Annotated in this window: 206 protein-coding genes, 2 tRNA genes, 1 other RNA gene, 5 pseudogenes and 1 riboswitch (2 of these 215 only partly in view); of the genes and pseudogenes, 100 read left to right on the top strand and 114 right to left on the bottom strand. The window is 58.1% G+C overall.

Annotation, left to right across the window (positions count from 1 at the left end):
• The 6 genes and pseudogenes from RBH10_RS06490 to RBH10_RS06465 all read left to right on the top strand — a co-directional run.
• Positions 1–690 (top strand): annotated as a pseudogene (locus tag RBH10_RS06490) (polysaccharide biosynthesis tyrosine autokinase) (it extends 1,567 nt beyond the left edge of the window).
• Between the two features lie 10 nt (positions 691–700).
• Positions 701–1,360, top strand: a complete 660-nt coding sequence (locus RBH10_RS06485) for a hypothetical protein (protein ID WP_281037845.1) — start codon at positions 701–703, stop codon at positions 1,358–1,360.
• Between the two features lie 71 nt (positions 1,361–1,431).
• Positions 1,432–2,991 carry an O-antigen ligase gene (locus RBH10_RS06480; RefSeq protein WP_281037759.1) on the top strand — a complete coding sequence of 520 codons (1,560 nt, stop codon included), beginning with the start codon at positions 1,432–1,434 and terminating at the stop codon, positions 2,989–2,991.
• A 53-nt stretch (positions 2,992–3,044) separates the two neighbouring features.
• Entirely contained in the window at positions 3,045–4,241 is a 1,197-nt protein-coding gene (locus RBH10_RS06475; protein WP_281037760.1) for a glycosyltransferase family 4 protein, read from the top strand.
• Positions 4,242–4,386: 145 nt separating this feature from the next.
• Positions 4,387–4,662 carry an acyltransferase gene (locus tag RBH10_RS06470; protein ID WP_306180477.1) on the top strand — a complete coding sequence of 92 codons (276 nt, stop codon included), beginning with the start codon at positions 4,387–4,389 and terminating at the stop codon, positions 4,660–4,662.
• An 11-nt stretch (positions 4,663–4,673) separates the two neighbouring features.
• Complete coding sequence (locus RBH10_RS06465; RefSeq protein WP_306180476.1) at positions 4,674–5,471, top strand: acyltransferase; 798 nt, start codon at positions 4,674–4,676, stop codon at positions 5,469–5,471.
• Between the two features lie 129 nt (positions 5,472–5,600).
• Here the strand turns inward: RBH10_RS06465 and RBH10_RS06460 are convergent, their stop codons facing one another.
• Together RBH10_RS06460 and RBH10_RS06455 are read right to left on the bottom strand one after the other, a co-directional pair.
• Positions 5,601–6,695, bottom strand: a complete 1,095-nt coding sequence (locus RBH10_RS06460) for a glycosyltransferase family 1 protein (RefSeq protein ID WP_281037762.1) — start codon at positions 6,693–6,695, stop codon at positions 5,601–5,603.
• Between the two features lie 55 nt (positions 6,696–6,750).
• Positions 6,751–7,899, bottom strand: a complete 1,149-nt coding sequence (locus RBH10_RS06455; RefSeq protein ID WP_281037763.1) for a glycosyltransferase family 4 protein — start codon at positions 7,897–7,899, stop codon at positions 6,751–6,753.
• Positions 7,900–8,320: 421 nt separating this feature from the next.
• Here RBH10_RS06455 and RBH10_RS06450 point away from each other — a divergent pair, with 421 nt between their 5' ends.
• Both RBH10_RS06450 and RBH10_RS06445 read left to right on the top strand, forming a co-directional pair.
• Positions 8,321–9,658, top strand: coding sequence for an SGNH/GDSL hydrolase family protein (locus tag RBH10_RS06450; protein ID WP_281037764.1), 1,338 nt, complete (start codon positions 8,321–8,323; stop codon positions 9,656–9,658).
• Positions 9,659–9,795: 137 nt separating this feature from the next.
• Positions 9,796–11,178 (top strand): O-antigen ligase, encoded by a 1,383-nt coding sequence (locus tag RBH10_RS06445; RefSeq protein ID WP_281037765.1) that lies wholly within the window; start codon positions 9,796–9,798, stop codon positions 11,176–11,178.
• A 52-nt stretch (positions 11,179–11,230) separates the two neighbouring features.
• Here the strand turns inward: RBH10_RS06445 and greA are convergent, their stop codons facing one another.
• A complete protein-coding gene (gene greA, locus RBH10_RS06440) occupies positions 11,231–11,713 on the bottom strand; it encodes a transcription elongation factor GreA (protein WP_281037766.1) in 483 nt (160 codons plus the stop codon).
• A gap of 207 nt (positions 11,714–11,920) precedes the next feature.
• Here greA and RBH10_RS06435 point away from each other — a divergent pair, with 207 nt between their 5' ends.
• The gene (locus tag RBH10_RS06435; RefSeq protein ID WP_281037767.1) at positions 11,921–13,318 is read left to right on the top strand and encodes a family 16 glycosylhydrolase; all 1,398 of its coding nucleotides are present in this window, start codon (positions 11,921–11,923) and stop codon (positions 13,316–13,318) included.
• A 77-nt stretch (positions 13,319–13,395) separates the two neighbouring features.
• Here RBH10_RS06435 and RBH10_RS06430 read toward each other — a convergent pair whose 3' ends face one another.
• The 6 genes from RBH10_RS06430 to RBH10_RS06405 form a co-directional block, all read right to left on the bottom strand.
• Positions 13,396–14,310 (bottom strand): TIM barrel protein, encoded by a 915-nt coding sequence (locus RBH10_RS06430; RefSeq protein WP_281037768.1) that lies wholly within the window; start codon positions 14,308–14,310, stop codon positions 13,396–13,398.
• Between the two features lie 27 nt (positions 14,311–14,337).
• A complete protein-coding gene (gene ugpQ / locus RBH10_RS06425; RefSeq protein ID WP_281037769.1) occupies positions 14,338–15,063 on the bottom strand; it encodes a glycerophosphodiester phosphodiesterase in 726 nt (241 codons plus the stop codon).
• 11 nt (positions 15,064–15,074) lie between these two features.
• Entirely contained in the window at positions 15,075–16,187 is a 1,113-nt protein-coding gene (locus RBH10_RS06420; protein WP_306180473.1) for an ABC transporter ATP-binding protein, read from the bottom strand.
• 5 nt (positions 16,188–16,192) lie between these two features.
• Positions 16,193–17,275, bottom strand: a complete 1,083-nt coding sequence (locus tag RBH10_RS06415; protein WP_281037771.1) for a carbohydrate ABC transporter permease — start codon at positions 17,273–17,275, stop codon at positions 16,193–16,195.
• A complete protein-coding gene (locus RBH10_RS06410; RefSeq protein WP_281037772.1) occupies positions 17,275–18,186 on the bottom strand; it encodes a carbohydrate ABC transporter permease in 912 nt (303 codons plus the stop codon). Before RBH10_RS06410 ends, RBH10_RS06415 begins: the two co-directional genes overlap by 1 nt.
• Positions 18,187–18,253: 67 nt before the next feature.
• Entirely contained in the window at positions 18,254–19,627 is a 1,374-nt protein-coding gene (locus tag RBH10_RS06405; RefSeq protein WP_281037773.1) for an ABC transporter substrate-binding protein, read from the bottom strand.
• Positions 19,628–19,721: 94 nt separating this feature from the next.
• Between RBH10_RS06405 and RBH10_RS06400 the strand changes: the two genes are divergently transcribed.
• Positions 19,722–20,861 (top strand): ROK family transcriptional regulator, encoded by a 1,140-nt coding sequence (locus tag RBH10_RS06400; RefSeq protein ID WP_281037774.1) that lies wholly within the window; start codon positions 19,722–19,724, stop codon positions 20,859–20,861.
• A 22-nt stretch (positions 20,862–20,883) separates the two neighbouring features.
• Here the strand turns inward: RBH10_RS06400 and RBH10_RS06395 are convergent, their stop codons facing one another.
• On the bottom strand, positions 20,884–21,207 hold the full coding sequence (locus RBH10_RS06395; RefSeq protein WP_281037775.1) for a hypothetical protein: 324 nt from the start codon (positions 21,205–21,207) through the stop codon (positions 20,884–20,886).
• Between the two features lie 189 nt (positions 21,208–21,396).
• Positions 21,397–21,888, bottom strand: coding sequence for a hypothetical protein (locus RBH10_RS06390; protein WP_281037776.1), 492 nt, complete (start codon positions 21,886–21,888; stop codon positions 21,397–21,399).
• A 172-nt stretch (positions 21,889–22,060) separates the two neighbouring features.
• Between RBH10_RS06390 and RBH10_RS06385 the strand changes: the two genes are divergently transcribed.
• The 7 genes from RBH10_RS06385 (at position 22,061) to RBH10_RS06355 (ending at position 28,437) form a co-directional block, all read left to right on the top strand.
• On the top strand, positions 22,061–24,013 hold the full coding sequence (locus tag RBH10_RS06385) for a BTAD domain-containing putative transcriptional regulator (RefSeq protein ID WP_281037777.1): 1,953 nt from the start codon (positions 22,061–22,063) through the stop codon (positions 24,011–24,013).
• A gap of 8 nt (positions 24,014–24,021) precedes the next feature.
• Complete coding sequence (locus tag RBH10_RS06380) at positions 24,022–24,450, top strand: hypothetical protein (protein ID WP_281037778.1); 429 nt, start codon at positions 24,022–24,024, stop codon at positions 24,448–24,450.
• Between the two features lie 37 nt (positions 24,451–24,487).
• Positions 24,488–25,684: a YcaO-like family protein gene (locus RBH10_RS06375; RefSeq protein ID WP_281037846.1), complete on the top strand. Its 1,197-nt coding sequence runs from the start codon at positions 24,488–24,490 to the stop codon at positions 25,682–25,684.
• The gene (locus RBH10_RS06370; protein ID WP_281037779.1) at positions 25,684–26,397 is read left to right on the top strand and encodes a TfuA-like protein; all 714 of its coding nucleotides are present in this window, start codon (positions 25,684–25,686) and stop codon (positions 26,395–26,397) included. The genes RBH10_RS06375 and RBH10_RS06370 overlap by 1 nt, the downstream gene beginning before the upstream one ends.
• A complete protein-coding gene (locus RBH10_RS06365) occupies positions 26,394–27,539 on the top strand; it encodes a hypothetical protein (protein WP_281037780.1) in 1,146 nt (381 codons plus the stop codon). Before RBH10_RS06370 ends, RBH10_RS06365 begins: the two co-directional genes overlap by 4 nt.
• A 135-nt stretch (positions 27,540–27,674) precedes the next feature.
• Complete coding sequence (locus RBH10_RS06360; RefSeq protein WP_281037847.1) at positions 27,675–28,112, top strand: helix-turn-helix domain-containing protein; 438 nt, start codon at positions 27,675–27,677, stop codon at positions 28,110–28,112.
• Positions 28,113–28,206: 94 nt separating this feature from the next.
• Positions 28,207–28,437: a hypothetical protein gene (locus tag RBH10_RS06355; protein WP_045018911.1), complete on the top strand. Its 231-nt coding sequence runs from the start codon at positions 28,207–28,209 to the stop codon at positions 28,435–28,437.
• 163 nt (positions 28,438–28,600) lie between these two features.
• On the opposite strand, the gene metE is transcribed toward RBH10_RS06355, so the two are convergent.
• From metE to xylF, 4 genes are all read right to left on the bottom strand, one after another.
• Positions 28,601–30,949: a 5-methyltetrahydropteroyltriglutamate--homocysteine S-methyltransferase gene (gene metE, locus RBH10_RS06350; protein WP_281037781.1), complete on the bottom strand. Its 2,349-nt coding sequence runs from the start codon at positions 30,947–30,949 to the stop codon at positions 28,601–28,603.
• 98 nt (positions 30,950–31,047) lie between these two features.
• A riboswitch (cobalamin riboswitch) is annotated at positions 31,048–31,264 on the bottom strand.
• 69 nt (positions 31,265–31,333) lie between these two features.
• Positions 31,334–32,116, bottom strand: a complete 783-nt coding sequence (locus RBH10_RS06345) for an ATP-binding cassette domain-containing protein (protein ID WP_111833909.1) — start codon at positions 32,114–32,116, stop codon at positions 31,334–31,336.
• Between the two features lie 18 nt (positions 32,117–32,134).
• Complete coding sequence (locus tag RBH10_RS06340) at positions 32,135–33,448, bottom strand: sugar ABC transporter permease (protein ID WP_045018917.1); 1,314 nt, start codon at positions 33,446–33,448, stop codon at positions 32,135–32,137.
• A 79-nt stretch (positions 33,449–33,527) separates the two neighbouring features.
• Positions 33,528–34,568, bottom strand: a complete 1,041-nt coding sequence (gene xylF, locus RBH10_RS06335; protein ID WP_281037782.1) for a D-xylose ABC transporter substrate-binding protein — start codon at positions 34,566–34,568, stop codon at positions 33,528–33,530.
• A 242-nt stretch (positions 34,569–34,810) separates the two neighbouring features.
• On the opposite strand from xylF, the pseudogene RBH10_RS06330 reads away from it, so the two are divergent.
• Positions 34,811–36,044 (top strand): annotated as a pseudogene (locus tag RBH10_RS06330) (ROK family protein).
• A gap of 50 nt (positions 36,045–36,094) precedes the next feature.
• On the opposite strand, the gene RBH10_RS06325 reads toward RBH10_RS06330, so the two are convergent.
• The gene (locus RBH10_RS06325) at positions 36,095–36,991 is read right to left on the bottom strand and encodes an acyl-CoA desaturase (RefSeq protein ID WP_045018923.1); all 897 of its coding nucleotides are present in this window, start codon (positions 36,989–36,991) and stop codon (positions 36,095–36,097) included.
• A 229-nt stretch (positions 36,992–37,220) separates the two neighbouring features.
• Here RBH10_RS06325 and RBH10_RS06320 point away from each other — a divergent pair, with 229 nt between their 5' ends.
• Complete coding sequence (locus RBH10_RS06320; RefSeq protein WP_281037848.1) at positions 37,221–37,541, top strand: metalloregulator ArsR/SmtB family transcription factor; 321 nt, start codon at positions 37,221–37,223, stop codon at positions 37,539–37,541.
• A gap of 159 nt (positions 37,542–37,700) precedes the next feature.
• Here the strand turns inward: RBH10_RS06320 and RBH10_RS06315 are convergent, their stop codons facing one another.
• The 7 genes from RBH10_RS06315 to RBH10_RS06285 all read right to left on the bottom strand — a co-directional run bounded on the left by RBH10_RS06315 (position 37,701) and on the right by RBH10_RS06285 (position 47,309).
• The gene (locus tag RBH10_RS06315; protein ID WP_281037784.1) at positions 37,701–39,245 is read right to left on the bottom strand and encodes a glycerol-3-phosphate dehydrogenase; all 1,545 of its coding nucleotides are present in this window, start codon (positions 39,243–39,245) and stop codon (positions 37,701–37,703) included.
• Between the two features lie 291 nt (positions 39,246–39,536).
• The gene (mce, locus tag RBH10_RS06310) at positions 39,537–39,938 is read right to left on the bottom strand and encodes a methylmalonyl-CoA epimerase (RefSeq protein ID WP_281037785.1); all 402 of its coding nucleotides are present in this window, start codon (positions 39,936–39,938) and stop codon (positions 39,537–39,539) included.
• Positions 39,939–39,951: 13 nt separating this feature from the next.
• On the bottom strand, positions 39,952–42,093 hold the full coding sequence (gene scpA / locus RBH10_RS06305) for a methylmalonyl-CoA mutase (RefSeq protein WP_281037786.1): 2,142 nt from the start codon (positions 42,091–42,093) through the stop codon (positions 39,952–39,954).
• Positions 42,094–42,233: 140 nt separating this feature from the next.
• On the bottom strand, positions 42,234–44,237 hold the full coding sequence (locus RBH10_RS06300; RefSeq protein WP_281037787.1) for an acetyl/propionyl/methylcrotonyl-CoA carboxylase subunit alpha: 2,004 nt from the start codon (positions 44,235–44,237) through the stop codon (positions 42,234–42,236).
• 48 nt (positions 44,238–44,285) lie between these two features.
• Positions 44,286–44,663 (bottom strand): hypothetical protein, encoded by a 378-nt coding sequence (locus tag RBH10_RS06295; protein WP_013761770.1) that lies wholly within the window; start codon positions 44,661–44,663, stop codon positions 44,286–44,288.
• Between the two features lie 126 nt (positions 44,664–44,789).
• Positions 44,790–45,686 (bottom strand): glutathione-dependent disulfide-bond oxidoreductase, encoded by an 897-nt coding sequence (gene yghU / locus RBH10_RS06290; protein ID WP_281037788.1) that lies wholly within the window; start codon positions 45,684–45,686, stop codon positions 44,790–44,792.
• A gap of 90 nt (positions 45,687–45,776) precedes the next feature.
• Positions 45,777–47,309: an acyl-CoA carboxylase subunit beta gene (locus RBH10_RS06285; RefSeq protein ID WP_281037789.1), complete on the bottom strand. Its 1,533-nt coding sequence runs from the start codon at positions 47,307–47,309 to the stop codon at positions 45,777–45,779.
• A gap of 118 nt (positions 47,310–47,427) precedes the next feature.
• Here RBH10_RS06285 and RBH10_RS06280 point away from each other — a divergent pair, with 118 nt between their 5' ends.
• Positions 47,428–48,846: an XRE family transcriptional regulator gene (locus RBH10_RS06280; protein WP_281037790.1), complete on the top strand. Its 1,419-nt coding sequence runs from the start codon at positions 47,428–47,430 to the stop codon at positions 48,844–48,846.
• 15 nt (positions 48,847–48,861) lie between these two features.
• Here RBH10_RS06280 and RBH10_RS06275 read toward each other — a convergent pair whose 3' ends face one another.
• A complete protein-coding gene (locus RBH10_RS06275) occupies positions 48,862–49,509 on the bottom strand; it encodes a DNA-3-methyladenine glycosylase (protein WP_281037791.1) in 648 nt (215 codons plus the stop codon).
• A gap of 72 nt (positions 49,510–49,581) precedes the next feature.
• On the opposite strand from RBH10_RS06275, the gene gluQRS reads away from it, so the two are divergent.
• Positions 49,582–50,466, top strand: coding sequence for a tRNA glutamyl-Q(34) synthetase GluQRS (gene gluQRS / locus RBH10_RS06270; protein ID WP_281037849.1), 885 nt, complete (start codon positions 49,582–49,584; stop codon positions 50,464–50,466).
• On the opposite strand, the gene RBH10_RS06265 is transcribed toward gluQRS, so the two are convergent.
• Entirely contained in the window at positions 50,434–51,351 is a 918-nt protein-coding gene (locus RBH10_RS06265) for a YihY/virulence factor BrkB family protein (protein WP_306180470.1), read from the bottom strand. The two genes, gluQRS and RBH10_RS06265, sit on opposite strands and share 33 nt — an antisense overlap.
• Positions 51,352–51,533: 182 nt before the next feature.
• Here RBH10_RS06265 and RBH10_RS06260 point away from each other — a divergent pair, with 182 nt between their 5' ends.
• From RBH10_RS06260 to RBH10_RS06225, 8 genes are all read left to right on the top strand, one after another.
• Complete coding sequence (locus RBH10_RS06260; protein ID WP_281037792.1) at positions 51,534–52,367, top strand: SDR family oxidoreductase; 834 nt, start codon at positions 51,534–51,536, stop codon at positions 52,365–52,367.
• Between the two features lie 15 nt (positions 52,368–52,382).
• A complete protein-coding gene (locus RBH10_RS06255; protein ID WP_004445622.1) occupies positions 52,383–52,580 on the top strand; it encodes a twin transmembrane helix small protein in 198 nt (65 codons plus the stop codon).
• A gap of 1 nt (position 52,581) precedes the next feature.
• The gene (locus RBH10_RS06250; protein ID WP_281037793.1) at positions 52,582–53,160 is read left to right on the top strand and encodes a cob(I)yrinic acid a,c-diamide adenosyltransferase; all 579 of its coding nucleotides are present in this window, start codon (positions 52,582–52,584) and stop codon (positions 53,158–53,160) included.
• Between the two features lie 32 nt (positions 53,161–53,192).
• A complete protein-coding gene (locus tag RBH10_RS06245; protein WP_281037794.1) occupies positions 53,193–53,966 on the top strand; it encodes a rhomboid family intramembrane serine protease in 774 nt (257 codons plus the stop codon).
• Positions 53,967–54,148: 182 nt separating this feature from the next.
• Positions 54,149–54,895 carry an electron transfer flavoprotein subunit beta/FixA family protein gene (locus RBH10_RS06240; protein ID WP_174003415.1) on the top strand — a complete coding sequence of 249 codons (747 nt, stop codon included), beginning with the start codon at positions 54,149–54,151 and terminating at the stop codon, positions 54,893–54,895.
• Positions 54,896–54,920: 25 nt separating this feature from the next.
• Entirely contained in the window at positions 54,921–55,850 is a 930-nt protein-coding gene (locus RBH10_RS06235) for an electron transfer flavoprotein subunit alpha/FixB family protein (protein WP_045018953.1), read from the top strand.
• A 116-nt stretch (positions 55,851–55,966) separates the two neighbouring features.
• A complete protein-coding gene (locus RBH10_RS06230; protein ID WP_045018955.1) occupies positions 55,967–56,848 on the top strand; it encodes a 3-hydroxybutyryl-CoA dehydrogenase in 882 nt (293 codons plus the stop codon).
• Between the two features lie 135 nt (positions 56,849–56,983).
• On the top strand, positions 56,984–57,640 hold the full coding sequence (locus RBH10_RS06225; protein WP_281037795.1) for a hypothetical protein: 657 nt from the start codon (positions 56,984–56,986) through the stop codon (positions 57,638–57,640).
• A 22-nt stretch (positions 57,641–57,662) separates the two neighbouring features.
• Here the strand turns inward: RBH10_RS06225 and RBH10_RS06220 are convergent, their stop codons facing one another.
• Complete coding sequence (locus RBH10_RS06220; RefSeq protein ID WP_281037796.1) at positions 57,663–58,325, bottom strand: TlpA disulfide reductase family protein; 663 nt, start codon at positions 58,323–58,325, stop codon at positions 57,663–57,665.
• 24 nt (positions 58,326–58,349) lie between these two features.
• On the opposite strand from RBH10_RS06220, the gene argH reads away from it, so the two are divergent.
• The 4 genes from argH (at position 58,350) to RBH10_RS06200 (ending at position 64,182) form a co-directional block, all read left to right on the top strand.
• Positions 58,350–59,750, top strand: a complete 1,401-nt coding sequence (argH, locus tag RBH10_RS06215; protein WP_281037797.1) for an argininosuccinate lyase — start codon at positions 58,350–58,352, stop codon at positions 59,748–59,750.
• Between the two features lie 94 nt (positions 59,751–59,844).
• A complete protein-coding gene (locus tag RBH10_RS06210; RefSeq protein ID WP_020809890.1) occupies positions 59,845–60,048 on the top strand; it encodes a lipoprotein in 204 nt (67 codons plus the stop codon).
• Between the two features lie 13 nt (positions 60,049–60,061).
• Positions 60,062–61,330 (top strand): diaminopimelate decarboxylase, encoded by a 1,269-nt coding sequence (gene lysA, locus RBH10_RS06205; RefSeq protein ID WP_281037798.1) that lies wholly within the window; start codon positions 60,062–60,064, stop codon positions 61,328–61,330.
• Positions 61,331–61,497: 167 nt separating this feature from the next.
• Positions 61,498–64,182 carry a TIGR02302 family protein gene (locus RBH10_RS06200; RefSeq protein WP_281037799.1) on the top strand — a complete coding sequence of 895 codons (2,685 nt, stop codon included), beginning with the start codon at positions 61,498–61,500 and terminating at the stop codon, positions 64,180–64,182.
• A gap of 248 nt (positions 64,183–64,430) precedes the next feature.
• Here the strand turns inward: RBH10_RS06200 and RBH10_RS06195 are convergent, their stop codons facing one another.
• The 3 genes from RBH10_RS06195 to RBH10_RS06185 all read right to left on the bottom strand — a co-directional run bounded on the left by RBH10_RS06195 (position 64,431) and on the right by RBH10_RS06185 (position 66,216).
• Positions 64,431–64,790, bottom strand: a complete 360-nt coding sequence (locus RBH10_RS06195; RefSeq protein ID WP_281037800.1) for a response regulator — start codon at positions 64,788–64,790, stop codon at positions 64,431–64,433.
• Positions 64,791–64,934: 144 nt separating this feature from the next.
• Positions 64,935–65,477 (bottom strand): hypoxanthine phosphoribosyltransferase, encoded by a 543-nt coding sequence (gene hpt / locus RBH10_RS06190; protein WP_045018973.1) that lies wholly within the window; start codon positions 65,475–65,477, stop codon positions 64,935–64,937.
• Between the two features lie 70 nt (positions 65,478–65,547).
• The gene (locus tag RBH10_RS06185; protein WP_281037801.1) at positions 65,548–66,216 is read right to left on the bottom strand and encodes a hypothetical protein; all 669 of its coding nucleotides are present in this window, start codon (positions 66,214–66,216) and stop codon (positions 65,548–65,550) included.
• Positions 66,217–66,416: 200 nt separating this feature from the next.
• Between RBH10_RS06185 and ftsE the strand changes: the two genes are divergently transcribed.
• The 4 genes from ftsE (at position 66,417) to RBH10_RS06165 (ending at position 69,841) form a co-directional block, all read left to right on the top strand.
• Positions 66,417–67,076, top strand: a complete 660-nt coding sequence (gene ftsE / locus RBH10_RS06180) for a cell division ATP-binding protein FtsE (RefSeq protein WP_003511334.1) — start codon at positions 66,417–66,419, stop codon at positions 67,074–67,076.
• Positions 67,069–68,076 carry an ABC transporter permease gene (locus tag RBH10_RS06175; protein WP_045018978.1) on the top strand — a complete coding sequence of 336 codons (1,008 nt, stop codon included), beginning with the start codon at positions 67,069–67,071 and terminating at the stop codon, positions 68,074–68,076. Before ftsE ends, RBH10_RS06175 begins: the two co-directional genes overlap by 8 nt.
• A gap of 113 nt (positions 68,077–68,189) precedes the next feature.
• On the top strand, positions 68,190–68,927 hold the full coding sequence (locus RBH10_RS06170; RefSeq protein WP_045018980.1) for a YdcF family protein: 738 nt from the start codon (positions 68,190–68,192) through the stop codon (positions 68,925–68,927).
• 116 nt (positions 68,928–69,043) lie between these two features.
• Positions 69,044–69,841, top strand: coding sequence for a 1-acyl-sn-glycerol-3-phosphate acyltransferase (locus RBH10_RS06165; protein ID WP_281037802.1), 798 nt, complete (start codon positions 69,044–69,046; stop codon positions 69,839–69,841).
• Here the strand turns inward: RBH10_RS06165 and RBH10_RS06160 are convergent.
• Positions 69,814–70,365, bottom strand: a complete 552-nt coding sequence (locus RBH10_RS06160; RefSeq protein ID WP_281037803.1) for a gamma-glutamylcyclotransferase — start codon at positions 70,363–70,365, stop codon at positions 69,814–69,816. The two genes, RBH10_RS06165 and RBH10_RS06160, sit on opposite strands and share 28 nt — an antisense overlap.
• Before the next feature lie 49 nt (positions 70,366–70,414).
• Between RBH10_RS06160 and RBH10_RS06155 the strand changes: the two genes are divergently transcribed.
• Positions 70,415–71,416: a DUF2125 domain-containing protein gene (locus RBH10_RS06155; RefSeq protein WP_045018983.1), complete on the top strand. Its 1,002-nt coding sequence runs from the start codon at positions 70,415–70,417 to the stop codon at positions 71,414–71,416.
• A gap of 102 nt (positions 71,417–71,518) precedes the next feature.
• On the opposite strand, the gene RBH10_RS06150 is transcribed toward RBH10_RS06155, so the two are convergent.
• The 3 genes from RBH10_RS06150 to RBH10_RS06140 form a co-directional block, all read right to left on the bottom strand.
• Positions 71,519–72,544 (bottom strand): prephenate/arogenate dehydrogenase family protein, encoded by a 1,026-nt coding sequence (locus RBH10_RS06150; RefSeq protein ID WP_281037850.1) that lies wholly within the window; start codon positions 72,542–72,544, stop codon positions 71,519–71,521.
• The gene (gene hisC, locus RBH10_RS06145) at positions 72,448–73,554 is read right to left on the bottom strand and encodes a histidinol-phosphate transaminase (protein ID WP_045018987.1); all 1,107 of its coding nucleotides are present in this window, start codon (positions 73,552–73,554) and stop codon (positions 72,448–72,450) included. Before hisC ends, RBH10_RS06150 begins: the two co-directional genes overlap by 97 nt.
• A gap of 84 nt (positions 73,555–73,638) precedes the next feature.
• Positions 73,639–74,400, bottom strand: coding sequence for a class I SAM-dependent methyltransferase (locus RBH10_RS06140; RefSeq protein ID WP_281037804.1), 762 nt, complete (start codon positions 74,398–74,400; stop codon positions 73,639–73,641).
• A 106-nt stretch (positions 74,401–74,506) separates the two neighbouring features.
• On the opposite strand from RBH10_RS06140, the gene gloB reads away from it, so the two are divergent.
• Both gloB and RBH10_RS06130 read left to right on the top strand, forming a co-directional pair.
• Positions 74,507–75,277, top strand: a complete 771-nt coding sequence (gene gloB, locus RBH10_RS06135) for a hydroxyacylglutathione hydrolase (protein ID WP_281037805.1) — start codon at positions 74,507–74,509, stop codon at positions 75,275–75,277.
• The gene (locus RBH10_RS06130) at positions 75,277–75,717 is read left to right on the top strand and encodes a cupin domain-containing protein (protein ID WP_281037806.1); all 441 of its coding nucleotides are present in this window, start codon (positions 75,277–75,279) and stop codon (positions 75,715–75,717) included. Before gloB ends, RBH10_RS06130 begins: the two co-directional genes overlap by 1 nt.
• A 5-nt stretch (positions 75,718–75,722) precedes the next feature.
• On the opposite strand, the gene RBH10_RS06125 is transcribed toward RBH10_RS06130, so the two are convergent.
• Positions 75,723–76,496 carry a DUF3108 domain-containing protein gene (locus tag RBH10_RS06125; protein WP_306180467.1) on the bottom strand — a complete coding sequence of 258 codons (774 nt, stop codon included), beginning with the start codon at positions 76,494–76,496 and terminating at the stop codon, positions 75,723–75,725.
• 252 nt (positions 76,497–76,748) lie between these two features.
• Between RBH10_RS06125 and rpmB the strand changes: the two genes are divergently transcribed.
• From rpmB to RBH10_RS06110, 3 genes are all read left to right on the top strand, one after another.
• Positions 76,749–77,039 (top strand): 50S ribosomal protein L28, encoded by a 291-nt coding sequence (gene rpmB, locus RBH10_RS06120; protein ID WP_003509888.1) that lies wholly within the window; start codon positions 76,749–76,751, stop codon positions 77,037–77,039.
• Between the two features lie 111 nt (positions 77,040–77,150).
• Positions 77,151–77,795: a queuosine precursor transporter gene (locus RBH10_RS06115; RefSeq protein WP_045019001.1), complete on the top strand. Its 645-nt coding sequence runs from the start codon at positions 77,151–77,153 to the stop codon at positions 77,793–77,795.
• 90 nt (positions 77,796–77,885) lie between these two features.
• The gene (locus RBH10_RS06110) at positions 77,886–78,218 is read left to right on the top strand and encodes a pentapeptide repeat-containing protein (RefSeq protein WP_281037808.1); all 333 of its coding nucleotides are present in this window, start codon (positions 77,886–77,888) and stop codon (positions 78,216–78,218) included.
• A 3-nt stretch (positions 78,219–78,221) separates the two neighbouring features.
• On the opposite strand, the gene RBH10_RS06105 is transcribed toward RBH10_RS06110, so the two are convergent.
• The 4 genes from RBH10_RS06105 to RBH10_RS06090 all read right to left on the bottom strand — a co-directional run bounded on the left by RBH10_RS06105 (position 78,222) and on the right by RBH10_RS06090 (position 82,936).
• Entirely contained in the window at positions 78,222–79,199 is a 978-nt protein-coding gene (locus RBH10_RS06105) for an esterase-like activity of phytase family protein (RefSeq protein WP_281037809.1), read from the bottom strand.
• A gap of 37 nt (positions 79,200–79,236) precedes the next feature.
• On the bottom strand, positions 79,237–81,138 hold the full coding sequence (gene cobT, locus RBH10_RS06100; protein ID WP_281037810.1) for a cobaltochelatase subunit CobT: 1,902 nt from the start codon (positions 81,136–81,138) through the stop codon (positions 79,237–79,239).
• Positions 81,139–81,245: 107 nt separating this feature from the next.
• Positions 81,246–82,235 carry a cobaltochelatase subunit CobS gene (gene cobS, locus RBH10_RS06095; RefSeq protein ID WP_003511352.1) on the bottom strand — a complete coding sequence of 330 codons (990 nt, stop codon included), beginning with the start codon at positions 82,233–82,235 and terminating at the stop codon, positions 81,246–81,248.
• A 68-nt stretch (positions 82,236–82,303) separates the two neighbouring features.
• A complete protein-coding gene (locus tag RBH10_RS06090; RefSeq protein ID WP_045019212.1) occupies positions 82,304–82,936 on the bottom strand; it encodes a J domain-containing protein in 633 nt (210 codons plus the stop codon).
• Between the two features lie 115 nt (positions 82,937–83,051).
• Here RBH10_RS06090 and RBH10_RS06085 point away from each other — a divergent pair, with 115 nt between their 5' ends.
• Complete coding sequence (locus tag RBH10_RS06085; protein ID WP_281037811.1) at positions 83,052–83,333, top strand: BolA family transcriptional regulator; 282 nt, start codon at positions 83,052–83,054, stop codon at positions 83,331–83,333.
• 18 nt (positions 83,334–83,351) lie between these two features.
• Here the strand turns inward: RBH10_RS06085 and aroB are convergent, their stop codons facing one another.
• Both aroB and RBH10_RS06075 read right to left on the bottom strand, forming a co-directional pair.
• Positions 83,352–84,485, bottom strand: coding sequence for a 3-dehydroquinate synthase (gene aroB, locus RBH10_RS06080; RefSeq protein WP_281037812.1), 1,134 nt, complete (start codon positions 84,483–84,485; stop codon positions 83,352–83,354).
• Between the two features lie 4 nt (positions 84,486–84,489).
• Positions 84,490–85,071 (bottom strand): shikimate kinase, encoded by a 582-nt coding sequence (locus RBH10_RS06075; protein WP_045019010.1) that lies wholly within the window; start codon positions 85,069–85,071, stop codon positions 84,490–84,492.
• 188 nt (positions 85,072–85,259) lie between these two features.
• Here RBH10_RS06075 and RBH10_RS06070 point away from each other — a divergent pair, with 188 nt between their 5' ends.
• From RBH10_RS06070 to RBH10_RS06050, 5 genes and pseudogenes are all read left to right on the top strand, one after another.
• Positions 85,260–85,433: a histidine kinase gene (locus RBH10_RS06070; RefSeq protein ID WP_281037813.1), complete on the top strand. Its 174-nt coding sequence runs from the start codon at positions 85,260–85,262 to the stop codon at positions 85,431–85,433.
• A complete protein-coding gene (gene xerD, locus RBH10_RS06065; RefSeq protein ID WP_281037814.1) occupies positions 85,430–86,425 on the top strand; it encodes a site-specific tyrosine recombinase XerD in 996 nt (331 codons plus the stop codon). The genes RBH10_RS06070 and xerD overlap by 4 nt, the downstream gene beginning before the upstream one ends.
• A 63-nt stretch (positions 86,426–86,488) precedes the next feature.
• Positions 86,489–87,442, top strand: a complete 954-nt coding sequence (locus RBH10_RS06060) for an acetyl-CoA carboxylase carboxyltransferase subunit alpha (protein WP_306180464.1) — start codon at positions 86,489–86,491, stop codon at positions 87,440–87,442.
• 190 nt (positions 87,443–87,632) lie between these two features.
• Positions 87,633–88,928, top strand: coding sequence for a murein L,D-transpeptidase family protein (locus RBH10_RS06055; protein ID WP_281037815.1), 1,296 nt, complete (start codon positions 87,633–87,635; stop codon positions 88,926–88,928).
• A pseudogene (locus RBH10_RS06050) lies at positions 88,925–89,162 on the top strand (sulfurtransferase TusA family protein). Before RBH10_RS06055 ends, RBH10_RS06050 begins: the two are co-directional and overlap by 4 nt.
• A gap of 238 nt (positions 89,163–89,400) precedes the next feature.
• Here the strand turns inward: RBH10_RS06050 and RBH10_RS06045 are convergent.
• Both RBH10_RS06045 and RBH10_RS06040 read right to left on the bottom strand, forming a co-directional pair.
• Complete coding sequence (locus RBH10_RS06045; RefSeq protein WP_281037817.1) at positions 89,401–90,537, bottom strand: GTP-binding protein; 1,137 nt, start codon at positions 90,535–90,537, stop codon at positions 89,401–89,403.
• A gap of 209 nt (positions 90,538–90,746) precedes the next feature.
• Positions 90,747–91,805 (bottom strand): D-alanyl-D-alanine carboxypeptidase family protein, encoded by a 1,059-nt coding sequence (locus RBH10_RS06040; protein WP_281037851.1) that lies wholly within the window; start codon positions 91,803–91,805, stop codon positions 90,747–90,749.
• Between the two features lie 224 nt (positions 91,806–92,029).
• Between RBH10_RS06040 and RBH10_RS06035 the strand changes: the two genes are divergently transcribed.
• From RBH10_RS06035 to RBH10_RS06020, 4 genes are all read left to right on the top strand, one after another.
• Positions 92,030–93,193, top strand: coding sequence for a M20 aminoacylase family protein (locus tag RBH10_RS06035; RefSeq protein ID WP_281037818.1), 1,164 nt, complete (start codon positions 92,030–92,032; stop codon positions 93,191–93,193).
• Positions 93,194–93,852: 659 nt separating this feature from the next.
• Positions 93,853–94,500 carry a DUF2161 domain-containing phosphodiesterase gene (locus tag RBH10_RS06030; protein WP_281037819.1) on the top strand — a complete coding sequence of 216 codons (648 nt, stop codon included), beginning with the start codon at positions 93,853–93,855 and terminating at the stop codon, positions 94,498–94,500.
• A 246-nt stretch (positions 94,501–94,746) separates the two neighbouring features.
• Complete coding sequence (locus RBH10_RS06025; RefSeq protein WP_281037820.1) at positions 94,747–95,310, top strand: hypothetical protein; 564 nt, start codon at positions 94,747–94,749, stop codon at positions 95,308–95,310.
• A 411-nt stretch (positions 95,311–95,721) separates the two neighbouring features.
• Positions 95,722–98,937 (top strand): metallophosphoesterase, encoded by a 3,216-nt coding sequence (locus RBH10_RS06020; protein ID WP_281037821.1) that lies wholly within the window; start codon positions 95,722–95,724, stop codon positions 98,935–98,937.
• A gap of 55 nt (positions 98,938–98,992) precedes the next feature.
• Here the strand turns inward: RBH10_RS06020 and RBH10_RS06015 are convergent, their stop codons facing one another.
• Positions 98,993–99,826, bottom strand: coding sequence for an alpha/beta fold hydrolase (locus RBH10_RS06015; protein WP_281037822.1), 834 nt, complete (start codon positions 99,824–99,826; stop codon positions 98,993–98,995).
• Positions 99,827–100,067: 241 nt separating this feature from the next.
• Here RBH10_RS06015 and RBH10_RS06010 point away from each other — a divergent pair, with 241 nt between their 5' ends.
• Positions 100,068–100,796 (top strand): hypothetical protein, encoded by a 729-nt coding sequence (locus RBH10_RS06010; RefSeq protein WP_281037823.1) that lies wholly within the window; start codon positions 100,068–100,070, stop codon positions 100,794–100,796.
• Here the strand turns inward: RBH10_RS06010 and RBH10_RS06005 are convergent.
• Entirely contained in the window at positions 100,778–101,290 is a 513-nt protein-coding gene (locus RBH10_RS06005) for a hypothetical protein (protein WP_281037824.1), read from the bottom strand. The two genes, RBH10_RS06010 and RBH10_RS06005, sit on opposite strands and share 19 nt — an antisense overlap.
• A gap of 208 nt (positions 101,291–101,498) precedes the next feature.
• Positions 101,499–107,063: a DUF3320 domain-containing protein gene (locus tag RBH10_RS06000; RefSeq protein WP_281037825.1), complete on the bottom strand. Its 5,565-nt coding sequence runs from the start codon at positions 107,061–107,063 to the stop codon at positions 101,499–101,501.
• Positions 107,064–107,574: 511 nt separating this feature from the next.
• On the opposite strand from RBH10_RS06000, the gene RBH10_RS05995 reads away from it, so the two are divergent.
• On the top strand, positions 107,575–108,150 hold the full coding sequence (locus RBH10_RS05995; protein WP_281037826.1) for a type II toxin-antitoxin system VapC family toxin: 576 nt from the start codon (positions 107,575–107,577) through the stop codon (positions 108,148–108,150).
• Here the strand turns inward: RBH10_RS05995 and RBH10_RS05990 are convergent.
• The 3 genes from RBH10_RS05990 to RBH10_RS05980 all read right to left on the bottom strand — a co-directional run bounded on the left by RBH10_RS05990 (position 108,106) and on the right by RBH10_RS05980 (position 111,523).
• The gene (locus tag RBH10_RS05990; RefSeq protein WP_281037827.1) at positions 108,106–110,076 is read right to left on the bottom strand and encodes an AAA family ATPase; all 1,971 of its coding nucleotides are present in this window, start codon (positions 110,074–110,076) and stop codon (positions 108,106–108,108) included. The two genes, RBH10_RS05995 and RBH10_RS05990, sit on opposite strands and share 45 nt — an antisense overlap.
• A gap of 44 nt (positions 110,077–110,120) precedes the next feature.
• The gene (locus tag RBH10_RS05985) at positions 110,121–110,738 is read right to left on the bottom strand and encodes a hypothetical protein (protein ID WP_281037828.1); all 618 of its coding nucleotides are present in this window, start codon (positions 110,736–110,738) and stop codon (positions 110,121–110,123) included.
• Positions 110,739–110,863: 125 nt separating this feature from the next.
• Positions 110,864–111,523, bottom strand: a complete 660-nt coding sequence (locus RBH10_RS05980) for a flagellin (protein ID WP_281037829.1) — start codon at positions 111,521–111,523, stop codon at positions 110,864–110,866.
• Between the two features lie 499 nt (positions 111,524–112,022).
• Here RBH10_RS05980 and RBH10_RS05975 point away from each other — a divergent pair, with 499 nt between their 5' ends.
• The gene (locus RBH10_RS05975) at positions 112,023–113,993 is read left to right on the top strand and encodes an ATP-dependent endonuclease (protein WP_281037830.1); all 1,971 of its coding nucleotides are present in this window, start codon (positions 112,023–112,025) and stop codon (positions 113,991–113,993) included.
• 123 nt (positions 113,994–114,116) lie between these two features.
• On the opposite strand, the gene RBH10_RS05970 is transcribed toward RBH10_RS05975, so the two are convergent.
• The gene (locus RBH10_RS05970; RefSeq protein WP_281037831.1) at positions 114,117–114,578 is read right to left on the bottom strand and encodes a 2'-5' RNA ligase family protein; all 462 of its coding nucleotides are present in this window, start codon (positions 114,576–114,578) and stop codon (positions 114,117–114,119) included.
• Between the two features lie 701 nt (positions 114,579–115,279).
• Between RBH10_RS05970 and RBH10_RS05965 the strand changes: the two genes are divergently transcribed.
• The 7 genes from RBH10_RS05965 to RBH10_RS05935 all read left to right on the top strand — a co-directional run bounded on the left by RBH10_RS05965 (position 115,280) and on the right by RBH10_RS05935 (position 122,173).
• Complete coding sequence (locus RBH10_RS05965) at positions 115,280–117,016, top strand: hypothetical protein (protein WP_281037832.1); 1,737 nt, start codon at positions 115,280–115,282, stop codon at positions 117,014–117,016.
• A 198-nt stretch (positions 117,017–117,214) separates the two neighbouring features.
• Positions 117,215–117,892: an SH3 domain-containing protein gene (locus RBH10_RS05960; RefSeq protein WP_281037833.1), complete on the top strand. Its 678-nt coding sequence runs from the start codon at positions 117,215–117,217 to the stop codon at positions 117,890–117,892.
• A gap of 191 nt (positions 117,893–118,083) precedes the next feature.
• Complete coding sequence (locus RBH10_RS05955) at positions 118,084–118,341, top strand: hypothetical protein (protein ID WP_281037834.1); 258 nt, start codon at positions 118,084–118,086, stop codon at positions 118,339–118,341.
• Between the two features lie 95 nt (positions 118,342–118,436).
• Positions 118,437–118,922: a hypothetical protein gene (locus tag RBH10_RS05950; protein WP_306180463.1), complete on the top strand. Its 486-nt coding sequence runs from the start codon at positions 118,437–118,439 to the stop codon at positions 118,920–118,922.
• Between the two features lie 29 nt (positions 118,923–118,951).
• Positions 118,952–119,590 carry a hypothetical protein gene (locus tag RBH10_RS05945; protein ID WP_281037836.1) on the top strand — a complete coding sequence of 213 codons (639 nt, stop codon included), beginning with the start codon at positions 118,952–118,954 and terminating at the stop codon, positions 119,588–119,590.
• 35 nt (positions 119,591–119,625) lie between these two features.
• Positions 119,626–120,186, top strand: a complete 561-nt coding sequence (locus RBH10_RS05940; RefSeq protein ID WP_281037837.1) for a hypothetical protein — start codon at positions 119,626–119,628, stop codon at positions 120,184–120,186.
• Between the two features lie 848 nt (positions 120,187–121,034).
• A protein-coding gene (locus tag RBH10_RS05935) for an IS3 family transposase (protein WP_281039752.1) occupies positions 121,035–122,173 on the top strand; the annotation gives its coding sequence in 2 pieces (ribosomal slippage) (positions 121,035–121,302 and positions 121,302–122,173; 1,140 coding nt in all).
• Here the strand turns inward: RBH10_RS05935 and RBH10_RS05930 are convergent.
• Positions 122,139–122,780 (bottom strand): hypothetical protein, encoded by a 642-nt coding sequence (locus tag RBH10_RS05930; RefSeq protein ID WP_306180462.1) that lies wholly within the window; start codon positions 122,778–122,780, stop codon positions 122,139–122,141. The two genes, RBH10_RS05935 and RBH10_RS05930, sit on opposite strands and share 35 nt — an antisense overlap.
• A gap of 707 nt (positions 122,781–123,487) precedes the next feature.
• Between RBH10_RS05930 and RBH10_RS05925 the strand changes: the two genes are divergently transcribed.
• The 6 genes from RBH10_RS05925 (at position 123,488) to RBH10_RS05900 (ending at position 130,162) form a co-directional block, all read left to right on the top strand.
• Positions 123,488–123,631, top strand: a complete 144-nt coding sequence (locus tag RBH10_RS05925; protein WP_281038877.1) for a hypothetical protein — start codon at positions 123,488–123,490, stop codon at positions 123,629–123,631.
• Between the two features lie 16 nt (positions 123,632–123,647).
• Positions 123,648–124,328 carry a hypothetical protein gene (locus RBH10_RS05920; RefSeq protein ID WP_281038876.1) on the top strand — a complete coding sequence of 227 codons (681 nt, stop codon included), beginning with the start codon at positions 123,648–123,650 and terminating at the stop codon, positions 124,326–124,328.
• Between the two features lie 46 nt (positions 124,329–124,374).
• Entirely contained in the window at positions 124,375–126,579 is a 2,205-nt protein-coding gene (locus RBH10_RS05915) for a DDE-type integrase/transposase/recombinase (RefSeq protein WP_281038875.1), read from the top strand.
• A gap of 1 nt (position 126,580) precedes the next feature.
• A complete protein-coding gene (locus RBH10_RS05910) occupies positions 126,581–127,555 on the top strand; it encodes an ATP-binding protein (RefSeq protein WP_281038874.1) in 975 nt (324 codons plus the stop codon).
• A 21-nt stretch (positions 127,556–127,576) separates the two neighbouring features.
• Positions 127,577–129,418 carry a TniQ family protein gene (locus RBH10_RS05905; RefSeq protein ID WP_281038873.1) on the top strand — a complete coding sequence of 614 codons (1,842 nt, stop codon included), beginning with the start codon at positions 127,577–127,579 and terminating at the stop codon, positions 129,416–129,418.
• Positions 129,419–129,865: 447 nt separating this feature from the next.
• The gene (locus RBH10_RS05900; RefSeq protein WP_281038872.1) at positions 129,866–130,162 is read left to right on the top strand and encodes a hypothetical protein; all 297 of its coding nucleotides are present in this window, start codon (positions 129,866–129,868) and stop codon (positions 130,160–130,162) included.
• 117 nt (positions 130,163–130,279) lie between these two features.
• Here the strand turns inward: RBH10_RS05900 and pbpC are convergent, their stop codons facing one another.
• The 6 genes from pbpC to RBH10_RS05870 all read right to left on the bottom strand — a co-directional run bounded on the left by pbpC (position 130,280) and on the right by RBH10_RS05870 (position 140,394).
• Positions 130,280–132,358: a penicillin-binding protein 1C gene (gene pbpC / locus RBH10_RS05895; protein WP_281038871.1), complete on the bottom strand. Its 2,079-nt coding sequence runs from the start codon at positions 132,356–132,358 to the stop codon at positions 130,280–130,282.
• Positions 132,355–137,799, bottom strand: coding sequence for an alpha-2-macroglobulin family protein (locus RBH10_RS05890; protein ID WP_281038870.1), 5,445 nt, complete (start codon positions 137,797–137,799; stop codon positions 132,355–132,357). The genes pbpC and RBH10_RS05890 overlap by 4 nt, the downstream gene beginning before the upstream one ends.
• Before the next feature lie 123 nt (positions 137,800–137,922).
• Positions 137,923–138,111, bottom strand: coding sequence for a Trm112 family protein (locus RBH10_RS05885; RefSeq protein WP_281038869.1), 189 nt, complete (start codon positions 138,109–138,111; stop codon positions 137,923–137,925).
• Positions 138,112–138,121: 10 nt separating this feature from the next.
• A complete protein-coding gene (locus RBH10_RS05880) occupies positions 138,122–138,793 on the bottom strand; it encodes an LON peptidase substrate-binding domain-containing protein (protein WP_045019100.1) in 672 nt (223 codons plus the stop codon).
• 68 nt (positions 138,794–138,861) lie between these two features.
• Positions 138,862–139,830 carry a thioredoxin gene (gene trxA, locus RBH10_RS05875; protein WP_281038868.1) on the bottom strand — a complete coding sequence of 323 codons (969 nt, stop codon included), beginning with the start codon at positions 139,828–139,830 and terminating at the stop codon, positions 138,862–138,864.
• A gap of 54 nt (positions 139,831–139,884) precedes the next feature.
• Positions 139,885–140,394: a prolyl-tRNA synthetase associated domain-containing protein gene (locus RBH10_RS05870; protein ID WP_281038867.1), complete on the bottom strand. Its 510-nt coding sequence runs from the start codon at positions 140,392–140,394 to the stop codon at positions 139,885–139,887.
• A gap of 256 nt (positions 140,395–140,650) precedes the next feature.
• Between RBH10_RS05870 and RBH10_RS05865 the strand changes: the two genes are divergently transcribed.
• Together RBH10_RS05865 and RBH10_RS05860 are read left to right on the top strand one after the other, a co-directional pair.
• Positions 140,651–140,725 (top strand) — tRNA-Gly (locus tag RBH10_RS05865).
• A gap of 209 nt (positions 140,726–140,934) precedes the next feature.
• On the top strand, positions 140,935–141,117 hold the full coding sequence (locus tag RBH10_RS05860; protein ID WP_306180461.1) for a hypothetical protein: 183 nt from the start codon (positions 140,935–140,937) through the stop codon (positions 141,115–141,117).
• A 500-nt stretch (positions 141,118–141,617) separates the two neighbouring features.
• Here the strand turns inward: RBH10_RS05860 and RBH10_RS05855 are convergent, their stop codons facing one another.
• The 8 genes from RBH10_RS05855 to RBH10_RS05820 form a co-directional block, all read right to left on the bottom strand.
• Positions 141,618–142,271, bottom strand: a complete 654-nt coding sequence (locus RBH10_RS05855; protein WP_281038865.1) for a hypothetical protein — start codon at positions 142,269–142,271, stop codon at positions 141,618–141,620.
• Between the two features lie 263 nt (positions 142,272–142,534).
• Positions 142,535–142,611 (bottom strand) — tRNA-Met (locus tag RBH10_RS05850).
• Between the two features lie 135 nt (positions 142,612–142,746).
• Positions 142,747–143,943, bottom strand: coding sequence for a tRNA 2-thiouridine(34) synthase MnmA (mnmA, locus tag RBH10_RS05845; RefSeq protein ID WP_281038864.1), 1,197 nt, complete (start codon positions 143,941–143,943; stop codon positions 142,747–142,749).
• Positions 143,944–144,149: 206 nt separating this feature from the next.
• A complete protein-coding gene (locus RBH10_RS05840; RefSeq protein ID WP_281038863.1) occupies positions 144,150–145,340 on the bottom strand; it encodes an OpgC family protein in 1,191 nt (396 codons plus the stop codon).
• Positions 145,341–145,829: 489 nt separating this feature from the next.
• Complete coding sequence (locus RBH10_RS05835; RefSeq protein ID WP_281038862.1) at positions 145,830–146,927, bottom strand: Tim44 domain-containing protein; 1,098 nt, start codon at positions 146,925–146,927, stop codon at positions 145,830–145,832.
• A 224-nt stretch (positions 146,928–147,151) separates the two neighbouring features.
• The gene (serA, locus tag RBH10_RS05830; RefSeq protein ID WP_045019110.1) at positions 147,152–148,747 is read right to left on the bottom strand and encodes a phosphoglycerate dehydrogenase; all 1,596 of its coding nucleotides are present in this window, start codon (positions 148,745–148,747) and stop codon (positions 147,152–147,154) included.
• A gap of 83 nt (positions 148,748–148,830) precedes the next feature.
• Positions 148,831–150,009: a phosphoserine transaminase gene (locus RBH10_RS05825; RefSeq protein ID WP_281038861.1), complete on the bottom strand. Its 1,179-nt coding sequence runs from the start codon at positions 150,007–150,009 to the stop codon at positions 148,831–148,833.
• Between the two features lie 209 nt (positions 150,010–150,218).
• The gene (locus tag RBH10_RS05820) at positions 150,219–151,079 is read right to left on the bottom strand and encodes an outer membrane protein (protein ID WP_281038860.1); all 861 of its coding nucleotides are present in this window, start codon (positions 151,077–151,079) and stop codon (positions 150,219–150,221) included.
• 213 nt (positions 151,080–151,292) lie between these two features.
• Here RBH10_RS05820 and RBH10_RS05815 point away from each other — a divergent pair, with 213 nt between their 5' ends.
• Positions 151,293–153,113 carry a recombinase family protein gene (locus tag RBH10_RS05815; protein WP_281038859.1) on the top strand — a complete coding sequence of 607 codons (1,821 nt, stop codon included), beginning with the start codon at positions 151,293–151,295 and terminating at the stop codon, positions 153,111–153,113.
• Positions 153,114–153,241: 128 nt separating this feature from the next.
• On the opposite strand, the gene RBH10_RS24865 is transcribed toward RBH10_RS05815, so the two are convergent.
• Both RBH10_RS24865 and RBH10_RS05810 read right to left on the bottom strand, forming a co-directional pair.
• On the bottom strand, positions 153,242–153,778 hold the full coding sequence (locus RBH10_RS24865) for a DUF2290 domain-containing protein (RefSeq protein WP_372339772.1): 537 nt from the start codon (positions 153,776–153,778) through the stop codon (positions 153,242–153,244).
• 31 nt (positions 153,779–153,809) lie between these two features.
• Positions 153,810–155,399, bottom strand: a complete 1,590-nt coding sequence (locus RBH10_RS05810; protein ID WP_281038858.1) for a hypothetical protein — start codon at positions 155,397–155,399, stop codon at positions 153,810–153,812.
• A 100-nt stretch (positions 155,400–155,499) separates the two neighbouring features.
• Between RBH10_RS05810 and RBH10_RS05805 the strand changes: the two genes are divergently transcribed.
• Together RBH10_RS05805 and RBH10_RS05800 are read left to right on the top strand one after the other, a co-directional pair.
• Positions 155,500–156,705, top strand: coding sequence for a hypothetical protein (locus RBH10_RS05805; RefSeq protein ID WP_306180460.1), 1,206 nt, complete (start codon positions 155,500–155,502; stop codon positions 156,703–156,705).
• Complete coding sequence (locus RBH10_RS05800; RefSeq protein WP_306180459.1) at positions 156,647–156,868, top strand: hypothetical protein; 222 nt, start codon at positions 156,647–156,649, stop codon at positions 156,866–156,868. The genes RBH10_RS05805 and RBH10_RS05800 overlap by 59 nt, the downstream gene beginning before the upstream one ends.
• A gap of 133 nt (positions 156,869–157,001) precedes the next feature.
• Here the strand turns inward: RBH10_RS05800 and RBH10_RS05795 are convergent, their stop codons facing one another.
• Positions 157,002–157,931: a LysR family transcriptional regulator gene (locus RBH10_RS05795; protein ID WP_281038856.1), complete on the bottom strand. Its 930-nt coding sequence runs from the start codon at positions 157,929–157,931 to the stop codon at positions 157,002–157,004.
• Positions 157,932–158,047: 116 nt separating this feature from the next.
• Here RBH10_RS05795 and RBH10_RS05790 point away from each other — a divergent pair, with 116 nt between their 5' ends.
• The 3 genes from RBH10_RS05790 to RBH10_RS05780 all read left to right on the top strand — a co-directional run bounded on the left by RBH10_RS05790 (position 158,048) and on the right by RBH10_RS05780 (position 160,620).
• Complete coding sequence (locus tag RBH10_RS05790) at positions 158,048–158,791, top strand: 3-oxoacyl-ACP reductase family protein (RefSeq protein WP_372339782.1); 744 nt, start codon at positions 158,048–158,050, stop codon at positions 158,789–158,791.
• A 60-nt stretch (positions 158,792–158,851) separates the two neighbouring features.
• Positions 158,852–159,451, top strand: coding sequence for an NADPH-dependent F420 reductase (locus tag RBH10_RS05785; protein WP_372339771.1), 600 nt, complete (start codon positions 158,852–158,854; stop codon positions 159,449–159,451).
• 71 nt (positions 159,452–159,522) lie between these two features.
• A complete protein-coding gene (locus RBH10_RS05780) occupies positions 159,523–160,620 on the top strand; it encodes an MFS transporter (RefSeq protein ID WP_281038853.1) in 1,098 nt (365 codons plus the stop codon).
• Between the two features lie 225 nt (positions 160,621–160,845).
• Here the strand turns inward: RBH10_RS05780 and RBH10_RS05775 are convergent, their stop codons facing one another.
• From RBH10_RS05775 to RBH10_RS05750, 6 genes are all read right to left on the bottom strand, one after another.
• Positions 160,846–161,799 carry a ParA family protein gene (locus RBH10_RS05775; RefSeq protein WP_281038852.1) on the bottom strand — a complete coding sequence of 318 codons (954 nt, stop codon included), beginning with the start codon at positions 161,797–161,799 and terminating at the stop codon, positions 160,846–160,848.
• 51 nt (positions 161,800–161,850) lie between these two features.
• Positions 161,851–162,396, bottom strand: a complete 546-nt coding sequence (locus RBH10_RS05770; RefSeq protein WP_281038851.1) for a recombinase family protein — start codon at positions 162,394–162,396, stop codon at positions 161,851–161,853.
• A 131-nt stretch (positions 162,397–162,527) separates the two neighbouring features.
• A complete protein-coding gene (locus tag RBH10_RS05765) occupies positions 162,528–162,812 on the bottom strand; it encodes a hypothetical protein (RefSeq protein ID WP_281038850.1) in 285 nt (94 codons plus the stop codon).
• 59 nt (positions 162,813–162,871) lie between these two features.
• A complete protein-coding gene (locus RBH10_RS05760) occupies positions 162,872–165,589 on the bottom strand; it encodes an N-6 DNA methylase (protein ID WP_281038849.1) in 2,718 nt (905 codons plus the stop codon).
• Positions 165,590–165,623: 34 nt separating this feature from the next.
• Complete coding sequence (locus RBH10_RS05755) at positions 165,624–166,409, bottom strand: site-specific DNA-methyltransferase (protein WP_306180573.1); 786 nt, start codon at positions 166,407–166,409, stop codon at positions 165,624–165,626.
• A 77-nt stretch (positions 166,410–166,486) separates the two neighbouring features.
• Positions 166,487–166,690 carry a ribbon-helix-helix protein, CopG family gene (locus tag RBH10_RS05750; protein ID WP_281038848.1) on the bottom strand — a complete coding sequence of 68 codons (204 nt, stop codon included), beginning with the start codon at positions 166,688–166,690 and terminating at the stop codon, positions 166,487–166,489.
• 995 nt (positions 166,691–167,685) lie between these two features.
• Between RBH10_RS05750 and RBH10_RS05745 the strand changes: the two genes are divergently transcribed.
• Positions 167,686–169,326, top strand: coding sequence for a recombinase family protein (locus RBH10_RS05745; RefSeq protein WP_281038847.1), 1,641 nt, complete (start codon positions 167,686–167,688; stop codon positions 169,324–169,326).
• Between the two features lie 213 nt (positions 169,327–169,539).
• Here RBH10_RS05745 and glmM read toward each other — a convergent pair whose 3' ends face one another.
• From glmM to ruvC, 16 genes are all read right to left on the bottom strand, one after another.
• Positions 169,540–170,892, bottom strand: coding sequence for a phosphoglucosamine mutase (glmM, locus tag RBH10_RS05740; RefSeq protein WP_281038846.1), 1,353 nt, complete (start codon positions 170,890–170,892; stop codon positions 169,540–169,542).
• A 190-nt stretch (positions 170,893–171,082) separates the two neighbouring features.
• A complete protein-coding gene (gene ftsH / locus RBH10_RS05735; protein WP_045019118.1) occupies positions 171,083–173,047 on the bottom strand; it encodes an ATP-dependent zinc metalloprotease FtsH in 1,965 nt (654 codons plus the stop codon).
• Positions 173,048–173,201: 154 nt separating this feature from the next.
• Positions 173,202–174,539, bottom strand: coding sequence for a tRNA lysidine(34) synthetase TilS (gene tilS / locus RBH10_RS05730; protein ID WP_281038845.1), 1,338 nt, complete (start codon positions 174,537–174,539; stop codon positions 173,202–173,204).
• A 30-nt stretch (positions 174,540–174,569) separates the two neighbouring features.
• Entirely contained in the window at positions 174,570–175,562 is a 993-nt protein-coding gene (gene ybgF, locus RBH10_RS05725; protein ID WP_045019122.1) for a tol-pal system protein YbgF, read from the bottom strand.
• Between the two features lie 158 nt (positions 175,563–175,720).
• Positions 175,721–176,254 carry a peptidoglycan-associated lipoprotein Pal gene (gene pal / locus RBH10_RS05720; RefSeq protein WP_045019124.1) on the bottom strand — a complete coding sequence of 178 codons (534 nt, stop codon included), beginning with the start codon at positions 176,252–176,254 and terminating at the stop codon, positions 175,721–175,723.
• A 211-nt stretch (positions 176,255–176,465) separates the two neighbouring features.
• The gene (tolB, locus tag RBH10_RS05715; RefSeq protein WP_045019238.1) at positions 176,466–177,773 is read right to left on the bottom strand and encodes a Tol-Pal system beta propeller repeat protein TolB; all 1,308 of its coding nucleotides are present in this window, start codon (positions 177,771–177,773) and stop codon (positions 176,466–176,468) included.
• A gap of 20 nt (positions 177,774–177,793) precedes the next feature.
• Positions 177,794–178,963 carry a hypothetical protein gene (locus tag RBH10_RS05710; protein WP_281038886.1) on the bottom strand — a complete coding sequence of 390 codons (1,170 nt, stop codon included), beginning with the start codon at positions 178,961–178,963 and terminating at the stop codon, positions 177,794–177,796.
• 8 nt (positions 178,964–178,971) lie between these two features.
• Positions 178,972–179,430 (bottom strand): protein TolR, encoded by a 459-nt coding sequence (gene tolR / locus RBH10_RS05705; RefSeq protein WP_045019128.1) that lies wholly within the window; start codon positions 179,428–179,430, stop codon positions 178,972–178,974.
• 46 nt (positions 179,431–179,476) lie between these two features.
• Entirely contained in the window at positions 179,477–180,196 is a 720-nt protein-coding gene (tolQ, locus tag RBH10_RS05700) for a protein TolQ (protein WP_045019130.1), read from the bottom strand.
• Positions 180,197–180,457: 261 nt separating this feature from the next.
• Positions 180,458–180,898 carry a tol-pal system-associated acyl-CoA thioesterase gene (gene ybgC, locus RBH10_RS05695; protein ID WP_045019133.1) on the bottom strand — a complete coding sequence of 147 codons (441 nt, stop codon included), beginning with the start codon at positions 180,896–180,898 and terminating at the stop codon, positions 180,458–180,460.
• Positions 180,895–181,431 carry an NUDIX hydrolase gene (locus RBH10_RS05690; protein ID WP_281038844.1) on the bottom strand — a complete coding sequence of 179 codons (537 nt, stop codon included), beginning with the start codon at positions 181,429–181,431 and terminating at the stop codon, positions 180,895–180,897. The genes ybgC and RBH10_RS05690 overlap by 4 nt, the downstream gene beginning before the upstream one ends.
• Positions 181,428–181,955, bottom strand: coding sequence for an NUDIX hydrolase (locus RBH10_RS05685; protein WP_281038843.1), 528 nt, complete (start codon positions 181,953–181,955; stop codon positions 181,428–181,430). Before RBH10_RS05685 ends, RBH10_RS05690 begins: the two co-directional genes overlap by 4 nt.
• Positions 181,955–182,533 carry a DinB family protein gene (locus RBH10_RS05680; RefSeq protein ID WP_281038885.1) on the bottom strand — a complete coding sequence of 193 codons (579 nt, stop codon included), beginning with the start codon at positions 182,531–182,533 and terminating at the stop codon, positions 181,955–181,957. Before RBH10_RS05680 ends, RBH10_RS05685 begins: the two co-directional genes overlap by 1 nt.
• Positions 182,534–182,554: 21 nt before the next feature.
• Positions 182,555–183,595: a Holliday junction branch migration DNA helicase RuvB gene (gene ruvB, locus RBH10_RS05675; RefSeq protein ID WP_003511396.1), complete on the bottom strand. Its 1,041-nt coding sequence runs from the start codon at positions 183,593–183,595 to the stop codon at positions 182,555–182,557.
• Positions 183,596–183,750: 155 nt separating this feature from the next.
• Complete coding sequence (gene ruvA / locus RBH10_RS05670; protein ID WP_281038842.1) at positions 183,751–184,368, bottom strand: Holliday junction branch migration protein RuvA; 618 nt, start codon at positions 184,366–184,368, stop codon at positions 183,751–183,753.
• Positions 184,369–184,399: 31 nt separating this feature from the next.
• Entirely contained in the window at positions 184,400–184,894 is a 495-nt protein-coding gene (gene ruvC / locus RBH10_RS05665; protein ID WP_306180572.1) for a crossover junction endodeoxyribonuclease RuvC, read from the bottom strand.
• Between the two features lie 266 nt (positions 184,895–185,160).
• Between ruvC and RBH10_RS05660 the strand changes: the two genes are divergently transcribed.
• Together RBH10_RS05660 and RBH10_RS05655 are read left to right on the top strand one after the other, a co-directional pair.
• Positions 185,161–187,470 (top strand): methyl-accepting chemotaxis protein, encoded by a 2,310-nt coding sequence (locus tag RBH10_RS05660; RefSeq protein WP_281038840.1) that lies wholly within the window; start codon positions 185,161–185,163, stop codon positions 187,468–187,470.
• A 132-nt stretch (positions 187,471–187,602) separates the two neighbouring features.
• Positions 187,603–188,604, top strand: coding sequence for an LLM class flavin-dependent oxidoreductase (locus tag RBH10_RS05655; RefSeq protein ID WP_281038839.1), 1,002 nt, complete (start codon positions 187,603–187,605; stop codon positions 188,602–188,604).
• A 57-nt stretch (positions 188,605–188,661) separates the two neighbouring features.
• Here the strand turns inward: RBH10_RS05655 and RBH10_RS05650 are convergent, their stop codons facing one another.
• The gene (locus RBH10_RS05650) at positions 188,662–189,408 is read right to left on the bottom strand and encodes a YebC/PmpR family DNA-binding transcriptional regulator (protein WP_281038838.1); all 747 of its coding nucleotides are present in this window, start codon (positions 189,406–189,408) and stop codon (positions 188,662–188,664) included.
• A 198-nt stretch (positions 189,409–189,606) separates the two neighbouring features.
• Between RBH10_RS05650 and RBH10_RS05645 the strand changes: the two genes are divergently transcribed.
• Positions 189,607–190,110, top strand: coding sequence for a pyridoxamine 5'-phosphate oxidase family protein (locus tag RBH10_RS05645; RefSeq protein ID WP_045023771.1), 504 nt, complete (start codon positions 189,607–189,609; stop codon positions 190,108–190,110).
• A gap of 37 nt (positions 190,111–190,147) precedes the next feature.
• Here the strand turns inward: RBH10_RS05645 and RBH10_RS05640 are convergent, their stop codons facing one another.
• The 7 genes from RBH10_RS05640 to RBH10_RS05610 form a co-directional block, all read right to left on the bottom strand.
• Positions 190,148–190,990, bottom strand: coding sequence for an MBL fold metallo-hydrolase (locus tag RBH10_RS05640; RefSeq protein WP_281038837.1), 843 nt, complete (start codon positions 190,988–190,990; stop codon positions 190,148–190,150).
• A gap of 122 nt (positions 190,991–191,112) precedes the next feature.
• Positions 191,113–191,937, bottom strand: a complete 825-nt coding sequence (locus RBH10_RS05635) for a TIGR00282 family metallophosphoesterase (protein WP_045023767.1) — start codon at positions 191,935–191,937, stop codon at positions 191,113–191,115.
• 73 nt (positions 191,938–192,010) lie between these two features.
• Complete coding sequence (locus RBH10_RS05630; protein ID WP_281038836.1) at positions 192,011–192,625, bottom strand: 5-formyltetrahydrofolate cyclo-ligase; 615 nt, start codon at positions 192,623–192,625, stop codon at positions 192,011–192,013.
• A complete protein-coding gene (locus tag RBH10_RS05625; RefSeq protein ID WP_045023763.1) occupies positions 192,625–193,887 on the bottom strand; it encodes a hemolysin family protein in 1,263 nt (420 codons plus the stop codon). The genes RBH10_RS05630 and RBH10_RS05625 overlap by 1 nt, the downstream gene beginning before the upstream one ends.
• Before the next feature lie 231 nt (positions 193,888–194,118).
• Positions 194,119–194,277: non-coding RNA, 6S RNA (gene ssrS / locus RBH10_RS05620), on the bottom strand.
• A gap of 78 nt (positions 194,278–194,355) precedes the next feature.
• Positions 194,356–194,733 (bottom strand): cell division protein ZapA, encoded by a 378-nt coding sequence (locus RBH10_RS05615; RefSeq protein ID WP_045023758.1) that lies wholly within the window; start codon positions 194,731–194,733, stop codon positions 194,356–194,358.
• A gap of 11 nt (positions 194,734–194,744) precedes the next feature.
• Positions 194,745–195,017, bottom strand: a complete 273-nt coding sequence (locus tag RBH10_RS05610) for a DUF4164 domain-containing protein (RefSeq protein WP_003511407.1) — start codon at positions 195,015–195,017, stop codon at positions 194,745–194,747.
• Between the two features lie 324 nt (positions 195,018–195,341).
• Between RBH10_RS05610 and tkt the strand changes: the two genes are divergently transcribed.
• The gene (gene tkt / locus RBH10_RS05605) at positions 195,342–197,324 is read left to right on the top strand and encodes a transketolase (RefSeq protein WP_045023756.1); all 1,983 of its coding nucleotides are present in this window, start codon (positions 195,342–195,344) and stop codon (positions 197,322–197,324) included.
• A 62-nt stretch (positions 197,325–197,386) separates the two neighbouring features.
• A pseudogene (gene gap / locus RBH10_RS05600) lies at positions 197,387–198,398 on the top strand (type I glyceraldehyde-3-phosphate dehydrogenase).
• A 201-nt stretch (positions 198,399–198,599) separates the two neighbouring features.
• On the opposite strand, the gene RBH10_RS05595 reads toward gap, so the two are convergent.
• Positions 198,600–198,866: a hypothetical protein gene (locus RBH10_RS05595; RefSeq protein WP_045023753.1), complete on the bottom strand. Its 267-nt coding sequence runs from the start codon at positions 198,864–198,866 to the stop codon at positions 198,600–198,602.
• Between the two features lie 433 nt (positions 198,867–199,299).
• Between RBH10_RS05595 and RBH10_RS05590 the strand changes: the two genes are divergently transcribed.
• The 3 genes from RBH10_RS05590 (at position 199,300) to RBH10_RS05580 (ending at position 203,653) form a co-directional block, all read left to right on the top strand.
• Positions 199,300–201,165 carry a potassium/proton antiporter gene (locus RBH10_RS05590; RefSeq protein WP_281038834.1) on the top strand — a complete coding sequence of 622 codons (1,866 nt, stop codon included), beginning with the start codon at positions 199,300–199,302 and terminating at the stop codon, positions 201,163–201,165.
• A 68-nt stretch (positions 201,166–201,233) separates the two neighbouring features.
• Positions 201,234–202,436: a phosphoglycerate kinase gene (pgk, locus tag RBH10_RS05585; RefSeq protein ID WP_281038833.1), complete on the top strand. Its 1,203-nt coding sequence runs from the start codon at positions 201,234–201,236 to the stop codon at positions 202,434–202,436.
• Between the two features lie 191 nt (positions 202,437–202,627).
• A complete protein-coding gene (locus RBH10_RS05580; protein WP_045023749.1) occupies positions 202,628–203,653 on the top strand; it encodes a class I fructose-bisphosphate aldolase in 1,026 nt (341 codons plus the stop codon).
• 58 nt (positions 203,654–203,711) lie between these two features.
• On the opposite strand, the gene RBH10_RS05575 is transcribed toward RBH10_RS05580, so the two are convergent.
• Positions 203,712–203,867, bottom strand: a complete 156-nt coding sequence (locus RBH10_RS05575; RefSeq protein WP_281038832.1) for a hypothetical protein — start codon at positions 203,865–203,867, stop codon at positions 203,712–203,714.
• Positions 203,868–204,003: 136 nt separating this feature from the next.
• On the opposite strand from RBH10_RS05575, the pseudogene RBH10_RS05570 reads away from it, so the two are divergent.
• The 3 genes and pseudogenes from RBH10_RS05570 (at position 204,004) to RBH10_RS05560 (ending at position 206,399) form a co-directional block, all read left to right on the top strand.
• A pseudogene (locus tag RBH10_RS05570) lies at positions 204,004–205,292 on the top strand (MFS transporter).
• A complete protein-coding gene (locus RBH10_RS05565) occupies positions 205,289–205,480 on the top strand; it encodes a DUF1192 domain-containing protein (protein WP_045023745.1) in 192 nt (63 codons plus the stop codon). The pseudogene RBH10_RS05570 and the gene RBH10_RS05565 overlap by 4 nt, the downstream one beginning before the upstream one ends.
• A gap of 403 nt (positions 205,481–205,883) precedes the next feature.
• Complete coding sequence (locus RBH10_RS05560; protein ID WP_281038831.1) at positions 205,884–206,399, top strand: DUF1465 family protein; 516 nt, start codon at positions 205,884–205,886, stop codon at positions 206,397–206,399.
• 474 nt (positions 206,400–206,873) lie between these two features.
• On the opposite strand, the gene rpmE is transcribed toward RBH10_RS05560, so the two are convergent.
• Complete coding sequence (rpmE, locus tag RBH10_RS05555; RefSeq protein WP_003506183.1) at positions 206,874–207,095, bottom strand: 50S ribosomal protein L31; 222 nt, start codon at positions 207,093–207,095, stop codon at positions 206,874–206,876.
• 261 nt (positions 207,096–207,356) lie between these two features.
• Between rpmE and RBH10_RS05550 the strand changes: the two genes are divergently transcribed.
• Entirely contained in the window at positions 207,357–209,156 is a 1,800-nt protein-coding gene (locus RBH10_RS05550; RefSeq protein WP_281038830.1) for an ABC transporter transmembrane domain-containing protein, read from the top strand.
• Here the strand turns inward: RBH10_RS05550 and RBH10_RS05545 are convergent, their stop codons facing one another.
• From RBH10_RS05545 to RBH10_RS05520, 6 genes are all read right to left on the bottom strand, one after another.
• Positions 209,157–210,803, bottom strand: coding sequence for an FAD-binding dehydrogenase (locus tag RBH10_RS05545; RefSeq protein WP_281038829.1), 1,647 nt, complete (start codon positions 210,801–210,803; stop codon positions 209,157–209,159).
• A gap of 89 nt (positions 210,804–210,892) precedes the next feature.
• Positions 210,893–211,924 carry a peptidoglycan -binding protein gene (locus tag RBH10_RS05540; protein ID WP_281038828.1) on the bottom strand — a complete coding sequence of 344 codons (1,032 nt, stop codon included), beginning with the start codon at positions 211,922–211,924 and terminating at the stop codon, positions 210,893–210,895.
• 2 nt (positions 211,925–211,926) lie between these two features.
• Positions 211,927–212,946 carry a flagellar motor protein MotA gene (locus RBH10_RS05535; protein ID WP_281038827.1) on the bottom strand — a complete coding sequence of 340 codons (1,020 nt, stop codon included), beginning with the start codon at positions 212,944–212,946 and terminating at the stop codon, positions 211,927–211,929.
• A 200-nt stretch (positions 212,947–213,146) separates the two neighbouring features.
• Positions 213,147–213,947: an inositol monophosphatase family protein gene (locus RBH10_RS05530; RefSeq protein WP_045023790.1), complete on the bottom strand. Its 801-nt coding sequence runs from the start codon at positions 213,945–213,947 to the stop codon at positions 213,147–213,149.
• Between the two features lie 164 nt (positions 213,948–214,111).
• Positions 214,112–215,212 carry a tetratricopeptide repeat protein gene (locus RBH10_RS05525; RefSeq protein ID WP_281038826.1) on the bottom strand — a complete coding sequence of 367 codons (1,101 nt, stop codon included), beginning with the start codon at positions 215,210–215,212 and terminating at the stop codon, positions 214,112–214,114.
• Positions 215,213–215,220: 8 nt separating this feature from the next.
• On the bottom strand, positions 215,221–215,874 hold the full coding sequence (locus RBH10_RS05520) for a thiamine phosphate synthase (protein WP_281038825.1): 654 nt from the start codon (positions 215,872–215,874) through the stop codon (positions 215,221–215,223).
• 103 nt (positions 215,875–215,977) lie between these two features.
• Here RBH10_RS05520 and RBH10_RS05515 point away from each other — a divergent pair, with 103 nt between their 5' ends.
• Positions 215,978–216,742 (top strand): sulfite exporter TauE/SafE family protein, encoded by a 765-nt coding sequence (locus RBH10_RS05515; RefSeq protein WP_281038824.1) that lies wholly within the window; start codon positions 215,978–215,980, stop codon positions 216,740–216,742.
• Positions 216,743–216,841: 99 nt separating this feature from the next.
• Here the strand turns inward: RBH10_RS05515 and RBH10_RS05510 are convergent, their stop codons facing one another.
• Positions 216,842–217,018, bottom strand: a complete 177-nt coding sequence (locus RBH10_RS05510; protein ID WP_003511430.1) for a YdcH family protein — start codon at positions 217,016–217,018, stop codon at positions 216,842–216,844.
• A 236-nt stretch (positions 217,019–217,254) separates the two neighbouring features.
• On the opposite strand from RBH10_RS05510, the gene RBH10_RS05505 reads away from it, so the two are divergent.
• From RBH10_RS05505 to RBH10_RS05485, 5 genes are all read left to right on the top strand, one after another.
• A complete protein-coding gene (locus tag RBH10_RS05505) occupies positions 217,255–217,458 on the top strand; it encodes a YdcH family protein (RefSeq protein WP_006314698.1) in 204 nt (67 codons plus the stop codon).
• Between the two features lie 49 nt (positions 217,459–217,507).
• Complete coding sequence (purE, locus tag RBH10_RS05500; RefSeq protein WP_035243258.1) at positions 217,508–217,975, top strand: 5-(carboxyamino)imidazole ribonucleotide mutase; 468 nt, start codon at positions 217,508–217,510, stop codon at positions 217,973–217,975.
• Positions 217,975–219,060 (top strand): 5-(carboxyamino)imidazole ribonucleotide synthase, encoded by a 1,086-nt coding sequence (locus tag RBH10_RS05495; RefSeq protein WP_281038884.1) that lies wholly within the window; start codon positions 217,975–217,977, stop codon positions 219,058–219,060. The genes purE and RBH10_RS05495 overlap by 1 nt, the downstream gene beginning before the upstream one ends.
• A gap of 139 nt (positions 219,061–219,199) precedes the next feature.
• A complete protein-coding gene (ykgO, locus tag RBH10_RS05490) occupies positions 219,200–219,325 on the top strand; it encodes a type B 50S ribosomal protein L36 (RefSeq protein ID WP_003497670.1) in 126 nt (41 codons plus the stop codon).
• 101 nt (positions 219,326–219,426) lie between these two features.
• Positions 219,427–220,047, top strand: coding sequence for a lipopolysaccharide assembly protein LapB (locus RBH10_RS05485; protein ID WP_281038823.1), 621 nt, complete (start codon positions 219,427–219,429; stop codon positions 220,045–220,047).
• A gap of 68 nt (positions 220,048–220,115) precedes the next feature.
• On the opposite strand, the gene RBH10_RS05480 is transcribed toward RBH10_RS05485, so the two are convergent.
• From RBH10_RS05480 to RBH10_RS05470, 3 genes are all read right to left on the bottom strand, one after another.
• Entirely contained in the window at positions 220,116–220,373 is a 258-nt protein-coding gene (locus tag RBH10_RS05480) for a DUF2312 domain-containing protein (RefSeq protein WP_281038883.1), read from the bottom strand.
• 148 nt (positions 220,374–220,521) lie between these two features.
• Positions 220,522–220,827: a DUF1244 domain-containing protein gene (locus RBH10_RS05475; protein ID WP_281038822.1), complete on the bottom strand. Its 306-nt coding sequence runs from the start codon at positions 220,825–220,827 to the stop codon at positions 220,522–220,524.
• Positions 220,828–220,842: 15 nt separating this feature from the next.
• On the bottom strand, positions 220,843–221,631 hold the full coding sequence (locus tag RBH10_RS05470) for an N-formylglutamate amidohydrolase (protein ID WP_281038821.1): 789 nt from the start codon (positions 221,629–221,631) through the stop codon (positions 220,843–220,845).
• A gap of 195 nt (positions 221,632–221,826) precedes the next feature.
• On the opposite strand from RBH10_RS05470, the gene RBH10_RS05465 reads away from it, so the two are divergent.
• Both RBH10_RS05465 and pyk read left to right on the top strand, forming a co-directional pair.
• Positions 221,827–222,309, top strand: coding sequence for a DUF1036 domain-containing protein (locus RBH10_RS05465; protein ID WP_173989039.1), 483 nt, complete (start codon positions 221,827–221,829; stop codon positions 222,307–222,309).
• Positions 222,309–223,748 (top strand): pyruvate kinase, encoded by a 1,440-nt coding sequence (gene pyk / locus RBH10_RS05460; RefSeq protein ID WP_045023710.1) that lies wholly within the window; start codon positions 222,309–222,311, stop codon positions 223,746–223,748. The genes RBH10_RS05465 and pyk overlap by 1 nt, the downstream gene beginning before the upstream one ends.
• 81 nt (positions 223,749–223,829) lie before the next feature.
• On the opposite strand, the gene RBH10_RS05455 is transcribed toward pyk, so the two are convergent.
• The 3 genes from RBH10_RS05455 to RBH10_RS24860 form a co-directional block, all read right to left on the bottom strand.
• Entirely contained in the window at positions 223,830–225,737 is a 1,908-nt protein-coding gene (locus RBH10_RS05455; protein WP_281038820.1) for a DUF882 domain-containing protein, read from the bottom strand.
• A 176-nt stretch (positions 225,738–225,913) separates the two neighbouring features.
• On the bottom strand, positions 225,914–226,918 hold the full coding sequence (locus RBH10_RS05450; protein ID WP_372339781.1) for a sigma-54 interaction domain-containing protein: 1,005 nt from the start codon (positions 226,916–226,918) through the stop codon (positions 225,914–225,916).
• On the bottom strand, positions 226,864–227,457 hold the full coding sequence (locus RBH10_RS24860; protein WP_372339770.1) for a sigma-54-dependent transcriptional regulator: 594 nt from the start codon (positions 227,455–227,457) through the stop codon (positions 226,864–226,866). The genes RBH10_RS05450 and RBH10_RS24860 overlap by 55 nt, the downstream gene beginning before the upstream one ends.
• A gap of 169 nt (positions 227,458–227,626) precedes the next feature.
• Here RBH10_RS24860 and RBH10_RS05445 point away from each other — a divergent pair, with 169 nt between their 5' ends.
• Together RBH10_RS05445 and RBH10_RS05440 are read left to right on the top strand one after the other, a co-directional pair.
• Entirely contained in the window at positions 227,627–229,477 is a 1,851-nt protein-coding gene (locus RBH10_RS05445) for a M3 family oligoendopeptidase (protein WP_281038818.1), read from the top strand.
• Positions 229,478–229,530: 53 nt separating this feature from the next.
• On the top strand, positions 229,531–230,166 hold the full coding sequence (locus RBH10_RS05440) for an aminotransferase class IV family protein (protein ID WP_045023703.1): 636 nt from the start codon (positions 229,531–229,533) through the stop codon (positions 230,164–230,166).
• Here RBH10_RS05440 and RBH10_RS05435 read toward each other — a convergent pair.
• A protein-coding gene (locus RBH10_RS05435) for a GGDEF domain-containing protein (protein WP_281038817.1) crosses the window boundary here: on the bottom strand, positions 230,163–230,686 show its 3' portion. Its footprint extends 385 nt past the window's final position; 524 of the gene's 909 nt are visible here — the last part of the coding sequence; its start codon lies off the right edge, out of view — the gene reads right to left on this strand; it ends in the stop codon at positions 230,163–230,165. The two genes, RBH10_RS05440 and RBH10_RS05435, sit on opposite strands and share 4 nt — an antisense overlap.

The raw sequence follows: 230,686 nt of genomic DNA, 5'->3' as shown, positions 1-230,686 counted from the left end.
GATCACCCGCTATCGTCATTCGCCGAGACGTTGCGCAGCACACGGCTTGCCATAGATCTCGGCATTCCCCCGAAAAGCGGCGCGCGGGTGGTTGGCGTCGTCTCGGCCCTGCCGAGCGAGGGAAAATCGACGATCTCCATCAATCTGGCGCAGCTTCTGGCCGGACAGGGAGCAAGGGTGCTGCTGCTGGATGCGGATATTCGCAATCCCGGCGCCACACGCGCTTTGGGGCGTCACGCGACCGAAGGCCTGCTCGAGGTACTGCTTGAGGGCCGCAATATGCGCGATGTGCTTCTGCACGATGAAAAGACGCAGCTCTCTTTCCTGCCCACGGTGGTCAAGCAGCGCGTACCGCACTCCTCCGAGTTGCTGACATCGGCGCAAATGTACAAATTGTTGGCCGAAGCGAGCGGCCTGTTCGATTATATCATCGTCGACCTGCCGCCGCTTGGACCGGTGGTCGATGCCCGCGCGATGGCCGGTCGGATCGACGGTTTCGTCTTCGTCACCGAATGGGGCAAAACCGCCCGCAGGGCGGTACGCAACACCATCGAAAACGAAGTCCAGATTCGCAAGAAGTGTCTCGGCGTCATCCTCAACAAGGTGGACACGGAAAAGCTGAAGCTTTACCGGGCTTATGGTTCCAGCGAATATTATCACGCACGCTACACCCGATATTATCATGACTAGGCGGGACGGAATGGCGGGCCTGCGTAAAGTCTTCGCGGTCGTGCCGGTTCTCATCCTTTCAGTATTCGTCTTGTCCGTCGCCGCGCAGGCGTTTTCCGAAACCCGGCGGTTTTCCGATGTCGTCGCTTTGGCGAGAATTGCCGACGACAGGAATGGCCTGGCGCACGATCTTCTGGCGAAGACCGTCGATGGGCTGCACCCCGTCGTGGCGGAAAAAATCTGCCGCTCGGATATCATCAAGGCCGGGTTGCGGCTCGTTCTGGCCGATATCGACGCAAATGGCCAAGATGCAGCATCCGAGGCCGGAACGGCGCGTCTCGGCTTTGCCGAGACCTATATTCGCCATGCGCTCTCCTGTTTGCCCGCAAACGGCGATGTTTGGCTGCGTCTTGCCATGGTTCGTTCGTTGCGTAACGCCTCGCCCATGGAAATCGCGGTTCTGATGAATTTTTCCCAACTTTACGGACCGTCCGATGCCAACCTGATCCGCGGGCGCTTCGTGATGTGGCAGCATTTTCCCACAGAAACGCTGCCTCAGGCCGAACCGGCCCGTAATGCGGACACGGCAATCGTTTGTGGCAAGGAGGGGGAAATCCTGCGCTGGACCTTGCGGAATGTCTGTCCACAGGAACCGCAGGCCGGCATGAAACGCACCGTGCCGCTCCCGTGACATAAGCGGCCCGTCGCGTCCTTCTGCCTCAGACATTGCCGCAGCAACAATTCTTGCAAAGCCGAAAGCCCATGTCGTCCATAGAAGCCCAATCAGAGCCGCTATCCCCCTCGCTGCCGCGACCGGTCGCGTTTCAGGATTATTTCCGGACGGCCGCAATAGTCATCTTCTGGGCTATCTTCCTGCTCGCACTTCTCAACCGCGGCGCGACCGAAATCGAGAGCCGCATCGTCGTCACCGTTGCAATTTATCTGTTGCTGGTGCCTGCCATCCTGCTGTTCGGGCCACCCCGGGCCGGGGTCGGCGTGACGCTCGCGGCCGCCTGCCTTTTGCTGGGGGCACTCATCGTCCAAATGTTGTTGCAATCATCCGTGCCGGGCATCGCGCCACCCAATCCCGCCTGGTCCACCGCCGCCATGTTTATGCAGCTCATGCCCCCCGCCACGGTCTCGCTCACCCCGGCGGATGATCGGCTCGGGCTGTTGAGCGCCGCCCTGCCCTTCGGTACCTTCATGGCCGGCCTCGTGATTTTCGATACCGATGAACGCGCCGCAAAAGCGCTGCGATGGTTCGCAATCGCCGGTGGCTGGCTGGCGCTGTTGTCGATCGTGCAGTTTCTGCTTTTTCCCGAAACGCTTGGCTTCATTCAGAAACGCTTTTATCTCGGCAGCCTGACCGGCCTTTTCGTCAATCGCAATACTGCTGCCACCTTCTTCGGCCTTATCCTGCTCACACTCGCCGTGATGCTACACAAACGGCTGACCGCTCCAGACTGGGGAATGGTCAGGGCGCTTGTGGCAAATCGCCTGACGGTGCCGGACGGCCAGAAACGCCTCATCCGCAAAGCCGCCTTTATCGGCGTGCTCACCGCCTTTTGCTTCATCGCCCTGATGCTGACCGGATCGCGCGCGGGCATCGCCTCTAGCTTTGCGGCACTCAGCCTCCTCATTATTCTCACCGTCTTCAACTCCCCCATCAAAACGGGCCGCGGCGCCGCTGCCTTACGGCGCAAACGGCGGGGAACGAAACGCCGGGCGGCGATCGTGCTCGCCATTACCCTCGGCCTGTTCCTGATCTTCGCCAATCGGGTGGCGCTTCGCATGGAAACGCGGGTGGAAGACGATATGCGCTTCTGCTACATGCCGGGCATCGCGCGCGCCATCGCCGATAGCTGGCCTTGGGGAACCGGCCTTGCAAGCTTTGCGGAAACCTATGCCCCCTATCACGCGGCGCAATGCGGGGTGGACGCCATCGTCACGCATGCCCATAATGTCTATGCCGAGGGCTTGCTGACGCTCGGCCTCGCATTCCCATTTTACGCGGCTTTTTTCGTGCTCGTCCAGCTCGCCATTTTTATTCGCGGGGCGCGTAAACGCAAAAACTATCGTTACGCCGCCCATCTCGGCCTTGCCGGGTTGGTGCTTGTCGCACTGCATTCAACGCTTGATTTTTCGCTGCAAATCCCCGGCTTCGCCATGGCCTACGCCGTCTTCCTCGCGCCCGTCGTCACGCTTTGCCTGAACCCGCCGGGGGTGGGACGGGACCGATCACGGCGGCGGGAACAATCTTCAGGCGATGCCGCAACACCAGCCTCGATCGGGCCGGCAGGCGAGCGGCCTTCATTTCGCTGATGCGCAATAGTTGTAACAATCATAGAACCGAATAGAGACGCGAGAATTTGGGCATGCGGATATTGCAAATAACGTCGCTGTTTTCTCCGGACCGGGTCGGCGGCGCCGAGATATTCGTGGAAGACCTTGCACGCGGGCTGGCGGACAAGGGACACGCGGTGGCGGTGGCGGCCATCTCCCGTGAACAACAGGCCCCGGAGCTGCGCGATGGTTTCGCCATTCATCGCCTTGGCCATACCACGCCGTTTTTTATCGGTGACTGGGAGCGGCAACCGGGATGGAAGCGGAAATACTACAAGATCGCAGTACAGCTGGATCCGCGTCTCGTGCGCCGGCTTGCGCGCGTTATCGATGATTTTCGTCCTGATGTCGTCAACACCCATTCGCTGTCGGAGTTGACGCCGCTGATCTGGCCGATGATCCGCAAGCGCGGCATTCCGCTCGTCCATTCCCTGCATGATTTCACCAGCATGTGCACCAACGGTTCCCTGTTTCACGACGGGCACATCTGTGATGGCAGCAAGAAATGCCGCGCCTTTTCCTATCTGCACCGACGTTGCCAATGCGCCGTCGATGCCGTTGCCGGCGTCGGCCGCGATATTGTCGAACGCCATGTGCAGGCGGGCTTTTTCACCCATGTACCGGAAAGCCGCCGCACGGTCATCTGGAACGCCATCGCTCCACCAGCGTCACCGAAACCACGCATTCCCCGCGCACCGGGGGAGCCGTTCGTGTTCGGTTATCTCGGCCGCATCGAAGCGCCCAAGGGCGCGGATATGTTGATTGAAGCGCTGCCGCTGCTGCCGCAGCAAGGCTGGCGGCTGGTGATGGCAGGTCGCGCGCCGGGCGGCATCGAAGCCTACCAACAAAAGACGCGCAACCTTCCAGTCGAGTTTCCGGGCTATGTGGATGCAGATAGTTTCTTCGCCGGTATAGATTGCCTGATCGTACCGCCTTTGTGGCCGGAGGCGTTCGGACGTACGGTCGCCGAAGCCATCCTGCGCGGCGTGCCGGTCCTCGGCGCCAATCTTGCCGGGGTTGCCGAACAGATCGGCCAGGACAGGCCGGAACGCCTGTTTACGCCGGGCAACGCCACCGAACTCGCCGCACGTATGGCCGAGGCCATGCACAATCCCGCCATTCTCGCGGAAACGCCGGAAACCAAAGAGCGCATTTCACAGGGCGTCGCCCCCGAACGGGTGATCGCAGCCTATGAAGCGCTCTATTCGGATCTGCGTAGCGTGGTATGATACTTTATAAATTCCCAACGCTGTGAACTATCCGCAGCAATATTCGGACTATATTTTCGGATTATTCCGGTTTTCAGGACAAATTTACGCCTGAAAACAGATTTTTCCGAGCGATACTTTTTATTTACATTTTTTGGGGTCGGTCGTGATTTACAATCTTCAGGTTCTGCGGGCGGTTGCGGCAATCCTCGTTTTTTTTTACCACAGTGAAATTTACTGGAAGAGCGTTCTTCCTTCAACTTGGCTTTTCAGTTTAGGCTTGGCAGGTGTCGACGTATTTTTCGTCTTGAGTGGCTTCATCATGACCGCGACGACCGCTTCGCGAGATGTTACGGCCGCGTCATTCCTCAGCCATCGCATTTTCCGTATCGTTCCCCTCTACTGGGTCGTCACGCTGCTTTTTACACTCTTGTTTTTTTAGGGTTCAATCCCGTGGGCGTGACAGAGCTGACGCCGGAATATCTCGCAAAATCCATGTTCTTCATCCCATTTTTACGGGGCGGTGCGGCTGAACCGATCGTGACCGTCGGCTGGACGCTTAACTACGAAATCTTCTTCTATCTCGCTTTTTCGCTTTGCCTGTTGATTCCAAGTATAAGAGCGCGGCATCCGGCGGTGGTGATGCTCATTTTACTCGTACTTTTGCCTCGAGTACTCGGGTCGCAGAATTTTTATGCAATTTATTACGGTAATCCGATCATGCTCGAATTTTGCTTCGGAATTGCCAGCTATCATTGCCTAAAGTGGATGGGGACAAACTTCAAACCGAAATGGACGCCCCCTTTCGCCGCTGTTTTTCTTCTCATGTCGTTGGTGTTGTTTTTCGCACCCGCCTTCGGCCTATCTGGAACAGAGGCCGCGCAGGGTTCCCTTGCTTTCGCCTATATCCGTCCATTCACGTGGGGCTTGGCTGGCTTTTTCGCCGTTTTATCCGCAGTAATCCTGGAGCGCGTGGGACACGTGTGGCATCGCTTTGGTTTGGTCGAAATCGGCAATGCAAGCTATTCGATCTATCTCATCCACGGGTTAATGCTGCATGGCGTCTCCAAGGTGGCCAAGTCGCTCTTGCTTTCCCCGCTGACCTTTGCGTTAGTCACAACTATCGGAGCGCTTGCCCTGTCCATAGTCGTAGGCATAATCATGTTTCGATGCTTGGAATCGCCCATCAACAAAACGCTGCGCGGGTCCTTCTCACGATTTTTCGCAACGACGCGTACTTCGCCGGGCTAACGAATGCCTCCAGCCGTGGCGGCGACACCCCGCAACGTATCGCGTGATGATACGGGCGTGATCCGGCAAGTCTTGAAAGAAACGGCTGTTTTTTCCGACGCGAGAAGGAATTACGGTCCCCTCAGCGGCTCACGCCTTTCCGCAAAAGATCTGCGCATAGCTTTCCGCCGCCTTCTGCCATGAGTAGAGCTTGCGGTTTTCATAACCCGCCTGGCGAAGATTGTTTGCCAGATCCGGCTCCCGGAAAAGCCGCTCAAGCGCCGCGACTAGGCTGTCGGCGTCGGCGGGATCGAAGGTGAGCGCACCTTTGCCGGCGATCTCCGGCGTTGCGGAACGGTTGGAGCAGACAACCGGACACCCCAGTTGCTGCGCTTCCAGCACTGGCAGGCAGAACCCTTCATAGGTGGAAGGCACGCAAAGGCAGGCGGCGTGGCGATAAAGTTCGGCCAGTTGGCCATCGTCTATGCCGGAAAGCCGGATCAGCCGTGCCTTCAACTCCGGAGCATCGAGCACGCTGCCGATTTCCTCCGCATCGTCGCGGCCGACATGAACGAGATGCAAATCCGGCCTTGCCTTGCCAAGCACCGCAAAAGCCTTGCCCAGAAGGCTGAAGTTTTTATTGGATGTCGCGTTTCCGACCGCCAGAATATAGGGCGTGGCAACCGGCGGCGGGCCGTTTAAAGCCTCCGGATCGGCATTCAAGGTGCTGTCGGAATGGATGGTCAGGCTTTTGGTGGCGGCGGAGGGATAAAATCGTGCCAGATCCTCTCGTGTCGCCTCAGACACGCAGGTGATCCGATCCGAACCGGCCATCATCAGGCGAAAAATCAAATCCGTCGTCAAGGTCGCACGCCAGCCGATCTGCTCGGGGATGGTCTTGAAATAAAGATCGTGAACAAGGGTGACGCGCCGTTTGCCGCCGCGGGGACTTCCGAAGGGATCGGCATTAAACAACACATCAACACCGTGCCGGCGGCAAAGCGCGGGCAGCATTACGGCCTGACGCAGCACATCGAACACCATGATACGCGGTCGCGGCGTCTCAATCAGTTGAAGACGGCTGTCGCGCAGACTTGCGGGCAGCTGTGCCCGCGTCCAGGGAGAGCGAAGAATATAATCGTCCCGCGTCTGATCGAGAAGCCGCTCCAGCAGGCTGAAGGTCACGCGGGCAACGCCGGATGGTTTACCGCCATATTGGCTCGGCATGTTTACGAGAATACGCATCCTGACCCTTCCGCTTGCCTGCACCTTCTGACCGGATCAATCGCCAACCGGGACCTCACGTTACCTCCGCCAGCAGCGCTGAAACGGACCGGCAGGTCTCCTCCAGTGAAAAACGCTGGCTCACATCCTCCTGCCCCTTCTGTGCCAGTCTTTCCGCCAGAGCCGGATGTGACAGGATGCAGCCGAGAGCTGCGGCAAGCGCCGATGCGTCACCCGGCGGCACCAGAAGACCCGTTTCACCATCGCGAATGATTTCGGTGACCCCGCCGCCGCGTGTGGCGACAACCGGCCGCCCGCACATCATCGCCTCCACCACCACCCGGCCAAACGGTTCGGCGACAACAGAGGTATGGGCAACCACATCCATCGACGCCATCAACTCCGGTACGTCCGAGCGGAAACCAAGGAAGCGGACGCGGCCATCCAGACCGAGACGGGACGCCTGCTCACGCAGACGCGCCTCGTAGGCTTCCTGCCCGAAAAGCGCTCCGCCGACGATGACAGCCTGAACGCCATCCATCGCCGCCAACGCATCCAGAAAAACATGCTGCCCCTTCCACTCGCTCAGCCGGCCGAACAATCCGACAAGCGGTTTCGGACCTAGGCCCAGTTCCGTGCGCAGCCGCGCTGCTCTGTCGGGATCATAAGCCACAGCCTTTGCGGGATCGAAGCCATTATAAACGATACGGACCTTGTCTGCCTGCCCGCCGGCTTCAACGAAAGCCCGGCCGGTTTCCTGCGAATTCACGGCCACCCGCCTCGCGAAAAGGCGCGCAAATGCCAGTGAGGCGCGGCGATTGGCGGAGCTGAAAGCCGGATCGGTGACGATGTCGTGCAAAATCCAGACTAGCGGACGACCGCTGAGCTTCGCCGCAAGCGCACAGACGAACAGTGCTTTTTGCGAGTTGGCGCAGATCACGTCGTAATGTCTCGCCTGCCGGCTCAATTGCCAGGCAACGGCAGCGACATCAGCCGCACCGCGCAATATCGCACCGACCGATGAATCACGGCGGATCGACAGCATTTTTTCGCCGGCGGACAACATGACCGGAGGCCTTCCGGCCGCCGCCAGATCATCAGCAGCAGCGCCGCCACTAAGAAAGCAGGCACGCCAGGAATGCGGTCCGGCCTTGACGAGATCCGTCAGGAAAAGCTCGGCCCCGCCCTTCTCTCCGGTATGGCTGACAAAAAGAGCGGATGTCATGGCATCACCCGTGGCGCGAGGGACCGCCCAAGATGCCATTGCCGGGAATGACGTGCATGAGCAGACAGCCCATAAAAAGGATGAATACACTTCGCAACGGCAGGGATAGCTTTACCGATGGCTTTAATATAAAAACAACAATGCTTGATTGCGATTAGAAAAAATGACATTCAAACCTTTTTACGGATCAAAAATCCGATATACGTAAAATAAAAGAAAAATATTCTATCTATATATTTTAAAAGAAATCGAAGAAAAAATCGTGACGTTCAATTTTATCGCTGAGCACCGTCTCGCTTCTTGCGCTTTTTCCCCCTGCCTTAAAGCGGAGTTATCCTAGGGCCAGACCAGGAGAACGAACGATGACTGCGCTCGAACGCAACATATGCATATATATGGCCGGAACGGAAGAGGTGCTGGCATGATCGGCCTATCGCTCGGCATCATCCCCCGGAACATGCGCGCCATGGTCCCTTCCCTAAACGCGCTGTCGCCTTTGCGTGCACGTTTGACGGCGGGCCAGAATGCCACGATCTTCGTGAATGGTGACAGCACCGCCTATGCCGATGCCGGACCATTCCAGCAATTCGCGATGATGCTTGGTGATCTGCACGATGCGAAAGTGGTGCTGCACCGCTGGGCAGAATGGCAGACAAACGCCCCCACCGGGCCAAAGGCCTATGCCGATCCGGTTACGCTACGCGCCGGCACGGGGGCGACGCTGACCGTCTATCTCGCAACGCTGCCCGGCGGCATGGCGGGTTACATGCTCGCGGATCAACGGTCGGCGGCACTGAAAATTCCACGTCCCGACCTGTGCATCATCCATCAGGGGCATAATATGCATAGTTTCGAGGCGCCGGGCGGTATCTTAAGCTCCGGACGAGCAGCCCTGCTCGGACCGTTGGGCATGACCGAGTGGCAATGGCCCGGCGTGCCGCAACTCATCACCACCCAGAACCCCTGGCGCGATAGTACCGGTTACGACAAGGTCTATAGCGCGATCCTCGACCTCGCGCGAATACACCCGGATCTGACGCTGGTGGATACACACGCGACATTTGTGGCGAAAGGCAAGGACGCCGCGCTCTACCGCGATAACGTTCATCCGAACGATGCCGGCTCCCAACTGATCGCCCGAACCCTGTTCGGTTGTTATCTGGCCTCTGCGCCCGACAGCGGCTTTCAGACACCCTGCTGGCCGAAACTTCCCGCCGCCAATCTCATCGCCAATGGCGATTTCACCGATTGGTCAGGGTCCGTACCGACAGCCTGGAGCCTGGCGCCGCCAGGCTCCGCCATCAAAACCGCCGAGGTCACCTTTTCCCCGGCCTTCGCTTACACCCTCGGTCTGCGCGCGAATGGCAACCAGTCGGCCGCGCTGTTTCGTTACTTCCGCAATGCGGAGGCCGCCGCGATGATCGGTAAAACCATATCCTTCGCGGTGCTTTACAAAAACAGCGAAGGGCAGCGCGCACCCTATGTCACGCTGATCGCGAAAAGCGGTGGCGCAGTGCGGACGATCATTTGCTCCGCCCTGCAATTCGGTGGTGCGAACGCCCTCGACAATAGCGGCTGGATGTGGGCCACGGCCAACGAGATCGCCATCGATCCCGATATCAGCCCCAGCGGATACGGTTTCTATCTGAGGATCATGCCCGCTTTCGGCACCAACGCGCCCGTTTCCAATGAACCGCTTTACATCCAGCGGGTAATCGCCGTCGAAGGCGCTTTACCAAAGGGTAATCTGAGCGGCTGAAAACCATAGAAAATTGTCTTGCACGGCAACGTTCTCAAGACCACTATTCATCGTCATCACCATGTCGCCTCGCGGTTGATGACGCCCTCTCCAACAGGGCCGCATCAAGGTCCGCCAGTGAAGGATACAGGCCGCGAATGACCAGAAGTGCAAATATGGCGGCGTCGCAGCAATCCCCGTTGCCGGGCTTCGTTTTGGCAATGCCCCTTTATCCTTCAAAAACCATACGGATTCCCGGTCTCTTTCTGGCGATCTTCGTCTTTTCCATTGGTTTTTTCATCCAATGCAATGTCCTGACCAGCAATCTGGGCCTGCGCTTCCTCAACATCACCGACATGCTGGTGCTGATGACACTGCCCGTCATCGCCCTGCTTTACGTTCGCTGTCTGACGCCTTCGATCATCCTGCTTTATCTTGTTCCACTGACCCTGTTTTTTGTCCTCTCGGCTCTCTTTGCCGATGAGCGTGGTGAAGGTGAATTTTACACTACCGCGATGGCATATTTTTACGCGGTCTATTTTCTGTTTTTCACCTATCTGCTGTTCAAGGAGAACCTTCTCGAGCTGTTCTGCTGGGGCATATTCGCCGGCTTCATCGCGGTGACGATCCTGCTGTTTCTGGACATCGTCATTCATGACCAACTTGCCTCCCTTGGCCTGTCTTTCATGTTCGATGAAACCGCCGTACTGGAAGCTGCGGCAAAAGGTGAATTAAGCCCCTTGCTTTTGCGTGTCGAGAAAGCGGGAGGCATCTGGCCGGTGGGTAACACGGCCGGACCGGTCTTTGCTCTGGCTGGCGCGGCAGTCGCCTATCTTGCCGAACGTCAAAGACGCCCCGCGCTCTTCGCCGTGTTTTTGCTCGTCTACCTGGCAAGCTTCACACTCACGCTCAACCGGTCGGGGGTGTTTGCGGTTCTTGCCATCGGGGTCTATTTCTACGTCAGAAATTTTTCAATCAGGATGCTGCTCAGCACCTATTTCGGTTTTGCCCTGTCTGCCCTTGTCATCGCAGCGGTTTTGCCCTTGGGCGCTTTCGATTTTGCAGAACAGATCTTTTCAAAACGCTTTGTCGAGGACAGCAACAGCAGCAACAATGCCCAGGAACGTTGGGACACCATTACCGGTGGCTTTCAGGTCATGCTCCATCATCCCTTGGGCATTGGTTTTACCGCACGATATGAAGAACTGTCGCGGATATCGAGGATCGGTACGCCGCATAACGGCTTTCTCGCCACCGCCTATGCATCCGGCATAGGATTTTGCCTGATCAGCGCCTTTGCACTTGTCTATGCAATTTTCCGGAAACGAAAAGTCGGTTTCTTCACCTATTCGGCGATCGGGATCATCATCGTCTATCAATTTGAAGAGCTGAATTTCAATCCCGTTTTCATGGCTCATATGGGACTTGTACTCGCCTATACCTTCATCGATCTGGATTTCAGGTTCTTTCTGAAAAATACGATGATGCGGATGACAGGAATGGCGAATGAGGAAGCTTTGACGGCAGCGCGGTTAAGCTAAGACGCGTCCTGACGGGACATAACCGTGGCAGGGTTCTCCCGTTCCAGCTCCTCTAGCCGACTTCGATGATTTCAATCTCCCTGCCGCCCAGACTGACAATATCTCCGGCGGCTTTTCCCATCAGAACCCTCGCGACCGGAGAGACATAGGACATCGATCCCGCAGCGGGATCGGCCTCGTCCTCACCCACGATCCGGAACCGTTGCGTCCGCCCGTCATCGCGGCTGAAGGTCACCACACTGCCGAAGGCGACAATGCCATTCGCGGGCGGGCTCGGCATCAGCTGAGCGGTGCGGATACGCTCCACGAAATACCGAATATCCCGCAGAGGATTGGCAGAAAGCCTGCGCCTTTCATTGACGTCTTCGACGGCATTGGCCGCTTCGCAGGCTTCACGCGCCATTTGCAGCTGCTGTTCAAGCGCTTTCAGTCCAGCCTCGGTCACCAGATTGGGATGAGGCGAAATCACCCGGTCCGGTAGAACCGTTTCGGCTGCGGTTTCGGCACTATCTTCCTTGGTAAAGGCTACACTCAATCCTGACACTCCATTTCGCGAGATGCCGCATGAACATCTCCCTTGCCGTTCAATCCTGCCACCGCCCATTGCAATGCTGCAAGAGTGCAGATCTCAGAAACCGGCCATGTACCCCTCATTTCTGGCCCTAACGGGAGGGTTTTCGCCCTGTTAGGGTATCGTCCAAGAGGAGTGAGGCAACCAACGCTAACGGACAGGAGACGGTCAATGACCCGGACAGTATTGAATGCGCTTGGAGAAACACTCTATTACAGCGGCAATTCCCAAGGATTTTTTTCCGCCACGGGCTCCGGCCCGCTGCTGACAGGCACTGCCGGCAATGATTCCATGTGGGGCGACAGTTCCGTCAATGTGACGATGGCGGGCGGCACGGGCGATGATATCTATTATCTCTATTCCAGCATCAATCGCGCCGTCGAAAATGCCGGGGAAGGTATCGACACCATCGACACCTGGATGAGCTACACCCTGCCCGACAATTTCGAGAATCTGCGGGTAACCGGCGACGGCCGTTATGCCTTCGGCAATGAACTGGACAACATCATCACCGGCGGATCAGGCAGCCAGACGATCGATGGCGGAGCCGGAAACGACGTGCTGATCGGCGGCGGCGGGGCCGACACTTTCGTTTTTACCAGCGGCAACGGCACTGATCTCATCATGGATTTCAGCGCCAACGACACGATCCGGCTTAACGGTTACGGCATCACGTCCTTTGAGCAGCTCGTCAGCAATGCCACCCAGCAGGGCGATAATCTCTGGCTGAACTTCGCCAACGGCGAGGCCGTGGTTCTTGCCGGGACGACCATCGATGATCTTCAAGCTAACCAGTTCGAACTCAGCCTTGACCGGTCGTCCCTGACCCAGACCTTTGCCGACGAATTCGACGCGCTTTCGCTGCGTAGCGGCGATCAGGGAACCTGGGACGCCAAATATTGGTGGGCTCCGGAAAAGGGAAGCTCGCTGACGACGAATGGCGAGGCGCAATGGTACATCAACCCCGCTTATGCCGGGACATCGCAGGTCAATCCCTTCAGCATCAACAACGGCGTCCTGACGATCACCGCCGCGGAAACCCCGCAATCGATCGCCAGTGAAATCGAGGGTTATGATTACACTTCGGGCATGCTGAACACCTATTCGTCGTTCAGCCAGACCTATGGTTATTTCGAAATGCGCGCCGATATGCCGACCGACCGGGGCGCATGGCCGGCCTTCTGGCTTTTGCCGCAAGACGGATCCTGGCCACCGGAACTCGATATCGTGGAAATGCGCGGGCAAAACCCCAATACCCTCATCATGTCCACCCACTCCAACGCGACGGGTGAACAGAGTTCGGTCATCAACAATGTCAGCGTGCCGAGCACGGACGGATTTCACACCTACGGCGTATTGTGGGATGTGGAACACATCACCTGGTATTTCGACGATGTCGCCGTCGCGCAGACGGATACGCCCGATGATATGCACGACCCCATGTATATGGTCGTCAATCTTGCCGTCGGTGGAATGGCCGGAACACCATCGGCCGTTGATTTCAGCGATGGCTCGCAAATGATGATCGACTACATCAGGGCCTATTCGCTTTCCGACTGGGCCGCATAATAAAAACGCCGGCAGTTGCGTCTAGAACTGCCGGCGTTTCAGGCCTCAGCCTATCGGCTGCGCCCTATTCTGGCTCATCATTCGGCCGCGATCTGCATCCGATCGGCGTAGATCGACATGAGCTGCCGTGCCATTTCAAGGCTTGCGGGCTGTTCGGCCCGGTAGCGGCGGCCGATTTCCATCATCAGCACGGTATCAGGCAGGAAGGTCAGTTCCGAGAAGATGCTCGCCCATTCGATATCGCCCCAGCCGAGCGGCATGTGCAGATCGCCGATGCCGAGAGCGGTGCTTTCCTGATCGAAATACGGCTGATAAAAGCCCTGCGGGCGGCCAAAGGAGTCGTGGACGTGCAGATGACCGGCCACCGGCGCCATGGCGCGAAGCTGTTCGCGGAAATCTAGACCACGATAGGTTGATTCGAGATAGGCGTGGCTGAAATCGATCAGCGCCACGACGTTATCGTGGCCGATTGCCTTCACGGTTGCCGCCACTTCGGCAGGGGTCTGGCGATATTGGCCGGGTTCGGTGGAGAAGATATTTTCAAGTGCGACACGCACGCCATAGGGCTTGCAGAATTCCGCAAGCTCGAACAGTGCTTCCCGCTCACGGGCATCGGCATCAGCCCGCTCGGCAATCTGGTCGGCACGTAGCGCACCGCTATGCTGAACGAGAATGCCTGCACCGATACGGTCGCACAGGACGGCCAGCGCCTTTGCGGCATCGATCTGGTAGCGGCACGTTACCGGATCCATGAAATTGGACGACACCAGACCGTGCACGGTGTAGCGGAAATCGAACTGTTTCGTAAGCGCCACGAACCGTTCAGCGCGCTCTTCGATGATGCGGCCGCCCGCGATCAGATCAAGGCTGGTCACGGCGAGTTCGACGGTATCGCAGCCGATTTCGGCCAGTGCACGCAGATCGTTTTCAAGAGTGGCCAGTTCGCCGTCGTCCGAGCCAGCGTTAAAACCGGTACCAATAAGATTGCTCATATCATCATCTCCAGGGGGTCAGGAAGGTCATGCGAGTTCGGGCTGTCGTGCGGTGCGGCGCGCCGTATCGAACAGGTCCGGGCGGTCGATGTTGACGTAGTCTACTCCGGCCAATGCGATCTCATTATGAAGGTCGGCGTCATCGCCACCATAATAAACCATGACTTCCAGACCGGCCTTACGGCATGCCTCGACAAGTCCGGGCTTGCGCATCTGCGCCGGTGTGATCTCGATGATCGAGGCATGGTGAACGGCCGCCGCCAGCGACGGTGACTTGGCGATGTCGAGCGTCATCATCTTGCGGAACTCCGGCGCGGCGGCCTGCAAACCCCGGCGCATTTCTTCGGAGAAAGAGAAGAAGAAGGTATCGCGTACCATTCCAAGGCTGCGCACCAGCGCTGCCACCTTGACCGGATCGCAATATTTCAGCTCGACATAGACGCCGCAGCGGCCCCGCAAATGGCTGAGATAGGCATCAAGCCGCGGTACAATCGCACCCTTGAAGCTTTCGCCAAACCAGCTGCCGGCGTCCAGCGCATCGATCTCGCCCGACAGGGCGTGGCCGATTGGGCCGGTGCCATTGGTGGTGCGGTCCAGCGTTTCGTCGTGAAAGACATAAAGCACGCCATCCGCGCTCTCGCGCACATCAAGCTCAATGTAATCCGCCCCTTGCCTCAAGGCGAGGTCGGCGGCGGCAAAGGTGTTTTCGGGTGCAAAATGGTTGGCGCCGCGATGGGAGACGATTTTAGGCATGGAAAGTCCTGTCAGTTTACGGGTTCCGGTTCACGCGCCGGAATAGTCAGATCGTGAGAGAGATCGGCGTGCAGCCCGGCGATGCGGTTGCCGTTGGCATCGAACACGAGTGTCAGGCCGAATTTGCAGCTGATCCCGACACGATCGCCCGGCGAATGACGTATGGTCTCGCCATATTCCAGCGCGTGGATCATACCTGCGGGCGTCTCGATCGTATAAAAGACTTCGCGTCCCATGGGCTCGACGGTGGTGACTTGCCCTTCAAGCCGCGCCTCGGACGATTTGACGAGGGCGATATCTTCCGGGCGCAGGCCAAAGGTGACCTCGCCGTCGCGATGGGCATTGAGGTCGAGCAAGGCATCGCCAATCTGCAGCTGACCGCCTTGCGCCCATCCCTTCAACAGGTTCATCGGCGGCGTGCCGATGAACCCGGCCACGAACAGATTGTCGGGCCGCCGGTAAAGATCGTCGGGCGTGCCGATCTGGGCAATGGCGCCGTTGTTCATGCAGATGATCCTGTCCGCCATGGTGATCGCCTCGATCTGGTCATGGGTGACGATCAGCGTGGTGATTTTCAGTCGCTTCTGCAGGCTTTTCAGCTCGGCGCGCATGGTGATGCGCAACGTCGCATCGAGGTTGGAAAGCGGTTCGTCGAGAAGCAGGATGTTCGGTTCCTTGACCAGCGCCCGGGCGAGCGCGACACGCTGCTGCTGGCCGCCGGAAAGCTGCGAAGGCCGCCGGTCGAGAAGCGCGCTGATCTGCACGAGGCTCGCCGCTTCCTCTACCCGCCGCGCCCCTTCCTCACGCGAGACGTTCTTGAAACGCAGCGGAAAGGCGATGTTCTGCCGCACCGTCAGGTTGGGATAAAGTGCATAGGACTGGAAGACGATGCCGACATTGCGGTCGCGGGCATCAATGCGGTTGACGTTGTGGCCGTCGAAAGAAATCTGGCCGGCGGTCGGCGCATAAAGCCCGGCGAGCAGGAAAAGCGTGGTCGACTTTCCGCATCCCGAAGGGCCGAGAACGGCGACGAATTCGCCGTCTTCGATGGAGAGCGTCATCGGTTGCAGAACCCGGGTGTCGCCCCAGCTTTTGGTGACGTTGTCGAGGGTGATTCTGGCCATGGCGATTATCCTTTGATCCCGCCGAAACTCATCTGGGTGATGTATTTCTGCGTGAAGATGTAAATGATCAGCACAGGCAGCAGATAGATGATGCCGACGGCGGCGATCATGCCGTAATTCACGCCGACGCTGTCCTGGGCCACGAAGAAGAGATAAAGGCTCATCGTCATCTGGCTTTTCTCGATGAGCAGGGTCTGGACGAAGACATATTCTTCCCAGCCACGCAGAAAGGTGAAGGTGGCAACTGCGATGAGGCCGCTTCTCACCTGCGGCAGCACCACCATGCGGAATGCCTGGAAACGCGTCGCGCCATCGGTGACGGCACTCATTTCGATGTCCCAGGGAACGTTGTCGAAGAAGCCCTTGAGAACGAAGATCGCAAACGGCAACTCCAGTGCGCTCATGACAAGCACGACGCCGAAGAGATTATTGAGCAGGCCCATGTAGTGCAGCTGCACGAAGATCGCGACGGTGAGCGCGAGTGCCGGAAAGGCATGCAGCAGCAAAAGCCCGCGCAGCACGTTTTCACGCCCGGCAAAGGTGAAGCGCGACAGCGCATAGGCGGCCGGCGTGGCGACAAGCGCGACAATCAGCGTCTGGGAAGCGGCAAATAGCAGCGAATTGCGCATCGCCATCCAGATCGACGGCATCAGTGCCATGCGCGTGGTGCCGGTTTTCTCGATATCGCGGCTCCACAGGAAGCTGTAATTCTCGATGGTCAGATGCGGCAGCACCAGCACAAAAATGAGCGCTGCAACCACGGCGCCGAATGCCAGCCACAACAGCGCCGGATGGCGCAGCCGTGTGGAAAGAAGCGCCACCGCAATCGCCCCGCCATAAGCAAGAGCAGCGATTGCACCGCTGCGCCACAACACAAGCCGGCTGAGATTGTCGTCGGAGGTGGTCAGCGACTTCACCAGCAGCCACAGATAGGGCAGGAGAACGGGAACCGAAACCACCGTCAGGAACACGAGAATGACGGGAAGAAAGCCGGCGCGATGGGCAAGGCCGCGCCTTTCAAGACGTGCCCAGTCCGACGGGACATCGAGAGCGGGCGTAGCCTGGCCATGAACATGGGCGAGTGTCATCACAGCACCTCGATTTTGGCGGGAGCAAAGGTCGAGCGCATATTGCTGAGGCGCCATTGAATGAGGGTAACGGCGACGCCGATGGCCATCAGGCCGAGCGCAAGCGCCGCGCCATAGGCATAGGCACCGTTTTCGAAAGCGCGTCGGTAGATATAAAGCGCATAGGTCGTGCTGTCGTAGACCGGGCCGCCGCCAGTGATCAGCAGAATATATTCATAGGTCGTCATCAGCGAGAGTGCCTGATAAAGCGTGATGAAACGGATCGGCGCAGACAGCGCCGGCGCGATGACATGGCGGAGCACGCCCCATTCGCTGGCGCCATCGACGCGCGCCGCATTGGCCAGATGCGAGGGTATGGAGCGGATGGCCGATGTGAGGATGACCATGGCGAAGGATGCGCCGACGACACCGTTCGCCACCACCACCAGAAACAGCGGAAAGTCGTTGCGCAGGTTCAATGCAGGTGCGCCGAGCGCACCGAGGAACTGGTTGAGCAGGCCGGAAGAGGTCGGATCGGCAATCCAGATCCACAAGACACCGTAAAGCACAGCCGGGCTCATGCGCGGCAAAAGCCAGAGGCCGCGAAAGAAGTTGCCGAGCCGGTCCGGTATCGCCGTCGTCGTGACGGCCAGAAGCGCGCCGAGGCCTATATTGAAGAAGAACAGCGTTGCGCCGACATAGATGAACGTCGTCAAAAGCACGATTGGCAGACGGACGTCACGCTGGACCATGCGCTGGAAATTCTCGACCGTGAATTTGCCGACCTTCAGGTTTGCGCCCATATCGGTAAAGGCTATCACCAGATTGACGACGATCGGGGCCAGAAAGAACAGGCCGAGCAGGGCAAGAGCCGGGGCCAGATAAAAGATCGGCCGGGCCGGGCGGCGCGCCCGAAGCTGGAATTGGGACATCACGATATACCGGTAGGAACGCGGAAAAGCCGCCCGGCAAAGCCGGGCGGCATGGTTTCGGGCAAACTCAGTTGCTTACGGTGTCGCGGATTTCGATTTCCGCGCCGAATTGCAGGTCGAGTTCGTCGGCGATGAAATCAACCGCCTGTGCGGCCGTCATCTTGCCGGTCTCGACCGCCTGCAGACCACTGAACAGCACCTTGTTATAGCTGCCGAACTTGGTGTGGTTAGGCACGAACTGCGCGTCCTTCATCATCGGCGAAGCGGCGGAAAGAACCCAGTTGTCGCGGTATTTCGGCATGGCCGTCTGGGCGTTGCTGATGGCCGTGTGATAGGAAGTCACGGCGTGCTCGTTGTTGAAATAGGGCAATGTCGCAAGCGCCACGAGATCGACGGCGATATCGGCATTCTTGCTCTTCGGATTGAGAGTGTAGAGCAGCGGATGTGACAGGTTGGCCGGTTTGCCACCCTTTACGGCCGCCGGCGCGGAAATCCAGCCGATCTTGTTGAAATATCCCTTGCCGTCGGTCGGCCAGGTTGCGCCGTTCTTTTCACCCACCTGCCAGGCAACCGCCCAGACGCCCTGATGGAAGATGAAGGCTTTTTCCTGCTTGAAGGCAGTCTGGATCGCCTCCCAGCTCATGGCCGTGTTGTCGACCGGGGTCACGCCTTCCTTGGCGTTGCGCTCGTACCAACCGAGAGCCTTGGCCATTTCAGCCTTGGGGAACATCAGCTTGCCGGTCTTTTCGTCCATGAACTTCACGCCATAGGACTGGAACACCATCAGATAATCGATGCCGACATTCGGGCGGTGCAGCATGCCGTATTGCGCGGCCTTGCCATCAACCACTTCCTTCGACAGCGCCGTCAGATCGTCCAGCGTGAATTCGCCGGCATCGACCTTGGCCGGCAGACCTTCGATGAAGGCTTCGTCCTTGCCGATCTTGCGCAGCATGTCCTTGTTGTAGAAGAACATGCGGATTTCCGCGTCCTGCGGAATGCCGTAAATCTTGCCGTCTGTCGCCTTGGCCGAGTCCCACAGAACCGGCAGGATATCGCCGTAGACCCAGGGAGCGGCAGCAATCTTGTCTTCCATCGGCATCGCATAACCGTCCTGCGCGAACTGGCCGATCCACTCATGCGGCAGAACGTAGATGTCCGGTCCCTGCCCCACCGAAAACGCCTTCAGTGTATCGAGTGCGAAGGAGTCCCAGCCCTGTACCGTGCTGTTGTTGATGTCGATGACGATGCGTTTGTCGACGCCTGCTGCCTTGAACTGCGCGTTCATGACGCCGGCGGCGGCTTCGATGTTGGTGACGCGGCCAGGCGCATTCTTGTCGGCGAGCGTCCAGAGCTTGATATTGATGTCTTCGGCAGAGGCGATGGCCGGCAAAAGCGTGCTGAGAGCGACCGTCGCCATCAAGGTGAGAGACTTGAACATTGGATCCATTCCCGTTGAAACTGATTATTTAATTAAGTTGCTTAATTAACAGCTTCATGACATTTCCTTGGATAAAGCTGGGGAGAGCGGAATTTTGACCGAGAGACGGAACGGCGGGCTGGCAGGCATTGGCGCAACACAGGGGGCGCTTCTGGGATACATCAGGCGCAAGGGCTCGGCCTCACGCGTCGAGCTTGCCGAGTACTGCAGCATAACGCCGGCCGCCGTCAGCATGATGACACGCAATCTGCTCGAGCGCGGCATCATCGAGGAAGGCGCGCGCCGGCAGGAAGGCCGCGGCGCTCCCCATATCGACCTCACGCTCAAGAAAACCGTTGGTTACGCCCTTGGCGCGCACGCCAACCGCTATTCGGTGATGTTGACGCTGTTGAATTTCGGCGGGGAGATCGTCGGCGAATTGCAGATGCGCGGCTCCTATGATGCGTTTTCCGATGTCCAGCGGGCGCTTCAGGACGGATCCGAAGAACTGCTGACAAAAAACGCGATCGACAGAAGTGAGCTGATCGGCGCGGCGATAGCCATGCCGACCCGTTTTCGCAAGGAAGCCATGTCGCTCGATCTTGCCGAAGAGGTGATTTCCTGGGCGGGCTCGGACCTTTCCGCCATGCTGCGCGAGGCGCTGCGCTGCCCGGTCATCATCGAGAACGATGCCAATGCCGCCGCCATGGGTGAACTCACGCTTGGCAATGCCGGTGGACACGAAAATTTTGCCTATCTCTATCTGTCCGAGGGGATCGGCGGCGGCATCATCATCAGGAATGAGCTTTATCGCGGTTATCTCGGCAATGCCGGCGAGATCGGCGCCTTGCGCGGCCGTGGTATCTCGCGTCCCTCCCACGAAGACCTGGCGGTATGGTGCCTCGCACATGTGGGAGAGATACCTTCAGGGCGCGCACCCGATGTTTGGACGGATTATCTGTCGCGCAATCCCGCCGTGTTTGACGCATGGCTTGAACGGGCAGGGCCGGAAGTCGCCCGCCTCGCCTTCGCCGTCAGCGCCATTTTAGCACCCACCGCCATCTTTGTCGGCGGCACTTTACCGAGGATCGTGCGCGAGAGGCTGGCGGAATGGCTGGATTACGAACGCTCGGACCCGTTCAGCGGCGCAAAGGTGATACAGCCGAAAATCCTGCTGCCTGAAGTGATTGCCACAGACCCCGTAGCCTTTGGTGCTGCGGCGATGATCCTGCACGGCGTCGGCGAAGTGCGCTGAAGACCGTGCCTCGGGAGAGGTCTCAACCGAGATTGTTCACCATGAAATAGATCAGCCAGCAATGCCCGATCACCAGCACGGCCCAGGCCCATTTCGCAAGTCTGATATCGACGTCGATAACCGTATTGCTGATTTCCCTCGTGCGGAAAGCATCTTCCCCCGCGTCGTTTTCCGGCGGACGAGACACGAAGGTCCTTCTGGAAACCGGCTCGCCCACGACATAAAGCCTGTCGTTAGGAACGGATGGACGCGGCGCATCGTCGGCGCTCCCCTCAAGGGAAAGCACGTCACCGTCCGAGGCACAACTCACCGCCAGAAGTTGCGATGATACCCGCCCGTTACGCATATTACCTCCATTGGGCATCACAAATCTTCCACACAATAAAAATGAAAATATTCAAAGATGCTTCCCGATAAACCTATGGCTTTACCGGGCATGTTTACGGCACGCGCGCAGTACGCCGCGCCTGCCGTCCCCCGCCTTTCCGTGCGCTTTTGCGTTCCCCCTCGGAACGCATCGGCACCCTCCCGGCCATTAACGTGCCGGGCCTCCTGACAAATCGCTTCTGCCCACGTTAGGCTTGGCCTCCCGTTGGATCAGGAAGACGGATTTCTCCACCGGCAGCGGTTCGGCCGTCCGGTAGCGCTGGGACCGCTTCGAATATTCGAACCGGATCAGCCTGTCGTCGAATTTCCCTGCCAGAACGCGGTAGCCGTTGACCACCTCATCCAGTATTTCCAGCTCTTCTCCCCACAGCCAGCCACCGTAGGAAGTACCTTCGTTCGAACGCAGCACGATCTCGAAAAAATGCCCACCCGCCGCCAATGGCATGCGGAAGATGATATCGATATTGTCCTCGTCTTCGTCGTCGCATTTCTCCGCCGACAATCTGGCATGGGCAACTTTCGCATGCGCCAGCGCCGAAACCGGATAGAACGGACGGCCCTTGAACCACATGAATTCGCTGACCGCATATCCGACATCGTCGGCACGCTGGTAAGGTTCGGTACGCGGCTCGAAGGCCATGTAGCTTCCGTTAAACGCTATCAATTTCGAAAATTCCCGATGCCTGCCTGATGCATGATTGCTGTTTTCCGCCCGTCATCCACGCTTCTGTTCACGACAATAGGCAAGCGGCGTCACACCAGCGTCAAATGGAACGCTATGATGACTTTCAATTTCCCGGACACGTTGTTAGATGGTGATTCATGAGGGAACAAAAGTGGCTGGAAACACTGAACTGATACCGATCCGGCTTTTTGGCACCCCGCGCTGCGATGCGGTGCGGGAGGCATTTTTCCCGTCCAAGGGTTTTGCCCTCACCGCCGCCCTTATCCTTGCTCCCAACCAGTCCCTTTCCCGCCAGCAGGCCGCATCGCTGTTGTGGGAAAACGTCGAGCAAAAACGGGCGCTCGGTAATTTGCGGCAGCTGATCCTGCGCCTTCAGAAGCTGCCCAACGAGGACGACGCCATCCTTCTGACCGAAGGAAACGACCTGAAGGCCGGAAAGCTGGCGCAGCGGACCGACCTTGCGATCTTTCTTGCCGGCGCAAGGGCCGAAGACCCGATGCAGCGGCTGCAGGCACTGCTCGAATTCGGCGGAGATCTGCTGGAGGGGCTGGAGGCAGGGCAGGATCACCTTTACCTCTGGCTGCTGTCTGAACGCCGCCGTCTCAAGGACCTGTTCTTTTCAAGCTATACGCCGCTTCTGGAGGAGTTGACGCGCTTCGGCCGCGCCAGCTCGAACAACATCGCCTCGCTTGCCGAATGCGCGCTGAAGATCGAGCCGGAGCGCGAGGAAACCTACCGCGCCGCCATGGCCGCCTATGCGCGGGTGGGAAACACCAGCGCCTGCGAGGGAATTTTCCAGCTTCTGATGGAACAGCTGCGCCAGGAGGAGCGCCCTCCGGAAGCCGAAACCGTGGCACTTCGGCGGCGGATACAAAGTCTCGCCGCAACGATAGTGTCCCCCGCCGAACCGGATGAGGGCAACCGCCGGAAACCCATGGCAAAACCGCGCGTCGCCTTCAGCCGGCCGGTGCGGGTGGATGGGCTGCCGGTATCGCCGGTGATGAACGCCTTTGTCGAGGATGTCGCCAACAGTCTGGTTCGATACCGAACCTTCACGGTCCTCTCGCCGCACAGCACATTTGTGCTGACACACGACCGGGCCGACGACAGTTACGCCATGTTGCGCGCGGATTACCGCATCATGTCCACGGTATTCGACGATGCCCGCATGTCGGTGGCGCTGATCGAGGAAGCGACCGGGGAAATCGTCTGGTCGCTGGAGGCGGTGTTGACCGCGCGGCATATTCACGCCGCCTTTCGCCTGCTGTCCAAACAGGTGGCCGCAGGGCTTGCCCGCGAGATCGAACGGCTTCAGGTGGAGCCGGACCGCAACCACAGCGGTGAGGCCTACCGGCAATTGCTGGAGGGCCAGCAGCTTCTGCGCGGCAAATGTGACCTGCCGCTTCTGAGAAGAGCCCGCTCGATGTTCCGCAAGGCCGTCGATCTCGACAACAGCATGGCGGTTGCCCGCGCCCGCGTGGCGCAGAGCCTGCAACTGGAATGGCTGATGCTGGGCGGCAACGACCCCCATTTGCTACATCGCGCCAAGGCGGAGGCAGACGCCTCCGTCGAGATCGACCCCGCCCTTGGCGTCGGCCACTGGATGTGCGCCGTGGTCGCGCTCTACCAGCGGGATTTTGACATATCCGCCGAAAGATTCTTCGAGGCGGAGGCGCTTGCGCCCAACTCTGCCGACCTGCTGCTCCAGCATGCCGATGCGCTTGCGCATTTCGGCGATGCCGAGACCGCGTGGGAGAAGTTTCAGCAGGCCATCGACCTTAATCCGCTCGCGCCTGATATCTACTGGTGGGCGGGCGCCAGCATCGCGTTCAAGCGCGAGGATTACGGCGCGGCGGTGGAATTATGCGCGCGGATGGAAAATGACGAGCCGGCATTGCGCGTCTTGACCGCAAGCCATGCGCTCCACGGCGATTTGGCCGCTGCCCAGGAAAGTGGCAGCAGGCTTCAGGAAAACTATCCGGGTATGACGGCGAGGGAGATCAGCAGCCTGTCTCCAGACCGAGACCCGATAGCGAATGAAAAGTTCTATAACGCACTTCGATTAGCTGGGATCAAATAGGAGTTATTATGTCTTCGCATTTCTTCATTGTCGGAAAAAAGGGTTTCGGCGTTCTCTTCATTCGCACGGCGCCGCTCAGGGTTGCGTCCGTATCGCATGAAACGATTGCCGCCTATGAAGCCAGCCATCCCGGTGTGGATGGTTATGCGCGTGTTGCTGCGGCGGCAAAATCCATGCTCGTTCGCCAGGACGGCCTGCCGGAAAATGAGCTGGATCAGGTCCAGATCCAGGGCATCGAAGCCCTCGTCGCCGGTGGCGCCGTGGTTTCCGAAGCCGATTTCGCCTTTGTCGGCGAAGTGATCGACGCCGGCTGGGATTTCAACCGCATGGTACAGGCACCGATCGAATCGGCCCTGAAGGCCGTCGGCCCGGCGGGTTCCGTCACCGGCGAGCTGTTCGACGCCATCCTTGCCGACGACACCAACGCTGCACCCTGATTGCGGTCCCGCAGCCTTGACCGCTGACGGTGCTCCCATTTCAGCGACAGCGGCTTCAGGGCATGCGGACGCTTCGTTCTTCGATCCCGGACTGCTTCGGCGGTTCGGGATTACCCGTGTCGGTGACGTGACCGGTCTCGACGTCATCGGCATACCCGTGTGGTTTGCAGCGCGGCCCAATTCGCGCGGACTGTCGGTGTCGCAGGGCAAGGGACTTGCCGCGGAGCAGGCCAGGCTTTCGGCGATCATGGAAGCAATCGAAGGCGCTGTTGCCGAAGACACCCGTAAACATATTACCGCTTTCGGCTCCATCAAGGAGATGCGCGACAGGGGCGTTCCCCTCGTTCCTTTCGAAACCGTCGGCCGGGTCGACCCGGACACTCTCGATCTCCAAAACCAGCGCGCCTGGGTGAAGGGAATATCCATACGCCAGCAAAGGGAGGTTTTTGCCCCTTATGAATTGGTCGGCATGGATTTCCGCGCGGACTTCCCCTGGGACCGGCAAACCTTCCTCATGAGTTCGCAAGGTCTCGCCGCCGGTTTTGACCATGACCACGCGGTTCTCCACGCCCTGCTCGAACTCATCGAAAACGACGCCTGTTTTCTGGTCGATACCTTCGAAACCCGCAATATCACGCCTGAACCGGTCCTGCTCCCGGCCGGGATCAACACATCCTTCGACGCCCTTGTTCAGCGGCTTTCTAATATCGGACTGCCGCCGCGCTTCTTTGACCTCACCAATGCGCTCGGCGTGCCGGTGGTGATGGCAAGCCTGCCCCGGTCTGTCCACGCGCAGGACGGGCTTGCGACCCGCAGTGCTGCCGGTGCTGCCTGCCGATTTGGCACCTATGACGCGGCGATTGCCGCGCTGCTGGAGGCAATCCAGTCCCGATTGACGGATATCAGCGGCGCAAGGGACGATCTCTCTCCCCTGCGCTACCAGCGGGATATGTTTGCGACGGGGCCTGCCGCGTCCGCGGCGCGGCCGGTGGAAAAGGGTCCTGTCAATCTCGATTTTGTGGATCGCGACACGGCTTTGCCGCCATGGCGTCAGCTTGCCGAGCATCTCTTCGCCGGCGGGATCGAGGATATCTATGTCTTTCCGCTGGAAACGGGCGTATCCGGCCTGCATGTCGTGCGGGTTCTGGCAAGCGGCCTCACGCCCGCTGGCGGCGGCCTGCAGCGCATATCGCAGCGGACACTGGACCGGTTCCTGAACCTCGGAGGTCTTTGATGAAGCCGGTGGTTTTTGCAGGCCCGTCCATCCACGGCATCGCACCCGAACAGATTTCCGGCCTCGACCTGCGCGGCCCCGCAGCCTGCGGCGATATTTTCGACGCCGTGCGAAAGGGTGCCCGGACAATCGGGCTGATCGACGGCCTTTATGGCGATTGCGCCGCCGTCTGGCACAAGGAAATCCTGTTTGCACTGACAAGTGGCGTCACCGTTCTCGGCGCGGCCAGTATGGGGGCGCTAAGGGCCGCGGAATGTGCGGCCTTCGGCATGATCGGTATCGGTGAAATCTTTGAGGCCTATCGCGACGGGCAGCGGTTTTCCGACGCCGATGTGGCGGTAAGCCACGCGCCCGGCGAACTCGATTATCGCCCGCTTACAATCGCGCTGGTTGATGCCGAAGCGACGCTGGAAGCATGTCGCAACGCTATCACCCACGAGGACCACGACGCCCTGCTGCATTCCGCCCGCAAGCTGCATTTTACCCGCAGAACATGGCGTTCCATTGCAGCGGAAGCAAACCTCAGCCCCGAGACTGCAAACTTGCTGGCTGGAAACGCGGTTTCCGTCAAACGAAACGATGCGGCCAGGCTTTTAGGCATACTCAATGGCGAGGAATTCCCATCCCCGCCACCGCAATCGTGGAAATTCCAGAACACGGTGTTTTTCCAGCAATTGGCCACGCGGCAGACGGCGGGAGAAAAAGCGTCTTGATTGCCGCCTTGCCCCCGTCTCTGGTGCCCGATTGCGGCGGGCCGATCCGCACGGTCGCGTTTGCCCTGCCCGCACCGTTTTTTGCGGATGACCGCGCTGACGGTGGCGTTTCACCGCTTGTTCCAATCGGAAACCTGCTTTCGGCTCTACCTGCCGATGTCACGGTCCTTGTTCTGATAGATAGCACCTGTCTCGCCCCCGCTCAAAACTGGCTCGGCAGGCTGGCACTCCCCTGTACCGTCGAACTGGTTCCGCTCGAAGGCAACGACAGCGTTTCGCATCCGTGGATACAGGATATGTTCCACGTCCGGGTTGGTGGTGATGGGGCTGCAACCGAACTGGCGTCGGCGGCGGAAAACACTGTTGCCGGTAGGCTCGCCAATCATCTCGGGCTTGCAACCGCCGCTTCGCACGTCACTTTGCCGGGCGGCAACCAGTTGGTCGGCCCGGACTTCCGGCTGCTGGGCCATTCCAGCCTGCAGGATGACAGGGGGATCACAAGCAAAACGACGACTGAGCGCCCACAGCAATGGCAGCGGGTTCAGGCACTCGACAGCAGGACCGTGCACAGTTTCGGATATCGGCCGGAAGACCTCGGCAATGCCTCGACCACAATCGATCTTTCCTTGATCAAAACGCCCCTACCGGCGATTGCTACCGAAAAAATGCACCAGTGTGGTTTCCACGTCGACCAGTTCGTATCGGTCACCGGTCTCAGGAGTGACGACCGCCCTCTATTGCTTGTCGCCGATCCCTTGGCGCATACTGGGTGCGATGCCCGCGCCGCCACGGATTTGAAGCGAAAACTGGACGCCTCGGCCCTGTCGCTGGCGCGGCAAGGTTTCGCCATCGTGCGCAATCCTATTCCGGTTTCACCGGCCATCGATACCAACAAATGCCTGCCCCGGCTCTACAATAACGTCCTTGTTGAAAATATCGTGCGCTCCGGCCAAACGCGGCCATTCGTCTGGATCCCGCATTTCGGCGATGTGGAAGCGCTCGACGATTTCGACGGAGAGAACCGGAAAATATGGGAAAAGCTCGGCTTTTACGCCATCGGTGTGGCCGGCTGGAGCCACTTTGCAAGCCGAAACGGGGCATTGCGATGTGCAACAAAGGTGATAAACCGTGACCCGGCATAGCATATAAACGAAAAACCGCCTTATTTTATCAGTAACGCCTCATAATACCCGTGGAAATTGTGTTGAATGTCTATCTTCAACAATATTAATTGATAGATATCCGATTTAAGAACCTCACAACTGGAGGAATTCATGATGCAGGCCAAACTACCCAGCCCGATCGATGTGCATGTGGGCACACAAATCAGAATGCGCCGCAAGTCGCTCGGCATGAGTCAAAGCGCGCTGGCGGGCCGGTTGGGCATCACCTTCCAGCAGGTCCAGAAATACGAAAAAGGCGCCAATCGCGTCGGCGCGTCCCGCCTGCAAGCCATTGCATCGGTTCTCGGCGTCGACGTCAGCTCGTTGTTCGCTAATGCGACACCGGATGTCGGAAACGCCAATCCGGCCCTTGGCACCATCAATGCCATGCAGTCATTCGTGGCTTCGAATGAAGGGTTTTCGCTCAATCAGGCCTTTGCCCGGATCAAGAGCGTAACCGTGCGCAAGAGCATCGTCGCCCTCGTGACGTCGCTTGCAGCGACCGAAGCGGCGGAAAACACCAGCTCGGCAGACATCAAAACCGACGATTGACGCAGGTGTGACGCTCGCGTGACGCTCGATGTGGACAATAATGAACAACGCGGGATCAACGCGTTTTCATACTGTCGACTGTCGAGAGGGAAGCATGGAGTCTACCACAGCAATACTTGAAAACGACAATGCGGACGAGATTCTGGCCCTTGGAAGGATGGTTTCCTATCTTTGCCAGCGCTCTAAATCCATGGAACTGGGCATGTCGACCTATTTCCTTGAAATGGCATTGCTGTCGCTGGCTCAGGACATCAATCTGCAGGGTCTGCCGCTGGCAGGCGCAGAGATGAACGGCAACAGCTTCGCACACGCCGATCTGCATTGAACCATCCGCGTTTGCAATTGCGCAGATCCGCGGGATAGTTCTGTTTGTATGCGGTTGCGGCTGGCTCGAAACCCATCCGGCGCAGATATTCGGATAATCCTCCCCAAAGAATTTTAACAGAAGCGTTTGTCGAGGCCCGGTTTTCACCGGGCCTCGATTTATATCAAAGCACCGCCCGCCGAAGTTCGGCAGCGGCCGCGACCATATTGACGAGCGCCGGCCTCACCTCTTCCCATTTGCGGGTTTTCAGGCCGCAATCGGGGTTGATCCAAAGCTGCCGGTCGTCAAGCCGCTCTCGCGCCAGCGCCAGAAGATCGACCATTTCTCCGACATCAGGCACACGCGGCGAATGGATATCGTAAACGCCGGGGCCGATCTGGTTCGGATATTTGTAGGTCCGGAAGGCATCCAGCAATTCCATCTTCGAACGCGACGTCTCGATGGAGATCACATCGGCATCCATCGCCGCAATCGCATCGATGATCTGGTTGAACTCCGAATAGCACATATGGGTGTGAACCTGCGTCCGGTCCTCCACGCCGCTTGAGCAAATACGGAAGCATTCCACCGCCCAGCCGAGATATTCCTGCCAGTCGCGATGGCGAAGCGGCAGGCCTTCACGCAGCGCTGCCTCATCGATCTGGATCATCTGCGCGCCGGCTGCCTCGAGATCATTGACCTCGTCGCGGATGGCGAGTGCGATCTGCCGGCACGTCAGGCTCCGCGGAATATCGTCGCGGACGAAGGACCAATTGAGGATCGTCACCGGGCCGGTCAACATGCCCTTGACTGGCTTTTCGGTGAGCGACTGGGAATATTCCCACCAGCGAACCGTCATCGGCTTCGGACGTGACACATCGCCGAAGATGATCGGTGGGCGAACGTATCGCGAGCCGTAGCTCTGCACCCATGCATGCTGGGTGAAGGCGAAGCCGGACAGCTGCTCGCCGAAATATTGCACCATGTCGTTGCGCTCGAACTCGCCATGCACGAGGACGTCGAGACCGATATCCTCCTGCCAGCGGATCGTCGCTTCGGTTTCTTTCTGCAGGAAGCTTTCATATTGCGCATCTGTCAGGGCACCCTTCGAATGCGCGGAGCGGGCCTTTCTCACCTCCGGCGTCTGGGGGAAGGAGCCGATGGTGGTCGTCGGGAAAAGCGGTAGCGCAATTGCCTGCGACTGCACCTTCTGCCGCTCGGCAAAGCCGCTTGTCCGCTTCCTGTCGGCCTCGCTAATCTTGGCGATACGGTTCTGCACGGCCACATCAGTCACCTTTGACGAGGATGCGCGTGCAGCAACTGCCCTGGAGGCGGCTTCCAGTTCCGCCGCGACGATGGCCTTGCCTTCACCGAGCGCCCTGCCGAGCGTGGCAAGCTCGCCGAGCTTCTGGGTCGCAAAGGAAAGCCAGCTTTTCAGATCGGCATCGAGACCGGTTTCCAGTTCAAGATCGACCGGAACATGCAGCAGCGAGCATGAAGGCGCGATTTGAAACGCTTCCGCACCCCGCACGGCAATTGCGGCTTCCAGCCGGTCGATAATCGCGGCGAGATCGGCGCGCCAGATATTGCGGCCGTCGATAACGCCGAGAGACAGAACACGGCTTTCGGGCAGCGCCTTCAGCACCGCTTCGAACTGACCGGGTGCCCGCACCAGATCGACATGAAGACCCGCGACCGGAAGTGTGGCAACGGCCTCCAGATTATCCTCGAGACCGCCGAAATAGGTGGCCACGAGGATTTTCAGATCCGGGGCGGCTTTCGACAATTGCTGATAGGCCACAGTCAGCGCGTGGCGTTCCCCCTCGGAAAGGTCCAATACGGCCACGGGTTCGTCGATCTGCACCCAGTCGGCGCCGGCCGCATGCAGGCGGTGTAGCAACTCTTCGTAGACGGGCAACAGTTTTGGCAACAGATCAAGTGGCTTGAAGGCTGCCTCACGCGCCTTGGCAAGCTTCAGGAACGTGACCGGCCCAAGAATGACCGGGCGCGTATGGATACCGAGCGCCTTTGCCTCGAGAAAATGATCGACCGGCTTTTGCGAGGTGAGCGCGAAATGCTGATCCTCAGAAACCTCCGGCACCATGTAATGATAATTGGTGTCGAACCACTTCGTCATCTCCAGCGCCGGAACGCCCTGACCCTGGTGCGCATGTCCTTCATGCACATGGCCGCAACTTGCATGCCCTTCGCTTTGGCTGCCGCGCGCCATGGCGAAATAGGTCGATAGCGAGACTTCTCCGCCCGTCCATCCGTAGAGTGACGGGATGGCACCGACCATCGCGGCCGTATCGAGTACATGATCGTAGAGGGAAAAATCGTTGGACGGGATATGGCTAATCCCCTTTTGCTGCTGAAGCGCCCAGTTTTCGGCGCGGAGCTTAGCGGCTGTTTCGAGAAGTTCTGCTTCGGAAATCTTTCCCGACCAGAAGCCTTCGAGCGCGAACTTCAGTTCGCGATGGCGGCCAATCCTCGGAAATCCGAGCGATGCGACTGGAATGGTCTTGTTTGACATTGTCATACCCCAGATGGTTTTGGGGGCATGGGTAAAGCGGACGCGTGCGGGCCCAGCCGTTGCCGGGCCAACGAGCAACCACCGGGACACCCCGCCCGTGGACGTTATTTTGTCCTGGCAGGTCTCCTGGCTTACGGGTCGTCGCCTTTGCCCGTCTTCCCGGGGCTTTCACCCCAGTGACGTTGATGGACAAAGGCTCACCGCTTACAGTTGCGGGGGCAGCTCCGGTATTGCCGATCCAACGGCGCACCGGATTCCTCTTAGCTCCGGGATTGAAACAATCAGGCCCGGAGAACCATGACACCCGCATTTCTCACCACGGGCGTCATGATGTCAATAGATATAAAGAAATCTTTATATCTTTATTTCATTCGAAAGCAGGTATCAGGACACGACCGCGCCCGGACCCGCCACAGCACCTGACGGCACCTTGCCCAGAATGATCATGCCGAGAACCTCGTCCTTCGTCACATCTTCCGTGCGGGCATGCCCGACCACCTTGCCGTTTTTCATCACGAATACCCGGTCCGCCAGATCGAAGACGTCGTGGATATCGTGGCTGATGAGGAAGATGCCGATGCCCTGCCGTTTCAGCTCCTTGACGAGATCGCCTACCTGCGCGGTTTCCTGCGGCCCGAGTGCAGCCGTCGGTTCGTCCATGATGAGGATGCGGGCGTCAAAAAGGATGGCGCGGGCAATGGCGACAGACTGCCGCTGGCCGCCGGACAATGCCTTCACCGGTTCTTTGAACCGCCGGAAATTGGGGTTGAGACGCCCCATGACCTCGCGGGCCGAGGCTTCCATGGCGACATCGTCAAGCGTGCCCCATTTCGTCTTCAGCTCGCGGCCGAGATAAAGATTGGCCGCCGCATCGACATTATCCGCCACCGCCAGCGTCTGGTAGATGGTTTCAATGCCGTATTTCTTGGCGTCGCGGGGATTGCGGATATCCACATCCTCGCCGTTGATGAGGATATCGCCCCCATCCCGCCGGTATGCGCCGGACAATATCTTGATGAGCGTCGATTTGCCCGCACCATTGTGGCCGAGAAGGGCGACCACTTCGCCGGGGAAAAGATCGACTGAGGCGTTTTCCACCGCATGGATACCGCCGAAGGAAATGGAAATATTGCGCATTTCCACGAGGGGCGTGACTTGGTCCGTCATTGGGGTTCTCCTCGGTTCTTACTTGGCGCGGGCGCGGTAGATGGTGTCGAGCCAGACGGCGACGACCAGAACCACACCAACGACGATGCGCTGGAAAGGCGTATCGATGCCCACGAGCACCATGCCGGATTGCAGCGATTGCATGACGAGCGCGCCGAGCATCGCACCCGCTATGGTGCCGACGCCGCCGGCGAGCGAGGTGCCGCCGATGACCGCCGCCGCGATCGTATAAAGTTCGTCCAGTTCACCCTGGGCGTTGGTTGCCGCATTGAGACGGGCAGTCGAGATTGCCGCCGCGATGGCGCAGAGAACGCCCATCAGCGTGAATATCTTCACCGTGACCCAGCGGGTCTTGATACCGGCGAGTTCGGCCGCTTCCGGGTTGCCGCCGATGGCGAACACATAGCGTCCGAAGCGCAGCCGCGTGGCAATGAAAGTCATCACTGCACCAACAGCGAGCGCCATCAGCACCGGAATGGCAATGCCGTGCGGAATGAACAGGCCACCGTCCGGCCAGGTTATGCCATTGGCATCAGCATAGTTGCGGGCGATGTTGATCGGCCAGGGATAGCTGTTGACCACCGCCACGAAACCGACGACGACGAAGCAGCCGAGCGCCACCAGAAAATATTCCGCCCAGACCGGCCGCAGCGGAAAGCCGAAACGGCGGCGCTGGTGGCGGGAATTGAGGATTGCCGCGACGATGGCGACACAGGCGACAATGGCAGCGATCCAGCTCCATGTCGCGCCGATCGAGCCGCTGGTGCCGCCGCCCATCAGGCGGAAGGTGGAATCCATCGGCGCCACGGTGCGGCCGCTGGTAACGAACCAGGTGCCGCCGCGCCAGACCAGCAGGCCACCGAGCGTGACGATGAAGGACGGCACATTCAGAAAGGCGATGATAGAACCCTGCAGCATGCCGATAGCGCCGCCAACGAGAATGCCGACCAGAAGCGTGACGATCCATGTCGCCCAGTGTTCGAAGCCGAGAAGCTGCGGCAGGATTTCCGCCTGCATGACGCCCATGATCATACCGGAAAAGCCGAGGATCGAGCCGACCGACAGATCAATGTTGCGGGTGACGATGACAAGCACCATGCCTGTGGCCATCACTGCAACGGATGCGGTCTGGACGGAGAGGTTCCAGAGGTTTCTCGGTGTCAGGAACAGCCCGCCCGAGAGAATATGGAAACCGATCCAGATCAGAAGAAGCGCACCGACCATGCCGAGCAGCCGGGTATCAAGCTCCGTGGCGTTGATGAAACGCGAAATCGAGCCCGTCTTTTCCGTCTTGGGGGACGCTGTGGAATTGGATTGTGTCATGTCGGCCATGGACTGCCGGTCCTCCTTACATCTGAAAGGCGCCGCGCCACATGCCGTGGCGCGGCGCCCAAACGTCAACCTATCGGTCTCAGTTGCAGGCCTTGACGGATCCGGCCTTCACACCCTGGCAGGCCGTTTCCTTCTTGATCCAGCCGGCATCGATGACGACGTTCAGATTGTCCTTGGTAATGGCGATGGGCTTGAGGAAGACCGACTGCATCGTCACTTTTTTCGGACCACCATCAAAGGCAGTAACGCCCTTGATTTCCGTCATCTTCTTGCCACCGGCCAGCGCGAGCGCAATACCGGCCGCTTCCTTGCCGAGTTCGCGGCTGTCTTTCCAGACGGATACCGTCTGCGTGCCGAGTGCGACACGGTTGAGAGCGGCGAAGTCTGCGTCCTGACCGGACACGGGAACCGAGCCCGCCATGCCCTGCGCGGCAAGAGCAGCGATTGCGCCACCGGCCGTGCCATCGTTCGACGCGACAACAGCGTCGACCTTGTTGTTATTCTTGGTCAGGAACTGTTCCATGTTCTTCTGGGCATTTTCCGGCTTCCAGCCATCGGTATAGGCTTCGCCGACATTCTTGATCTTGCCCGAGGAAACGGCAGCCTTCAGAACTTCCTGCTGGCCGGCAAAAAGGAAGTCCGCATTCGGGTCGGAAGACGAACCCTTGATGAAGACGTAGTTGCCTTCCGGCTTGACCTTGAAGACTTCGGCTGCCTGAAGGCGTCCGACTTCCTTGTTGTCGAAGGTGATGTAGAAGGCGTTCTTGTTTTCGATCAGGCGGTCGTAACCAACCACCGGAATACCTTCGGCGACGGCCTTTTCAACGGCCGGGCCAATCGCGTCGCTGTCCTGCGCAAGAATGATGAGCGCATTAGCGCCCTGGGAAATCAGCGATTCCACGTCGGTCAGCTGTTTTGCCGCGGACGACTGCGCATCGGCGGAAATGTATTTCGCACCGGCCTTGTCGAGAGCTGCCTTGATTGCCGCCTCATCCGTCTTCCAGCGCTCTTCCTGGAAATTCGACCAGGAAACGCCAACGACGAGATCAGCCGCAATGGCGGCAGTGTGCAGGGAAACGAGTACAGCAGTACCCGCCAAAAGCTTGGCAAATGAATTCATGATGTCCTCCCGGTAAGGGCGAAGCCTGCACCTCCATGCAGGGAAAACGCCCGGTAAAAGCTGTCGGTCTCTGTGGTTTCACAATTTTCTCGACAGTCGAGAAAATTAATGTCAGAGATTCCCCATGCTGTCAACAACGGCTGCGGGCAGCATCCGGGTGCCTTGATCCTTTCCGTGGTATGCGCCATCAGAGGGGATAAGCACGACAGGAAAAAAGCCGCTCAGGGAGCATACCCCAGCCCATGTCCGCCATTGCAAGCACGGAACTGGTGCGCCAGAAAAACAGCCTGTCGGTGATGGCAGCGCTGCGCCTTCATGGCAGCCTTTCCCATACGGACATGTCCTCCTTCACCGGGCTTGCCTCCGCCACCGTCTCCGCCATCACCATGGAGCTCGAGCGTGCGGGTCTCATCCTCAGAAAAGAGCAACTTGCCACTGCCGGCCGCGGGCGGCCGCGCTATCCTCTTCGGCCCAAGCGGCGACTTCTGCTACGTTGCCATCGTCATCATCTCCTCCGACAGCGTGCAATATTCGCTGGTCGATTATGCTGGCAAGCTGGTGGACCGCTTTACCGAGCAGAGGATCACGGCTGAAAAAGGCTCGTTCGGAGGTTCGATCCTCTCCGGTCTCGCAAGGCTTGCGGACCGCTCGCGCATCAACCGGTACGACATTCTTCAGGTCTCGATCAGCAGCAAGGGCCTTGTGGATGCGGCAGCGGCAGTGCTCGTCTGGTCGCCGGTGCTTGGCAACGAAAAGATAGATTTCCAGCAGCTTATTTCGCAAGACGGCCGCATCCGCGTGACCCTGAACAACGAGACGCTGCTGGCCGCAAAGGCCATCTGGATGCGGGAGCAGGCAAAGGACGGCCCGGCACCGGAGGCGCTCGTCACCCTATCGCTCGGCCACAGCATCGGACTAGGCATTGCCCGCGCCACCGGCGGCGCGATCGAGGTCAGCGCGCCCAATTTCGGGCATATGCTTCATCTGGCCGATGGCGCGTTGTGCCGCTGTGGCACCAAAGGCTGTATCGAGGCCTATTCCGGGTTTTATGCAATCCTGCGTTCGGCTTTCGAGGCTCCGCCGCAGGCCGAACCCGCAAAATTCGTACCGATCGCCGAGGTGGACAAGATCGCCGCTTCAGCCCGCACCGGCGCGCGCATGGCACGGCTTGCCTTCCGTACCGCCGGGCTTGCACTCGGCAACGGCCTTTCGCGCCTGTTCAGCCTGCATGGGCATATGCCGGTTTTCATCACCGGTCCCGGCACACGTTATTTCGATCTTCTGGAAAGCGGCCTTCACGACGGCCTTACGCAATCGCAGGCCGTGCGCTTCGGCGGAATGCCAAAAATCGGCACCGCGCCAAACGAACCGGAACTGGTGTTCGAAGGACACATGGACCACGCGCTGTCCGCCGCCGACGACTATATATTAAGCGCCGACGGCCCTGAGAGGCCGGTGAAAAACTCCGGGAGCTGAGGAGATAACAAACGCACCTCCGCAACAGGACACAGCCATTCACGGCTTCCCTAAAGCCGGCGCAGACCTTCTCGGTGAGTCGTATTTTCCGGCAGTTTAACCGCGCTGGCGACACCAAACCTCATCAGCAACTGGATGAAATTCCAGCCGAGATCGACTTGTCCCGGATCAAGCCCAAGCCGAGCGGAGTCTGGAAAAGCATGGTGGTTACCATGAAAGGATTCGCCGAAAGTGACCACCGCTGCTGCCGGGATATTATAGCCCTGCACAGCGACATTATCGACTGCCCATCCCTGATGTCCCCCACGATGTGCAAAATGGCCGACAAGCCAATGCCCAGTCAACGAAACTGAAATGCGCACCGCAATGCCCCACACCACCCAACTCCAGCCACCGAGAAAATGGAACAACAGCATCCAGGGTAGTTGCTGCGCCATCCAGGTTCGCTCGAGGAACCGGTAGAACCCGTCGTTCGCAACCTCCGGCTCAATAACGAATGTTGGAGGATGCTTAAGCATAACTGCGCAATGCATCTGCCACCAAGCGTCCACGAAGAAAGAGCGCCGATGCGCGTAGAGGTCATGGCACGTTGTCTGTCGTTGGGCCCAATCGCGAATGTCATGTGCGTAAATCATACCAAAAGGTCCGGCCATACCGACGAGCGTGCCAAGATAAACCAACACGCGCTCTACCGACTTGCTCGTGCGAAAGGAGCGATGAATCAGCAGCCGATGCATTCCCACCGAATGGCCGGCGCAAATGGTGATCGCAGTCATGATAACGAACAGAACGAAGCCGCCCCAGGAAAATGTCAGTGGCCCGAACACCATCGCGGCCGCCATCATCGCCCCCGTCCAGACTGACTTCGCTGGCCTCCAGCGCACTCGCCCTTCGCTTGCATCACCGAGGGGTTGCGGGATCATACGTCCTGTGGAAATCGTCGCCATCCGTCACGCCCTTTCCGTACCCTACCCGGACGCAATCTTGCGCCGTCAACCAACAAATGATATTAATTTAGGTAATAAGCTAATTACCTTTGTACTCTCTTTCTATAATTAGGCAATTAGCTAATTAACTTAATATTTGGTATTTTTGAGTCAATGGCGAAAAGAGGGCGAAGTGATAGAGCAGGAAAACGATTCCGAGAGGCTGGCCGAGCAGGTGACGACTCCGCCCATGCAGCTGGTTTTTGAGGCATTGGCCTCCGCCCCACGCCGTAAAATCCTAGCCTATCTCGCCCACACGGACCTTACAGCCGGTGAAATTGCTGCGCGCTTTGACATGTCTAAGCCCTCCATCTCGCAGCATCTGAATGTGTTGGAAACTGCTGGTTTGATCTCAGGCAAGCGGGAAGGCCAGTTCATCCGCTACTCGCTGGCACCGAATAAACTGGTGAATACGCTCAACGGCTTTGTTCAAGACGTCTGCCCCATCGGCCGACCGCTCAAGAAAGAAAGCAAGACGTTGGCCCGGTTGAAATCAAGCACGGAGAAGTGAAAATTTGATGCGGTCCGGAATCGCCTTTTTGACCGGAAACCGCTCCCGACGAAGGGCAAGTGGAACACGCGCTCTCCGCCGACGACTGTATATTGAGCGCCGACGGCCCTGAGAGGCCGGTGAAAAACTCCGGGAACTGAGAGGGAAACCGGCAGATGTTCAGGCCCGTTCCGCCACGGCTTCGGGCTTTTCCTTGACGCCCGTCAGCATGGCAACGAACTCATCCAAAGCCGCGGCCTCATCCTTGCTCAACCGCAGGCCCTGTTTCGTGCGTCGCCAGAGAATATCCTCGGCCGCAAAGGCCCATTCTTGCTCCACCAGCCAGCACACTTCGCGCTCGTAAAGCGTGCCGCCGAAATGCCGGCCGAGGCCGGAAACATCGGTGGCGGCACCGAGCAGTTCCGCAGCCTTCGTGCCGTAGTTTCTGATAAGCCGCTCGGCATGGCGTCCATCAAGGAATGGGTAACGGGAGACAAGCGCCCTCACCTGGGCGTCATATCTCTCGACACCGAAATCGCCGCCCGGCAGATGCGAGCCCGCCGTCCACGGCTTGCCCTTTTCGCCGATAGCCGCGCCGATCTTTTCCAGCGCATGTTCCGCCAACCGCCGGTAGGTGGTCAGCTTGCCGCCGAAAATATTGAGGAGCGGCGCTTCACCATCGGTCTGTTCGACCTTCAGCACGTAATCGCGGGTCGCTTCCTGCGCTTTCGAAGCACCATCATCGAACAGCGGCCGCACGCCGGCATAGGTCCAGACGATATCGTCCGACTTCACAGGTTCGGCGAAATATTCGCTGGCCGCGTTGCAGAGATATGAAATCTCGTCCTCGGAGATACGAACCTTGGCCGGATCACCCTTATAGTCGCGGTCGGTGGTGCCGATCAGCGTGAAATCCCGCTCATAGGGAATGGCAAAAATGATGCGGTTGTCTGGGTTCTGGAAGAAGTAGGCGCGCGGATCGGAAAACTTCTTGCGCACGATGATGTGGCTGCCCTGCACGAGCCGGACATTATGAACATCCTTGCGGCCGAAGACGCCGGAAAGCACCGTGTCCACCCAGGGACCGGCAGCATTGACCAGCATGCGCGCTTTGTGTGTGGCCGCGCGTCCGGTTTTTTCGTCCAGCGTCTCGATGAGCCACAACCCACCTTCGCGGCGTGCGGAAACGACCCGCGTGCGGTTCATGATGGTCGCGCCGCGATCCGCCGCATCGCGTGCGTTGAGGACCACGAAACGGGCATCATCCACCCAGCCATCGGAATATTCGAATGCCTTGGCAAAAACCGGCTTCAACGGCTTGCCCGCCGGGTCTTGCCTCAGATCAAGCGTGCGGGTCGGCGGCAAGAGCTTGCGGCCGCCGAGATTGTCATAAAGAAACAGGCCGAGCCGGACCATCCAAGAGGGACGCACGCCACCCTTCTGGACCGGCAGGACGAAGCGCATGGGCCAGATGACGTGGGGCGCCATGGCCCACAATATCTCACGCTCCATCAAGGCTTCGCGCACCAGACGAAATTCGTAATGTTCGAGATAACGCAGGCCGCCATGGATGAGCTTGGTGGCAGCGGAGGACGTGCCAGAGGCGAAATCGCCCTTTTCCGCAAGCGCCACGGAATAGCCCCTGCCCACCGCATCGCGGGCAATGCCGCAACCGTTGATGCCGCCGCCGATGACAAAAAGATCGAAAATATTCTCGCTGGACATAGAGCCTCCACGACAGCGCCGGGGGAGCGTTCTCCCCATCGTTGAAAGACAATCGCCATAAAAACGAAAATAAAACGAATGTCAAAAGAAAACAAACGAAACACGTTCCGGCAAGGGCGAACGGCCGCTGTTCACCGTCTGCCGTATGGCCAGCGTCTTACGGGGTCTGTGTTTCAGCCATGTGTCGGCTAGAGCATTTCCAGTAAAAGCGGAACAGCTTTTACGTCTGGACAATGCGTCAAAACAAAAGGTTAGATCATTTCCCCTGAACCCTTGTTCGCGGGAAATGATCTAGACTTGCTCAAGCTCGTAGAGCACACCACCCATGTCCTTCGGGTGCAGGAAAAGAACGGGATTGCCATGCGCGCCGATCTTCGGCTCGCCATCGCCCAAGATGCGGATGCCTTTTCTGACGAGATCGTCGCGGACCGCCAAAATATCCGGCACCTCGAAGCAGAGATGGTGCGTGCCACCGCCCGGATTTCTTTCGAGGAAGGCGGCAATCGGTGAATTTTCGCCGAGCGGATAAAGAAGCTCGATCTTGGTGTTATCAGCCTGAATGAAAACCACCGTCACACCGTGCTCGGGCAGCGATTGCGGCTCCGAGACCTTTGCACCAAGCGCCCTGTAGCGGGTGACGGCAGCCTCAAGATCGGGCACGGCGATGGCGACGTGGTTCAATTTTCCGAACATTCCCGTCTTCCCCTCACGCGTTCCGCCTTATGCCTTCGAGCAGGTCGAGAACCTTGTTAGCCGCATCCATGACATTGGTGCCGGGACCGAAAATCGCCGAAACGCCGTGATCGAGCAGAAATTGGTAATCCTGACGCGGGATGACGCCGCCGACAACGACGATGATGTCATCCGCGCCCTTCTGTTTCAGCGCCTCGACCAGTTGCGGCGCAAGCGTCTTGTGGCCGGCAGCGAGTGACGACATGCCGACCACATGCACCTTGTTCTTGACGGCAAGATCGGCCGCTTCCCCCGGCGTCTGGAACAGTGGCCCAGCCAGCACATCAAAACCGATATCGCCGAAGGCAGACGCGATGACTTTCGCGCCGCGATCATGCCCGTCCTGCCCGAGCTTGGCGACCATGATGCGCGGTTTCGTGCCGATCCTTTCAGCGACGCCGGAAAGCCGAACGGCAAGCGTGGCAAGCTCCGGCTCGTCCCTGTAGGCCTCGCCGTAAATATCGCTCACCACCTCAGGCACGGCGGCATGATCGCCGAAGACCACGCGCAGCGCATCGGAAATTTCGCCCACCGTGGCGCGGGCGCGGGCGGCAATGACGGCGGCTTCGAGAATATTGCCCTTGCCGCTGCGGGCGACTTCGGAAAGTGCTGCCAGCGCCTTGGAAACGTCCCCGCTGTCGCGACGGCGTTTGGTGTCCTCAAGGCGGCGGATCTGCGCGGCGCGCACGGCGGCGTTGTCGATATCGAGCACGTCGATATCCTCTTCCGTTTCCAGACGATAACGATTGACGCCGACGATGACCTCCTCGCCCTTGTCCACCGCGGCCTGACGGCGTGTCGCCGCCTCCTCGATCAGCCGTTTCGGCAAGCCTTCCGCCACGGCCTTGGTCATGCCGCCGAGCGCCTCCACTTCCTCGATCAGCGCCCAGGCCTTTTGCGCCAGTTCATCCGTCAAGCTTTCGACGTAATAGGAACCGGCGAGCGGATCGACGACCTTGGTGACGCCGGTTTCGTGCTGGAGGATAAGCTGGGTGTTGCGGGCGATGCGGGCGGAAAACTCCGTCGGCAGGGCAATTGCCTCATCGAAGGAATTGGTGTGCAGCGACTGCGTGCCGCCAAGCACGGCGGACATCGCCTCAAACGCGGTGCGGACGATGTTGTTATAAGGGTCCTGTTCCTGCAGCGAGACACCGGATGTCTGACAATGCGTTCGCAGCATCAGGGAGGAGGCGTTTTGCGGCTTGAACTCTTCCATGATGCGCGACCAGAGGAAACGTGCGGCGCGCAACTTTGCCGCCTCCATGAAGAAATTCATGCCGATGGCGAAGAAGAACGACAGGCGGCCAGCGAAATCATCGACATTCAACCCTTTGGCAAGAGCGGCCCGCACATATTCGCGGCCATCCGCCAGTGTGAAGGCCAGTTCCTGCACCAGCGTCGCGCCCGCTTCCTGCATGTGATAGCCGGAAATGGAGATGGAATTGAATTTCGGCATCTCCTTCGCGGTATATTCGATGATGTCAGCGATAATCCGCATCGAAGGTTCCGGCGGATAGATATAGGTGTTGCGGACCATGAACTCCTTGAGGATATCGTTCTGGATGGTGCCGGAAAGGGCGGCGCGCGAAACGCCCTGCTCCTCCCCCGCCACGATGAAATTGGCAAGCACCGGAATGACGGCACCGTTCATGGTCATGGAAACGGAGACCTTTTCGAGCGGTATGCCGTCGAACAGGATTTTCATATCCTCGACGCTGTCGATCGCCACACCCGCCTTGCCGACATCGCCTTCCACGCGCGGGTGGTCGCTGTCATATCCGCGATGGGTGGCGAGATCGAAGGCAACGGAAACACCCTGCTGGCCGGCGGCAAGCGCCTTGCGGTAAAAGGCGTTGGAGGCTTCGGCCGTGGAAAAACCGGCATATTGGCGGATGGTCCACGGCCGCCCAGCATACATGGTGGCGCGCGGACCGCGCGTGAAAGGCGAAAAGCCCGGCAGGCCTTCGAGATGGGAGACCTTTTGCAGATCGTCAGCCGTATAAAGCGGCTTGACCTCGATGCCTTCGGGCGTGTGCCAGACGAGTGCATCCGGTGAACGCTTCAGCTCTTTTTCGGCAAGCTGCAGCCAGTCCCGCACCGTTTTTTCGCCCGACATGCATCTCTCCCCTTCTGCATTTCATATTTTAGCATTGTGACGGGCAATCGTGACCGAAATCCAGCGATCCCCTGCCGACGAAACCCGCCGCCCCGTAAACCGCTCCCGCCTCCATCCGTTCCTCAAAACGGTGAGGAGCCTCACTCGAATTCGAGGATAACCTCGTCCACGGCGAGGCTGTCGCCCGGTTTTGCCGATACTTTGGCGATGCGGCCGCGTTTTTCCGCGCGCAGGATGTTTTCCATCTTCATGGCCTCCACCGTCGCAAGCGCCTGGCCGGCCTCCACCTCGTCGCCCTCGCCAACGGAGATGCCGGTGATGATGCCGGGCATGGGGCAGAGCAGCAGTTTCGACGTATCCGGCGGCAGTTTTTCCGGCATCAGCAGCGCCAGCTCCGCTACGCGCGGGCTGCGCACTTGGGCGAGAACATCCATGCCGCGCCAGCGCAGGCGAACCGCCGCACGGACAAGATCGACCTTGGCAGCGATCTCCTCGCCCGCCACCGTGAACAGCCCGAGGCTGCGGCCGGGAAGCCAGCCGGTATCGACCGTCAACGCAGCACCGTCTTCAAAACGGATCGCCGTGCCATCCGCGCCGGTTTCCACGCTGACCTTGCGCTGGGATTTACCGAGCGAAACCACCCAATCCTGACCGACGATGCGGCGATGATTGCCGATAGTGCCGGAAATCTCGACTGCGCGGCTCTGAAGTCGTTGATGAATGACGGTGGCGATGGCCGCAAGCTTGCGTGCGGAGGCCTCATCCGGCTCGACCCCGGAAAAGCCTTCCGGGAATTCCTCGGCGATAAAACCCGTCGTCAGGCGACCGGCCCTGAAACGCTCATGCTGCATGACGGCCGAGAGGAACGGCAGATTGTGGCCGATGCCCTCAACCTCGAAACGATCCAGCGCCTGCCCCATGGCATCGATGGCGGTTTTACGATCCTGGCCCCAGCTGCACAGCTTGGCGATCATCGGATCGTAATACATCGAGATTTCGCCGCCCTCGAAAACGCCGGTATCGTTGCGGATGACAGTGCCGTTTTCCTGCTCGCCCTCCTGTGGCGGACGATAGCGCGTCAGCCGGCCGATGGAAGGCAGGAAGTTGCGATAGGGGTCTTCGGCATATAACCGGCTTTCGATCGCCCAGCCGTTCAACTTCACATCCGCCTGCCCGAAGGACAGCTTTTCGCCAGCTGCGACGCGGATCATCTGCTCGACCAGATCGATGCCGGTGACGAGTTCCGTCACCGGATGCTCCACCTGCAGGCGGGTATTCATTTCCAGAAAATAGAAATTGCGCTCGCCATCGACGATGAATTCCACCGTTCCGGCCGAATGGTAACCGACTGCCCTCGACAGAGCCACGGCCTGCTCGCCCATGGCCTTGCGCGTCGCCTCATCGAGAAAGGGAGACGGCGCTTCCTCGATGACCTTCTGGTTGCGGCGCTGGATCGAGCACTCACGCTCGCCGAGATAAAGGATGTTGCCGTGTTGATCGCCCAGCACCTGAATTTCAATATGGCGCGGCTGGGTGACGAATTTCTCGATGAAGATGCGGTCGTCACCGAAGGAGGATTTCGCCTCGTTTTTCGAGGACTGAAAACCCTCGCGCGCCTCTACATCGTTAAAGGCGATGCGCATGCCCTTGCCGCCACCGCCGGCAGAGGCCTTGATCATCACGGGGTAACCGATCTGCGATGCGATCCTGACCGCCTCGTCGGCATCCCCGATCAACCCCATATGGCCGGGCACGGTGGAAACGCCGGCTTCCGCCGCAAGTTTCTTCGAGGTGATCTTGTCGCCCATCGCCTGGATGGCGCCAACGGGCGGGCCGATGAAGATGACACCCGCCTTCTCCAGCGCCTCCGCAAAGGCAGCATTCTCCGACAGGAAACCGTAACCCGGATGCACCGCATCCGCCCCGGTCTTCTCGATCGCCTCAAGGATTTTGTCGATGACGATATAGGACTGCGACGAGGGTGCGGGGCCGATATGAACGGCCTCGTCCGCTTGTCTCACATGCAGCGCATTGGCATCCGCATCCGAATAGACCGCAACCGTTGCGATGCCCATCTTCTTCGCGGTCTTGATAACCCGGCAGGCGATCTCGCCGCGATTGGCGATGAGGATTTTCTTGATCATGCGGTTATTTTCCCCTCTTACCCTCACGACGAACGCCGTATCCCGCCCTCAAATCTCGAAAAAGTTCTCGAAGGATTCCGGGAAATTCTGCCGTGCGACGCGCTCATCGATGACAAGCATCGCCTGGTAAGAAAGCGGATCGAAATTCTTTTCCGCCGGCAAGACCTCGCGGCCGAACAGCAGGCTGAGGCGGGCAGCGTCGAGATTGCCGCGCTCGAACGGCTCGGGACCAAAATGGTGCCAGAGCGAGTGCAGGAAGGCCGCATCGATGCGGTGTTCCTTGGAATCGTCCCGCGCCCTTCGAGGTATCATCTTGATGGGCGTTACCCCTTTTGGATTGGCGCGGCGGATGGTGAACTGGATGCCCGTGCTCGGCATGCCGGAGGGAAATCCCTTGTGTTTCGTCATTTCGGGCAGGTTCGCCATCTTTTGTCCTTCCAGAAGCATTTCCATTAAAAGCGGGTCCGCTTTTACGTCCGGATAATGCGTAAATTCAAATAATTAGAGCGCTTTCATGGTCCTATTAAAACCAGAAGCGCTCTACTCTTTTCGTTATTCCTTGCCGATTTTGTCTTGCGTCTTCTGCTCGAAGTCGGAGGCATCGTGGCGTTCATGCAATTGTTCGGACGGATCGCCCGAGGTTTTGTTGACGATCACACCGCGTTTCACCGCAGGGCGTTCGCCGATTTCAAGCGTCCAGCGCATGAGGTTCTTATAACCATCCGCTTCAAGGAAAGCACCGGCATCGCCATAGGCCTGACCGAGCGCGATCTTGCCGTACCAGGGCCAGACAGCCATGTCGGCAATCGTATATTCCGAACCTGCCAGATAGCGGTTGTCGGCGAGATGACGGTCAAGCACGTCAAGCTGGCGTTTCACTTCCATGGCGTAACGGTCGATAGCGTATTTGATCTTGATCGGCGCATAAGCGAAGAAATGGCCGAAACCGCCACCGAGGAAGGGGGCGGAACCCATCTGCCAGAACAGCCAGTTCAGCGCCTGCGTGCGGGCATTGCCCTCTTTCGGCAGGAAGGCGCCGAATTTTTCCGCGAGGTAGACGAGGATCGAGCCGCTTTCGAAAACCCGGGTCGGCTCAGGTGTCGAATGGTCCATCAGTGCCGGAATCTTGGAATTCGGATTGACGCCGACGAAACCGGAACCGAACTGGTCGCCTTCGCCGATCCTGATCAGCCATGCGTCATATTCGGCGCCCTTGTGGCCGGCGGCCAGCAATTCTTCCAGCATGATCGAGACCTTCTGGCCGTTCGGCGTCGCCAGCGAATAAAGCTGCAACGGATGTTTGCCGACCGGCAGTTCCTTGTCATGGGTGGGACCGGCGATCGGGCGGTTGATATTGGCGAACTGGCCGCCATTGCCCTTGTCCCAGGTCCAGACCTTGGGCACTTCGTAACCGGCGGGGAAATTATCTGCGGAGGAGTTCTCGGCCATAAAAATCAGTCCTTGTGCGTTTCGGGAGGGCACCGAAGGTCGGGCGCCTGAACAAACATATAGTAAGGTGGCCGAAGCATTTTTCCAGTCTCAGAGCGGAATAGTGTCGTGTTTCTTCCAGCGGGTCTCGACGTTCTTGCCGCGCAGCGAGGCAAAGGCCCGGGCGATGCGGCGGCGTGAGGAATGCGGCATGATTACCTCATCGATGAAACCGCGCTCTGCCGCCACGAAAGGATTGGCGAAACGCTCCTCATATTCCCTGGTGCGCGCGGCGATCTTTTCCGGATCGGAAAGCTCGGAACGATAGAGGATTTCAGCCGCACCCTTAGCGCCCATGACAGCGATTTCCGCCGTCGGCCAGGCATAGTTCACATCCGCACCGATGTGCTTCGAGGCCATCACGTCATAAGCGCCGCCATAGGCCTTGCGGGTAATCAGCGTCACCATCGGCACCGTCGCCTCCGAATAGGCAAACAGCAATTTCGCGCCATGCTTGATGACGCCGCCAAATTCCTGCGCCGTTCCGGGCAGGAAACCGGGCACATCCACCAGCGTCAGCAGCGGAATGTTGAAGGCATCGCAGAAACGCACGAAGCGGGCGGCCTTGCGCGAACTGTCGATATCAAGGCACCCCGCCAGCACCATCGGCTGGTTGGCGACGACCCCCACCGTCTGACCTTCCAGACGCATGAAACCGGTGATGATGTTTCTCGCGAAAGCCTCCTGCAACTCGAAGAAATCACCCTCGTCGGCCAGCGCGTGGATCAATTCCTTCATGTCGTAGGGCTTGTTGGAACTGTCGGGGATCAGCGTATCGAGACGCGCTTCCAGCCGCGCGGGATCGTCATGAAACGGCCGGACCGGCGGTTTTTCGCGATTGTTCAGCGGCAGAAAATCGAACAGCAGCCGCACATGCTCGAGCGTCTCGATGTCGTTTTCATAAGCGCCATCGGCAACGGAGGATTTTTTGGTGTGGGTGGAGGCACCGCCCAGCTCTTCGGCCGTGACGATCTCGTTGGTCACGGTTTTAACCACATCCGGCCCGGTCACGAACATGTAGGAGGTGTCGCGCACCATGAAGATGAAATCGGTCATGGCAGGCGAATAGACAGCGCCACCGGCACACGGTCCCATGATGACGGAGATTTGCGGCACGACGCCGGACGCGATGACATTGCGCTTGAACACATCGGCATAACCGCCGAGCGAGGCGACACCCTCTTGAATACGCGCGCCGCCGCTGTCGTTGAGCCCGATCACCGGCGCGCCGTTGCGCACCGCCATATCCATGATCTTGCAGATCTTCTGGGCATGGGTTTCCGAAAGTGAGCCGCCGAGCACGGTGAAATCCTGCGAAAACAAATAGACCTGCCGGCCATTGATGGTGCCCCAGCCGGTAACGACGCCATCGCCCGCCACCTTCTGTTCCGCCATGCCGAAATCCACCGCCCGGTGGGTAACGTACATGTCGTATTCCTCGAAGGAACCTTCATCCAGAAGCACATCGATGCGCTCGCGCGCCGTCAGCTTGCCCTTGGCATGCTGCGCATCAATGCGCTTGACGCCGCCGCCCAGCCGCGCTTCGTCGCGGCGCGTCTGCAATTGCTCCAGAATGCTGGGCATGTTTCCTCCATGCGTTTCCTCAAAATCAATAGCTTAGAAAACATTCGCCTAGAAGCCTTGATCGTGCGCGTATGCGTGCCATAAATATTTGCAATATTTAATTTTGCAAAGTTGCAACATGGCGACGGAAAAACTCTTCATCGGCCGCAAGGTCCGCGGCCTTCGCGAAAACGCCCGCGCCACGCAGGCGCAGTTTGCCGAACGGCTGGGCATCTCGGCCAGTTACCTGAACCAGATCGAAAACAATCAGCGCCCCGTTTCCGCCAGCGTTCTGGTGACGCTGGTGGAAAAATTCCAGCTAGACATGGCGGAACTGGCGACGGGTGAAAGCGACCGGCTGGTTTCCGCCGTGCGTGAGGCCCTGAAAGACCCGCTGTTCATGAATTACGAGCCGGGGCTTCAAGAGCTGAAGCTGATAGCCCAGAACGCACCGGGTTTTGCCCATGCGCTTTTGCGCGCCCATCAGGCTTACAGGCAAAACAGCGAGCAACTGGTGCAGCTGGACGACAGGTTGGGCCGTGGAACCGCGCAGGTGGAAAGAACGCCCTATGAGGAGGTGCGTGACTTCTTCCACTTCGTCGACAATTACGTCGACGACATCGATCGTCTGGCGGAGGAGCTTGCGGACGAGTTGGAGATAGACGGTAGCGAGACCTATGGCGTTCTCGCGGCCCATCTGCGCAGCCGTTACGGTGTCCACATCACCAGAACGGAGGCGGCCGGCGGATTGATCCGGCATTTCGATCCGGCCGGCAAAACACTGGCGCTCAGTTCCTACCTCGCTGCACCGACCCGCTGTTTTCAGCTGGCGCTTCAGATTGCCCAGCTTCATGCGGGAGCGACGGTGGACAGAGTGCTGGCCGCCGCCGGTTTCCGCAGCGCGGAAGCCGCGGAAATCTGTCGCATCGGCCTTTACAATTATTTCGCCGCCGCGCTGATCCTGCCCTATGGCCAATTTCACCGGGCCGCGCAGGAATTGCGCCATGATCTGGAACTTCTAGCCGTGCGCTTCGGCGCAAGCCTCGAACAGGTGGCCCACAGGCTCAGCACCCTGCAACGACCGGGCATGAAAGGCGTACCAATCTTTTTCGCCAAGATCGACCGTGCCGGTAACATCACCAAACGCCACAGCGCCACGCGGCTTCAATTTGCCCGTTTCGGCGCGGCCTGTCCGCTCTGGAACATCCATCAGGCCTTCGAAAGCTCCGACAGGATCGTGCGGCAGCTGGCGGAAACGCCTGATGGCGTGCGCTACCTTTCCATCGCCACGCAGATTGAAAAAGCGGGTGCCGGTTTCAACGCGGACAGGCCACGTTATGCCATCGCGCTCGGCTGCGAAATTTCCCATGCGCAGAATTTCGTCTATGCCGATACGCTCGATCTCACCAATACCGCCTCCTTCAAGCCGATCGGCGTTTCCTGCCGGGTCTGTGAAAGGGTCGATTGCGTGCAGCGCGCCGTGCCGCCGCTGAAACGCAGGCTGCATGTCGATCATCTCTCACGCGGGGCCCTGCCCTACCGGATCGCAGACTTCTAGCGCCGCGCGGCCATATCAGGGCAGCGGCACCATCGCGCGCCGCATGATATTTGCATAATAGCCCCAGAACAGCCGGGCGGCGACGGAGCGCCAGGGCGTCCAGAGTTCCGCCCGCTCCGCCAGCCATTTCGCATCCGGCCGGGCTTCCAGCGAAAGCGCGTGGCCCACCGCAGCCCGCAGCGCCACATCCCCGACAGGGAAAATATCCGGGTGACCACCGCAAAACATCAGATAAACTTCCGCCGTCCACGGCCCGATACCGCGAAGCGCCACCAGTTCGGAAAGGGCAACACCCGCCTCCCTGCGCACCACGCCATCAAGATCGATCTGCCCTTCCGTAACCGCGCGCGCCAGCCCTTCCAGCGTCGCCGCCTTGGCACGCGAAAGGCCGAAAGTGGCGCGCAACTCCCCCGGTGCGCCGAGATAATTTTCCGCCGTGACCACGCCGCCTGTGCCGGCAAGGATACGTGCCCATATGGCGTTAGCGCTGGCGCGCGACACCATCTGCGACACGACGATATGGGCAAGGCCGGCAAAACCGGGCTCGTGAATGCGCAACTCCAGCGGACCGGCTTTCTCGATAATAAGGCTAAGAGCCGGGTCGAGGCGGGCAAGATGCTCCAGACCTTCGCTGATATCGTCGAGGCCCCTGATGATTTTCATGTCCGCACAGTCCATATTCTCGTTGGCCCGGCACCGGGTGGCGAGGCGCTTCAAAACATGGCAGAAGAAACCATGCCTTCGCCCATCCGTCAAAAACCGGTTTATCGTTTTGCGCCGAGCCCCAATGGCTCCCTGCATCTGGGCCATGCGCTCTCCGCTTTCCTGAACCATGATATGGCGCGGGAAAATGGCGGACGCTTTCTGCTGCGCATCGAGGATATCGACCAGACGCGCTGCAGCCCGGAGCTGGAGCAGGCGATCTATGATGATCTCGGCTGGCTGGAACTGGACTGGGAAAAACCGGTGCGGCGGCAATCGGAACATTTCGATGAATATCGCGCAGCACTGGACCGGCTGGTCGAAGCGGGCCTCGCCTATCCTGCCTTCTTGAGCCGGGGTGAGACGAAAGCCGTCGTCAGGGCCTTCGAGGCAGAGGGTGGACTCTGGCCGCGCGATCCCGATGGCGCTCCGCTTTATCCGGCGATCGACCGGCAAAGGCCGACAGCAGAACGGGTGGCACTGTTGGCGTCAGGCAGACAGCACGCCTGGCGGCTCGACATGGAAAAGGCGATCCACACCGTGGGCGGCAAGCTGTTCTGGCGCGAAAGTGGCGACGGGGAGACCGGAGAGATCGAAGCCTTGCCGGCGCTCTGGGGCGATGTGGTGCTGTCACGCTCCGATGCACCCTCGAGCTATCATCTTTCCGTGGTGGTGGATGACGCGTTACAGGGCATCACCCATGTGGTGCGCGGCATGGATCTGTTCCACGCAACCGCCATTCACCGGCTGCTGCAAGAACTGCTGGGCCTGCCGCAACCCGCCTATCACCACCACCGGCTGATTTTGGGCGCGGATGGGCGCAAGCTTTCAAAAAGCGAAGGCAGCACCGGCCTTTCCTCTCTTCGCGCCGAAGGAAAAACGCCGTCAGATATCCGCCGGCTTGTCGGCCTCGTCTAGAACCTGCCCGCGGCGCGCGCTGCTACCGCCGATATTGCGGCGGATGATCTGCCGGACCTTGTATTTCATCAGGGCGGCATTCACCTCCGCACCCAGCATGAAGATGACGCCCACCATGTAAAGAAACACCAGCACCACCATGACCGAGGCAAGACCGGCATAGGTTGCGGCATAATTTGCGAAGGTGGAAAGGTAATAGGCAAAGATCGCGGCACCGATGACCCAGAAGATCAGTGTCAGCAGAATTCCGGGCCAGACATCCCAGATGCGGCGTTTGCCGGCCGGAAGCCACAGATGCGCCGCCACCAGACCGGCCGTCAGCATGACGATGGTGCCATAAAGGCCAAGGCTGGAAACCGTATTCAGCGCGTCAGTCAGCCAGGGAAACCGCTGCTCGGCAAAGGACATGGCAACAGGTACGGCAACGAGCACGATGCTGATGCCGGTAAACACAATGACAGCGATCAGCACATAAAGCAGGCTGAGCAGGCGGGTAATGTACCACCAGCGCGTTTCGGTGACGCGATAGGCGCGGTTGAGCGAGATCTGCAGCGCCTCCACGCCGTTCGAGGCAAAATATGCAGCTGCCAGTACGGAGATCGTCAGCAGCCCGCCGCGTGGAATCGTCAGCACCTGCTGCACCTGCGCCGCAAGCGGCCCGGCGATCGCTTCCGGCCAGGTATCGAAAATCAGATGCACCGCCGTTTCGGAAAACTGGTCGGCGCCAAGAAAACCGGCCAGAGCCGTGCCGAAGATCAGGAACGGGAACAGCGCCAGCAGAATGGAAAGCGCCATATGGCTCGCCATCGCCCAGCCGTCATCCTCAGCGAAATGGGAATAGGCATCGAAGGCAACCTTGCCTGCCAGGCGCACTGCGGCAACCATGTCACCTCCATTCATCGGCATTTCATTTGTAACTTCGCCCCGAATATGGGAAATCACCTCTGCTTTGTACAGCGCACAAACCCGCCTTTCGGTTCCCGACTGGGTACAGATTTTGCGCAATGCAATTTTCACGGGCCGGACCATCGGGCCAGAGCAACATTCGGCTTTCCGGAGCGGCATAGATGCCTGAAAAACCCGTCATCATCATTACCGGATGTTCCTCGGGCATCGGCGCCCATTGCGCCGGCGCACTCCACCGCGACGGCTGGCGGGTGTTCGCCACCGTGCGGCGCATCGTCGATATGGCGGCGCTCGAAAATCAGGGTATCGAAACCCTGATCATGGATTACACCAAGCCGGAAACCATCGCCGCCCTGATAGACACGGTCGCCGCCAGAACCGGAGGCCGCATCGACGCGCTCTTCAACAACGGCGCCTATGGCCAGCCGGGCGCGGTGGAGGATTTGCCTGTCGAGGTACTGCGGCAGCAATTCGAAACCAACGTCTTCGGCTGGCACGATCTGACGCGGCGGGTCATTCCCTTCATGCGCAAGCGCGGTTCAGGGCGCATCGTGCATTGCTCCTCCATTCTCGGCCTCGTTCCCTATCGTTATCGTGGTGCCTATACCGCATCGAAATTCGCGATCGAAGGGCTAGGCGTCACCCTGCGCATGGAGCTTCAGGGCAGCGGCATCCATGTAAGCCTGATCGAACCCGGCCCGATCACCTCGAAATTCACCACGACGGCACTTGCCCATGTCAGGGACAAGATCGATCTCGAGAACTCGGCCCATGCGGCGGAATACAAACGTCAGCTGGCGCGCATGGATGGATCAGGCCCGGTCAACCGTCACAAGCTCGGCCCCGAGGCCGTTTATACCGTGCTGAAACACGCCCTGACTGCCGCAAAGCCGAAACCGCATTATCCCGTTACCGTTCCAGCCAAACAGGGGCTGTTGCTGAAACGGCTCTTGCCTGCCGGACTGTTCTATCGTCTGCTGCGCAGATTCGATTGAGGAGGAGTATCCCGCATGTCCGGCTTCACTACCGTTCTGGCCCTTATCGTCATGGGCCTCGTTGTCATCGTGCTGATACGAGGCCTTTTCAACATGTTGAAAGGCCAGGACGCCAACCGCTCCAACAAGCTGATGCAGCTTCGCCTTCTCCTGCAGGCCATCGCCATCGCGCTGATCATGCTGACGCTGTGGCTCACCGGCGGCGGCCGCTGACATGGTGAAGCTGAACAAGATCTACACCCGCACCGGTGACAAAGGCACGACGGCGCTGGTTTCCGGCCCGCGCCGCCTGAAGCACGATCTTCGCGTCGAGGCCTATGGCACGGTGGACGAGACGAATTCGGCGATCGGCGTGGCGCGGCTTCATACAGGTGGGCTGGAAAAGCTTGATGCCATGCTGTTCCGCATCCAGAACGACCTTTTCGACCTCGGCGCCGATCTCGCCACCCCGGAAACCGATGAGCCGCCGGCCTACGAGCCGCTGCGCATTGTCGAAAGCCAGGTCACCCGGTTGGAAAACGAAATCGACGACCTCAACGCCACACTCGAACCGCTGACCTCCTTCGTGCTGCCGGGCGGCAATGCGGCGGCGGCCAACCTGCACCTGGCGCGCACCATCTGCCGACGGGCGGAGCGGCTGATGGTGGAACTTTCGGTCACCGAGGCCGAGATCGTCAGCCCGGCTGCCATCAAATATGCCAACCGCCTGTCCGACTTCCTGTTCGTTGCCGCCCGTTTCGCCAATGATGCCGGCAAGGCAGACATATTGTGGGTTCCCGGCAAGAACCGCTAAAGCGCACCGGTTGCGCAAACGAAGGGCATTCGATGTTCATACCGCTGCACGATGCGAATTCCCTCAAACACATCCGGCTGCAATATGTCACAATCAGCCTGATCGTGGTCAATGTGCTGGTCTGGCTGTTCACCGGCGTGTTTGCCAGCGATGTGCAGGCCAATGCCGCGGCACTCGGCCTCGGTTTCATTCCGGCTGTTGTGTTCGATTACGCCTATCTGGAGCCCGCCTTGCAGGTGGTGCCGGATGATCTGACCGTCGTCACCTATGCGTTCCTGCACCTGGATTTCTGGCATCTGGCGGGGAACATGCTATTTCTGTGGGTCTTCGGCGACAATGTCGAGGATGCGCTCGGCCATTTCCGTTTCCTGATCTTTTACATCGCCTGCGCCATTGCCGGCGCGCTGTTGCACGGCTTCGTCGCGCCCACATCGGAAGGGCCATTGATCGGCGCATCGGGCGCGGTTTCCGGCGTCGTCGCGGCCTATTTCCTCCTGCATCCCAAGGTGCGCGTCTGGGTGCTGGTATTCATGCGCATTCCGCTTCCCCTGCCCGCCTTCATTCCGCTGGCGCTGTGGATCGGCCAGCAGTTCCTGATGCTGGCGCTCGGGCTGGAGGAAAACGTGTCCTGGGGCGCGCATGTCGGCGGTATATTGGCGGGTGCCGTAATGGTGATTTTCATGCGCAGGCCGGGCGTTCCCCTGTTCGACCGCACTATTGTTCCGCCGAGGGCGGCGCAGTTCAAGAATCCGTCGCAAACGGCAGGGTTGTCGCAAATCGAACGGGGCTATGACGGGAGCAGATGAGCCCGTGACGAAGAGATAATTTATTTACGTTAACGTCAACGTAAGATATGCCTTGCGTGCATGTGATAATGAACATTGCTCCGTTGTGTTTGCGGGAAAAATGCTTATCCATGTCGCCAACCTGTTTTTGGAGGTCCGCGCGGTTCATCGCCTCGCGGACAGGAGTTTGAGGAAAACCGCCGATGAAGATCCTTGTCCCAGTCAAACGAGTTGTTGATTACAACGTCAAGATCCGTGTGAAATCGGATGGTTCGGGCGTTGAGCTTGCAAATGTGAAGATGTCGATGAACCCGTTCGACGAAATCTCGGTGGAAGAGGCTCTGCGGCTGAAAGAAGCCGGCAAGGCCGAAGAAGTCGTGGTCGTGTCGATCGGCCCGGCCAAGGCGGAAGAGACGCTGCGCACCGCGCTCGCCATGGGTGCCGACCGCGCCATCCTGATAGAGACCGACGAAACGGTCGAACCGCTCGCTGTCGCCAAGCTCCTGAAGGGCGTGGCGGAAGCCGAACAGCCCGGCCTCGTCATCGTTGGCAAGCAGGCAATCGACGACGACAGCAACCAGACCGGCCAGATGCTGGCCGCCCTTCTCGGCTGGGGCCAGGGCACCTTCGCCTCCAAGGTCGTACCATCCGACGGCAAGGTCGCTGTGACCCGCGAAGTCGATGGCGGTTTGCAGACGGTTGAACTTAAGCTTCCGGCCGTCGTCACCACCGATCTTCGCCTGAACGAACCGCGTTACGCCTCGCTGCCGAACATCATGAAGGCAAAGAAGAAGCCGCTCGACAAGAAGACCCCGGCCGATTTCGGCGTCGATGTCACGCCGCGTCTGAAGGTGCTGAAGACCGAGGAGCCTGCGGGCCGCAAGGCCGGCATCAAGGTCGGCTCGGTAGCCGAACTCGTCGAAAAGCTCAAAGCCGACGGCGTCCTCTAAGGTTTCGGAAAAGGGAGATTACATCATGGCCATTCTTCTTCTGGCAGAACACGACAACGCAACCCTTTCCGACCTGACGGCGAAGACGCTGACGGCGGCAACACAAATCGGCGGCGACGTGCATGTGCTCGTTGCCGGTTCTGGCGCAAAGGGTGCCGCAGACGCGGCGGCGAAGCTTTCCGGCGTTGCCAAGGTACTGCTTGCCGACGACGCATCCTATGCCAACGCGCTCGCCGAGCCGCTGGCCGCGTTGATCGTTTCGCTCGCACCCTCCTATGACGTCATCATCGCGCCGGCCACCGCATCGGCCAAGAACGTCACTCCGCGCGTGGCGGCTCTTCTCGACGTAGCCCAGATCTCGGAAATCATCGAGGTCGTCAGCCCGGATACGTTCAAGCGCCCGATCTATGCCGGCAACGCCATCCAGACGGTGCAGGCAAGCGACGCCAAGAAGGTCATCACCGTGCGCCCGACCGCTTTTGCGGCCGCCGCTGAAGGCGGTTCGGCACCGGTTGAGGCGATCGGCGCTGCCGAAAACCCCGGCGTTTCCGTTTTCGTGTCCGACGCGCTGGCCTCTTCCGACCGGCCGGAACTGACATCTGCGAAGATCATCATCTCGGGCGGCCGTGCACTCGGCTCCTCGGAGAAGTTCCGCGAAGTGATCCTGCCGGTTGCCGACAAGCTCGGTGCCGCCGTTGGCGCATCGCGTGCGGCAGTCGATGCCGGTTATGCGCCGAACGACTGGCAGGTCGGTCAGACCGGCAAGGTCGTGGCACCGCAGCTTTACATCGCTGCCGGCATTTCGGGCGCCATCCAGCATCTGGCCGGCATGAAGGATAGCAAGGTCATAGTTGCCATCAACAAGGACGAGGAAGCGCCGATCTTCCAGGTTGCCGATTATGGCCTCGTCGCGGACCTGTTCGAGGCTCTGCCGGAACTCCAGAAGGCACTGTGATTTTAAGCAGTTAACCAAAGGCGGCGCGTTTTTTGAACGCGCCGCCTTCTCTTTGCGGCGATATGCGTAACATCGCCGCAAATGACGCAGATGAAATCCCACGAGGAGACCAGCATATGACCGCCCCCTTTAAAAACATCGGTATCATCGGAGCCGGTCAAATGGGTTGCGGCATCGCGCATGTTTCCGCCTTGGCCGGTTACAAGGTCCATATTTACGATCTTTCCAAGGATGGCATCGAAGCCGGCCTTGCCACGATCAACGGCAATCTTGCCCGCCAGGTTACCAACGGCAAGCTTTCCGACGACGCCCGCAAAGAGGCGCTCGCGCTCATCAGCGGCTCGACGGATATCAACGATCTGGCGCCGATGGATCTGGTGATCGAGGCTGCGACCGAAAACGAGGAAATCAAGCGCAAGATTTATGCGCAGGTCTGCCCGGTGTTGAAGCCCGAGGCGCTTTTGGCCACCAACACCTCTTCGCTCTCCATCACCCGCCTTGCATCAGCGACCGACCGCCCCGAACAATTCATGGGCATCCACTTCATGAACCCGGTGCCTGTCATGAAGCTGGTGGAGTTGGTGCGCGGCATCGCCACCAACGAAAAGACCTTTGACGCGGCAAAGGACTATGTGCGGACGCTGGAAAAGGCGATCACCGTCGCCGAGGATTTTCCGGCTTTCATCGTCAACCGCATCCTGCTGCCGATGATCAACGAGGCAATCTATACGCTGTACGAGGGCGTCGGTTCGGTGGAAGCCATCGACACCGCCATGCGGCTCGGCGCCAACCATCCGATGGGACCGTTGCAGCTTGCCGACTTCATCGGTCTCGACACCTGTTTGTCGATCATGCAGGTGCTGCATGACGGTCTGGCCGACAGCAAATACCGCCCCTGCCCGCTGCTGGTCAAATATGTCGAGGCCGGCTGGCTCGGCCGCAAATCCGGCCGCGGCTTTTACGACTATCGCGGCGAGACGCCGGTTCCGACACGTTGATCCTTTGATTGCTGTCCTCTTCACACAACACAACTGTCGTTCAGGCCAAAATGCAATCTATGCGATCATTAAGTAAGTAGACGCGCAATGCGCGCAAACCCCAAAGTCACAACTGTGATTCTTTTGGGGGCTTTCATGAAAATTTATATTGCGATGTCTGTTGTTGCCATTCTCGCTACCGGCTGTGTTTCGGAAAATCCGCGGGAAATAGTCAGAAGGGCAGGCTATCTCACGACCGTTCCGCCCAGCACCAACTACGGCCCAGGCAACATCGTCTGGAAAAAGATCAATCGGTATAACGACAAAGACGATGTCTCTCTTGGTTACATATGCTCTCCAGAATATGTGAAACTTCCCGGAACGCCTGAAAAAGGAACGGGAGAAATCAACGATTTCGGACGCAAGAAAGATTTTTCCTTCAACGGAGACAATCTCCAGAAACTTGGTTTTTCAACCAGCGCACAATATGTGAGCAACCTGACAATCAAGTTCAGCAATATCGAGTATCTTGAATACGGCCTCGATAAACTCGAAGCCATCGAAAAAGATCTCGGGCCGGAGTGCCGAAACATTCTCCGCAAACAGCGGAAAAAGCAAAACGCGCATATCGTGCGTTCTGCTTTCAAGGCAGATCTGGACTACTCTATTACCTACAAAGCATCGACCAACGCTTCCATCAAGGCCGCAGTCCTGAAGGAAATTGAAGCCGGCTTCGGCATCACTCTGGAAGGTAATCAGGGGCGTGTTGGCCGAGGTCTCTATTATGGCGTGTCAATCGACCCACTGTACTGACCTCGAGAGGAGATATCGGCAGTCATCTGACTGCCGATATCAACGCCTTGGCATCCTCGCTGTCCCAGGCTGCCGGGCCGTTCATGGCCGCAAGCAGGCAGCCTTTTTCGTCCAGAAGCAACGTCGCGGGAAGGCCGAAGGCCAGCCCTTCTTTTTTCAGCACGTTAAAGACGCCCATGGAACTGTCGCGATAGAGCTTCAGCGCATCGATCTTGTATTCGTCCATGAAGGCTTTCGGTTTTTCATCTGCGCCGGTGTCGATATTGACAGCTACGACCTCAAAGCCGTCGTTGCCCTTTTCCTTCTCGAGTGCGTTCAGCGCAGGCATTTCTTCCCGGCACGGCACACACCAGGTGGCCCACAGGTTGAGGAGAACCGCCTTACCCTTGAGATCGGCAAGCGACATGTCCGACCCTTGCGGCCCCTTGAAGGACAGCGGGATGACGCGCGGTGTATCCGTGGCCGACATGGCCGCCACCTGGCCTTTCAGAAGGGGTTTCAGCGAGGCGATGCGGTTTGCCGCACCCTCACATAAACCGCCCTCGGCAACCGCTGCCCCTTGAACCAGGCTCTCAGACCCAATATGCCTGAACCAGACCGCACCCGCGCCGAACACGACACCGGCAACGGCAGCAATTGCAACCAATCTGGCGGAAGGAAGCCTGAACGGCCTTTTTTCTGTCATCGAATACTCCAAGGCACTGAGAACATGGCTGACGGCACAGATCAGAAATCCTCCAACCAGATGTGGGGCGGACGTTTCGCTTCCGGCCCCTCAGCCATCATGGAAGAGATAAATGCCTCCATCGGCTTCGACAAGAAGCTTTATGCCCAGGACATCCGCGGCTCAATCGCGCACTCCACCATGCTGGCGGAAAAAGGCATTATTTCGCAGGAAGATAAAGACAAGATCGTTCACGGCCTGAACACGATCCTGTCAGAAATCAAAGCCGGCACCTTCGAATTCTCGCGCAAGCTCGAAGACATTCACATGAACATCGAAGCGCGCCTTGCAACCCTCATCGGTACGGCAGCCGGCCGCCTGCACACCGCCCGTTCGCGCAACGACCAGGTGGCGCTCGATTTCCGCCTCTGGGTGAAGGAAGAGCTGCAAAAGACCGAGGGCATGCTGACGGCGCTTATCGCCGCCTTCCTCGATCGCGCCGAAGAAAATGCCGATACGGTCATGCCCGGCTTCACTCATCTGCAGACCGCGCAGCCCGTCACCTTCGGCCATCATTGCATGGCTTACGTGGAAATGTTCGGCCGTGACCGCGCCCGCGTGCGCCACGCCATCGAGCATCTGGATGAAAGCCCGATCGGTGCCGCTGCCCTTGCCGGCACCGGCTACCCCATCGACCGCCACATGACGGCAAAGGCGCTTGGCTTCCGCGAGCCAACCCGCAACTCCATCGACACCGTATCCGACCGCGATTTTGCGCTGGAGTTCCTGTCGATCGCCTCGATCTGCGCCACGCATTTGTCGCGTCTCGCCGAAGAAATCGTCATCTGGTCGACGCCGCAATTCGGTTTCATCCGCCTGTCGGACGCTTTTTCCACCGGCTCGTCAATCATGCCGCAGAAGAAGAACCCCGACGCCGCCGAACTGGTGCGCGCCAAGACCGGCCGCATCAACGGCTCGCTGGTAGCACTTCTGACTGTCATGAAGGGTCTGCCGCTCGCCTATTCCAAGGACATGCAGGAAGACAAGGAACAGGTTTTCGATTCCGCCGAAAGCCTGGAACTGGCGATTGCCGCCATGACCGGCATGATCCGCGACCTCGAAGTCCGCAAGGACCGCATGCGCGCGGCGGCCGGTTCGGGATACTCCACCGCCACCGATCTCGCCGACTGGCTGGTGCGTGAGGCGGGCCTGCCCTTCCGCGACGCCCACCATGTGACCGGCAATGCCGTAGCGCTGGCGGAAAAGAAGGGCTGCGATCTGGCCGATCTTTCGCTCGAGGATTTGCAGGCGATCCACCCCGCCATCACCAGTGGCGTTTTCGACGTTCTTTCGGTCGAGGCATCGGTTGCCAGCCGCGTGAGCTTCGGCGGCACCGCCCCTTCGGAAGTGAAGAAGCAGATCGCCTGGTGGCGCGGACGTAACTGATAAATTCGCGTTACGCTGCGATCACAAGAAACAGGGTGCACAAGCGCCCTGTTTTTCGTTATCAGAGAGGCACATATTTCCTTTGGACAGGCTCATGCTTTCAAAAACCGCGCGCAAACTCATCGTTCCCATCGGCATGACGCTCGCCGTCAGCCTCGCTCTCAGTGCCTGCGGGCGAAAAGGCGATATCGATCCGCCGAGCACGCCGGTTGAAATGCGCAACAAACGCAATGCCGACGGAACGGAAACGAAACCGGCAACGGCGGAACGGCCCTTCATCCTCGACAAGCTTCTCTGACGGATAAAAAACCGTGAACCATTTTGGCTATATCGACGGCGTGCTGCACGCCGAAAACGTGCCCGTGCCTGAGATCGCCAAGGCGGTCGGCACACCATTCTATGTCTATTCCACCGCGACGCTGGAGCGCCATTACAAGGTGTTTTCCGGTGCTTTCGCGGATGTGGACGCCATGGTCTGTTACGCCATGAAGGCCAATTCCAATCAGGCGGTGCTGAAGACGCTGGCGAAACTCGGCGCTGGCATCGACGTGGTCTCCGGCGGCGAATTGCGCCGGGCGCTCGGCGCCGGCGTGCCGGCAAGCCGCATCATGTTTTCCGGCGTCGGCAAGACGGTGGCGGAAATGGATTACGCGCTGGATGCCGGCATCTACTGCTTCAACATCGAGTCCGAGCCGGAGCTGGAAGTCCTCAACCTGCGCGCCGTCAAGGCCGGTAAAAGGGCGCATGTTTCCTTCCGCATCAATCCTGACGTGGATGCGCGCACCCACGCCAAGATTTCCACCGGCAAGAAGGAAAACAAGTTCGGCATTTCCTATGAGCGTGCCCGTGCGGTCTACGCCCATGCCGCCACCTTGCCCGGTATCGAAGTTACTGGCATCGACATGCATATCGGCAGCCAGATCACCGAATTGCAGCCTTTCGAGGATGCCTTCCGGCTGCTGCGCGAACTGGTGGAGTCCCTGCGCACTGACGGACATAAGATCAGCCACGTCGATATCGGCGGTGGCCTCGGCATCCCCTATCGGGAAGACAACAACCCGCCGCCGTTGCCGGATGCCTATGCGCATATCGTCAAGAACGAGCTGAAAAGCCTCAATTGCAAGATCATCACCGAGCCCGGACGCCTGATCGTCGGCAATGCCGGTATTCTGGTGACGGAAGTGATCTATGTGAAGGATGGCGGCGAAAAGAACTTCGTAATCGTCGATGGTGCGATGAACGACCTCATTCGTCCGACGCTTTATGAGGCCTATCACGGCATCCGCCCGGTGGTGCAGCCTGCCGAGGACACACCGCGTATCAAGGCGGATATTGTCGGCCCCGTTTGCGAGACCGGTGACTATCTGGCACTGGACCGCGAGATGGCCGCACCGCAGCCGGGTGATCTGATCGCCGTCAGCTCCGCCGGTGCTTATGGCGCCGTGCAGGCAGGCACCTATAATTCGCGCCTGCTGGTGCCGGAAGTGCTGGTAAAGGGCGACAAGTTCCACGTCATCCGCCCGCGCGGCACCTATGAGGAACTGATCGCTCTCGATTCCGTACCCGCCTGGCTCGATTGATCCTGCCCAATTGATCACAATTGAGCGAAGCTGCCTAAAAAATGGGGGTGAGCATCCGCTTGCCCTCGTCTTCGCCACAAAGAATGTTATCCTTGCCCCTCAGAATACAAGCAGCTCGCCGTTCCGGGAATGGCGTTTGACGTGGCCAGAACCGGGAGAACGGATTGATGACCACAGCCGGAGAGGACAGGACAGGCAGAAAGCGCCCGACCGGCGCATTCGCGCAGCGGCCAGACCTTGCCCGCCGGGTTGCGGCTAAACGCTTCTTCGCAAAAATCGTGCTGTTTTCGGAAAGGGTAGCGCCGAAGACCCTGTGGCCGCTCTCCATCGCCGCCGTATTTCTCGTGCTCGCCTGGTTCGGCCTCTACCGGCACATGCCTGACTTCCTGCGGCTTGGCATTGTTTTCCTGCTGGTTTTCGGTTTCATCAGCACCATTATGCCGATCGTCCGGTTGAAATGGCCGACGGATAATGATGCTTCGCGTCTTCTGGAAGAGCGCAACGGTCTGGCGCACCAGCCGGTCGGCGTGCAGGAAGACGAACCGGCCTTCGACACACCCATTTCCCGCGCTTTGTGGAAAGAACACCAGATCCGCATGGCGGAACGGATCGCCGCGCTCAATGCCGGTCTGCCGAAACCCGATATCGCCCGTTACGACCGCTCGGCATTACGCGCCATTCCGGCCCTTTTTCTGGTCGCCGCCTTCGGTTTTTCCTATTCCAATGGTGCAGGCACGATTGCGGATGCCTTCCGCAGCCGGCCGGCCGTCGGTCCGCTCAATCCCGATATCCGTCTCGACGCCTGGGTGACGCCGCCCGCCTATACCGGCCGCGCCCCGATCTTCCTGACCGGACGCGATGCGACCGGCCGCGACGCGGTTTCCGTGCCGCAATCCTCCAAACTGACGATCCGCATGACGGGTGGCGATGGTGGCGAGGAAGTGACCTTCGAGCCTGAGACCGCCGGCGCCCTGCAAAAGCTTGCTCCCGAGGCGACGCGTGCCGACAGCGCAAGTGGCGATGTGGCCGTTCAGACCGAAAAGCGCGCGCCGGATCAACCTGTCACGCCGCGCACCTTTGCCATGGATGTTACCGAAAGCGGCATGATCACCGCCAACGGCGAACAATGGGTGTTCAACGTCATCCCCGACCAGCCACCGACCATCGCCTTCGACAATATGCCGCGCCGCGCCGTCAACGGCGCACTGGAGGTGGGTTTCACCGCCAAGGACGATTATGGCATCAAGGAAGCCCATGCCATCATCGAGCCGCTTGGCGTTGCGCAGGGTGCGACAGCACTTTACCCGCCGCCGGAATTTAAGCTCGATCTCCCGCGTCAGAACAATCGCGAGATCAAGGGCCTGACCAGCCGCAACCTGACCGAACACCCGATGGCAGGCAAACGCGTGCGCATCACGCTGGTGGCAACTGATGGTGCCGGCCAGACCGGCCGCAGCCCCGCGCATGAAATGGTGCTGCCGGGGCGCAACTTCTCCGAACCGCTGGCGGCTGCCGTTGCCGAACAGCGGCAGATCTTCTCTCTGGACACACGCCAGATGCCGAAGGCGATCGCCTATAACGAGGCGGTGGGTCTGCGCCCGGAAGAAACCATTCCCAACACCACGCATTATCTCCTGCTGCAATCGGCGCAGACCCGCATGCGGCTCGCCTATAATCAGGAGATGCTGAAGAATACCGCAGACTATCTCTGGGAGATCGCGCTCGGCATCGAGGATGGCGATCTTTCGCAGGCGGAAAAACGCCTGCGCGATGCGCAGACCGCGCTTTCCGAGGCGCTTCAGCGCAGTGCCTCCGACCAGGAGATTGCCAAGCTGATGCAGGAACTGCGCGAGGCGATGCAGCAGTTCATGAGCGAGCTTGCACAGCGCATGCAGAATGCGCCGCAAGCCAACATGAACCAACAGGCGCAAAACGTTCTCCGCCAGCGCGATCTGGAAAACATGATGAACCAGATCGAGAACCTCGCCCGCTCCGGCAATCGCGACGCGGCGCAGGAAATGCTCTCGCAACTGCAACGGATGATGAACAATCTGCAGGCAGGGCGCCCGCAACGTCAGGGCCAGCAGGGGCAGCAACAGAGCAGCAAGATGCGCCAGCAGATCGACAAGTTGGGCGAAATCTTGCAACAGCAGCAGAAGCTGATGGACGAGACTTTCAAGCTCGACCAGGCCCTGCGCGACCGCATGCAGCGCGGCGACCCGCAGGATGGCGGCGAAGGCGAAGACCCGCAGATGGGCGAAAACGGCCAGCAGCCGCAACAGGGCCAGCAGGGCGAGAACAGCCAGCAAGGCGGACAGCCCAACGACCAGATGACCGCCGAACAATTGCGCGAGGCGCTGAAAAACCTGCGGGCGCAGCAGGATGCGCTCGGCAAGCAGCTCGGCGAATTGCAGCAGGGCCTTCGCGATCTCGGCATGGAACCGGGTGAAAACTTTGGCAAGGCGCAGCAGGAAATGCAGGGCGCCGGCGAAGCGCTGGGCAAGAGCCAGGGTGAACAGGCCGTCGAAGGCCAGGGCAATGCGCTGAACGCGTTGCGCCAGGGCGCACAGGACATGATGGGCCAGATCATGCAGGCCATGCGCCAGCAGGGCCAGCAGCCCGGACAGGGACAGGAAGGCATGGCGGGTCAGGGCGGCCAGAACGGCCGCGACCCGCTCGGCCGTCCCCGCAGCACGACCGGCCCGGATTTTGGCGATCAGGTGAAGGTGCCGGACGAAATCGACGTGCAGCGCGCCCGCGAAATTCTCGAAGCCATCCGCGAAAAACTCGGCAACAACCCGCCCGACGAAGTCGAACGGCACTATCTGGAGCGGTTGCTGGATATCAAGTGAGGATAGGGGCGGCCATTCCTGGCGATCCGGCCTGTTTAACCTCGCGCCTTTTTGAGGAAAGGCCAGCTTATCAAACACTCAACGTCATCCTTGGCCTTGTGCCGAGGATCCAACCACGTCTCAATCAATCGAGACGTTGCAGATGCTCGGGACAGGCCCGAGCATGACGGCGGAGAGAGTTGACAACTCCGCAACAAAAAAGGCGGCCCAAAGGGCCGCCCTTTCTCAAATCTCTGTAGCCTTATCGCTCAGGCCGCCAGCGCACGCGCCACAGCCTTGCGGATATCAGGAAGCGCGAAGGGTTTGGACACGACATCGACGATCTTTTCAGCGAGATCGTCGGCACGTTCGCGCTGTTCGGCATAACCCGTCATCAACAGGATGCGCATGGCCGGGAAGCTTGCGGCAGCGCGGTGCGCCAGCTCGATGCCATCCATGACCGGCATGCGGATATCCGAAAGAAGAAGATCGAAACTGGTCTCCTGAAGCTTCTCCAGCCCCTGCTCGCCATCGGCCGCCTCATGGGTCTCGTGACCGTCGAGACGCAGGGCACGGGCAACGAAGGCCCGCAATGCATCCTCATCTTCGGTAATCAGAATCTTCGCCATTAATCATTGCTCCTGGGCATCATTTCCAGCCGTGAGCAACATCGCAGGCTCCTCTTTTCAAGAGGTAAACACCCAGCCCTTCGCTGGGTGAATGGTTAATGAGGCGTCTCCGCCATGTGCCGTTCCGGCACGGCGAAAAGCCGCTCAGGCGTCGCCGGTGACAACACCGACAAAGGGCAATTCGCGGAAGGCGTAAGCGACATCCATGCCGTAACCGACAACGAAATAATCCGGACATTCGAAACCGACATAATCGGCCTCCAGATCTTCCTTGCGCTTGACCTTCTTGTCGAGCAGCACGGCGATGGTGACGTGGCGGGCGCCGCGCTCGTAAAGCAGCTCCTTGGCAAAACGCAGCGTGCGACCGGATTCAAGAATATCGTCGATCAAAAGGACATCGCGATCCTTCACGTCGCTATCGATATCCTTGACGATCTTCACGCCCTGCGAAACCGTGCCGGCGCCATAGCTCGAAAGCGTGATGAATTCGACTTCGGGAGCAAGGCCGCTATCATGCAGCGCACGGATAAGATCGGCCGCGAAAATGAACGATCCCTTGAGCACGGCGATGACCAGCAAATCCTTGGTCGGGCCACCGGCGATGTGCTTGGCCATATCGCGATTGCGCTCGGCAATCTGCTCGGCGGTGTATAGCGGCTCGATATTTTTTCCACGGACGACGGGCATTCTTTCTCCTGTGCTGCGCCTTGCCGATTTTACCTTTCAGTAAAAATACGAAGACCACGCGTTAGCACAGTCAACGTTCGGACGCACCCGCCTCGACGAAGGAAAGCTTGATCTCCGGCGTTTTTCCACCGGGATGGCGCAACTTTGCCGAAAATCCGTGGCTGAAACCGGGCTGCATCTGCCTGACCGGCGGCTCGATGACCATGCTGGCAACCAGCTGCCCCTTGGCGACGAAGAGATCGGCGCGAAGTGCGGGCACCTCTTCCAGGGCAGTGCCGTTATTTTCCACGATGCCGTTGATGAGCAGGACATCCATGCCGCCCGCCTCCTGCGGTGTGACGGTGACATGGGAAATGGCAAGCGGGTTCGCAGCCACAACCACTGGCTTTTCCGGCACGACCACAGACAGGCCGCCCGAGCAGACGAAAACAAAAATGGCGAGCGCCGCGACCAGCGCCGAATAGGCATCCACCGACAGGCGCGACAATTTGCGATCTACCCAGCCGATGAATGCATAACCGAGCGCACTGACGGTGACGGACGGTTTTTCCATCTGCCGGCGCGCTGCGCCGCGATTATCGTTTCCGGGCTGACGCGCACGGTTTTCCTTGATGGTGACAAATTCCGCGTCTACCACATCGGAGCCTGGGTTTACCGTCCGCGCTGTCCGGCGCGCCGGCGCTTCCGGCATCAGGAGGTCGAAATCGAATGCCGCTTGCCGGCGAGATGAACGGAACATAGCCATAGAATTCCTTGGGTGAGGTTTTCCGGCCCGCAAAACTGGGCATTGCAACGAATCCTGCCAAGTTTTAAATTTAATTGGTTAATGCTTCGCAAAAACGGCTCGCATAGGCCACCGGAACCGGGTTAAACGGCGCATCCGGGCCTTACGCGCCAGCGGTTTGCGAACCACCACGAAACGAAGAGACTGGAAGTCCGTTGATCCATTTCGAAAATGTCGGGTTGCGTTACGGCATGGGCCCCGAGATCCTGAGGGACATGACCTTCGACATTCCCAAGGGTTCGTTCCAGTTTCTGACCGGCCCTTCGGGTGCCGGCAAGACCACGTTCCTGCGCCTGCTCCTGATGTCGCTGCAGCCGACGCGCGGCAATATCCGCATGTTCAACCGCGATGTGTCGCGCATTCCGCGCAGCGAACTGCCCATGCTGCGCCGCCGCGTCGGCATCGTCTTTCAGGATTTCCGCCTGCTGGATCATCTGACGACCTATGAGAATGTCGCCCTGCCGCTGCGCGTGCGCGGCAAGGAAGAGAGCGCCTACCGCAACGATGTGATCGAGCTTCTGAAATGGGTCGGGCTTGGTGAACGCATCAATGTGCTTCCGGCGATCCTCTCCGGCGGGGAAAAGCAACGCGCTGCCATTGCCCGCGCATTGATGGACCAGCCGGAAATATTGCTGGCCGACGAGCCGACCGGCAACGTCGATCCGCCGATGGCCAAGCGCCTTCTCAACCTATTCCTGGAGCTTAACCGGCTGGGTACCGCGGTGGTCATCGCCACCCATGATTTCGGCCTGATGGACCAGATCGACGCGCGCCGGATGATCCTTACCGAGGGGCGGCTCGATATCTATGAATGAGATCAACCGCAAACAATTGACGCCTGACACGGCAGCCGCCAAACGCCCGGCGATGCGCATCCGCCCGATGGCGCCCATTCTGCCGCCCTCCAACATTCAGGGCAACGCACTGATGGTGGTGATCGCCATCATGGCGTTTCTCGCCTGCCTGACGCTCGGTGCCGTCTCCATGGTGCGCGCCACCGCCGCCACCTGGCAGAGCCAGATTTCCCGCGAAATCACCATCCAGATCAAGCCCGAGGACGGGCTGGACATGGATGCGGCGCTGACCAAGGCGCGTAATCTGGCGCTCACCTTTGTCGGCACACGGGATGGCACCATCCTCGACGACGCCGCCACCGCGCGTCTTCTCGAGCCGTGGCTCGGCAGCGGTCTCGATCTTTCCGAACTGCCGGTGCCGCGCCTTGTCGTCATTACCATCGATGAAAACCACCCGCCCGATTTTCAGGCGATGCGCGACATGCTGAAGGCCGAAATTCCGCAGGCGTTTCTGGACGACCACCGCACATGGGTCGACAGGCTCGTCTCCATGGCCAGAACCACGGTCATGATCGGCGTCGGTGTCCTCATCCTCGTCTTCACCGCCATGGTGCTGACGGTGGTGTTTGCGACGCGCGGAGCGCTTTCCGGCAACCGGCACATTGTCGAGGTTCTGCATTTTGTCGGTGCCGAAAGCAGCTTCGTGGCGCGGGAGTTCCAGAAGCACTTCCTGAAAATCAGCCTCAAGGGGGCGGCGGCGGGCAGCGCCCTTGCTGCCACGGTTTTCCTCGCTGCCGGTTTCTGGCAATCGAGCACGGTCGCAACGCCACAGAGCGATCAGGCAAGTGCGCTGTTTGGCTCCTTTTCCGTTGGCCTCAGTGGTTATATCGGCATCGCCACAACGATGATCATCATCGCGCTCCTCACCACCATCACGGCGCGCGTGACCGTCATCCGCACGATCGACGATATCGACCGTGTCCGTTCCGATCCGTCGAAAAGCGACGGTGTCGCATCGTGATACCGTCTTCCAAATCTCGCGAGGAAACTGCACCCGTCACAAGCCGGATGTAACCTGCGGACGGTGGACAAAAATGCCTGTTCCTTGCCTTAATCGGCGAGTATTCAGGAGGAATGTTTGTGAGTCGGACGGACCATGATCAGGATCAGACGACCACGCAACCGGCCAAAAAGGGCCTGTTGTCGCGGCGAAGCCGCTTGCGCCGTTTTATTCGCGGTCTCATCCTGCTTTGCGTCATTACTCTTGGGGCTTTTTCAGGCGGTTTTTTGTGGTTCGCCGATTCCGTTGCGTCCATGCGCCCGCCCGAGGGCGCGAAGGGCGACGCGATCATCGTCCTGACCGGTGGTTATCAACGCATCGAACAGGCTGTCGGCCTGCTGCGGGATGGCGTTGGCAAGCGCCTTCTGATCTCCGGCGTCAACCCCGCCACCACCCGCACGCAAATCCGCAAGATGACGCAGGGATCTTCGGACATGTTTTCCTGCTGCGTGGACATGGGCTACAAGGCCATTGACACCATCGGCAACGCCAATGAGGCTGCGAGCTGGATACGCGATCACGGTTATTCCGCCATCGTCGTCGTCACCAACAATTACCATATGCACCGCAGCCTGCATGAGTTGCGCAATGCCAGCCCGCAGACGGAATTCATCGCCTACCCCGTCATCAGCGCGGACCTTGCCCGCACCAACTGGTTCGTGGAGCCGGATGTCGTCCGAACCATGCTTTACGAATATATGAAATTCGTGATCGCGGCGGGACGCGACCTGACCGGTCTCGGCAAGGGTGACGGCCTGCGCAAGGCCGCCGCCGATCATCCCGCCATCAAGGCGTCAGCCGCTTCCCCATGAATGGCGAGAACAGGCTTGCTGCCGGGCCTTGTTTTCGTGTAGGCGTCTGGCATCGGCATCCGGCATCGAGGCGCGCTCAAGGGCTTCGGAACGGCTGCGCCCCGGGATGTCTGTTGATGCTCAAGCTGCGCTCTTTTCTTTTCAATACGCTCTTTTATCTCAATCTGATTGTCCGCATGATCGTGCTGACGCCGATCTATTTCATCCTGCCGCGCAAAATAGCCTATGAAATTCCCAAGAACTGGGCGCGATCCAACCATTGGCTGATGAAGGTCATCGTCGGCACCACCTTCGAGGTCGAGGGGCTGGAAAACATTCCCGAAACCGGCTGTATCTTCGCGCCCAAGCACCAGTCCTTCTGGGACACCTATGCGCTGCTGCCCAACCTTCCCGATCCGGTCTATATTCTGAAGCGCGAGCTTTTATGGATTCCGCTGTTCGGCTGGTATGCGATGAAGCAGCGCATGATCCCCGTCAATCGCGCCGCACGTGGCAAGGTGATGCTGAAGGTGATGGAGCGGGCGAAAGAGGAAATGGCAGCGGGCCGCGAGCTCATCATCTATCCCGAAGGCACGCGCCGCCCGCCCGGCGCCGAACCCGAATATCGTTACGGTATCGCCCGTCTTTACCGCGACCTGAAAGTTCCCGTCATCCCCGTTGCCATGCATCCCGGCCTGTTCTGGCCGCGCCGCTCGACCATGCGATATCCCGGCCATTTCAAGGTGCGGATTTTGCCGGCCATCGAGCCGGGGCTGGACCCCGACGTCTTTTTCAAGACATTGATCGAGGTGACGGAAAAGGCGAGCGACGAGCTGCTGCTGGAGACCGCGCGCAACAATCCCCACCTGCCTTTGCCGCCGACCGCCGTAAAGCGTATCGCCGAACTTCAGGGGACGGAGACCGCCGCCGGCTGAGCCGCGACCGTGCCGACACTCGCGGCGATGCTTTCCAGAAGCGAGTCGCGAATGCCCATATCCTGCAGATGCTGCACGGTGTTGAAAACGTAATCTGTGTTCGGGCCGGACCGGCCCGATGCGGCAGCAACAATGATGGCCGCCTCGGCAACACCCAGACCGCCGATATATTGCTCGTGGGCTGGATCGGCCACATAGGTCACGGCGCTGCCGCGCGTGCCATTGGCAAGTGCTATGGCGACGACGCGTTCCTTGTAGACATTGGTTACCAGTTCGCGCTCGCGCAGATAGGCCATGACCGGACCGTGGTCGGCTCCCCGCACCCGAAAGGCGACACCGAGGCAGGAACCGCCGCGCTCCAGACCCAGCACGAGGCCGGGCTTTTCTTCCGTACCGCGATACACGTTGGAACTGATGCAGAGGGAGCGCCGATAGCCGTGCAGCCGCGCCTGCTGCCTTTCCTCAAAGGCAAAGCCCGGGTTCCACATCAACGAACCGTAGCCAAAGACCCAAAAATCGTCCATATCCCAAGCCAAATCGTATTTATCTGAAGTCTGTTCATCGGAGATCAATATGGCATCGTCAAGCCAATCCGGCACGGTCAAAAAATTCCTCTGGCTTGGTATCGCCGTCGTGCTGGTCATCGGACTTTACACGGCGGGGTGGTTTTATGCCGCCGACAGGCTGAAGCAGACGGTTCTAAACGTCATCTCCCCCTCGCAGGCCAGAAACGTCAGCGGCGAATGCGGCGATATCGCCTTCAAGGGTTATCCGTTCCGCATCGGCCTCTTCTGCTCCAAGGTGACCGTGGACGACAAGCAGAATGGCGTTTCCGCTTCCTTCGGAGAATTGCGCTCCGCAGCACAGGTCTACAACCCCGGCCATATCGTCTGGGAACTGGACGGACCCGCTGAAATCCGCAACGCGCACGGCCTCACTGTTTCAGCCGCATGGCAGAATATGCAATCGAGCATCGTCACCAAGCTTAGGGGTATCGACCGCACCTCGCTCGTCATCGACGGTCTGAAGGCGCAGGCGGTTTCCACCGTCACCGGTCAGACGATCGACTTCGATGCCGCCAAGACGGAAATGCATCTGCGCCAGAACGGCGCCGATCTCGATGGCGCGATAACCGTGACCGACTCGGCGACCGTCATCAAGGACTGGCCGCAAATTCTGCCGCGCCTCAACGCCATCGCCGATGTCACCCTTGCCGGCAAGGCGGGCATGGTCGACGGCAGCGATGATACCGGGCTTTACGGCGCTAGCGGCGAGCTTCGCCGGTTGGTCGCCGATATCGGCGAGGGCCGCACCATGCGCATCAGCGGCCCCTTCTCCTTCGACAATGAGGGATATCTCTCCGGCCAGTTCAAGTTGGAGATCGAAAAGCTCGGCGCATGGTCTGATAATGCCAAGCAGGCTTTCCCGCAGCTGCAATCCACCATCGATACCGCCCGCAAGATGCTGCGCGCTCTCGCCGGTGGCGGTGACAGGGCATCGGTTGATCTCGTCGTGGACCGCGGCCGTGCCACCATTAGTGGCTTCATCCCGCTCGGGAAGATCCCGCCGATCTGAGCTGCAGACCTATATTCAATGTCATCCTCGGGCTTGACCCAAGGATGACGGAGGAAAGCCTGGCCGAATCGAATCCGGCCATGACGGCGTGGTAGAAGCGCCTTATTTCTTCTGGTCCAGCGTGTGACGGCCGAAGTCTGGCGCGTCGACATCCTGACCGGCCTGCACGATCGAGCGGCGGATGGCGCGGGTGCGGGAGAACAGCTCGAACAGCTTGTCGCCCTCCCCCCAGCGGATCGCCCTTTGTAGGGAGGCGAGATCCTCGGAAAAACGCGCCAGCATTTCAAGGATGGCATCCTTGTTGTGCAGGCAGACATCGCGCCACATGGTCGGATCGGAGGCGGCCAGACGGGTGAAGTCACGGAAGCCGGAGGCCGAATATTTGATGACTTCCGATTCGGTCACCGTCTCCAGATCGTCCGCCGTGCCGACGATGTTGTAGGCGATGATATGCGGCAGATGCGAGACGATCGCCAGAACCTTGTCGTGGTGTTCGGCATCCATTTCATCGACACGGGAACCAAGCGCCCGCCAGAAATCCTTCAGCTTTTCCAGCGCCTGGGCGTCCGTACCCGGCAGCGGCGTGAAGATGCACCAGCGCTCGCGGAAGAGGCCGGGAAAACCGGCATCCGGGCCGGATTTTTCCGTACCCGCCAGCGGATGTCCGGGAATGAAATGCACATTGTCTGGCATATGCGGCGCCATCTGCGCGATGACCGAGGCCTTGGTGGAACCGACATCGGTAACGATCGCGCCGGGTTTCAGATGCGGTGCGATCTGCTGCGCGACACTTTCCGATGCGCCGACCGGGACCGAAACGATGACGAGATCGGCATCCTTCACGGCCTCCGCCGCCGAGACGGTGTAATCCGTACCGAGCGCCAGTTCTTCCGCCCGTTTCAGCGTTTCCTCGCTGCGGGTGGAAATCGTGACATGCCGCGCAAGCCCCAATTCCTTGATGTCGCGGGCAATCGACGAGCCAATGAGGCCGATGCCGATCAGCGCGATGCGTTCGAACATGATCTCGCCCATTACGCCTGCCCCATAAACTCGGTGAGCGCGGCGATGACGCCGAGATTGGCCTCTTCCGAGCCGACGGTCATACGCAAGGCATTGGGGAAACCGTATCCACGCACGGCACGCAGAATGTAACCGCGGCGGCTCAGGAACTCGTCCGCATCCGTCGCACGCTTGCCATCCTGATCGGGGAAATGGATGAGGATGAAGTTTGTGACCGACGGCGTGACCTTGAGGCCGAGGCCGGTAAAGGTCGTGACCAGTTTTTCCATCCACAGGGCATTATGTGCCACTGCCTTTTGGACGAATGCCTGATCGCGGATAGCAGCGGCACCCGCCGCAATGGCCGGCGCGCTCATGTTGAACGGCCCGCGCACACGGTTCAGCGCATCGATAATATCTGCCGGAGCATACATCCAGCCGACGCGCAGTGCGGCCAGACCGTAGACCTTCGAGAAGGTGCGGGTCATCACCACGTTGCGGTTGCCGGACACCAGTTCGAGCCCTGCCTCGTAGTCGTTCTTGCGTACATATTCCGCATAGGCGGCATCCAGCACCAGCACGACATGTTTCGGCAGGCTGGCCTGAAGGCGGCGGATTTCCGCGACCGGAACGTAAGTGCCGGTCGGATTGCCGGGGTTGGCAATGAAAACCATCTTCGTCTTGGGCGTGACGGCGGCAAGCACGGCGTCCACATCGACGGCGCAATCCTTTTCCTTCACCGTGACAGGTGTCGCGCCTGCGCCCATGATCTGGATCTTGTAGACGAGGAAACCGTGTTCGGTGATGATCGCCTCGTCACCGGCACCGAGATAAACATGGCAAAGCAGGCCGAGAAGCTCATCCGAACCATTACCGCACATGATATTCGCGATGTTGAGACCATGCACATCGGCAATCGCCTGACGCAACGCAATCGCCTGACCGTCCGGATAGATTTCCAGATGGCTGGCGGCAGCACCGAAGGCTTCGATGGCCTTCGGGCTCGGCCCGAGCGGCGTTTCATTCGAGGAGAGCTTATAAACCTTCGCAACGCCGTCCACATGTTCCTTGCCGGGAACATAAGCGGCGATATCCAGAATACCCGGACGCGGAAGAGGTTGGCTAAGCTCTGCACTCATTTGATCGACCTTCGGAAATGCGCCGGAGAACCCGGCAAAAGCAATGCCGGAGGCATTAGACCGGAATGGGCGTTTTGTCGAGGGTCAGCGCGGCTTTCCATGCTTCACGGCAGTGCGGGTGGTGGGCACACCCTGCGGCGCCAGAACCGGCACGAAAACCCGGCGCGAGGCGCGCTGGGTGACCGGCAATCCCTGATAGAGACGTTTTTGCGCTTCCACCACGATAACGCCGGAAAACAGGGGCCACAGCCTGCGGCCGGTCAGTTCGAGGTAACGGCGGAATTTCAGCACAGGGCGGCTCGTCGTCGGCGGGAAAAACAGCGCCTCGGCGGAAGCCCCCGGCGTGAAATTGGTCTCGCGCAGAAGCGCCGTCAACTGCCCGCGCGAATAGGGTCGGCCGGAGCCGAAAGGCGTGTGCTCCATGCGCGCCCAGACACCGCGCCGGTTCGGCACCACGATCACCAGACGGCCGCCGGGCGCCAGCACCCGCCAGAGTTCCTTCAGGGTTTCGCGCGGATTTTCGGCAAATTCCAGCGCATGCACCATCAGCACCCGGTCTATCGACGAATCGGGCAGCGGCAATTCTTCGTCAAACACCAGCGCCGTGGAGGAAAGTTCGCCCGCCGGCCAGTTCACCGCCCCCTGTCCCGCTGGCATGAAGGCGAAGGTGCGCTCCGTGTCGTGACGGAACCGTTCCAGAAACGGCACCGCATAACCGAGGCCGACCAGCCGTTCTTCCGGCAAAGGCGGCCAGAGCGTCGAAAGCGCCATGGTAATCGCCTGTTCGGCCGCACGGCCAAGCGGGGAATGATAGAATTCGCGCAGATCGACGATATCGGTGTTCATGGGCGAGAATGTAGCATCAGGCGGTTGGACTTCAAGGCGTCTGCGCCTACATTGAAATACAGGCGGACAAATGCGCCGGTTTCGGCCGGCAAATCGAGAGGAAACAATGAAACCTTTGGAAATAGACGTCTTTCTTTGCCGCAGCGACAATTTCGGGGTTCTCCTGCACGATCCGGAAAGCGGGGCGACCGCTGCCATCGATGCGCCGGAGGAACGCCCGATCCTGCAGGCGCTCGATGGCCACGGCTGGAAGCTCACGCATATCTTCACCACCCATCACCATCAGGACCATGTGGAAGCCAATCTGGCGCTGAAGGATAAATTTCAGTGCGAAATTCACGGCCCCTATGACGAGGCGGTTGCGATCCCCGGCCTCGACCGTTCGCAGGCCGATGGCGACGAGTTCGAATTTGCAGGGCGTCGCGTTCAGGTCATCGCCACGCCCGGCCACACGGCGGGGCATATCTGTTATTATCTGCCCGATGACGGCCTGCTATTTGCCGCAGATACGCTGTTTGCCATGGGCTGCGGCCGCCTGTTCGAACGCCCGGCAGGGGATATGTGGCACTCTTTCCAGAAACTGATGGCGCTGCCGGATGACACAAGGGTCTATTTCGGCCACGAATACACGCTCTCGAATGCCCGTTTCGCGCTCACCGTCGATCCTGACAACGCGGTTCTGAACGAGCGCGCGGCGCGTGTCGAAAAAGCGCGGCAGGCGAATGAATTTACCATCCCCACCACCATCGGACTGGAAAAACAGACCAACCCCTATATGCGGGTCGCCGATGCCGGCATCCGCAAGCATCTTGGCCTTGAAGGCGCAACCGACGCCGAAGTCTTTGCGGAAATCCGCACACGCAAGGACAATTTCTGATGGGGGCCGATCTGTCTGCGGCAGCAATCATTCGCGAACTGGGGCTGGAACCGCACCCCGAGGGTGGTTTTTATCACCAGACATTTCGCGACAAGGCGGGCGGCGAGCGCGGCCATTCGACGGCGATCTATTATCTTCTGGAGAAGGGTGAGCGCTCACACTGGCATCTTGTCACCGATGCGGTGGAGGTGTGGCACTATTATGCCGGCGCGCCGATCGCACTGCATCTTTCGGAAGACGGCAGGGAGGTCCAGACCTTTACACTCGGCCCCGCCATTCTGGAAGGCGAGCGCCCGCAGGTGATCGTTCCGGCCAATTGCTGGCAATCGGCTGAAAGCCTCGGCGAATTCACCCTCGTCGGCTGCACCGTCTCGCCGGGCTTCGCCTTTTCAAGCTTTGTCATGGCTGAACCCGGCTGGTCGCCGGGAGACACGCCGTAACTGCATCAACCGCCATATTTGGTGGCGGTGATGTAAACTTGGCCTACCCGCGTCGGAATGACGGCGTAGACCGGCGCATAGACATCCATATTGTCTGATTTGGCGAACCAGATCTCCATGGAGATGGATTTCAGATATTCGATATCCTTGCGCCCCTGCCTATAACCCGACTTCGGCACGTAACGCGCCTTGCAGACTATGGCATCGCCGCTGAAGCCGTTGGTCTTGAAGGGTTTGGTGCCGCCGGGGCTCAAAACCAGATCCAGCCGCGATCTGCCGTCGTAGATCGGCAGGCGCGAAGGGCAGATGCGGCCGCCGGCGGGAATGATGAGGCCGGAGATCGGATCGAGGACGGAGCGCAGGTCGCCGTCCTTCACATTCACCCAGTTGTCCGGCCGGGCCTTCGGCTCCGGTTTCACCGTCGTCGATGTGACGTTGCCGTTGCGATAGACCACGTCATAGGTCCGCACCCGCTTGCCGTCCTTGTAGACCAGCGAATACGTGTTCGCCTGCAGCCGATGGCCGCGTTTGGCGCCTGATATCGTCGTCTTGCCGGAAATGTCCGCCAGAATGCTTGCAAGCCCCGCCGAACTGAAGGAACCGGAGATCGAATAGTTCGGGCCATTCATGCGAGTCGAAAAACTGGCTTTGGCGATCGGCAAAATGCCGAGATTGATGCTGTATTCGCTTGTATGGCGAGCTTCGGCGGCGAGCGAGGGAGATACGCCCGCAAACGCTATTGTCGCTGCCATGAAAATGCTTTTTCCTCTGGCAATCATTCGGATATCACCTTAAAAGAGGCGCGGAAGCGGCCTTATCGGGCGATCATATACGCCGACTTGTGGCAATAAAAAAGCGGATGCCGGTTGAAAACGCCGGAATTTCCTTTCATTTGCTCGCGAGCGGCTTGACTGTTAAGTCCCGTCTGACTATAGAACCGCAACTTTCCAATCATGGCCAGTTGGATTGCCACCACGGTTTTGCCGGTGGCGAGCCAGTGGTGAAACAGACAAAACGAAATAGGTGTACCCATGTCCCGTGTATGCGAATTGACCGGCAAGGGCGTCCAGACGGGCAACAACGTCAGCCACGCCAACAACAAGACCAAGCGCCGGTTCCTTCCGAACCTTTGCCAGGTTACGTTGATCTCCGATGCTCTCGGCCAGCGTTTCCGCCTGCGTGTTTCCGCAGCGGCTCTGCGCTCCGTTGAACACCGTGGCGGCCTCGATGCCTTCCTTCTGAAGTCCGGCGAAAACGAACTGAGCATGCGCGCTCGTCTCCTGCGCCGCCAGATCGCCAAGAAGACGGCCGAAGCTGCTTAATTAGCGGTTTCGACATCATCGATATTCAGAAGGCTTGAATGGCTTTGGCCGCTCAAGCCTTTTGTCTGTTCTAATGCGGCTCCAACTGGTGGCATCACCCAGGATAAAAAAATGCCCTACCTGCGCTACACGCTGATCTACGTTCTCTTGATGACACTTGTTGTCGTCGCCTCCAATATTCTGGTGCAATACCCCGTTGCCGGATCGCTGTTTGGCGTCAATCTCGGCGATCTTCTGACCTGGGGCGCCTTTACCTATCCGGTTGCCTTCCTAGTCACGGACCTCACGAACCGCCAGTTTGGCCCCTCGGTCGCGCGCCGCGTCGTGCTTGCCGGCTTCGTCGTCGGAGTCACACTGTCCTTCTGGACATCCATCCCGCGTATCGCGGTCGCTTCCGGCACCGCCTATCTGATCGGCCAGCTGCTCGACATTTCCGTGTTCAACCGCCTGCGCCGCCAGCGCTGGTGGCATGCGCCGCTTGCCGGCTCCATGCTGGGTTCGGTGCTGGATACGGCCCTGTTCTTCTCCATCGCCTTTGCAGCGAGTTTCTCCTTCGTTGGCCCCAACGATGCCTTCGCCATCGAAAACGCTCCTGTGCTCGGCGTCTTCGCCCTGGAAGCCCCTCGCTGGATCTCCTGGGCGCTGGGCGACCTTTCGGTGAAGATCCTCGTCGGCCTCGTCATGCTCCTGCCTTACGGCGCGCTGATGAACACGCTGAAGCCGATGCCAAAGACCGTCAAATCAGGCCGCGCTTGAGGCCTTGCAAGCGTGGATCAAATCACGCTTGCAAACTCGCAGACGGCGTTGCAGTCTGCCGTCCGTTGCATAGCTAGGAGGCAGGTCGACATGCAGATCAAGGACGTTATCGACACCGTGGATGCCACTAGCGCTACGCTCTCGGGCTCCAGCTTCGATGACGTCAATCTGTCGGGAACAGTCTTCAACAATGTCAATCTGGCCGGCACACGCTTCAACCAGATCAACTTTTCCGGCGCGTCGTTCACGGACAGCAACATGTCCGGCTGGTCTATCGACGACGTCAATTTTTCCGGTCTGAAACTGAGCAACACAAACCTGTCCGGCGCGCAAATCACAGCATGCCGAATGACCGGCATGAAGATCGACGGCATTCCCGTTGAGGATCTGATGGCTGCCTACAAGGCGACACAGCAGGTCTGAAGCTCACTCCACCAGCTTGAATTCAAGCATCAGATTGCGCTGGAGAAACGAGTGATTGTCGTCGGAAACGATGATGAGACGCGTGGAACCATCCGGCCCCTTCACCACATCCATACCTTCCATATTGTCGACCTGGTAGACCATGCCCGCTTCCAGCAGGATTTCGCCATCCACCACCGCGCCCGGCCTGATATCGGCAGCCTTGATGCGGCGGATGCGCATACCCACGCCTTCGGCGAAGTTGAACCGGCGCTCCAGAAGCAGCAGGTCACCATTGGGCAGGAAAGCGCCGTCCGTCACGTCGAATGACGAATGATGCACCACGCCGAATGTGCCCTGCAGCGGGCCCTCCAACACGGCGGCAAGAAGATTGCCGTCCGCATCGATGCTTTTTTCAGCCACCACGACCATGGCGCCGCCAAGCGGCGAATCGGCCGGCGATACCGCTAGGGCCTCCATGCCGCCATTGTGGCGCAACTCGCTGTTCGGGATGAGATGCGGCAGGCGACCGAGTGGCTTTGACGTCTCGAACCCCGGATCGGGATAGATATCGATCCTGTGCCGCTGCTCGTAGCTGACGAACACCTTGCCGTCGCGCAGCGCCAGACCTTCTGCGTCCATTTCCATCTTGCGGAAAGGCTCACGGCCGCTGACATCCAGCATGGCCGCGATACGGACGTCCGCCAGCCCGGACAGCGCCCCCGACGGGCCGCGTGTAATCCTGCCCGTAAGCCAGTGGCCGGTATCCAGCACGGCAACAAAATCCTCCCCGTTGGGGCGGAAGCGGATGGAAGATATCGCTCCGAACAATTTTTCCGGGGCGCTCATCACCATGCCGCCGATGAATTCCAGCTTGCCGAAACGCTTGGCGCTGGTGCCAACCTCGAAGCTGGGCAACAGGCGAACGCTGACCGGAACATCGATGGTCGACGCGCCGATGGAAACCGGAACAAGCGCTCCGGCCGCAAGAGCTGCGGCCATCGCCAGCGATTTACAGGAAAGAAAAGCCCGGCCCCGCTTATCCCGCACGGCGAACCTTGCGGGACGAGCTGACGGTATTGGTGTCCTCGAAAAGGGCGGCAAGCTGTTCGGTCATTGCGCCGGCCAGTTCGTCCGCATCCACGATGGTCACGGCGCGACGGTAATAACGCGTCACATCATGGCCGATACCGATCGCCAGAAGCTCCACCGGCGAGCGGGTCTCGATCTGCTCGATCACGGCGCGCAGGTGCCGTTCCAGATAGTTGCCCGCGTTGACCGACAGCGTCGAATCGTCCACCGGCGCGCCATCCGAGATCATCATCATGATCTTGCGCTGCTCGGGGCGACCGATCAGACGGTTATGCGCCCACATCAGCGCTTCGCCGTCGATGTTTTCCTTGAGCAGGCCTTCACGCATCATCAGGCCGAGATTGCGCCGTGCGCGCCGCCATGGGGCATCCGCCGACTTGTAGATGATGTGGCGCAAATCATTGAGGCGGCCCGGCGAGGCCGGTTTGCCGCTGGCCAGCCATTGCTCGCGCGACTGTCCGCCCTTCCACGCCTTGGTGGTGAAGCCCAGAATCTCGACCTTGACGCCCGACCGTTCCAGCGTCCGCGCCAGAATATCGGCGCAGGTGGCCGCAACAGTGATCGGGCGGCCGCGCATCGAACCGGAATTGTCGATGACGAGCGAAACCACCGTATCGCGGAACTTGGTGTCGCGTTCCTTCTTGAAGGAGAGCGGCTGCATGGGATCGATGATGAGCCGCACGAGACGGGCCGGATCGAGATAACCCTCTTCCAGATCGAAGTCCCACGAACGGTTCTGCTGCGCCATCAGGCGGCGCTGCAGCCGGTTTGCGAGCCGGCCGACGGCGCCCTGAAGATGTGCGAGCTGCTTGTCGAGAAAGGCGCGCAGACGGTCAAGCTCCGACTCGTCGCACAGTTCCTCGGCGTGGATTTCCTCATCGAATTCCTGGGTGAAGATGCGGTAGTCGACCTTCTCGTTGAAATCGTCGAAGGGGCTGTTCGGGCGACGGGTCTCGCCGGGCGTCTCGGAATCCTCGTCGAGATCATCGGACATTTCCTCGTCCGACATCTCGGCGCCGTCCATCTCGCCTTCTTCCATCTCCTCCTGCGAGGCCTCATTTTCATCCGCAGGCGTCGCGTCGGAACCCGCCTCTTCCTCGACCTGCTCTTCTTCGGTCTCGTTGGTGCGCGGCTGATCCTCGTCGGATTCCGTCTCCTGGCTCTCCGGCTCGTTATCGTCGTCGCCGAATTCCTCCGCCATCTGCATGGAGGTCAGCATCTTGCGCACCAGCCGCGAAAACGCCTTCTGGTCGCCAATTACCTTGGAAAGATCGCCAAGGTCGCCGGCGGCCTTGTCCTCGATGAAATCGCGCCACAGGTCGAGAACCTTGCCGGCACTCGCCGGTGGCTTTTCGCCGGTCAGCTTTTCGCGGACCAGAAGGGCCACGGCTTCGGCAAGCGGCGCGTCATCCTTGGTGTTGATGCCGGAAAAATTCGCCTTGGCGTATTTTTCCGTGTTCATGGCCTGAATGTTGGCGGCCATTCCCGGCATGCGCAGCGCACCGATGGATTCCACCCGCGCCTGCTCCACGGCGTCAAAGATCAGCCGCGCCTCGGCACCCTGCGGCGACATCACCGCATGCGTGTCGGCGTCATGGCAGGCAAGGCGAAGCGCCATGGAATCGCCAAGACCGCGGGTAATTGCGATTTCCTGTGCGGTGGGTTTTTTGGAAATTTCCGGCAGGCGCATGCGCTCCCCGGCAAGGCCGGGCCGCTCATTGGCGAAAACGACCTCGACCTCGGCATCGCCGGCAACGGATCGCACACATCCGGCAATTGCCTGACGCAACGGTTCCGTATCGACCGCCGTACCGGGTTTCGCTCTGGAATTGTCGCCGCGCGCTGCCATTGTCTTTCCTGTCATTTGTCGACGCGTCGGAGCCGCCCATCGAAGGATGCGCGGCCCGCCGGCGTCTTCAAGTCATCGGTGATGTTCTCCGGCCGAACCGGGGAAGATCAGGCGCTGAGAACGATGTTCGCAGCACTTTCCTTCAGCTCGACGCCGAAAGCCCGCTGATATTGCTCGGCAACCAGCGTGCGCTCCAACTCGTCGCACTTGTTGAGGAAGGTCACGCGGAACGCAAAGGCGAGATCCCCGAAGATTTCCGCATTTTCCGCCCAGGTGATAACGGTACGCGGGCTCATGACCGTGGACAGATCGCCATTGACGAAGGCCGAACGGGTAAGATCGGCCACACGCACCATCTTGGAGACGGTTTCGCGGCCCTTCGGGTTGTTGAGGCTCTTCACCTTGGCAGCAATGATGTTCACTTCCTGCTCATGCGGCAGGTAGTTCAGCGTGGTGACGATGGACCAGCGGTCCATCTGCGCCTGGTTGATCTGCTGCGTGCCGTGGTAGAGGCCCGTCGTATCGCCGAGGCCGACCGTGTTGGCGGTCGCAAAGATGCGGAAGGCGGGGTGCGGACGGATGACGCGGCTCTGGTCGAGCAGGGTCAGACGACCGGAAGATTCCAGCACGCGCTGGATAACGAACATCACGTCCGGGCGGCCGGCATCGTATTCGTCGAAGACGAGCGCGACATTGTGCTGGTAGGCCCAGGGAAGAATGCCGTCCTTGAATTCGGTGACCTGCTTGCCGTCCTTGAGGACGATGGCGTCCTTGCCGACGAGGTCGATACGGCTGACATGGCTGTCGAGGTTGACGCGCACGCAGGGCCAGTTCAGGCGCGCGGCGACCTGCTCGATATGGGTGGATTTACCCGTGCCGTGGAAGCCGGAAACCATGACGCGTCGGTTGTGAGCAAAACCGGCGAGGATTGCGAGCGTCGTATCGCGGTCGAAAAGATAGTCGGGATCAAGGTCAGGCACATAGGCGTCGCCCTGCGAATAGGCGGGAACCCGCAGATCCGTATCAATGCCGAAAACCTCCCGCACGGACACCGTCGTGTCGGGCAGGTTGGAAATATCAAGGTCGATTTTGCTCATCACGTCTCCAAGGCGGGCGGCGGCCACCCGGCCACATCATCAATCAGGCGGTAAACACGAACGTTGGCTTAGCAGAAACCTGACTGCTTTAACAATTGATATGCTTGAACAACAGCCCGAAAACGTTCTTCCGAACCGCGATCGCCACCATTAGCATCAGGATGGTGCTTTTTGACAAGCTCCTTGTAGCGCCTTTTTATCTCTTCCTGTTTTGCATTGGCAGAAAGGCCGAGCGTATCGAAGGCTTTCGCCTCCAGCGTCTTCAGCTTGCGATCCTGCTGCATGCGCTCGCCGCCGGCCCTTGCGCCGCCCGCAAAACCGCCGGCAAAGCCGAAAGGATCGCGGATGCGGGCATTGCCCGCCGCGCCGGAACGCAGCGTGGAGTGCAGCGGGCTGTCACGCGCCGTCTTGTTGACGCCCACCGTCCATGTCGGGCGATGACCGGTGATCGCCTCCTTCTGGTAACGGGCGATCTCCCCGTCGGAGAGGCCGGAGAAGTAATTATAGCCCTTGTTGTATTCTTTCACATGCTCGAAACAGAACAGGAAGAATTGCCCCTCGGCGTTGCGGCCGACGGGTGCGCGGTGAACGCCCGGCTTGTCGCATCCGTCCCATTGGCAGTTGGGAGCCTGAACCTCGGGTTCCCGCTCCCTTTTCCGGCGCGTGCGGATGCGGTCGAAATATTTCGAATCCAGTTTCATGATGCCCTGATTATGGGGTGCGAAAAGGCGCACAACAAGAATTGACAAAACGGAATGTTGCAGGCTTTTAGGTAGCCCCTTTCAAAGACCAGCCAACAGGATTGGAGCCCATCGCATGTCCCTGCGAGAACGCATAGAAACAAAGCTTCGGCAGAGCTTTTCGCCGGAACGCCTGGCGGTGATCGATGAAAGCCATATGCATGCGGGCCATCAGCCGGACATGACCGGCACGGGCGAGACGCATATGCGTGTTCAGATAGTGTCGGAAAGCTTTTCTGGCAAGTCACGCGTCGAGCGCCATCGGGCGATCAACGCGGTTTTGAAACCGGAACTCGACGCCGGCCTGCACGCACTTGCCATAGAGGTGGCAGCGCCGGGAGAGCCTACGCGGTTCTAGGGAAAGCGCAGCTACCCCTCAACCCGGATGTTTTTCCGACAGGAAGGACTGCACCTCGGACGTCGCGACATCATCGGCCACGAAGGACTGGCCGATGCCGTGGGTGAGGATGAAGGTGAGCTTGCCGCCCTTGACCTTCTTGTCCTGCCCGATCGCCGTCATCAGCATTTCGACCGGCGGCAATTCGCCGGGGATGTCCTTCATCGTCGTCGGCAGGCCCACCGCCTTCAGATGCGCTTCCACGCGCGCGGCATCATCAGGGCTTGCAAGGTTGAGACGGGCGGAAAACTGGTGCGCCAGAACCATGCCGATGGCGACGCCCTCGCCGTGCACCAGCCGCTTGCTGTCGTAATTCGTTGCCGCTTCCAGCGCGTGACCGAATGTATGGCCGAGGTTCAAAAGGGCGCGCACGCCGTTTTCCTTCTCGTCGGCCACCACCACATCGGCCTTCGCCTGGCAGCTCGTCGCAATCGCCTGAATGCGGGCGGGACCGCCGGTGCGGATTTCATCCCAGTTTTTTTCCAGCCAGAAGAAGAAGTCCGGCTTGTCGATCAAACCGTATTTGACCACTTCGGCATAACCGGCGCGGAATTCGCGCTCGCTCAGCGTATCGAGAACCGCCGTATCCGCCAGCACCAGATCGGGCTGATGGAAAACGCCGACAAGGTTTTTGCCGTGGCGGGTGTTGATGCCGGTTTTGCCGCCGACGGAGGAATCCACCTGCGACAGAAGCGAGGTCGGTATCTGCACAAAGCGCACGCCGCGACGCACGATGCCCGCCGCAAAACCGGCCAGATCGCCGATAACACCGCCGCCAAGCGCGATCACCGCGTCGTTGCGCTCCACCCGCGCGGAGAGAACCGCATCGCAGACGGTGACCAGATGTTCGAAGCTCTTGGTCTTCTCGCCGGCCGGCAGGGTCAGCGAAACAGCCTCGATGCCATCCGTCTGCAGGCCGTCCATCAGGCCTTCGAGGTAAAGCGGGGCAACATGCTCGTCGGTGATGATCGCTGCCCGTCTGCCCTTCAACCGCGACGAAATCTCGCCGCCTGCCCTGCCGATCAGGCCCGGTCCGATCAGAATATCATAGGCGCGCTCGCCGAGCGGCACATGGACAAGACGTTCGTCGGCGTGGATTTCGGAAGGCGTCATGAGGTCAGTCTTTCTGTTCGAGGCCGGCGATGGCGGCCAGCACTTCGGTCACGATGATCTCCTTGCGGACATCGCGGGATTCGATGGTCAGATCCGCTTCCGCATAGATCGGATAACGTTTCTCCATCAGGGCCGCCAGCGTGGCCTTGGGGTTTTCGGTCTTCAGAAGCGGGCGATGATCGCGCTTGTTGACCCTTTCCCACAAGACCTCGAGATCGGCCTTCAGCCACAGCGAAACACCGCCGCGCGTGATGTGCCGGCGGGTATTGTCGTTGATAAATGCGCCGCCGCCGGTGGAGATGACCTTGGGGCCGCCCCGCAGAAGCCGCTTGATGACCCGCGTTTCCAGCGCCCGGAATTCCTCCTCACCATAGGTGGCGAAAAGTTCGGCTATCGTCATGCGCGAAACACGCTCGATTTCGACGTCCGTGTCGATGAAGGAGACCTTGAGATGCTGGGCGACCATGCGGCCAATCGCGGACTTTCCAGCCCCCATCAGCCCCACAAAGACGACGTTGCGCCCGGCGAGTTTGGCCCGCGCTTGCTCCCCGAGTGTGGCCGGGACGGATAAATTCTTTTCATTCATAAAATTGAAAGCCCGTTTGGCATGGATATCTGCAAATGTTTACGAAGCGTCAAGCCAAATTGCTGATTGAATTGCGTTGAATCACAATCATCGCCGCATGAGACAGCGACGGACTACTGCTTTTTGATCTTGTCGCCGCTTTCGCTGCACCGCATATACATTCAGACCGCCACCTTCACGGAGCCGCCATGCCAACCCTCTTCCGCTTCACGATGATACTGGCAACCATCGCGGGGCTGATCTATGGCGGCATGGTGCTGCTGGTTTTGTTCGTCAAGCCGAACGATCGCGAGGTAACGGTGCGCATTCCCTCCGAGCGGCTGAACCCGCCGGCGGCGGAGCCGGCAAGGCGCACCCCATGAGCGGTAAAGAAATGAACGGGCGGGACGGCGCACGGCTCGAAAGTTTTCTGGAAATGATGAGCGCCGAACGCGGTGCCGCCGCCAACACGCTCTCTTCTTATGAGCGTGACCTTTCCGATCTGCGCGAGTTTCTCGGCGGGCGCGGCCAGTCCCTGATGGAAGCTGCGACAACCGACCTTTCCGCCTATCTGACCCATCTTTCTGCGCAAGGCTTTGCCGCCACCTCGCAGGCAAGACGCCTGTCCTCAATGCGGCAATTCTATCGGTTCCTTTATTCGGAAGGACTTCGCGGCGACGACCCGACTGGCATCATCGACGCACCCAAAAAGGGCCTCACCCTGCCGAAAACGATGAGCGTCGCCGACGTGACGAAGCTTCTCGGCATCGCCGCTGAGGAGGCCGCAGTAACCGGTCCCGGCCAGCTTGCCCGCATCCGTATGCATCTGCTGCTCGAACTGCTCTATGCCACCGGCATGCGCGTCAGCGAACTCGTTTCCCTGCCGGTGAAAGTGCTACGCCAGGAAGGCCGCTTCCTGATGATCCGCGGCAAGGGCAACAAGGACCGCATGGTCCTTCTGTCCCGCACAGCCATAGAGGCGATGGAAAAATACGACGCCGCCAGAAAATCGCTCGTCCCGGAGAAAAGCAAAACGCCCGCCCCGCAGAAGAAGGCGGACAGTCCCGAAAGCCCCTGGCTGTTTCCTTCGAACAGCAAGGAAGGGCATCTGCCGAGGCAGGTTTTCGCCCGCGACCTCAAGGACATTGCCATTCGCGCGGGCCTTAATCCTTCGGCGGTGTCCCCGCATGTCCTGCGTCACGCCTTTGCCAGCCACCTTCTGCAGAACGGCGCGGACCTGCGCGCCGTGCAGGAACTGCTCGGCCATTCCGACATTTCCACGACACAAATCTATACACATGTGCTGGAAGAACGCCTGCAAGAGCTGGTACAAACACATCACCCCCTTGCCAAACAGGGCAAAAACCTTGATTAGAGCGACCGGAACCGCCGGATAATCCGGCTCAAACCTTGCGCAAAACGATCGGAAACGGATCTCATGCACAATTATCTCGACTTCGAAAAACCTATCTCCGACCTTGAGGGCAAGATCATCGAGCTGAAGAAGCTTGCCGATGAAGACGAGAGCATAGACACCTCGGAGGAGATCAACCGCCTGGAATCGCGCGTCAACGACGCGATGCAGGACATCTATTCCAAACTGAATGCCTGGCAGAAAACGCAGGTCGCGCGTCACCCGCAGCGTCCGCATTTCGTCGATTACGCCAAGGCACTGTTCACGGATTTCACACCGCTTGCCGGCGACCGCAAATTTTCTGAAGACGCCGCCATTCAGGCGGGCCTTGCCCGCTTCAACGGCCAGCCCGTCGCCATTATCGGCCAGGAAAAGGGCAACGACACCAAAAGCCGCCTGAAACATAACTTCGGCAGCCCGCGCCCGGAAGGTTATCGCAAGGCGATCCGCGTGCTTGAGCTGGCTGATCGTTTCTCGCTGCCGGTCGTTACCCTCATCGATACGGCTGGCGCCTATCCCGGCGTTGGCGCGGAAGAGCGCGGCCAGGCCGAAGCCATCGCCCGCTCGACGGAAATGTGCCTCAACGTCAAGGTACCGATCGTCTCCGTCGTCATCGGTGAAGGTGGATCGGGTGGCGCAATCGCGATCGCCACCGGCAACCGCGTCTACATGCTCGAACATGCGATCTATTCGGTGATTTCACCGGAAGGTGCCGCCTCCATTCTCTGGCGCGATCTGACCCGCGCCAAGGAAGCTGCAACCAACATGAAGATCACCTCGGAGGATCTGAAGTCGCTCGGCGTTATCGACGGCATCATTCCCGAGCCGATGGGCGGCGCGCATCGCGATCCGGAAACCGTCATTGGTGCGACGGGCGATGTGATCGCCAAGGCGCTAGCCGATCTTTCGCAGCGTTCCGGCACGCAGCTGCGCGCCGAACGCCGCCAGAAGTTCCTGGATATCGGCCGGAATTTGTAACTCCGGCCTTATTTTCCTTGAATATCGCCCCAACTCGGCCATAGTCCGGTCACATCAAAAGATGTATCGGCGGCCGCGGGGGCGGATCCGATTTGAGTTAAGAAGATGTAAACGGTTAATACCGTATTTAAAATACACGTGGGCCGATGTAGAACTCTGTCGCCCGTGCCATCGTCTTTCGGATCAGATCATGCGTTTGATACATTTTGCACTTCTTGCCTGCACCGCGCTCGTTCTCACCGGCTGTAACGATACGCTTGAAACCGTCGAACGCGATGTTTCCCACGTCAAGAACAAGGTCGATTACCCCCTGTCTCCGGCGATTCTGGCCGAGATCGACAAGAAGGGCATGGACCGAACCTCGCCGATCATGATCCGCATCTTCAAGGAAGAAGGTGCGCTGGAAATCTGGAAAGCCAAGCGCGACAACCGCTTCGACAAGATCGCCGAATACCAGATTTGTGCATGGTCCGGCAAACTCGGCCCCAAGGTGAAAGAGGGTGACCGGCAGGCGCCGGAAGGTTTCTACAACCTGACGCCCGCGCACCTCAATCCGAACTCGAAATATTATCTCGCCATCAATACCGGTTTTCCGAACCGCTATGATCAGGCAAATGGCCGCAACGGCACCAACCTGATGATCCATGGCGCCTGCTCGTCCTCCGGCTGCTATTCGATGACGGACGCGCAGATCCTCGAAATCTACGGTTTCGCGCGTGACGGCTTCAAGGGCGGCCAGAAGACCGTTCAGTTGCAGGCCTTCCCCTTCCGCATGACGGCGGAAAACATGGCCCGCCACCGCAAGAGCGAACATCTCGAATTCTGGAAGATGCTGAAGGTCGGTTACGACAATTTCGAAGTCACCAAGCGTCCGCCGGAAGTGAATGTCTGCGAGAAGAAATACGTCTTCAACCAGCAGACGGAAGGCAGCAGCTTCAACGGCTCCGGCCAGTGCCCGCCCATGAGCACGCCGCCCGCACTCGCAAGCGCGCTTTCGAGCTACGAAAAGACCTACGATCTCGCCTATGCAACGGCGATGAAGAAATATGACGGCATGGCCTGGTACGACCCGAGCGAGGCGGAGCGCAAGGCGCTGGTTGCCGAAAAGCGCAAGGGCCGCGAACCCGCCTATGCGCCGACCGGCTCGGCGCTGAAGGCCGGCAAGCTGATGAAGGAAACCGAATATGCCGCGCTGATGGAGAAGAAAGCGCAGCAGCTCACCTCGTCTTCACCGGCAACGACGGCAACGGCCACCGCACTGCGCACTCCGCATCCTTCGGCAACCCAACCCGCCGCACCGCAATCCAACCCTGCCCCTGCTGCCCCGACAATGGTTGCCGCTGCCACGCCTTCGGTCGCTGGCCAGAGCGGAACCGCCGCCCAGGGCATCCCTGTGCCAACCATGAACCCGCTCGCCTTTTCCGCAGCACCGCCACCGGAAGCGCCGGAAAAGAAGCCATTCTGGAAGTTCTGGGCCAAGGAATGAGCGAACCAGCTGACATAATTTTCGATTTGAGGGGGGCTTAAGTGCCCCCTTCCGGTTTTAAGAAGTCGCAAGAAGCTGGTCGCTTTGAAGGCGGGCGATGTTCTGACCGTCGAGACGACCGACCCGCTGGCGGTGATTGATATTGCGCATATGTGCAATGAGGACGGGCACATGCTGGTTGAGACCGTTGCGCTGGATAAGGGGCATCGGTTTCGGATTGTGAAGGGATCGTAACCGACGTTCAACGACATCGGCGGAGGTTACCCCCCTCTGTCCTGCCGGACATCTCCCCCACAAGGGGGGAGATCAGCTGAGGCAGCCGTTCGCTCCCTCGCAACGTCAGTCATTGCGGTCTCAGTCATCGAAAAAAATCCGGAGCAGCCCACTTGTCGATCTCCCCCCTTGTGGGGGAGATGTCCGGCAGGACAGAGGGGGGTATCCCCGGCCACGAATGTTGAAATCCGCGAACCCCTTAAAACCGCAACCCGGAAACCGCCAGCGGATTGTCCGTCATTGCCTGCCTGTCCGGCCGATCAATACCCGGCGCGCCCGTGAAGGCGGCAAACAGGTCCTGTACGAAAGCTTCCGGCAAATCCTTGGTGATCAACACCATGCGCGTGCGCTGGTCCGATGGGTCCGGCCATGCCGCGAGGCGTTCAGGCGTGTGGAAAATGTTCTGCACGCCATGTAAGACCAGCGGTCGGTCGGGATTGTCCGACAGCTTGACGACGGCCTTCATGCGCAGCAGCTTTTCCCCATGCGCCGAACGCAGCAAATCCACGAACATATCGATCGCCATCGGGGCGATCGGCTTGTCATGAATGATCGAGAACGAGCGGATCGACGCATCGTGCCGGTTCACATCATGATCGTGGTGGTGATGGTGATGATCGTCGTGGTCACCATGATGGTGGTCATGATCATGGTGATGATCGTGTTCCGCCTCTTCACCCAGCCAGCGGCCGACATCGGCATTTTTGCTGCCGGGATCGTAAAGGCCGTTATCCAGAAGTGCCGCAGCACTCCAGTCGGCCCGGTCGCCATCCTCGATTGTCGCACGCGGGTTGAGCGCCTGAAGACGGGCCGTCAGCACGGAGATGGTGGAAGCGTCGGCAAGCGCGCGCTTCGTCATCACCAGTCGGTCGGCCACTGCCGCCTGTTTCACGGCTTCTTCGTGATTGTCTAGCGTGGAAAGGCCGTTCACGGCATCCACCACCGTAATCATGCCGTTCAGCACGAAATTCTGCGCAATCACCGGATTGCCCATAACCGACTGCATGACGGGGGCGGGATCAGCCAGACCAGTAGTCTCGATCACCACCCGCTTCACCGGCTTCAGCTTGCCGGTCTGGATGCCATCCATCAGCTCCGCCAGCGTATCCACCAGCTCACCACGAACAGTGCAGCACAGGCAGCCTTCCGCCAACTCGATGATGCCCTCGCCAGCACTTTCGACCAGCATATGGTCGATGCTGACATCACCGAATTCATTGATGATGATCGCGGCATCGCTCATCTCAGGGTCTTTGAGAAGCCGGTTGAGCAGCGTCGATTTTCCGGCGCCGAGAAATCCGGTGATGATGGAAACCGGGATGCGATCGCGAGACATGTCTTGCCTGTATGTTGATGGCCGCTCCGGCAGATCGTTGGACGATATTCGACCCGGAACCGCGCAATAATGACAAAAAATCGCCCGGGGCCGGGAGGCCACGAGCGACACTGTAATATCATAACAGATTGGAGCTGCGAATACACAATCCGCACAGCTTTTCAGGCGCCGCGCCCACCCTCATCCATGACGAAAGCAGGCACGCGCCATCAGAATGTCGGGCGCGGGATCGGGATCGGCACGTTGGCCACTTGTCCCTTGGCGGAAGCACCCTTGGGAGTATTGGCCGCCACCGTCTCGCTGCCCGGAATGAGGCCAGCGAAGGAATATTCAGGCGGGCGGGTCATTTCCGTGACGTAGGGCGAATGGATGACCATGCGACCGGTATCGTCGCGGCTTTCGCTGCGCACCTTGGCCGCCTTCGGATTGCAGATTTCGGCGCTGACGTCGTTTACCTCGGCGGTATCGCCATAGGGTGCCAAAGAGGCGAGCGAAACGCCCTGGCCAGAGGGAGCGGTCAGTCCCATTTGCAGCAGATCGGCAGACTGGTCGGTTCGCCCGGCAAGGCTATCCGCCCCCAGCACAACAGTAATGACCGAGCGGCCGTTGCGCACGGCTGACGACACCTGGTTGAAACCGGAAGCACAGATGAAGCCGGTCTTCATGCCATCTGCGCCATCAAAGCGGCCGACGAGCATATTGAAGTTGGCGTAGTCCTTCTTGCCGGTAGTGACACCTTCCAGCGAGAAGTAGTGGGCATATTCCGGGAATTCCCGCTTGATGATCAGCGCCAGAAGCGCAAGGTCACGCGCCGTCGTATATTGCCCCTTGCCGGGCAGGCCATTGGCATTGATGTAGCGGGTGGAGCTCATGCCCAGCCGCTGCGCTTGCGCGTTCATCTGCGCCACGAAATTGTCGCTGGTGCCGCCGATGGTTTCGGCAATCGCCACGGCGATATCATTGGCGGATTTGATGAGCAGCAGCTTTAGCGCGCTGTCCATCGTCAGCTTCTGGCCCGGCTTAAAATACATTTTCGAGGCCGGCTGGTCGGCGGCCTTCTTGCTCATCACCACTTCCGTCTGCGGGCTGAGCTTGCCAGCCTTCATCTGCGAAAACGCGATATAGGCGGTCATCAGCTTGGTCAGCGAAGCGGGATACCACTTGCGGAACGCTTCCTGATGGGAAATCACCTTGCCGGTTTTGACATCCACCACCATTTTCGGATTGGCATTCGCCACCGGCGCTGTGGCAACAAGGCCCGCGGTCATGATGGCAATGGCTGCGGAGAGCCGCCGGGCGGCGTTTGGCGATATAAGATTCTGTGGCAAGGCTTATCCTCGAATTCCCGTCTTCAGTCAGGGAATGGCAATATTCACCATATATGTCCTAGCAATGGCAAAGTACATTGATTACGTCAATTATGCGGCGCACTATCCACCACGGAGGGTAGGCTTTTACGACATGCCGCACCGATGAACCCAGGAATGAACGAATGCCGATTTTGAACAGAGCCGCCGAACTTCAACAGGAAGTCAGCGAATGGCGGCGTCACCTGCACGAAAACCCCGAGATTTTGTATGATGTCGACAACACCGCGGCCTTCGTTGCGGAGAAGCTGAAATCTTTCGGCGTTGACGAAATCGTGACCGGTCTTGGCCGCACGGGCGTGGTCGGCATCATCAACGGCAACGTTCCGGGCAACCGTACCATCGGCTTTCGCGCGGATATGGATGCTCTTCCCATCCTGGAAGAAACCGGCAAGCCTTGGGCCTCCAAAACGGCGGGTGCGATGCATGCCTGCGGCCATGACGGCCACACCGCCATGCTGCTGGGCGCCGCCAAATATCTCGCGGAAACCCGCAATTTCTCCGGCTCGATCGCCGTCATTTTCCAGCCCGCCGAAGAAGGCGGCGCGGGTGCGCTCGCCATGGTCGAGGACGGCCTGATGGAGCGCTTCGGTATCAACGAGGTCTATGGCATGCACAATATGCCGGGAATTCCGCTCGGCTCTTTCGCCATCCGCAAGGGCGGCATCATGGCGGCACCGGACAAGTTTTCGATCACGGTCAAGGGTCGTGGCGGCCATGCCGCACAGCCACATCGCACCGTCGACCCCATCACCATCGGCGCACAGATCGTCGGCAACCTGCAGATGATCGCCTCGCGCAATGCCGATCCGATCCGCTCCGTTGTTGTGTCCGTCACACGCTTCCACGCCGGTTCCAGCCACAACATCATTCCCAATGACGCGCTAATTGCCGGCACGGTGCGCAGTCTGGACGAGACGGTGCGTGATCTCGCCCAGGATCGCATCAAGCAGATGGCGGAAGGCATAGCGCTTGCCAACGGAGCGGAAGCCGAGGTCGTCTACGAGCGTTATTGCCCTGTCACCTTCAACCATGCGGACGAGACCGACCACGCCATTCGCGTCGCCCGCGATGTGGTGGGCGAACGGAATGTCGATCCCGATGTCGACCCTTCCATGGCGGGTGAGGATTTTTCCTTCATGCTGAAGGAAAGACCAGGCGCTTTCATCTTCATCGGTAACGGCGATTCGGCCGGCCTTCACAATCCCGGCTATGATTTCAACGACGACGCCATCGCTTACGGCATTTCCTACTGGGTGAAACTGGCCGAGCAGCGTCTGGCGAGCTGATTGCCGGTTGACGCGAAGAAAGCCGAGGAAGAGATCAACCGCGATGAAGAACGCGGTTGATCCGCCGGCAGCGGCGGGTTAAAGAGCAGTTCAGTGTCCACGTAGCTCAGCAGGATAGAGCACAGGATTCCTAAGACAAATTGGGGGTTGCGCCCGGAAACGACGCAATCGATCTGCTCAAAGTCGGGGAAAGCTTCGCTGGTCTTCCAGCATGCCAATCCCGAGCCAAGCTCCGGAGAAATCCGGTGAAGGTGTAGAGACTGGATGGGCAGCACCTAAAAGCCGAAAGGCTCATGGTGAAGGGACAGTCCAGACCACGAACGTCCTATCCGATGGAGACGGGCGGCGGCAAAAGTCGAAGTGGTATGAATCCTGGGGTCGGAGGTTCGAATCCTCTCGTGGACACCATTTTCCTGATAAATTACGTTTAAAAACAATAATATAGAGTAGTGATTGCGCTCCGTAGGTTTGTCGCTATTTCACTTGGTCAGGTCGAGATGCTCCGATAGGTGTGTCCTCAATCGAGAAAGGGCACAATTCGGCCAAGTGCCTCTCTAGCTACGTTCCATTTAGCCCAGAATCGGCGATGCCAAGGTGAATGGTGATCCCGAGTGATCTTCCATGTATTGTCGGCAGACGATTCTTTTCTGAGTGCCGCCATGGAAACCTCCCTTTATCCACCTGTGAAAGCCTTTCTTGAAAAGGCCGGCTATATGGTGAAGGGGGAGATCGGGGGGTGCGACCTCGTGGGTATACGTGACGATGATCCAACCGTCATCGTGGTCTGCGAATTGAAGCTGGCGTTTAACCTCGAGTTGATCCTCCAGGCGGTTGATCGAGCATCGATATCGAACGAGGTGTGGATCGCAGCGAAAATGTCTGCCCGCGGCAAAGGGCGGGAAACAGACAAGCGTTATCGCGATCTTTGTCGACGGCTGGGGATAGGAATGCTCGCTGTCTCGGAAGGCGGCCATGTCGACGTCATCGTGAGTTCGATATCCCCGATGCCACGGACAAATCCCAAACGACGCTCGCGGCTTGTGCGCGAACACCAGAGACGCAGGGGTGATCCCGTCCTCGGCGGTAGCACGCGTACGCCTCTCATGACGGCATATCGCCAGCAAGCGCTTGGATGTGCGAAAGCCTTGGCAGAAGGGCCGTTACGCGTTCGCGATGTGAGATCGAGCGCTCCCGATGCCGGCAGGATATTACTCTCGAATGTGTATGGCTGGTTCGAGCGGATCGACCGAGGCATCTATGGCCTGACCGACGCGGGCCGCGAAGCGTTGATGCGTTGGCCGATATGAATTGGCGAATTAGTCGCTGTTGACGGGATCAGGATACCAAGGCGGTATAGATCGTGTCGGATGACATCATTCGTTTGTGAATGTCTGCAATAGAGCCTCTCGCACGGCATTCTTCGATGACCACACTTCGTGATCCGAAAAATCAAGAATTCGACGAAAAAATCTGCGATTTTAATAATTCGCCGGTGAAATCCGGGCATTTTCGCTTTCGCAGTCAACGGTGACTGCGGAAAATGGAGCAAGCCATTGAAATATCTGGCAACGACCTGCCTTGTAAGCGAGGTTTCTAAACCCCGCCAAAAGCCCCACGTCTTGGAATTCATTGCTAAGAACACATTCGTGTTCTCGCCCGAGACCCTGATTGACGTTCAACGCGGAATCCTTAGGACGTCGAGAACGAATCCTCAGAAAGCCGCCGAGCTTCGCGAATGGCTTTCCTCTGTCAGCGGCAGTTGGCCTCTTGTATCTGGCCGAGAGCAGGAGAAAGCAAAATTAGTTGCGGCTATGCTGGAGTGCCGCGAACTGAAGAATATCTGGCTGCCCCAACCGAAGGCAGCGCATCCTGGTTTCGGATACCATGTGTCGATCGCAGCGGCGGCGATTGCATACGAGCTTCCGCTTGCAGGCTTTGGAATCGATACCTTCCTGCAGATCGATCGCTATTTCGGCCTGCCCGGCATATTCGACCTAAAAAATGAAAGCTGGCGATCCGCTACAAATCAGTGCCGCACCGTCGATTGGAAACAGGTCAGCACGCAGTTGCACCAAACTTTGGATGGTCGGCAGACGGCTGGAAGACGGGCGGCCTAACCAAACCGCTAGACCACCCGATCCACTCAGTAATCAATATCCAATCATCAGCCACGGGAATGGCTGATGACCTTCAAGGCGAACATCGCGCAAGCGCATGCTCGCCTTGAGAAGTGTTTATGGCCGGCAAACCTTAACAAAACACCGGCGGTGTTATTATTTAGGTGCCCACAGTTTCGATAGCCGTCCTCGACAAAACGGACCTCATGCAGATGAACGACGCCGCGTTGGACAACCCACCTCAACGCCTTTCGCCGGCGTTAAAGCACTGATTGAAGGAATGAGGCAGGGGATCAGTGACCCGCTATAAACATCTGATAGTTGTTAGCATCGACGCTCTCCACTTGTCGCCGATTTTTTATGTGCGCAAAATAGTGCGAGATGCCAGATTCCCGCCAGGATATAACTGACATGGAAAAACTCGCACACGCCTCGCAACTCGAATTATTCGACGGAAAAATCGTGACTGCTTCAGATAGACTTACCATTCTTCATGTCAGTGATTTTCACTTCAACGTCCGCAAAAAGCGCGAGCAAGAAATCGTTGTTAAGGCATTGCTTGATGATGTTTCCAAGCTTTGCATCGGTCACAGAAACCCAGACATCATCATATTCAGTGGCGACCTAACGCAGGGCCCTCCGAGTGACACGCATGCCGAAGCATATGATCTCCTCTTAGAGCCACTTCAGAAGGTCACAAACATCTCAAGCGAGCGGATGTTTGTCGTAGCGGGCAATCACGATGTCGAGCGCGATGCCGTCGCAAAATTCTTACCGGAACATACAAAATGGAGGTCCGAGTCGAATGACATGACGGCTATGAATTCGGCGTTTGAAAGCGGAGAATTTGAAGCCGCCTATCACGCCAAGTTCGCGAACTATCTCGATCTTGAGGACTATATGGCAAAGAGCAGCATCGTGTTCTCGAATATCTTTTGCTCAGTTTACCATATAGATGCGCTTAACCTCGACATCCTGATTTTCAATTCCTCAGTTCTCTCGACTGGTGGCCTCAACAAGGATGATCGAGATGAAGGGCTTTTGACGATACCGGAATATGCAATTCGCGACGCAGTTTCGCATTTGAAGCCTGGGGCATTTCGCATCTTCACGACACATCACCCCCTTAATGCGTTTACAGAAACTGGCTCGAGCTATCTAGCAAAGGAAATACAGCGGAGCGCTGATCTTCACCTTTTCGGCCACATGCATGATCCATCGGGAGCTCAGATCGTCGGCTTCGAAGGAACAGTGATCACTAACCAAGCAGGTGCGGTCTACACCCACCGTACCGACTGGTACATCGGTTATGCATTGCTTTGCGTCGACCGATCGAAAGGCTACCACGAGACGATCCTGAAGAGCTATTTTCCTGAGCGGTCCAAATTCGACGACGCCATTGATCGAGTCGCCGATGGGCGTTTTTACAACTCTCAGGAAGCAAGGCAGTATTGGCGCGGATTGTCAAACCCGGTTGATGCCGAGACTTTTCGAACACAGTTGGCCGGTCAAGTTCTTGAGGCTTTGATAAAAGAGTGGTCAGAGTTGTCATTGCTGGATCAGGGGGGACGCCAGCACTTCGTGGCCCCGCGTCTCCATAAGATCGATACAGCGGCCCCGAAGGAAAGCCGCACTCGCGTAGACACACCTCTCCCGTTCAAATCACTCGCCGCCGACACTGGCAACGTCATTCTATATAGCCCGCAAGAATATGGCCGAACGACCATTCTTCGTGAGCTTCAATACGAGTTACTCGCGACTTCCCATACAATCGAGCAGCCTCGCCTTCCCATCATGATCGACTTTGATCAGATCAATCAAAATCCAGCGAATATGGCGAGAATCGTGCGGAGTCGGTCTCTCATGGCCCCCCAGGCGTTCGACACCGATAGCCTCCTGAAACTGGGACTCGTATGCTTGCTAATAGATGACGTGGTTTTTGACGACCACAAGCGAATGGGAATTCTGAGAGCTTTCATCTCGGCGTATCCCCAATGCCGATACGTTTTCACCAGCCTGAAGACATCAGCAGCGCCGTACGGCACTCATGTCGTGCCAGAAACGCCGGTCCGCTTCGAATTCGTGGAGCTATGCGAACTCAAGCGTAGAGAAATGCGAGAACTCATTCGCCTCAAAGTTCCCGATGATGCCGCAGTTGAGGTAATCCTCAAGCGTCTGCATTCGGAGATATCAGAGATCAACCTCCCGTTCACTGCCGCGAATGGCACGATCTTGATGACCATCTACGAGCAAAACAGTAACTTTCAACCCATCAATCGCTCCGTTGTAATAGAGCAATTCGTAGATGCCACCCTCCGAAAGGGATCGGCCGATCAATCAAAGCGCGAAACTTTTGACTACTCGAACAAGACATCACTGCTTGCCCATCTCGCAGGATGGATGGCGCGCCAGAATTGCTATGAACCATCGCAGGAAAACCTGCGCGAGGAGATGAAGTCTTACATCACAAACATTGGCCTCGTTGCCAACCTCGATGAAATTTTGACTGAGTTCTTCGCTGCCAAGATTATGCGCAAGCTTCCAGATAGCCGGGTATCCTTTCGATACCGCGCCGTTCTTGAATATTTCATAGCAACCGAGATGATCAAGAATCAAGACTTCAAGGACTGGGTCTTAGATGACGTCCGCTACCTGACTTATATCAATGAACTCCATTATTACGCTGGCCTCACAAGGAACGACACCCGGATTGCCGATCTCCTATACGAGCGGTTCAACGCGATCTTGGAAGATAACCAACTGGCGGCCCCCTTCGACCCTGCGGACATTGCAACGGTAAAGCTCCCTCGAAAAGGCAGTGCAGAATCTCTAGCGCAACTCTCGTCTCACGTCCTCGGACAACCACTGACGAAGGAAGAAAAGGATGCGGCGCTTGATGGAGAGATACCTCGCGACGTTGAAGAACGGCAGAGTGTATTCCGCCCGAGAATTGAGCATCCTGGCCACCGCCTTTTAGTCGGCTTGTTCCTGTTCTCCGGCATCATTAAGAACATGGAGCAAATTCCCGCATCAAATAAGAGGAAACACCTCAAGCTTGCCTGGAAAGGTTGGGCGTGGCTTCTTAGTGCATCACTTGCGATCGTCGAGGAACTGGCGAAGAAACGTCAGATGCGCATAAACGGTGTATTGTATGAGATATCTGCACCCCTCTCAATGACGAACGAAGAACTCGGTCGCCGTATCGCGATTACGATGCCCGCCAGCATCACGAAATTTATAGCGGCTGCGATGGGGACAGAGAAGCTTCAACTTCAACTTACAGAACCGACCTTGGACGATGCGGAAGACCCTCTCGTATATGAATTTTTCCGGTCGTGTCTAATCGCCGAACTGGGCTTGAACGTGACACCGAGCGCTGTCCGAAACGCTTTGAAAACGCTCGCGAAAAGCGATTACCTGTTGGAAGCGCTTGCTTGGAAACTCGGAGAACTGAGGCGGATGGACGAAATTGCGCAGCATCATTTCGAGGCCGTTCAATCCGACTTGGCTGGGACTATAGTCCGTCTGACCGGCGGTGACGAAGGTAAAGACAAAAGTCGCCAGATCGAGCAGTTTAAGAGGGAAGGGCTGTTGTTGAAAATGCAACGTCAGAAAGACGATGCTTGAGGACAGAACGGGCGACCAATGCCCTCAGGTTTGTCCTCAGCCCTGCCCGGCTTAATTAATGAACCTCGCGTTGCCCGTTCAAAAAATCCTCAAAGCGCAGAAGTATCTCGTTAAATTTCCGGGTCTGCTCCCTATGTGGGGCGTGCCCAGCCCCCTGAATACGGATCGGCTTTCCGCCCCAGACGTTCGCAAAATGGAGCCTATCGATGTAGTCCAAATTGATAACCGCATCGTCCTCACCGTTTATGATCGCAAGTGGGATCGTAGACGTCTCAGCCGTGTGCCGCTGATTGCTACCCTCCCCGGCAATGGCAGCTTCGATCATATATTGGCGAGCCAAGCCATCTGTTCGGCGAACAGCATCAAGAAAGAATTGATCACCAGATGCGCCGCGCCCCAAAGCGAGTTCGACAACCATGCCGATTTGCTGCTCGGTCAAGTCTGCGCTCCCCGTATACGCCATCTCCGGCGTTGGCTTGAATCCGGCTTGCAGCCCGTCAAGGTTGTTGGCGATTGGCGGGGTACCGAAAATCAAAGCGCCGTCGACAGAAGCCTCTCTTGCAAGCATTTCGAGGACAACATGGCCACCTAGCGAGTGTCCGACGGCGACAAACCTATCGACGCTCAAGCCCTTCAAAGCTTCCAGCAGCGCGTCCGCGTAACCGGGAATGCTGTAGGTACGTCTAGGGTCGACTGCGTTTCCAGAGGCACCATGTCCGGGAAGATCGAATGCTATGACACGTCGCAGGCCCGCCAGCGCCGAAATCTGTGATTTGAACGACTCCTTGCAAACGGAGTTTGCGTGGATCATCACCACGGCGACACCAGTCCCTGCCGTATCGATAAAAGCGATAGACCCGTGGCTGGTTTCTATTATCTGGTTGGACATCCCATCTCCTGCCGAATCTGTCCGTCAGAAATCAGCAGTTCCGAGTGTGTACGTCAAGCGACGCCGCTGCGCGCTCGGATATGGTATGGCTGCGGGAACAGCAACGTGATCACCTGAAGTCTCCGGTAATTTTTTTTGAACAACGGCGAACCGCGATTTGCCATTCAGTATAAGGCAGATCAATTTCTTAAACGTGCGTTTAATGTTTCTTGCAATTTAAGGGAGCGCGACAGGAGACAGCATGGAATACGCCCTCTACAACGGAACGGATCGCCGAGTAACAGCTGACGAGTTTCACCAGCTTGCTGGACCAAATTTCCGCGAACAAGGAATTTTGCCGTACTGCGAACAATGTCAAGAGGCAGTCGATCCACACGGAGTCCATAATCCTGGCATCCCGTCATGCTTCCATCATCCAAATTTTCCTGTCGGGGCTGACCCCTATGACGATTGCCCTGCTGCGAGACGACAAGCACGGCGTTTCGTTGGAGTAACACCAAGGAGATTTGATGAACTCCACGGACAAACACTGCGTGACCAATTTTTCGCCGAGCCAAACATCCGCCTGGCCTATCAATTCATGCACAGAGTAGCAGGTGGACCGGGCCAATTGCCTGTAGAACTCTTTGGCCGGATAATCGAGCGCGCAGACCGACGCAGAATATGGGCGTACTCCGACCTGCCTTTATGGTGTGTTCCGTTCATACTCATGACGCTTGCGCAATTTGAGGCTCCAAACTTCAGCTTCCATTTCGGCTTCGTCAAGCCACGCGGACCGGCTGAAATGATTTGGGAACATGAACGTACTAGCGAACTGGTAAAATACTTCTCCGACAGCGGGCGCGAAACCCGAACCCCTCGATTAATGGTAACGGAAGAAGCATTCGTACACCAAGCAGAGGGGAGAGGAGTTTGGGTTGCGGACGCGTTAGCTGCCCGGTTGCAGCAATTTCATGGGCATATCGGATAAACACCGTCCTGATTTTTGAAGGACGTCATCCCGAAAACGTCAACTATCCTTAAATCTGGATCACTGGGTGGAGAATTTAGTTGCCTAGCTAGTGCCATTTCTTCAAGAGCGGATACGGCGGCAGCAAAATCTGCGTTCTCGCGGTAAATTTCGGAAAATCCGTCCGAGGAACAAGGGTCGTACTTCAGTCTTTTTCTTACCCAGTAATCAAACCGCGCAAACAGAATGGCATCTTCAAAAGCATCGACGAATGCAGTTGTGAAGACGATGACACTGACAAAAGTCAGCCGCTTGGGGTGACGACAAACATAGCCGTACCAAAAACCCTGATTGGCGGCGTTACTGTCCAATAAGCAGAGCGCTTCGGGGCCACCAGTGGGGCCTTGTTCAACCCATCGTAGTGCAGGCGTGACGAAGAGGGAGGGGCGTGACAAGCAAGCGGACTCTTTGAAATATCGACCAACATCACGTTCTTCTGATTTCCCCGAATACATGGATTAAACTCGCGCGCTTGAACTTTTTCGGAAACATTGTTCCCGAAAATCCTTGCAAGAGACAAAGCGTCGCTCATCAGACAATAAAAGCTTTTGCACTTTTTGTCCTATGCGCCATACGCACAAGACAACCGCTCAAAGACCTGAGCGCCGACGAGGTAACTTGCGTCGCGTCTTCTACAGTGCCAACGCGTGTATGCGTCGTCGATCACCCAGCTAGATTCTTCTGCACAGGCACCAACATTCCATCCCGCATTTCAAGCTCGCCTTGTGTGACGAGGACCTCAATACGCCCACGAATGATCTCCCGGAGTTGCGCGCTTGTCGCTTTAAAACCGAGGCCACGAGCAACAGCGTTGATTGCTTGCTCCTCCGTACCACCAAGACTTTGATCAATGATCGCTTTGATGCCGTGATCAATTTCCATCGGAGGAAGCAATTCGAGCCGGCGGAGACTAGCAGAGGAAACAGAGCTACGATCACGCAGTCTGATTTCGGAATCGGGTTCAAGAAGAAAATCACCGGATCGAACGACTTCTCTACGGTCGACCAAAAGCTTGATAGCTTGATTGACGTGCGCTTCAATTCGCCCACCTGCCCGCTGCAGACCCCACGCGGTCCGGATACGAGTGATGACTTCACCGCTGTGGATCGGGGTCTCTGTTTTCACCGTATTTTTCACCAGCGACCCTATCACTGACAAAGGGGCTTCATGCAGTTCCGACGACACATTGACGTACAAAGAGACCTCTTCGTAGGGAGTGTTGACGTCTAAGGCCGAACCCACCTCCTGCAGTCCAATTTCAGTAACGTCCGCTCGATCGATTGTGACGACTTCAACAGGCACAGCACGCTTCCGCGCTGCTGGACCGTTACCTCCCGCAATCGCATCGGCTTTTGCTCGCTCTATTTTCTCAACAAGTCGCTCTAGTTCCGCCTTAGGTCGCTGGAACCAGTCAGAACTCCAGATACGATGTATGTTCCAACCGTGATCCTCAAGTACCGCCTGACGTAGGCGGTCACGCTCGCGGGCCGATCGCGCGCTGTGATACGACGCACCGTCGCACTCGATTCCCACAAGGTAGCGGCCTGGAACCTGATCATCTGCAACCGCCAGATCGATGAAGAACCCTGCGATACCGACTTGCGGATGGACCTGATAACCCCTGTCCTGAAGTGCGGCCATGACCTGCTCTTCAAACACACTATCCATTCCGCGGTCAGCCCGAGCAGCCATTGATAGCCGCCCCGTACGCGCATAGTGAAGGAATAGCTTGAATGCGAACACACCCTTACCCTTACCGCGCTCGAGATCGATATCCTCGTCCGTAATCGAGGCGTAGACCTCACACCGCTGCTTTGCACGGCTGATGAGCACGTTGAGCCGGCGTTCGCCGCCTTCTGCGCCAAGCGGACCGAAGCGCATGCTCATGTAGCCCTTGGAATTTTTCGCGTAAGCCACCGAGATTAGGATGACGTCGCGCTCGTCGCCCTGCACGTTTTCGAGGTTCTTGACGAAGAAAGGTTCGGTCGGATGGGAGTGAAAGAAGGGCTCCGTTTCCGGATTGAGACGACGAAGCAGTTCCAGTTGGTCCTGGATTTCTCGACGCTGCTTTATCGAAAACGCGGCTACGCCTAACGAGAGATGTGGTGTCTCGAGCGCATGCCTGATGATAGCTTCGGCAACCACCTTTGCCTCGACCTTGTTCACGCTGTCCTCGAACACGCCGCCTGGGACGTGGTGGAAGCGTAGCCCCATACCGGCCTCCGTCGTATAAGGGCTGGGTACGATGAAAAGCTTGTTCTCATAGAACTGACTGTTCGACACTGCGATCAGCGATTGGTGGCGGCTGCGGTAGTGCCACCGCAGCATACGGCTCGGAAGACCTCGCGCGGAGAACAGCCCTAAAATGCTTTCGATATCCGACACCTTCGCGCCGTCATCTTCGTCATCCTGTTCCGATCCGTCGGATGTCATTTTGGAGAAGAACATCGTTGGCGGAAGCTGGCGCTCGTCGCCGACGACCACGACCTGTTTCGTGCGCGCAACCGCCCCCAACGCATCCACGGGCTGTATCTGACTGGCTTCGTCCATCACGAGAAGATCGAACTCAATGACGCCAGGGGGGAGGAACTGAGCAATAGAAAGTGGGCTCATCATAAAGACGGGCTTGAGCGCTTGAATTGCGGGAGACGCCCGCTGCATCAGTTGCCGGATTGGCATATGGTTTCGACGGCGGGCCATCTCGCCACGCAGGACGCCTACCGGGCCGATACCACTGACAGAAGGAATCTTGCGGTGGTGAGCTCGGACGACCTCAAGCTTCGAGTGCTTCATACGGCCGAGATCGAGGTTGGCAAAATCGGCGACAAGGCGATTGTGTACTTCCCCGTCGAACCGAGCGAGTTCCGGGGTCCGGTCGTGCTGGTCCCTCAGCAACGCCTCGTAATAAGCCATTTCGAAATACGGAATGACATTCACTGTTGTCAGACGCCCATCTGCAAGGCGAGCAACGATGTCCGCAACACCGGCCTCTGCGGCTTCCTGTGCTCGACCATTAAAAGCCGCAAATTTCGAGAGTTGCTCCTCGTTGGCGATCCAATCGCCCAGCTTCCGGATCATTTTATCAAACGGCGCATCAGCTACCACGCCAACGCCGAACAGCGTCTCGGTATCCGATTTCAGAATCGCCAACAGTTCGGTCATCCGATCAAGGAACTCTCTTCCGAGGGCGGACGCTTCTTTGGCACGATCGTAAATCGAAACCGGATCGTCGACACGAGAGGCCAGCTTGCGAATGTCAGCGTTAGCGGTTGACCAAGCGTAGACTTGGGAGAGCTTCGGCCAGTTCGAGGTCGCTCCTGACCAAAGCGAGCCGAACGCAGTGACGCCAACGGCACTGCTGGTTTCCAACGTTTGCTTGCAACGCTGCGCCGTCGCGAGGGTCCCGAGGGCTTTTACCCGAGCTGCGGCATCAGTAAGCGGCACATGAAGCAAGTCCGAAAACGCCGCATCCGCATTCGTCAAATCGGTAATTGCAGGCGCGGTCTGGAGCAAGGATATCTCGTCGACGTCCAACGAACCGCCGAAAAATTCGGCGTTACCCGACCCAAGGTCTGTCCAAAGAGAAAGAAGCGCTCGACGGGTTTCGTCAAGCAAAGCACGGACCTGCTCACAACGAGACGCCACCGCCGATTTATCTGTCAGCCTACCCGCAATCGCCCGCGCTTCCGATCCCACGCCTCGCAGGCTTCTCATCCATAGGACCAAGCTTTCAAGCGGACGTGGATCAGATTTCTCGCCACGCCAATCGGCTCCGAATGCCGAGCGTCCAAGACCGTCACCCTCTTTTATCGCATTACGGGCATCTTTGCCCTTCTGAAGAAGATCGAGAATGCGGACGGCTTCTGCAGGCGACGTCTCTGGCATCACCGTTTTTAGCAACGCCTTTGCTCGTCTCCAGTCGCCGCTGAGGAATTTGAGCAAGCGATCCCCGTGCATTGCCACCGCAGTGCGGGTAGCAACGAAATCCATATCCCACGCTTGATCGGCGATTTTTCCCGCCAATTCCGTCTTAATTTTACGGTACGTTGCTACTGCCTCGGCGAGATCACCCGCCTGTTCAAGCCCCCGTTCCCAAATTGCGGCTACGAACGCGTCTGGGCTGACATCAGGCGCTTCGGCAACGCGTTCGCCAATCGTAACCAATCGTGAAATTGATCCGATAGTCGGGGATGCCTTGACGCCGAGCGTCGTTCCCAGCGACATCGCAGCGCTTAGAAAGCGCGGGATTAGCCCATTTAATTGCGCGATCGTCCCAAACCCTGATTGCGGGAAATCCGAAGGTAGACGCCGGAATATGCCAATTAGTGAAGCCGGATCAGCACCCCAGGCGGCTTCAACCATCGTTTTATCAACTTCCGCGGCGAGCCGGCTATATTCGGCACCGTCTTTGATCAGGCGATCTACGTCTGGTAACGCATCTAACCACACGCCATTTCCAAACGCCTCATAATCCGCGCCCTCAGGTCTCGTTGCCAGGCGTTCAGCAACCTTCACGCTTGCAGCAAATGCCGTGAAGGTATTCGAAGGTTCAGTTTCCAGCGCATCCGCGACTGATCTCATCCCGTCGCTTACACGCTCGGAAAAAGCTTTGGCATCATTTAATCTCACGACCAGTCGTTCGAGATCGAGAGGGGTAATTCCTGTAAGGCCGACACCGCACCAGGGATGTGTCGAGGGAATCCCGATATCATCGATGCGCTGCGCGAGCTCAGTCAAAAGCGCGACAATCCGCTCGCGATAGTCAGGCGTCCAGTTGACTGCGCCTGTAAGCTCGATGTCGGAGGGCGGCATTCCGATCCGTCGCAACCGCGACAGATGCCCAATCACCTGAAACGGCGTCAGACCGTACGGTTGGTACTTTTCGTGGAGACGCGCAGGGTGACTATTCAGGCTATCGCGCGCGTCCACCAGGCTCCTGTTCAGCGCATCCGCGGACTCACCCCGCGGGGCACCCAGTTCCCAGGTGTGCTGAAGCTCCATCAGAAGAGCACGCTTGTTCGCCTTGTTCGAATGCAACTCGAGGCAGGCGTCCCCCACTCCGGCGTTATCAAGACGACGTTTGACAACCTCAAGAGCTGCCATCTTTTCTGCCACGAAGAGGACAGTCTTACCATCTGCCACCGCAGCGGCGATAATATTTGCAATGGTCTGGGACTTCCCGGTTCCCGGAGGCCCCTGAACAACGAGGTCGCGTCCCCTTCGGACTTCGTGGATCGCCGCTGTCTGTGAACTGTCCGCGTCGACAATGTGCGTCATCTCGCTCGGAGATATGTGCGCATCGATGTTTGCGTCCTCGGACAACAACTCCTTGCTCGTGGTGAAACCATTTGAAACAAGGGACGTAATAAGTGGACGATCGGTGAACTTGGCGTTCTGCGGCCAGAGGCTTGGGTCGAGGTCCCTGTACATCAGAAATTTTGCGAATGAAAAGAACCCAAGGACGATGTCGTCGGGTTGAACAGACCAATTCGGCTTAATGGAGATTGCCGCAGCAACCTGCGCGGCGTAATCGTCAAAGGAAAACTGATCGGTTGCTTCAAACGTCGGCATCGTGATCTTGTGGACGCGATCCAGAAAACCTTCGAGCGACAAGTTGGAGGCATAGTCCTCCTGCCGCGCTTTTAGTTTGAAACGCTCGGCTGCACTACCACGCTCCAGCATAACCGGCACAAGAATAAGAGGGGCATACCTGATATTCTCGGCATTGTTCGGATCAATCCATTTCAACGTACCGAGGCCGAGATAGAGGATGTTAACCCCCTGCTCCTCTTCGAGGGTCCGTGCGTCAAAATAGAGATCAAGCAGACGCTTCTGAAGCGCGTTCGGGGTCATCCGCGTCTGTAGTTTCGTATCGCCATGCCTTACGAGACGACCGTTCTCATCACGGTCATCATCCTCTGGTAGCGCGAGCTCGATCAGGTCTTCCGAGCCCTCCCCGCTTTTGGAATCGCGGCCTTTCGCGCCTGCGAGAAAGGTCATCGCCTTGCCTTCGCTCACAAGAATACGGAAGACCTCAGAGGAACGCTCGTCGACGATATCGACGGTCTTCGCGCTTTTTGAGAACCGGGGGACATTCAGCAGGCGATTACGAGCCGAAAAATCAAGCAGTTCCGTTCGCGCCGTCTCGATCTTGGCCTCTACGGAAAGCGAGCTCTGGAAAACCGAGTTCTCAGCGTTCTGGTCTGTGTCAGAAATCAAATTTGTCATGGCATGCCCCCTGCTTCCAGCGAGAATGCATAATCAATTTTGAACGTCTAGTAGCAATGTCGAAAAGACGTTAGCAACTTGCAGTATTCCTCTGACTTTTTTACAATACGTCAGAGGCCACCCGCGCAAATCTGTTATCGAAGGCACTAGGGGCAACAACCCAAAAATCTTTGTGCGCATCCAATATTTCAAGACGGCTAGGCTTGGGGCTCAATGTCTCCCGGCTTCAAAGGCCCTCGCTTATCCAGAATATCATCTAATGATTTGCGCCCGGCGTCTTTGAAGGCGACCTCGAATCTGCCATCGGGGACAATGATATATTGCGACGACGTCCGTGCTGCTTGTAGTAAGCTCGGGAGTTCGGCAGATGCCTCATCAATCGTCCAGGTTCGTGACATCGTCACCGTCTCTCCAATTTTCGATTATGACTTCTATACTTCAATGTTTACGGAAAACCGGCACCTGCCGGTTACGACCTCCGGTGTTTCCGTTTACATCCGAGGTTTTAGAAATGGCAGGCCCCATTTTTCTGATGGATACGAACATCCTGAGCAATGCAGGTTTGCAAAGACCTCCACCTGGTTTGCGATCGTGGATGAAGGCTATGGGAACAGAGTCACTCGCCATTTCGTTCCCCGCTATAGCAGAGTTGAGGCGGGGTGCCCATCTGGCCTTGAAACACGATCCACAAAAAGCGCAACGACTCCACAACTGGATTGACGACATCCTTTCAGTTGACTTCCAGTTCGCCGAACTCACATCCAAAGCCGCCAATCTCTATGCCGAAATGACCACCGTCGGACCCCTCCGACATCTACATGTGCCAAGTCCAGAGCAGAAGAAGGATAAAATCGGACACGATCTACTCTTCGCGGCCCTGTCGATCACTCATCAGATGCCGATCGCTTCCTTCAACGTGAAAGATTTCATCCTGATCGACAAGTACTTCCCGTTACCGGGCGTTTTTCACCCCGTTGAAGTTCAATGGCACGTTCCACGTCACGCTGTGATACCCAACGACGATTACGGAATGACGCCGCCTTCATTGCCCGAGTTCGTATCCAGCGGTTTTGGCTTTATGAGGTAGACCAAAGCTCTCGATCCTTTCTACGGCAGCTCTGACTACCGCAGCGGCCAAACTGCCCTCCCGCAAAAGACCGGCATGAAGATCGAGAAGGGCATCCCTATGTTCTTCGAGCAGGGATTTCGCGCGCCGAAACTCCGCCTGCAATGTCGCCTCGACTGATTTGCTGAGAGCCTTGCGGCGGTGACGGAATGCCGACAATTCACGTGGACTGTCACCAGGTTCGACAGCCAGGGTTTTCCCAAGACCCCACTTGGTTTCCATCATCGTCGCCAGATCAGTCGCACGGTTGAGGTCGGCCGATGGATCGCCACCAGCACCGCTACCGAATTCCCCGAACAACACTTCTTCGGCTGCGATACCACCCAGAAGCGTGGCGATCTTGTTGCGAAAATACGTTGAAGTCTTTCGACTGAACAGCCGCTCCTCGAACGCCGTGTAACCCAGGGATCGTGATCGGCTATCAGTCTGGATGGCTTTCTCGATCGAGACCGACACCAACGGATCGGCCTCGAGCAAAACACCGAGAATGGCATGTCCGAGTTCGTGGGCAGCGACACAGCGTTGTACGGCCATTGGAACTGGGATGACTGGTGGCATGGCTGTGGCGAGATCACTGAGCAACACCGAGCGTTTTGCTCTTCTCGCATGGCGTCGGGCATCACGGACACACCGTTCGATGTCGGCACCAGACCAGCCCTCGCTTGCCGACACCACGTCGTCCAGCGCTTCGTCTGCAAGGTCTCCCCGAAGATAGAAACGGAAAATGTCGTAGCGTGCCGCCTCATTCGGGAGCGGAATGGAAAAGTGATGTTCCAGTCGTCCTGCCCGAAGAAGCGCTGGATCGATGATGTCCGGATAGTTCGTTGCGCCGATGACAATCACGCCTTCATGCGCCTGCGCACCATCCAGCAGTTCAAGTAGTGCGTTGATGACCTGCCGATGATAGTTGTCACTGCTGCCGGTTCTATCGTCACGACTGGTGAAACTGTCGAACTCATCAATCAGGAGGATCGACGGTGCCTGCCGCGCAGCCTCGGCAAACGCTTTGCGCATTGCCTTCAGCATATCGCCGAGGTGGCCCGTCGCCTGCCATCGAGCCGCCGACCCGAGGATTAGGGGAACGTTACAGGTTCTTGCCAAAGCCGTCGCGTAGGACGTCTTGCCTGATCCAGGAGGACCCGAAAGCAGGATGCCGCAATCGACATCGTCCCACGCAAGGTCACCCGTTTGCCACGCTGCCAAGTCCTCAGCGAGTTCGAGGCCCCATGTTTTGGCCTCACCGTATCCCGATAGGTCGTGCAGGCTCGGCCCCGCCGACAAGGAGTCAGAGGGGTGCTTTCCTTTCTCGATATGAGGATACCGACGGAGACGCCCGATGCTCACAGCCACAGATCGTCCGCGCCGCCAACCGAGTTCGACCCGTTTAGGAGATTGGTGCGCCAAAAAATCGGCATCGGCGTTCGTAATAGTCCCGAGCCTCATCCGCTGCGCCGCGATCCGATAATCGTTCGGAGCCGGTAGGGCCAAAGAGACCACGACATCAGCGACGATGCGGACCTCGTCAGAAAGAAGCTCCTCGTCCTGGAGAAGAATGATCGCCCGTTTGAGTTCTCGAAGTTTTCTGAACGCCTGGAAATCGTCGGCAAGTTCAGTCTCTTCGCCGATGACGAGAACGTAGTTGTTGCCATGCTCACCACCGACCGGAACAATCCCTTCGAGCAGATATTTCGCTGCCATCTTGTGGGCATGAACATCAGCCTTAGGCGGCATGACGAAAGCCGCCACGAACGACGATCGCCTTTTCAGCAACTGGCGGATCGATCTCGACATTGCGATGATGGCGAGATGGGTCGGCAGGGTAAGCTCGTATTTCGAGCTGTGAAACGGATCGCGATTGGCGATCAGGTTATCGCTATAAGACTGCATGTATGCCTCGGAACACTGGGAATGATGATGACGCTGCCGGGCGGTCAGGTCCGTATCCGCTGCACCATTGTCTCAGGGCCGAGTAATTCCGTATCGAGATCGACTTCGACGAAACCGCGCAGGATCATCTGGGCCAGTCCGGCAACTGGCTTGGTTTCAGTGAATACGGTCAGGCATTCGGTGATGGTCAAGTTGCCGTGGTCATCGAGGACGTTCAGCAACCGCAGACGGTCACCTAGTGCCAGCACGATGCTGCCATACCGAAGCAGGTCTTTGGCATTCTGAAGACGTGGCCCGTCGTAGACTTCATCGGTGAGCAAACGTCGATACCTGGCCCCATGACGAAAGGCGGAGGCTTCAAGTTCCGTGATGTCGGTTGGCATCACCCTGTCGGGCGCGTCGATCAACAACCGCCCACCATCAGCGTCGAGGATACCAAAATCAGGGACGTGAACACCTCCATTGTAGTCGAGCGAGAGCGGCATGCAGTGCCATGACGAGATCGATGGATTGACGTCAAACAGACAGGCCGCATCACGCGCCGCCTGTGATCTGAAGATTGGCGGGCTGTCGCACTTGACGGTGACCGCTGGATAGAACGTACGGATGGAAGCGGAATGACGGCTGGCGCGAAGCAACTTCGCGCGCTGTGCGATACCCATTTTGAACCTCAAAGAAGCACGGTTGATCGAGGCCGCGATTATCGCGGCGAGCGGGGATCAACCTATTCGTATGAGGCGATTCATCTTTTGCATGCGAGAACAATTAGTGAACAAATATCCAAAGGTCAATACATCCCTTCAGATTTTTTATGCGTCGAAAATTGCTGTTGGAAAAGCTGTAGAAGTGTCGATGGTTGGGAATTGGCGACATGTAGTCCATTGATCGCCAATTGCTGCTGGGTCTCCAGCGCCCTCAGCTTGAGGCACGTAGCATCCATGTCGGCATCCACCAGCCGTCCGATGCCCCGTGTCGCGACGTCGATCCGCTTCTTATTGTTCTCGTCGTACAAGTCGAGCGCCGACTGCACCGACCCGACATAGGCCATCTTGGAGGTGAGCTGCTGGATTTTGCCGTCGATGTTTGCGACGAGGTTACTGTATAGGCCCCGCCTATCCGATCCGAAGCGGACGCATGGTTTTCGATCGACTGGAGAATATAGGTGGGGCTGACCGGATAGGCTTCCGGGTTCCCGGTTACGGGATTGGAGACGGGGATGTTGTACCAGTAGATCGACGCGGGGGTAAACGATTCCGGCGCGTCTATGACGTCGCTGCCGTCGAACAGCGTCTGCTCGGGATTGAACTCCCCTGGATAGGTGGTTGGGTAGCTGCCGAAATCGTCGTTCAGGAGCAGGGTGTCCATGGCGCTGACGTCCATCGTCTGCACCTTCCCGTCCCCATACGGCTAAGCTGGCCGTCCGTGGCTGGCCGACGAAAAGCCACAAAGTGAAAGCCAGCGACGCTCCCCACCAAGCATGGCACAAAGTGACCGAAAGTTATCGTTGGCCTCGCTGTAAGCGTATCCAGCACGTAAAAGATGAACGCCAAAAATCCGGTGCCGAGTAACTGCAAAACGACGGTTCCGATGAGACGCGTTCCGTAGGAATATTTGGGTTTCGAATAGCGAAAATATGTGACCAAAACGTCCTCCTCTGAAGTGGTCGACTTCGATGGGCTGCGACCGCCTCAAATTCGTACGACCTCAACCAAAGTTGAGGTCAAGGGCCTAGTGGTGTTAACCGTTGAGCAGGTTGCGGTCGCGCAGAAGCGCCAAAAGTGGTCGTCATGTGGCTCCGGAACCAACTGGGTGATATGCACCCTTTGGGCTTAGCGAACTCTGCGGATTACAACATAAAGTTGGGCATATCTTGTACTACCGCCTCACAAGGCTTTCCCTTGGGCGTATGGAATAATACAAATGTTCGATATACTGGAGGAGCGGTTATGAAGCTTAGGAAATTTCGCGTCACCAACTTCCGCAGCATTGAGGATTCCGGGGACGTTGACGTGAATGGCACATTGTGTCTTGTCGGCAAAAATGAAGCAGGAAAATCCGCAATTCTATATGCTTTGAACGGCTTCAATCCGCATTCGTCCACACCTTTCCAGTATGATGTAGAAAGAGATTACCCGCGTCGACATCTACAAGACTATCGGGAGCGCCATAAAGGCGGTGACGCAACAGTCATCACCACAGAATGGATGTTGGAAGAAAGCGAACTCGAGGATATACGTTCAGAGTTCGGGCCAGACGCGCTGAACTCGGACACGGCGACAATCTCGCGCGGATACAACGGCAAACTTGAGTGGGATGTTCCAATAAACTACTCGGCGGTCGTAGCATTGCTAATCAGTCAATCGAACTTCAACGCTACTGAGAAGGCCCCATTGGCGAAGGCCACCACGACCGACGAACTGCGTAAAGCCCTGGAAGCGCTTGATGGGCCGACTGAAAAGCAGAAGGCCTTGCTGGCGAGAGTGAAAGCTTTCAAGGGGCACAATGTCCGCGGACAGATCGAACACCTTCTAACCGGCTACTTGCCCGCCTTCATGTACTTCTCACACTATGACCGCATGGTCGGCGAGCTGAGACTTGACACATATCGGGCACGGGAGAGCGGTAATCATGCACCGCCCGTCGACGCCGGAGAACGGGTTTTCATCGACTTCTTAGAGTATGCAGGGACCTCGATTGATGACATCAAAGCGGCACAGACCTTTGAAGGTCTGAATTCAAAATGCGAGGCAGCGTCCATCCGGATCACGGATCAACTCTTGGAGTATTGGACCCAAAATCCGCATCTTGAAATCGAGGTTCGCGTCACGAGGGGAGAGCCCGGTGATCCTGCTCCCTTCAACGACGGCGTTGTCGCTCGAGCGCGGGTGAAGAACAATCTTCACAAGGTCACGGTGCCGTTCTCGGAAAGAAGCGCTGGGTTCACCTGGTTCTTCTCGTTTCTCGTGAAGTTCGCGCAGGTGCGGAAAGGTGGAGCTCCATTATTCTTGTTGCTCGATGAGCCAGGGCTGACGTTGCATGGCAAAGCCCAGGCCGACCTATTACGCTATTTCGAGGACAAACTCGCCCCTCACCATCAATTGATATTTTCGACGCATTCCCCCTTCATGGTTCCGACGGAACGCCTGCCGGAAGTCAGAATTGTCGAGGATAGGGTCCTGCAGTCCCGCCCAGGCAGGTGGGATTCTGAAGGTACCAGGGTCCGAAGCGATCCCCTAGCGGTGGACCGAGACACGCTGTTTCCTTTGCAGGGCGCACTTGGCTATGAGCTCACGCAAAGTCTCTTTGTCGGAAAACATACCCTGCTGGTCGAAGGGCCTGGCGATATACTTTTCCTTCGGTCCTGGTCGGACGCTCTCGGGCGACGGGGCCGGACCACGTTGAATCCCAAGTGGACGATTTGTCCTGCTGGAGGTATCGATAAGATACAACCCTTTGTATCGCTCTTCTCGGGGCAGAACCTGAACATTGCAGTGTTAAGCGACTTTGCCCTTAGTGATCGGAAGAAATTCGATACTCTCAGGCAGAAGCAGATACTGGAGGATGATCGACTTCTCACCTTCGCCACTCTTTTGGGAAAGGTCGAGGCCGACGCTGAAGATGTCTTCGCCGACGCGGTATACTTACAGATGGTGAACGTCTCTTCAGGTATTCCAGCAACTAACGAGATAACCCTTGCAAGAATGGAGTCAGAGGGCGGAGAGTCCCCACGCCTCCTGAAAAAGGTCGAGTCCTGTATGCGCTTGATGCCGCCCGAAACGCCAGAGTTCAACCACTACACGCCTGCTGCTTGGTTGTTCCAAAACCCTGGTCTCCTTGATGGCGACACGAACGATGTATTGGCAACACTGGAGCGCGCCGAAACCGTTATAAAGGCTCTGAACAAGTTGCTCGCATGATGGATCGGCATTACCGTCGACGCCCTGGTATAGCCAGTCGCAGTGATCAATGCATCGCACCGAGTTTCAATACCCGCTTTGCGCCGGCCGCCGTCATGGCGTTGAATCTCCAGAAGTAGACATTCAACGCAATCGCAGTTCTTGTTGCACAACGACCGGCGGAAACTGGACAAAATCTGCTACATCAAATTCGACGGTGAACTTTAGCCTTCGGCTTTCGGCCCACTGGATTGCTGCTGGTTTGGCAGACTGCGGCACCGCAGTCGCGAGGGAGCAATGAGGAACCCACCGACCAACGCGGTAATGTTCGTGACAGCTCAGCGGATCAAAGTGACCGAGTAGTCTGCCGTGTATGCCTAACAAAACGCGGTTCGAACGGGGCTTTGCCCAGAGAACCATGGTCTCATTGTCAAAATATTTTACTGCGTCGAATGTGATCAAAAGTTCTTTCTGCGTCGAAAAGACCTCTGCCATGATCGCGCTGACGTCTCTCGGCGATTGCTCAAATATGCTTGCCTCGTCCCACAGTTTCAGGATTTCACTTCCCGTAGCGTTGCAGCTCTTCAGGCAGATTCCATAAGGCATTTGCTGCATCCATTGTGCGCTTCTGTTCGACCTTCCATCAACCAGGTGTTGCGGGTCGAGCCTCTGCCTTGGATCAAAACAGCCGAACTCAGTTGCGTATCTTCCGCTGATTGACGGCATCTGTTGCTTATGGCAGGACAGCTACGCCGAACCATCGGTCAGAAATTCCTACGTAGGGGGATATCATGAGGCAGATACTTTTGCTCAGGCAAACCGAACTCTAAGCGCATAAGCGCAAGTTCATCCTTTCGCTTGTGCGCCACGCCCGGACTTTCATCGAGCATTGGAGCACGTATGCGAGCTATCGCGACCACGCCAGCTCTCGGCGAAGAGGTCTTTGACGTGAATTCCGAGATCGGCGGGACATTCACGGTCTCCATTACAGAAGATATTGGTGACGGAACTGTTATAGTTCCGTATTCTGTATGGTGAGATCAAGGAAGACGGTTGGAAATCTTTCGGTCTTTTTGACGGAAATATATTCAAAACCCGGAGAGAGCGCCTTACCAATAGGCGCAATTTACGTTGACGTCCTGGGCCATCCCCGCAATAGCGAGGGATGGCCAATTCCAGACCACGTACCATCATCGACTCTCTTCACTTACTCAAGGCAGTTATCAAACCCGGTGTGGCGGCTTTCCATATTGCGCGTGGGATTTGACGCGATAGCATGCATCTGAAAGCGAACGGGGGCAGAGGTCGTGTTTCAGCGTATTCTATTGGTAGCGGTTACGGCATCCATCGCTTGTGCCGGGGTCTCACATGCGGACATCACCCTTGAGCGTGTTCCAATTGACGGCTCTTCACCCGTTCTCCTGCTGAAAGGTGAGTTCACGACATCGGACAATCCTGACCAACTTGCGCGTGAAGTCGCCGCAAGCGGTGCCAAGCTGATCACCTTCAACAGCAACGGCGGCAACGTTGCAACGGCGATGGCGTATGGGAGGATGATCAGATCGCTCGGGCTATCGACGCTGCAGCTCCGGTCCGCTGAATGCGCTTCGGCCTGTGCACTCGCTTTCGTCGGAGGCGTGAACCGGCAGGCAGAGCCAGGCGCGATCGGTGTGCACCAATCCTCTTTCTCGCCGGAAGCGATTGTCGAGGGGCACACTGCAGTCGCTGCGGTTCAGGCGCTGACCGCCCAGATCATGACGTACCTTCTGGAGATGGATGTCGACCCGAAACTGCTCCAGCTCAGCCTGTCCGTTCCCAGCAACGACATGCGTTATCTCACCGCCAACGAGATGCAGAGCTATAAAGTGACGTGGGGAAGTCTGGCCGACTTGACGGAATCCTCTGCTGCATCCAAGGTCGCCCCGACGGCCGTGCCTACAATCCCGCCAACCACCAAAGCCGCTGCGCCGACAACAGAGGAAAAAGCATTAGCCTTCGTAGCGTCATACCACGACGCTTGGTCTCGCGGGAACGTCGAGGCGCTGACGTTTTTGGAAAAGGCGTATGGCGACACTGTGGACTTTTACGGCAAACCCACACCTAAATCCGTGGTGATTGCCGAGAAGCGGAAATTTGTGACCAGATGGCCAGTCCGCGCCTACAGCGTGCAGGCAGGCTCGACGAAAGTAACTTGCGCGGAAACCTGCAAGGTGGATGGCATTGTTGACTGGTACACGAAACGCGACGTCGGCAACCGTATTTCATCCGGCTCCGCCGAGTTTTCTCTGGTTTGGGACCAGAGGGCGGGCGTAATCCTCTCCGAATCGAGCAAGGTTATTCAGACCGACAAGGGCGTCTCTCAACCCGTACGTCTGATATCCCAATGGACGGAACAAAATGGTGCCTGTCGCGGCGGCAGCGGTGATTTGCCGGAAACAAATGTGGCCTGTGAACGACGCGAAGCCATCAGCGATAAGCTGCAAGCTGCAGGATGGTGTTATGGCCGTGAGGGGGAATACGGCTATCAAATGCGCTGGCACACCTGTGAAGCGACATCCTACAATCAGGAAAGCGCGGTAGGGATTGCGTCGAGCGCAACATTCAAGCGGCCGGACCTTTCCAGCTATCCAGCCCAAGGCCGTTTTTTGGGAAAGACCATTATGCCAGACTTCAGGGGGCGTGATCGCGAATTCAATAGTTTCAGGACCCGTATTCGCGATGGTATGCGGCAAGGACCAAATTTCGCAGGCCATTATACCCTCATCCAGATCGGGTGCGGTACCGGGTGCTCATTCGTTATCGTCGCCAACAATCAAACGGGTCGCCCGGCGTCCTTCCCACGTGGTGGCGAAGAGCACATGTATCTGAGTTTGGACTTTCGCCGCGACAGCAGGCTGGTGGCCGCTCAGTGGCTGAACTACGATACCAATACATGTGTGGTCGAGTTCTTCGATTTCGACCGAGATATTTGGAAACCAATCACCAAAACTGACGTCGGTAAAGACGACGCGTGCTATCGGACGATCGCCGAAAATCTCCGTTGAGTTTGGTTTGGCGAAGGACTTCCTCCGAGCTTAAAAAATACCTAGCTGCGTCTGGCCCGCTCGCACGCGCCTGCCGAAGGCCAAGAGCGACCGCCTGCCGGCCATAGATCATCGAAATTAACCATTAAGTTGAGAGTGGCCGCCATTGCCACTTGCAGAGCATTTTAGCCATCGGCAATATGCCATGGGGGCTCTTCTATGAAAAAACGATACTGGCTGCTTTGTGGACTTATCCTGTTCGGCATTTCGAAATTGGGGGAAACGCCGTCGAAGTCCGGCGTAACGACACAGTCGCCAAGTTTCTCAACTGGTGTTCGCGTCTCGGAACGTCCGCCGCCGGCGACGAGCGACCAACAACCAACCTCCCCTTCCGCAACAACCGCTTCCCCGCGAGACGAGACGCCAAGATCGTCGAATTTCGTGGAAATAACGACTAAGTTCGTCAATGGGAACGGCGTCGCACTGCGTGGTGCACCAAGTCCAAAGTCTCAAATCATTGATAGACTGGATCGAGGACGAAAAGTGGACCTGCTTCAGTCGGAGGCACAATGGTCCAGGATCAAAGATGTTCTGACTCAAAAAGAAGGATGGGTCGCAACCAGGTTTTTGCAGGATGACAACCCCAAGCGGGAGGAAATTTCAAAACCGTCGGAACCAAAGAGTAAGCCTCCGCCGACGCTATCACCCACCATCATCATCCAGCGGATCATTGCCGAATCCCTGGCCGACTACCCCGGTACATGCGCCTGCCCCTACAGCACAGACCGCAGAGGCCGAAGATGCGGCAACCGAAGTGCATATTCAAAACCTGGCGGCTATGCGCCAATCTGTTTCGCCCAGGATGTTACGAAATCGATGATTGAAGCTTATCGCTGATCGTATCCGCAGGTACCTGACCACGACATCCTCCCTGAAAGCTCGTCGCCTTTGATGCGATGCGACCGCCTCAAAATTCGTACAACCTTAACTGAACTTGAGGGCAAGCGAGGAAGTGGTGTGATGTTCGGTAGGTTGCGACCACAGCGCAGAGCCTCTGCCACTCGCTTGTTCTCAGCGCATTTGGGCGAATGACTGACGGCGGCGGCCCGCAAGCTGTGATGTTGGCGTCGTCGGAAGCGATGGTGCTGGAATCTTTGATGCGCCAGTCGGTCCAGTCGCCCTATTTCGATTCCGTTACGGAGGATGTTCATGTCATTTGGCTGGGCATTTCAGGCGATGTCGAATTCATTCAGGAAGGCCTGACGAAAAGTTGCGGCCCTAAATTCGTGGATATGACGCCGCAGGATGAGGCAAGCATTCGAGAATGCATGAACAATACAACATAGTCTATGAAAAGCCCGCTCGTTGCATCACGCGGGCTTTTTCGATGATTTAGCTTATGAGAGTATCTCTTCCGAGATACAAACATATGGGTGTAAAGTTGCAGACTGTCTTCGCAATTTCCAGTGCGGTGCTTGGCTTCTTCGCAGCACTTGTTCTGCTTTTCGATTGGCTGGACTTGCTCACGAAATTTCAGTTGAAGCGAAACGTCGCCGACCGAGAGGCAGCGTTGAAAATAATCGCCAAGGCAGAGAACCAGTTTCAAAAGCGTTTTGAGGGGAAAGAAATAAAAGGAAATTACACCCTCATAGGTACGCTACACGGTTTATTTGCGGCCCAGCGCCTCAACGCATCGCTTTGCGATAAGATGCACCAAGCTTTTCGCCGCTCACTAGAGCTTCCGGAATTCTCATTACAAGAAACAGAAGGCCTCCTTGATCGCGGCAGAGTTATTAAAAGCTTTTATGATACGCACAATGCGATTTTGAGACGGCGGGACGAACACGAACAACGTGACCTAAGAAGCGTCGCGTTTTGGTTGATGGTTGCGACTATGATGGCTGCCGTAGCATCTGCATTAGTGTAACGCGTTCCGTTGGATTTATGGAGAAATACATGTGGCGTATTGGAAGATTATTTAGCGGCGTTGGCGCGATGGTGTTAGTAGGAGCTATTGTTGATCAATATCACCGTGGTGAGAGTATAGGAGAGCCACTTGCAGGGTTCATAGCTATTTTCGCTGCTTGGGCATTTACCGAATATAAGGCTGATCATACTGTAGAAAATATTAATTCCCTTCATCCCCACGATGTAGCCCTTGGATTGAGACTACGCCAACTCTTTGATGAGCCGACTAAAGTGTTCTTGCGCGAACACTCTTTTGGCAGCCCATATCTTCACACTCGTTTGCACGGCGTTCGCGACGTTAGCTACTGGGAAGGTAGCGAGTATGAGTTCGAAAATTCGGAGCTCGACAATCTCGCATCGGAGATCGTGCGCCTTTCCGACGAACTTTACGCAAAACTGGCGGCATACGCAGGACCGATAGATAGGCCGCCGGGTTATTATGCGGTTCCACTTGATCACGAACGGATTCAAGATCGATTCGGACCAGAAACAATTGAACGTATTCGCAAGGTGAACGCACTCGCGAGACAAATCGTGCAGCAACTTGACCGGTTTGAAAAAGCCTTTCGAAAGCTCTCACCAGAAAGCTACGCCCCGGGAGGTCAAGCGCTGATAACGACGGCATGAAGGAAGTACTGACCAACTAATTTAAGGAGTATGTCATGCAAGCAGAAATGGTCTGGCTCACGCAGCCCGGAAATCTGCTGACGTTGGCTCAAGTCCTAGCCGCATTGGTAACGGCTTTTGCGACGTGGGCATTATGGCGAGTTACCAAAGTTTTAGCGGTTGAGACATCGGCGTTGGCAAAGATGACATCAAACCCATTCGTTGTTTGCTATCTCCGGTCAGGCCATTCCAACCCAAAAGCAATGAATCTCACCCTTGAAAACACCGGTAATGCGACCGCTTTTGATATCCAGCTGCATGTTACTCCAGCGTTGCCGGGTCCAAATTCGCATGGCGTTGTCGAAAAAGATGCCACGACTTTCGAGTGTTCGCTGCTTCCGTCTGGCAAGGATTTGGTAATCCAAGCGGTATTGTCGACTGAAGCTTATGAACAGCGCTTCAACGTTGATATGTCTTGGAGTGGTCGCCCCGGTGATGCCAAACGAGAAAAGCTGTCCTATTGCTTTGGAGCAACGGATGGCTTTCGCGCTGGGTGGCGAACTAAAGGGCTTCATGAAATAGCCGACGAGTTAGAAAAAATTCGCACGAAGTCTTGAAATTTTTCCACAATGCTCGATCCATGGTGCCCAACGCCTCGCATGGGATAGCGGGAACTACGTCGGTCGTTTATTTCGGTTCCCAACTGGCGAAACATTGCAGATCGATCCTCCCGACTTTCCTTTTCGGGGAGTTTGGCAGCAAATGAAATGACTATTGCAATCTATTCTGATGCTCCCCATAGGGCGACCGAAGCGCTTGGGCTCGACAACTCCCATAAGCAGCAGGCCAGGTTCTGCCAATGGCACGTTGACGCTAGCCGTTAGCGCGGCAGGTAAGTATACCTCCTGATATAGGGAGGAGATTCTCTCGCTCCGTTCGAACTTAAATATACGGCGAGTGCCATACCATTGAAAGCCAAACCAAAATACAGAAAGCAAGACTCCAATCCCGGAGGCTACCCGACTGAATTTTCTTGCCCCGGAGGAAAAGGGCGACAGGTATGAGAATTGGGACAGCCATTAGTTTGGCACAAACAGTATACGCAATTGCACGCTCCCCCGCAGTTTCCGAGTATATGATTGGTGTGACATCTCGGCCGAACCTCTCACGCCGAAGGGAACACTATACCAAATTTGGCTATCAACATCTGGTCGTGCTGGCCGATAATCTCACCCCAGTCATCGCTCAGAGAATCGAAGAGGCTCTTCAGGGCTACATTCAAGAAACGCCGAGTCTCGTTGTTTTCAATAAATACGAGCGAAGTCGCCGGCGTGGGCCCTATCACCCAAATTTGGGACGGCGCGATTGTCTCTTCTCTGTCAGAGCTGGCTCGGGAAATCTGGACAGCGGGGATAAGTGGAATTTCTGCCTGACTTCGGCTTAAATGCCGGGAACAGGAGTGACCATGACGAGACGACCGCGTCGGAACCATAGCCCGGCTTTCAAGGCAAAAGTGGCGCTGGCCGCCATCCGAGGCGAGCAGACGCTAGTGGAATTGTCCCAGCAGTTTGACGTGCATGCCAACCAGATCAAACAGTGGAAAGACCAGCTCCTTGAGGGGGCGACAGGCGTTTTTGGTGATGAAACCAAGGCCGAACCGGCGAGCCCAACCGTCGATGTGAAAACACTGCACGCCAAGATCGGTGAACTGACACTGGAGAACGATTTTTTAGCCGGAGCGCTCGGCAAGGCGGGATTGCTGGGCGGAAAGAAATGATCGACCGCGCACACAAACTGTCGGTCGCACGGCAAGCGAAGCTTCTCGGCTTCAGCCGTGGCAGCGTCTATTATCTGCCTCGTCCAGTGCCCGACGGCGATCTGGCTTTGATGCGCCGGATCGACGAACTGCATCTCGACTACCCATTCGCCGGAAGTCGGATGTTGCAAGGGCTCTTGAGAGGAGAAGGGCTGAAAACCGGGCGGCTCCACGTCGCCACGCTGATGAAGAAGATGGGCATCGAGGCGATTTATCGTCGCCCGAACACATCCAAACCAGCGCCAGGTCACAAAATCTATCCCTACCTCCTGCGCAAGCTGGAGGTCACCCGACCCAACCAGGTGTGGGCGATGGACTTGACCTATATCCCCATGTCTCGCGGATTTGTTTACCTCTGCGCCGTCGTGGACTGGTTCAGCCGGAGGGTTCTGTCGTGGCGACTGTCGATCACGATGGAAGCAGCCTTCTGCATCGAAGCAGTCGAGGAAGCGCTGGCCCGTTATGGCAAACCCGACATATTCAATACCGACCAGGGATCGCAGTTCACCTCGATGGACTTCACCGCCGTGCTGAAGAAGGCTGAGATTGCCATCTCGATGGATGGCAAGGGTGCGTGGCGGGACAACGTCTTCGTCGAACGGCTCTGGCGTTCGATCAAATACGAAGAAGTCTACCTCCACGCCTACAAAACAGTATCCGAGGCCCGCGTCGGCATCAGCCGATATCTGACCTTCTACAATAGCCGACGCCCACATTCATCCCTTGACCGGCAGACGCCGGATCAGGCCTACTTTAACGCGCTGGCACCAATGATGGTGGCAGCATAATCGAGGCGGAAATCCACTTAGCGAAACGCCCGAAACTGTTCAGACAAACCGAACCACCTCTGTCTACATGGCCTGGCGAGATGACACCTGATGCATAAGTCGGAACGGGTGGCGACAATGATCCACCGTCAGGCCGCATTAGCGAGGTAGCGTTGTAAACTTTTCCGTCCACATAAGCTCGAATTGCAAGATGCAGTGCAACGCTGGGGCCACCAATCTCTTCGTCTCGGTACATATTCAAGGTCTTTCCGTTGTCATTAGCTTCCGCAAACCGAACTGAGAGCAGCTTAATGGCCAACTCGACGTCGCCATCCTCAGCCTTCAAAGCTTCCAACAAGTGACGGACCCGAGTACCGCGCGGCATCGGGATGCTCGCGGAGTTTTTTTCCATAACAGTGCGATTATTTTCGAGGGAAACAGTCTTCTCACCGACGACCAGCAGAAGACCGTCAAGCGATCGATCCGGGTTGTCGACCTGAAGCGTCACCATCAATTCAGCCACCGCAGAAATGGCCTCGAGAATTCGGCGGACGCGCACAGCCTCAGGATCGATCGTGTCGATACCTCTATCAGTAGCGCGGGCGGTTTTGCGAGATTTCACAGACATCGTGGCTCCTTCTGGCAGATATCGGCACTTTGGGGGGTATCCCTAAAGCTCGAGTCTCAGTGGAGCCATGGTGAAAGCGGTCGGTGTCGAGTTCAGTAACGCCAGAGAAAAGCTCGAGGCAAATACTCTTTGTCATTTGCTTGGCCCTCCCCTTTCTGAATATCGAACGTTCGCAAAAGTCTTGTTAATGAAAAGGTAGAGCACGCTTAGATGGCTTTCAACCCGCACCAAACGAAAACTTGAGCCCCCCGACAATCCCCGACTACGAGATTCTCAAGCTCAGACACCCAGGAGCGAAACCTTGGAGACCAGCCGCGGGTACTGAGCAAGGTATGGTTTCGCGTCTCCGTGAGTCAGACCCCCCAAAGGATGCCTTGGCCACCGAGGCAATCACATGGGGTGGAAAGGTACCCGGATATCCAACAGTACTGTCCCCGAAAAATCCGATCGCATCCAGCGTGATTGTTTTGAGTCAGGTCGTCTGTAAAATTATAAGAAATCGCCAAAAAACCTTACATCTCATTAAGATTTGACGCGTAAGAGCCCTGCCTCGACGTGATATTCGCTCACCGACGGTGTGAGTAGCAATGGGGACGCATGATGACGATAGCACCCACCATAGGTTTTGCTTCTCTCTGAGCCAGGGGAATTCCGACCGGAAACCTCGGCCAGCGAGATTATCGCAGGATACAAGGCAGGAGATCGGAATGCGTCACTCCCATAAAGTCGCCCAATACCTTTACCAGAAACGCGAGGGGCTCGGCTTCCTTTCCATTGCATCCATGAGCCAGCAACCGGAACGCATCGGCACGACCTTGGTCGGGGGCTTGGAAATACCGGGCGTCCGCTAATCCGACCGGCACCGCGTTGGGTAAAGATTATTGGCACGAGCCGCACTTCGGCCTCGCCCTGCGCGTGCCCGCCGACAAACAGGCCAAGACCGCACGTGGTCACACGTTCTTCAACGGCAACGGCGTGTACCACGAGAGCGAACTCGAGCACCGCGTCAGCTCTGTACTCCAGACCCTGACTGGCCTTCGAGAACTCCAGTCGCAATACCCGAAGGTCCACTACACCGACGCCGACGGCGTCCTGCGTGAGCACACCTTCGACTACTTCATCGTTCTCAACGACGGCACAAGGGTCGCCGTTGCGGTGAAGTATGCTCGCAAGCGGGTAGAAATGCTCGATCTGCTTGATCGCATCTGTGCAGCCGGCATCACAGGGGTGGGCCCATTAGGAAAGTTGACGCCGCGCGTCGCCGACGCCGTTGCCTTGATGACGAACGAGGAAGCAACCCACGAGGCATTCGAAAATGCCTACTTCATCCTCACCTCCCGCCTCCACCACGATGACGCCGAATGTGCCAGACTCGTGGATGTGGTGAAACATCTGCCGGGCCAGTTCCGGTTTGGCGACCTGCTGCGCGACGTCCCGTCACGTAGTAAACGCCGCACCGCCGCGTGGCGGCTAATCGATCTCCGTCTAATCCGACCCGTCTACTCGGGTCGCATCGACGATCGCTCCTGGCTGCGCGTCTGCGCCTAGCCTTCCCAACCAAATCAAAGTTCCATCCATCAGAGAAAGGACCACCATGGAATCCCGCACGCTGCCCGCTCGCCATTTTCTCCATTCACTCATCGGTATGGGTCAAATGGACCGCTACCATGACAAGGCGAGGAACGCCTTCTTCATTCCTGTAAGCCGCGACGACGTGGGCTATCTGTTCCGTTCAGAAAACGATGTGGAATATAAGATTTTCCTCTCGCACGAGGAAATCTACGCCGCGCTCGACAGCAACAAAGCATCCATCCGCTATGGCTACAACAGCCCTGCGCAGCAAAAAATCCGTGCCATCTTCGGTGATAAGCCATGGGACGAATTCAACGTCGAAGATCGTGATCTCGCTCTGCACCGGGAAAAGCTGATCCACAGGTATGATGTTGAATGCGACCGCATTGGCAAGCTTCTGCCAATGTCTGAGAAAAAGCTCGGACCGAAGCTGGTGGCGTGGAACCAGGAGATCAACAAAGCACTGGTCGACCTCGTCGTCGATGACCGAGCCGATCAGGGAAGTCAGGTTGTCATCTTCCCCTGCCCATGCGTCAAAACCTTCAAACGCGACTACGACGACTACCACAATTGCGACGGCGACGTGATGGCGCTTCTTCCACGCCATCATGGTCCCGGGCCAAAACTGTTCGCTCTGAAACCAGCTACGATCGCGTTCGCACACAAGATGGCGATGGCCTATCTGGATCGTCGCCGCCCTACCAAGGCACATGTCTATCGGTCGTACCTGGCTGAGCTTCAGAAGCACAATGCCGACCCCCCAACCCCGAAGAAAATCGGGAAGGTATCCCGCAAAAAATTCGAAGCGATGATCGCGAAGTTCGACAAGTTTCACGTCATCGCGAGCCGTCACGGCGAGAAGTATGCTGTCCAGAAATTCAAGGCGATCCGTCGCAGTTTCCACGTGGTCGCCCCTGGCCAGCGGATCGAGATGGATTTCGTCACCGTCGATCTGATCTCGCTGCTGGTAGAAACGGGCATCTGGAACGCGCTACCGGAAAAGGTTCAGGAGCGTATTCCTCGTGTTCGCATCTGCTTCTGCGCCGCGATCGACGTCGCAACACGTTACATCCTGGCGCTGAAAGCGAGCACAAACCCGAACGCCGCGTCCGCCGTTGCAACGATCCGCATGATCATGACTGACAAGAGACACCTGTCGTCATATGTGGACGCCCAGACGCCGTGGATCGGGAAAATCAGGCCTCGGGTCATTTACACCGACAACGGCGCGGAATTCACCGCGCAACGGACCGCCGAGGTGCTTCGTGCCGCGCGTATTCACGGTACTCGTCCGCCCGCTGGCGATCCTGGCTGCCGCCCGTTCATCGAGAGCCTTTTCCATTCGATCGGCCTGCTGATCGCACCGTATTTCGAGGGACGGACTTTCTCTTCGGTCGTAGAAAAGGGCGATTACGATCCGCAGGCCCATGCCGCGTTGCTGGTCGACGAACTGATCAAGATTTTCATCTTCGCGGTATGCGACATCTATCACAACAAGCCGCATTCTGGCCTTGGGGGTAATACCCCGCACAATGCGTGGGTCGAGGCCTCCAAAGAATATGAAATCCTCTATCCGCCAGATGCCGAAGAGATGCTCCAGATTTTCGGTATCAAAACGACCCGCCGGATTTCCGACTACGGTATCACCGTATTCGGGATCACCTATTGCGATGCCGAAATCCAGCGGCTCCGGACCAAGTTCGACCAAGTCGACGTCGAGATCAAATACGATCCGGAATGCCCCGCCCACATCGCCGTCAAAGGCGACAAGGGCTGGTTCGTCGTTCGCAACACCGTCGGTCTCGATGACAGTGTGACGCTCGCCGAATGGATGGCCGCACGCAAGGAATTGCGTGCCAGCTACGCGACCGCTGCCGAGCAGGGCATGACGGTGATGTACGACGCAATCAATCGGCTCCGCGCCATCGGTGATGCCGCAACACTCCGTGCCGGTCTTTCTCCCAGCGTACCGACTGCAAAGGACTTCGACCGTTGGGACGCGGAGCTGTTCGGTGCCTGGATGGCCGCGCCATCTGAAGATCAGGTTTCGCTCCTCGCCGAAGGCCCACTCCCCGACGATCCGCTGCGGATCGGCATGGTCATCCAGCGGCCCGACCTGTTCGCCCTCGAAAAATCCGAGGCCGAAGAAATGAAAGAAAACGAACCCGACGCCACGCAAGCCTCTGACGCGCTTGCTTCCGGCTTCCACTATGATGAGGAGTACTAAGGTGAACGCAACCAACGAACTGCGCGCACTGCGTGTGCGGGAAACCAACCGTTACTTCGAGACAGGCCGTTGCCTGGAACTCGTGAAGCGCCTGACCGAATTCGAGGACCATGCCCTCGATTGCCTTGCAGGCGGTGGCTCCAGGAGGCGCTCCTTCATCGTAATCGGCGAATCCGGCAGCGGGAAATCGACCTCGTTGGAGCGAGCATTCACGAGGATCAAATCGTTTCAGCCGTACCAGAATGAGTATGGTGAAACGGTGCGTCCATTGATCAGTATCGAGGTGCCGAAACCCTGCTCCACCAAAGATTTGGCGATCCGTATCCTTCACGAGATGGGACTGCCCGCGAGCAATCGTGCGAATGAGCATGAACTTTACGAGACAGTCAAACAACAACTTAGAGAACGTCGCGTCCTCTTTCTGCATCTGGATGAGGCACAAGACCTCTTGCGGGCACCAACGGCCGCAGCCGTAAGGTCTCTCCAGGATCGCCTGAAAAGCCTGATCGCCATTCCCGACTGGCCACTCCACACGATCTACAGCGGCGTACCCGACTTGGCCAGGCTGGTATCCGGTGATCTCCAGCTCGCGAATAGGTCGTTGGTCATGCGGTTCGAGCCGGTGCGCTTTCCTTCTGACAAACCGTTGGTCGAAAAGCTTCTGTGCGACATTGCCATCGACCATTGCGGTCTTGTGCTGGCAGACGAGTTGCTGACCGACGACTTCCTGGGACGCCTGGTGGCCTCCACGGGTGGTGGGTTGGGTACGATGATCGAGATGGTACGAGCGGCTTGTTTCGCAGCCCTGGGACGAAACCGCAAAAATCTCACGGCTCGCGACTTCGCAGGTTTCTACGACCGTGCGTCGGGCAGTCTTCGCGGCGACAACATCATCACCTCTCCCCGGTGGCGCGACATTGATCGTAGCAACGCTCTGAGCGACCTGGTCGCCCAGCCCTCGAAAAAGAAGAAGTAATAGCCAGGAAGGTATCGCGTCATGGCACTCCCCGTCACTGTCGAGTTTCACGAAACCGAAACGCCCCTAAGCCTTGCATCCCGCCTCGCGCACGCAAACGGCTATCGTTCGATGCGAGCGTTTCTCACCACGACGGACACAAACGCCACGGCCATCGCCTCGGGCCACCCCGAAGCGATGGCGTTGCTAGCACACTGGTCGGGTGTCGAAGAAGCGCGTCTCGCAGCTTATGCTATCGCGTCCGTTACCGCCGCAGCGACGTGGAAGCTTGGTCACGCATTGATGGGCCGTGATATGCGTCCGGGACGAAATCATCGGTACTGCCCGAAATGTGTCGTTGACGATCTCGAAAACGGCAGCGGCCGTCCTTTTTCACGGCCCTACGTCCAGGCAGCGTGGATGACCCGCGCGTTACAGAATTGCCCTAAGCATGCGTGTGCGATCAAGGAAGCGCCAGTATCCGCGCAAGAGCACGGTGACTTCGCCTCATTCGTAGCCAGAAATGTTTCGACGATCAGAGAGGAGGCGATCGACACCAGCGCAGCCTCCTCGTCTCAAGTCGATCGATACGTGGTCGCAAGGATCGAAGGTATCCCAGCCAACGAGTTTCTCGACAATTTCGAAACCTATGTGGCCGTTGATCTTTGCCGTCATTTCGGTCGCTTCCAGAAGATGCACCAGATCGCAGACCATCGTTGCGACCTTGCTTCTCATTCCGACGTCGAGTGCGGGTTCGGTTCCACCTCAGCCGGACGCGATCTGATTGAGAGGATTATTTGCCAGGCGATCGAACAGTCAAAACCTATGGTTTATGAAATGGCTTCGTTTTTCGGGCCGTTGCGAGACTGGCTGCTGCGTAATCACAAGAAGCCTGAATTCTCCCTCGTAACAGAGATTTTTCAGGACATCGCCGAGCGAAATCTACCGATTGGGCCTGATGAAGCCTTTGTGCTGCCCACCCGAAAACGCCATCTGCATTCGATCAGATCGGCCGGCCTCGAATATGGCATGATGGAGGACCGCATCCATGACCTGCTCCTGGAGGCCAATCTCATTGCACCCTCACAGCTGACAAGCGCCCAGATTTACTTCGACGCAAGTCGAGGCCACGCGGTATTGTCCGAGGCACTGGACACAATGACCAGCGCTGAAATCCGGACAGCTCTCGGAATTACGGATGACCGCATGCGGGCCATTCTCGATGCCGGGCTTCTGCGCCGCGTGGAGCAACCGAAGGACGGTGCACGCGTCTTTTCGCGTATCCAACGGTCCGAATTCGAGGCATTTAAGAAAGCGCTTTTCGGGCGCTCACTAAACGGTTCAAATACCGACGGCCTGGTGCGACTGGACAAAGCGGCGCAAAGATGTGGTTGCCAAACCGAGACCATCCTCAAATTGGGCCTGGAAGGTTCTTTGAAAAGCCTCCATTTCAAAGACGGTAGGACGACGCTCTCGAACCTGTTTGTGGATTGGGAGGAAGTCAGAGCCCGGTTGAGCCACTCTATTCCTAAAGTGGCATCATTGAATGGCAACGATAATCATAGACACCTCAATGTCCGAGACACTGAACGCCGGATCGGGACGGCGAGAGGCACGATCAGCGAACTGCTTCGCCTCGGTTATCTAAAGACGGAAACCCGAATCAACCCTGCCACTCGGCGTGAGCAACAATACGTCTTGGCAAACTCCGTAGATGCCTTCATCGCAGAGCATATTTGTCTCGCTCTATTGTCAGACCGCGCGGGTGTCTTTCCGGGGATTCTTCGTCAAAATCTCGAGGCCGAGGGAGTATCCCCCATTTATGAACCGACCGGTAGAAACTCGAGATTCTATCGACGATCAGACGTAGCGCACTGGCAATAACGCGGATTTGCCCTCGTCAATCTTCCGTAATGCAGTTTGAAAGGCCCGCCTCGGCGGGCTTTTTTATTGCCTACAGTCCCGGCACTTTAGTTTCTGGACACACCTATCGGAGCAATCCGCCCCGACCTTTTCGACATGACGTAAGATTCACCAATGAATTCAATGAAATTTCTCAACGTAGCGACAAACCTACGGAGCGCAATCAAGTAGGGCGAAATGCCCTCACCTGCGTTACTGCTCGCTATGAGACTCTAGGCCGGGCCAAACATGATGGCTGTCCCGTTTCGGTCAGCATGCGCACCGGCGTGTTCGAATGGCGACCGCATCGATTGGTCACGTTCGTTTTACCAATTGGTTCCGGTCTTTTGCGCGTTTGATCGCACATACATCTCGTGCATTCACAAACAGCACCTATCTAAGGTGCTCACACACGATGAAGGAGACAGAATGATCAACGAATATGGCCCATACGTACAGATGGGAACGCTTGCAGAGCAGATGGCCACCCGATACCGGATGGACGCAAATCTCGCACTGGAACCGCACCTGTTACACTACATGGAAGAGGTCGAGGTAAATATCGCCGCCGATAGCTTCGACCACGTTGGGTTCATGGACAAGATCCGCAGCCGGCTGGAAATGACGCTGGCGAAGACCGTCGACCCCCGATGCCGCGAATTTCTGCATGCGGTTGTGGTCGCACTTCAGGAGCGTATTGATCGTCATTCACTCGACGTTGCGTGATAGCCATTCCTCCTTCCGCGTTCGCGCTAGGCCTCTGCCAAGGAACTTCTATGACGCGGGCACGGAATTGCCTGCGGCGGTGGCGTTTCGCCGCGCGACGCATTCGCCGTCAAAAATTCACTCAATGAAAACACGAACGCTCGACGCGCGACCATCGGCGTCGATCACCGTCAGCGTCGAAAACCCCTGCCCTTCCGGTCGCCATTCACTGTTGCGGCGGAGAGAAGCATCCGGCAGAGGCTTGCCGTTTGCAAGCCAGCGGAACGGCGCGCGCCCGCCTTGCAGCTTCAGCACCAGCGGCGAAATGCCCGACTGGCTGGAGAGTTCAACCCTTGCGCCTTCAGGCGGATAAACGATGCGCGGGGCGCTTTCCCGCCGCGAGGCCGAGAGCAGGCCGCTTGCGGTCATGGTGAAGCGCCGCTGGTTGGCGGGAAGGTCGCTCACGGCGACCCGCGCGACACCAGAAGGTGCTGGGGGCATCGGCGTGATCGCCACGCCCGATCTTGCAAAAGCCTCGAACAGGATAGGGGCCGCCGTCGCATAACCGGCAATGCCAGGCACCGCGCCGTTATCGGCGCGGCCGACCCAGACGCCGATAACATGCCGTCCGTCATAACCCACAGACCAGGCGTCGCGGTAACCGTAGCTGGTGCCGGTCTTGTAAGCGATGCCGCGCTGCTTCATGCCGAGCGGCGGCAGCACGCCGGAGAGGATGTCGGAGACATTCCAGATCGCAGCGTCGGAAAACAGCCTGTCGCCGCCGAGCCGTTCCGGGGCGGAGCGGACGCCGTCCCCCAGCCGCACGGGATCACCGCCGCCGGCAAGTCCCGCATAAAGCTGTACCAGATCAACCAACGAAATGCCCGCGCCGCCGAGTGCGATGGCAAGCCCCGGCGCCTCGTTGCTGGGAAGGACCAGCTTCACGCCCGCCCGCCGGAAACGCACCATCAGCGCGGACGGGCTGACCGCTTCCAGAAGCTTGACGGCGGGCACGTTGAGCGACAGTTGCAGCGCCTGCCGGATGCTGACATCACCCTGATAATGCATGTCGAAATTGCGCGGGCGGTAACCGGAAAAATCGGCCGGGCGATCCTCGATGATGGTTTCCTGTCCGACAAGACCGTTTTCGAAGGCGAGGCCGTAGATGAACGGCTTGAGAGTGGAGCCCGGCGAGCGAACGGCCCGGCTCATCTCCACAAAACCACGCCTTGCGGTATCGAGATAATCCGCCGAGCCGACTTCGGCCAGAATATCGCCGGTCTGCGCATCTGCCATGACGATGGCGACGGAGACCTTGTCCGTCAGCTTGTCCACGGCATGGCGGGCAACGGCCTCCAGCTCCCGCTGGATCGGCAATCTCAGCGTGGACTGCACTTCTGTGGCATTCGGAAACTTCACGCGTGCGGCTGCGGCCATATGCGGCGCATAGGCCGGCAGATCACGGCGGCTGGCGGGAACGGTTGCAAGGGTCGCCCGCTCCGCTTCGCCTTCACCCACGACACGTTCGACAGCAAGGCGTTGCAACACCCGCTCCCGCGCCTGCCTTGCCGCATCCGGAAAACGGTCCGGGCGGCGTTTTTCCGGCAATTGCGGTAACGCCACCAGAAGGGCTGCCTCGGCCGTATCGAGCCGTGCCGGCTCCTTGCCGAACCAGGCAAGGCTTGCGGCGCGAATACCTTCCAGATTGCCACCATAGGGGGCGATGTTCAGATAAAGATCGAGGATTTCCGCCTTGCCGAGCCGCCTTTCGATCTGGAGCGCGCGCGCGGCCTGCAAGAATTTAGCCGAAAACGACCGGTCTGTGCGCGGTTCGATCAGCCGCGCCACCTGCATGGAAAGCGTCGAGGCGCCGGAAACGATCCTGCCATTGCTCGCCAATTGCCAAGCGGAGCGTAACAGCGCCCAGGGGTCGATGCCGTGATGATCGTAGAAACGTTGGTCCTCATAGGCGACCAGCATACGCAGGAACTGTGGGTCGACCTCGGCGGCCGTGGTTTTCAGCCGCCAGCGGCCATCCGGTGTCGCAAAGGCGCGCAGCAACCGGCCATCGTGGTCCAGCACCTCGAAGGACCGCTGCTGTGCAGCCTCCAGCGGCGGCGGATAGGCCTTGTCCAGCGCATCGAGACCGAAGGCCGCACCGCCAAGAAGCAGTGCGGCCGACACGATGCCGACGATGATCGCCCGTTTCCGCCTCATGGGGTTGCCGAACGCACCTCCATGCGACCCGTTGCCGTGCGGGCGGAAAATTGCGGCCGGTACATATCCTCGACCGAGGCTGCCGGATGGTCATAGGTGCCGGGGGTGACGGCGCGCACCACATAGGCGAGCGTGATTTCCGAACTGTCGCCAGCCGTGCGGTCGAAGGCCGCCACGAAGCGGTCATATCGGAATTCGGTATGCGCGGCGTCTGTTTCCGGCAACCAGTCGAAATTCGAAAGGGCTGCCGAATTGACGAGGCTCGGATTGTCGATCTCGAAACCGGAAGGCAGGAGGTCGGTCACCAGAATACGCGATTGCCAGTCGTTTTGCGGCGTGACGTTCAGCACCACCACATAACGCTCGTTCTGCACCACCTCGCTCGGGTTCACCTCCTCACCATCCATCGAATAATAGGTGCGGGTGATGGTGAAGCCCTCGCCGCCAGCGGCAAGCGGTTGCGCCGGCGGCGCGACCGTGGTGACGACAGCCGTGACGGGATCGGCCGAGGCATTGGCGATCTTCAAGGGAGCCGCCAGCAATTCATCGCCGCTCATCCGCTTGCCGAAGCCACCGGTCTGCAAATCGCCGTTCACATCAAGGCGGATATCCTTGTCCTCGCCTTTGACGGCGCGGGCGGCAAGCAGCATCCATGCCTGTTCCTGGGTGCTGGTATAGGGTTTCTTTTCCCATTCCTTCGCCACCGCACCGGCAAGCTGCGGTACAATGGCCGGAACCGGGCGGCTTTCCGCAGCCAGTGCCAGCGTCGCCGCACCATCACGCAGGGCGGAACCATAATCCGCCCTTGCGAAGCTGACCTTGGTGGTACGGCTCGCCATATCCAGCGAAGCGCCAAACACGGTCTTCGCGCGGGCCTGGTCGCCGTAAAGCGAAAGGGCTGCGGCAACTTGAGCCTTGGCAAGCGGTGTCGGGAAATCGGCAAGCGCCGTATCCGCGTAATATCTGAGATCGTTGATTGCCGCCTTGCGGTTGCGTGCCAGCACGTAGAGCGAATAGGCGATCTCGTTGCCGCGATCCTTGACGTTGCTGTCGGAGGAAAGGCCGTTCTGCAGGTTGTTCAGCGCCTGCACCATGGCCTGTTCGGGGACATCGTAACTCTGTTCGCGCGCCCGGGTCAGGAAGTCGCTGATATAGGCATCCAGCCACAGATCGCCGTAACCGGGTGACCAGAGGCCGAAACTGCCGGAACTCGACTGGAAGGACAGCACCCGGTAGATCGCCTCCTGTACGCGCTTGCGCATATCGGGGTCGTCGGCCATGCCGCTATCCTTGGTCATTTCCGAGAGATAAAGCAGCGGCAAGGCGCGGCTCGTCGTCTGCTCGGCACAGCCGTACGGATATTTGTCGAGCATCATCACCAGCGCCGGAATATCGAAGGCGGGCGAACGCGTGACGTTGACGGCAACGGATGAGCCGAGAAGCATGCTGTCGGCCAGAAGGTCACCATTGATCGTCAGGCTGCTATTCGGCGCGATCTTGATCTCACGCCGGGTCGTGACCGGCAGAACGGCCGGGCGCACCGGAACGTTCAAGACCTGCTCCAGCGAAACACCGGCGGCATTGGAGACCTTGATGGTGATTGCACCATTGCCGGGCTGTTCGCCCGTCAGCGGAACGGTCAGCGAAGATTTTCCACCTTTTTGCAGCGCCAATGTCTGGGACATCTCGCCCTGATCGACCGTCAGCGCCGTGTTGCTGGTGACATCCAGCCGGTAGTCACCGGCATCGCCATCGGTATTGGCGATATCGAGCCGCAATTGCGAGACGTCGCCGGGTGCGAGGAACTTCGGCGCGCTGGCCGTGACCACGACAGGATCGCGAATGACCGCGTCGGAGACCGCATGTCCCACGCCCGTCTTCGTCCAGGCAACCGCCATGATGCGGGCGGTGCCGTTGAACTGCGGAATATCGAAGCTCACCGTCGCCTCGCCATTCGCATCGAGTTCGACCGGACCGGAGAAGAAGGCCACGAGCTTTTCGGTGGGCGGGCTGCCCTGAAGTGCTGCCCCACCGCCATCGCCACCGGTGCGCAGGCGGCCGGTGGCACCAAGCGAACCATCGATCAGACGGCCATAGAGATCGCGGATTTCCAGACCAAGCCGGCGCTGGCCGAAATACCATTCATCCGGCTTCGGCGGTTCGTAACGGGTGAGGTTCAAAATGCCGACATCGACCGCGGCAACGATGGCATAGGCCTTTTCGCCGACGCCCGCGCCGGCAACGCTGATCGGGATTTCAAGCGGTTGGCGTGGCAGCGTCTTTTGCGGCGCGCCGAGCGTAACGGCCAGCTTGCGCTCAGCCGGATCGACGGCAAGCCACTTGATGCCGATGGCGCGCATCGGCATGCGGCTTTCCTGCGCATCACCGGGGCGGAACAGCGTGGCCGTAACGTAAGCGCCCGCGCCCCATTCCTCGGTGACCGGAATGTCGATCTCGCCGCCATCCTCGCCAATCTTGGCATTCTGTACCGAAATCAGCTTTTCCGAACCGGAGGTCACCATCAGCTGACCGGCAAACCGCGACGACACCTTGAGTTTCGCCGTATCGCCGATCTTGTAGTTTGGTTTGTCGAGCGCGATTTCCAGCGCATCCGGCGTTTCGGTCGAGCTTGCCTCAACATAGAAACCGGCGTCGAACTCGACACTGGAAACCGGCGCACCGTTGCCGGCACCTTCCACCTCCAGCCGGTAACGACCCCAGGTGACGGGCACGGAAATCTCGGCGCCATTGGCGTCGACGGACAGCGTGCCTGTTTCGGTCTGCTTGGTATATTCGACCGGTTCGTAACGCCAGGAATTACCCTGACGATACCATTGATAGTTTCTCTCGACCTTGATGAGCTTCCAGTTGAGGCCGCTCATCGCCTGTTTCGCGCCATCGGCTGAAACGCCGATGATGTGGAAACGCCCGATCGAGTTCTGGGCGAGATCGCCCGAAAATTGCGGTTTGATGCCGATCACCGGCGCTTCCGACTTGATCGGCAGCGTCAGCGACCGTTCCACGGCGCGGCCACCCGCCTCGCGCATACGCACGGTGATGTTGGCGGAAAGAAGCTGCGTGGTCGAAGGCAGATCGGTCAGATCGACATTGAAGCTTGCCTTGCCCTCTTCGTCCAGCGCCGGCAGATCGGCAAGCGCGGTGCGGTCTTCCTCGCCGCTTTCCTCATCGGCCAGACCGAAGAAATAACCCTCGAAATCGGCGCTCGTGCGCGTCGGCTTGATGCCGACCTCGCCTTCCAGCGTCAGGCCGGCGGCGGGAGCGCCGTAGAGATAACGACCATCAACGTCGATTGCCGTTTCGGCACCCGGTTCGATCTGTTTCACTTTGCTGGAAAGATCGAACTCCGTGCGATCAGGCACGAAATCATCGACCAGAAAGCTTTTTTCGCTGATCGCAGGCGTTTTCGGATCGGTGTGGATGTTCAGCGTCCATGTGCCACGCATGGCGTTTGCCTGCAACGGCAGATCGACCGCATGCCCGCCAAGCGCCTTGCCATCGCTGACGAAACGCCGGTCCTCGACGCCATCAGGACGCGAGAAGATGAAGGTCAGCGGCAGATCTTCGATCGCCTTGCCATCCACATCCCGCGCAAGCGCTGCCGCGTGCACGGTCTCACCGGCGCGGTAGATGCCACGCTCGGTCCAGCTGAACACGTCGATGGCGCCGGGGGCCGCGCGTCCTGTCACGCCACGGTCGGAGAGATCGAAACCGGCGCGCGTCATATCGAGGAACACATAATCCTTGTCGCCGTTACGCGCCGTGAGGATCGCCGGTGCCTGCGCCGCCGTGCCGCGCATCAGACCTGCCGAAAACACCGCGCGACCGTCCGCATCCGTCTTTGCCGTGCCAAGCACTTCGTTGTTCTTGGCAAGCAGCTGCAGATCCACGCCGCCAAGCGGTGCGGCGCTGCCGAGCGAGCGGACGAAGACGTTCAGGCCATCGGTTCCGGCATAGGTGGTGATGCCGGTATCGGACACCAGGAACCATTGCGTGGCGCGCGAATCCCAGGTCTCCGGTGCCGTGCCGGGCGGTACGGCGGTCAGCACATAGATGCCGGGCTTGCGCTCCGGCAGAGCTTCGTCCACCGGAAAGCTTGTCACCACATCCTTGTTGAGATCAGGCTGGATATCGATCGAACCCTGCCAGACAAGCTCTCCGCTCTCGTTTTCAATACGGTCGGCACTGTAACCGTCCATCTGTGTCAGAAATTGCGAGTTCGCCAAAAGCGATGTGATGTTGCGGTCGCCGATACGGTAAAGCTTCAGGTCTGCCTTGTCGGCATTGACCGAAACGATCGGGATGCCACGCCGTGCGGTGCCGGGCAGCACGAAATTCTCACCCGTGAAGCGCACGCTGGCGGCACGGTCGCGCACGTAAATATCGAGATTGACCTGCTTTTCCAGAGGCTCTTCCACCGAGGACGGCAGGCCGGCGCGGAACGCGATCTTGTAACGTTGGCCGTGCACCAGCCCTTCGACGCAAATCTCGCTGCCTTTCGCCTCGATGGCCTTGGGCGCTGCGCCATCCAGAGTGACAAAGGAGGAATAATCGACGCCGTTCTTCACCAGCGGTTCGGAAAACTGCACGCAAGCGCGCGGGCTGACGCTATCCGTATCCACCGTATTGTTGATGACGCGAAAACCCTGGCGCGTGCGCAGATCGGCATAGGCCGCCTTTGTCTGCGCATTATCGGAAAGCGCGAGGCTTTCCTTATAGGCGCTGAGTGCGGCACGATAATTCTGGGTCTTTTCGAAAGCCTGCGCCAGCCGGTTCAGCGCCTCGGTGCGCGCACTCACCGTGCGGCTCAACTGATAGGCATTGATGGCAGCGGAAGCGGCCTGACCCGCAATCGAGTAATTGTCGGTAACCTGAGCGGCCTTCTGCGAAAACTCCGCCCACAGCGCACCATCGTCAGGCGTGATCGCAAGGGCGGCCTTGTAGGTCGCAACCGCATCGGCGGCCGCCTGCTGCCTTGCCGTCTGCACCAGGCTTTCCAGCCCCTGCCCCTCCTGCTCCGCGGTTGCGGCAAGGCCGGATTTCAGCCGGCGCGCTTCCTGCTGCAAGCTGTCGGTCACGAAGGAAAGACGCTGCGGCGCGCCGATATCGGCTTCCGCGACGACTTCCACGATCTTGCCGGCAACGGCGCCCGGAAAGGCGTTAAGCTGATTGAAATCCGACTTGAGGAAGCACCATTGCACCTTGGGATTGTAGGTGAAGGCCTTGCAGGCGTTGTCGCCCACGCAAATCTCGCCGCATTGCTCCAGCGAGACATTCTGCTCGGTTCTGAGATCGAAACCGAAATAATCGCCGTTTTTGGTGGTTACCACCTTGCGGGAGGGTTCCGCCGCCGTGGCTGGAAGAAACGTAATGGCAGTTGATACCGCAACCAACGAAATCCGGACGAGCGCGCGCAACGACATCAATTTTCTCCCCGCAACAGACATGTCGGGCGGGACTCTGGTCAAATCCACGCACGGTTGTCAACGCATCTTCTACAATTGGCGACGCGACAATGTGGAGAGGCCGGCAGGTCAGGGGAAAGGCTAGTCTTCTATTTTTCGCGCTTCGGAAATCAGCATGATCGGCACTCCGTCGCGGATCGGGTAAGCGAGCCTGGCGCTTTCGGAAACCAGCTCGTTGCGGGTGCGATCATAAGAGAGACGCCCCTTCGTAAGGGGGCAGACCAGCAGCTCGAGGAGCTTCGGATCGGCATTGCTCATCCTGTCATCCATGGCGGCGATCCTATTGCAACACTGTACCAGACTCACCCGACCCCTGGGCAAGAACGATTTCGGTGATGGCGATCAGTGTTTCGGCCCGTGTCCTCAGGTCGGGTGCCTCCAGCAGCGCCTGTTTTTCGGCAGGGCCGAACGGAGACATCATGGAAAGCGAGTTCACGAGAACACGATTGCCCGCCCTTTCCACGCTTTCCCAATCCGCCTCCAGCTGGTTGGCATCCAGAAACGCGCGGAATACCCTGAGCAAATTCTCCCGATCCACCGCATCCTCGTCATATTCGCCGGAAAGATCGGCGATAAAGGGCGCATGCCGGAAACTGCGATAGGGCTTGCCCACATCCACCTCTTCCAGCAGGCGGAAGCGACAGACGCCAGTAAGCGAGATGACGTAACGCCCGTCCCCAGTTTCAGAAAATGAGGTGATGCGGCCAAGACAACCAACCGCGCTGAGGGGGCCGCTTTCAAGCCCCGCCTCGATGACGTGAAGGGCTGGTTGCACCATGCCGATGACCCGGTGACCGGCCAGCGCCATATCGATCATGGCAAGATATCGCGGCTCGAAGACATTGAGCGGAAGATGGCCTTCCGGCAAAAGCAGGGCGCCCGGCAATGGAAATACCGGCACGGTTTCCGGCAGATCGTTGCTCTTCACATATCTCGCATTTCCGACATGCATGGGATCAAGCCCCCTGTTCACTGCTGCCCGGCCGGCGGATCAACCGCCGCGGCCGGGATATGCCCGCATTACGAAAACAGTATCGCCGAAAGCTTCCTGCGGCCGGCGACCGATGCCGGGTCCTTGAAACCCCAGGCCTCGAAAAACTCCAGAAGCTGGCGGCGCGCGCCGTCGTCATCGAAAGTCCTGTCCTTGCGCATAACGTAGAGCAGATGGTCTGCCGCCTCGTCACGCCGCCCTTGGGCGTTCAGGACCTTGGCAAGCTTCACCCGCGCCTCGTAATTATCGGGATCGAGCGCGAGATCGCGTTCCAGCGCCACCGGATCACCGATCTTTCGGGCTTCTTCATATTGCGCGATCTTTTTCGAAACGAGCTGAATGCCCGCATCCTCGGCCACTTCCGGCGGCAGGGAGGAGAGGAGTTCACTTGCCCGTTCATATTGTCCGACGGCGATCATGCATTCGGCGATACCGGCGATGGCAGCAGGATTTTCCGGATCGGCCTGCATGACGGCGCCGAACAATTGTGCCGCACCGTTATGATCACCATCGGACAGAAGCTGTTTCGCTTCAGCCAGAACGGCCTCAATCTCGGCCTTCGGATCACCCGCATCGGGTCCAGCAATCTTCTCGATGAACTGCTTGATCTGGCTTTCCGGCACCGCGCCCATGAAACCGTCCACCGGCCTGCCATCCGCAAAAGCGACGATGGCGGGAATGGACTGGATGCCGAGCTGGCCCGGAATGGACGGATGATCGTCAATGTTCAGCTTTACCAGCCTCACGCGGCCATTCGACTCGTTGATGACCTTTTCAAGTACCGGCGTGAGCTGCTTGCACGGACCGCACCAGGGCGCCCAGAAATCCACCAGAACCGGCTGGCGGCGCGATTCCTCGAGAACATCCTTGGAGAAGGCCGCCGTTGTGGTGTCCTTGATGTGACCGGAGGAGGCACCGTTCAGCTCCCCGCTATATTGCGCGTTGCCGGACATCTGCCCGCCATAGGAACTGCCGTAAGGATTGTTCGTGCCGCTCATGCCGGTCTCCCGTAATCTCTGTCATATTGTATCGATTGAAGCAAAGATCGTATCTCACTCGCTCACTTTCAAGACAAGCGGCGTGTGACCGGTCGCCTCGAGAAAGCGAATAAGATCCTTGTTTCCTATCGTCGTCGTCTGGTCATTGGAAAGCGGATGACCGTTGATCAACTCGTTTTCCAGAAGGTCGCTGTCGAGCACGAAGGTAACCTGCCGATCGCTGTCGTTGATGGCGCCGAAAACCGTAACCGAACCCGGCACGACACCCAGATATTCGAGCATTTTTTCCGGTCTGCCGAAGGACACGCGGCTTGCCGCACCAATCGCCTTGTGAACGCTTTTCAGATCGACGACCGCATTTTCCTCAACGGTCAGAACGAAATATTGATCCTTCTTGTCCTTCACAAAAAGGTTCTTCGTGTGGCCGCCGGGAATGAGGTCACGCAGCGACTGGGATTCGGCAACGGTATAGACCGGCTCATGTTGTTTCGTCTTATGCTCGATACCGAGCCCATCCAGAAACTGAAACAAGTCTGTTGCCGTCTTCGGAGAATTTTCCGCCATATCCTGCCGCCTGCCTTTGCCGATTCCGATATCTTCGCCGTCATGATTAAGGCGGCAACCGGGGCTTGGCAACGCGGGAAAAAGGAACAGGACGAAAATTCTCAATCATTTCCGCCGCTTGTCGCATTTCCTAAAGAAATTTTCGCGTTTTTGTCATTTCCCTGTTGCATTCCAAAATCGATTGAGCGATATAGCGCCCGTCGCCGCACTGCGGTGGCCCACGGTTCAGCGTACTACCCCGGACCGATGGATTTGAGCGGGTGTAGCTCAGGGGTAGAGCACAACCTTGCCAAGGTTGGGGTCGAGGGTTCAAATCCCTTCGCCCGCTCCAAACTTCCCAAAGACAGCTTTTTTGTCAAATGCGCCCTGTTGCTCCTCGCAAAGCCATGCCGGGGTCAGACCGTTTAATGTACGTGATTTTCATCACGCCCCCTCCCACCGAAGAAGCCACGCCGCCGCGAAAATAACGCCGCCTGCCCTCGGAACAGCTTTCATGCGCAAGACGTTCTTCCCGTGTTGATCAACCCGGGGGAACAGCCCATGTCTGCAAAAATCAGAAGAACTACCCTGATTGCCGCATTCGCAATTCTGTCAATGCCGGCCGCCTCTTTCGCCGCCGACATGATCGTTAATGGTCGGGATCAGGCTCCACGGCACAAAACACACTATCAGCCGCGCGCGATCGAAAGCGCCTATACAGAATCGCGCAGAAATGCGCTGTGACGAGAATGTCGTGTCCTACCGGTCGCCCTATGAACGACGTACCGAACTGGTCACGCTCTGCCATCCGCCGTTAAATTGGCGAACCGAGCCATCCACCGCAACAATATGGTCGCCTTGATCTTGCCATAATTCATTCGATGTGCTTTTGTTCAGCCGCCCTTGTGGGAGGGGGTAAAGGTTGAGACCCGCTGGTGCTTTTGGCAGCAGCGGGTTTCCCTTTTTTTGGCGCCCTGTCATAGGAAGCGCCGTGCAGAAGGTTCTCTCCAGCATTCGACAGGTGGCAACCCGATACGCCCTTCCTAAGCCGCGACCGGCATCATCGCGGCGCCCCAGAGCCCGGCATTCTCGACGAAAAGATACGCGGACGGCTTGCGGAACCAAGCCCAACTCGTATGTCGTCTCCCATCAGGACAGCATGATAGCGCCCGACGCCCAGCGAGCCACGTCGTGATGTCTCATTTCATGCTGAGTCAACTGCTGAGGTTGCATAGTCGTTCGTTTTAGAGTGCCTTCGATAGCTCTCGCTTCCGGATATCAATGAAACTGATGAAGTCCCGACCGTATTCTGTGATTAACAACTGCCCATTTTCGGCCGACGAAACGAGGTTCTGTCTCAATAGAAAGTTACACCAATCATAAAAGCTGTACTTATCAGGGTCCTTTATGTGGGGCCGAACATCATTATCATACAAGGCTCTAGCCTCCTCCATAGTGAAGGTCCCTTCGAGCATTCGTCGCATGGCAAGTATCTGGCTACCGAATATTGCTCCCCACACTACCTCGTAACTTCTCTCAATTTGAGCTTCGGCCAATGTGTAGATGAGCTTGGGAATACGTTCCTCATCAGCGACATTACCGAGTTCACCCTCAATCTTGGTAATCAAAGCTTGTACTGTTGGGAGAGGGTGCGTAGCTGTTTTCTGCAATCCCGTAGTAGGTTTGCTTTGCAATTGCTGGTTTGAAGGCTGCAACACTGCACCAGTCGGACCCAACGAGACGATGTCTTTTATTCGATCCCTGATTTGTTTGCGAAAAATGAAAACGATGAACGTTGCTGCGACCGGCCACGCTATCCCCTTAATCAGATCGGCAATGACCTTCGCCCATTCCATCCAATTCGTGCTGGCAAATATTTCGTACCAATCCAACTTCATCGCGCTCCCTCACATCACGCTTTTCTTAGCAAGGATACAGCACTTAAGAGGCACTCAAGAGCACCTTTAATGGGTTTTGACATGAAATCGGAATTTTCGAAATTCCGATTTCATGTCAAAATTCCGAAACCGCGCTACAGGGTACATTCGCTGAGAATAGCCGATCGACCCGTTACCAATGGCCAGCAGCGCTTAGGGTTCGCGCAGGCTCTCGACACCGGAGCCCAGTCTTATTTTCAAGACCTTGAAATAATAGAAGAATTTGGTAGCGGGAGAGGGACTTGAACCCCCGACACGCGGATTATGATTCCGCTGCTCTAACCACCTGAGCTACCCCGCCACAGGGAAAACGTGACAGCCATGTGACCGTCCGCTCCATCAGGATGAGCGGCTTATAAGGTGCCGCTCCCCAAAGTGTCAAGCGCATGATGCGCAAAAAATTCGCTTTCCACACAGCGATAAAAGGCGAATTGTTTCAGGCGGCAACCGGCTTTTCCAGAAGCGCCTTCAGCGAGGCCTCGGCGTCGGCTGAGCGTTCAGAACGTTCGATGAAGCCACCGCCGTAAACGCGGGCATCCGCGCCCGGTGCGGAATAGAGCACGCAGGCCTGACCGGGGGCGACGCCGGCCTCGCCGGTCATCAGATCCACATAGATACCGTTCTCGTCGGCGTGGAGCATGGCTTCGGTTGGCGGACGGGTGGAGCGCACCTTGGCGAAACAGGAAAAGCCCTGCCCGGCCTCATCTCCAAGCTCGCCATCGCCAAGCCAGTTCATGTCACGCAGATAGACACGGCGGGTTTCCAGCGCCTCACGCGGGCCGACGATGACCCGGCGGCCGCGTGCATCGAGATGCACGACGTAGAGCGGCTCCCCGGTCGCAACACCGATACCACGGCGCTGGCCGATCGTATAATGCACGATACCGTCATGGCGGCCGAGCACGCGCCCGTCCAGATGGACGATATCGCCCACCAAAGCCGCATTCGGCTTCAGCTTGTTGATGATATCGGTATATTTGCCCTGCGGCACGAAACAGATGTCCTGGCTGTCGGCCTTCTTGGCGACGACAAGCCCCATATCTTCCGCCAGCGCCCGCGTTTCCGCCTTGGAGAGGCCGCCGAGCGGGAAGCGGAGGTAATCGATCTGCTCCTGCGTGGTGGCGAACAGGAACCAGCTCTGGTCACGGTCGCTGTCGATCGGACGATAGAGCGCGCGACGCCCCGGCTGGCCGGCAACGGGGTTGGGACGCGAGCGGATATAATGGCCGGTTGCCAGCGCATCCGCACCCAGCTCCTGCGCCGTCGCCAGAAGATCGGCAAACTTTACGGTCTGGTTGCAGGCCACGCAGGGGATAGGCGTTTCACCCATCGCATAGGCTTCAGCAAAGGGGTTGATGACGGTTTCGCGGAACCGCGCTTCATAATCCAGCACGTAGTGGGGAATGCCGAGCGTTTCGCAGACCCTGCGCGCATCGTCTATGTCCTGTCCGGCGCAACAGGAGCCGGCCCGGTGCACGGCCGCGCCGTGATCGTAGAGCTGGAGGGTGATGCCGAGGACATCGTAGCCCTCGCGCTTGAGGATACCGGCCACAACAGAAGAATCGACGCCACCGGACATGGCGACAACGATCCGGGTGTCTTCCGGCCTCTTGTCAAAATCGAGCGTATTCACGTTTTTTCCCATCGTCAGTCATAACGGGGGTAAAGGCCCCGCCGCCTGTCGGTCATCCGCCACGAGAACTTCAGTCGAAAAACAGACTGTCCTGCCTCGCCATCATGCGGATTTAAGGCGTGCATATAGAAAGGAATGGCCGCGCACGCAAGTACGGGGCGAAAAGCCGCCCCGCAAAGCCATCTCAGTCCGGCAATGACAGGGCGTTACGCGCCGGCCGCCTTCTGGCCACTGCTACCGATCCACCTGTCGCGTTCACGCCACAGAGCCGGCGCGGCCAGGAGCCCAATCGCCGTCAAGGCGATCAGCGTCTTGTTCAGTTGCGACAGTTCCGCCGTGCGGCCATCCAGATAATAGACGCCGTAGACGATTGCCACATGCCAGACATAGACCTGAAGCGAATGGCGGCCGAGCAACTGCAGGAACTTCAGCGAAAGCACCCAGATCACGCCTTCGGCAATGGAACGCACCAGCGGACGGTGATGTTTGGGGCCGGCGATGACCAGCCACGTCAGGCCGACACCGACAGCAAGAAAGTTGATGAGATAGACCGGACCGAAATCGGCGCGGATTTCCATCGTGGAAAACTTGCCCATCATGAATTCCGGCATCAGGCCCCATGCGGTGGCGATGCGCAGCGGCATGAAGAACAGGCAGGTAACAAGCGCCGTCTTGGGAAGCCATGTGTTTTGCGGCGAGAAGATCGCCTTCCACGGAATACGGTTCTGCGCCGTCATCGCGCCTAGCACCAGCGCCGAATAGAAGACCAGCTGCCAGCCGAACAGGTTGAAGCTGACGCGGATGCCCTGTTCGTCGACGCCCTTGGCGAGTTCGTTAAGCGGCGCGGTCACGATCTGCTGGAGACCGAGCTGGCCAGCCATCCAGACCAGCAGGGAGCCCGCCAGGACATAGGCCCATTTGCCGTCGAGGCAGAGCTTTATGAGGATCGGAGCAAACAGCATATAGACGATGTATTGCGGCAGGATATCCATGAAGGTCGGCTGGAAGAGGAATGTCGCAATCGCCGCCAGCCGTAGCGGATCGTCAAACGACGTCATGCCGAGCCAGTTGTACCAGATATAAGGCGCGTGCGGGATGACCATGCGGAAGAACAGCACGGCGATTACGAGACCCATCGCATACCGATAAAGCTCCAGCGCCCGGTTCCAGATCATCTGTTTACCGGCGTCATAGCCGTATTTCATCATCTTGCGGGCATAGACCATGCCGATCAGCAGGCCGGACAGAAAAACGAAACCCTGCGCATCCTCAACGAATGCAAACTGCCGGTGGTTAATTTCCACCAACCAGAAGCCACCGGCGAAGACCAGATGGTTGATCAGCATGAAGACGAGGAAATAACCGCGCATCCCGTCGATCAGGTCGAAGCGTTTCATCTCGATAGCTCTCCGTTCTCGCGGGCCGTGCATTGCCCGGCCACCCAGCCCGGCTTGCCGAGGGACGGGCCGGGGTTTGGATTGTCAACGCTGTTTTGCGCCTGTGGTTCCCTTTCCAAAGCGGTTTAGAAACGGCGCGAAAAGTAACATTGACGTGTATGCGTTCTGGTTAGGATGCAGGGACTGAACACCGGATGAATAAAAAATGGCAATTCCGTGGAGCGTCCAAGCTATGCGCCGGCGAGATATCTTGGCAAAGAGAGCGCAAACCCTTGCATGGCAAGGCGAAGCGCGCATCACGACTTGCGGGCGTTACAGATATCACCTGTTAGATTTATCAGACGTTTTTGACAGAGTTTGCCCTGCCTCCCGCATCGCTGAAAAGCCGCGAAGGCCAATAACGTCCAGGGCACCGAATCACGACAAAGAAAAGCCCGGAGGTTTGCAAAACCTCCGGGCTGTTTCATTCACAAAAGACTATGTGTCGCCTCAGGCGGCGGCCTGAATGGCGGCGACCTGCCAGTTGTCGTTGCCGCCACGGCGCACGAAGGTCCACATTTCCACCGCTTCAGACGGATGATGCTCGTCGCCTTCGATTACCTTGCCGGAGGTGCGGTCACGCATAATGTCGATGGCGGAGTAGCGCATGGCCACCGTCGCATAGTCCTGGCCCTCTTCGTGCCAGGCTTCTGCAACATCACCCTGCAGCAGCGTCACGTCGCGCACGTCGTTTTTCACGCCGCTCGTGGCGTTGTCGCTCAGTTCCTCGGCCAGATAGGACATGGCTTCCGGCGTCGTCAGCTTGCGCAGCGTGCCGTAATCCTCGGCCCCATAGGCAGCCTGAACATCTTGCAGCATTTTCTGGAAGGCTTCGAGATCACCCTGCGTGATGCCGATCTCGTCGCCTTCAGAAACGGCATTGGCGTGTGCCACCGGCTTTGCGGTTGCGGCAGAAGCCACGGCCGCGCCGCCCGCAGCACCGGCAAGCGCGCCGATCTTCGGAATTTTGAACGAAGATGCGGAAGGGCCTGCCTCTCCGCCACCATTACGTGCGCCACCATTAAAGGAGGAGCCGGAATTATCTGTGCGCGCCGATCCGTTTGCCGCACCATAAGCGGGCTGACCCTGACGGCGCGATGCGAAGAAACGCATGGCGAACATGACGAGCAGGCCAATCAACGCCACCTGCAGCAGCATGCCGAGGAAACCGGCCATGCCGCCAAAGCCGCCGCCCATCAGCATGCCGAACAGGCCACCCATCAACAGGCCGCCCATCAAACCACCCATCATGCCGCCAAACAGGCCACGGCTCTGCTGCGGCGCCTGCGCACCGGGACGAGCCGGCTGTGCCGCACCGGGCGCTGCCTGATTCTGCTGGTTATTCGGTGTCATGCTGCGGTTGATCGGCGCGGTCTGGCCGGGGGCAGTGCTGGTCGACGGCGGCGCGGAAAACGTCCTTGTGCCGCGGCTACCGAAACCGCCGCTCGCACGACGTGCTTCCGCCATGTCGACGGCAACGAAAGACACCGCGATACCAAGCGCGGCGACTGCGAACAAACCCTTGAAGCGCCGAAAGGCAGCAAACATCACTATCTCCTGTTGGCCACCCTCCCATGAGCGGCGTCAGCAGGCGATATAGCAACTCATGATCATCATTTTTAGTATGCCGGGCTTAAATTTTTCGTGATATGCAACCAAAGAGAGAAATACACCCATATTTCGATGAAACCGGCGGTTCAGAACCAAAAAAAACCGGCACAGGGTTTCCCCTGCACCGGTCCTTATTGTCCCCTTGGGAGGAACGATAGGTATCAGTCGATGTTGAAGGTCAGCGGCCGGACCTGGCGGATTGCCGGGTTGGCGCGCAGCTTGTCCAGCACATCTTCGGAAACCGGACCATCGACATAAAGAAGCGCGATGGCGTCGCCGCCTTCCTTTTCACGACCGAGCTGGAAGTTGGCGATGTTGACGCCAGCCTCGCCGAGCGTGGTGCCCATGAAGCCGATCATGCCGGGAACGTCGGTGTTGGTGATGTAGATCATGTGCGATCCGACATCGGCATCCATGTTGATGTTCTTGATCTGGATGAAGCGCGGCTTGCCATCCGAGAACACCGTGCCGGCAACCGAGCGGATCTGGTTTTCCGTCTTGACCGTCAGCTTGATGTAACCGTCGTAAACGCCGGTCTTGTCGCGCTTGACCTCGGACAGGATGACGCCCTTTTCCTTGATCATGACAGGTGCGGAAACCATGTTCACATCCGCAACCTGGCTGCGGATGAGGCCGGCCAGCAATGCGCTGGTCAGCGCCTTGGTGTTCATGTTGGCGGTTGCGCCATCATAAAGGATTTCGATTTCCTTGGTGGCGCTTTCCTGCACCTGACCGACGAAGGAGCCGAGAACGTCCGCCAGGCGGATGAACGGCTTCAGGCGAGGTGCTTCTTCAGCCGTGATCGACGGCATATTGATGGCGTTGGAGACGGCACCCTTGACCAGATAATCCGACATCTGCTCGGCAACCTGAAGGGCGACGTTTTCCTGTGCTTCCGTGGTCGAAGCGCCAAGATGCGGCGTGCAGACGACGTTCGGCAGGCCGAAAAGCGGGCTTTCGGTGGCGGGTTCGACTTCGAACACGTCAAAACCGGCGCCGGCGACATGACCGGACTTGATGGCGTCGGCAAGAGCCGCTTCATCCACCAGACCGCCACGGGCGCAGTTGACGATACGCACGCCCGGCTTGGTCTTGGCAAGGTTTTCAGCACCCAGAATGCCGCGTGTCTTGTCGGTCATCGGCACATGCAGGGTGATGAAATCGGCCTGCGCCAGAAGTTCGTCCAGCTCAACCTTGGTCACGCCCATTTCCTGCGCGCGCTCTGGCGACAGGAAGGGGTCGTAGGCCAGAACATGCATCTTGAGGCCAAGTGCGCGCGAGCAGACGATGGAGCCGATGTTGCCGGCACCGATGACGCCGAGCGTCTTGCCGGTGATTTCGACACCCATGAATTTCGACTTTTCCCACTTGCCCGCCTGCGTGGAGCTATCGGCAGCCGGAAGCTGGCGCGCGACGGCGAACATCAGCGCGATGGCGTGTTCGGCTGTCGTGATGGAGTTGCCGAACGGCGTGTTCATGACAATGATACCACGGCGCGATGCGGCCGGAATATCGACATTGTCGACGCCGATGCCGGCGCGGCCGATGACCTTGAGGTTGGTTGCCGCCGCAATCAGCTTTTCGGTCGCCTTGGTGGCGGAACGAATGGCGAGACCATCGTAATTGCCGATGATTTCAGCCAGCTTGTCTTTGTCCTTGCCGAGCTGCGGCTGGAAATCGACTTCGACGCCACGATCACGGAAGATCTGGACAGCGGTTTCCGACAGTTCGTCGGATACGAGTACGCGAGGTGCCATGGTTCACGGGCTCCTTGAAAAATGGTGCAGTTTTAAAAGCGGGAAATAGGCGGCCCTGCATCTTCGCAGGGCCGGTATCAAAATCAGGCGGCAGCCTTTGAGAGCGTTGCCTTCTGCGTCTGGTAAGCCCAGGCGAGCCAGGGCATGACGGCTTCCATATCGGCCGTCTCGATGGTCGCGCCGGCCCAGATACGCAGACCGGACGGTGCGTCACGGTAAGCGCCGATATCGAGGGCGACATTTTCCTTTTCGAGCAGGGCGACGATGCCCTTGGCGAAATCCGCCTGAGCGGCTGCGTCCAGCGCCTGTACGTCGGGATCGACGATCTTCAGGCAGACGGAGGTGTTGGAGCGGGTTTCCGGCTTGACGGCCAGATTGGCGATCCAGTTGTTCTTCTCGATGAAGTCGTAGATGACCTTGGCATTGGCGTCGGCACGGCCGATCAGCGCCTTCAGGCCACCAAGGTTCTTCGCCCACAGCAGAGCGTCGATATAGTCCTCAACGCAGAGCATGGACGGCGTGTTGATGGTTTCGCCGGTGAAGATGCCTTCGATGAGCTTGCCGCCGGAGACCATGCGGAAGATTTTCGGAAGCGGCCATGCCGGCGCGTAGCTCAGCAGGCGCTCGACGGCGCGGGGCGAAAGAATGATGACGCCGTGACCACCCTCGCCGCCCAGAACCTTCTGCCAGGAGAAGGTGACGACGTCGAGTTTTGCAAAGTCCATGTCCTGAGCGAAGGCCGCCGAGGTGGCGTCGCAGATCGTCAGGCCCTTGCGGTCAGCCGGAATGAAATCGGCATTGGGGACGCGAACGCCTGACGTGGTGCCGTTCCAGGTGAAAACCACGTCACGGTCGAAGTCGACTTCGGCAAGGTTCGGCAGCAGGCCGTAGTCGGCCTCGAACTTGCGAACGTCCTTCAGCTTGAGCTGCTTGACGACGTCGGTGACCCAACCAGCACCGAAGCTTTCCCAGGCGAGCATATCGACGCCACGTTCGCCGAGCAGCGACCAGAGCGCCATTTCAACGGCACCGGTGTCGGATGCAGGAACGATACCGATACGATAATCGGCAGGAACGTTCAGAATTTCACGGGTGAGATCGATGGCCTGCTTCAGCTTGGCTTTGCCAACCTTGGCGCGATGCGAGCGACCGAGCGGTGCATCAGAGAGTGCATCTAGCGACCAACCGGGACGCTTCGAGCAGGGACCAGAAGAAAAATGCGCATTGCCCGGACGCAGGTCCGGCTTCACTATATCTGTCATTTGACTACCCTTTCAGATAGGCGCCTCTCGTTAGGGAGAGGTGTCCTGCCGCTGTTGCTATTCCTCTCACCGGCCTCCGTCAAGCGGAATATGTCGCTACGCATGGAAATTTTAACCCATATGCGTCATGCGTCGTGTCGCCAAAACGAAAACCGCCCGCACCCCGAGGAGGATGCGGACGGCTTGAAGCTATCAGTCTGGCGTGACGTTTATTTATAAACGGCAGGCTGGAGCGGAATATCGGCAGGCGGCATGTATTGTGCAGTATCGCAACCGCCGAAGACATAACGGCCACCGACGCGCACTTCATGCGAATAGAGACCCTTGTCGCGGCCCGGACCGCCGCCGTTCTCGTAGGCGAACATGTCGCCCTTGTTGATCTGGCGGAAACGGTAACCGATATCGGCCTTCAGGTTACAGGTAACATCGATGGACGCGCCGGCCATCAAGGCATAAGCGAAACGCCACTTGCCCTTGCCGCCATGCTCCGTGGTCGGGTCGCAGTAGCCCGATCCGTCTGTCGCGCAGGACGTATTGCGCAACTTGTCCCACTTTACGTAAGAGGCACCAACACCGCCACCGACATAGGGGGTGATGCGACCGTAGGTGCCGAGATCCACATAGGCGTTCGCCATCAGCGTATAGGCTCTGAGCGCGCTCAGATCTGTTGATACGCATGGAGTGTTACTTCCCAGAGGCCCGCTACCGCAATAACCGCTGGTAGAACCACGGAAATCCGATTTGCCCATATAATCGAAGGTCACGTCACTGCGGAAATAATTGTTGAACTGATAACCGACACCAGCACCGATGTTATAGCTATCATCAATCTTCGCGGTTTCGAAATTCTGCAGATAACCGCCCGGTCCGCCCTGATAATAATGGGCGCCGCGCAGCTTGTTGAAGGAATAACCGACATCACCGCGCAGATACCAGCCACTCGACTGCGTGATCTGAACTTCGGGTGCCTCGACATAGGCAGGTGCAGGTTCGGCTTGGTAAAGGTCGGCGCCGACGGCGCTCGTGCCGGTCAGCAGAACGGCCAGAAATCCGGCCAGGGCGTTTTTCATGACTTCCACTCCAGAAAAAGGCACGTGCGTTGCGGCAGCTAATGCCAGTGAACTGTTCAGTCATGGAGATTGACGTAAAATGGTTAAGTCCCGATTAAAATGGAAATTTGCATTACAGCAGTCGTTACTGGGAATGGTAAACGCGTTGCTACGGTTTGCGCTTTCTTAACCCTAAAACGCATAGGTTAATGAAGTTCAAAGGGTATTGCGTTGATGGAACAAAGCGAGACTAGGCAGACGGCATACTCATATATTCGGATGAGTAGCCAGCAGCAGATGAAGGGCGACAGCCTTCGTCGTCAGTTGGAACTCAGCCGCAAATATGCAGCCAAGAACAATTTGATTCTGGATGAAAGCCTTACAGACATTGGCATTTCTGCATGGACAGGCGCCAATGTCCAAGACGGTGCTCTTGGGCGTTTTTTGCAGTTAATCCAGAGTGGCCTGATAAAACGTGGATCGTATTTGCTCGTCGAGAGCCTTGACCGGCTGAGCCGTCAGCAAGTCCGTAATGCAATTGGTCCGTTCATCGACATCATCAACGCTGGTGTGACCATCGTCACCCTTGCTGACAAGCAGGTATATTCGGAAACGACGGTCGATGAAAACTGGACGCAATTGATGATGTCGCTGGCGATCATGTCGCGAGCACATGAGGAAAGCCAGACGAAGAGCAAGCGTCTCAAAGAGGCCCACGCAAACAAGAAGAAACTCGCTGCGCAGGGAATTGGTCGCTATTCCCACAATATGTGGGGATGGATCGATCAGATCGAGGTTGCCGCCAACAAGTTTGAATACCAGCTAAATCAGCATGCGGCGACTGTTCGCAAGATTTACGAAATGGCGGACGCCGGTCTCGGTCAGTTGGTTATCACGCGCAAACTGAATGACGAAGGTATTGCTACGTTCCGAACGTCGAAAAAGGGATGGCAACAGCCTAACGTCGGCAGCATCCTTCGCAATGAAGCGGTGATCGGTACATATCAGCCAACGCACGCCATAAACGGCAAAGCCACCCCGAACGGCCCACCAATCAAAAACTACCTTCCCGCCGCCGTACCCGAAGAACTGTTTTGGCGCGTCCAGCGTAACAAACAGCGTCGAGTTTCAAGCGGACGTAAGGGCAAGCAACTGACGAACCTGTTTACAAGCCTTTGCGTGTGCCAACATTGCAATGGGCCCATCCGCGTGCGGCTTGCTGGGACGGGCGGCAAGACACACAGACACCTTCACTGCGACAACAGGTATCGTGCAGCGGGCTGCCCTAGCGTGGGCGGTGGCTTCCGGTACGACATTATGGAAGCTACCATTCTCGACAAAATCAAAGAGTTTGACTTCGAAATTGGAACTGGCAGACAGACCGCTGATCGAGAAGTCCTACTTCATGAGATAATGACAAAAGAAATCCAACTCGATGAGATGGAAAAACGCAAAAACAAACTGCTTCGCGCTCTTGAATTGTCGGATGACGATGCCGCGATGATTGACATCCTTTCACAACTGTCGGAGCGGCGAACGACCGTCGAGCAACTGACCACACAGATTGCGGAAATGAAGGGCGATCTTGCGCGTATCGATACAGAGGCAGGCGCGCTCGCTACAGCAGTAGAGCGACTACAGCTTGAACGCTTGATTTGGCCAACCGGCCTAGATGATGAGGTTTATGCGAGCCGTTCGAGGGTCTCGGCAATAATGCACTCTTATATCGACGTGATTGCCTTCGACTTCAACCGTAAAACCTATCGCGTCTCCATCGGTGGGCACCTTCTTTTATACGAGTTCTATCGCGACGGGCGATTGCTACAAAAGATTGATAATAGGAAGCTAATGCGAAAGCATGGTGTTCCAGTTTTATGGAAGGACAAGGACGAAACCGGCCATGCCGTTGACGGAACTGGCGAGAAAGTCATTCCCATGGGCTGGAGTTCGGAAACTTTGACAACCACGATTCCTCAATCCCGGCAAGACCCGAATGCGCATCTTGTTGATAAGCGCAAACGTATCGTTCGTACGCTTATCAACAAGAAGCACTAACATTGCCCAGATCGGAACTGGAAAACTCCAGTGTTAAGTAGTTGATTTTATGTGGCGTGGGGGCGCAGTGTGCTAAAACTGCGCTATGCAATTGTGTTTTATGACGAACCAATTCTACTCGATCTGCTTCATGGTTCATCCCAGTGGACATGGTGCTGTAACCGCTCTGGGCCGGTGATCGTGACTTCCGTCTCTCCGGACGAGAGATGGGATGAGTAATTGAGCCAAAATCTGCGGTAGTGTCGATAAAAGTTGTCAAATACGAAATGGAAAAAGTACGCGATGCTGAGCGGCCCCTTCACAGGTACGCGGCAATCGCTTGAACCAAAGGTCATATGTGAAACAGGATGGGGATCTTCGAGGTTCGAGGCGGATAGTCTTACGCAGTCGGATCGAAAGGTCCCGACGCTGCGAAATATCTCCACTCCCTCTAGTTCTACGGAATCTTTTACCCAATCTGCTAGTGTAATATGCGAGGGTCGCGACAGCATTGTGTTCTCATCAAAAGGGCTTGGAATAAAGAAGTACCTGTGGCTTTCCAAATTCCCGTCTTGAAATGTAGCCTCAACATTTAAGATCGACCCATCGATAAAAACAGCCGAGCAAGCGCCGGTCTCTAAAAGATCCGCGTACTCCTTTATTGATATTCCTCCGTTTGAAACCATGCCTATCGATTTAATAGGCGAAAGGAAAAGCTTATTTCCCCGCTCCTCTAGGAGATGTTGTTGAATGCCAGCGAAAATATCCTCTGCGAATCCGTCTACCAAAAATCTGTTTAGAAACACCGAGGACCATCGGGGAGACGTATTCGAAATGATCGCCGCTTTCAAACGTGTGGTCGATGCAAAAAGCTGCGTCGGCAACATCGCTATCGGCGATATAACCGGCTAGGTCTTCGCCATAGGCGGAAGCGGTTTTCCAGAACGCAGCGATGTCGGCCAGCGAAAGCTCCATCTGTGCGTCAAGCGCAGTTGTCGGCGCTGCGAAATCCAAAAAGGGATAGGACAGTCCGGAATAGCCTTGTGCACTGGTGAAGCCGACTTCCAGCGCCGCACCGTCTGAAAGCCACTGGAGACGTTTTGGTGTCGGGTCGGCGGTAAGCTGCGCACCGTTGGACCTCTTGAACAAGGCGCTAGCCATGTCGAGGTTGTTGGCCGAAGCTTTCATTCCCGTGCATGTCGCCTGAAAATGACGTGTTCTCTGTCCGAGCTTCGCACCCTGCCGCAGCCTTTTGTCCGAATAATCCGCGATTGGTCGAAGCACCAACCGCGTTTGTGCCGTTGCATCATCAACGATGGAAATGCGCTGATCGTCAGCCGATATGCGCCATTGGTAATCATGCTGGAATAGCTGCCGAAAGGTTTCTGCGTCGGGAAGTTCAAGGACGAGCTGCCCTTTGCCTTCCAGTTCCGGGAGGGCATGAGCAAGCGTAACGGTGGCATTTGTGAAACGGTTTGCATCCGACAGGAAGCGCAGTTTTGTGACGGGAGCATTATCGGTCGCTTCGTTCCAGATCGCGATCAGCTGGAGTTTGCCCGTATTGGACGGCTTGCACGTGCCGACGATCAGGTCGACTGCCCGAAACAGCGGATAGAGTGGGCGACCGGCAAGCGGATGATCGTCGGGCTCCCTGTTGCCAGCGACTTCGAGCAGATACTTGTCGATGGTCTTTTGATCGTCCTCGTCGCGAACGTGGACAAGGAAGGTCTGGCCGCCCTCGGAAAACAGCAGGGAGCGATGAAAGCCGTCGGCGAGCGTCACGCCCGGCAGGGACTTCTTGACGATCCGCGACTGCTTTAATTCGCTGGTGATCATGTCGAGTCGGGAAGACCGGAGCTTTTGCGCTTTAGTGGCCGCTGGACGTGCGAAGTGATCCACCGCATCTTTGTAACGCCCGGAAATGCCGCCACCTTCTGCCAGCCATTGGCTCAACGGAGTCTTGCCTTTGATTTCTGATGCAAGTCTCAGAACGTTGCTGATCTCGCTACGCCAGCTTTTGCTGCGGTCTTCCGAAAAGACAAGTTCAGTCAGGCCGTTATAAGGGTTTTCCTTGGTGACCTTGCTCAGCGTCTTGCCGCGATCATCAAGAAATTCCTCGAACGCCGACATGTCGCGGCGGATTTCTTCGCCGAACTCAAAAAGCTTCTCCAGAGCCGCGTACAGCAGCTTTTGGCCCTCGTTGTCGTGCTTTTCGAACGCGTCGGCGGCGTCGATCACGCTCCGAAATTGGTTCTTGTACTGATCGAGAACGGAAACGATTGGTTCTTTCTTAACGGCTTTGTCCATTGGATGCTCGCAATGATTTCATCAACTTTCCCGCAATCAAGCCGTGCAGGTCTTAAAAAATTGCAGCGAGTTAGCAAGACAAGGTTCTTAAGGTTATTCAATGCTTTCCACGAAATCCGCGCATGCCGTCTACACGCCATCGATCACCGCCGAATTCGCTAAGATCGGGCATTCACAGCACCTGAAGCAAAACTACTCATTCCATGAGCGAGACCTCAACTTTCTCGACCCGAATAGCAGCCTGTTCCACTATCCCTATGCGCTCTACAGCGCAGGACAAGCCGCCAAGAACGACAGCGCAGCAAAGCACACAAGCTCGGTCAGTGCTCGTGATAAAAGCAAGACGACGATCATAGGAGACAGCGGCGGTTTTCAAATTCAGCAGGGGACCATCGAATTTACGGGTGACGAAACATGCGAACGCATGCTGCGCTGGCTTGAAGGGCACGCCGATTTTGCCATGTCCCTTGATTTCCCGACCGGAGGCATCTCGCCCGGAAATCTTGCCGCACACGTGGCTCGGCTCATCGCCGATGGACACCCTCTCCAAGCGGAGAGCGCTGCCAACGGCCTGTCAATGGATTTCAACGCATGCCTGATGCAGTCGCTGTTCAATCTCAACTATTTCGTCCTGCATCGCGCGCCGGGAGCGACGACGAATTTCCTCAACGTCCTCCAAGGGCGCACCGAGCGCGAAAGCAAGGTCTGGTACGATGCTGTAAAGGGTTACCGGCTGGAAGGCTGGGCATTTGCGGGAGCACATCAGAGCGCGTTCTCGATGACAATGGCCCGTTTGCTAGACATGTATGATGACGGCCTGTTGCAGAATGCCCGGTGGATACACTTTCTCGGCATTTCCACCCTTGAGCCGGCCTACCTGTTCACGACAATCCTTCGCTGTCTACGTCGGTTCAACTCGGACATCGGCATCTCCTTCGACACATCGAGCCCATTTCTTTCAGCAGCCAACTTCAACATGTATGCGTCGTTCCGGTTCGACAAGTATGGCTGCGCTCTAACACCGCTGCCGTTCGCCGAACATGCGCGCACCGACGATCATAGGACAATCAATGAGATGGCGCGTGACCTAGCGAGAGAGGTCACAATAAAGCGTGCCGGTATGCCCGAGTTTAGTTTCACGCCGCTCCCCGTCGCGACGGCCATAGGTTCAAAAGTGACCGTTGCCGAGATTTGCGAGATCTCGGGATGGCAAGCTCCGCGTCACTACGGATGGTGTTTGGATTTTGATGAACCACAACGTCGAGATCTTCAAGCGGGCATTCGAGGCTCTCAACCGCAGCTTTGATGAAAATCCGCTGGATGATGATATGCCGGTGCATGTGCGTGCGGCCAAGGTCGCTATCGAGAAGATTTTCGAGGTACGCGTCTTGAAAGGCGCGACTGCCGCAAGAGATTTGCTGCGGGAATGCACCACTCTGTTAGACGTGTTTGCGGAGGTAAGGAACTAACCATTGGCGCGCAACTATGCCGTGGGCGTTGCAATAATCGTGAAAATACCGATTCTGCAATCGTCGCGAATATCGCACGCACAACCTGATTAAAACTTGAAATGTTTGCGACAGGCCGGTTTGCAAAAGAGGCTTATCCTAGGCTTCCGGCAAATCGTTCGGCTAGCCGGTCCCGTTTGAACGCATCTGCAACAAGGTCTACAAATGCCCGCGTTTTGGCTGGCAAGTGCGTACGCGAGGCATAATACAGCGAAATCGCCCCAGCATCGGAATACCAATGCGACAGAAGACGAACGAGATTGCCGCTCTCAAGCTCCGGTAAAACGTCGGGCATCGCAAGCATTGCCACACCGAGGCCGAGCTTTGCCGCTTCGCGCATTGCGGCCGGGTCGTTGACGACGATCGTTTCGGGTAACGTCGCGATCATTTCGGCACCTGCGGCGTTCCGCATTGCCCAATGTCGGATGCGGCCAGTCCGGAGCGAACGCATGACGATCCCCTCGAATTGTGAGAGCTGGGCGGGATCGGCTGGCGGGGTGCGCTTAGCCATATAGGCTGGGGACGCTACGGCAATTATGTGGGCGGGTGCCAGCGTTCGGGCAACGATGCCGGGTGCAAGATCAAAGCCCCCGCCGATTGCCACGTCATAGCCTTCTGCAACTAGATCAACCGGGCGGTTCTCAAAATGCCATTCCGGTCTGATGAGCGGGTATCGTTGTAGCAACTCCGGTAGCAGCGGTAGAATATGCGTGACGCCGAAAGTAGGGCTAAGGCTAACTTTCAGCACGCCGGCCGGCTCGGACACGCCGGATGAAACATCAATGATCGCCGTTTGCAGCGCGTCGAGACTCCCTCGGATTGACTGGAAGAAACGTTCGCCGGCTTCGGTCAATACAAGTTTGCGGGTCGATCGCTGGAACAATCTTACGCCGAGGTTTCTTTCCAGCATCGCCACGTTGCGGCTAACGGCAGCCGGCGTCAACGCCATGCGCCGCGCAGCCTCCGAAAAACTAGAAGTCTCGGCGCTTTTGACGAAGCTTTCGAGATTGGCCAGTGTCTCCATACGTCCTTCAACGATTGCTTGAAACAGGAACAAGACATTACCAGCTAATCAAAACGAAATAAACCGACCATCTTTGCTCCATCGAAACCACAAACGGAGTGAAGACAGTGACCAGTATTACCCATCGCCTGACCGGCAAGACTGCCCTTGTAACCGGCGGTTCGCGCTCAATCGGCGCGGCAATTGCAAAGCGTCTCGCCGCCGATGGCGCGGCAGTCGCCATCACCTACAGCGCCTCGCCTGACAAGGCTGCCGCTGTGGTCGCGGAAATCGAAACCGCCGGTGGCCGCGCCATCGCCATTCAGGCCGATGCCGGCGATCCGGCCGCCGTCCGCGCCGCAGTCGCAAAAACCGAAGAAACCTTCGGCTCGATTGACATCCTCGTCAACAATGCCGGCATTGCTCTTGGCGGGCCGATCGACGAGATCAAGTTCGAGGACTACGAACGGATGATCGCCGTCAACGTCACCGGCGTCTTCGTTGCCACGCAGGAAGCAGCACGTCGCATGAAGCCGGGTGGGCGCATCGTCCATATCGGCTCGTCCATGACCCGCTATGCCGCCTTCCCGACGGCCTCGCTCTATACGCTGACCAAGGGCGCTGTTGCCGGCTTCAACCGCAGCTTGGTGCGTGACCTCGGGCCGAAGGGCATCACCGTCAACACCGTCCATCCCGGCCCGACTGACACCGACATGAACCCCGATGGCGGCCCTGTCTCGAAGATCGTCGGCCCCGGCATGGCGATCGGCCGCTACGGCAAAGATTACGAGATCGCCAGTGTCGTCGCCTATCTCGCAAGCCCCGAAGCAGCGTTCGTCACTGGCGCGGATATCCTCGCTGACGGCGGCTTCACCGCCTGATCTGCCCCCGGCGCTCCAATGCCGGAGCGCCGGTTCCCCCTCACTCAAAGGAGAACCAGCATGTCTATCGGTATCATTGGAGCCGGCAATATCGGCTCGGCCTTCGCCCGCGCCCTTGCTCGCAACAGCATTTCCGCAACCATCGCCAACAGCCGCGGCCCGGCCTCGCTTGCCGTACTCGAAACGGAACTGAAGCCTTTCATCAAGGCGGGCACTCTTGAAGAGGCGGCCAGCGCCGACATCGTGCTGGTCGCCGTCAACTGGTCGAAGCTGCCGAAGGCGCTCGCCAGTTTGCCAGACTTCGGCGGCCGCATCGTCATCGACGCAAACAATCCCATCGAAGCGCCGCTGTTCAAACCGGCCGAACTAAACGGTCGTCTTTCCACCGAGATCTTCGCCGATCTCGTTCCCGGCGCACGTGTCGTCAAGGCATTCAACCATCTGCAACCGCACCTGCTATCCGGCGATCCCAAAGCCGAGGGTGGCTCACGTGTCCTGTTTTATTCCGGTGACGACGCACGGGCGAAGGCGGAAGTCGGTGCGCTGATCTCCAGACTCGGCTTCACCGGCATCGATCTCGGCCCGGTCTCGGTTGGCGGCAAACTGGTGCAGTTCCCCGGCGGTCCGCTACCCGCCCTCAACCTCGTCAAGTTCGGTTGAAACATCGCAGGCGAGCCGGAGAACGACCCTTCTTCTCCGGTCTGCCCTGCTTTTTACCAAGGAATCCTCCTATGGACATGCCAGTCTCCCGCAGTATTTCGGCAAGCCACGCGGACAGCAAACCGCTCGCCTCATGGGCCGCAGTCACCAGCATCGGCGTCGGCGCTTTCGCTCTTGTTACCACCGAATTCCTGCCCGTCGGGCTTCTGCCGCTGATCGCGGCTGACCTTGGCATCAGCGAGGGGACGGCCGGACTGATGGTAACCGTACCCGGCTTTCTCGCGGCAATCGCAGCGCCGATGACCCTCGGATTTGCTGCGCGCTTCGATCGCAAGCGTGTGCTCGTCGCGCTGCTGATGCTGCTCGTCATCTCCAACGCCATCGTGGCAACCGCTCATGGCTTTGCGGCGTTGATGTTCGGCCGGGTGCTGCTCGGAATTGCGGTCGGTGGTTTCTGGACAATCGGCGGCTCACTCGGCCCACGTCTGCGCCCCGGCGCAGAAGGACCGCGTGCAACGGCTTTGATCTTCTCCGGTGTTTCGCTTGGCACCGTCGCGGGTGTTCCCGCAGGCGCCCTGATCGGTGACCTGTTCGGCTGGCGCACCGCATTCCTGCTTGTGTCGGGTGTCGCACTGCTTGTCGTGGCGGCGCTCCAGTTTCTACTGCCGGCCATCCGGGCGCAGAAGGGTTCGGGATTGAAACAGGTTCCAGACGTGTTGCGATTGCAACGAGTCCAGATCGGTCTGACGGCAGCCGTGCTTATCTTCGTCGGGCAGTTCGCGGCCTATACCTACATTACTCCCTTCCTCATCGGCGCAACCGAGATTGATACGGGCACACTCAGCATGGTGCTACTCGGCTATGGCGCGGCGTCGTTGATCCCTTGGCAGATTGGCGATTTCAATAACGCGGGCCTGAGCCTGGGCGTAGCGCTCGATCTGCTCAGCAATGATCTCACGAGCTTCCACCGCAAAAACGGTGTCCATTTTGAAACGCTCACGGGCATGCGCGAGCTTCTTCCGGAGATCCGCGTCTTTGACAAGGGCGAGATCAGGCGTGCTGGTGTCGGTCATGGCCTGATTACTTTCTATCATTCCCCGTGCCATCCAAGAGGGCGGCGATGGCTTCACAATACGAGATGCCCCCCATGGCATCGCAGTGTGCCTTGAGCTGGTCAATGATGCGCTTGGGGCCGGTCACAGTGATCTTATCCTGCTGCTCCGTGCGGCGCGGCCCAGGCTTGCGACGCATCGTTGCCTCACGGGATTTGAAGCCTAGATTGTTGCCTGCTTGGGCGATAGCGGCAATATCTACGTGTGCAGTTTCCGCCTGCTTCGTTGGGACACTCGGTTGCGGCAATTTTACCGTGTCGAGGGGTTTATCGAATCCGTAGCTCATGCGGCAGCTTTCTGTTCAGATAGATGGTTGACGACTTCCTGAGTGTATTCACGGGCATTCTGGATTGCGGCCTCAAGCGGCTTTAGGGCGCGCTCCTGGGCCGACGCCGTGCTTTTTTTCACATCCTCACGGGCCTGCTCCAGCAATTCGCTTAGCAGATAGCCGTCGCGGAAAATGCGGGTGTAAGCTGCGCGGCGCACGATGGCAGACTGCAACATCGGGACGTCGTTCGCTTCAAGTTCTCCGCGTACGTCCTTCTCGTCATTGGTTTTCATGGCGGCATTAACTTTGACGAACAGCAGGGCATGTGCCACCTGCCGGTTCATCATGCGACTGGTGTTCCGTACGAGCTGCACGGCGCGGGCTGCCTGCCGCGCCTCCATGGGCGTAGGCTCGAAAGGAATAAGCACAAGATCGCTCTGACTGATGGCGTAGGTCATGAGCTGGGAGGCGGTGCCTTCCAGATCTATAATGAGATAATCGGCGGTGCCCCGGATTGCGTCCACTGCATCAAGGAAGGTGGTTTCGCTAGGCACCGGTTGAACATTGTAAGGGACCGCCCTCCCCTTCTCTGTCCGTTGAATTGCCCACTGTACAATATTTTGGTTTGGGTCGCAGTCGAGTATCGCCACCGTAGCGCCGGCATGGAGGATTTGCTCGGCCAATAGCATTGCCGAAGTTGTCTTGCCCGAGCCGCCTTTGGGATTGGCAAACGTGATGGTGAACATAGCTCGCTCCTTATCTTTAACGTCATTGTAAACCGGAATGTTAAAGGAGGCATTAACTTTCACGTTGTCATTGATGATAACTTTAACTTTAGCGTCAACATTAAAGGCAAAATTGTTTTCAAAGCTAACCATTTGAAAATACGGTAATTCACCGGCGACTGGGCCAACACGGGTGGTACGTACGTGTACGGCCGACAAGGCAAGTGCCATTGCGGTGATCAACGGCCGCCTTCAATTTGACGGATGTAGCCACACGCAGCGACTATATTCCCGTCAGACCTTCAACCGTGAGATAGTGCTGCCACTGACGTTGTACGACCGCGCAATCTCCCGCACGGATTCTCCGGCCGCTTTACGCTGCCGTGCCTCTTGTTGCTGGAACGGGGTCAACTTCCGCTTTGGCCCAAACGCCTGGCCGCGTTCCTTGGCACGCTTGCGACCCTCACTGGTGCGGCTTTTAATTAGCTCGCGCTCGAACTCAGCAAGCCCGCCTAAAACGGTCAACATCAAACGCCCATGCGGCGTGGTGGTGTCCGCCCAGGAATCGGACAGGGAGCGGAACATCACGCCGCGCTCGGCTAGGGTGCCTAAGATGTTCAACAGGTCGCGGGTAGAGCGGGCGAGGCGGTCAAGTCGCGTCACCACTACGGTATCGCCGGAGGTGACGGCCTGCATCAGGCGTGCAAGCTGCGCGCGGTCGCTCTTTGCACCACTGGCCGTTTCCGCAAAAACCTTGTCCGCACCTGCGGCGATTAAAGTTTCACGCTGGGCGTCCAGCGTTTGCCCATCCGTCGATACCCGTGCGTAACCGTAAATCATGCCACCATTCTGCAACGGACTTATGCAACGCGCAACGAATTGATTTTAGGGCAGGGGAGGCGTGTTGCATAAGTCTTGATTTATGCAACATCCGTTATGAAGTCGAGTTATTTTGAGTTTTCAGCTGCTAACTAAACCAGCTGACGAATATCGCCCTCTGCGCTTTTCATGAGCTGGTCGACGGCGCTGACCCCCATTACGACTGCCATATCCAAACGGACGTCGAGATCGACATAGTAACCAAGCGTTGCCTGATACCCATCAGGATAAGTGATGACTACAGGATTTCCGTTTTGAGTTACGTCAACTTTCACTTGGTCTGGATTCGAGGGCCGCGTAAAGGCAGCGACAACGTAATCGATACCCTTGTGGTTAAATTTGCTCGTTTTGAATACATTTGCGTCAGCTGTAGGCATGCTATGCTCCTGGTTAAGATTGTTGATGGCTAGATTAAATAATCCAGCCATCATTATTCTTAGATATTAGCGGTCAGTCTAATTTCCACTAATACGAGCAGACTTTCATACAAGGTATCAAGGTCGATATCCAGTTTGAAGGCACTTATGATAGCCTCATCAAGCTTGCGACGGTCATCCTGTTCCAGCTCGTCTGCCACACAAAGTATTTCCCGGCCAAGAACGTGGGAAAAGCTGTCGATAATCGATTTCTTTTCCTCTGCTCCTATTTTGCTAGGATCCAGGATTTGCATGTATCCCTCGATGCGATCTTTATTAAGATCAAGCGCGCCCAATCCACGTCCAAAGCCGAGCCCTTCGATTAGAAACATTCCAATCGTGCTGTTAAGCAGAGCATGACATAAATCGATTTCGACTTTTTTTATTGGGTCGAGCCGTACCAGGCGCTGGTCAACGAATGCTGGTGGATTAAGTCTAGCAACGAAAAGTCTATCTCCGTAAGCTATCGACATAACAAGCTCTGACATCTCGTCGGCATCCATCTGATACCAGAGTGAATTGCCTTTAGAGAGCTTTTTTATATTCTCGGTTGTCTTAAAACGCTTGATCCAATTAAGGGCCCCGGTGTGTCCAAGTTGAAGCAGCTCTGCCTCTGTTTTATCACAACAAAATGCTTCCTTGACGGCAGACCCTTTCAACTTTTTAAAGTCTGAAAGGCTTTTTGCTAGGGGCCGAATATATGTTGCTTCGATACCGTGTTTTCCAGTTGGATAGAATAACGCATTCATCCCGCGTCTTTCGCCACGTCGAATTTTAAAAAGCGAATTTACAGGAATAAGAGGTAGGTTGAGGACCCAATCACAATTTACGAACTGGGCATTACCGCCAAGTCCAAGCTGCCTAAATCGCTTCATATTTTCTGGAGAAACGGATCGAATATGGAGAGTGTCGCTTTGAGTTTGAGCTAATTCGATTTGAGCGGCTGTTAAATGAACCGTCTCTTCGTCCGCTATTTCGCTTATCGGCCGTTTTAGAACGACAAAATTGATATTTCCACTTTCTTCGTCGGGTTTCTTCTTTTCCATCAAAAGGATGTTAGTAACCACTTCACTATTATGGAACCAGCGGCCCGCTCCAGAAGTAATAACTGTTTTCAAATTATAGTATTGCCCAAGCAATTTGAAAAAGGCATCGCCCCAATCAGTCCCGAGCCAAGCGTTGGTTATTATGATCCCAAGACGCCCATCGTGCTTCAAAAGAGGATGTAGAGAAAATGGTAAATAAGCTGCAATATCAGCGCGCCTTGGTAACTTTTCGCTATCTTCACTAAAAGACGCTGTAACCTTTGCTATTGCGTTGCCATACTGTTTACGGCCTTCTTGGGCAACGAAAGGTAGATTACTTGCGATCGCATCAAACGTCCCCAATTTTTCTAGGAAGCTCTTACCGTCGCTGGGGTTTTTGAATTCTATTTCTGCGTCAGGTGAGAGGGTGAAGGCGTCGCGCTGAAAGAGGCGAAGCGGAATATGCATCATACTTGGCTTAGCGAGTGCAAACGTAGCTATTTGGACGGCCTGCGGATCTTGATCCCCTGAAAAGACCGATGCGGATATGAGGGCTGGATCTACACCCGCTGAAAGCTTTTGCTCAAGCGCGGCGCGAGGAATGGTCCCACTGCCACAGCAAGGGTCGAGAATTTTATCATCGACAGTATTGCGGATGCACAGGTGAACAAGCAAACGAGCGAGCTCTATCGGTGTAGGATATTGGCCACGGACTTTACGGACAGTTACCTCGACAGTTGCTTCCAAAACTCTTGATAACTGACTCTGATCAACAGAGCCGAGCCGTAGATCCGTAAGGAGACTGTTGAATTGCTTAAGCTGATTCCATGCCTGATCAGGAATCGAATCGAGCCCTAGGCTCGCAGAAAATATCGTCCAGAAATTACAATCTTCTGAAATTTTCTTAAATAATTCAAGCGCTTCCTTTGGTGTTGTATCTTCCGTTATACCTGCAACAGCATGCGCCCTGGTATCTGTCTCTCTTAAAATATGTGCAAATAGAAGTTTCCCAATCCAGTTGGAGATGACAGCTTGGGCGAGGACGGTCTCCATTTTCTCGCCACCATATTCAGCTTGATATGTGTCCCACCATAAAATCATCTCGGCCCGTAAAACAGAGCTCCGTTTCGCTGCGTCCCGAAGGGCCTCCGCTACAAGACCACTATTTTCCATGATCAGTGAGGTGATGCCACCGCTTTGATAAGCATCAATAAACTGACGACCTTCGAGCGTTCCATTGTCGAAAAGGTCGTTCATATATGAAACGATTTGATCTGCTAAGGCTTCCCACCTGTCACGGTTCGCCAAAACGGCGTTGCGAGTGGTGATATCAGAAAGGGAACCCCACTTCTTCTTGAGCGAAAAAGTTTCAGACTGAGGCTTTCGTGTGTAGAGATGCGCCTCGGAAACATTCCACAACACGAAGCTGTCCAGTCCGAGCGCTAGCGCTTTCGTGGTGGCATTTTCGCGGAATTCATAATCATAAATTGAGGTGTCGGGCATCTTAAGCTCCCACCCCTGTAGAATTCTGGCAGTTGCCCGATCTCCAAACAGTAAAACGTCAGGAAACAGTGAGCCGCCTTCTGCCTTAATCGTTTGCTCACCACTTGCATCTTTGACTGGACGATTATTCTTGCTTATGCCAATTTTGATGTGCCCGATCAGGTCTATGGCCCATGATCGTTCATTATAGGTGGTCGTCCCCAATTTCATCCAATGGCCCTAACTTCTTGGCGAATCACTTCATCTATATCAACCATACCGCGTTTTCCTGGCTGACCAGCTCTAGTATTAGGCTGAAGTGCGGAGAATAGGGGGGAATAGGTTCATTATTACGCATTGTTGCTTCGACTTCGGCAAGTCGCTCTGCTGCTATGCGCATATAGTCGATGCGGTGTTCTTTAAATAAATGAACTTCCTCGTTCTTCTCGATGCCTATAAAGCGCCGTCCTTCATATGCAGCCGCAACTAAAAAACTACCGCTGCCGAAGGCGTTGTCCAAAACGACATCTCCCTCTTTAGTGAACATTCGTATTAGGTATCTTCCAAGCGCAACAGGCTTTTGGGTAGGATGCCATACTTTTCCTCCAGCTTCACTTTCAGCCGTTTTGCAGTAAAGAGTATCTGTTGGATAGCGCTCTCCGTCACTCTTAACGTGTGATGGCTTAAAATCTCCATAACTTCCTGTGTATTGGGCCTTCCTAGTTCCTTTGTCGTAAGGTTCACCTTGCGACATAACAGGCCTATAATCTGGCTGCCTACCATAAAATACACATATGTCCTCATGCTGCCTAAGAGGTTGTTTACGTGCATTTAGAAAATTTGTTGATTTACTCTTCACCCAAACGAACTTGTACTTGAACCAAGCCTCGTTGCTCAAAATTAATCGAGCCGTGAAAATGCCTTGCGATGAAAGAGCAATGACCCCGTTAGGTTTTATTATGCGCTTGTATTCCTTCCATAAAAGGTCAAGCGGAATAACGCTATCCCATTTGTTTTGGGTTGTGCCGTATGGCAAGTCGCAAAGAATCATGTCCACCGAGTGGTCCTTGATGCTTTTCATAACTTCAAGGCAGTCACCTTGATGCAGGGCTCCGCCAAGGTATCGCATTAAGCCCTGGACCCTTCCGAAAACATTTCATCCCGCTGCGGCGTGATCGCGCGGTCAATTGCTTCTCTCTCGTTCTGTACGAAATCGCTTACAGCCTTTCTTCCCAACCAAGATAAAGACCGTTCGGTTCGCTCTGCAATCATCTGAAGAGCAGCATATTCGTCATCATCAAGATTGATGGTGACACGATTTTTTGCAGACATAAAAATCTCCCGACTCATTTTTTCTCAGAGTGCGGCAGACTGAGGCATATATCAACTGTTTTAACTGCCTTTGGGTATTAAAGCAGCACGAATGCAGAGGGAATATCGGTCGTTGCTGGCGCACCGACGAATGTTCTTACGTAAAAAGGCGGGAGCAAATTCATTTGCAACCCTGCCTGACTGGCGAAGTCCGAGGGTAGCAAGGGCAAGGGTTTCAGGCGGCGGGCGCACAAGCGCAGCGCGGAGCCTCGGGAACCGCCCCTTGCCCGCGCGAGGGGCAAAGCCCCTTAGCAATCCGCAACAGCAGACCGCCGCTAAGCGGCGAGCCTCGGCCGTGTCATTCACCGGATGACGCGGACGGGCTTCTATTGCGGTTTGAGTGGCTGGGGGAGAGAGCGGAGCGCTCATCACTCGGAGCGAGCGACCCCAGTCCCGAAAGCTGCAAAGGCAGGCGGTAGCCTGCTGCGGCCTTTAGAGCCGCAAGGGCAGGGGTGCGGGGGTTGCAAGTCCCCCGTTGGGACGCCTCTCGACAGGCGGGCCACATGGAGGGTTTGGGAGGATTTCCTCCCATTCGGCTGTGTGGCACAGCCGACACTTGGGCGGGGCACGCCCAGCCCTGTCACTACCGCAAAGCAGGTAGTGACAGGGCGAGCCGCCGGGCACTGCGGCCGTTGCAGGGCAGAGGGGCGGCGCGTCAGTAACGGATAAAGGACGGACGCATAAGGGTGTGGCGAGGTTCACTCGGGCCTCGCTGGTACTAGCGACGAGACATCTATGCAACGAAACCCACGGGCCAGAGCTGCCCCTTTTAACCGGAAAGGATAATCTCAATGACTGCTGAAACCGACGCGCCAAAGGGCGCACCACGAAACCCCCGCCCACATGGACGGCCCCACGGGCACGCCACGGGGGAGCCGAGCTAGGCAACCCAACGAAAGGACGCACGATGACCTCTCCGCCTCTGGTGTTAGCGATCCGACGCAAAGGAGGCGGTCATGCAGGACGATTTTCCCGGCAATCAACATTCATCGGGTCCGGTGCGGGCCTATTCCTATGTGCGTATGAGCACCCGCAAGCAGCTTCGCGGCGATAGCTTACGCCGACAGCTTGAACGGTCGAAAGCGTTCGCGGACGAGCACTCTTTGCTTCTGGATGACAGCTTGCAGGACTTAGGCGTCAGCGCGTGGCGGGGCAGAAACTTCAAGACCGGCGCGCTCGGCAAGTTTCTGGCGATGGTCGAAAGTGGTGAAATCCCCAAGGGCAGCTATCTGCTAATCGAGAGCCTTGATCGATTGTCGCGCGAAGCCGTCCCGGATGCGCTGACGCTGTTCATGGCGATCATCAACGCGGGCATCGTCATTGCGACACTCGGCGAGGACCGACAGATTTACAGCCGCGACCGGCTCAACGGCGATTGGACCAAGCTGATTATTGGACTTGCCGTAATGTCTCGCGGTCATGAGGAAAGTCAGACGAAGAGCGAGCGTATCAGCGCGGTTGCAAAACGGAAACGGGAACAGGCCCGGGAGGGTAAGGGCCATATCACCGGCATCACACCCGCATGGATCGATGCCCGACGTATCGATGCAAACCGATATGAGTTCACGCTGAACGATCACGCGGAGACAGTGAGGGTAATCTACGAGATGGCAACGCGCGGGCTCGGCGCGACGGCAATTTCTCGCAAGCTCAATGCGGATGGAGTCCTGGCCTTCAAGAGCAAGGACGGTTGGTATCAAAGCATCATCAAGGCGCTGCTCACCCGGTACGACGTCATTGGCACATTCCAGCCGCATCGGATGCAGAACGGCAAGCGCGTGCCGGACGGTGATCCCATTGATGGTTATTACCCCGCCGCCATCGACAAGGACTTGTTCCTGCGCGTACAGGCCATGCGCAGCAATCCCGCTAGGCCGGGTCGCAAGGGTAACACCTTCGCCAATCTCTTCACTGGCCTTTGCCATTGCGCCCACTGCGGTGGGCCGATGACGATGAAGCTCAGCCGGGTCAAAGGCAATGAGAACGGGCGCTATCTCGTATGCGCAAACTACGTGCGCGGGCATCGCTGTACCGAAGGCAAGAGGCATTTCCGCTACGAGCCACTGGAAGCTGCTATCCTCAATCACGTGAAGGAACTCAACCTTGCGGATGCGCTGCAAACAGCCAGCATCAATCACGCGACCAGAGACATCAACGAGACAATTGCCGGGATGACTATCCGTCTGGACGAGCTTCGTCGCAAGGAGCAACGGCTGGCACTAGCAGTTGAGAATGATAGCCAGCCGCTGGAAACTATTCTCGATCTGCTCAGGGCAAGGCAGGCCGAACGGCAATCCGTTGAAGCCGAACTACAGCACCATCAAAATGCGCGCCAACGGTTGTCAGCGAGACATAACGATCCCGAACTGACCGGCGACCGTATCAAAGCTCTGCGTACAGCATGGGAAGCCGCCGAAGACGCTGACACCCGCTATGCTCTTCGCTCGGAAGCTCATGCCGCGATCCGAGAACTTTTCAGCGAGATCACCTTCGATAGTGCCATCCATGAGGCAATCATTGTCGTCGCGAACGGTGTGGTCGCTTATAGCGTCCAAGAGGGCCAAATCAGCGGGCGCTTCCAAGCCTTCGCGGCATGAGCATCAGTAGGCATCCCGTCAAAAAAGTTCGTTGAACGAACTTCAACTAAAATCCCACGCGCAACTCAACGGATGATCATTTTTTGGCCATCAGGAAACTGCTGTAATGCAATGTTTGCACAACCACGATCATTCACTATATTTATTAGGAAATACTCAAAGAAAAAGCCGGCTGGAAAGCCGGCTTTTTCTTTTCGTTATTATTGGCGCAACTTACGCCGCGGAGCGGGCATTGGTGATGACGCCGACGAGGTCGTTGACGATCTGCTCCACCTTCGCGCTGTCGTCGCCTTCCGCCATGACGCGGATGAGGGGCTCCGTGCCGGAAGGGCGGATGACGAGGCGGCCATTATTGGCCAATGCGCTTTCCGCATCGGCGATCGCCTGCTGCACGATCGGGTTTTCCAGCGGCTTGCCGCCGGAAATGCGCACGTTCTTCAGGAGCTGTGGTACCGGCTCGAACTTGCGGCAAACCTCGCTGACGGTGAGGCCGGAGCGCTTGACCTTAGCAAGAACCTGCAAAGCCGCCACAAGACCATCGCCGGTCGTACCGTAGTCCGACAGTACGATATGGCCAGACTGCTCGCCGCCGACATTGAAATTGTGGTTGCGCATGTGCTCGACGACATAACGGTCGCCAACCTTGGTGCGGGCAAGCGTGAGGCCCTTGTCGCCAAGGAAGCGCTCCAGACCGAGGTTGGACATCACGGTGGCGACAATACCGCCGCCGCGCAGCGTGTTGTCAGCGGCCCAGCTATCGGCGATGACAGCCATGAGCTGGTCGCCATCGACGATCTCGCCGCGTTCGTCGACGATGATGACACGGTCCGCATCGCCATCGAGCGCGATACCGATATCGGCCCGCACCTCATGCACCTTTTTCTGCAGGGTTTCCGTATGGGTGGAGCCACATTCGAGATTGATGTTGATGCCATTCGGCTCGTTACCGATGGTGACGACTTCAGCGCCCAGCTCCCAGAGTGCTGCGGGCGCTACCTTGTAGGCGGCACCATTGGCGCAGTCGATGGCGATCCTGAGCCCGCTCAGCGTCACGTCACGCGGCAGGGTGCGTTTGACGAATTCGATATAGCGGTAAATGTCACCATCCACGCGCTTGGCGCGACCGATCTCGCTCGGCTTGGCGAGCTGGGCATAGAGATCCTTGTCGAGAAGGTCCTCGATTTCCAGCTCCAGCTCGTCGGAAAGCTTGTATCCGTCAGGTCCGAAAAGCTTGATGCCATTATCGGAAAAGGGGTTGTGCGACGCGGATATCATCACGCCGATATCGGCGCGCAGCGAGCGGGTCAGCATGGCGACGGCCGGCGTCGGAATAGGCCCGAGCAGGAAGACATCGAGGCCAGCTGCGGTAAAACCGGCGACCAGCGCGTTTTCCAGCATGTAGCCCGAAAGCCGCGTATCCTTGCCGATCACGACGCGATGGCGATGATGGCCGCGGCGGAAGATCGTTCCAACCGCAATACCCACACGCATCGCCAGATCCGGCGTCATGGGGAAGACGTTCGACTGTCCGCGGATACCATCGGTTCCGAAATAACGGCGTGCCATTTGAACTCCAAATCTTTCGGGCATTCCGGCAAAAGATGAAAGCAGCCGGAAGCGTTTTTGGCTAGATGCCACAAACCACGATAAACAGCACGTAAATTACAGCAAAAATGGCTTATATCTTGTTACCGGACTGAAAAGGCCACCCGGAAAACCGGATGGCCTTTTACAATCAGTCGCCTTGTTCAAGCGATCAGTGCGGCTGCGGCTCCATGCCGCCTTCGGCCTCGCCATCGCCCTTGGCTTCGCCGTCACCCTTGACTTCAGTTGGACCGTCCTTCTTGGTGCCGGCTTTCGGCACCGCTGAACCACGGCTGCCGGGAGAATCGTCACCCAGATCCCGTGCGGGCTTCTCACCCCTCAGCAATGCCTTGATCTCGTCACCCGTGAGGGTCTCGTACTCGAGAAGACCTTCGGCAATAGCGACGAAACCGTCATGGTTTTCCGTCAGAATATGCCGTGCCTCGGTATAGGCCTCATCGATCAGGCGGCGAACTTCCGTGTCGATCGTCTGAGCCGTTGCCTCGGAGACATTCTTGGACTGCGAGACGGAGTGGCCAAGGAACACTTCCTGCTGGTTTTCACCATAGGCCACCTGGCCGAGAGCGTCGGAGAAGCCCCATTGCGTCACCATGGCGCGGGCAAGCTTGGTGGCCTGCTCGATATCCGAAGACGCGCCGGAGGTGATGTTCTCCTTGCCGAAGGTCAATTCTTCGGCAACGCGGCCACCCATCATGATCACCAGGCGCGACACCATCCATTTGTAGCTCATGGAGTAGCGGTCGCCTTCCGGCAACTGCATGACCATGCCGAGCGCACGGCCGCGCGGTATGATCGTTGCCTTGTGCAACGGATCGGCCAGAGCGACCTTCAGTGCGGTAATCGCATGCCCCGCCTCATGGTAAGCGGTCAGTTTCTTTTCGGCCTCGGTCATGGCGGAGGAGCGGCGTTCCGCACCCATCATGATCTTGTCCTTGGCGTCTTCGAATTCCTGCATGGTGACCACGCGCTTGTTGCGGCGGGCGGCCATCAGGGCAGCTTCGTTGACGAGGTTCATCAGGTCGGCGCCCGAAAAACCGGGCGTGCCACGGGCCAGAATCTTGAGATCGACATTCGGTGCCAGCGGCACGTTGCGAACGTGAACCTTGAGAATGCGTTCGCGGCCGACGATATCCGGGTTAGGCACGACGACCTGACGGTCGAAACGGCCGGGACGCAGAAGCGCGGGGTCGAGAACATCCGGACGGTTGGTCGCGGCGATGAGGATGATACCCTCATTGGCCTCGAAGCCGTCCATCTCGACCAGCAGCTGGTTCAGCGTCTGTTCGCGCTCGTCGTTACCGCCGCCAAGACCGGCGCCACGATGGCGACCGACGGCGTCGATTTCGTCGATGAAGATGATGCAGGGCGCATTCTTCTTGGCCTGCTCGAACATGTCACGCACGCGGCTTGCGCCGACGCCGACGAACATTTCCACGAAGTCCGAACCGGAAATGGTGAAGAACGGCACATTAGCCTCACCCGCAACGGAACGCGCCAGAAGCGTCTTGCCGGTGCCGGGAGGGCCGACCAGCAGCACGCCGCGCGGGATCTTGCCGCCAAGGCGCTGGAACTTCTGCGGGTCGCGCAGGAATTCTACGATTTCCTCAAGGTCCTGCTTGGCTTCGTCCACACCTGCGACGTCATCAAACGTCACGCGGCCATGCGCTTCCGTCAGAAGCTTGGCCTTGGACTTGCCAAAGCCCATCGCGCCGCGCGAACCGCCCTGCATCTGCCGCATGAAGAACAGCCAGACGCCAAGGATGAGGAACATCGGCAAAAGCGTGCCGAGATAGCTCAAAAAACCGGAGGAACCGTCGCTCTCGGGACGCGCCACGATGGTGACGTTCTTGCTCTGCAAGCGCTCCATCAGGCTGTCGTCGATGACGGGAGAATAGGTCTGAAAGGCCGTACCGTTTTCGGTATAGGTTCCAAGAACCCGGTTTCCCGTCACGGTCACGTCGCGAACTCGCCCGGAATCCACATCGCGAATAAACTGGGAATACGGAATTTCACGCGAACCCGTTTGCGTCGGCGAGGTCTGGAACATGCTGAACAATGCGATCAGCAAGAGGGCGATCACAGCCCACAAGGCGAAATTTCTGAAATTTGGGTTCATAGAACTCCCCGAACTCACACGGACACGTTTGCTGCCCGCTATTACTCGCCCCTAACATAAGGACGACATCTGCCGTTGCCAAGGCGAAGGGCGTTATCTGATGCGTTTTGGTGTAAAAAGTATTCCATGGCAATTCACGAAAAAGAGGCCGGATTTAAACCGGGGGCTGTGGATATGCCACACGGCCAAACAAACCCGCGACTGCATTCGCCAACTCAAGGTCGAAGCGCGGCAGAAAAAGATCGAAGGGTGCAAGCCTCGGCGCGATGGTGACGGCGTCCTCCAGAGAGGCCCGACCGGCAGCCGGTGCGGTGATTTGCGGCAGGATCGCCATCGCCTGTTTTGCCACCCCTGCCGGTACCGACGGAAAAAGTGCCACCGCATCCGAGATGTCCCCCGCCCTGCCCGCAGCAATATTGACCGGAAAGACCGATCCGTTCTTCACAAGGAAGCGATCGTCCCACAGGCTCTGCGCTCCGGCCTCAACGTGAAGCTCCGGCAGGTTTCGGTGCTCGCGAAAAAGATAAAGTCCATCCCGCCGCCGATCGAGAAGAACGCGACCGACCGTCATCCGCCCGGTCTCCCCCGTTTTCAGAAACAGCAAGACCCGCTCCATGCTGCTGGCCGCTGGGAAATAGGCCCTTCCGCCAAGATTGGCGATGAGCGCCGCCAGCCCGTGCCGGAATTCGGGAAGATCCGGCATCAGCTCGTCGCCGGATAATCTGGCGAGCGCCGCATGAAAGACTTTTACGTGTTGTCGCAGGAAAACGGCCGTTTTCCCGGAAAGAGCCTGCCTTTTGACAGCAGCCTCCACATCAAGCTGGGCCGGGGAGTTGGAAAGCGACTGGCGCACGCGCACGCGCTCATAGCGCGCGTTTTCGTTGCTCGGGTCGTCAAGCCAACCACGCGAGCGGGATAATACGAAATCGCGGATCGCCTGTCTTTCACAGGTAAGGAACGGCCGCACGATCCAGTGACGTCCATCATATAAAACAGCACCAGCCATGCCGGAGAGACCGATATTGTCATCACCGCCGCTTCGGGCAGCGCGCATCGCCACGGTTTCCCGCTGGTCGCCGAGAGTATGCCCGGTAACCACAAGATCGGCACCGATGTCGCGGGCGACCTCGGCAATCAGGCGATATCGGGCAAGACGGGATACTTCGGAAATACCGGAAGCTGGTTTGACGCCATCCCATCGGCGCACGGCATGGGGGACGGCGAGTTCGGCGCAGAGCAAGGAGACCTTGCGGGCCTCGTCGGCGGATTCCGCTCTGAGCGCATGATCAACCGTGACGGCGGAAAGCTGCACCCGGCCGCGACCCGCCTCCGCCGTTGCCTCTTGCAATGCCAGCAACAGGCCGGTGGAATCGCTGCCGCCGGAGATTGCGACGAGGATATGGGCCGGTTTGCGAAGTTTTTCGACAAAGGACCGTGCCGCCGCAAGCGGCGCAACTGTCTGTTCGTTCAAAATGCGGGCATCAACCGGCATGGAAAGACCGCCGCCATGGCAGGGAAAAAATCAGCAGCTCAGCCGCTTCTGTTCGCTGGCAACCTTGTTCAGCACAGTCTTCGAAGCACTGGGATAACGCTTCGGCACTTCGCGTAGCGTGGCGCAGGCGGTCTCGGTGTTGTCCAGAGCCGCAAGCGACATGCCGAGCTTCATCAGCATTTCCGGGGCTTTCGGAGACTTGCCATAGGTCTGATGGCCGTTCAGGAAGGTTTTTGCCGCCTCGTTGAACTTGCCCTGCGAATATTGCGCCTCGCCCAGCCAGAAGCTCGCATCCGCGGCCTTGGTGCCCTTGGGGTAACCCTGGAGATATTGCTGGAACCCCTGCTCCGCCAGCTTGTAATCGCCGGAAAGAACATGGCCGTAAGCGGCCTGATAGATATCACTCTCGCTGGTGAGTGCTGCCGTGTTGACCGGATCGGTCTTGCGCGTACCGTTGCCGGTGGTGACGCCCGGAAGATTGCCGGAAGAATTGTTGGCACCCTGGTTCAATGAGCCGCCGATCGGCATGCCCTTGGAATCCAGCTCGATTGAGCCAAGCGTTGTCTCTCCCGGTGCGCTCGTCTGAGCATTGCTCGGGGCGGACGGCGAAACGGAAGCGCCACCCTGAGGTGGCGTTTCGATGATCGTTGCAACGTCGTCGCTCGGCGGGGTAGCCGGAGTGGCCTCCGCCTTCTTTTTCGGCGCAGTGGTGCTTGCGCCTTTGCCGCCTTCCAGTTCCTGGAAGCGGAACTCATTGTCTTCCTGCGCCTTGCGGATCGTTTCCTGCATCTGCAAAAGCTGGAAGCTCATTTCTTCGATACGGCCGTTGAGCTGCCGGATCTGTTCTTCAAGCTGCTGAACCTTATAGGCTTCATTGGCCTGAACTCGCACAATCGGAGCCTGCTGAGAGTTGATCGTGCCGAAGCTACCCCCCGCACCGAACAGCGGACCCGAAACGGCTGTGCCGCTCAGGCCGGTGCAGGCTGCAAGCCCCAGCATTCCCGCCACGACAAGTTTCTTCATCTCATTCGTCCTGCCTTAAGTGATTTGCACCGGAATGGCGCAAGCCGGATTTTTTCCATATCAACCAAAAAAGCAACTTAACTTCGGCCAAACTATGAAAAAAACGAAAGGCGGCCCATAGACCGCCTTCCATTCAAGATCACAAAAGCGTCAGGCGATCACATGCCCGCGCCACCGAGAACCGTCACGGCGCGGCGGTTCTGCGACCAGCAGGAAATGTCGTCGCAAACGGCGACCGGCTTTTCCTTGCCGTAGGAGATCGTCTTCATGCGGCCTGCCGGAACGCCCTGGGACGCCAGGAAGTCGCGGGTTGCAGCGGCACGACGGGCGCCGAGCGCCAGGTTGTATTCACGCGTACCACGTTCGTCGGCATGGCCTTCGACAGTGATGGCGTATTTCGGGTAACGGGCAAGCCATTGTGCCTGGCGCTGCAGCGTCTGCTGTGCGTCTGCACGGATCGAGGTCGAGTCCGTATCGAAGAAGATGCGGTCGCCGACATTGACCGTGAAGTCCTGCTGGGAGCCGGGCGTCGCAGAACCCGCACCGCCGAGACCGAGTTCACCGGCGCTGTTCGGCATGTTCTTCTTGTTCGCGCAGCCTGCGAGAGCAAGAGCGAGCGTCATGGCGATAACAGCCGGGTTACGGGCCAGTTTCTGCATCGGGCTGAGTGCCGAAATGTGTGTACGGCTCATCGCCGGTCTCTCCTTGGGATTTCAATAACGTTGCCAGACACTAACGGATCGAGGTTAATAGCTGACAAACGCTTATGGTTAACAGAAAGGAAACGTCCCACTTTTTTGCTCCCTCACAACACTTTGCGGCAAGAAAGAGGCGGCTTCCCATACGACATGCGTAAAAAACATGACGGCGCCGGATGTGCCGGCGCCGTCATGGCAGTCAATATCAGTCCAGAAGCGGCGACCAGGCCGGGTCCGAAGCGAAGGTAGGCGTCTTGATAAGCTGTTCGTTGTAGCCGGTCAGGTCGATCGAATAGAGCTGCGGACCACCAGCACCAGCGTTCTGGCGGAAGAACATCAGCACGCGGCCGTTCGGCGCCCAGGTGGGGCCTTCATTGTGGAAACCGCTGGTCAGGATGCGCTCACCCGAACCGTCGGTCTTCATCACGCCGATCGAGAACTTGCCGCCCGACTGCTTGGTGAAGGCGATCAGATCGCCGCGCGGAGACCATACCGGCGTGGAATAGGAACCGTCGCCGAAAGAAAGGCGCTGCTGGCCGGAACCATCCGCATTCATGACATAGATCTGCTGACGGCCGCCACGGTCGCTTTCAAAGGCGACACGCTGCCCATCCGGGGAGAATGACGGCGCCGTATCGATTGCGGACGTATTCGTCAGGCGCGTCGTGGTGCGCGAACGCAGGTCCATGGTGTAAATATTGGCGTTGCCGTCCTGCTGAAGGCTCATGATAACCTTCTGGCCATCCGGTGAGAAACGCGGCGAGAACGTCATGCCGGGGAAATTGCCGACCACTTCGCGCTGTCCGGTTTCAAGCTGCAGCAGGTAGACGCGCGGCTGCTGGCCTTCGAAGGACATGTAAGTCACTTCCTGACGGTTCGGCGAAAAACGCGGCGTCAGAACGATGTCGTTCGAATTGGTGAGATTGCGGACGTTGAAACCGTCCTGATCCATGATCGACAGCTGACGCTTGCGCGCCGTCTTCGGGCCGCTTTCGGAGACGAAAACGACACGGGTGTCGAAATAGCCCTTTTCACCGGTGACGCGCTCATAAATGGCGTCGGCGATGATATGAGCGACACGGCGCCAGTTTTCCGGCTGCGTGAAGAACTGCTGTCCAGTCATCTGCTGGCCTGCGAAAGTATCCCACAGACGGAACTCGGCGCGCAGACGACCGTCGCTTTCACGCGTCACACGGCCGGTCACAAGTGCCTGCGCATTGATGACCTTCCAGTCCTCGAAACGCGGCTGCTGATCCGGGTTGGCGATTTTTTCGATGAAGGCACTCTTGTTGACCGGCGCGAACAGGCCGGAACGCTGCAGATCGGCCGCGATGACGGCCGAAACCTGCGCGCCAATGCCGTCGCCCGACATGAAGTCAGTGATGGCGATGGGCAATGGCTCGACGTTACCCTTGTTGATGTTGATTTCCACCCGCGCAAAAGCCGGTGCGGAGAAAACCGACATGAGGGCCGCGACAGCGAGCACCAGCCGGATCGGCGAAAATATCTTCATGTTGCCAGGCCTTTCAGCATTCATAGCAATTCACTGGGATCGAAATTCACTACGACTTCGTTCCATGCATCATATTTGTCGGCAGGAAGGTTCGTGAACGGAGCAGAACGCATGATGGCGCGATAAGCTCCGCCGGAAAGAGCACGGCGTGTTCCCTCGGAACCACCCGTTGCTTCGATCTCGGGCCTGCCGATGATGGACCCATCACGGTCAAGCTTCATGGTGACCCGAACACGAACGTCCGAGGCATCCGCCATGCCGGGAATGATCTGCCAGTTCTTCTGGATCGCGCCACGCAGCGCATCCATTTCCGTCTGGCTGAGCGTCGAACCGCCCGTGGTCTTTTTACCACCGAGCGACGCCGTCTGTGTCGACCGCTTTGCACCACCACCGGAGGGCGCCTGCTTGTTCAAAAGCGCGGCAACATCGTCAGCGTTAAAATCGCTTTCCTTCGACGAAGCGGACTTCGCCGTTTCCTGCTTTTTCTCGCCCGGCTTCTTGTCGGAAGGCTTGTCCGTGGACTTCGCCTGATCGGGCTTGGTCTCGGCAGGCTTCTCAGCGGGCTTCTGCTCGGCAGGTTTGGTTTCAGCCTGTTTCGGCACTTCCGGCTTCGGCGGCTCCGGGCGGGCATTGGGGCGCGGCACATTCGGCGGCACGGGAATCTCGGCCGGCTCCTGCTGCACGGGCGGCGGCTCTTCCGCTTTGGTTTCCTGCGGCGGCGGCTCGTTCTTCGGCTGCGGTGCGATCTCGGGCTTGGTTTGCGGCAAGGCGGCCATTTCCTGCGGCTTGGGGGCCGAGGTTTCTTCCTTGACGATTTCCTTCACCTCGTTCGCCTTGGTATCGACGACCGGTTGCGGCTTTTCCTGCTTTGGCGGGGCAGCGGCGCTGATATTGTCGTTGGGCTTAGTGGTAGGCGTCGGCGGCGCTTCGATATCGGCGGTGTTGTTGCCGACGTTCTGGGCGTTTGCGACGATGTCCGGACGCGTGGTCGGAACCGGGGCCGACTTCTCCGCCTTTGGAGCTTTCTTGTCGCCCTGCTGAATCTGGCTCAATTCCTCGATAGGTACCAGCTCCACGGGCAGGGCCTCGGCCTGCGACACGTCAAGAGGTTCCGGCGAGCCCAGGGAAATGAGGGCGAAAGCCAGAAGCGACACGTGCACGATCGCGGATGTGGTAAGGCTGCCCTTCATCGCTGACGTCAATTGTCCTGTTTCTGCTGAGTCACAAGGCCGATATTCTTGAAGCCCGCTGCCTGGATACGCGCCATCACGTCGGCGACGACGCCATAGGCGGCAACGGAATCCGCGCGCACGAAGATGCGTTCGTTATAACCTGTCGTGGCGATTGCCTGCAGCTTGTCGGCCACTTCGGCCGCCTGGATTTCCGTTTCCTGCAAATGGATCTGGCCATTGGCATTGACGGAAATCGTGATCGGCTGCGTGTCCGAATTCAGCGCGTTGGCAGATGTCTGCGGCAGATCGATCGGAACGCCGACCGTCATCATCGGTGCGGCCACCATAAAGATGATGAGCAGCACGAGCATGACGTCGACCAGCGGCGTCACGTTGATCTCGCTGATCGCGCCGCCCCTGCGACGACCGCCGCGCCCACGGCGTCCACCGGAACCGCCGCTGTTGCCACCTGCTGACATACCCATAACGTTTACTCCATTTTGCCTTTCGGCAAATTACTGCGCGGCGCGCTTATTGGGCGGCCTGCCGCGTCTGAAGTTTTTCATCGATCTGGCGCGACAGGATCGCTGAGAACTCGTCGGCGAAACCTTCCATGCGGGCGGAAAGCTTGTGCGCGTCAGCCGTGAACTTGTTGTAGGCGATAACCGCCGGAATAGCGGCGACAAGGCCGATAGCCGTTGCCAGAAGCGCTTCGGCGATACCCGGCGCCACGACCGCAAGGTTGGTGGACTTCGAACCGGCAATCGCCTGGAACGAGGTCATGATACCGACGACCGTACCGAAAAGACCAATGAACGGACCCGCCGAACCGATGGTGGCGAGCGAACCGAGGCGGGCCTCGAACTGTTCGCCTTCACGAGCAATCGTCACGTCCATCGCCCGGTCGATACGCATCTGCAGACCGATGGGCGAACGCGCGCCACGTTCGAATGATTTCTTCCACTCCCGCATGGCGGAAACGAAAATTGCCGCAAGACCGACGTTCTGGCGTTCCGCCAGCGTACGGTAAAGCTCCTCAAGCGACTGGCCCGACCAGAAGACCTGTTCGAACTGGTCGAACTGGCGCTTTGCCTTGCCGAAGCTTACGTATTTGTCGAAGACGATCGCCCACGTCCAGACCGAGGCGGCGATAAGTCCAATCATGACGAACTTCACGATGAGGCCCGCCTGCATAAACAGCGCCCAGAGACTTACATCGTGCGTCGCCGCTGCCAAACCTGCCTGTTCCATAAATATCCAATCCCCGAATCCAAACGCCCGGTACGGGACCGGGCGATTCAAACGCGTGTTAACGCTCGAAGTCGTGCGGCATCAGCCACAAACCCCTTTGCCATACCCCGATACTTGCCAGTAAGCCTTACTTGCCAATAAATTTGGTGAAAGGAAGGCGTGCGCCGCACAAATGCCAGTTGCTAAAGTAAGACACCATTATGGTTAAAGGAGTGTTACAACCACGCCACGCTCCATGGATTTACTGGACCGGCCCTTAACTTACTTCAGGAATTTTTCGGCAACCGTCTCCGGAAGGCGCCTCGGCCGGCCATTGGCATTGATGACGGCAATGATGACCTTGGCGGCGACAAGCAGCGTTTCGCCGCGCCGGATTTCCTGATTAAGCACCATTTTCGCGCCGCCCGCCTTTTCGGTAACGGTGGTGATCGTCAGCACATCATCCATCCGCGCCGGGGTCTTGAAATCGATCTCCATGCGGTGAACGACGAAAACAAGCCCCTCCTCGTCGGCGGTCAGCAGCGCGCTTTGCTCGCAGCCGAGGCAACGCAGATAATCGGTACGCCCACGCTCAAGAAAATGCAGATAACGCGCGTGATAAACGAGACCGGAAAAATCCGTATCCTCATAATAGACCCGCTGTGTCAGGCGGTGTCCATGTTCGATGAGTTCGCCTGAAAGCGAAACCACAAGCTCGCTCATGATATCTCCTTGGAAAATTCGGCCGCTTCGAAACGACCTTCGCGGACGATAAGATGTTCGTGCTGCCGAGGCAGCGTCTCGATGCGTTCGGCGATGAAACGAGGTTTGAGATCGTGCTCCAGCAGAGCGGAAGCTTGCGCAGGCAGCCAGCGGAACTCCACCTCGACGCCATCCAGCACCCGATGCACGATGTCGCTTTCATGGAAAGGCAAAGGCTGGCGCAGCGAAATCAGGTAATAAAATGCCAGCTCATGCGCAGCATAATCGTTATAGGCGAAAAAGTTCTCGGCGGACCAGAGAAGTCGCTCGACGGTGCATTCCCGGTCCAGCTCCTCGCCGATCTCGCGGATGATGGTTTCTTCGGAGCTTTCGCCGATTTCCGCCCGCCCGCCCGGCAGGGCCCAATAGCTGTCCCTGGTACCGCGCTGGACGAGAAGATGGTCATCGTGGAAAATCAACGCTGCCACACGCATGCTGAATAGCTGCGGCTTGTGGTCCAGCCGGATCATGTGGCGTTCGGGGGCAGAGGTCATTTATCGTCCAGATTGCCGTCATGCCAGACAAGGTGTTTTGTGGTTTCAGGCAAATGTTCTATTTCGTCGGCGATGAAATAGGGCGGAATATCAAGCTCCGTCAATGCCTGCCGGGTCGCCGCGACCCAGCGGAATTCAAGCTCGTTATCGCCATCCTGAACGCGGTGGATGATTTCGCTCGGATGAAAGGCAAGTGTCTCCGGCAGATCCATCAGGTAATAAAACCCGAGTTCGTGCCAGTCCTTGCCCTCATAATGGAAAAAATTCTCCACCGCCCATAAAAGTCGTCCGACCTTGGCCTCGACGCCAAGCTCCTCCACCATTTCGCGCGCCAGTGTTTCTTCGGAGCACTCGCCCATTTCGGCGCGGCCACCCGGAAAGGTCCAGAATTTCTCATGCGAAGCCCGGTGCACCAGCACATGTCCGTCCCGAAACGCCAGCCCTGCAACGCGCATCTGAAAAATACGTTTCGGCTTGAATTTCATGCGGATGCGGGTGTCCTGCACTTTGGTGTCTTGCGTCATTAACTGAACCTGCTGGCTGAAAACATCAAATCGGTTTCCGTCCACCCTAGCGCATCCATCTCGGCTTTTCTTGCCTTTGCATCGTCTCCCACAATGAATTCATCCAGTTGCGGCGGATCGATCGTGGTGCCGGACAACATCGCATGCACCTGTCCGCGATGATGCGTCTGGTGCTGGAAGAGATGGGACAGCACATCGTCGCGGCGATCCTGCTGAATGCGCGCGCCGCGATGAACATAGACGGTGGCTGCCAACCCCTCTCCATCGAGCATGTCGACAAAAGCGATCAGTTCGTTGTCGAGTTCCGCCTGGGCGACGCACAGTTCTGCTATGGTGGCGAAAGGCTCTTCTTCGTCAAAAGCGGCAAGCCCCAGCGTCCCGCCTTTGACAGCATCGATATAAAAACGGTCGACGGTGTAGATGTGGTTCAGCGTCGCGCGCAGCGTCGGGAAAAAGCTGACCCGAGGGGCGACAAATTCCTCCTGCGAAAGCTGAAGACAGGTGTGGTGCAGCCGGAAATTGGCCAGTTTGTTATTGCGTGCAAGTTTGCGAAAAACCCGCGAAGAATCATATTCCAGCATATGCGTCTCCTCTTGCGCTCAATCCTCTTCCAGCGTCAGACGGAACTGCGCCGCCTCAAGGTCCTTCGGCGGCTGCATGCCCAGATGTTTCCAGGCCGTGCCCGTCAGAACGCGGCCGCGTGGCGTGCGCTGGATGAAACCCTGCTGGATCATGTAGGGTTCGATGATGTCCTCGATCGCATCACGCGGCTCTGACAGGCCGGCTGCAATGGTCTCGATACCGACCGGGCCGCCGCCGAAATTAACCGCGATCATGGTCAGATAACGCATGTCGAGCTGGTCGAGACCCATTTTGTCGACAAGCAGCCGCGTCAGCGCCTCGTCGGCAATCTCGCGGGTAACGGCTTCGGCGCGCGCCACCTCGGCGAAATCGCGCACCCGGCGCAAAAGCCGTCCGGCGATGCGTGGCGTGCCGCGCGCACGCCTTGCTATCTCGCGCGCGCCATCGTCGGTCATGTTGAGCCCCATCAGCCGTGCGCCGCGCCGAACGATCAGTTCCAGCTCATCGACGGTGTAGAAAGCCAACCGGACGGGGATGCCGAAGCGGTCACGCAGCGGCGTCGTCAGCAGGCCGAGACGCGTGGTTGCAGCAACGAGGGTGAACTTGGAGAGGTCGATCTTCACCGAGCGCGCGGCAGGCCCCTCGCCGATGATGAGATCGAGCTGGAAATCCTCCATCGCCGGATAAAGAATTTCCTCGACCGCCGGATTGAGACGGTGGATTTCATCGATGAAGAGCACGTCGCGCTCCTCAAGATTGGTCAGAAGTGCGGCGAGATCACCCGCCTTGGCGATCACCGGTCCGGAAGTGGACTTGAAATTGACGCCAAGCTCCTTGGCCATGATCTGTGCCAGCGTGGTTTTGCCGAGACCGGGCGGGCCTACGAACAGCACATGGTCGAGCGCCTCGCCGCGGTTCTTGGCGGCCTCGATAAACACCTTGAGATTGGCGCGGGCCTCCGCCTGGCCGGTAAAATCGTCCAGCGACTGCGGACGCATGGTGGTGTCGATATCCTCACCGCGCTTGTCCGCCGAAATCAGTCTGTCCGCATCGCTCATTCAGGGCATTCCATTGTTCTAGACGAATTCATGAGATGGTCTTCGCCGCTATATCATGACTGTCGCACGAAGGCGCTTCACGAAATTCGATACGCGCCCGGCTTCATACGCGCTTCTGCCGGTGGCAGCGCTGCACCCTTGTGTACCCGCGCACCCTAGCGCGAAAGCTCCCTCAGGCCGAGCCGGATGAGCTTGGCGCTATCGCCGCCCTCCCCGCCATTCTTCAGCGCGGCGGCAACAGCGTTTGCGGCCTGGTCGCGCGAATAGCCGAGATTGGTAAGCGCTGAAACGGCATCGGCCACCGGCGCAGAAGCGACGCCTTCGCCAAGTTCCTGCTTAAGCCCGATGGAAGCAGAAGCTTCTCCCGCAAAGGCCGGTGCCTTGTTGCGCAGTTCGGTAACGATGCGCACCGCCACTTTCGGCCCCACACCCGGCGCACGCGAAATCGACACCTTGTCCTGAAGCGCTATCGCATTGGCGAGTTCGGAAGGCGACAGGGTGGAAAGCATGGCCAGCGCCACTTTAGAACCGACGCCCTGTACGCTCTGCAGCAGATTGAACCATTCCCGCTCAAGCGCAGACAGGAAGCCGAACAGCCTCAGCTGGTCCTCACGCACATAGGTTTCGATGAAGAGGACCACCGCTTCACCAGCCAAACCGATTTTCGACAGCGTGCGCGCCGAACAATGGGCGACGTAACAAACGCCGTGCACATCCACCAGCACGTAATCCGTGCCGATTTCCTCGATGGTGCCTTTAAGTTTTCCGATCATGATGCCGCCCGCTGCAATGAGACTTCAATATTCAACCGGCCGCCAAAAGCCGCGCCATCCTGTCGCCGCCGCGATTATGCGCGTGGCAGATTGCGATCGCGAGAGCGTCCGCCGCATCGTTACCCTTGAATTCGGCCTTCGGCATCAGGATTTTCAGCATCATGTGAATTTGCTGCTTTTCGCCGTGCCCAACGCCGATGACGGCTTTCTTGACCGCATTCGGCGCATATTCGAAAACGGGCAAGCCTGCCCGTGCTGGAACCAGCATGGCGATGCCGCGCGCCTGACCGAGTTTCAGCGTCGCGACCGCATCCTTGTTCACGAAAGTCTGCTCCACCGCGGCTTCGTCGGGCTGATAGCTGTGCACGATATCCGCCAGCCCGTCATGCAGCTGGCACAGGCGGGAGGCGAGATCCATATCGCCATCGGACGTCACCGTACCGGAGGCGACAAACCGAAGGCTGTTGCCGAGGGTTTCAATGACACCCCATCCGGTGCGTCGCAATCCGGGGTCGATACCGATGATTCAGATCGTCTTTTGCATGAGGCACCCTATCTTTTCGGCTGCGACCCTGCCAGCGATAAGTGAACAAAACGACAACATTGCTCAAATTTGCAGTGCAGCATTTACCTCTGCTTAAACCGCGTACCGCATTGTTCCCGCACAAAATCAAAAAAGGGGAGCTGCGGACATGATGATCCGCAGCATAATATTTAAGCCATATCAGCCATCCGGTGGCGCCATCCATGTATGGCGTGGGAACTGATCCGGCATTGAGGGCTGCATCGGCCATGCTGAACCGTTTTCATTCCATATCCACCAAAGTGCTCGCGATTTTCCTTGCACTGATGGCGATCTCGACCGGGGCGCTCACGCTCCTCGGTTATCAAAGCAGCAGCGGCGTTCTTGAGGAACAGGCGTCGAAATCCATGGAAAGCATTCTCGTCTTCCGGGGCGATATGCTTCAGGAACGTCTCGAACAGCTCGAAACACAGGCGGACTCCATCGCCAAGATCGAATCCCTGCAAATGGCGGTGGTTTCCATGCGCAGCGGCTGGGGCACGGTGCAGAAGAACTCTGGAGATGCTAAGGCGGAGCTGCAACGCGTCTTTGTCAGGGAAAACCCCTTCGGCGAAAAAGAAAAGCTCATCAAGCCGGAAAACCCGAGCGGCTTTTATTATTCCACCCACGAGAAAACCCAGACGGATGTCGGCGGTTACCTCAAGGGAACCCCGTTCAGCGACGTCCTCTTTATCGATCCCACCGGCACGGTCTATTATTCCTATATGAAAGGACCAGCTTTCGGCGAAACCGTCACCGGTGGCGCCTGGGCGGATAGCGGCCTCGGCACCGCCTTTGCACGCGGAGCGACAAACGCTGGAAAAGCCGCGAACGACGTGGCGCAAACCAGCTTCTCCGGCCTGCGCATCGACGCCGCGACCAAAGAGGCAGGCATCTATTTCGGCATTCCGGTTGTCAAATTTGGCGCATTCAAGGGCGTCGTTCTTTTCCGCGTCAAGCAAGACGTCTTCAGCCAGATACTCGCGAAAGGCATCGCCGCTGGCAGCTCCGAACAATCCGCAATCATTTCTGCCGATGGTAAGGTTCTGGGCGTGGACGGCAGCGGCCTCGTCAGCCTCGATCCGGCGATCTACGGTTTCCACACGCAAGCCCTGAATACGGCCGGCATGACGATTGCCAAGATCGACCGCCCGGATGGCGAGGCCAATGCCTATGCCCGTCCGTTCTCGTTTGCCGGTGAAAAATACCTCACAGTGGAAAGCATGTTGCGCAGCGAATTGAATGCAGGCTCCATCTCGATTGCCGGCACGCTTGCCGTGATCGGTCTTTGCGTTCTGGCCGTCATGTGCGTGGCGACCGCGTTTTTCGCCCGCCGCCTGTTCGCTCCCCTGGAAAAGCTTGCCGGGCTGACCGGCGAAGTGGCCGCGGGCCGTCTCGATGCCGAAATCGGCAATCAGGACCGCAAGGACGAGATCGGCCGCATGGCGCGCGCGCTCGGCAGTTTCCGCGAAAAGCTCATCTTGCAGCGGGAAATGGAAGCGACCGCATCCCGCACCCGGGAGGAGGCGGAAACGGAACGCCGTGCACATCTTGCGGAACGCGAGGCCGAGGCTGGCACCCTGCAGATGGTCGTCCGTTCTCTGGATGAGGGTCTCGATCGGCTGGCAAACGGCAATCTCGCCTATCGCATAGATCAGGTCTTCCCCGACGATCTCGAAAGCCTGCGCCATAACTTTAACACGGCGCTTGCCCGGCTTAGTGAGACCATGCAGGCCATCGGCGGCAATTCCGCCGCCGTTCGCGGCGGCTCGGAGGAAATGCGGGTGGGTGCGGACCAGCTGGCGGAACGCACCGAGCGGCAGGCCGCCTCGATTACCGAGACGGCAAGCGCCATCAAGGCGATTACCGAAGCCGTCCGCGACCAGATCGAACGCGCCGAACAGGCAACACGGATCGCCCACGACGCCAGCACGGAGGCAACGACCTCCAGCCGGGTAATGGAACAGACCATCGCCGCCATGGAGGCGATCCAGACCTCGTCGCGCCAGATCAACCAGATCATCGGCGTCATCGACGAAATCGCTTTCCAGACCAATCTTCTTGCCTTGAATGCAGGCGTCGAGGCTGCCCGCGCGGGTGATGCCGGCAAGGGTTTTGCCGTCGTGGCACAGGAAGTGCGCGAACTGGCGCAACGCTCAGCCGCGGCTGCGAAGGAAATCACCAGCCTGCTGAAACGCTCCACCGACGAGGTTTCCACCGGTGTGGCGCTGGTCGAAAAAGCTGGCACTTCGCTGACCGGCATCGGCAAACATGTGCAGACCATCAGCTCCCGCATTGAGGAGATCATGGAATCCACCCGCGAGGAGGCGCATACGCTGGCAGAAATCAACAGCACCGTCACCACCCTCGACACCATGACCCAGCAGAATGCGGCCATGGTGGAAGAAACGACGGCCGCCATCCACAATCTCGCCTCCGAAGCCAGCGAGATGGACGGAAGGCTCGGGCAGTTCGTGCTCGCTCCCGACCGGGAACAAACGGGATATCACGAAGCCCGGCAATTCCGGCGGGCGGGTTGAGAAGTGAAACGGGGCCTCTTCGGAGGCCCCAATTTTTTTGAACCATCCTTCAATTCTGCGCGACTTCTCTGGTAAATCGGGACACGCGCCTTACATCCGCATCAAAGACTTAAATTTCTTCAGGAGCGTCGGATGATCCCCTTTTCCATTCTCGACCTTTCGCCGATCGGCGAAGGCGAGAGCGTCAGTCAGGCGCTTGAAAACTCCCGCCGCATGGCGATCAAGGCCGAAGACCACGGTTACAACCGCATCTGGCTTGCGGAACACCATGGCATGCCGGGCATCGCCAGCGCCGCGACATCGCTCGTCATCGCCCATGTGGGTGCGGCGACGAAACATATCCGTGTCGGCTCCGGTGGCATCATGCTGCCCAACCATTCACCGCTCGTCATCGCCGAACAGTTCGGCACGCTTGCGGCACTGCTGCCCGGCCGGGTCGATCTCGGGCTTGGCCGCGCGCCGGGAACCGACATGCGGACGGCACGCGCGCTGCGCCGCAACCTCGATGCCGGTGCGGAGAACTTCCCGCACGACATTATCGAACTCCAGCAGTATTTCGGACAGCCGCAGCAGGATCAGGCCATCCTTGCCGTGCCCGGCATGAATTCGAACGTGCCCCTCTGGCTGCTCGGATCGAGCACCTACAGCGCGCATCTGGCCGCAGCACTCGGCTTGCCCTATTCCTTCGCGTCGCATTTTGCGCCTGACATGCTGATGGAGGCGATCCATATCTATCGCGAGCGCTTCCAGCCCTCCGCGACGCTGGACAAGCCCTATGTGATGGTTGGAGTGATGGGTGTTGGCGCCGATACGGACGAGGAGGCGCAATATCTCTTCACCTCGTCGCAGCAGCAATTCGTCAACCTGCGCCGCAATGTACGCGTCCCGTTCCCCAAGCCGGTTCACAGCATGGACGATCACTGGAACGAGATGGAGCGTTTTTCGGTGGAGCATACGTTGCGTTTCGCGGCCGTCGGCTCGCCTGAAACGATCGGACGCCACCTCGACGGTTTCCTCGCCGAAACGCAGGCCGACGAACTGATCGTCTCGATGCCGATCCACAATATCGAAAAACGGCTGCGATCCGTGGAGATCTTCGCCGATGTGCGGACCTCCATCAGGAAGGCCGCATAAAAAAAAGCCCCGGAGCGATGACGCTGCCGGGGCTTTTTTTTAAAAAGATCGGAAACCTCAGGCGGAAAGCTTCGCCAGAATCTCTTCAGAAACTTCGAAGTTGGAATAGACGTTCTGCACGTCGTCATCGTCTTCGAGATTGTCGATGAGCTTCATCAGCGACTGCGCCTTTTCTTCATCCACCGGCACCGTGTTCTGCGGCTTCCAGATGGCCTTGACGCTTTCGGCTTCGCCGAGCACGCCTTCCAACGCCTTGGAAACATCGTTCATCGCTTCGAAACCGCAAATGATGGTGTGACCATCTTCGGTGGTTTCGACATCGTCGGCGCCTGCCTCGATCGCCGCTTCCATGACCTTGTCGGCATCGCCGACTTCAATCTTGTAAGTGATCTCACCAACACGGTCGAAGGAGAAGGACACAGAACCGGTTTCGCCAAGTGCGCCGCCAGCCTTGGTGAAGATGGAGCGAACGTTGGAGGCGGTGCGGTTGCGGTTGTCGGTCAGGGCCTCGACGACGACGGCGACGCCACCCGGGCCGTAACCCTCGTAACGGACTTCATCGTAGTTTTCGCTGTCTGCACCCGAAGCTTTCTTGATCGCGCGCTCGATATTGTCCTTCGGCATGGACTGGGCCTTGGCGTTCTGGATTGCCAGACGCAGGCGCGCGTTCATGTTCGGGTCGGGCATGCCCGCCTTTGCCGCAACGGTGATTTCACGCGCAAGCTTGGAAAACATTTTGGACCGTACGGAGTCCTGCTTGCCCTTGCGGTGCATGATGTTCTTGAACTGTGAATGACCAGCCATGGAAAACCTGATTGTCTTAATTTGGAGATTGCGGGCCTTATAAGTGTGATAGGCCCGCCGTTCAAGCCCGCAAGCACGTTCTCTTGCCGCAAGAATATAAGGAACTGATTTATCCGCTTTTCGTTTTGACAATGAACGCGGAAGAGCCGGACATTTTTACCCTCCCGGTCGCCGTAGCAAACCCGAAGGAGGAAACACATGGTCAGCCTGACTGAAGCAAGAGAAACCCCTGCCCGCCAGCTGTGGGACGAGGTCAATTCGGTCCATGCCGGCATGCTTGGCCTCGAGGGTCTGCATAATCATATGCAGCCAATGGCACCGCACGCCGACCCCAAGACAAATACGATCTGGTTTTTCTCCAAGAAAGACACCGATCTGGTCAAAACGCTGAAGCCGGGTTCGCGGGCGCATTTCTGCCTCGTCGGCAAGGACCATGATTATCATGCCTGCCTTTCGGGCGTGCTCGATGTTCGCGACGACAAGGCGAAGATCGAGGAATACTGGAACTCCGTCACCGCCGCCTGGTACGAGCACGGCAAGAGCGATCCGCAACTGACGATGCTGGCGCTTCACGTCGATGACGCGGAAATCTGGGCCTCGACCGACAGCACGTTGAAATTCGGCTGGGAAATCGCCAAGGCCAATATGTCCGACGACAAGACGCCGGATGTCGGAGTCCGCCAGCACCTCGCCTTCGCCTGACAAAAGGGCTCCCCGGCCTTCCTCGCCGGTCGCTATACTACATGCCTTTCGGCACCAGTATCTGCGGCTGGCGGGGAAGGTTTCTCATCGAGACCCGGATGATCTCATCTTTTGCGTAGGCAATCTGGAAGCTTTCTCCAAACATCGTCAGAAACTGCTCCAGCGGCGGCCCGGTGCGGTGCATCGGCAAGATCAGCGCGGAACGCAGACGCTTGACCACGCGGCTCATGCTGTCCGCACCCATCGTCAGGCCACCATCCACCGGCACCATCAGCACATCCAGACGGCCGATCTCGGCATAATGCGCGTCCGTCAACTCATGGTGCAGATGGCCGAGATGGCCGATGCACAGCCCCGCAACCTCGAAGATGAAGATGGAATTGCCGTTTTCCTGAAAGGATTCGTAATCGCCCCAGCGGTTGCGGATGTCGGTCGCGACATTGCGGATATAGACATCACCCACCAGAAGCTTGTGTTCGGCCTTTTCTCCCGGCGTATCGCTCCAGCCGTGCAGCACATGTTGAATGGCGGGATCGGGGCTGAGTGTGAAATGCGTCGTATGCGCCCGGTTCATCGTCACCACCGTCGGGGTGACGGGTGGGCGATAGACACCGTTATAATCGGTGGCGATGGTCACGCCGCCGGGGCTTTCGATGAGATAGGTGGAATGGCCGATGAAGCTGATCTTCACCTCTTCCCTGGCCGTTGCCTGTGCAAGCTGGACACCTGCCGGCTTGAAGCTGGCGAACATGACGCCGGGAATGTTGCGGGCGATCGCCTGGCACTGGCTGACGGGAGGGCGACTTTCAGTCTGGGCAAAGGCCGCTCCCGCACAGGTGAGCAATCCCGCTATGGCAAGCATTAGCACGCGCAGCATCATGCCACTCCCTCGAACTTGCGAAGAAGGGAGGATGGGACAGGTTTTGCCGGGCGTCCAGTTTCAAGAGCGGTGGAGCGCTCACAATCTCGTCATTGTGAACGTCTCATCAGAAGGCGGAAAGCCTATGCCCAGAAGGACGGGAGGGTTTCGGCAAGCCGTGGCCCAAGGCGCAGCGGCGCGATCTTTTCCGCAAGGCCTGTGCGGTCGGAGATCTCCACACCGACACCGCAGATCGTCGCAGGGCCGCTGGCGGCCTCGAAACGACCCTTCGGCATTTTGGAAATGAAGCGGTTGATCGGCTCTTCCTTCTCCATACCGAGCGAGCTGTCGTAGTCGCCGCACATGCCGGCATCCGACATATAGGCCGTGCCGCCGTTCAATATCTGGGCGTCGGCGGTCGGGACATGCGTGTGGGTGCCGACGACAAAGCTTGCACGCCCATCGACGAAATGACCGAAGCACTGTTTTTCGCTCGTCGCTTCCGCGTGGAAATCGAAGATGATGGCGTCGGCCTGCTCTTTCAGCGGGCAGGCGGCGAGAATATTCTCGGCCGACTTGAAGGGGTCATCCAGTTCCGGATGCATGAACACCCGGCCCATGATGTTGGCAACCAGCACGCGCGCACCGTTGCGGGCATAAAAGATACCCGAGCCCTTGCCGGGCGTACCGTCGGGATAATTGGCGGGTCGTAGGAACTGGTCATGCCGCTCGCAGAAGGAGACCGCTTCTTTCTGATCCCAGACGTGATTGCCGGTCGTTACCACATCGGCACCGGCATTGATGGTCTCGAGATAGATATCCTCGGTGATGCCGAAACCGCCGGCGGCGTTTTCACCGTTGACGATGACGAAGTCGAGCTTCAGGTCGGAAACCAGCCCCGGCAATCTGTCCCAGACAGCCGTACGTCCGGTCTTGCCAACCATATCTCCGAGAAAAAGAAGCCTCATTCACCCGCCCCGATCTTGCGCATGTTCCTAGATTTGCGTCCCCTCTAACGGGTAATCCATCTTTTAAAAAGTGCTAAAGCGCCTTTTTCCCATCAGGCATCAACGGTTGCGCGGAAAACCAGCGCAGGCCGCTCTCCGTCAGAATGGCATGCAGCGGCACGTCATGCGCTTCCGCCGGCACCGATGGCACTTCCTGACAATCGAATGCGATACCGATGAGAACGGGTGTTCGGCCTTTGCCGTGCAATCTCGCGATCGCGCGGTCATAGTGGCCGGCGCCGTAACCGATACGCTGGCCCTGCCCGTCGAAGACGGAAAGCGGAACGAGCAGAATATCCGGATCGAGAACATCCGCGTCCTCGCCCGGACCGGTCGTGCCGAAGCCCGTCTTGACCAGCGGCGTATCCGTCTCGAAGGCGCGGAAAACGATGGTTTCGCGGTTTAGTACGACGGGAAGGACAATGCGCCCACCCCTTGTCCGCAACGCCTCCATCAGCGGCCGGATATCGGCCTCGGAACGGATCGGCATGAAACCGGAAATGACAGTAGCCGGCGCGAACGGGATGGCGGATGCACCACAGGCCGTCATCGCCTCGCTCTTCTGCTGCCGTTCGGCTTGCGTCAGCGCATCACGCGCGGCAAGCCTTTCGCCGCGCAGCCTTGCTTTTTCGGCAATGTCGCCGGGCATCAGGCAGCCCGGCTCACGAGTACCTTGTCGATACGGTGTCCGTCGAGGTCGATGACTTCGAAACGCCAGCCGTTGCGGGTAATATGCTCACCCAGTTCCGGTAGGCGGCGGAACTCGTCCAGAACCAGACCGGCGACGGTCTCGAACTCGGCGTCCTCATCGATCTGGAACCCCATGCGGTCGGCAAATTCGTCGGCGGGCATCCAGCCGGCAACGAGGAACGAACCGTCCTCACGCTCGACCATGGCCGGTTCTTCGTCATTGTCTTCCTGGAATGCGCCGGTAATGGCCTCCAGAACGTCGCCGGAGCTGACGATACCTTCGAAATGGCCGTATTCGTCATAGACCAGCACCATATGCACGGTGGAACGGCGCAGCGACTGGATAACATCCACCGCACTCGTCAGATCCGAAACGACGGGAACTTCGCGCAGAAGCTCGCGGACATTCAGCTCATTGCCGGATGCCAGCGCATCGAAAGCGTCCTTGGCGAAAAGTACGCCCAGAATTTCGTCGGAAGCACCGTTGCGCACGGGCAGGCGCGAACGCTGCGTTTCGCGAAGCTGCACACGGATTTCTTCCGCGGTGTCTTCGATATCGACCACTTCCACATCGCGGCGCGGCGTCATCAGGCCGCGTGCATTGCGGTCTGCAAGGCGCATGACGCTGGTGATCATCGCCGATTCCTCGGTCTCGATCACGCCGGCGCTATGGGCTTCCGCCAGAACCGTGCGGATTTCGTCGTCCGTGACAGATGCATTGGATGTGCCGCTATGGCCGAGAAGCGCTAGAATGGCCTTGCCGGATTTATCGAGAAACCACACCAGCGGCGCGCCGACCCTGGAGAGCATCACCATGGTGGGCGCGACGCGCGCAGCGATTTTTTCCGGATCGCGCAGCGCAATCTGCTTTGGCACCAGTTCGCCGACGATCAGCGACAGGTAGGTGATGGCGACAACCACGGAGCCGACACCGAGCGCATCGGCAACCCGGTCGGGAACGCCCTGTTCCAAAAGCCATGCCGTGAACCGGGCGCCGAGGGTGGCGCCGGAAAACGCACCGGAAAGAACGCCGACCAGCGTGATGCCGATCTGAACCGTGGAAAGAAACCGTCCGGGATTTTCGGAAAGGCCAAGCGCCAGCGGAGCGCCTTTGCTGCCTTGCGCGGCAAGCACCTTGAGCCTCGCCGGTCTGGAAGAGACAACGGCAAGCTCGGACATGGCAAGCACACCGTTCAATACGGTGAGCAGGACCACGATCATAATTTCAGTAAACAAGTTTAGCTCATTGGGCTGTTGAACGGCACGTCGCGGTTTTGGCCGCAGCGCCCTTTTTGTAAAAGGGCATGACAGACATACCAGTTGGGATAATAGGGCATTGTTCCGCCATTGCAATGACGGCAGTATAAAAAAGCCGTATCCGGCAGCAACGAAAAATAACTGTCGACAAAATAACTGCCAGAAGAAGAACCGGGGAGTGACCCGAAACTTCAAGCGCGATCCACGGCGACCGATGGAGATTTACGATCCTGGGTGCCTACAAATGTAGGTGGGCGCCATATGTCCAGTCCCACGGGACTGGCCAGGGACAGCTCCCTTTGGATCGAGTATGGCCCCAGGGATTGTGGTTCCTGTCGGGAAGCGCAGAACGCTTCCTAGATATAGGACGTATCGAACCAAACCACCAGAGGGTTACGAGCGAATTTTACGGCTGAAGAGCTTTGCCGGCGATCAATGTGCCGCAGGCTTTGGCCGCGCCAGCAACTTTTCGGTAATTCCGTTCAGGCGGTCGGCAAGATCACCGATGGCGACGGCGACCATCTCGTCCGATTTCGCCTTATGCTCGGCCATGCCATCACGATTACGGGAAAGGGAAGCAACCTCCCCCTCCAGTTTCTCGATCTTGCGATTTAGCTCGGAAAGCTCGTCCATCACCATGATACCAGACATGACGGTCAGGCGCAGATCGCCGATTTCGCCGAACTGGCTCTTGAGATGCCCGACGTAACGGTCGAAACGGGTGGCAAGGTCGGTCAGATGCTCTTCCTGCCCCGCCTCGCAGGCCATGCGGTAGGCCTTGCCGTCGATCATAACAGTAACTTGCGCCATGAACCCGCTCCCTATCGATCCAGCACCGCGCGGATCGTCTCCATCGCCGTCACCAGACGACGGGAAACCTCGCGGTTGACTTCCTCGAGACGGTTGGCGCGAAACTCGGCCTGATCAAGCTCGTGCGCGAGCCTTGCGCGGTCGACATGGACCCGCTTGACCTCGTTATCGATCTCGCCCGTCTCCCTTTGCCGTTCGATACGCATATCGATGGCATTTTCGAGATTTGTGATGGCAGCGCTCAGCTCCGTCACCGCAGATTGTACGGTCTTCTCAGCCGACATCGTTTTTTCCAACTCGCAAGTAACCGGCCGAATCGTCCGGTTTCAGGCCTTTTCAACATTCAGGAGGTTATTACCCGATTTATCATCCCGTCAATCAAACCAGTGCATTGAAGCGTTTTGCTCTGTGGATGAACGAGGAGGCGCCGACACATATCGCACGAATTTTCTTTGGGCGCCCGATTTTCTAAACGATTTTTATCCTTGAGAGAACCGCAATTGCCCGTGGATTTATTGACTTGCCTGCCTCACCTGCTATGGATCAACCCGCTTTTTGGATAGTTGCGTAAAACTATCTCCTTTCACCCGGAAACAGACGGAAAAGCCATGATTTCTCGCGACAAACACGACCGGATGGCCAATGCGATCCGCTTTCTTGCCATGGATGCAGTGGAGAAGGCCAATTCCGGCCATCCCGGCCTGCCGATGGGCGCAGCTGATGTCGCCACCGTTCTTTTCACCCGCTTTCTGAAGTTCGATCCCAAAAGCTCGCTGTGGCCGGATCGTGACCGCTTCGTGCTGTCTGCGGGCCACGGTTCGATGCTGCTTTACTCGCTGCTCTATTTGACGGGCTACGAGGACATGACGATCGACGAGATCAAGCGTTTCCGTCAGTTCGGCTCCAAGACCGCCGGCCATCCCGAATATGGCCACGCGACCGGCATCGAAACGACGACCGGCCCGCTCGGCCAGGGCATCGCCAACGCCGTCGGCATGGCTATTGCCGAACGCAAGCTGGAAGAGGAATTCGGCTCCGACCTGCAGAGCCACTTTACCTATGTGCTTTGCGGCGACGGCTGCCTCATGGAAGGCATCAGCCACGAAGCCATCGCGCTTGCCGGCCACCTGAAGCTCAACAAGCTCGTTCTGTTCTGGGACGACAACAACATCACCATCGACGGTGAAGTTGGTCTTTCCGACAGCACCGACCAGATCGCCCGCTTCAACGCCGTTCACTGGAACACCATCCGCGTCGATGGCCATGATCCGGATGCGATTGCAGCTGCCATCGAGGCCGCGCAGAAATCCGACCGCCCTACCTTCATCGCCTGCAAGACCGTGATCGGTTTCGGCGCGCCCAACAAGCAGGGCACCCACAAGGTGCACGGCAACCCACTCGGCGCCGAAGAAATCGCAGCAGCCCGCAAGAGCCTCAACTGGGAAGCGGAAGCTTTCGTCATTCCGGAAGACGTGCTCGATGCATGGCGTCTCGCAGGCCTGCGCTCCACCAAGACCCGCCAGGACTGGGAAGCCCGTCTTGAAGCGACCGAAGCGGGCAAGAAGGCCGAGTTCAAGCGCCGCTTCGCCGGCGATCTGCCCGGTAACTTCGACAGCTCGATCGATGCCTTCAAGAAGAAGATCATCGAGAACAACCCGACCGTCGCCACCCGCAAGGCTTCTGAAGACTCGCTCGAAGTCATCAACGGCATCCTGCCGGAAATGGTCGGCGGCTCGGCGGACCTGACGCCGTCCAACAACACCAAGACCAGCCAGATGAAGTCCATCACGCCGACGGACTTCTCCGGCCGTTACCTGCATTACGGCATCCGCGAGCACGGCATGGCGGCGGCGATGAACGGCATCGCGCTGCATGGCGGTCTCATCCCCTATGCCGGCGGCTTCCTGATCTTCTCGGACTATTGCCGTCCGTCGATCCGCCTTGCCGCGCTCATGGGCATCCGTGTCGTCCACGTTCTGACGCATGATTCCATCGGCGTCGGCGAAGACGGCCCGACCCACCAGCCGGTGGAGCAGATTGCAGCACTTCGCGCCATTCCGAACCTCCTCGTCTTCCGCCCGGCGGATGAAACCGAAACGGCGGAATGCTGGCAGCTGGCGCTTGAGCAGAAGCATCGTCCGTCTGCCCTGGCACTCACCCGCCAGAACCTTGCACCCTCACGCAAGGAATATGAAGAGAAGAACCTTTCCGCTTACGGCGCTTACGAACTCGTATCCGCAAGCGATGCCAAAGTTTCGATCTTTGCATCCGGTTCGGAAGTCGAAGTGGCGCTCAAGGCCGCCGCAACGCTGAAGGACAACGGCGTTTCCGTCCGCGTCGTTTCCGTTCCCTGCTTCGAGCTCTTCAAGGAACAGCCGGAAACCTATCGCAACGCCATCATCGGCAAGGCTCCGGTCAAGATCGCGGTGGAAGCCGCCATCCGCCAGGGCTGGGATTACTTCATCGGCTCCGACGGCGCTTTCGTCGGCATGCATTCCTTCGGTGCGTCCGCGCCGGCGAAGGATCTCTTCAAGCACTTCGGCATCACGGCGGAAGCTGTCGTCGCCGCAGTCGAGGCAAAACTTGCATGAGGGCTTCCCAAGCCCTCACATTCCACAAAGACCAAGCACATATCTTGTTCGGGAGACTGTAAATGACTGTAAAAGTTGCCATTAACGGCTTTGGCCGCATCGGCCGCAATGTTCTGCGCGCCATCGTCGAATCCGGCCGCACCGATATCGAAGTCGTTGCCATCAACGACCTCGGCCCGGTTGAAACCAACGCCCATCTGCTTCGCTACGATTCTGATCCACGGCAAGTTCCCTGCCGACGTGAAGGTCGAAGGCGACACGATCATCGTTGGCGGCGGCAAGCCGATCAAGGTGACGGCCGTTCGCGATCCGGCAACGCTGCCGCACAAGGAACTCGGCGTCGACATCGCGCTCGAATGCACGGGTATCTTCGCTACTCGCGACAAGGCAGCGGCACACCTGACGGCAGGCGCCAAGCGCGTCATCGTTTCCGCTCCGGCTGACGGCGCAGACCTCACGGTCGTTTTCGGCGTCAATGACGACCAGCTGACGAAGGACCATCTGGTCATTTCCAACGCGTCCTGCACCACCAACTGCCTCGTGCCGGTCGTGAAGGTTCTCGATGACGTCGTTGGCATCGATCATGGCTTCATGACGACGATCCACTCCTACACGGGCGACCAGCCGACGCTGGACACCATGCACAAGGATCTGTACCGCGCCCGCGCCGCAGCCCTGTCCATGATCCCGACCTCGACGGGTGCAGCCAAGGCCGTTGGCCTCGTTCTGCCGCACCTCAAGGGCAAGCTGGACGGCACGTCGATCCGCGTTCCGACCCCGAACGTTTCGGTCGTCGACTTCAAATTCATCGCCAAGCGCGACACGACGGTTGAGGAAATCAACGAAGCGATCAAGTCCGCCGCCAATGGCAAGCTGAAGGGCATCCTCGGCTACACCGAAGAGCCGCTGGTCTCCCGCGACTTCAACCACGACAGCCACTCCTCGATCTTCGCGATCGACCAGACCAAGGTCATGGAAGGCAAGTTCGTGCGCGTTCTGTCCTGGTACGACAACGAGTGGGGCTTCTCCAACCGTATGTCGGACACGGCCGTCGCATTTGCGAAGACCATCTAAGCAAAAGCCAGAATTGGTGAATTAGAAAAACCGGCAGGAGTAATCCTGCCGGTTTTTGTTTGCCGAAAAAAATGCCGACGGGACGAGGGATCCCGCCGGCGTCGATCCAGAAGCAAGGCGGGGCGCTTCGGATCGAAAACCATCGCCCGGCAAGAGGCGCATGAGACCAAGCAGGCCAAGTCTGATGAGCCACACAACCCGTTATTTCTTGTTATTGATGATAATTTGATCCGAACTGCTACCGCTCCAGATCGTATCGAAAGTCTGTTGCCTCAAATCGCTTTGCTGCATGGAAAGCTTCATCATGCAGTCAGCGAAATCCCGCGACCCTTCAGGGTAGCCAAACACCCGGCAACGCTCGCGTTGCGCGGCCATGTTTTCAGCCGTTTGTTCCGTGCTGGAACAGCCCGAAACAATCGACCCCGCCGCCAATAATGCAATATATGTAATAGTAGATATCCGTTTCATCCGATCGCTCCGGTAATGATAAAAGCAACTCGGACGCGACAACTAACGTAGCTGCATTGTCTCTATGTTACATGATGGCACTGGCAGTCGAATTTGTTTCGGCCAGTTATCCGCTGTTCTTCGGCAGTCGCATGATGCGTGGAACGCACCGCATTCAACGCCTTCCGCCGCACCTTGCACGCTTTGCCGACACGTCGAAAAAATTCCCATTTCCTGCCTTTGTGTAGTCCACTTTGAGACGGACAAGAGGACAGGGATAACGGACGTGCGCAATGCACCTCGGCCCTGCCGTATCATTCGATACACCCCGCCTTGCGTCGCCTTTCAACGCCACCGACACCAGCGCTGACAGACCGCAACCCGTGGCGCATTGACTGCGGACGTGCAGAGCTTTCATTGCGGCGGCCAGCGCGGTTTGAAAGAGGCGGTGGACGTGGAATCATTTTATCTTCTGTTGCTGGTCGCAACTGTTCTGGTTCTCGTCGCAGCCTTCTCAAGCCTCATCGCCTTCCGGTTCGGCGCGCCGCTATTGCTGCTCTTCCTGATGATCGGGCTTGCGGCAGGCGTGGATGGCCTCGGCATCCAATTCACCAACAATCCGCTGGCCTATATGCTCGGCTCGCTGATACTCGCCGTCATCCTTTTCGATTCCGGTTTCGGCACGCCCCTGCAATCGTTCCGGCTTTCGGTGGCACCGGCCGTCGCACTCGCCACCGTCGGCGTCATCCTTACATCCGTCTTTTTCGCGGGCGCGGCCGCCCTATTGCTCGGGCTTTCCTGGCTGGAGGGTCTGTTGCTCGGCGCCATCGTCGCATCCACGGATGCGGCGGCCGTGTTCTTCCTGCTCCGCATCGGCGGCATCCACATCCGCGATCAGGTGCGCTCGACGCTTGAGGTCGAATCCGGCACCAATGACCCCATGGCGATTTTCCTCACCGTTGCCCTGGTCGAGATCATCGCCAAGGGACAGGGGCTCGCCGGCATCGATACCGGCTTCCTCTTGCTGTTCATCGAGGAAATGGGCCTCGGCGTAATTTTCGGCCTGCTCGGCGGCGTCATGATCGCCACCGTCGTCAATCGTTTCGCCGCCGACCGCGGGCTGGCGCCGATTTTCGTACTGGCACTGGCGTTGCTGGTGTTTTCCTTCACCGGCGCAATTGGCGGCAGCGGATTTCTGGCGGTCTATGTGGCGGGTATCGTTGCCGGCAACCGCAGGATCTTCGCCAAGGAAACCATCCGCCGTTTCCATGAGGGGCTGACGTGGCTGGCCCAGATCATCATGTTCCTGATGCTCGGCCTGCTCGCCACGCCCTCGCAATTTCCGGCGATTGCCATTCCGGCCGTGCTGCTTGCGCTTTTCCTGATCTTCGTCGCCCGCCCGCTTGCGGTGTGGCTGAGCCTGATGCCTTTCAACTATACCCAGCAGGAAACGTCCTTCGTGGCGTGGGTGGGCCTGCGCGGCGCGGTTTCCATCCTGCTTGCCATCATGCCCATTCTTGGCGGGCTGGACGATGCACAGATCTATTTCAATGCCGCCTTCATCATCGTGCTGGTGTCGCTCCTGCTGCAGGGCTGGACCATCAAGCCAGTGGCCACAAGGCTGGGGCTGATCGTGCCGCCGCGCATGGGCGAGGTCGACAAGCTGGAAGTGGACCTTCCCGGCACCGCCAATCATGAACTGATTTCCTACCGCGTGGCCAAGGGCAGCGCTATCATGCATGGCGAACGTATTCCGCGCTGGGCGATGCCCTCGCTGGTGGTGCGCGACGGTAAATCGATCCGCTACCAATATGCCGGACGCCTGCGTGAAAACGATCTCGTTTATCTGTTTATCGCACCCGGCTATATCAGGCTGATCGACCGCTTGTTCGCAAGCGCTTTGCCGGTCGCAGATGACGACGCCGATTTCTTCGGCACTTTCGCAATCTCACCCAGCCGTCCGGCAACGGAACTCGACGCTGCCTATGGTCCGGGCATCATTTCGCCTGCCGAACACGCCATGAGCATCGCGGAACTTATCGAAGCACGCCTTTCAGGCAAGGCGGATTATGCCGACCGGGTTCGCCTCGGCTCCATCGTTCTCATCGTTCGGGCACTGGATGAACATGAGGCGATCACCGGCGTTGGCATTTCGCTTGAGCCGGTCGAACCGGCCATCGGCCTGCCGATCTTCATCAGCTTTTCGGAAATCCTGCGCCGTGCGCGCGCGCATCTGGCGCAGCGGCGTCGGATGCGCTCGGCCGATGCCGGCGAAGGCGTTTCCGCACCTGCGAACGGGGCAAGAGAAAATGAGGTCTGACCGGCTTGCGTCGTCAATCAGGCATAGTATGGTCCGTCCCGAACTCGCAACAAAATCAGGATCGACCCATGCCCGCCTTCAAGACCATCGACGACCTTAACGACATTGCCGGAAAGCGCGTCCTCGTCCGTGTTGATCTCAACGTGCCGGTTGCGGATGGCAAAGTGACGGACAGGACCCGCATCGAGCGGGTTGCGCCCACCATTCTGGAACTCTCCAAAAAAGGCGCAAAAGTTATTCTGCTCGCCCATTTCGGCCGCCCGAAGGGTGAGCCGATGGCCGACATGTCGCTGTCCCTGATCGTGCCTGCCGTCGCGGACGTGCTGGGTCACGCCGTTTCCTTCGCATCCGATTGCATCGGCGCACCGGCTGCCGTCGCGGTCGCGAAAATGAACAATGGCGATATCCTGCTTCTGGAAAACACCCGCTTCCACAAGGGTGAGGAAAAGAACGATCCGGCATTTGTCGAGGCTCTTGCAGCCAATGGCGATATCTATGTGAACGATGCCTTCTCGGCCGCCCACCGCGCCCACGCTTCCACCGAGGGTCTGGCGCGTCACCTGCCGGCCTATGCCGGCCGCACCATGCAGGCCGAACTTGAGGCACTGGAAAAGGGCCTCGGCCAGCCGGTACGCCCGGTGGTCGCCATTGTCGGCGGCGCGAAGGTTTCCAGCAAGATTGATCTCCTGATGAACCTCGTCAAGAAGGTCGATGCCCTCGTCATCGGCGGCGGCATGGCCAACACCTTCCTTGCCGCGCGCGGCGCACAAGTCGGCAAATCGCTCTGCGAACACGATCTGGCCGAAACCGCAAAGCAGATCATGATCGAGGCCGCGACATCCGGCTGCGCGATCGTCCTGCCGGAAGACGGTGTGGTTGCCCGCGAATTCAAGGCCGGTGCGGCTAACGAAATCGTCGATATCAATGCCATTCCCGCCGACGCCATGGTTCTCGATGTCGGCCCGAAATCGGTCGAAAGCATCAAGGCCTGGATTTCCCGCGCGGAAACGCTGGTCTGGAACGGCCCACTCGGCGCCTTTGAAATCGAACCCTTCGATGCGGCAACCGTGGCAGCCGCAAAACATGCAGCCGAATGCACCAAGGCGGGCAAGCTCGTCTCCGTCGCCGGTGGTGGCGATACGGTCGCGGCGCTCAACCATGCCGGCGTCTCGGACGATTTCACCTATATTTCGACAGCGGGCGGCGCCTTCCTCGAATGGATGGAAGGCAAGGAATTGCCGGGCGTTGCCATCCTGACCGCCGCCAAGTAAACTTCCCCTACTTGCCTGACATGGGGCCGGACAAGCGATGCTTGTCCGGCCTTGTTTTTTGGTAAGTGCGCATGGGAGGAAAAGTTTCAAACGATTGAAACCATTTCAATCGTTTCAATGAGTTAGCGCGCCATTTCCCTGCCCTGGAACTTCTGTTATCGGGAATTTATTGTGCCTTGGGAGAATAGCAAATGACCGAACGTCTCGAAGACATTGCAATCAAAATCGTTGCCGACGGCAAGGGCCTGCTGGCTGCCGACGAATCCACAGGAACGATCAAGAAGCGTTTCGACAGCATCAATCTGGAGTCCACCGAGACCGCCCGCCGCGACTATCGCGAAATGCTGTTCCGCTCCGACGACGCCATGAAGAAGTACATCTCCGGCGTCATCCTTTACGAAGAGACCCTGTTCCAGAAGGCAGCCGACGGCACGCCTTTCGTTGATATCATCAAGGCCGCCGGCAGCCTGCCGGGCATCAAGGTGGATGTCGGCGCCAAGCCGATGGCTTTCCATCCGGGTGAATTCATCACCGAAGGTCTCGACGGTCTGTACGAGCGCCTGCGCAAGTACCATGAGGCCGGTGCCCGCTTCGCCAAGTGGCGCGGCGTCATCACCATCGGCGAACAGCGTCCGAGCTGGGGCTCGATCAAGGCAAACTCCCAGTCACTCGCCCGTTACGCCGCTCTCTGCCAACAGGCGGATATCGTGCCGATCGTGGAGCCGGAAGTCCTTATGGACGGCGAACCCGGCACGCACGACATCGATCGCTGTGCGGAAGTCACGCAATGGGTTCTTCAGACCGTGTTCGCCGATCTGTTCGATGCCCGCGTCAACCTTGAAGGCATGATCCTCAAGCCGAACATGATCATCGACGGCAAGAAGGCCCGCAAGGCTTCCGTCGAGGAGGTGGCGGAAAAGACCGTGAAGGTTCTGAAGGCAACCGTGCCATCAGCTGTTCCGGGCATCGCCTTCCTTTCCGGCGGCCAGTCCTCCGAAGAGGCGACGGCGCATCTCTCCGCCATGAATGCCGGTTACGACCTGCCCTGGTCGCTGACCTATTCCTACGGTCGCGCCCTTCAGGATACCGCGCTCAAGACATGGGGCGGCAAGCAGGAAAATGTCGCTGCCGGCCAGCGCGCCTTCACGCACCGCGCCGCCATGAACAGCCTTGCCGCCAAGGGCAACTGGAAGCAGGAACTCGAAAAGGCAGCCTGAGGCCCCGGCAACAGACATGCAGAAAAATCAAAGCCGCCCCAACGGGCGGCTTTTTTATTTACGGACGAAGAAGCAGCGTCAACGACCAGATGACGAAGGCTGCAACCGCGATCTTCCAGCAATCGCCTCTTTTCCTGAGGCCCGGCAGGCCCAAGGGACGGATGATCTGCACGATCATCGCCAGCAGTAAAAAAAGGCCGATCGCCTTTGTCATTTATTGAGCCTTTTCTTTATTTCTGCATCGTCACAGGCTGGACATTTTTACCGTTCAACAGAAGAGTGCAACTCATTCGGGTAGCCCCCGTCTTATGGCCTGCCGACCATACGTCCGAACGCATGAGAGTGTCTTCATGAGCAGAAATCTTCTACCCGTATTCGCTCTTTTATCCAGCACTCTGTTTCTTTTTCTCGGTAACGGCCTTCAGGGTCTCGTCCTGCCCATGCGCGGCTCGGCGGAAGGCTATTCCAACGAAATTCTGGGCTTTCTCGGCACCTCCTGGGCAGCGGGCTTCGTCATCGGTTGTTTCGTCGCGCCCGCCATCGTGCGCCGTGCGGGGCATGTGCGGGCATTTGCCTCCTTCGTGGCGCTGGTCTGCCTGACGGTGCTGATGACCGGCCTCATCATCGACGACGTCTGGTGGATTGCTCTCCGCGCGCTCACCGGCTTCTGCACGGCCGGCACTTCCATGATCATCGAAAGCTGGCTGAACGAACGCGCGACCAATGAGAGCCGCGGCATGATCTTTTCCTCTACATCGCCATCACGCTGCTTGGCGTCGTGGCGGGGCAGATGATCGTGCCGATGGGCGATATCAGCAACAACTCGCTGTTCATGATCTGCGGCATCATTTACTGCATCGCGATTCTGCCAGCCACGCTATCGAAGGCCGACAGCCCGCAGCCCTTGCAGAAGGTCAAGCTGGATTTACCCGCCCTTTACCGCAACTCGCCGGTTTCCTTCATCGGTATCCTGATGATCGGCATCGCCAACGGTGCTTACGGCACGCTCGGCGCCGTTTTCGGCGCACGGGCGGGTCTTGATCCGACCATGATCGCCATCATGGTGTCCGTCACGATCTTCGTCGGCGCGCTCGCGCAATTTCCGGCCGGCCGTCTTTCGGACCGCATAGACCGCCGTTATGTGCTTGCCGGACTGGCCGGTCTTGGCGCAGTCGCGGGTCTGGCCGTTGCGGCCGTGCAGCCGCACGATGTCTATGTACTTATCCCGATGATCGCCATTTACGGCGCCGCCGCCAACGCGCTTTATCCCATCGCCGTGGCCCACGCTAACGACTACGCGGCATCAGAAGACTTCGTCAAGGTTTCGGGCGGGCTGCTGCTGCTTTACGGCATCGGCACCATCATCGGCCCGACACTCGGCGGCGCGGTCATGACCTACTCCGGCCCCTATGCGCTATTCTTCGTGACGGCCGTCGCCCATGTGCTGATAACGGCCTATGCCATCATCAGAAGCCGTCAGCGCGCCGCCCTTTCGACCGACGAGAAGGACAATTTCTCGACGATGATGCCGACAACGCCCTCGCCGCTCGTCACGCCGGAAAGCATTGCGCTTGACCCGCGCGCGCCGCAATATCCAGAGGACGATGGCGACTATGTTGAAAAAGGAGCAGGCATATGACCCTCTTTGACGATGACCGTCCGCAAAAACCCGTGGCGCACGAGATCGGCAGCGATCTCAGCCTTCTTTCGGTGGACGAGTTGAGCAACCGTATCGACCTCCTGCAGACGGAAATCACCCGGCTTGACGAGGAGAGGAAAAGGAAGTCCGCCGGCCGACTGGCGGCGGAGAACCTCTTCCGGTCCTGACCAGCGGCCCCAGCAAAACCTCCGGCCCAGTCTTCCAGCGATAGACTGCGGCCACTACGGTAAACGAGACTAAAGATTCTGGTGCAGTCTTTCGTTTACCATTAACCAAAAATTAAGCTTTCTGAGAGATTACTATACATGTCCAGTTCTTCTGGACCTCAGGCATCTTCTCCATACGGCGAATTGGTCTGATTTTTCTCCCTGTTTTACCTTGAGAGCCGCTTTCGCGGCTCTTTTTTTACCGGTCGCCGGAATTCGTAAAACTGTGGGTATTAACCCTTCTTTAATAATTGCCTTGCGCATTTCGGGTAAAGATACCATCCTGAAAACACTAAAGGCCGGAACAAAATATCCGGGTTGTCGTTGCCTGACAGTGTGATGCGTGAGCAGGGATTTAAAGAAAATGTCGGAACAGGTCTTAAATACCATAAGCTTTGCGGGTCACGCGGCTGCGTCAAACCAGTTCAAGACCCTCTATACCGAAGGCATGACCCTGGTTGAGGAAACGGCCAGTTATCTCGATGGCGCCGGGCGCACAGCTTCCAAGGTTCTGCCGCGCATGGCCTCCGTCCTTTATGCGGCGGAATCGATGCGCCTCACCACCCGCCTGATGCAGATGGCGTCTTGGCTGCTTCTGCAGCGCGCCGTCAACAATGGCGAAATGACGCGGGATCAAGTTCTCAGCGAAAAGAGCAAGGTGCGGCTCGACAGCTTCAACGTCGACCGTAATGCGCCGGGCTGGAACGACCTGCCGGAGTCCTTCCGCGACCTCATCGAACGGTCGCTCCGCCTCCAGAACCGCGTCGCCCTTCTCGACCGTGAAATCTACCGTCCGTCCGAAGCCGCCAAGGTGCCGGACAACGAAAATAGCGTGCAGGCGCAGCTTAACCTTCTGCGCACGGCTTTCTCGATCAACTGAGAAAAGACCACATTATCCGGACAATTTGAAAAGCAGGCTCATAGGCCTGCTTTTTTGTTTTTGGAAGGGTACAGAAATATCTAGGCATGAAATAATAAATTTCATTGTCACAATTCATATTTTAGTACACATCTACAGCACAACGATAGGAACAAAAATGCGTATCCTTAAGTATATTATGGCTACGTCCGGTTGCGCTCTACTAATTGTCGCTTTTATTATTGGCAAAGAATTCTGGGATATAAACGAAAAGATTGACCGGTGCTTTGATGACTACTCTCCGGCATACATCCATGATGACGCCGCGAGAGCCGCTGCCTGTGATTGACCAAACCAGGAACCCGTAAAATTTAAGGTCTCTGGCCGCTATCAACAAAACTGTCGCAATCACCCTAAGGCAAATCCAGTCGAAACAGGGCAACAAAAAAGCCCGGTAAAACCGGGCTTTTTTTAAATGATCCGTCCACAAGTGGATTAGAGGCCGAGGCCGCCGAAACGCTTGTTGAACTTGGAAACGCGACCACCGCGGTCCATAAGCTGCTGGTTGCCGCCCGTCCATGCCGGATGGGACTTGGGGTCGATTTCAAGGTTCATGACTGCGCCTTCCGAACCCCAAGTGGAGCGGGTTTCGTATTCGGTGCCATCGGTCATGACGACCTTGATCGTGTGATAAGCGGGATGGATATCAGCCTTCATGACAATCTTCCTGGTTAAGTGACGTGCGGTCCATTTGCCGCAATTGCGTCAACTGAGCCATTTCAATAAATGAAGCCATAGACCAGATGGGCTATGGCTTCCCAATTCGATGCGGAGCCTATACATGAAGGTCGCCCAGATAACAAGAGCCTGCTATCCCCTTGTGAAAGGAGATGGCCGCAGGGGCTGGAATTTTACCGAACGCCGGAAATTCACCCGCAAAAGGCCCAAAAACGGCACTGAATGAGGAGCATAGAGGACGTGGCAGACATTGACGAGCAGAAAGCTGCGAAACAGAGAAGTCTGAAGCCGCTTCTTGGCCTGTTTCCCTATCTCAGGCGGTATCGTGGCCTGATGGCGGCAGCCCTTTTTGCGCTTGTGCTTTCCTCCGCCACGACACTGGCCCTGCCGCTTGCCGTTCGCCGCATCATCGATCACGGTTTCCAGACACCGGACGGTGGCATGATCAACAGCTATTTCGCCGTGCTTCTGGCGATTGCCGTCCTTCTCGCTCTCGCCAGCGCCATGCGTTATTATTACGTCATGACCATCGGCGAAAGGGTCGTTGCCGATCTGCGCCGCGATGTCTTTGCCCATCTCACCACGTTGTCGCAGCAGTTTTTCGATGCTAACCGGTCCGGTGAGCTGACTTCGCGGCTGACCGCCGATACCGTACAGATCCGCTCCGCCTTCGGCTCCTCCGCGTCAGTGGCGCTGCGCAACATCATCATGTGCTGCGGGGCGGTGGCGATGATGATCTATACCAGCCCTGGTCTTTCCGGCCTTGCGCTGCTCGCCATTCCCTTCATCGTTTTTCCGCTGATTGCCTTCGGGCGCTCGGTTCGCGCCCGCTCCCGCAACACGCAGGACACATTGGCCAATTCCGCCGCCTATGCTTCGGAAACGATCGGGGCAAGCCGCACCGTGCAGTCCTTCAACGCCGAGGCGCTCGCAAATGCCCGTTACGGCGCTTCCGTGGAAGCCGCCTATCAGGGCGCGCGCGCGGCGATTGGCGCTCGCTCCATCCTCACCGCGGTCGCCATCGCGCTCGTCTTCGGCAGCGTCGTCGGCATTCTCTGGTATGGCGCGCAGAGCGTTTTGTCCGGCAGCATGACGGCCGGTACGCTCGGCCAGTTCGTGCTTTATTCAGTCATCGCGGCAAGCGGCCTCGGCCAGCTCTCGGAAGTCTGGGGTGAACTGGCGCAAGCGGGCGGCGCAGCCGAACGGCTTTCCGAACTGCTGAACGAACACTCGCCCGTTGCCGAACCTGCAGCTCCCATCTCGATGGTTCAACCGCCGCGCGGCGAGGCCGAATTCGAGGATGTCGGCTTCATCTATCCGCTCGCAACCGGAGGCCCGATCATCTCCGGCCTGTCCTTCAAGGTCAATGCCGGCGAAACCGTCGCCATCGTCGGCCCTTCCGGTGCGGGCAAGAGCACGGTCTTTTCGTTGCTGATGCGGTTCTACGATCCGCAACAGGGCCGCATCACGGTCGATGGCACCGATATCCGCACCGTAAGCCTGGCTGATCTGCGCGCGCGCCTGTCCATCGTTCCGCAGGATGTGGCGATATTCGCCTCCTCCATCCACGATAACATCGCATTCGGCCGCCCGGATGCGACACGCGAGGAAGTCCGCGTTGCCGCCACCGCTGCGCAGGCGGACAGCTTCATCGCCCGACTAACCGATGGATATGATACGCAGGTGGGAGAACGCGGCGTCACGCTTTCCGGCGGTCAACGCCAGCGCATCGCCATTGCCCGCGCCATCCTGCGCAACGCACCGATCCTGCTTCTGGACGAAGCGACCTCCGCACTGGATGCGGAAAGCGAAACGCTGGTGCAGAAGGCGCTCGACGAGCTGATGAAGACCCGCACCACTATCGTTATCGCCCATCGCCTCGCTACCGTGCTCAAGGCAGACCGCATTCTGGTGATGGATGAAGGCCGCATCATCGAGGAAGGCACGCACCAGAGCCTTATCCGCCAGAACGGCCTTTATGCGAGGCTTGCCCGCCTGCAATTCCAGACAGGCCCGGACGAGTTGCGCGCTCAAGCTTAATCACGCCAGCACGCTGCGCCCCGCAACACGGCCCGAAAACAGGCAGCCCCCGAGGAATGTGCCCTCCAGCGCATTATATCCGTGCATGCCGCCACCGCCGAAACCTGCCACCTCACCGGCGGCATAAAGACCCGGCACCGGGTTACCGGCGGCATCCAGCACCCGTGCCTCAAGGTCCGTATGCAGGCCGCCCAGTGTCTTGCGCGTCAGCACATGCAGGCGCACGGCAATCAGCGGCCCCTTTGCCGGATCGAGCAACCGATGCGGTTTTGCGGTGCGCATCAGCTTATCGCCGAGATAACGCCGCGCGCCGTGGATCGCCGTTACCTGCGCATCCTTGCTGAAGCCGTTTTCGATCTCCCGGTCGCGCGCCTCTATCTGATGGCGGATGTGGTCTATATCCAGCCGGTTATCGCCGCTGATCGCGTTCATCGCCGTCACAAGCTCTTCCAGCGTGTCGCGAACGGCGAAATCCTCGCCGCGCTCCATGAAAGCCCGCACCGGTCCCGGCGGTTCCTTGCCCAGCCGTTTCAACAGCAACCGTATATCCTTGCCCGTCAGATCCGGATTCTGCTCCGAGCCGGAAAGGGCGAATTCCTTCTTGATGATCGCCTTGGTCAGAATGAACCAGCTATGGCCGCTACCGCGCTCGCCCAGCATCTTGAGTGTGCCGAGCGTATCGAAACCCGGCATGGCGGGTGCTGTGAGCCGATTACCATCCGCATCACACCAGAAGGACGAGGGGCCGGGCAGAATGCGGATGCCATGGTTTGGCCAGATCGGATCGTGGTTTTTCACGCCCTCGGTATAGTGCCACATGCGGTCGCGATTGATGACGGTTCCCCCCGCCGACTCAGTGATGCCAATCATCCGGCCATCCACATGCGCGGGCACACCGCAGACCATGCTTGCCGGAGGCTTGCCCAACCGTTCCACCGGCCAGTTGCGCCGCACCAGTTCCTGATTACCGCCAATACCGCCGGAGCTGACGACGACCGCCGAAGCCGCAAGCGCAAAATCCCACTGCTCCTCCCGACTGCTCCGTTGACCACGCAACACGGGATCTGCTGCCAGAACAGCGCCTGAAATACCGGTGACCCTGCCGTCGGTGATATCCAGACGGTCGACCCGGTGACGAAACCTAAGGACAAGCCGGCCGCTTGCCGCCATGGCCTTCGCCTTTTCAACGAAAGGCGCCAGCACGCCGGGACCCGTGCCCCAGGTGACATGGAAACGCGGAACGGAATTGCCGTGGCCATGGGCAAGCGCACCGCCGCGCTCGGCCCAGCCGACCACGGGAAACCAGCGCATGCCCAGCCGGTGCAGCCATTGGCGTTTCTCGCCGGCGGCGAAATTGAGATAGGCCTCCGCCCAAAGACGCGGCCAATGATCTTCGGAACGATCGAAACCGGCCGAGCCGAACCAGTCCTGCCTCGCAAGATCGAGACTGTCGCGCACCCGCATCCGGCGCTGCTCGGGACTATCGATGAAAAACAGGCCGCCCAGTGACCAGAAGGCCTGCCCACCGAGGTTCTGCTCGCCCTCCTGATCCACGAGGCAAACGCTGAAACCACGCTCAACGGCCTCGGTGGCCGCGACCAGGCCGGCAAGCCCCGCACCGACAACGATCACATCATATCGCTCCATCAGCTCCTCCCAGACATGACGGAATTACCTTTACGCGAACGTAAATTTAACTGCCGCCCAAGGCAACCGCTATGATGTGGTCCGGGATTTCAGCGCTCGGTCAGCTTGAGTTCGATACGACGGTTCTGCTGGCGCGCTTCCGGCGTGTCGCCTTCAGCAATCGGCTGATATTCGCCGAAACCGGCGGCCACCAGCCTGTTTGCCGGAACACCCTTGGAAATCAGGAATTTCACCACCGAGGTCGCCCGCGCCGAAGAAAGTTCCCAATTGTCACGGAAACGGCCGGCACCGGAAAGCTGGACATTGTCCGTATGGCCATCCACGCGCAGGACCCAGTTGATTTCCGCCGGGATTTCCTTGGCAAGATCGATCAGCGCCGCTGCTAGCTTCTCCATCTCCGCCTGCCCTTCCGGATTGAGCTCGTTGCCACCGGAGGGAAACAGTACTTCGGACTGGAAGACGAACCGGTCGCCGACGATGCGGATGTTTTCGCGGTCCGAGAGGATTTCGCGCAGGCGCCCGAAGAAGTCAGAGCGATAGCGGTTGAGTTCCTGAACCCGCTGCGCCAGCGCTACATTGAGACGACGGCCGAGATCGGCGATCTTGACCTGTGACGAGGTATCCTTGGCTTCCGACGCCTGCAGGGCGGCTTCCACCGAGGCGATCTGCGCCCTCAGCGCCGCAATCTGCTGGTTGAGCAACTCGATCTGCGCGGAAGCGCGGGAATTGGCCTGTCTTTGGTCGTCCAGCTCACCGGTCAAACTGCCGATCCGGGCATTGGCGCTTGCATTGTTGCCCGATCCCGCATCGAGAAGCGACTGCAGGCGCGAACGCTCGTTTTCCGATGCGGCAAGGGTGGATTGCAGGCTTGCCAGCGCGTCCTCGATATCCTGCTTGTTGCCTTTTTCCATGGCCAGAAGTTCGGTCAGCTCGGCAATCTGGCTGTTGAGGCGCGTCAACACCTCGTCCTTGCCGGTGATTTCCCGCGACAGGACGAATTGCGCCAGCACGAAGACCGTCAGCAGAAACATGATGGCCATGAGCAGCGTCGATAGCGCATCGACGAAACCCGGCCAATAATCCACACCCCTGTCGCGGCGGCGGTTGCGCGCAAGCGCCATGGCTACTCGCTCCCGTTATCGTGCCGGGCGCGTCCGGTGGGTTTTGTCTCGCTATCGAGACGCGTCGACAGCCGGTCGAGCGTGCGGCGAAGCGATTTCGATTCTTCCTGCTGCGCCTCGATCCAGTCACGCAACATCTGCTGTTCACTGCGCATGTTCTTGACGAGGCCCTGAATGCCTTCGGCAAGGCTGGTCATGGCCGCAAGCGAGCGTTCGGTGCTGACCACGGCGCCGGGTTCCGCCTTGAATTCCCTCGGCCCATCCGTCGTCGTATCCGTCACCGAGGACAGCCAGTTTTCGAGCTGAGTGTAAAAACGGTTCTGAGCGCGGCCGGCCTGAAGATCGAGGAAACCGAGGATCAGCGAGCCGGAAAGACCGAGAAGCGACGAGGAAAACGCCGTTCCCATGCCGGCAAGTGGCGCAGTGAGACCGGCCTTGAGCGAGCTTAGAATATCGTTGCTGGTGCCGGCACTGGGATCGAGCGACTGGATGACGTTGCTGATGGCGCCGATCGTGCCGATCAGACCCCAGAAGGTGCCGAGCAGACCCAGAAACACCAGAAGGCCGACGAGATAACGCGACGTATCGCGCGATTCATCAAGGCGCGTCGCGATGGAATCGAGGATTGTCCGCTGCGTAACTGCGGAAAGCCGGACTTCGCCGCGCTTGTCGATCAGCGTGCTCATCGGCGCAAGCAGTCTTGGCGCACGGCCAACCTTCTCAACGCTGCCGGCGGCGCGGAAGGCATTGAACCAGCGGACTTCCGAACGCAGGCTCATGGTCTGCGTAAACACCAGAATGATGCCGATGGCGAGAACGCCGAGAATGAAGCCGTTCAGGCCCGGGTTCGTCATGAAGGCGGTGTGCGCCTGCCGGTAAAGGATCGCCGCAAGAAAGCCCACGAGGATCAGAAACAGAACCATCGTCCACAGAAACGGTGTGGGGCTGGACAGCTTGTGGCTGTATTGCCGTGTGGTCACCGGCTTCTCCACGCCGAGATCGAGCAACTCCGAATCCGCCATAACGTTCGTATTCCCTTCGGTCACGTATCAAGCGGAAGCTATTAGAAAATTGCGACGATTTGAAGCGAAAAGCCGGTGTTTCGTCACAGGCATTTCACGAAAGTCGAATGGACCGGAGACCGAAAAAACAAAAACGCCCGGCAAAGGTTCGCCGGGCGCCTGAAACCTGGATTAAACGGCAGGTTTTCTGCCGAAATCGATCAACGTCCCGGGATGGGACGGTTGGCAACTTCCACAAGTGCCTTGTGGATATATTCATTTCCAGCCGCGACGCTGCCGGTGCCGAAGATATCCGTGCCGCCCTTAACGTCGGAGGTAAAACCGCCGGCTTCGCGAATCAGCACCAGACCGGCTGCCATATCCCATGGCGCAAGATCGGCTTCCCAGAAACCGTCGAGGCGGCCTGCGGCAACGTAAGCGAGGTCGAGCGCTGCGGCACCCATGCGGCGGATACCAGCGGCTTCACCCATGACGTGGCGAAGCTCGACGAGGAATTTGCCGTGATTGCCACGGCCGAGATGCGGCACGCCGCAGCCGATGACGCAATCGGTCAGCGCTTTACGCGCAGCAACGCGAATGCGGCGATCGTTGAGGAACGCGCCGCCGCCACGCTCGGCGGTGTAGAGTTCGTCGGTGGCCGGGTTGAAGATCACACCGGCAACGACTTCGCCGTTGCGTTCAAGCGCGATGGAAACGGCGAAATGCGGAATGCCGTGCAGGAAGTTGGTCGTGCCATCAAGCGGATCGACGATCCAGCGGTGTGCGCCATCAGAGCCTTTTTCCTCGCCGCCTTCCTCACCCAGAAAGTCGTAGGTCGGGCGGGCTTTCATCAGCTCGTCGCGCACGATCTTTTCGGCCTTGAGGTCCGCCTGCGATACGAAATCGCTCGGTCCCTTGACCGAAACCTGAAGGTTCTGCACTTCACCGAAGTCACGCGACAAAGACTTACCCGCCTTGAGGGCGGCCTGAACCATGACATTGAGAAGGGCTGAACGGGCCATCGAATTTGTTTCCTGGAAAGCTTGCGAACCACCCGCAAGCTGGCCGGGCAGGAACGTCATTATTTTCTTGAATTGAAAGTTTGCGGTTCAAGACCACAAAACGCGCGGAAATTCAAGGCAAAAAGCCCGCACGCGAACGCCGATGCCAAACGACCGGCCCTGCGTCACATCGGACGGAAACGATTTGCCGCCTCGATTGCCTTTTTCTGCTGCTCGTCGGTGATCCCTAGATAAAAGTCTTCGAGAGACGGATCCTTCAGCCCGGCGCGACGGGAAAGCACATACCATTTGGCCGCCTCGATCGGATCGGGCCTCGTGCCGAACGCCTGAATGTAAAGATGCGCCACCTTGTTCTGGGCAACGACATTGCCACGTTGCGCAGCACCATACAGCCAGCGGAAGCCCTCATCGAGATTGCGCTCGCCGCCGAAACCGTTGACCAGCCAGATACCGAGATCGACCTGCGCGGTGTCATAACCGGCCTTCGCGGCCCGCGTCAGCCAGTCCCTTGCCTTGGCCTTCTTTTCGGCCGGCACATCCTTGACCGAGTGATAAATCTGCGAAACCGCATATTGCGCGTCGGCAATGCCCTGCTCGGCGGATTTTTCGTAATACGGCATGGCCATCAGCAATCCCTTTACGCCGGGATTTTCCGAAACCAGTATCTGGCCCCAGTTGAACTGGGCCGAAGCGTTGCCGGCTTCCGCCGCACGGTGCATGTAATCGTCGGCCTTCGCCTTGTCGCGGGTGACGAATTTACCCTCCATCAAAATGAGGGCGAATTTGAACATGGCGACGGGATCACCACCCTGCGCCGCCTGCTGGTACCAGAAGGCCGATGTCTTTTCGTCGCGGGCAATGCCGAGACCGCGCGACATCATTTCCGCCACCAGCGTCTGGGCGGATGCATCACCGTTCTGCGCACGGTTCAGCGCCTTGTCGAGCGCCTGGACATATTCGCCGCGCTGGAAATGCCCGTAGGCCTCATCCACCCGGCCCTTGAATTCCTTTTCAGGCGGCAAGGCTGGCAGGTCCGCGCCCATGCGCTGATAGACGTTGACGCCCTGCGATGGCTGCAGGTCCTTCTGCTCTTCGGATTGCACCCGGCCCTGACGGGAAGGCTGGGCCTCATCCTCCAGCTGGCGGGAAAGCGCATTGCTTTCGCTCTGCGGTCCGGATTGGGCAAAAGCGACACCCGCCGACGCGCCGAAAGACAGCGCCAGCAGCGAAACGGAAAGGCAGAAATGAACCGAGCGCATCAACATCGCCTGTATCAACCGTCAAACCGTGGCGCTTTTTCGTCAAGCAACGCGTTGATTTCAGAAACAGCCTGGGCAGCACCGGCGGCATTGTCGAAAACGCCACTGCGCATCGCCACGAATTCCACTCCGGCTTCGGCCACGGCAACCACGGACGAGACATCCGTGCCGCCCATGACGATCGACGGGATCTCGATCATCGATGCCCACCATTCGCCGAGCGCTAGATTTTTGGGATGCGCCTCCGGCTTGATGTCGCCTTCGAGCTTTCCGAAAAACACGTAGTCGGGATTGGACTCACCCATCTCCAGAGCCTTGTGGCGATCATCGGCATTGCCGCCGCCAACGATCAGCTTCGGCGCGAAGTTCTCCACCGCCTCGGCAAGCGCTTCGGCATTGCCCGCGACATGCAGGCCATCCGCCTTCACCCGGCTCGCAACGCGGCTGTCGCCGGCGATGAGTGCAGCGGCACCAGCCTCCTGGACCATCGGCACGATCAATTCGGCGCGCTTCTGAAACGTGGCGTCATCCAGATCGTATTGCGGAATGATGACCGAAGCCACATCGCCGCCCCGCAGTGCTTCTTGCAATTCTGTCGCCTGCTTTTGCGCGTCGTCCAATTGCGGGACGATCAGAACAAGGCGGCAGCGGTTTTCAACTTTGGTCATCGGTTCGTCCATTTCAGGCAGACGACACTTTCGGCGTGATCTGCACTCGTTTTGATATGATAAATCCGATAGACCGGACCGGCGAAAGGATCAACCTTCATCCATGCTGACCGATTTTCATTTTTTCCTCGTCGCCATCCCCGCAGTCGTGCTCGTTGGCCTTTCCAAGGGCGGGCTGGGCGGTGCACTGGCACTCATGGGCGTGCCGCTGATGGCACTCGCTATCCCACCCGTACAGGCCGCGGCGATCTTCCTGCCGATCCTGATCGTCATGGATCTCGTGGCGCTTTGGGCCTGGCGGCACCACAACCACCGGCAAACGCTCCTCATCATGCTGCCGGGCGCAATCGCCGGTATTACTCTTGGCTGGGCGACCTCAAGCGTCATCTCCGCAGACGCCATGCGCCTTGTCGTTGCCTCGGTGACGATCCTGTTCGTGCTGCGTTATTTCCAGGAAAGCTTTAAAAGCCGCAAGGGGCAAGAAATTCCGGCCAAACCGCAAAGACCGGCGGCCGCGACGCTCTGGTCCAGCCTGTCGGGTTATGCGAGTTTCGTTGCCCATGCAGGTGGCCCGCCCTTCCAGATCTATGTCCTGCCGCTGAAGCTCGATCCCAAGACCTATACCGGCATGAGCGTGCGTTTCTTCGCCATCATGAATGCGATCAAGCTTATTCCCTATTTCGCGCTCGGCGCGCTTGATGCCACCAACCTCAAGACATCGGCCAGCCTGCTGCCGGTGGCGATGCTGGCAACGCTTGCCGGTGCAAGGGTGGTGAAATATCTGAAACCATCCGTGTTTTACCCGCTGATGTATTCCATGGCGCTGATCGCGGCGCTGAAACTGCTGTGGGACGGGTTGCCTTTCTAGGCTCAGGCAGCCACTAAAAAGCCCTGGCAGCACGCAGGTACCGCCAGGGCCGAAAGGGAATCCGTCAGTCCTTCATCGAAGGCTGCGGAATGGCATCAATCAATGCCTTGTGGAGGCTCTAAGCCTCTGTAGTTCATCCTTCAGGCGCAGTTTACGGCGTTTGAGGTCGGCGATCTCTCTATCGTCAGAGGACGGGGAAGCAAGAATACTTTCGAGCTCCTCCTCCAGAGCACCGTGTTTCTTTTCGAGCGATGCAATATGAGCCTGAATGGTCATGCGGCACGTCCTTCCATTTTTAAGCCTACCTCCAGCTCTCCATCGCTGGAGTTTCAGGTTTGCGACGACAATGTGACACGGATCGTTGGTCTTGTCGAAGGCGAAATGAAGGCAATAAGTGGGCAATTTGGTCGCAACGGATAACTTCCCGTTACCGCGATTTGATGATAGAGGCTCGAGAACCGATGACATACGCGCCGGAGGCTCTCCGGCTGGCATAAAATGGGGATGACAAGATGCCCGATCAGGACCAGGCGGACATCAGGCTCACGCTGGCGCGGCTGCGCCAGGAGCATGAGGATTATGACGCTGCGATCAACGCGATGATCCAGACCAGCTGCGACGCGCTGAGAATCCAGCGCATGAAAAAGAAGAAGCTGGCCGTCAAAGACAAGATGACCCAGATCGAAGATCAGGTCATTCCCGATATCATCGCCTGAGCTGGAGAGAAGCGAAGTGACAGCAGAAACGCCCCCCGTCGCCATTATCATGGGAAGCCAGTCCGACTGGGAGACCATGAAGAACGCCGCCGATACGCTGGATGCGCTGGACGTTGAATACGAGGCCCGCATCATTTCCGCCCACCGCACGCCGGACCGCCTTTACGACTTTGCCAATGGCGCAAAGGACGAAGGCTTCAAGGTCATCATCGCGGGTGCAGGCGGCGCCGCCCATCTGCCGGGCATGACCGCGGCCATGACCCCGCTTCCGGTCTTCGGTGTCCCGGTCCAGTCCAAGACGATGTCCGGGCAGGACAGCCTCTATTCCATCGTCCAGATGCCTGCAGGCATTCCCGTCGGAACACTTGCCATCGGCAAAGCCGGTGCGATCAATGCAGCACTGCTGGCCGCCGCGGTTCTGGCACTCGGTGACGAAGATCTTGCAGACCGGCTCGACGCATGGCGCGCGCGCCAGTCGGCGGCAGTTGCCGAATATCCCATGGACAATGCCCAGTGATAGTGAAGACGAATAATCTGACCATCGGCATCATCGGCGGCGGACAGCTTGGCCGTATGCTGGCAATGGCAGCGGCACGCCTCAACCACCGTACCATCGTCCTGGAACCTCAGGCCGATTGTCCGGCCGCACAGGTCTGCAACAGCCAGATCGTTGCGGATTATGACGACGAGGCCGCGCTTGCGGAACTCGCCTGCCTTTGTGATGTCGTAACCTACGAATTCGAGAACGTGCCTGTCGCGGCAGCCGAGACGCTCAGCGCCTCCGTTCCCGTCTATCCGCCGCCACAGGCGCTCAGCGCCTCGCAGGACCGGCTGACGGAGAAGCGTTTCCTCAACGGTTGCGGCATTCCCACCGCCGATTTCCGCGCTGTGGACAATCAGGAAGAACTGGAAGCGGCATTGGCCGCCTTTGGTGGCAAGGGTGTGCTGAAAACCCGCCGCATGGGTTATGACGGCAAGGGTCAGCGGCTTTTCCGGGGCGGCGAGGACATCACGGGCGCCTTTGCGGCACTCGGTGGCGTGCCGCTCATCCTCGAAAGCTTCGTCGCCTTCGAGCGGGAAATCTCGATCATCGCCGCCCGCTTCAAGGATGGCACCGTCACCTGCTACGATCCTGCCGAGAACATTCATCTGAATGGCATTCTGCACACCTCGACGGTGCCGGCAGCGCTCTCCGATGCGGCAAAGGCAGTTGCGGTGCAGTCGGCCGAAAAGCTGCTGGCGGCGCTCGATTATGTCGGTGTGATCGGCATCGAGTTCTTCGTCCTGCCCGACGGTTCGCTCGTTGCCAATGAAATGGCACCGCGTGTCCACAATACCGGCCACTGGACGGAAGCGGCCTGTGTGATCTCGCAATTCGAACAGCATATACGTGCGGTCTCGGGTCTTGCTCCCGGCAACACAGAGCGCCATTCGGATTGCGTCATGACCAACCTCATCGGCGATGACATCAACGATGTGCCGGCATGGCTTTCGAAAAAAGACTGTCTCGTGCATCTCTACGGCAAGACTGAAGCACGGCCCGGCCGCAAGATGGGCCATGTGACCGAGCTTTTGCACACAGGAAAAGCCTCAGTCTTTTAAGGCAAAGACACCGGCAAGTGTTGACAGGCAGGGGTCAAACGGGTATTTGCCTGCCAACCGAAAAGAGCGCGCCCCGTTGCGCGCTTTTGATTGTTTGAATAAGCACGGCAGAAACCGTGCAAAACTGCGGACCAGTAAAATGAAAATCAAGAATTCGCTTAAAGCGCTTAAGGCCCGTCATCGCGATAACCGCCTGGTTCGCCGCAAGGGCCGCGTCTACATCATCAACAAGCAGAACCCGCGCTTCAAGGCTCGTCAGGGCTGATTGACTGCGACTGCGGTTCGCGACCCAGATCGCGGATCACTTTGTTGATAGAGCAGAACTTTGCATTTGATATTGGGCGCAGTCGGGTTAAGCTTTAACCCATGCGCCCAAATCGTTTTTGCACGGCTTTCATCGTCGCTCAGGGTTTCCTGTTTTCGGGCCTCCTGTTTCCAGGAATGGTCACCATTGGTCATGCGGCGGATGGACAGCCTCCCGCAGCGGTAGAGGCCGCGCCTTCACCCGCCAAGACCATCGACAGCCTTTTCGCATCGCTGAAAAAAGAGCGGAACGCAGTCAAGGCACGCAGCATCGCCAACCAGATCGCTTCCGAATGGAACGATTCCGGCAGCGCGACAATCAATCTTCTGATGCAGTGGGCGGGCGAAGCCTCCGACGAGAAGCGCAATGCCGCCGCCTACGATTTTCTCGATCAGGCCATTTTGCTCGATCCCGACTACGTGCAGGCGCCCTATCGCCGCGCCATGGTGCATTTTGCCGATGGCGACACCCGCAAGGCGATGGCGGACATCAACCTGACGCTGGAGAAAGAGCCGCGCTATTTTCCGGCGCTGGCAAGCCTTGCCAACATCCTCGAAGCCTCGGGCCGTGACGATCTGGCTCTGAAGGCCTGGGAACGCTACCTGGCGCTCTATCCCGCCGACAAGGACGTCCGCAAACAGGCCGCCGATCTTTCCGAAAAGCTGGCCGGCACACGCGGCTGAGATTCCCTAAAGCCCAAATAAAAATCGCCGCAAAAGCGGCGATTTTTATTTGACCGACCATCAGCCGATCATTCCATGCCGAGCGCGGCCATGTAGGTCTGAAGAATGGTTTCTTCCTCGATACGCTCGTTGGCGTCCTTCTTGCGCAGGCGGATGATCGTGCGGATCGCCTTGGTATCGTAACCACGGCCCTTCGCCTCGCCCATGACATCCTTGATGTCACCCTGAATGGCGGCCTTTTCTTCTTCGAGACGCTCGACGCGCTCGATGAATTGACGCAGTTCGGCGGCGGCGACGGTTTCTGTGGTGTTCGTTTCGTCCATCATATCATCCTTCATTGGCAGCTCGTCTGAGCCTTGTTCATTAAATCCGGGCGAAGCTTTCGCCGGTCGCCGCCAGCCGGGCAGCAAAAATTCCGGCCTGTGACCTGCCCATTGCCGGGCCTCACGTCAAGTCGTTTCCGTCGATAAGGGGTTATTCCGTGGGCTTGTTCTGCTCAAAGGCGGCTTTCTGGACATCGCTCGCCTCCGCCTGGTATTTTTCCTTCCAGTCCTCATAGGGCATTCCGTAGACGATTTCCCGGGATTGCTCCTTGCTGAGCGCAACCCCGGCCTCGCCTGCCGCTTCCCGGTACCAGTTGGAAAGGCAATTACGGCAAAAGCCCGCGAGATTCATCAGGTCGACGTTCTGCACATCGTGACGCTCGCGAAGGTGCTGTACGAGACGGCGGAATGCGGCCGCCTCGAATTCGATCTGCTGTTGGTCATTCGGTGTCGTCATGGGGCAACTCCAGGCTCAATAGGGGCCGGTGCGAGAGGCGAACAGCTGATATTCATGCAAAACGGGATCGTCGTTCATTGCGGCGAAAATGGGAGCGAGCCGGTCCGACCATGCCGCAATCCCATCAGCATCCGCGATCAAGTCCTGCCGAACTTCAAGAAGCGCATGCGGTATGCCCTTCATCATGCAATGGCGATACATGGTATCGCCCTTCAGTGCACCGTCATAGGGTTCGTTATCGCCGACAAGAATATCGCCGGTCGCACGCAGATGCCCCAGAAGCGGATCGACCACACGATTATCCGTGTCCCAGAGAACTGCCGCATGCCAGGGCCGCGGCGTTTCCTTCCAGAACGGCGTGTAGGAATGCAGCGATAGAACAAGCGGCGCCTCCTCCGATGCCTGCGCAACGCCAGTGAGCACGCGGTCAACGGCATCGTGATAGGGCCGGTGAAAAATCTCGATCCTCTTTTGCCATTCCTCGTCCGAAATCGGATGGTTGCCGGGGATGATCGCCCCGTCCGAGATCTTCATGATGAGGGTCGGATCGTCCTCGCCACGATTGGGGTCGATCAGGAGGCGCGAAAACCGTCCAAGCACCGCCGGCACGCCAAGGCGGGCGGCCAGAGAGCGCGTCAGCCCTTCAATACCGATATCAAATGCTATGTGGCGATGAAAAGCGGTTTGCGGAAGGCCAAGTTTGCCGTACTGTGCCGGCAGGAGGTTCATGGCATGGTCCGCCAGAAGAACCATGCCTTTGTCATAATCGCCTTCTATGATTTCATAGGGTATGAAGTCGTTCATCGATAATTTTCTGGGGCAGGATTGAGGAGAAAAGCTTGATGGCATGGCTTGAGGCCGGGCGCAAGTTTCGGCGACAGAACAGCCATCTACCTTACCGCACTCACGATCCCACGAACAATATAATCGATTAAACTCGCGTTGACTTTCTTTGGCGGCCACGCCAAGAAGTGTGTTCATTATAACCATGGAATCCGGATGGAAGCCGTGACTCAGTCATCTCTCGCTCTTCCTCGCCACTTTCGGCATCTTGCCCGTCTTTTCTCCGCAGCGGCATTGTTTCTGACCCCGTTTGTATTCGTGGAGACCGCGCATGCGGATTTCCGCGTCTGCAACAGCACGCAAAATCTCGTGGGGGTCGCAATCGGCTACCGGGGGCAAGACGGCTGGGTCAGCGAAGGCTGGTGGCAGGTCCCCTCCTCCACCTGCGCAACGCTGATAGAGGGTGAGTTGCAGTCGCGTTATTATTATCTCTATGCCGAAGACGCCGCCCATGGCGGCCGTTGGACCGGTGACGTCAACATGTGCGTGGCGGAAAACGAGTTCAAGATCGCCGGCGTAGACGATTGTTATGCCCGCAGCTTCCAGAGAATGGGTTTCAAGGAATATGACACGGGCAGACAAGGCAGCTGGATGGTCCAGCTTTCCGATACGCCAGGCACACAGGGAAATCAAAACTGATGAAGCGTAACCGCAAAGTCAAAATTCTTGCAACTCTCGGCCCCGCCTCTTCGGATGAGGCGATGATCGAAAAGCTGCATCTGGCCGGCGCCGATCTTTTCCGGATCAACATGAGCCATGCGAGCCACGACGTGATGCGGACGCTGATTGCGCGTATCCGCTCGGTTGAGAGCCGCAATGGCCGTCCCATCGGCATTCTGGCCGACCTGCAGGGTCCCAAGCTGCGCGTCGGAAAGTTCGCCGAGACCAAGGTTGATCTGGTTCCCGGCCAGACCTTTACGCTGGACAACAACGACACGCCCGGCGACAACACCCGCGTTTTCCTCCCCCATCCTGAAATTCTCGAAGCGGTCAAGCCCGGCCACCGCCTGCTGATCGATGACGGCAAGCTGCACCTGCGCGCTGAAAAGAGCGACGGCAAGAGCATCGTCACCACGGTCGTTTCCGGCACCCGGATTTCCGACCGCAAGGGCATCAGCCTGCCTGACACCCTGCTCGGTGTTGGCGTTCTGACCGACAAGGACCGTGTCGACCTCGATGCTGTTCTTGAAACCAACGAAGTGGACTGGGTTGCGCTTTCCTTCGTCCAGCGTCCGGAAGATCTGGCCGAAGTGCGCAAGATTTCGCGCGGCCGTGTTGGCCTGATGTCCAAGATCGAAAAGCCGCAGGCTGTCGAGCGCATCGAAGAAATCATCGAGCTTTCCGACGCCTTGATGGTTGCGCGTGGCGATCTTGGCGTGGAAATGCCGCTGGAAGCCGTTCCGGGCATCCAGAAGCAGCTGACCCGCGCCTGCCGCCGCGCCGGCAAGCCGGTCGTCGTTGCCACCCAGATGCTGGAATCGATGATAACAGCTCCGGTTCCGACCCGCGCGGAAGTATCGGACGTTGCGACCGCCGTATTCGAAGGCGCCGACGCCATCATGCTTTCGGCCGAGTCCGCTTCCGGCGACTATCCGATCGAAGCCGTTTCGACCATGGCGTCCATTGCCAGCACGGTGGAACAGGATCCCTATTATTCCAACATCATCTACGCGCAGCGTCCGCAGCCGGAAGCAACCGGCGCAGACGCCATTTCGCTTGCAGCCCGCCAGATTGCCGAAACGCTGAAGCTTGCAGCGATCGTCACCTACACCTCGTCCGGCACGACGGGTCTGCGCGCCGCGCGCGAACGGCCACAGGTTCCGATCATTGCGCTTTCGCCGATCATTCAGACCGCACGCCGTCTGTCGGTCGTCTGGGGCCTGCATTGCGTCGTTACCGGTGACGCCAGCGATCTTGATGACATGGTGAACCGCGCTTGTCGCATCGTCGTTTCGGAAGGTTTCGGCAAGCCGGGCGACCGCATCATCATCTCCGCCGGCGTGCCGCTCGGCACCCCCGGCGCAACCAATATGGTGCGCATCGCCTATATCGGTTCGGACGGCCAGAGCGGCGTCTGATATCCGAATACCAAGCAACAAAAAACCCGCCGTCGCCGGCGGGTTTTTTGTTGGCCTTTCGGCCACATCGCAAAAAGCGGCTCAGTGCATCTTCACTGGCGTGCTGAAACGGCTGGACTCGATTGCCGCTGCACCCGGCTTGAAGCTTGCCGAGGTGGCCGAAGCCGACATGTCGTGGCTGAGCATACGGTTGGCGACAACGCGTGGCGCCTTCACCGAGCGACCGGTCGTACCCTTGTTCTGGTTGAGCGCCCAATCCGAGATCAGATCCTGCGTCAGACGACCACCGCCGACCATGGCCTGATGGGAAACGGCTGCATCCTGCCTGCTCGGGCGCGAACCCTTGGTCGGCAAGCCGGCGGTAAGGCCACCATTGATGGAGGGCTTCAGATCGAAGGCATCGCCGAAACCTGCCTGTGGCTCTGTCTTGGCAGTTTCAGCAGGCGCGACCGTAACCTTGTGATTGACAGCGGCCGGGAACGGCGCAGCTGTCGGCACGGCGGCGGACTGGATCTGCGAACGGGCGGCCTGGCCGCTCTGTTCCAGAGCAGCAACCACCGTCGGCGAAAGCGTATCCTTCCGCGCTTCGGCGAGATCTTCATCGCCTTCCGGATCGGCATTTGCCGCCGCCAGCAGGGCTTCCGCCACAGCTGGACGGTTGGCGGGAACCGGAATTGAGGCAAGTTCACCCGTCGCCACAGGCGTCGAGCCATCCGCGGATGCCGTCAGGATCGATCCTTCCGCATCGCCTTTCATGCCACGTCGCCCAAGCAGCGTCGGCACAGGCACGGATACCTCAGCCAGATCAGCAAATTGCTGGCGCTCGGCCGGAGCGGAGGTCGGCGTCGGTGTTGTCGCAGCCTGCAGTGCATCCTGCGCAGCATTGCGAGCCGGAGAATAAAGCGCAGTCGCAAGGCCGGTATTGGCCGGAGGCTGATTACCGAATGCAGGACGAGCGATCGGCAGCGGCGCAGCGTTCACGCCAGGAAGAGGCTGTGCGGAAGCGACGGCGATCGGCTGTTCTGGCTCAGGCGCTGCGGGCGGCGGAGTTGCAGGACGCGCGACAGCCGGACGTTCTGCGGGTGCCGGCGTTGCGATGCTATCGGGATCTTCATCCTCATCGCCTCCACCAAAGAGCGCCTGCAACAGCGTCTTGCGTTTGCCGCCGCCACCGGAAGAGGCGGGGCCGGCACCGGCGCTGGAAGCAACCTGAACGGAAGAGGAGTTGACGCGTTTCTTGTAATCGGCCAGCGCCTGCTCATAACCGGGAAGCGGGTTGCCGTCGGAAGGAACATGCAGCGTATTGCCCTTCGGGAAGATACGAACGAGTTCCTGGCGGCTCATGCGCGGCCAGGCGCGAACGCCGCCGACATCCATGTGCACAAAGGGAGAACCCGAGGTGGGGTAAAATCCGACGCCGCCGATCTGCATCTGCATGCCGATTTCGCGCAGGGTGGCAAGCTTCACGCCCGGAATGTAAAAATCCATGGCCTTGCCGAGCATATGCTGGCTTTTTTCCGCCACACCCTTGGTGCGCGTCCGCAAGAGGCCGTTAGTCTCCGGCGAGCGGAAGGCCGACACGACATTGATATAATCGGTCGCGCCACTGCGGCGATAAACTTCCCAGACAAGATCGAAAAGGCGCGGATCCATCCGCGTCGGCTGGTTGCGACGCCAGTCACGCAGGAAACGGTTCAGCTCCTGCAGGCCTTTCTGATCGTATTTTCCATTGCGCTTGAAGGTTATGACCGCCTTCTCGCGTGTGTGGATATAATACAGTTTCAGGCTGCGCGTTTCGGCAAAGGCTTCCGTCGCCGAAACACCAGCGAAAGGCATTGCGGCGAGCATCAGGCAGGCAAAGGTGACAGCGCGTGCCGACAGCTTCGTGCAAATATCCTTGATCAAGCCGCGCGCGATCTTAGTCGACAGCGCGATATTTCGATGCAGATATGGCAATTCGATCCCCGCCTGGAAGACAATTAATGTCACATTGCCTCAAATGAACGTCAAATACGGTGACACGATGGCAAAATTGCCACACACATGCAACCTTCCTCTACATAGTGAATCAGCCACTAACAAGAGGTTTATAGACGGTAAGCGGATATCCTTGCTCAGAAGTTAACGAATCTTGCTATCTGCCGTCGAATACGCGGTTTGCGCCGTCAGGCTGCATCCCGCAGCGGATCATCCGGATCGATGCCATAATCCTTCAGCTTGCGATAAAGCGTCGAGCGGCCGATGCCGAGTTTCCTTGCGACCTGGCTCATCTGCCCGCGATAGAAACGAAGGGCAGATCGGATAAGCTCCTCTTCGATCTCCGCCAGTTTCCGAATATTGCCTGAGTCGTCCATGCTGGAGATCAGGTTTCCGCCCCGGTAAATCGTGGTGGAAATATCCGCCGCCTCATCCAGAACGGCGTGACTTTCCGCAAGCGGAGGCGGAGGCGAATAGGCGGCGAGTTTCAGCGACGATCCGGACGGCGACCGGATGGAATCACCCGCATCATCCCCGCCTGCAAATTCCGGCAGCTGCAGCGCGATCTGCGGAAAATCGGAATCAGCCAGTTCCTCGCCCTGCGACAGCACGACGGCGCGGAAGACCGCGTTTTCAAGCTGACGGATGTTGCCGGGCCAGTCATAGGCTGTCAGCAGCGCCAGCGCGCTGGCATCGAGGCCGACGGGATTGGGCAACTTCTGTTCCGCCGAAAAACGCTCCGCGAAAACCCGCGCCAGATGGGGAATATCCTCCTTGCGGCGGCGCAGCGCCGGAATGGTAATGGGGAAAACGTTGAGGCGATAATAAAGGTCCTCGCGGAAGCGGCCTTCCTTCACCTCTTCGATCAGGTTCTTGTTGGTGGCGGAGATCAGCCGGACATTCACCTTTTGAACGCGTGAGGAGCCGACGGTCTCGATTTCGCCCTGCTGAACCGCCCGCAGCAGTTTTACCTGTACGTCGAGCGGCAGGTCGCCGATTTCATCGAGGAACAGCGTTCCACCATCCGCTTCCATGAACTTGCCGATGTGCTTTTCCGTCGCACCGGTGAAAGCGCCCTTCTCGTGACCGAAGAGAATGCTTTCCACGAGATTATGCGGGATCGCACCGCAATTGACTGTTATGAACGGCTTGTTCGCCCTGTCGCCAGCAGACTGGATGGCGCGGGCGACCATTTCCTTGCCCACACCCGATCGCCTTCCAGCACCACGGGAATGCTTGACTGGGCGGCGCGCTGCGCCAGTTCTATGACCCGCAGCATGGCCGGGCTTGCGGAAACGATATCGGTAAAATTCACTGCATTGCTCCGTCCGCGCCTGCCCGTGCGGGCCTTTGCCTCTCTCCTGTCGAGCTTGAGGGCGTTGGAGATGGCCGCGCCGATCCGTTCCGGCGAAACCGGTTTGACGACAAAATCAAAGGCGCCGGCGCGCATGGCCTGCACCACGGTATCGATGCCGCCCTGTCCCGTCTGGACGATGACGGGGACATCGGCACCAAGTTCGCCAACGGCTTTCAGGAAGGCGAGGCCGTCCATTTCCGGCATCATGAGGTCGAGGACGACAACATTGATCTCGCCGCTATATTGCTTGAGCAATTCCAGCCCGGCCCTGCCGTTTTCAGCAAGCAAGGCCAGGTGCCCATAACGTTCCACCGCATTTTTGAGCAGGCGACGCTGGACGGGATCATCGTCTATCACGAGAACATGCGCGGTCATTTTTGGCTCCGGTTTCCGGTTTATGGACCTGCATCATGCGGTCCCTTGTGACGCACTCTGACACGGGAGACTTGAACATCCAGTTTTGAGATTTGCTTGCATTTTATCCATTGGCGCGGGAAACAAAGGCTCCATGTGCTTCGCAGGCATAACCAGAAGGACACCTCCGATGACCCTCAACCGCCTCACCCACCAACCCGTGTTTTCCCTTGCCGAAACCTCCGGCCCTGTGCTTGGCGACCTGCCCGGCTGGAAACTCTCGGACCTCTATCCCTCGGGCGATTCGCCGGAATACAAAGGCGATATCGAGAAGGCAGCGGCAATGGCGGCGGCTTTCGAGGATAAATGGAAGGGCAAGCTTGAGGCCGCGGCAAAGGCGACGGGAAACCAGGATATCGGTGCCGCCCTCAGGGAATATGAAGCGCTGGACGATCTTATCGGCCGCATCGGTTCCTTTGCCGGGCTGACCTATTTTTCCGATACGTCCAACCCGGCAAATGGCAAACTTTACGGCGACGCCCAGGCGAAACTGACTGATATCTCTGCGCATCTGCTGTTCTTCACGCTGGAACTCAACCGTATCGACGATGTGGTGATGGACGCCTGCATGGCAAACGATGCTGCGGCCGGGCACTACCGGCCCTGGCTGGTGGATTTGCGCAAGGACAAGCCGCACCAGCTCGACGACCAGCTGGAGCAGCTTTTCCTCGAAAAATCGATGACGAGTGCGGCCGCCTTCAACCGCCTGTTCGACGAGACCATGGCCGACCTGCGTTTCGACATAGACGGCGCAAGCCTTTCGCTGGAAGTAACGCTCAACATGCTTCAGGAGCCAGAGCCGGAAACCCGCAAAAAGGCGGCGCAGGCGCTCAGCGCCACCTTCAGGAACAATCTGCGGGTCTTTACCCTCATCACCAACACGCTCGCCAAGGACAAGGATATTTCCGACCGCTGGCGCAAATTCGAGGACATTGCCGACAGCCGCCATCTGGCCAACCGTGTCGAGCGCGAGGTTGTCGATGCGCTGGCCGCCGCGGTCAAAAACGCCTATCCGCGCCTTTCGCACCGTTATTACGCCATGAAGGCGAAATGGCTCGGCATGGAACAGATGGACTACTGGGACCGCAACGCGCCGCTTCCCGATACGTCGAATACCATCATCCCTTGGGATGAGGCAAAGGACACCGTACTTTCCGCCTATGGCGATTTCGCGCCTGAGATGGCCGATATCGCACGGCGTTTCTTCGATGAAGAATGGATCGACGCGCCCGCCCGCCCCGGCAAGGCGCCGGGCGCATTCGCGCATCCAACCGTCCCTTCGGCCCATCCTTATGTGCTCGTCAACTATCTCGGCAAACCACGCGACGTGATGACGCTTGCCCATGAGCTTGGCCACGGCGTGCACCAGGTACTGGCCGGCGGCCAAGGCGCATTGATGTGCGCCACACCGCTGACGCTTGCCGAAACCGCCTCCGTCTTCGGTGAAATGCTGACCTTCCGCAAATTGCTTGACGACACGAAGGACGTCAGGGAGCGCAAGGCCATGCTCGCCCGCAAGGTCGAGGACATGATCAACACAGTCGTGCGCCAGATCGCTTTCTACGAATTCGAGCGCAAGCTGCACACCGCCCGCAAGCAGGGTGAACTCACCTCTGAACAGATCGGCGAATTGTGGCTTTCCATTCAGGCCGAAAGCCTCGGCCCGGCGATCCGGATTTCCGAAGGGTATGAGACCTGGTGGACCTACATCCCCCATTTCATCCATTCGCCCTTCTATGTTTACGCCTATGCCTTCGGCGATTGCCTGGTGAACTCGCTTTACGCGGTTTATCAGAAGGCTGAGGCAGGCTTTCAGGAGAAATATTTCGAGCTTTTGAAAGCGGGCGGCACCAAGCACCATTCGGAGCTTCTGAAACCCTTCGGCCTTGATGCGACAGACCCTTCCTTCTGGGACAAGGGTCTTGCTATGATCGAAGGACTGATCGACGAGCTGGAAGCGCTGGATAACAAGCAGGCGTAATCGCTCCTGCCGGCGAAAACACCGACCATGAGTACAGACGACGAGCAAAGGCAATGAAACGCAAACCCGCCGATCTGACCTTGAGAGAAACTTTGCGCTGGGAGCCACAGTCGGGCTTTCAGCGCATCGACCAGCATATGCGCCGGCTATTGCGCTCCGCCGATGCGCTGGGTTTCCGCGCTCCGGTCAATGCTGTTCAGGCGCTGGAGAAGAAGGTGGGTGGCGAAAACCCGCTCTGCGTCAAACTGGTGATGAACTACAAGGGCGAGATCGACATCGAAACGGTCGACTTCCGGCCGTTGCAGGAAGACGCGATCTGGCGGGTCCGCATTGCAAAAGAGACCACGCTCGACTCCACGGATACTTTCTATCGCCACAAATCGTCGCGCCGGGAGCCCTATGATGCCGCCCGAGCCGAATTTTCAGCTGCGGATGCGGACGAGGTTCTCCTGCTCAACGAACGCGGCGAATTGTGCGAGGGATCATCAACCAGCATTTTCGTCGAAATGCCGGACGGGCAATTGCTGACGCCGCCGCTCGACAGCGGCATTCTGCCGGGCGTCCTGCGCGCCGATCTGATCCGCGAGCGAAAGGCGCGCGGACAGGCGCTGAAACCGCAGGATATTGCCGGCCGGCGGCTGTTCGTCGGCAATTCGCTGCATGGGTTGATTGCGGCGGAGCTGATCTAAGCCGTCACGGCCAAAAGCCGGTCGCGGCCTTTCTCCTTGGCCGCATAGAGAGCCTGATCGGCACGCATGAAAACATCGTCGGCGCTTTCCGCCAGCCGATAGGCTGTCATTCCGGCGGAACAGCTGTAGGAAAAATCCGGGAACTCGGAGAGAGGTCTGGAAACACGCACCCTTTGCAGCAGCCGCTCGACGATCTCCCGACCTTCGGCAACCGAACTGCGCGGCAGTATGAGCATGAACTCCTCACCGCCGATCCTGCCGAAACAATCAACCCGCCGAATGACGGAATGGGCGATGCCGACAAAATCGCGCAGAACCGCATCTCCGCACTTGTGGCCGAAGCGATCGTTGATCTGCTTGAAAAAATCGATATCGAGCGTGCAAAGGCAAAAGGGCGCTTCGAGCCCCTTGCCGACCCTTTCCACCTGCAATGCCAGTTTCGCGAAAACGAAACGCCGGTTCGCCGTTCCCGTCAATTCGTCCGTCTGCGAGGCGCGCACAGCCAGATCCCGGTCCTGCC

It is taken from the genome of Rhizobium sp. AN73, assembly GCF_030757975.1.
Taxonomy (GTDB): domain Bacteria; phylum Pseudomonadota; class Alphaproteobacteria; order Rhizobiales; family Rhizobiaceae; genus Agrobacterium; species Agrobacterium arsenijevicii.
Note: the sequence above shows the minus strand (reverse complement) of the source record. Positions and strands in the feature narration are given on the sequence as shown.

Coding starts and splice junctions, on each gene's coding strand:
- RBH10_RS06485 (WP_281037845.1), top strand. CDS start 701: ATGGCGGGCCTGCGTAAAGTCTTCGCGGTCGTGCCGGTTCTCATCCTT.
- RBH10_RS06480 (WP_281037759.1), top strand. CDS start 1,432: ATGTCGTCCATAGAAGCCCAATCAGAGCCGCTATCCCCCTCGCTGCCG.
- RBH10_RS06475 (WP_281037760.1), top strand. CDS start 3,045: ATGCGGATATTGCAAATAACGTCGCTGTTTTCTCCGGACCGGGTCGGC.
- RBH10_RS06460 (WP_281037762.1), bottom strand. CDS start 6,695: ATGCGTATTCTCGTAAACATGCCGAGCCAATATGGCGGTAAACCATCC.
- RBH10_RS06455 (WP_281037763.1), bottom strand. CDS start 7,899: ATGACATCCGCTCTTTTTGTCAGCCATACCGGAGAGAAGGGCGGGGCC.
- RBH10_RS06450 (WP_281037764.1), top strand. CDS start 8,321: ATGATCGGCCTATCGCTCGGCATCATCCCCCGGAACATGCGCGCCATG.
- RBH10_RS06445 (WP_281037765.1), top strand. CDS start 9,796: ATGACCAGAAGTGCAAATATGGCGGCGTCGCAGCAATCCCCGTTGCCG.
- RBH10_RS06435 (WP_281037767.1), top strand. CDS start 11,921: ATGACCCGGACAGTATTGAATGCGCTTGGAGAAACACTCTATTACAGC.
- RBH10_RS06430 (WP_281037768.1), bottom strand. CDS start 14,310: ATGAGCAATCTTATTGGTACCGGTTTTAACGCTGGCTCGGACGACGGC.
- ugpQ (WP_281037769.1), bottom strand. CDS start 15,063: ATGCCTAAAATCGTCTCCCATCGCGGCGCCAACCATTTTGCACCCGAA.
- RBH10_RS06420 (WP_306180473.1), bottom strand. CDS start 16,187: ATGGCCAGAATCACCCTCGACAACGTCACCAAAAGCTGGGGCGACACC.
- RBH10_RS06415 (WP_281037771.1), bottom strand. CDS start 17,275: ATGACACTCGCCCATGTTCATGGCCAGGCTACGCCCGCTCTCGATGTC.
- RBH10_RS06410 (WP_281037772.1), bottom strand. CDS start 18,186: ATGTCCCAATTCCAGCTTCGGGCGCGCCGCCCGGCCCGGCCGATCTTT.
- RBH10_RS06405 (WP_281037773.1), bottom strand. CDS start 19,627: ATGTTCAAGTCTCTCACCTTGATGGCGACGGTCGCTCTCAGCACGCTT.
- RBH10_RS06395 (WP_281037775.1), bottom strand. CDS start 21,207: ATGCGTAACGGGCGGGTATCATCGCAACTTCTGGCGGTGAGTTGTGCC.
- RBH10_RS06390 (WP_281037776.1), bottom strand. CDS start 21,888: ATGGCCTTCGAGCCGCGTACCGAACCTTACCAGCGTGCCGACGATGTC.
- RBH10_RS06385 (WP_281037777.1), top strand. CDS start 22,061: ATGGTGATTCATGAGGGAACAAAAGTGGCTGGAAACACTGAACTGATA.
- RBH10_RS06380 (WP_281037778.1), top strand. CDS start 24,022: ATGTCTTCGCATTTCTTCATTGTCGGAAAAAAGGGTTTCGGCGTTCTC.
- RBH10_RS06370 (WP_281037779.1), top strand. CDS start 25,684: ATGAAGCCGGTGGTTTTTGCAGGCCCGTCCATCCACGGCATCGCACCC.
- RBH10_RS06360 (WP_281037847.1), top strand. CDS start 27,675: ATGCAGGCCAAACTACCCAGCCCGATCGATGTGCATGTGGGCACACAA.
- RBH10_RS06355 (WP_045018911.1), top strand. CDS start 28,207: ATGGAGTCTACCACAGCAATACTTGAAAACGACAATGCGGACGAGATT.
- metE (WP_281037781.1), bottom strand. CDS start 30,949: ATGTCAAACAAGACCATTCCAGTCGCATCGCTCGGATTTCCGAGGATT.
- RBH10_RS06345 (WP_111833909.1), bottom strand. CDS start 32,116: ATGACGGACCAAGTCACGCCCCTCGTGGAAATGCGCAATATTTCCATT.
- RBH10_RS06340 (WP_045018917.1), bottom strand. CDS start 33,448: ATGGCCGACATGACACAATCCAATTCCACAGCGTCCCCCAAGACGGAA.
- xylF (WP_281037782.1), bottom strand. CDS start 34,568: ATGAATTCATTTGCCAAGCTTTTGGCGGGTACTGCTGTACTCGTTTCC.
- RBH10_RS06325 (WP_045018923.1), bottom strand. CDS start 36,991: ATGGCGACGATTTCCACAGGACGTATGATCCCGCAACCCCTCGGTGAT.
- RBH10_RS06320 (WP_281037848.1), top strand. CDS start 37,221: ATGCAGCTGGTTTTTGAGGCATTGGCCTCCGCCCCACGCCGTAAAATC.
- RBH10_RS06315 (WP_281037784.1), bottom strand. CDS start 39,245: ATGTCCAGCGAGAATATTTTCGATCTTTTTGTCATCGGCGGCGGCATC.
- mce (WP_281037785.1), bottom strand. CDS start 39,938: ATGTTCGGAAAATTGAACCACGTCGCCATCGCCGTGCCCGATCTTGAG.
- scpA (WP_281037786.1), bottom strand. CDS start 42,093: ATGTCGGGCGAAAAAACGGTGCGGGACTGGCTGCAGCTTGCCGAAAAA.
- RBH10_RS06300 (WP_281037787.1), bottom strand. CDS start 44,237: ATGATCAAGAAAATCCTCATCGCCAATCGCGGCGAGATCGCCTGCCGG.
- RBH10_RS06295 (WP_013761770.1), bottom strand. CDS start 44,663: ATGGCGAACCTGCCCGAAATGACGAAACACAAGGGATTTCCCTCCGGC.
- yghU (WP_281037788.1), bottom strand. CDS start 45,686: ATGGCCGAGAACTCCTCCGCAGATAATTTCCCCGCCGGTTACGAAGTG.
- RBH10_RS06285 (WP_281037789.1), bottom strand. CDS start 47,309: ATGCCCAGCATTCTGGAGCAATTGCAGACGCGCCGCGACGAAGCGCGG.
- RBH10_RS06280 (WP_281037790.1), top strand. CDS start 47,428: ATGGCGACGGAAAAACTCTTCATCGGCCGCAAGGTCCGCGGCCTTCGC.
- RBH10_RS06275 (WP_281037791.1), bottom strand. CDS start 49,509: ATGAAAATCATCAGGGGCCTCGACGATATCAGCGAAGGTCTGGAGCAT.
- gluQRS (WP_281037849.1), top strand. CDS start 49,582: ATGCCTTCGCCCATCCGTCAAAAACCGGTTTATCGTTTTGCGCCGAGC.
- RBH10_RS06265 (WP_306180470.1), bottom strand. CDS start 51,351: ATGGTTGCCGCAGTGCGCCTGGCAGGCAAGGTTGCCTTCGATGCCTAT.
- RBH10_RS06260 (WP_281037792.1), top strand. CDS start 51,534: ATGCCTGAAAAACCCGTCATCATCATTACCGGATGTTCCTCGGGCATC.
- RBH10_RS06255 (WP_004445622.1), top strand. CDS start 52,383: ATGTCCGGCTTCACTACCGTTCTGGCCCTTATCGTCATGGGCCTCGTT.
- RBH10_RS06250 (WP_281037793.1), top strand. CDS start 52,582: ATGGTGAAGCTGAACAAGATCTACACCCGCACCGGTGACAAAGGCACG.
- RBH10_RS06245 (WP_281037794.1), top strand. CDS start 53,193: ATGTTCATACCGCTGCACGATGCGAATTCCCTCAAACACATCCGGCTG.
- RBH10_RS06240 (WP_174003415.1), top strand. CDS start 54,149: ATGAAGATCCTTGTCCCAGTCAAACGAGTTGTTGATTACAACGTCAAG.
- RBH10_RS06235 (WP_045018953.1), top strand. CDS start 54,921: ATGGCCATTCTTCTTCTGGCAGAACACGACAACGCAACCCTTTCCGAC.
- RBH10_RS06230 (WP_045018955.1), top strand. CDS start 55,967: ATGACCGCCCCCTTTAAAAACATCGGTATCATCGGAGCCGGTCAAATG.
- RBH10_RS06225 (WP_281037795.1), top strand. CDS start 56,984: ATGAAAATTTATATTGCGATGTCTGTTGTTGCCATTCTCGCTACCGGC.
- RBH10_RS06220 (WP_281037796.1), bottom strand. CDS start 58,325: ATGACAGAAAAAAGGCCGTTCAGGCTTCCTTCCGCCAGATTGGTTGCA.
- argH (WP_281037797.1), top strand. CDS start 58,350: ATGGCTGACGGCACAGATCAGAAATCCTCCAACCAGATGTGGGGCGGA.
- RBH10_RS06210 (WP_020809890.1), top strand. CDS start 59,845: ATGCTTTCAAAAACCGCGCGCAAACTCATCGTTCCCATCGGCATGACG.
- RBH10_RS06200 (WP_281037799.1), top strand. CDS start 61,498: ATGACCACAGCCGGAGAGGACAGGACAGGCAGAAAGCGCCCGACCGGC.
- RBH10_RS06195 (WP_281037800.1), bottom strand. CDS start 64,790: ATGGCGAAGATTCTGATTACCGAAGATGAGGATGCATTGCGGGCCTTC.
- hpt (WP_045018973.1), bottom strand. CDS start 65,477: ATGCCCGTCGTCCGTGGAAAAAATATCGAGCCGCTATACACCGCCGAG.
- RBH10_RS06185 (WP_281037801.1), bottom strand. CDS start 66,216: ATGTTCCGTTCATCTCGCCGGCAAGCGGCATTCGATTTCGACCTCCTG.
- RBH10_RS06175 (WP_045018978.1), top strand. CDS start 67,069: ATGAATGAGATCAACCGCAAACAATTGACGCCTGACACGGCAGCCGCC.
- RBH10_RS06170 (WP_045018980.1), top strand. CDS start 68,190: ATGTTTGTGAGTCGGACGGACCATGATCAGGATCAGACGACCACGCAA.
- RBH10_RS06165 (WP_281037802.1), top strand. CDS start 69,044: ATGCTCAAGCTGCGCTCTTTTCTTTTCAATACGCTCTTTTATCTCAAT.
- RBH10_RS06160 (WP_281037803.1), bottom strand. CDS start 70,365: ATGGACGATTTTTGGGTCTTTGGCTACGGTTCGTTGATGTGGAACCCG.
- RBH10_RS06155 (WP_045018983.1), top strand. CDS start 70,415: ATGGCATCGTCAAGCCAATCCGGCACGGTCAAAAAATTCCTCTGGCTT.
- hisC (WP_045018987.1), bottom strand. CDS start 73,554: ATGAGTGCAGAGCTTAGCCAACCTCTTCCGCGTCCGGGTATTCTGGAT.
- RBH10_RS06140 (WP_281037804.1), bottom strand. CDS start 74,400: ATGAACACCGATATCGTCGATCTGCGCGAATTCTATCATTCCCCGCTT.
- gloB (WP_281037805.1), top strand. CDS start 74,507: ATGAAACCTTTGGAAATAGACGTCTTTCTTTGCCGCAGCGACAATTTC.
- RBH10_RS06130 (WP_281037806.1), top strand. CDS start 75,277: ATGGGGGCCGATCTGTCTGCGGCAGCAATCATTCGCGAACTGGGGCTG.
- RBH10_RS06125 (WP_306180467.1), bottom strand. CDS start 76,496: ATGATTGCCAGAGGAAAAAGCATTTTCATGGCAGCGACAATAGCGTTT.
- rpmB (WP_003509888.1), top strand. CDS start 76,749: ATGTCCCGTGTATGCGAATTGACCGGCAAGGGCGTCCAGACGGGCAAC.
- RBH10_RS06115 (WP_045019001.1), top strand. CDS start 77,151: ATGCCCTACCTGCGCTACACGCTGATCTACGTTCTCTTGATGACACTT.
- RBH10_RS06110 (WP_281037808.1), top strand. CDS start 77,886: ATGCAGATCAAGGACGTTATCGACACCGTGGATGCCACTAGCGCTACG.
- RBH10_RS06105 (WP_281037809.1), bottom strand. CDS start 79,199: ATGGCCGCAGCTCTTGCGGCCGGAGCGCTTGTTCCGGTTTCCATCGGC.
- cobT (WP_281037810.1), bottom strand. CDS start 81,138: ATGGCAGCGCGCGGCGACAATTCCAGAGCGAAACCCGGTACGGCGGTC.
- cobS (WP_003511352.1), bottom strand. CDS start 82,235: ATGAGCAAAATCGACCTTGATATTTCCAACCTGCCCGACACGACGGTG.
- RBH10_RS06090 (WP_045019212.1), bottom strand. CDS start 82,936: ATGAAACTGGATTCGAAATATTTCGACCGCATCCGCACGCGCCGGAAA.
- RBH10_RS06085 (WP_281037811.1), top strand. CDS start 83,052: ATGTCCCTGCGAGAACGCATAGAAACAAAGCTTCGGCAGAGCTTTTCG.
- aroB (WP_281037812.1), bottom strand. CDS start 84,485: ATGACGCCTTCCGAAATCCACGCCGACGAACGTCTTGTCCATGTGCCG.
- RBH10_RS06075 (WP_045019010.1), bottom strand. CDS start 85,071: ATGAATGAAAAGAATTTATCCGTCCCGGCCACACTCGGGGAGCAAGCG.
- RBH10_RS06070 (WP_281037813.1), top strand. CDS start 85,260: ATGCCAACCCTCTTCCGCTTCACGATGATACTGGCAACCATCGCGGGG.
- xerD (WP_281037814.1), top strand. CDS start 85,430: ATGAGCGGTAAAGAAATGAACGGGCGGGACGGCGCACGGCTCGAAAGT.
- RBH10_RS06060 (WP_306180464.1), top strand. CDS start 86,489: ATGCACAATTATCTCGACTTCGAAAAACCTATCTCCGACCTTGAGGGC.
- RBH10_RS06055 (WP_281037815.1), top strand. CDS start 87,633: ATGCGTTTGATACATTTTGCACTTCTTGCCTGCACCGCGCTCGTTCTC.
- RBH10_RS06045 (WP_281037817.1), bottom strand. CDS start 90,537: ATGTCTCGCGATCGCATCCCGGTTTCCATCATCACCGGATTTCTCGGC.
- RBH10_RS06040 (WP_281037851.1), bottom strand. CDS start 91,805: ATGACCGCGGGCCTTGTTGCCACAGCGCCGGTGGCGAATGCCAATCCG.
- RBH10_RS06035 (WP_281037818.1), top strand. CDS start 92,030: ATGCCGATTTTGAACAGAGCCGCCGAACTTCAACAGGAAGTCAGCGAA.
- RBH10_RS06030 (WP_281037819.1), top strand. CDS start 93,853: ATGGAAACCTCCCTTTATCCACCTGTGAAAGCCTTTCTTGAAAAGGCC.
- RBH10_RS06020 (WP_281037821.1), top strand. CDS start 95,722: ATGGAAAAACTCGCACACGCCTCGCAACTCGAATTATTCGACGGAAAA.
- RBH10_RS06015 (WP_281037822.1), bottom strand. CDS start 99,826: ATGTCCAACCAGATAATAGAAACCAGCCACGGGTCTATCGCTTTTATC.
- RBH10_RS06010 (WP_281037823.1), top strand. CDS start 100,068: ATGGAATACGCCCTCTACAACGGAACGGATCGCCGAGTAACAGCTGAC.
- RBH10_RS06005 (WP_281037824.1), bottom strand. CDS start 101,290: ATGTATTCGGGGAAATCAGAAGAACGTGATGTTGGTCGATATTTCAAA.
- RBH10_RS06000 (WP_281037825.1), bottom strand. CDS start 107,063: ATGACAAATTTGATTTCTGACACAGACCAGAACGCTGAGAACTCGGTT.
- RBH10_RS05995 (WP_281037826.1), top strand. CDS start 107,575: ATGGCAGGCCCCATTTTTCTGATGGATACGAACATCCTGAGCAATGCA.
- RBH10_RS05990 (WP_281037827.1), bottom strand. CDS start 110,076: ATGCAGTCTTATAGCGATAACCTGATCGCCAATCGCGATCCGTTTCAC.
- RBH10_RS05985 (WP_281037828.1), bottom strand. CDS start 110,738: ATGGGTATCGCACAGCGCGCGAAGTTGCTTCGCGCCAGCCGTCATTCC.
- RBH10_RS05975 (WP_281037830.1), top strand. CDS start 112,023: ATGAAGCTTAGGAAATTTCGCGTCACCAACTTCCGCAGCATTGAGGAT.
- RBH10_RS05970 (WP_281037831.1), bottom strand. CDS start 114,578: ATGCCTTATGGAATCTGCCTGAAGAGCTGCAACGCTACGGGAAGTGAA.
- RBH10_RS05960 (WP_281037833.1), top strand. CDS start 117,215: ATGAAAAAACGATACTGGCTGCTTTGTGGACTTATCCTGTTCGGCATT.
- RBH10_RS05955 (WP_281037834.1), top strand. CDS start 118,084: ATGACTGACGGCGGCGGCCCGCAAGCTGTGATGTTGGCGTCGTCGGAA.
- RBH10_RS05945 (WP_281037836.1), top strand. CDS start 118,952: ATGTGGCGTATTGGAAGATTATTTAGCGGCGTTGGCGCGATGGTGTTA.
- RBH10_RS05940 (WP_281037837.1), top strand. CDS start 119,626: ATGCAAGCAGAAATGGTCTGGCTCACGCAGCCCGGAAATCTGCTGACG.
- RBH10_RS05930 (WP_306180462.1), bottom strand. CDS start 122,780: ATGTCTGTGAAATCTCGCAAAACCGCCCGCGCTACTGATAGAGGTATC.
- RBH10_RS05925 (WP_281038877.1), top strand. CDS start 123,488: ATGCGTCACTCCCATAAAGTCGCCCAATACCTTTACCAGAAACGCGAG.
- RBH10_RS05915 (WP_281038875.1), top strand. CDS start 124,375: ATGGAATCCCGCACGCTGCCCGCTCGCCATTTTCTCCATTCACTCATC.
- RBH10_RS05905 (WP_281038873.1), top strand. CDS start 127,577: ATGGCACTCCCCGTCACTGTCGAGTTTCACGAAACCGAAACGCCCCTA.
- RBH10_RS05900 (WP_281038872.1), top strand. CDS start 129,866: ATGATCAACGAATATGGCCCATACGTACAGATGGGAACGCTTGCAGAG.
- pbpC (WP_281038871.1), bottom strand. CDS start 132,358: ATGAGGCGGAAACGGGCGATCATCGTCGGCATCGTGTCGGCCGCACTG.
- RBH10_RS05890 (WP_281038870.1), bottom strand. CDS start 137,799: ATGTCGTTGCGCGCGCTCGTCCGGATTTCGTTGGTTGCGGTATCAACT.
- RBH10_RS05885 (WP_281038869.1), bottom strand. CDS start 138,111: ATGGATGACAGGATGAGCAATGCCGATCCGAAGCTCCTCGAGCTGCTG.
- RBH10_RS05880 (WP_045019100.1), bottom strand. CDS start 138,793: ATGCATGTCGGAAATGCGAGATATGTGAAGAGCAACGATCTGCCGGAA.
- trxA (WP_281038868.1), bottom strand. CDS start 139,830: ATGAGCGGCACGAACAATCCTTACGGCAGTTCCTATGGCGGGCAGATG.
- RBH10_RS05870 (WP_281038867.1), bottom strand. CDS start 140,394: ATGGCGGAAAATTCTCCGAAGACGGCAACAGACTTGTTTCAGTTTCTG.
- RBH10_RS05860 (WP_306180461.1), top strand. CDS start 140,935: ATGTCTGCAAAAATCAGAAGAACTACCCTGATTGCCGCATTCGCAATT.
- RBH10_RS05855 (WP_281038865.1), bottom strand. CDS start 142,271: ATGAAGTTGGATTGGTACGAAATATTTGCCAGCACGAATTGGATGGAA.
- RBH10_RS05840 (WP_281038863.1), bottom strand. CDS start 145,340: ATGAAACGCTTCGACCTGATCGACGGGATGCGCGGTTATTTCCTCGTC.
- RBH10_RS05835 (WP_281038862.1), bottom strand. CDS start 146,927: ATGTTTGCTGCCTTTCGGCGCTTCAAGGGTTTGTTCGCAGTCGCCGCG.
- serA (WP_045019110.1), bottom strand. CDS start 148,747: ATGGCACCTCGCGTACTCGTATCCGACGAACTGTCGGAAACCGCTGTC.
- RBH10_RS05825 (WP_281038861.1), bottom strand. CDS start 150,009: ATGACAGATATAGTGAAGCCGGACCTGCGTCCGGGCAATGCGCATTTT.
- RBH10_RS05820 (WP_281038860.1), bottom strand. CDS start 151,079: ATGAAAAACGCCCTGGCCGGATTTCTGGCCGTTCTGCTGACCGGCACG.
- RBH10_RS05815 (WP_281038859.1), top strand. CDS start 151,293: ATGGAACAAAGCGAGACTAGGCAGACGGCATACTCATATATTCGGATG.
- RBH10_RS24865 (WP_372339772.1), bottom strand. CDS start 153,778: ATGGTTTCAAACGGAGGAATATCAATAAAGGAGTACGCGGATCTTTTA.
- RBH10_RS05810 (WP_281038858.1), bottom strand. CDS start 155,399: ATGGACAAAGCCGTTAAGAAAGAACCAATCGTTTCCGTTCTCGATCAG.
- RBH10_RS05805 (WP_306180460.1), top strand. CDS start 155,500: ATGCTTTCCACGAAATCCGCGCATGCCGTCTACACGCCATCGATCACC.
- RBH10_RS05800 (WP_306180459.1), top strand. CDS start 156,647: ATGAACCACAACGTCGAGATCTTCAAGCGGGCATTCGAGGCTCTCAAC.
- RBH10_RS05795 (WP_281038856.1), bottom strand. CDS start 157,931: ATGGAGACACTGGCCAATCTCGAAAGCTTCGTCAAAAGCGCCGAGACT.
- RBH10_RS05785 (WP_372339771.1), top strand. CDS start 158,852: ATGTCTATCGGTATCATTGGAGCCGGCAATATCGGCTCGGCCTTCGCC.
- RBH10_RS05780 (WP_281038853.1), top strand. CDS start 159,523: ATGGACATGCCAGTCTCCCGCAGTATTTCGGCAAGCCACGCGGACAGC.
- RBH10_RS05770 (WP_281038851.1), bottom strand. CDS start 162,396: ATGATTTACGGTTACGCACGGGTATCGACGGATGGGCAAACGCTGGAC.
- RBH10_RS05765 (WP_281038850.1), bottom strand. CDS start 162,812: ATGCCTACAGCTGACGCAAATGTATTCAAAACGAGCAAATTTAACCAC.
- RBH10_RS05760 (WP_281038849.1), bottom strand. CDS start 165,589: ATGAAATTGGGGACGACCACCTATAATGAACGATCATGGGCCATAGAC.
- RBH10_RS05755 (WP_306180573.1), bottom strand. CDS start 166,409: ATGATTCTTTGCGACTTGCCATACGGCACAACCCAAAACAAATGGGAT.
- RBH10_RS05750 (WP_281038848.1), bottom strand. CDS start 166,690: ATGTCTGCAAAAAATCGTGTCACCATCAATCTTGATGATGACGAATAT.
- RBH10_RS05745 (WP_281038847.1), top strand. CDS start 167,686: ATGCAGGACGATTTTCCCGGCAATCAACATTCATCGGGTCCGGTGCGG.
- glmM (WP_281038846.1), bottom strand. CDS start 170,892: ATGGCACGCCGTTATTTCGGAACCGATGGTATCCGCGGACAGTCGAAC.
- ftsH (WP_045019118.1), bottom strand. CDS start 173,047: ATGAACCCAAATTTCAGAAATTTCGCCTTGTGGGCTGTGATCGCCCTC.
- tilS (WP_281038845.1), bottom strand. CDS start 174,539: ATGCCGGTTGATGCCCGCATTTTGAACGAACAGACAGTTGCGCCGCTT.
- ybgF (WP_045019122.1), bottom strand. CDS start 175,562: ATGAAGAAACTTGTCGTGGCGGGAATGCTGGGGCTTGCAGCCTGCACC.
- pal (WP_045019124.1), bottom strand. CDS start 176,254: ATGAGCCGTACACACATTTCGGCACTCAGCCCGATGCAGAAACTGGCC.
- tolB (WP_045019238.1), bottom strand. CDS start 177,773: ATGAAGATATTTTCGCCGATCCGGCTGGTGCTCGCTGTCGCGGCCCTC.
- RBH10_RS05710 (WP_281038886.1), bottom strand. CDS start 178,963: ATGAAGGGCAGCCTTACCACATCCGCGATCGTGCACGTGTCGCTTCTG.
- tolR (WP_045019128.1), bottom strand. CDS start 179,430: ATGGGTATGTCAGCAGGTGGCAACAGCGGCGGTTCCGGTGGACGCCGT.
- tolQ (WP_045019130.1), bottom strand. CDS start 180,196: ATGGAACAGGCAGGTTTGGCAGCGGCGACGCACGATGTAAGTCTCTGG.
- ybgC (WP_045019133.1), bottom strand. CDS start 180,898: ATGAGCGAGCTTGTGGTTTCGCTTTCAGGCGAACTCATCGAACATGGA.
- RBH10_RS05690 (WP_281038844.1), bottom strand. CDS start 181,431: ATGACCTCTGCCCCCGAACGCCACATGATCCGGCTGGACCACAAGCCG.
- RBH10_RS05685 (WP_281038843.1), bottom strand. CDS start 181,955: ATGACGCAAGACACCAAAGTGCAGGACACCCGCATCCGCATGAAATTC.
- ruvB (WP_003511396.1), bottom strand. CDS start 183,595: ATGAGCGATGCGGACAGACTGATTTCGGCGGACAAGCGCGGTGAGGAT.
- ruvA (WP_281038842.1), bottom strand. CDS start 184,368: ATGATCGGAAAACTTAAAGGCACCATCGAGGAAATCGGCACGGATTAC.
- RBH10_RS05660 (WP_281038840.1), top strand. CDS start 185,161: ATGCTGAACCGTTTTCATTCCATATCCACCAAAGTGCTCGCGATTTTC.
- RBH10_RS05655 (WP_281038839.1), top strand. CDS start 187,603: ATGATCCCCTTTTCCATTCTCGACCTTTCGCCGATCGGCGAAGGCGAG.
- RBH10_RS05650 (WP_281038838.1), bottom strand. CDS start 189,408: ATGGCTGGTCATTCACAGTTCAAGAACATCATGCACCGCAAGGGCAAG.
- RBH10_RS05645 (WP_045023771.1), top strand. CDS start 189,607: ATGGTCAGCCTGACTGAAGCAAGAGAAACCCCTGCCCGCCAGCTGTGG.
- RBH10_RS05640 (WP_281038837.1), bottom strand. CDS start 190,990: ATGATGCTGCGCGTGCTAATGCTTGCCATAGCGGGATTGCTCACCTGT.
- RBH10_RS05635 (WP_045023767.1), bottom strand. CDS start 191,937: ATGAGGCTTCTTTTTCTCGGAGATATGGTTGGCAAGACCGGACGTACG.
- RBH10_RS05630 (WP_281038836.1), bottom strand. CDS start 192,625: ATGCCCGGCGACATTGCCGAAAAAGCAAGGCTGCGCGGCGAAAGGCTT.
- RBH10_RS05625 (WP_045023763.1), bottom strand. CDS start 193,887: ATGATCGTGGTCCTGCTCACCGTATTGAACGGTGTGCTTGCCATGTCC.
- RBH10_RS05615 (WP_045023758.1), bottom strand. CDS start 194,733: ATGGCGCAAGTTACTGTTATGATCGACGGCAAGGCCTACCGCATGGCC.
- RBH10_RS05610 (WP_003511407.1), bottom strand. CDS start 195,017: ATGTCGGCTGAGAAGACCGTACAATCTGCGGTGACGGAGCTGAGCGCT.
- tkt (WP_045023756.1), top strand. CDS start 195,342: ATGATTTCTCGCGACAAACACGACCGGATGGCCAATGCGATCCGCTTT.
- RBH10_RS05595 (WP_045023753.1), bottom strand. CDS start 198,866: ATGAAACGGATATCTACTATTACATATATTGCATTATTGGCGGCGGGG.
- pgk (WP_281038833.1), top strand. CDS start 201,234: ATGCCCGCCTTCAAGACCATCGACGACCTTAACGACATTGCCGGAAAG.
- RBH10_RS05580 (WP_045023749.1), top strand. CDS start 202,628: ATGACCGAACGTCTCGAAGACATTGCAATCAAAATCGTTGCCGACGGC.
- RBH10_RS05575 (WP_281038832.1), bottom strand. CDS start 203,867: ATGACAAAGGCGATCGGCCTTTTTTTACTGCTGGCGATGATCGTGCAG.
- RBH10_RS05565 (WP_045023745.1), top strand. CDS start 205,289: ATGACCCTCTTTGACGATGACCGTCCGCAAAAACCCGTGGCGCACGAG.
- RBH10_RS05560 (WP_281038831.1), top strand. CDS start 205,884: ATGTCGGAACAGGTCTTAAATACCATAAGCTTTGCGGGTCACGCGGCT.
- rpmE (WP_003506183.1), bottom strand. CDS start 207,095: ATGAAGGCTGATATCCATCCCGCTTATCACACGATCAAGGTCGTCATG.
- RBH10_RS05545 (WP_281038829.1), bottom strand. CDS start 210,803: ATGGAGCGATATGATGTGATCGTTGTCGGTGCGGGGCTTGCCGGCCTG.
- RBH10_RS05540 (WP_281038828.1), bottom strand. CDS start 211,924: ATGGCGCTTGCGCGCAACCGCCGCCGCGACAGGGGTGTGGATTATTGG.
- RBH10_RS05535 (WP_281038827.1), bottom strand. CDS start 212,946: ATGGCGGATTCGGAGTTGCTCGATCTCGGCGTGGAGAAGCCGGTGACC.
- RBH10_RS05530 (WP_045023790.1), bottom strand. CDS start 213,947: ATGGCCCGTTCAGCCCTTCTCAATGTCATGGTTCAGGCCGCCCTCAAG.
- RBH10_RS05525 (WP_281038826.1), bottom strand. CDS start 215,212: ATGTTGATGCGCTCGGTTCATTTCTGCCTTTCCGTTTCGCTGCTGGCG.
- RBH10_RS05520 (WP_281038825.1), bottom strand. CDS start 215,874: ATGACCAAAGTTGAAAACCGCTGCCGCCTTGTTCTGATCGTCCCGCAA.
- RBH10_RS05515 (WP_281038824.1), top strand. CDS start 215,978: ATGCTGACCGATTTTCATTTTTTCCTCGTCGCCATCCCCGCAGTCGTG.
- RBH10_RS05510 (WP_003511430.1), bottom strand. CDS start 217,018: ATGACCATTCAGGCTCATATTGCATCGCTCGAAAAGAAACACGGTGCT.
- RBH10_RS05505 (WP_006314698.1), top strand. CDS start 217,255: ATGCCCGATCAGGACCAGGCGGACATCAGGCTCACGCTGGCGCGGCTG.
- purE (WP_035243258.1), top strand. CDS start 217,508: ATGGGAAGCCAGTCCGACTGGGAGACCATGAAGAACGCCGCCGATACG.
- ykgO (WP_003497670.1), top strand. CDS start 219,200: ATGAAAATCAAGAATTCGCTTAAAGCGCTTAAGGCCCGTCATCGCGAT.
- RBH10_RS05485 (WP_281038823.1), top strand. CDS start 219,427: ATGCGCCCAAATCGTTTTTGCACGGCTTTCATCGTCGCTCAGGGTTTC.
- RBH10_RS05480 (WP_281038883.1), bottom strand. CDS start 220,373: ATGATGGACGAAACGAACACCACAGAAACCGTCGCCGCCGCCGAACTG.
- RBH10_RS05475 (WP_281038822.1), bottom strand. CDS start 220,827: ATGACGACACCGAATGACCAACAGCAGATCGAATTCGAGGCGGCCGCA.
- RBH10_RS05470 (WP_281038821.1), bottom strand. CDS start 221,631: ATGAACGACTTCATACCCTATGAAATCATAGAAGGCGATTATGACAAA.
- RBH10_RS05465 (WP_173989039.1), top strand. CDS start 221,827: ATGGAAGCCGTGACTCAGTCATCTCTCGCTCTTCCTCGCCACTTTCGG.
- pyk (WP_045023710.1), top strand. CDS start 222,309: ATGAAGCGTAACCGCAAAGTCAAAATTCTTGCAACTCTCGGCCCCGCC.
- RBH10_RS05450 (WP_372339781.1), bottom strand. CDS start 226,918: ATGGTCGCCCGCGCCATCCAGTCTGCTGGCGACAGGGCGAACAAGCCG.
- RBH10_RS24860 (WP_372339770.1), bottom strand. CDS start 227,457: ATGACCGCGCATGTTCTCGTGATAGACGATGATCCCGTCCAGCGTCGC.
- RBH10_RS05445 (WP_281038818.1), top strand. CDS start 227,627: ATGACCCTCAACCGCCTCACCCACCAACCCGTGTTTTCCCTTGCCGAA.
- RBH10_RS05440 (WP_045023703.1), top strand. CDS start 229,531: ATGAAACGCAAACCCGCCGATCTGACCTTGAGAGAAACTTTGCGCTGG.